Source organism: Pseudomonas sp. CIP-10 (assembly GCF_020911845.1).
Classification (GTDB): Bacteria; Pseudomonadota; Gammaproteobacteria; order Pseudomonadales; family Pseudomonadaceae; genus Aquipseudomonas; species Aquipseudomonas alloputida.
In genome coordinates, this window is sequence record NZ_CP087160.1 from 2,441,524 (window position 1) to 2,666,219 (window position 224,696).

Genomic DNA, 224,696 nt, shown 5'->3' on the forward strand with positions numbered 1-224,696 from the left:
ACAAGACCGGCACGCTCACCCAGGATCGGATCATCCTCGAGCACTCTGTGCGCTTCGACGGCCAAACCGACAAGCGCATCCTTGAGCTGGCCTGGCTCAACAGCCATCACCAAAGCGGCATCCGCAACCTGATGGACCAGGCCGTGCTGCATTTCGCCGGCCAGGACCGCCAGTTCCAGGCGCCTTACGCCTACGCAAAGGTCGACGAACTGCCGTTCGACTTCATCCGCCGCCGCCTGTCAGTGGTGGTGAAGAATGCCTTGGGCGATCACCTGCTGGTAAGCAAAGGGGCGGTCGAGGAAATGCTCGCCATCGCCACCCATGTGCAGGAAGGCGACAAGGTGGTTGCCCTCGATCCGTGCCGCCGCCAGCAGCTTCTGGCCAGTGTCGATGCCTTCAACCAGGACGGCTTCCGCGTGCTGGTGGTTGCCACCCGGGAGATCCCGGCGGCCGAAGGCAAGGCGCAGTATCACACCGAAGATGAGCGCGATCTGGTCATCCAGGGCTTGCTGACCTTCCTCGACCCGCCCAAGGAAACGGCCGGCCCGGCCATCGCCGCCTTGCGCGACATGGGCGTGCAGGTAAAGGTACTGACCGGCGACAACCCGGTGGTCACGTCCAAGGTCTGCCGTGAAGTGGGCCTGGCGCCAGGCCAGCCCTTGCTCGGCCAGGACATCGAGGGCATGGACGACACCACCCTGACGCTTCAGGTGGAGGAGCGCACCGTCTTCGCCAAGCTCACCCCGCTGCAGAAATCACGGGTGCTCAAGGCCCTGCAGGCCAATGGTCACACCGTGGGCTTCCTTGGCGACGGCATCAACGATGCCGCCGCCCTGCGCGATGCTGACGTCGGTATCTCGGTGGACAGCGGCACCGACATTGCCAAGGAATCGGCCGATATCATTTTGCTGGAAAAGAGCCTGATGGTGCTCGAGGAGGGCGTGCTCAAAGGCCGCGAAACCTTCGGCAACATCATGAAGTACCTGTGCATGACTACCAGTTCCAATTTCGGCAACGTGTTCTCGGTCCTGGTGGCCAGTGCGTTCATTCCGTTCCTGCCCATGCTGGCGATCCACTTGTTGCTGCAGAACCTGATGTATGACTTTTCCCAGCTGTCGCTGCCCTGGGACCGCATGGACAAGGCGTTCCTCAGCAAGCCACGCAAATGGGATGCCCGCAACATCGGCCGCTTCATGTTGTGGATAGGTCCTACGTCGTCGATTTTCGACATCACCACGTTCGCCCTGATGTGGTACGTGTTCGCCGCCAACAGCGTCGAAATGCAGGCGCTGTTCCAGTCTGGCTGGTTCATCGAGGGCTTGCTGTCACAGACGCTGGTAGTGCACATGCTGCGCACTCGCAAGGTACCGTTCTTCCAGAGCACCGCTGCATTGCCGGTGGTATTGGCAACGGGGCTGGTCATGGCATTGGGTATCTACATCCCGTTCTCCCCGGTGGGCGCGATGGTTGGCCTGGTGCCGCTGCCGTGGGAGTACTTCCCTTGGCTGGCCGCCACCCTGCTGGGCTACTGCGTGGTCGCCCAGGCCATGAAGACCCTCTATATCCGCCGTTTCGGCCAGTGGTTCTGAGCGATGCAAGGAGAGCAGACCATGCGGGTACTGATTTGTGCAGGACGCAACTACGCCGACACCCGACGCTGCCGCCAGGCCTTGGACGACGTCCAGCGCCAGCGGCCGATCCGGGTGTTGATCCACGGTGGCAGCCAGTCCATTGGAGGGGAAATCGAAAGCTGGGCGCGCGAGCATGGCGCCGATCTGGTGCGTTACCCGCCAAACTGGCAGCTGTACGGCAAGCAGGCCGAACGCTTGCGCAACCTGTTCATGCTCAATGACAGCCGCCCTGACCTGTTGCTTGCCTTGCCCGGTGGCGATGACACCGAGGAGCTGCTGGCCAGGGCCCGTGGCGCCGAGGTTCAGGTGATGTGCGCCAGGCAACCACGCCAGCCCGAGCGGGGCGATTGCAGCTAATGCAAACGCCTGGGGCCGTACGGTACCTGCGGGCTTGCCCGCGAAGCAGGCGCCTCGGTTTCACGGCCTCAAGCTTTGCGCAGCCGCCCTGGGCGGCTGCTTAACCTGGCTGTGCCGCCAGATCGTTACTGACGTTGCGCCCCAGCACCAGCACGGTGACAAAGCCACAGCCCACCAGCGCCGTGGCCAGGCTCAGCAGTACCGCAGTGCCCATATGGTCTACGACTTGCCCGCCGAAGAACGAGCCCACGGCAATGATCACCTGGAACAGGGCCACGAACAGCGGCATGCCACGTTCGACATCCTTGGGCGCCACGACAAACATCCAGATATTGGCACAGGCCGGGAACGCACCGAAGGCAAAGCCCCACAGCGCGATCAGCATGGCGGCGCCCGTCATGCCGGTGGCGAAGTGCGGGAACAGGGCGGTGCTGACTGCGATCATGAGCGCGACCAGCATCAGGGTATGCCGCACGCTGCGGTTGGCCGCAAAGCCGGCGAAGATGTTGCCCATGAAGCCGGCCACGCCATACAGCAGCAACAATGAACCGATCGTAGGCCCGTCAAAGCCGGCATTCTGTTTGAAGAACGGTGCGACATAGGTGTACGCAGCAAAGTGCGCCAGGCCGATCAGCAACACGGCGATCAGACCGACCCGTGCTTGCGGGTTGATGAACAACGCCGGCAGGTCGCGGATGCGGATGGCCTTTTCCGGCATCAGCCGCGGCAGCAGGAACACCTGTGCCAGCAGCACCGGTACGCCTACCAGTGCAGTGACCAGGAACGTCATGCGCCAGCCCATCAGGCCACTCAGCCAGGTGCCGACAGGCACGCCCACTACCGTCGCCAGGGTTACGCCCGCCATGATGATGGAGTTGGCTTTGGCTACGCCCATCCCGTCAGGTGCCAGGCGGCCGCTGAGGGCGATGGCTGTCGCCCAGAAGCCGCCGATACTGATACCCAGTAGCACACGGCCGACCAACAGCAAGTTGAAGTCGCCGGCGTAGGCCACGATTGCGTTGGCGATGATCATGATCAGCGTCAGGCCGATCAGCAGGTAGCGCCGGTCCAGCGCGCCGACGCCTACGGAAATCAACGGGGCGGCTAACGCAGCCATGATCCCTGGCAGGGTCACCATCAGGCCGGCAAGGCCTGCACTGATGCCAAGGTCGCTGGCCACATCGTTCAGCACCCCCACCGGGAGGAACTCACTGGTGACCAGGGCGAAAGCACCCACGGCTACCGAGAGGATTGCCAGCCATTGCTGGGTCACGCTTTGTTGGCTGTGTTCGGGAAGGCCGCGAGGGGCCTGGCTGTTGCTTGGCATGGGTTAGGTTCCATGAGGGATCTCGCCTGTAGCAGGCGCAGGAGCGGGGGGATTTGCAGGGGATTGTAGAGGCGGCCTTGCCTGGCCGACAGGCAGGCCGCTCGATAGTAATCATCAGTGCAATCGATGAAACGTCTTGTGGAGAGCGCGCTGTCAGCGACTACGCCCTACCGGTACCGCACCGGTGCAGGCCATGGCAATTTGCAGCCTGCAGCGTCAGCTTCTCTTTCCTGCGTCGTATACCGGGGTGCCCAGCGAGTGATCGAACGCACCGTACGGGCGTCGCCGTCGGCTACTTTTGCTGTTGCTCACCCTCCACCCACTGCTGGTAGGTGATGCGGCTGATGTGCTCAGTACGATAGTCGTCGAGAAAGCGGTTGTGCTTGTTTTCTTCGGTGTGATGATGACGGAAGCCACACTTCGCCTGGGCAGCCTGTGACTGGCTGTTGTCAGTGTAGTAGCCACACCACAGTGCCTGCAGTTTCAGGGTTTCGAAGGCGTGGCGCATGACTTCCCGCACAGCCTCCGGAACCAGGCCTTTGCCCCAGTAGGGAACCCCGATCCAGTAGGAAATTTCACCTTCCTGTTCACTGATCTCGAAGTTGCTGTTACTGCCAGTCAGCAGGCCGACACAGCCTACGGCACGTTGATTCTGCTTGAGTTCAAGGGCGTACACTTCGGGGTGGTTGAACACTTCGCGAATGACCTCGCGGCTGTGCTCCACACTGGTGTGCACAGGCCAGCCCGCAACGGGGCCGACGCGCTCGTCCTTGGCATATTCGTACAAATCAGCAGCGTCGCTCTCCAGCCAAGGGCGAAGCAGCAAACGTTCGGTTTCCAATTTCATGTCCTGTACTCGTGTCTGGTCCGTGGGCCAGCGTATGGCCGACTGGCCACGCGGTAAACGTCACTACCTTGGCATTATCGGTACTTTTCGAAACTGCACGGGTGCTTGATGTTAGGCTGTTGGCTCTATCTGGCGGTGGTACCGAGTGCGATGCATCACATTCCGAAACTTTACGCGGCTGGTGATCCGATCCAGACAGGTGAAAGCACGCTTGCCGATGGGCAGGGGGCGCCACTGTCATTCGGTCATGCCTATCTGACACTGCTTGTGTGCCTGTCCGGGGCTGCCCGTTTCACGCTGAACTTCAAAGAACATGCTGTCAGGCGCGCAGATGTGCTGGTGCTGGCCGAAGACACCATAGCCTTGCTCAAGTGTCGCTCACGATGCTTCAAGGTGTTTTTCTGCCTGATACCACAAGCACTTGCTGCCGAGGTCGCCTACCCACTGCCCAATTCATTGTTCGTCTTTCTGCACGACCATCCGCACTGTGTACTTGCCGAAAGCGAGAGGCCGCTGCTGGAAGGGTGGATGGGGCAGATGCGCGATATTGTGCGGTGCTGTGCCACTTATCAGCACATCATGCTGCGCAACCAGCTACAGAACCTTTTCCTGAAGATTGCCGAGCAGCTTCCCGTGTTACCGACAGCAGGCAGGGCGTTCAGCCGCAAGGAAGCGCTGAGTTGGCGATTCTGGGAGCTGGTAGGCAAACACAGCACCCGGCAGCGCGAGGTTAAGTTCTATGCCGACGCGCTTAACATCACCCCGTTCTATCTGTCGCAACTGACAAAGGTGTATTTCAATGCCAGCCCGAAAGGTTTGATCGATCGGCAGGTGACCCTGGAAATCAAGGCACTGCTTTCCTACAGTAATCACGCTGTCGGGCAAATTGCCGATGCGCTCAATTTTGCCGACGCGTCTTACCTGTGCCGCTATTTCAAACGTCAGACCGGTTTTTCGCTTTCCAGCTACCGCAGGCAGGCGCAGAACGTGCAAGGGCAGGGCTGACGCTTGCACAGCGGCGCCTGCCGAGGGCGCTTAGCAGCGTGCTCGGCAGGCACGGTATGCTATGGCGAGACCAGCACATCACACTGCGATTCGTTCAGTACATGCTTGGTGACGCTGCCCACCAGCAGTTCCTCCAGCGCGCTTGCCCCCTGCTTGCCGACCACGATCAGGTCGCACTCCAGCTCCTGTTCCTGCTCGGCAATGCGCCAGCCAGGGTCGCCGTGCACGAGGATCTGCCGTGCATCGGCCAGGCCGGCAGCCTCACTCAGCGCCGCGAGCTGTACTTGTGCATCCTTGCGGATGACATTGCGGTAGTGGGTGAGGGTGTCGTGGTCGAGATGGGCGAAGCGCACGCTGGCTTCGAACGGGGCTTCGTACACATGCAGCAGAATGATCTCTGCTTGCGGGGCAATGGCCTTGGCCAATTCTAGGGTGCGCAGTGAAACGGACGAAAAGTCGACTGGCACCAGCACGGTGCGGTAGGCATCACGAGGGGCCGGCTTGACCACCAGCAAAGGGCAGGGCATGCGGTTGAGCAGTTTCTGCACGGTCGAACCCAGCAGCAGGCGCCGCGCCACGCTCTGGCCCCTGGCCCCACACACCAGCAGGTCGCTGTGCTTGTCCTGCACCACCCGGTTGATCTCCGTGATCACCGAGCCGCTGGCGACCTGCACGCCAGCGGAGATACCGTAACGCTGGAACAGCAGTGCTGCCAGTGCGTGGGTTTTCTCGCCTGCGCAATCCAGTACGCGTTTCAACAGATCGTCATCAGGCGTCACCAACTGTTTGAGGCGCTCGAAGGGTGCCGGGTTGGCAACGTAGAGCAGGTCCAGCGAGGCCTGTTGCGCATCGCTCAGGTAGGCAGCGCGCTCAGCGGCGTTGCGGGCATGTGGGGAAAGGTCGGTGGCAACCAGTATGTGTTTCATCGGGTTCATGTGGGGCTCCTTGGCCAAGGCCGCGCACAGCGATCAAGCGGTAAACCTTGAGCACTGTGCGCCTGGCGGTGCTTGAGTCATTCCTTGCGTGCAGCCATCGTCGCGCGAACCCGGCGCGAGGGCTTGATCTGGGTCAATGGCGTGTAGGTGTAGCGGCAGGTCATGCCGGCAACAGCACGCGCAGCAACCCCGTCACGACAATGGCAAATACCACCACCGGCAACAGGGAAAACCGCGCAGCGGCGTACACGGTAAGCCCCAGAGCAATCAGGTCGGCCGGGTGCCCGGAAACGAACTTGGGCGCGATCACGGCAATCAGCACGCAGCCGGGCGCGGCGTTCAGCACCTGGGTCAGTTGCGGGCCCAGGGTGCGGTTGCGCAGCAGTAAAAAACCCAGTGCACGGGTCAGGTAGGTGACCACGGCCATGCCAACGATGGTGACCAGCGTAGCAACGTCAATCATGGCTTGGCCCACAAATAGGCGGTCACCAGGCCGGCTACAGTGCCCGCGAGCACGTACCAGCCACCGGGGATCAGCAGGTAGAACAGCGCTGCGGTGAACAGGCTGAACAACCATGGCAGGGCAGCGTGTACACCTTTCCACAGGCCTTTGAGCAGTACCAGAAAGACCGCGGCGAAGGCCATGTCGAAGCCATAGCTGCGCAGGTCCCCGAGCAATGGCCCGATCTGTGTGCCAAGGCTGGTGAAGGTGACCCAGGTGATCCAAAGGGATAGCGACACGCCCATGAAATAGCACAGGCTGAAGCCACCACGCTGGCGTGCATCGGCCAGGCCCATGGCCCAACTCTCGTCACACATGAAGAACAGCGCTCCTAATGCCTTGGGTAACGGCAGGTGGCTCAAGCAAGGCGCCAGCGTCGCGCCCATCAGCAGGTGGCGGCTGTTGATCAGCAGGGTCATGGCAACAATCACAAGGATTGCTGGCGGTGAGGTCCACAGCTCGATTGCGGCCAACTCCGACCCGCCACCGAAGTTGAGGCCAGTCATCAGTGCCACTGCGCCGGCTGTCAATTGCTGCTGGGAAGCTTGCGCACCGAGTACCAGGGCAAAGGGGATGAACCCAAGCAATACCGGCAGGGCGGCAACGGCGCCACGGCGCAGTTCGGTGTGCGGCGTGGTGGCGGGTGGGTCGTTCAGTACAGGTTCAAGGGCATTCATGGTCACCTCCAATGGAGGCAAATTATTCCAATTAACGACTGAAATTGGCTTGCGCAGTTGCGCTGATGGGCAGAGCATTTGGCATTTGCTACCGACAATGTCGAAAAATAGGTTTTTCAATGCCAATCAAGCTAGATGCCATCGACCGCCGTATCCTCCGGGCGCTGCAGCGCGACGGCAGGTTGCAGAACCAGGAGCTGGCCAAACAGGTTGGCTTGTCTGCCTCGCCGTGCCTGCGCCGGGTACGCCTGTTGGAGGAGGCCGGGGTGATCCAGCGTTATGTGGCGCTGCTGGACCCGGCCAAGGTCTCGCTGGGCCTGACCCTGTTCGTAAGGGTGTGGCTCAAGCGTCAGGACCAGGAAACCACGGACGCATTTGTCGAGGCTGTGCGCCAGTTGCCCGAAGTGGTGGAGTGCCATGTGATGGCGGGCGATTGTGATTTGATGCTACGGGTGGTGGCAGCAGACCTGGAGGCCTATCGACGCTTCCAGGTGGCGCACCTGACCAGCCTGAGCGTGGTCCAGAACGTGAAGACCGAAGTCCCGATGGAAAAAATCAAGCTGACCACCGAACTGCCGGTGTAGCTGCAAGGCTGATGACTCAGAGCTGCCTCATCACCGTCTTGGCCCTTAGCCTTTCGGCCTGGACTTCCCAGTGGCTTCTGCCAGGAAACCGCACTCACTGTCGCAGCGCTGTCGGCCCTGCAACAGCAGCAGTTCGGTGAGCGTGTCCATGGCCGGTGTTGCCTGGCTGCCTTTACGGGTTACCAACTCGTAGGGGTCGCTGACCGAGGCCATGCTCAAGGGCAGTATGCTGACCTGTTGATTCATTGCACATTGCTGGGCCACGTCGATCGACACCAGCGCAACGAAGTCAGGACGGTTTTGCAACAGCGACAAGGTCGCCAGGATCGAAGTGGTTTCAACCAGGTGCAGCGGGAAGCGCAGCCCGGCATCGTGAAATTCGCGCTCCAGTTGCACGCGCATGGGCATGTTGGCCCGGTAGACGATCCAGCGGCTCTCGGCCAGGTCGGCAAGGCTCAGGCTTGGCGCATGCTTGAGCGGGTGGTCGATGTTGGCGATGACCGCCAGTGTCTCATCCTGGACAAAGGTGCTGGCGAACAGCTGCGGCGTATTGCTGACACTGGTGCGGCACAGGGCGATGTCCAGGCGGCCGCTCTCGATCTGCGTCAGCAGCGACTGGCTAGTGTCTTCGATGATTTCGAACGACATCTGTGGCTGGATGCTGGCCAGCTGTGACACCGCCTTCATCAGCAACGGCACCGCGCCCATGATCGCCCCCACAGCCAGCCGGCCGCCGACCCCACGCAGGATCGCATCCAGATCGTGCCGCAGGTTGGCGATATCGGTCTGCAACAGGCGTGCGTAGCGGATGGCGCAGTGCCCGGCGGCCGTGGGCTCCAGGCCTCGGTTGGTGCGGTTGAACAGCACAGTGCCGAAGGTGGTTTCGATTTCCTGCAAGGCCTTGCTGGCACCAGGCTGGGTAAGCCCGACGCTGCTTGCTGCACCGAGCAGCGAGCGGTGCTCGTCCAACTCGATCAACAAGCGCAGGTGGCGGGCGTGCAGGCGGGACATGATCGAATTGAGCGATGGGGTCATCTGGTATTCGTCCTGGTTATACCGATATGGATTGTTCTCAATACCATGGCCAGCCGCGCATTCCTATACTGGCGCTGCACAGTGTCGCATCCAGTGCGGCTGAAACGCCCAGAACAATAAAGCCAGGAGCCTGCCAAGCCTTATGTCCCTGATCAACTACATCACCCAGATCCAATTCGATATCGGTGCCATTGCCTGCCTGCCCGCCGAATGTGAGCGCATTGGTATAACCAGGCCTTTGATCGTGACCGACCGTGGCGTGCGTGCCGCCGGTATCGTCGATACGGCGTTGAACACCTTCGGCAGCACCACCGCACAACTGCCGATCTACGACGGTACGCCACCCAATCCCAACGAGCATGCCGTGCGTGAGGCCGTGGCCATGTTCAAGGCATATGGCTGTGATGGCATCATCGCCATTGGCGGTGGCTCGGCAATCGACCTGGCCAAGGGGGTGGCTGTGTGTGCCCGGCACGACGGCCCGTTGAAGGGCTTTGCGGTGATCGAGGGCGGCCTGGCCCGGATCACCCCGGCAACTGCGCCGGTGATTGCGGTGCCGACCACGGCCGGCACGGGGAGCGAGGTCGGGCGCGGTGCCATCCTGATACTCGATGACGGGCGCAAGGTGGGGGTGATCTCGCCCCATGTGGTGCCCAAGGCCGCCATCTGTGACCCGGCATTGACCCTCGGGCTGCCGGCACAACTCACGGCTGCCACCGGCATGGACGCGATTGCCCACTGCCTGGAAACCTTCATGGCACCTGCCTTCAACCCGCCTGCCGACGGCATTGCCCTGGATGGCCTGTGGCGGGCCTGGCGCTTCATCGAACGAGCCACCCGCGCGCCGGGCAACCTGGACGGGCGCATCAACATGATGAGCGCATCGCTGCAAGGTGCGCTGGCCTTCCAGAAAGGCCTGGGCTGCGTGCACAGCCTTAGCCACGCGCTGGGCGGGATCAACCCGCGCCTGCACCACGGCACCCTCAATGCGATCTTCCTGCCTGCCGTCATCCGCTTCAACCGCACGGCCGAAACGGTGGTGAGTGAACACAAGATGCAACGCATCGCCCAGGCGATGGGGCTGGCCGATGACAGCCAGATCGAAGATGCCATTCGCCACATGACCCGTACGCTGGGCCTGCCGACCGGCCTTGGCGAACTGGATGTCAACCCGGACCTGTTCCCACGCATCGTCCAGGGCGCGTTGGCCGATCACAGCCACCGCACCAACCCACGTGAGGCATCTGCCGAGGACTACCAGTGGCTGCTTGAAGCGTCCATGTAAGCCGTTACCTGCTGTTCAACCAATAACAACAAAAGTGAACGCCCATGAATACCAAATATGCGCAACCCGGGCTTGCCCGCGAACCTGAAGCGGTCGCCAGCTCGAACCCGTTCAGAAAGTACCAGGTCATCACCGTCAGCCTGTTGCTGGTGATCGGCATCATCAACTACGTCGACCGCAGTGCATTGTCGATTGCCAATACGTCCATCCAGCGCGACATGGGCATCACGCCGTCACAGATGGGCATTCTGCTGTCGGCGTTTTCCCTGGCGTATGCCTTTTCGCAACTGCCCTTGGGCATGATCATCGACCGCCTGGGCAGCAAGATTTCGCTGGGGGCGGCCCTGCTGGGCTGGTCGGTGGCACAGACGGCTTCTGGCCTGATCAACAGTTTTTCTGCATTCATCGGGCTCAGGGTGGTGCTGGGGATTGGCGAGGCGCCGATGTTCCCGTCGGCGGCCAAGGCGCTGGCGGAGTGGTTCGAGGCCGAGAAGCGGGGGACGCCGACCGGCATCGTGCTGTCATCGACCTGCATCGGGCCGTGTCTGGCGCCGCCGTTGCTGACGCTGCTGATGGTCACCTGGGGCTGGCGCGGCATGTTCATCGTCACCGGAGTGTTCGGCATTCTGGTTGCCGCCTGCTGGTTCGCCTTCTACAAAAGCAAGGCGCGGTACCTGGCTGAACTGCCTGCCGAGGCGCGTGAGCAACTGCTGGCGGCCCAGGCGCATAAACAGGCGGTGCCAAGCGCCAGGCCCAGTGTGCAGGCACAACTGGCGGCGTGGGCCGAACTGTTCCGCCACAAGAGCACCTGGGGCGCAGTATTGGGCTTCATGGGGGTGATCTACATGCTGTGGCTGCACCTGACCTGGCTGCCAGGCTACTTCGAGCGCGAGCATGGCTTGAGCCTGTACCAGACCGCCTGGGTGGTTTCACTGGCCTATGTGTTCGGCGCGTTGGGCACCATTGTTGCGGGCCGCATCTGCGACCGCCTGGTGAAGAACGGTGCCAGTGTGCTGGGTAGCCGCAAGCGGGTTGTCGTGACTGCGTTGCTCGCGGCGGCCGCATTCACCGTTCCCCTGTCGTTCGGTAGCGGCTTTCTGCTCAGTGTGGCGCTGCTGTGTTGCGCACTGTTCAGCGTGAACATGGCCAGCTCTACCGCATGGATGATCGCCAACACCGTGGTCGATAGCCAGCGCGTGGCCTCGTTTGGCTCGATCCAGAACTTCGGCGGCTACCTGGCAGGCTCTGTGGCGCCCATCGTGACCGGGTTCAGCATTCAGCAGACCGGGTCCTTCGCTTCGGCATTCCTGATCAGTGCCGCCGTGGCCGCGGTTGCTGCGATGGCTTATGTGTTGTTGTTGAAGCAGCCGGTTTCCACTGATCGCTGAGCATGTACCTGCAGGCGGATTTCATCAGGCAGTTCAATAACAATTTGTGATGATTTGCATCATGACAATATATTTCTCATTATCAATTTCAGGTCATAGCATCTGTTGCCTGCCATCGCCTATCTCAATGAGGTCTTGATGAACCGTTCGCTTTTCGTACACCAACGCACTGCAGCCTTGCTACTGCAACACTGGCGCAGCGGTGACCTGCTGACGGAACTGCCCGCCAGCCTCAAGCCCGAGACATTGAAACAAGGCTATGACAGCCAGGACCAGTTGTTTGCTGCTGCCGCAGGCCAGCGCGCCGGGTGGAAGCTGGGCGTCGGCAGCCCGGCTGGCATGCGTGCAGGCAAGTTGTCGCGGCCCTTGATTGGCCAACTGGAAGCGGGGCGTTGCCATGCCGATGGCGCACATATCCCGCTGCCAGCGGTTACGCCGGTGACCATCGAATGCGAAATTGCCTTCGTGCTGGACCGGGATATTCCTCCGCAAGCCGGGCGCGTACCGGTGAGTGAGGATATTCGCGCCACGTGCGTCACCTTTGAGGTGGTGCGCTCGCGCTTTGTCGACCGCAAGGCTGTCGGCTGGCCAAGTTTTGTGGCTGACAACGTGGGGTTTGAAGCATTGGTGGTCGGCAATAGCCTGGGCGCCGGTATCAATGTGCCGTTGCTCGCCGACCTGGCCGAAACCACCGAGGTGCATGTGGATGGTCAATGGCGCGCCGGTGGCTTGTCTGGCGATGCGGCCACCGACCCGCTGGTGTCGCTGGCTCACCTGTACGCGCACGCTGCCGAGCGTGGCCAGACCTTGAAGGCCGGGGATATCGTGACCACCGGGGCCATGTGCCAGCCGTTCGACTTGCATGAAACAGGCCACCAGGTCAGCGCCAGGTTCCTTGGCCAGGCCCTGACGTTCACGCTGTAACGGCCGACCATTGCTCGAACGCTGCCTGCATTCTTTGCCGGGTCTGTGGGTCGGCGGGGATCAGGTGTTCGATGCGCAGTGACTGCACGGTGACATCCTGCGGCATGCCAAAGGTGGTGAACGTGGACAGGAACCGCAGCTCACCATACGGGGTGTTCACGCGGGTCAGCAGCAGAGGGGTGGCTGTCGTCATCTGGCACGGGCTTGCCGGTGCCGGCAAGTCGCGCAAGCGCGCTGCCAGTGCCGGATTGCCTGCGGCCTCCCGGGAGGCACGTTGCCAGGCTGCAGCGCGGATTTCCGGCGCGTTGACCAAGTGATCACCCAGACCACCGGGGCACAGCAATGTCTGCAGCAGGTTGAGGCCGGTTGCCGGCTGTGCGCTGACACCGGCCATCGCCAGCAGCAGCCCGGTACTGGCGTTGGCGGCGATGACGTCCCAGTGGCTGTCGATGACGATCGCCGGAGCGGGGTTGTTCACCTGCAGAATATGCTCGATGGCAGTATTCACCAAGGCCAGTTCAGGCGCATCGAGTGGCGTGGCGGCGTAGCGGGGCGCGTATCCTGCAGCAACGAACACTTCGTTGCACCGCTCCAGCGGCGCATCCAGGGCCGAGAGGAGGGCATGCAACGTGCCTGGGCTGGCCTTGGCGCGTCCTGTTTCCACACAGCTCAGATGACGCTGCGACAGCCCCGTCAGCAGCGCCAGCTCCAGCTGGCTGAGGTTGGCCTGACGGCGCAGTTCGCGAAGATGCTGGCCCGCTGAGATGTGCGGGGCAGGGGTGCTGCGATGGAACAGATGCTGATTCATGCGTTGCCCTGATCGTCCTTGAGTGCAATGTCCATGACCTCACGGGTCATTGAGTGCAAGCAACCCTATCACTACTGTGCCGGCAAACCCTATCAAGGAGAGCTATATGGGCTTGCGTATCTGCGCGCTGGCAATACTGGTGCTGTTTTCGCTGTATACCGGCTGGACCATGCTGATTGCCGAGCAATCGCTGCTGGCATTCGGGCTGGCACTGCTGGCACAGCCGGACACGGCCCAGGTGCTCATCGACCTGTACCTGATGGCCGGGCTGGCCGGTTGCTGGATGGTGAGAGACAACCGCATGCGCGGCAGCGCCGGGATCGCGGTGCTGCCTTACCTGCTGCTGACCGTCGTGTTCGTTTCGCTGGGGCCGTTGCTGTACCTGGTGATCAGAGGCGTTGCCGAGGGGCGCCAGCCATGAGCAGTGCCTTGCAGGCCTATGCGCTGTGTGTGGTGGTGCTGTTCCTCAAGATGTTCCTGGTTTCCTGCTATCAGGGCTATCACCGCTTGCGCTTCGTCGCGTTCACCAACCCGGAGGACGCTGCCGTGTTCGGGCGCGTCGCCCAGGCCGCAGAACGCCCGCAGGTGATACGTGCTGCCAAGGTTTGGGCCAACGACCTGGAGAACATTCCCCTGTTCTTTGCCCTCGGCGGGCTGGCTGTTGCGCTGGAAGCCGCCACGCTACCGGTACTGTGGCTGAGTGTGGTGTTCACGGTTGCCAGGGTCCTGCACACGCTGGCCTACCTGCGCGGTTTGCAGCCCTGGAGAACGTTGTTCTATGGCATCGGGGTCATTTGCCTGCTGGGATTCTGCTCACTCATCACCGCGAGAATAGGCGGCTGAACCAAAATATTGCATGAGTGATCTTGATGCTTTCACATAGCAGTACTAATACTTAAGCACTGCCGAAGGGGATGATCATGCAGACACGCTTCGTTGTGGTTCCCGCAGTGCCACTCAAGAAAGAGGCTTATCCTCGGCGGCTTGGCTTTCCCGCCGCACTGGGGGAGGGTTACGACCTCTACGACACCCAAGACAAGATGCGTCTGAGCCTGAACTTTTCCACCCGTGCCCAGGCTGAGTTCGAATGTGCATGCCGCAACCGCTGTGCGGATGCCGGTGATGCAGGTCTTGCCGGCATCGGTTGATCGCCTGCAGTGGCCAGGTTCTTGTTCCTGGTGCTGCGTTACAGGGTCTTCGCGCTTGCCGGTTTGCCTGAACGGTTGAAACCCTGCGCGTCTAAAAAGTGCCGGCTAATGGGCGAGCGGTGCTTTGGCCTCGTACGGCCGTCATCCAATCGGCACATTCAAGCGTTAGCGTTGAGGCCGGAGCCGTTTCAGGGTTCCGGCTCGGCGTCTGATGGCACAGTCGATAAGCTCTACTGCGCGGCCTGCCATTCAATAGTCACAAAGTTGTAACACAGCTGATGCAAAGTGTGCCGGCCATCACATGGAGCACATTTTGATGAAACGCCTGATGAAGTCTGCTGCACTCGCCGTTGCCGTTTCCCTTTGCGCCACCTCGGCAGCCTTTGCTGCAGAAAACGTTCGGTTGACCGGTTCGGGCGCCAGCTTCCCTGCACCGATCTACCTGACCTGGTTCAAGGACTTCAGCAAGAACACGGCTGGCGTCACCGTCGATTACCAGTCCAAGGGCAGCGGCGCGGGCGTTCAGGACTTCCTGAACAAGACCGTCGACTTCGCCGCCAGCGACTCGGCCATGAGCGAAGCAGACATTGCCAAGGTTGGCGAAGGCGTGCAGTTGCTGCCAATGACCGCCGGTGAAATCGTCCTGGCTTACAACCTGCCGGGTAACCCTAAAGGGCTGAAGCTGCCGCGCGACGTCTACTCCAATATTTTCCTCGGCAAGATCACCCAGTGGAACGACCCGCAAATCGCGGCGGCCAACCCTGACCTGAAGCTGCCTGCCACCCCGATCACCGTGGTCGTGCGTGCCGACTCCAGCGGCACCACTGCCGTCTTCACCAAGCACCTGTCGGCCATCAACGCTGACTTCAAGCAAGGGCTGGGCGAAGGCAACACCGTCAACTGGCCGGCCACCGACAAGTTCATCAAGTCGCCGAAGAACGACGGCGTAACCGCCACCGTCCGCCAGACCCCGGGCGCCATCGGCTACATCGAGTACGGCTTCGCCAAGCTGGCCAAGGTCGACTTCGCCATGTTGCAGAACAAGGCTGGCCAATACGTCGTGCCGAATGCCGAGAGCGGTGCTGAAGCACTGGCGGCGGTGAACATGCCGGAAAACCTGGTGGCCTGGCTGCCTGACCCGGACGGTGCCAAGTCCTACCCGATCACTTCCTATACCTGGATGATTTTCCGCAAGGACAACGGCAACCCGGAAAAAGCCAAGGCCATGCGTGAAATGGTCGAGTACAGCCTGACCAAAGGCCAGACCATCGCCGACTCGATGGGGTACATCCCGCTGCCGCCGTCGGTAGTCGACCAGGTGCGTAAAGCGTCCGCCAACATCCAGTAATACCCAGGCGCTCCCGGTATCGGCATGAAGCCATGCCGGGGGTGTTTGTCCCTTGTCCCGGAACTCGCCAATGAACACTCCTTTTGCCATACCGGATAACCCCGACTCCGCGTGCCAGCCACCGTCTACGAAAGACTTTCTGGTCGATCGCACCTTCCGTGCGCTTGCGCGCATTGGCGTGGTGTTGGTACTGGCGCTGGTCTTCGCGCTGGTCTACGAAGTCGGCCGCAAGGCACTGCCCGGCATTGAAAAGCACGGTTTTGACGTGTTGTTCGGCAGCGTCTGGGACGTTAACCAAGGCAAGTACGGTATTCTGCCAGCGATCTGGGGGACGCTGTACAGCGCCTTGATCGCCCTGTTGATCGCCGGTTTCTTCGGCGTCAGCATGGCCATTTTCCTGACCCAGGATTTCCTTCCGGCCAAGCTTGCCGCGGTGTTTCGCACCATCGTCGAGCTGCTTGCCGCCATCCCCAGCGTGGTGTACGGCCTGTGGGGCATCTATGTGGTTATCCCGGCGATTCGCCCGCTGACCGCCTGGCTGAACAGCGAGCTGGGCTGGATCCCGTTTTTCGGCACTTCCCTGAGTGGCCCAGGCCTGCTGCCTGCGGCGTTGGTACTGGCGATCATGATCCTGCCGACCATCGCGGCGGTTTCCCAGGATGCGCTGACCAGCGTACCGATGAAAACCAAGCAGGCTGCCTACGGCATGGGGACCACCCACTGGGAAGCCATCCTCAAGGTGATGGTGCCCTCGGCGGCTACCGGCATCTTCGGCTCGTTGGTGCTCGGCCTGGGCCGTGCACTCGGCGAAACCATGGCGCTGGCCATGCTGGTCGGCAACGCCAACACCATTTCCCTGTCCTTGTTCGCACCGGCCAACACCCTGGCGGCGCTGCTGGCGCTGAACTTCCCGGAAGCCGGCCCGAACGAGGTCGAAGTGCTGATGTACGCGGCACTGGTACTGATGTTCATCACCCTGCTGGTGAACGTCCTCGGCTCGATGATCATGCTCTACGCCCAGCGGGGTAACAAACAATGACTGACCTGACGACCCCTGTAGCCGCGCTGCCCAGCCTGCAGCGCAAGCTGGAAGGCCGCGCCCTGCGCAGCCTGGTATTGACCACCCTGGCATGGTTCGCGGCACTGGTGGCCAGCGTGCCGCTGATTTCAGTGCTGTACATGCTGATCACTCGCGGCGGGGCACGCCTTAACCTGGAAGTGTTCACCGAGCTGCCGCCGACCGGCTTCGAGATGGGCGGTGGTTTCGGTAACGCCATGGCCGGTACCTTCGTCATGGTCGGCATTGCCGCCGCCATCGCTGTGCCGGTCGGTATCCTGGCAGCGGTGTTCCTCGCCGAGCTCGGCCCGGACAGCAAGCTGGCCAATGCCGCGCGCTTTGCCGCCAAGATGCTCACTGGCCTGCCCTCGATCCTGGCCGGGGTGTTTGCCTACGCCCTGGTGGTGATGACCACCGGTACCTACTCGGCACCGGCAGGCGGCGTGGCGCTGGCGGTATTGATGCTGCCGATCGTGGTGCTCACCGCCGAAGAGTCGATGAAGATGGTGCCCAAGATCATGAAGGATGCTGCCTACGGCATGGGTTGCACCCGCGCCCAGGTGATCTGGAAGATCGTGCTGCCTACCGGCCTGCCGGCCATCCTCACCGGCGTCATGCTGGCCGTGGCTCGCGCCGCTGGCGAAACCGCGCCACTGCTGTTCACCGCGTTGTTCAGCAACTACTGGATCTACCACGACGGCGACCTGGCGGTGATGAACCCCACGGCCTCGCTTGCGGTACTGATCTACAACTTCTCCGGCATGCCGTTCGACAACCAGCTGGAGCTCGCCTGGGCGGCCTCGCTGGTGCTGGTAATGATCGTGCTGGTCATCAACATTTTGAGCCGAGTCTTCGGCAAGCCCAAGTATTGAGAAAGGGAGCATCCAACTTGAACGTATCCACTGCGCAAAGAGCCGCTCCCATGGTCAGCGAAGCCCCCATCGTCATGGACTGCAAGCTCGACAAGATTTTCTACGGTAACTTCATGGCCGTGCGTGACAGCCATGTGCCGATCAGGAAAAACGAGATCACCGGTTTCATCGGCCCTTCGGGCTGCGGCAAAAGTACCGTGCTGCGTAGCTTGAACCGTATGAACGACCTGGTGAAGGGCTTCCGCTTCGAAGGCCATGTGCACTTTCTCGGGCAAGATGTCTACGGCAAGGGCGTCGACCCTGTTGTAGTACGCCGCTATATCGGCATGGTGTTCCAGCAGCCCAACCCGTTCTCGATGAGCATCTTCGACAATGTGGCCTTCGGCCTGCGCCTGAACCGCTACAAAGGCGACTTGGGCGATCGCGTGAAGCACGCCTTGCAAGGCGCCGCGCTGTGGGACGAAGTGAAGGACAAGCTCAAGGTCAGCGGGCTGTCACTGTCCGGTGGCCAGCAGCAGCGCCTTTGCATCGCCCGTGCCATCGCCACCGAGCCGGAAGTGCTGTTGCTGGACGAGCCCTGCTCGGCACTCGACCCGATTGCCACCCGCCGCGTGGAGGAGCTGATGGTCGAGTTGAAAAAGGACTACACCATCGCCCTGGTGACCCATAACATGCAGCAGGCGATTCGTGTGGCCGACACCACCGCGTTCTTCTCGGTGGATATTTCCCAGGGCACCCGCACCGGCTACCTGGTCGAGATGGGCCCGACCGCGCAGATTTTCCAGAACCCGCGCGAGCAGCTGACCAGCGACTACATCAGCGGCAAGTTCAGCTAAACCATGCAAGCTCAAGGTGGGCGGGTGTTGCAGCCAGGAAGGTTGCGACACCCGGCCGCGTTACCTTCCGTTAAAGTGTTACCCGGGATTACCAATGCGAGCGACGCGTCGTCTTGATCTGTCAGCGGTAGAGCGCGCACTGCGCGAGGTGCAGGGCCGTTTTGCCGAACTCAGCCAGCATTTCACCGAACCGCGGGACCCGTTTACCGACGAGGTGCTGCTGAATGTGGTTGAAGGCTATGCGCTGATTGACGACTATGTCGCTCGCGGTATCGACCTGTTCGACCTGCAACAGCTGAACCTGATGCTGGAAATCAATGCCACCGTGCTATGCGGCAGCGATCCGGCCCGTCGCCTGGAATTCGCCCCGCACCTTGCGGCAACCGAAGCGCACTTTTTCAACAACGTGGAAGGTGGCATCAAGGATTTGTACAACTGGTACTGCGCGTACCGCAGCGATTCCATCTGGAAGCGGGCAGCGGGTGTGTATGTACGGATCCTCAGCAAGCCGCAGCTGTTCATCGAAGGCAACAACCGCACGGGTTCGCTTATTGTCAGCTATTTGTTGATGCGTGCCGGGCTGCCGCCATTCGTGCTGTCGCTGGACAACGCCGAGGGTTACTTCAACCCGTCCTCGGTCATACGCAACTCCGCCAAACACGGTGTCAAGGCTTTGTACGAACTCCCCAAGATCAAGAAAAAGTACGCCGCGTTCCTGGAAGCGAAGGCGCCTGAGCCCGGCAAGTTCTTCCTGAACGGCAAGCCCGTGCCTGCCTGTGAGGGGAGCCGCTGATGCAAGGTTCATCCCTGTTTGCACGAGGGCGGCAAGCCATCGAACGCAAGCTCAAGCGTGGCCAGGTACGCATTTCATTCGATATCGACGACACGCTGGCCTGCCTGCCCGAACACGCCGCCGCCGAGGACAGCAAGCTGCCAGGTTTCGTCCATCGCTGGCTGGGTGAGCCCCTGCGCAGCGGCACCCGCGAACTGATCCGCGACCTGCGCCGCCAGGGCTGCAGCATCTGGATCTACACCTCCTCGGGGCGTACCCCCGCTTACATCCGCCGCTGGCTGATGCTTTACGGCATTCATGTCGATGGCGTGGTCAACAGCGATCGGCACCAGCACATCCTGGCCCAGAACGGGCTGGAAAACTCACCCTCCAAGCTGCCTTCGGCTTTTGATATCGATTTGCACGTAGATGATTCCGAAGGTGTGCGCCTGGAAGGTGTCGACCACGGTTTCCGCGTGGTGGTGGTGTGCCCGAAGGATGAGCACTGGGCGCAGAAGGTGAAGGACGCGGTGGTGGATGTGCAGGCACGGCTGGCCTGGCAGCAACCGCACCGTTATGAAATGCCCGCTTGCCAGCGTTCGCAGGCACTGGCTTCCTGAACGGACGCAATGCCAGCGACCGCGTAGCATCCTTCGCGGGTAAACCCGCTCCCACAGGACGCTCGCAACCTTCGGGTCTTGCACGGCATCTGTAGGAGCGGCTTTAGCCGCGAACACCGGCAATGCCGGTGCCATCCCCCGCGCATCTTCAACACAGCCACGCCTGCAATTGACCGTACTAACCCGCTCATGCAGTGGTACTGATACCTGCCTGCCACTCATGTCTAAGTCCTAAGTCTCGAACCCAGACCCAAGCAGGTACCGGGACCAAATCACCGGGCCACACCCTCCCGCCCCAAAGCACTCGCCACCCCACGCCAAAGCAGCGTTTCTGGCAATTTGCCCACTTCTGATAATCGCCTCCGACATCCCGTCCCCGTTTGGAGCGCGCCATGCACAACAACAATAAGCACCTGCCGCCTCGTTTTCTCGCAGCCGCCATCGCCAGCTTTTCCGCGCTTGGCCTGAGCAGCGTCGCCGAAGCCGAGATCATGCTGTACGACAAGGACCAGACGACGTTCTCTACCGATGGTTATATCAATGCCTTCTACGTCAACAGCGAGGTCGACCGTGAGGGCGAGCAGTTTGACCGCCGCCAGTCGCGGGTGAAGATGGGCTTCTTGCCCAACTACCTTGGCTTCAACATGGGCAAGCAGGTGGATGACCTGAAGCTCGGCGCGCGTGCCTCGTTCTGGGTAACCATCAACGACAGTGAAACCAACGGCACCGACACCGCCATCGACGTGCGCCAGTTTTACGGCACGGTGGCCAACCCCGAGTGGGGCGAGGTGCTGATCGGCAAGGACTTCGGGCTGTTCGCCCGCTCCAACATCCTGCTCGACGAACTGCTGGCCGGCTATGGCCAGGTCAGCGACACCCTGGGGCTGGTGGACGGCGGCGGAGTGTCGTTCGGCAACATTGGCAGCGGTTACCCATACCCGTTCCCTACCTCACAGATCACCTACCGTACGCCCGTGATGGAGGGCCTGCGGGTGGCGGTGGGCATCATGGACCCGGTGGACACCAACGACAGCAGCCCGACCGGAAAGGCCTACCAGGAAAACCCACGCACCGAGAGCGAGATCACCTACCAGTTCGACCTGGGTGGGGCGCAGATCTACAGCTGGGTCAACGGCAGTTACCAGACCTCGGACAATACTGACTCCACGGTAGAAACGATCACTTCCAAGGGGGTGGGTTACGGGGTGCAGGCAAAGATGGGCGGCTGGTCGCTGACCGGCTCGGGGTTCCAGGCCAAAGGCATCAACCCGTTCTTCACCAACAATGCCGGCGAACCGGTTTTGCGCAATGTCGACAGTGATGGCTACCTGCTGCAGGGCTCGTACAAGTTCGGCAAGAACCGCGTGGCGCTGTCCTATGGCAAGACCAAGGACGATGGCAACGGTGCGGTTGGCAGCGGCGCGGACTACGAGACCCGGGGTGTAGCGCTGTTCCATGACATCAACGACAACCTGAAACTGGTGGCCGAGTACAACCAGTTTTCCATCGACGGGCATGACACCAGTGCGCAGAACGAAGACACCGATACCTTTGCGGTGGGCGCGGTGTTGACCTGGTAAGCGGCCGGGGCCGCAAGGCGGCCCCGAATGACACGGTCTTTTACGCCCATGGAACCGCCCACCCGCTACCCAAGTAGCATTCGTCACCCACCACCACCTCCTTAAACTGATCACTCAGCCACCCCGTGCCGGAGACCACGATGCAGCAGGCTCATAACGACGGTGTGGTCAGTGCCATGTCGCAGGCTACCGACGCACGGCTGGCCGCTCAGGACCTGGCGCGGCAGTTGCTGCACCCGCACCTGGGGTTCGTGCTGTTCTTCTGCTCCGCCGAATACGACTTGCAGGCTTTGGGCGAAGCGTTGGAACAGGACTTTGGCGGCATACGCCTGGTCGGCTGCACCAGCGCCGGTGAAATCACCCCGCTGGGCTACGGCCGCAATTGCGTGACGGCGGTGGGCTTCGATCACCGGCACTTTTCGATCGCCACCGCGTTGATCGATGAGATGGAGCGCTTCAGCCTGATCGACGCGCAGCAGATGGTCGAGCGGCTGGTCGGCACCTGCCGCAGCAATACCCTGGCGCCAATCAAGGGCCACAGCTTTGCACTCACGCTGCTCGATGGCTTGTCCAGCCGCGAGGAGATGGTGCTTGCCGCACTCAGCGCAGCACTGGGGGATATCCCGCACTTCGGCGGCTCGGCCGGTGACGACAACTACCTGAACCGCACCCATGTGTATTACGGCGGTACATTCCACAACGGTGCAGCCGTGGTGGTGCTGGTCAACACCTGGCTCGACTTCGAAGTGTTCACCACGCATCACATCCTGCCGCGCCAGGAAAAGCTGGTGGTCACCGGTGCCGACAGCGCCCAGCGCCGGGTTTTCGAACTGAATGCCGAGCCGGCGGCCGAGGAATATGCCCGCCACATCGGTGTACCCGTGGCTGCGCTCGATCACCGGGTGTTCGCCGCCCACCCGCTGGCCGTGCGCATTCATGATCAGTACTACGTGCGGGCGATTCAGCAAATGCACCCTGACCTCAGCTTGAGCTTCTACTGCGCGGTGGAGAACGGCATCGTGCTCACGGCCATGACCCCGGGCCCGCTGTTGCCGAACCTGCACCAGCTGTTCGATGGCCTGCACCAGCGTCTCGGACCGTTGCTGCTGACCATCGGTTGTGATTGTTTCCTGCGGCGGCTGGAACTGGAGGCCCACCACGGCCTGGAGCCGGTCGGCGCGTTCCTGCGCGAACAACGGGTGATCGGCTTCAACACCTACGGAGAACAGTTCAATGGCATGCACATCAACCAGACCTTCACCGGGGTCGCCATTGCCCGCAACCGGCCTCCTGTCGGTCGCTGAACTGCAGGCCGAGCTGACCCGGCTGCAGCACCAGAACCACAAGCTGCAGCGCATCAATGACGCACTGATCGAGCGCATCGAATCGGGCGTGACCCGGGGCAACGACCCATACGCCGCGTTCCAGCATTCAGTGGTGCTGGCCGAGCAGGTGCGCGAACGCACCGATGCGTTGAACCAGGCCATGGCCGAGCTCAAGGCCGTCAACCGCCTGCTCAGCGAGGCCCGGCAGCGGGCTGAGACGGCCCATCAGCACCAGATTCGCCTGATTACCGACAACGTCCCGGCGCTGATCGCCTACCTGAACGCCGATCTGGTCTACGAATTCACCAACAAGGTTTACGAGGAGTGGTATTGCTGGCCGCATGGCGTGATGCTGGGCCAGAGCCTGCGCGAGGCCCACAGCGAGCAGCATTACCAGCGCCTGGAAGGCTACGTGGCGCGGGCGCTGGCGGGGGAGAGCGTAACGTTCGAGTTTGCCGAGACCAATGTCAACGGCCAGGAACGCTACATGCTGCGTTCCTACGTGCCGAACCGCCTGGCCAGTGGCGAAGTGGTGGGTATCTTCGTGCTGATCCGCGACATCACCGAGCGCCGCAACACCGCACAGGCGTTGCACCAGGCGTATCAGCACCTGGAGCAACGGGTGCGCGAGCGCACTGCCGAACTGACCAGCCTCAACGACCAGTTGCTGCGCGAGATCGAAGAGCGCAGCCAGGCCGAGTCGCGTCTGCGCGAGGCCAAGCGCGAGGCCGAGCAGGCCAACCTGTCGAAAACCAAGTTCCTGGCTGCGGTCAGCCATGACCTGCTGCAACCGCTGAACGCGGCGCGGCTGTTCACCAGTGCATTGCTTGAGCGCGACGAGCCGCAAAACGCTGCCCACCTGGTGCGAAATGTCAGCAATTCACTGGAGGATGTGGAAAACCTGTTGGGTACCCTGGTGGATATTTCCAAGCTCGATGCCGGGGTGATCAAGGCCGATGTCGCCCCGTTTGCCCTCCACGAACTGATGGATAACCTGGCTGCCGAATACGCCCAGGTGGCGCGTAGCGAAGGGTTAGAGCTGCATTTTGTGGGGTGTTCTGCCGTCGTGCGCAGTGACATCCAGCTGCTGGCGCGCATCCTGCGCAACCTGCTCAGCAATGCTATCCGCTACACCCGCAGCGGGCGCGTGGTGCTGGGGTGTCGGCGCCAGCGCGGTGGCGTGCGGATTGAAGTGTGGGACAGCGGCATCGGCATTGCCGAAGAACACCTGGAAGACATGTTCCTGGAGTTCAAACGGGGTGATGTGCAGCGCCCGGACCAGGACCGCGGGCTGGGCCTGGGCCTGGCAATCGTGGAGAAGATCGCGGGCATCCTCGGCCACCGGATCCGCGTGCGGTCATGGCTGGGCAAAGGCTCGGTGTTCGCTGTCGAGGTGCCGCTGAGCGCCACTGCACCCAAGGCCCAGACGAGCCAGGCAATCTGCGAGCCGATGCTCGAACGCCTGCGCGGGGCGCGGGTGTGGGTGCTGGATAACGATGCGGCGATTTGCGCGGGCATGCGCACCTTGCTGGAAGGTTGGGGCTGCCGGGTGGTCACTGCGCTGTCGGAGGAAGACCTGGCGCGCCAGGTGGACAACTACCACGCCGAGGCCGACCTGCTGATTGCCGACTACCACCTGGACAATGACTGCAATGGTGTCGACGCCGTAGCGCGGATCAATGCCCGCCGCGCCCAGCCGCTACCGGCGCTGATGATCACGGCCAACTACAGCAACGATCTCAAGCAGCAGATCCGCGAGCTGGGTCACACGCTGATGCACAAGCCCGTAAGGCCGATGAAGCTCAAGACGGCGATGAGCCATCTGCTGGCCAGTGGCGTGGCATAGCGGTTGGCCGCTTCGCGGGGTTACCCGCGAAGCGGCCGGAACAGGTCAACGGCGCAGATAGTCAGCAAAATCGATATCGCCAGCACTGAGGATGGCTTGTACCCGGTTGTGCACATTGAGTTTGCGCAAGATCGCCGAAACGTGGGCCTTGACTGTGGTTTCGGCGATGTCCAGCGTGTAGGCGATCTGTTTGTTCGATTCGCCTTTGGTCATGCGCTCGAGCACCAGCAGTTGCTTGCGGGTCAGGGCCTGGAGCATTTCCGGCGGGAAGCTCGGGGCATCGTTATGGCGCCGGCTGGTACTGCTTTTTTGCGCGCGGATGATGTCTGGCGGCAGGTAGACATTGCCATTGAGGATCTGCTCGATCGCTTCGATCATCTGTGAGCGTGGCGACGACTTGGTGATGAAGCCCACGGCACCGTAGGTAATGGCCTGCAGCACGATCTGCTTTTCCTGCTCGGCCGAAACGATGACCACCGGCGTGGTCGGCGCCTCGTTGCGCAGGGTGATCAGGCCATTAAGGCCGTGCATGCCGGGCATGTTCAGGTCGAGCAGGATCAGGTCGAGGTCGTCATGCGCCTGGGTCAGGGCCAGGGCGCTTTCAAGGTCGGCGGTCTCCATGACCTCGCTGCCCTGGAAACCATCGCTGATGACATTGTGGATGGCTTCGCGAAACAGGGGGTGATCGTCGGCAATCAGAATTTTGTACATGGCCTTTTCACCTTGTTTTTATTGGATGGAGCGGGGCACGCATACACAGGCATTTCAGGGGAACGGCACCGGTTGTGCCGGCTGCAATGGCAGGTTGGCTTGCTGCCATGCATCCAGGCCGTCGCGGTACCAATACAGGTTGTTATAGCCCAAGGCTTTCGCGCGTTTTACCGCGTTCCAGCTTAACCAGCAATCGGAGCGGCAGTAAAAGACCAGTGGTTGGTCCGGGTGCCCGGCCGTGGCTTTTTGCAGGTTACGCACGAAGTAGTCCTGCCATGCCGGGCTCAGTTCGCCGTCACCGGTGTTGGCCAGCCACAGGCTGCCGGGGAGGTTGCTGTGTGGTTCGTCTTCGATGAAACGACCTTGCAGCCATTGGCGGCGATAGACGTCGATCAGCACCGGCCTGGGCGTCTGGCCCAGCAGCCTTTGCAAAGTGGCGGTGTCGACGACCTGGCCGCCTTCGACCTGTTGCGGGGTCGGGCTACGATAGTGCGTGCTGCGATAGCCGTCGGCGGAGAACAGCGGCGCCGTGTCAGCCTGGGCGATGCCTAGCGTCAGGCTCAGCGAAAGTACCGCCAGCAAAGGGCGTGGCAGCCGGGGCAGGGCACGTGGCATGGAGGTTTTTCCTTTTTGTTATGGACTCATTACATGCCAGTGGCGGTGCTTTGTGAATGCGACGATAGACAGTAAATGCAGTACTAAAGTAGTAGATGGCCGGGCGCCTGAAGGCAGGGAGACGCCCAAGGTGTGGGAGCAACTGTCTTGCTCAATTTCTGAAAGCTGGCGCGATCCGTGTGGGAGCGGCCTTGCGTCGCGAAAGGGCCGCAAAGCGGCCCCCGGTTTCAGCTGCACCGCAAACATGGCCGGGGCTGCTGCGCAGCCCAATCGCGACACAAGGCCGCTCCCACACGCGTTGCACGCCAGGTTTCAGCGCGGCTTGCGCAGCGCTGCATGCTGGGGGTTGAAGGTGAGGATCGCCAGCAGGGTGAACAGCCCGGTCAAGCCCAGGCACACCGCCAGCGCCAGCAGGTTCATCCGCTCATAAAGTGCAAACCGCACCAGCTCTACGGCATGGGTGAACGGGTTCACAGCACACAGCCAGTACAACCACTGGCTGGCCTCGCGCATTTTCCACAACGGGTACAGCGCCGACGACAGGAAGAACAGCGGGAAGATCACGAAGTTCATCACCCCGGCGAAGTTCTCCAGCTGGCGGATGGCGTTCGACAGCAATAGCCCCAAGGCACTGAGCATGAAGGCCACCAGCAGCAACGCTGGCAGCGCCATCAGCAAGCCCGCAGCCGGTGGCTGTACCCCGTATAACCAGGCGATGGCGAGGAAGGCATAGACTTGCAGCAGGGAAATCAATGAAGTTGCCAGCAGTTTGCTGCCCAGCAGGAACGGGCGTGGCAGCGGGCTGGTCAGCAACACGCGCATGCTGCCCATCTCGCGGTCGTAGACCATCGACAGCGAGCCCTGCATGCCGTTGAACAGCAGAATCATGCAGGCCAGGCCGGGGATGATGTACACCTCGTAGGGAATGTAGGTGTCGTAGGGCTCGATGATGGCAATGCCCAGCGCTGCGCGAAACCCGGCAGCGAACACCAGCAACCACAGCAGCGGGCGCACCAGCGCGCTGAGCAGGCGTGTACGCTGCAGCACGAAGCGCAGCCATTCGCGCAGCATGATGCCGTTGAAACATTGCCAGTAAGCGTTCATCGGGCGTTGGCTCCTGAGGGGGCGTTGGTCAAGCGGGCAAAGGCGTGATCGAGGTCACCGCCGTGCTCAAGGCTCAGCGCATCGGCGGTGCCACTGGCCACCAGGCGCCCCTGATGCAGAATCAACAAATCATCGCTGGGCTGCACTTCGTCCAGCAGATGAGTGGCCCACAGCACACTGAGCTGCTGCTCGCGGCACAACCGGCGCAGGTGCTGGTTAAGCGCCAGGCGGCTGGCCGGATCGAGGCCGACGCTGGCTTCGTCCAGCAGCAGCAGGCGCGGTTCATGCAGCAGCGCGCGGGCAATTTCCACCCGCCGCCGATGGCCGATGTTCAGCTCACGCACACGATCGCGCCGGCGTTCGCCAAGGCCTTGGCGGGCCAGTTCGGCTTCGACCCGCAGGTGGCTCTGACGCCGCGACAGGCCATGCAAGGCGGCGTGGTAGCGCAGGTTCTGCTCAACGCTCAGGTCCAGGTCCAGGGTGCTTTGCTGAAACACCACGCCCAGCTGGCGCAAGGCCGGGCGTGCAGCGTTGCGTAGCGAGCAGCCACACACGCGGATGTCGCCATGCTGCAGGTCGTACAGGCGCGTGAGCAGGGCGATCAAGGTCGACTTACCGGCACCATTGGGGCCCAGCAATGCGGCGAAGCGCCCAGGTGCCAGGCTGAAACCGACTTGCCTGAGTGCCTCGCGCTGGCCATAGGCGAAGCTCACGTCACTGACGTCGAGGGCATTCATGGTGTCACCACCACGCCCCAGGGGTAGCGCCCGACCTTCACCGACTTGAGCACTTTGAGCTGCTTCACATCAATGACCGAAACGTCACCGCTGACACCGTTGGTGGCCAGCAACTGGCGCTGATCCGGGGTGAATGCCAGCTGCCAGACCCGCCGCCCGACCAGCAGGTAGTCGAGCACATCAAAGGTCTTGGCATCGATCACCGCCACGTGGTTGGCCGGGCCCAAGGCGACGAAGGCGTACTTGCCATCGGCGCTGAGCTTGATGCCCACTGGCTGGACTTTGTCCGGGTGCACGCCCTTGATCTGGAAGTTCAGGGTTTTCAGCACCTGGCGCGTGGCCACGTCGAGTATGGTCACCGTGCCGCCGATTTCTGCCGAGGCCCACAGGCGCGAACCGTCTTTGCTGAACTCGACGAAGCGCGGGCGCTGGTCGACCAGCGTGCTGTCGGCCAGGGTCTGGGTGCTGGTGTCGATCCAGTGCAGCATGTTGGTGGTTTCACTGGTGTTGACCGCCCACTTGCCGTCAGGGCTGACCGCCATGCCTTCGGGTTCGATGCCGACTTCGATCTGCCCGAGCACCTTGTCGGTGACGGTGTCGATCACCGTCACCAGCGCATCGTCCTCGTTGGACACATACAGCCAGCGGTCGTTGGGGTGCAGGGCGAACTGCTCGGGGTCCTTGCCGGAAGGCAGCTCCTTGATGATCTTGCGGGTGGCCACGTCCATCACCTGCACCCGGTCCGAATCGCTGGCGCAGATGTACAGCAGCTTGCTGTCGTGTGACAGCAGCAAGCCACGCGGACGCTGGCCCACCGGCAGGGTTTCGGTGACTTCCAGCGTTTGCAGGTCGATCAGGCTGAGGCTGTTGTCCTTCTCGTTGGAGACCCAGGCGGTGGCAGCCATGGCGTGACTGCTGGCCAGCGCCAGGGCGCCCGACAGCAGGCTGGGGTAAAGCAGGGCCCGGTGGAAGAGGGGGCGGCGCATGGCGGATTCCTTATTGTTGTGGTTGTCGGGTCAGGGGTAGCTACACGTCACTTCGGGCTTGTCATAGCCCAGGCTGTCCATTTCGTTGAAGGGATGCAGGAAGCCCTCCTGCGGCGAGGTGCTGACCAGGGCGCGGGGCTGAACCAACGGGATCGGCTGGCGCAGTTCGCCGTTCCACGGGCGGTAACTGAGCTTGCGCCCCTTGAAACCGTCCAGCGGCAACTGCTCGCTGAGCAGCAGTTGCTGCAGCGCGCGAGGTTCGGCCAGGCGCAGCTTGCTGGCCGCACTGGCGACACTGCGCACAGCCATCCAGGCGGCGAAGTCACGGTCATTCATCCAGCGCCCGGCCTGGGCCTCGAAGCGTTTTTGCAACTGCGCCGCCCCGAAGGTTTCCACCGTCTTGTGCCAGCCCGTGGGGGTCAGGCCCTGGGTACCGGCCACCGGGCGTGGATACCACGTCTGGTAGGGCAGGTACTCGCCGAAGTCACCGCGTTCGTCGGCCACCAGTACCACGTCGTACTCGGCAGTCTGGGTGAACAGCGGCATGTCGGCCTGGGCGCTGCGGCGCTGGTCGTTGTCGAAGGTCCAGGTTTTTTCCGCGACCAGTTGCACGCCAAAGCGCTTCACCGACCGCCGCAGGGCAGCGGCGTAAGCCTGGTCGTCCGGGGTCTGGCCGACCACCAGCAATGCCCGTTGCCATTTGCGCAGCACCAGGAACTGCGCCAAGGCATCGGCCAGCATGGCCCGGCTCGGCAGGCTGTGCAGGACATTGCCCAGGCACTGGCTGCTGCGCAGGCTGTCGTCGGGGCTGCCGGCGTTGAACAACAGGCTGTCGGGCAGGGCGGTAGACAGCGCGCGCAGGCTGGCGGCCGGGGCATTCACCACGAACAGGCGCAGGCCTTGTTCATGCTGGGCCCTGGCGGCTTGCAGCAGGGACTCGGGGCTGTCGACATTGGCGCTGGTCAGCTGAAATTGCTGCTTCAGGAAGCGCCCGGTGCTGTTGCTGTCGACAATGGCCAGTTCGGCACCTTGGAGCCCGGCATCGCCGGGTTCGGGGATGACATTGGACAGCAGCGGGCCAGCGGCGGGGCGATAGCCCAGGTAGCCGATGCGTATCTGCAGCGGGGCTGCGGCCTGGCCCTGAGCGGCGGGCGCCAGGGGCGTAGCCAGCGTTGCGGCCAAGGCCAGCAGGCAGGTCAAGGCAAGGTGGGCAGGCTGGCGCATAACACACTCCACGGCAGATGGCGCCAGCATAGGAAGCCCGCCGGGAGGGGGGAATATGCAGAAAGTAGCGCTCGGCCGGTACCAAGGTAGTAATTCAGTGCGGGGGCCGCAGTTTTACGATGGTCCACAACGGCCTGAGGAGAACCGCTTGTGCGCCTTGTCAACTTGTCGGCCCTGTGGCGAGTCAACCTCTGGGTCACGTTATGCTTCGCCTTGGTGACGCTGGCTTGTGCCGGGGTGCTGTTGCACCAGGCGGTGGCCGACGTCGAGCGTGAGTTGCAGTCAGCCGAAGCCGTGGTGGCGTACCTGGGCGACACCGCCGAACGCGACCCGGCAAACCTGCAGCCCGGCTTGACCAAGAGCCTGCGCCATGTGCGGGTGCATTGGCTGGCAGCGGGTGAGGTGCCAAGGCTGCCGCAAGAGGCCGGTATGGATGCCTGGCTCGGCCGCCAGTTGTTCGGCGAGCGCTACCACAGCAGCCGGCTGCTGGACTTGAGTGATGGCCGCCGCGTGTTGATTGCCGTGGATGCGCGGGATGAAATCGATGAAGTCTGGGACTCCCTGCAACAACTGCTTGTCGTTTGTGGCCTGGCGTTGTTGCTGAGCTTGTTGACCATCCGCTGGGCGGTACGGCGGGCCATGGGCCTGCTGGATGAGCTGCTGGGCGCCTTGCATCAGGTTTCAGGCGGGCAATTGACGGCACGCCTGCGCGAAGCCGGCCTGCCGGAAGCGCGCCAGCTGGCCAAACACTTCAACCGCATGGCCGCAGCCCTGGAGCAGGCCCAGGCCGACAATGCCCACCTGACCCAGGCCCTGCTGGCGGTGCAGGAGCAGGAACGTACCCAGCTGGCGCAGACCCTGCACGATGATCTGGGGCAATACCTGGCAGGCATGCGTGCCCAGCTATGCCTGCTGCGTATGGTGGCCGAACAGCCTGAAGTGGTGACGCAGACGGCGCAGGCCCTTGAATTCAATTGTGAGCGCCTGCAGCAGGGTTTTCGCGCGCTGGTGCACAACTTGTATCCGGTGGCGCTGCACTACATGCCGTTGGCCGAGGCCTTCGGGCTGTTGGTGAGCCAGTGGCAGGCCAGCCAGGGCATCGAATGCCGGCTGCGGGTTGGCGAGCACTTGCCGGCGCTGCCTGGGGCGAGCAGAACGCATTTGTACCGCTTGCTGCAGGAGGCGTTGACCAACGTCGCCCGGCATGCCGGTGCCAGCCAGGTGCGGGTGCGCCTGCAGCGCAGTACCAAGGGCTTGCGCCTGTTCATTCGCGACAACGGCTGCGGCGGGTGCCAGCCCCAGCGCCCAGGGGTAGGCCTGCACTCGATGGCCGAGCGCGCCCGCAGCCTTGGGGGGGAGTTACGCATTTTCAGCCGCCCGGGCGGTGGCTGGGCGCTGGCCCTTAACATTCCCGAGGAGGTGCGATGAATATCGTGTTGGTCGATGACCACGCCGTGGTCCGCCAAGGCTACGCCAGCTTGCTGCGGGCGGTGCTGCCATTGGTGCAGGTGCGTGAGGCCGCCAGTGGTGAAGAGGCGCTGGCCAGGGTACAGGAGCAGGTGCCCAACCTGGTGATCATGGACTTTGGCCTGCCCGGTATCAGTGGCCTGGAAACCACCCGCCGCCTGCGCCAGCGCCTGCCGCAGTTGCGAGTGCTGTTTTTCAGCATGCACGATGAGCTGCCGCTGGTGCGCCAGGCGCTGGATGCGGGGGCCTCGGGCTATCTGACCAAGAACTCGGCGCCCGAGGTGCTGATCGAGGCGGTGCAGCGGGTGTTGGCCGGGCATGCCTACATCGAGCAGCCCCTGGCCACCCAGCTGGCTTGCCTGTCACAGCAAAGCACCAGTGACCCCCGGTTGCAGCGCATGACCCAGCGCGAACTGGAGATATTCACGATGCTGGCCAAGGGCACCCCGGCGCGGGTGATTGCCGAGCAGTTGTGTATCAGTGCCAAGACCGTGTCCAACCACCTGACCTTGCTCAAGAGCAAGTTGCAGGTCAGCTCGCATGCCGAGCTGGTGCATCTGGGGATTGACCTGGGGGTGGTGCGGGTGGCGGGGTGAGGTATTTCATTGCACCTGTTGGGGCTGCGTCGCAGCCCTCCGCGCACAACGGAATGTGTCCAGCCCCCGACATGTGTCCACCCCCGAATCAGGCGTAGGAGCGGGTTTACCCGCGAATACGGTAGCGGCAGCAACAGTGAACGGCGGGTGGAAATTGGCCAGCAGGCCCGGCCTTTTCACGGGTGAACCCGCGCCTACAGGCTGCTCATTTGTCCCAGGTTTCAGGGCACCCCTTGCACCCCTCCATGTTGGCCTCCTGAAAATTCCCGTAATGCTGCCGCGCCCCGCGCAAATCGGCGTGTGCCAGGTTGCTCTGGCCAAACTTGGCCTCCTGCAGGTTGGCATCGCCCAGGTTGGCCGCTTGCAGGTCGGCCTTGCTCAACCAGGCCATCTCCAGGTCCGCCGCCTGCAAGTTGGCCTGCTGCAGCTTTGCCCCGGACAGCCTGGCGAACTGCAGGTAGGCTGCGCGCAGGTCCGCCTTTTCAAACTGTGCACCCTGGGCGAACAAGCCCCAGCCTTGAATGGCCACCAGCCTGCTGTTGCTCAGGTCAGCCAGGCGCAGATTGCTCTGTTGCAGGCTGGCGCGGGTCAGGTTGGCACCTTGCAGGCGGGCTTTTTCCAGATTTGCCAGGTCCAGTTGGGCATGACGCAGGTCGGCATCGCGCAGGTCGGCACCGGCCAGGTTCATCTTGCGCAGGTCCTGGTTGGCCAGGTTGGCGCCGCGCAGGTTGGCCCCCGGGCACTGGCTGGCTTCGGCAATCACACAGCCGTTGATGGTCAAGGGGGTATCGTTGCCGGCGTCGTCGGCGCTCACTGCCAAGGCAGGGGATAGCGCCAGCAGCAAGGTAAAGGGCAGGTAATTCATGGCAAAAGCCTCTGGGCAGGAGAAGGGCAGAAACGGGGAGGGGCGCAGGCCGCTCCCCGCTGCAGGTCAACGCTGTGCAGTCTTGTTGTCCCAGCTCGGGATCTTGAACACCCAGAACGAGCCACCCTGAGCCACCGGTTTGGTCAGCTCGGCCATGTCGCCGCCCCACAGCGGTACTGCACCGCCGTAGCCCACGGTCACGCCGATGTACTGCTCGCCGTCCTGCTCCCAGGTGATGGGCGGCGAGACGATGCCGCTGCCGGTCTGGAACTTCCACAGCTCTTTGCCCGTCTTGGCGTCGAAGGCCTTGAAGAAGCCGTCGCCGGTACCGGTGAACACCAGGTTGCCCTTGGTCGCCAACACCCCGGCCCATAACGGCAGGTGCTCCTTGTGTTCCCAGACCAGCTTGCCGGTGGTCGGGTCCATGGCGCGCAACGTGCCGACGTGGTCGTCGTACATGCGCTTGATACGGAAGCCCATGCCCAGATAAGCCGAGCCCTTCTTGTAGTTCACTTCCTCGGTCCAGTATTCCTCTTTCCACTGGTTGCCGGGGATGTAGAACAGCCCGGTGTCCTGGCTGTAGGCCATGGGGTTCCAGTTCTTGCCGCCCAGGAACGGTGGCGAGACTTCCACCGGCTTGCCCTTGGTTTCACCCGGCAGCGGCTTGGCCGGGCGTTGGCCGGGGTTTTCCACCGGGCGGCCGGTCTTCAGGTCGATATGGCTGGCCCAGGTGATGTTGTCGACGAAGGGGAAGGCGTTCTGCAGCTTGCCGTTGTTGCGGTCGACCACATAGAAGAAGCCGTTGCGGTCGGCGTGGGCGGTGGCCTTGACCACGTTGCCGTTCTTGTCCTTGTAGTCGAACAGCACCAGCTCGTTGTTGCCGGAGAAGTCCCAGGCATCGTTGGGGGTGTGCTGGTAGAACCACTTGACCTCGCCGGTACTCGGGTCGACGCCGACCTGGCCGGAGGTGTACAGGCTGTCGAAGTCATGCGGGTTGCCGTCTTTCGACGTGCGCGCCCAGGTATTCCAAGGGCCGGGGTTGCCAGCGCCGACAATGATGGTGTTGGTCTCGGGGTCGAAGCTCGCGCTTTGCCAAGGGGCTCCGCCGCCGTGGCTCCAGGCTTCGACCTTGCCGGTTTCGGTGGTTGGGTCGTCTGGCCAGGACGGCGCCTTGACGTCACCGGTCGGGGTGCTGTCCTTGCCGTTCAGGCGGCCCATGTGGCCCTCGACGAAGGGCCGCATCCACACTTCTTCACCGGTGTCCGGGTCGCGCGCGAACAGCTGGCCGACCACGCCGAATTCATCGCCGGAGCTGCCGTGGATCAGCAGCACCTTGCCGCTGGTCTTGTCCTTGATCAGCACTGGCGCACCGGTCATGGTGTAGCCGGCGCTGTGGTCGCCGAACTTCTTGTTCCACACCACTTTGCCGGTGCGCTTGTCGAGGGCGATGACACGCGCATCGAGGGTGCCAAAGTAGATCTTGTCGCCGTAGATCGCCGCCCCGCGGTTGACCACGTCGCAGCAGGGACGAATGTTGTCGGGCAGGCGGTGGTTGTAGGTCCACAGGCGTTTGCCGGTCTTGGCATCGAGGGCGAATACCCGTGAGTACGAGCCGGTGACGTAGACCACGCCATCGCTGACGATGGCCTGGGATTCCTGGCCGCGCTGCTTCTCGTCGCCGAAGGAGTAGGACCAGGCCGGGGTCAGCTTGAACACGTTCTTGTCATTGACCTGGGCCAGCGGGCTCCAGCGCTGGGCATTGGTGCCCATGCCGTACTGCAGCACGTCCTGGGTGGTCAGGTGGTCATTGGCGATGTCTTCCCAGGTGACGTTCTTGCCGGCAGGTGCAGCGGGTGTGCTGGCCGCTGTTGCCACATTGCCCAGGGCCAGGCTACCGGCTATCAGCAGGACGCGCACGCTCAGGGCCAGCGGGGAAAGGGCGGGTAGCGATCTTATTGTCATGGTTGCAGTTCCCAGTGGAGGTTTTGGCCTGCACAGGGTGGGGCGCAGCGGCCATCGCGGGATACGGAAAAAGTCCCGCCCTTGCCGGGAATAGTTCCCGCACGGCACCTCAATTGGCCCTTCGCCACAAGCCCTACTACCAAGGGATTAAGGCCCGGCCACCAAAGCAGCATTCGGCCGCCCGCGGGCTGTTTCTAAGATGGCGGTACGGCCTCTGTGGTTGAGGCTTTGTGTGCAAAGGTGAGGGCATAACAATGACAACAAAATGCAATGTGTTGCTTGCTGCTGGGTTGCTGGCCGCAGCCGTGCTGACCGGTACAGCCTGGGCCCATGGCAACGTGGTGCCCCAGGCAGTGGAGACCAAGGGCCTGACCCCGATCAAGGACACTGGCGTGAGCCTGGACGGCGACGGCTGGGCCGCGGTCAATCCGTACCGCAGCTCTCCCGAGCACGACAAGGCCGTGGAAATCGGCGCCTCGGCCTACAACCAGAACTGCGCTGCCTGTCATGGCCTGGAGGCCAAGTCCGGTGGTATCGCGCCTGACTTGCGCATGCTCGACGCGGGTGATGCCGGCGATGAATGGTTCGTCGAGCGGGTACGCCACGGCGCGGTTCGCGACGGCCGCGTGTACATGCCGAAGATGGCCGATTACCTCAGCCAGGAAGCCCTGTGGGCGGTGCGCACCTACCTCGACAGCGTGCACGTCGAGGAGTGACGGCCATGCGTCTGTGGGCGGTGCTGTTGAGTGGCCTGCTGCTGTGTTGCGCGGCGGCCCAGGCGCAGGTGCGCAACTATGACGCGATCATCGCCGCCGGCGAGCTCAAGGTGGCAGTGTACAAGGATTTCGCCCCCTACAGTTTTCAGGACCACGGCCAGCCGCGTGGTGTCGATGTGGAGCTGGCGCAGGCCCTGGCCACGGCCTTGGGGGTACGCCTGCAACTGATCTGGGCGCCACCCGGAGAAAAGCTCGACGATGACCTGCGCGACTACATCTGGCGTGGCAGCCCGCTGCGTCATCAGCAATTGGCCGACTTGATGATGCGGGTGCCTTACGATCGCGCCTACGCGCAACGGCGCAACGAGCTGGGGGAGCTGGAAAACGCCCAGGTGGTGATGTTCGGCCCCTATCAGCAGGAGCGTTGGCAGGTGGCCTACGATCGCCGTCGCCTGGCCTCGGTGGCCAGTGTCGCGGTATTCCAGCAGCATCCTATCGGGGTCGAGGTGGACAGCGTGCCGTCGTTCTACCTGACATCGGTGTTCAACGGCATGCTCAGCGCCAGGACCCACCATTACCCCGGCGTGCAGCAGGCGTTCGCTGCCATGCAGGCCGGCCAGGTGGACGCAGTGATGGCGATGCGCGGCGAGGTTGACTGGCAGCTGCACCAGGCCGCCGACCCGCAACTGGCCTTGGCAGAAAACGCCTACCCGAACCTTGGCAAACAGGCCTGGGAAATCGGCATGGCTGTGCATGAAAGCAACCGGCAGCTGGCCTATGCCGTGGAGGAGGCCATGGAAGCGATGATTCGCGATGGCCGGCTCAAGGCGATGTATGCCGCATACGGCCTGCGTTACGAGGTCCCGGAGATGTATCAATAGGAGTGGCCATGAACTGGCGAGCAACTTTCCTGCTGGCCTGCTGGATGCCCTGGGCCGCCCAGGCTGCGACACAAGGCACCCACACAGACCCGGTGCCTTCTGTGATGTGGGACTTCTACCACAAGCAGTTGCTGGGGCAGGCCGCGTTCGTCTTCGATGACCGGGTCAAGCTTCTGGCGCCGCCCTTTGCCGAGGATGCACGGCAGGTACCGCTGGAGATCGACGCCCGGGCATTCGCTGGCGAGGTGGTGCGGATAATCGCCTGGGCCGAACTCAACCCGTTGCCGCGCATCGTCGACTTTCAGCCCGGCGAGCGCGTGTTGCCCTGGTTGTCGATCCGCATCCGCATCGAACAGGCCACACCGTTGCGCGCCGCCGTACTGACACGCGATGGCCTGTGGCACGTTGGTTCGACCCTGATCGATGCTGCCGGCGGCGGTTGTACCGCACCCAGCGTGGTGCGCACCCAGCCCGGCTGGGAGGAGCATCTCGGGGAGGTGCTGGGCGGGCGCTACCCGCGTGGCGACAGCAGCCGCCTGCGCCTGCAGGTGGCCCACCCGATGGATAACGGCCTGGTCAGCGGCATTCCTGAATTCTTTCTCAACCATGCCGAGTTGCAAGGTGCAGATGGCCAGCGCCTGGCCAGCCTGGAGCTGTACCCGGCGGTCAGCGAAAACCCCAACCTGGGCTTTGACATTCAGGGCCCGGGGCCAACACGGCTGCTGTTGCAGGACAACAGCGGCAACCAGTTCGAGGCGGCGCTGCCCTGAGCGCGTTGTCTGATTTCACCCTGAACCGAGGCACCGTCATGCGTTGGATCCTGCTGTTGCTGCTGTGCCTGGGGCTGCCGGCCCAGGCTGATCTGACGTACCGGCTTACCCCCCGGCAGATCGCCGAGGGCACCTGGTTGCTGGAAGGCAGCACCGACAATTTCGCCAAGGCCAATGGCGGCAATGTGGTCAACACCGCGTTCATCGTCACCGACAGCGGTGTGGTGGTGATCGACAGCGGGCCGTCGAAGGGCTATGGCGAGGCATTGCGCAAGGCAATTGCCACCCTCACCGACAAGCCGGTAGTGGAGGTGCTGCTGACCCATCATCATCCTGACCATGTGCTGGGCAACCAAGCCTTTGCCGATGTGCCGATCGGTGCCCTGGCCGGCACCCGCGACCTGCTGCGCCAGCAAGGCGATGCCATGGCCGAGAACATGTATCGCCTGGTCGGCGACTGGATGCGCGGTACCGAGGTGGTGCTGCCGACCCGGGTGCTGCAGCCGGGGGTGCATGAGGTGGGCGGGCACCGCCTGAGGTTGCTGGGGCTGGGCGGGCATACAGGGGCCGACCTGGCGATTTTCGATGAAAAGACCGGCGTGCTGTTTGCCGGCGATCTGGTGTTCTACGACCGCGCCCTGACCACGCCCAACAGCCCGGGGCTGGACGTGTGGCTCAAGGACCTGGATACCCTGCAGGCACTGCCCTGGAAACAGCTTGTACCCGGGCATGGCCCCTTGGCCAGTGATGCGCAGCCGTTCGTGCAGATGCGTGACTACCTGGGCTGGCTCGATGGCCTGATGCGTGATGGCGCGGCGCGCGGTGACGACATGGCCGAGATGATCCGCAGCCCCATTCCCGAACGGTTTGCCGGGATCAGCCTGACGCGTTATGAGCTGATCCGCAGTGTCAGCCACCTGTACCCGCGTTACGAGCGCCAGCAGTTGCAGCGCTTGCCATGACATTTACGGTGCCTGTGAGCCCCCGCGCCGTCCGTGCCGCGCTCTATGGCTGCCCCCGTCCATCGCTCAGGCCCCTACCAAGGAACTAGAAAACTCCGCACTGCGGGCAATTGTTGGCAATCGGGTCGGGACCAAGAATTCCCGGCACACCGGGAAATTTTCCCGGGCACAACAAAAAAACCAAAGGTAGCCGTCATGACCCGATCCCCACGTCGCCCCTTGTTCGCCGTGAGCCTGGTGCTCAGCGCCATGCTGCTTGCCGGCGCGGCTCACGCCGCTGTCAGCAATGAAGAAATCCTCCAGGACCCGAAGAACCCGCAGCAGATCGTGACCAATGGCCTGGGCGTGCAGGGCCAGCGCTACAGCCCGCTGGACCTGCTCAACGTCAATAACGTCAAGGAGCTGCGCCCGGTCTGGGCGTTCTCCTTCGGCGGGGAGAAGCAGCGCGGCCAGCAGGCCCAGCCGCTGATCAAGGACGGGGTGATGTATCTGACCGGCTCCTACTCGCGGGTGTTCGCCGTGGATGCCCGCACCGGCAAGAAACTGTGGCAATACGATGCACGTCTGCCGGATGACATCCGCCCCTGCTGCGACGTGATCAACCGCGGCGTCGCGCTGTACGGCAACCTGGTGTTCTTCGGCACGCTGGACGCCAAGCTGGTGGCCCTGAACAAGGACACCGGCAAGGTGGTCTGGAGCAAGAAGGTCGCCGACCACAAAGAAGGCTACTCCATCAGTGCCGCGCCGATGATCGTCAATGGCAAGCTGATCACGGGCGTTGCCGGTGGCGAGTTCGGCGTGGTGGGCAAGATCCAGGCGTACAACCCGGAGAACGGCGAGCTGCTGTGGATGCGCCCCACCGTGGAAGGGCACATGGGCTATGTGTACAAGGACGGCAAGGCAATCGAGAACGGTATTTCCGGTGGTGAGGCGGGCAAGACCTGGCCTGGCGACCTGTGGAAGACCGGCGGCGCCGCCCCTTGGCTGGGTGGTTACTACGACCCGGAAACCAACCTGATCCTGTTTGGTACCGGTAACCCGGCCCCGTGGAACTCGCACCTGCGCCCCGGTGACAACCTGTACTCCTCCTCACGCCTGGCACTGAACCCGGACGACGGCACCATCAAGTGGCACTTCCAGAGCACGCCGCATGACGGCTGGGACTTCGACGGCGTCAACGAGCTGATCTCGTTCAACTACAAGGACGGCGGCAAGGAGGTCAAGGCTGCCGCCACGGCCGACCGCAACGGTTTCTTCTACGTGCTCGATCGCACCAACGGCAAGTTCATCCGCGGCTTCCCCTTCGTTGACAAGATCACCTGGGCCACTGGCCTGGACAAGGACGGCCGGCCGATCTACAACGACGCCAGCCGCCCGGGCGCACCCGGCAGCGAGGCCAAGGGCAGCTCGGTGTTCGTCGCGCCGGCCTTCCTCGGCGCCAAGAACTGGATGCCGATGGCCTACAACAAGGACACAGGGCTGTTCTACGTGCCGTCCAACGAGTGGGGCATGGACATCTGGAACGAAGGCATCGCCTACAAGAAAGGTGCGGCGTTCCTCGGTGCCGGCTTCACCATCAAGCCGCTCAATGAAGACTACATCGGCGTGCTGCGCGCCATCGACCCGGTCAGCGGCAAAGAAGTTTGGCGCCACAAGAACTACGCGCCGCTGTGGGGCGGTGTGCTGACCACCAAGGGCAACCTGGTGTTCACGGGCACGCCAGAGGGCTTCCTGCAGGCATTCAACGCCAAGACCGGCGACAAGGTCTGGGAATTCCAGACCGGCTCGGGCGTGCTCGGCTCGCCCGTCACCTGGGAAATGGACGGTGAGCAATACGTTTCGGTGGTCTCCGGCTGGGGCGGCGCGGTGCCGCTGTGGGGCGGCGAAGTGGCCAAACGGGTCAAGGACTTCAACCAGGGCGGCATGCTCTGGACCTTCAAGTTGCCCAAGCAGTTGCAGCAAACGGCAAGCGTCAAGCCATAACGCCTGCCTACTGCCGCTTGCTGCCGCTGATCGGTGGCAAGCGGCCCTACTACCAAATGACGAGAGCCCCGCTGCCAACGATGCATTCGCCCGGCACGCGGGGCTTCTTACCATCGGTGCATCGCCTGTCGTGGGACAGGCACCGACCCGCAGAGGCTCAGCATGATCTACGCACAACCCGGAACTCCAGGCGCCGTCGTATCCTTCAAACCCCGTTATGGCAACTTCATCGGTGGCGAGTTCGTGCAGCCGTTGGCTGGCCAGTACTTCACCAACAGCTCGCCGGTCAATGGCCAGCCGATTGCCGAATTCCCGCGCTCCACGGCCCAGGACGTCGAGCGCGCCCTGGACGCCGCGCATGCCGCCGCCGAAGCCTGGGGCAAGACCTCGGTGCAAGACCGTGCGCGGGTACTGCTCAAAATTGCCGACCGCATCGAACAGAACCTGGAAGTGCTGGCGGTTACCGAAAGCTGGGACAACGGCAAGGCCATACGCGAAACCTTGAATGCCGACGTGCCGCTGGCAGCGGACCACTTCCGCTATTTTGCCGGTTGCATCCGCGCCCAGGAGGGTGGCGTAGGCGAAATCAACGAAGGTACCGTGGCTTATCACATCCACGAGCCGCTGGGTGTGGTGGGGCAGATCATCCCGTGGAACTTCCCGCTGCTGATGGCCGCCTGGAAGCTCGCCCCGGCCTTGGCCGCTGGCAACTGCGTGGTGCTCAAGCCCGCGGAACAGACGCCGCTGTCGATTACCGTCTTTGCCGAACTGATCGCCGACCTGTTGCCGGCAGGCGTACTGAACATCGTCCAGGGCTTTGGCCGTGAGGCCGGCGAGGCGCTGGCCACCAGCAAGCGCATTGCCAAGATCGCGTTCACCGGGTCCACCCCGGTGGGCTCGCACATCATGAAGTGCGCGGCCGAGAACATCATCCCGTCCACCGTCGAACTGGGTGGCAAGTCGCCGAACATTTTCTTCGAAGACATCATGCAGGCCGAGCCGGCATTTATCGAGAAGGCTGCCGAAGGCCTGGTGCTGGCGTTCTTCAACCAGGGCGAGGTGTGCACCTGCCCGTCACGGGCGCTGATCCAGGAGTCGATCTACGAACCGTTCATGGCCGAGGTGATGAAGAAGATCGCCAAGATCACCCGCGGCAACCCGCTGGATACCGAAACCATGGTGGGTGCCCAGGCGTCCGAGCAACAGTACGACAAGATCCTTTCGTACCTGGAGATTGCCCGGGAGGAGGGCGCGCAGCTGCTCACCGGCGGTGGTGCCGAGCGGCTGCAGGGTGACCTGGCCAGCGGTTACTACATTCAGCCAACCCTGCTCAAGGGCAACAACAAGATGCGCGTGTTCCAGGAAGAAATCTTCGGGCCAGTGGTGGGCGTGACCACCTTCAAGGACGAAGCCGAAGCGCTGGCGATCGCCAACGACAGTGAATTCGGCCTGGGCGCCGGCCTGTGGACCCGCGACATCAACCGCGCTTACCGCATGGGCCGCGGCATCAAGGCTGGCCGTGTGTGGACCAACTGCTACCACCTGTACCCGGCGCATGCGGCGTTCGGGGGGTACAAGAAGTCCGGTGTTGGCCGTGAGACCCACAAGATGATGCTTGACCATTATCAGCAGACCAAGAACCTGCTGGTGAGCTACGACATCAATCCGCTGGGCTTCTTCTAAACCGCGTCGCGGCCTTCGCGGGCTCGCCCACAGGTTCACCGTCGGTTCCAGAACCGGTGCAGAACCTGTGGGCGCGGGTTTGCCCGCGAAGAGGCCGGCACACGTAACGGCCTACCCGTACCAACGCACCCCGCAAGCTCGTTCCAAAGTAGCATTCGGTCCGGTCCGCCCCCGTGCATTAATGCTTCTACCGGAATCCTCCGGCACAAGAAGAGGACTTGCCCTATGTGGACTAAACCCGCCTATACCGACCTGCGCATTGGCTTCGAAGTGACGATGTATTTCGCCAACCGTTGATGACGGCCCGGCCATCGCCACGGTGGCCGGATCCTCCTGGAGTATGCGCCTGTGAACCTCATCGATCGCCAGCAAGCCCTTGCCTTGGGGCGAGGCTTGCGCCTGGACTGGGAGCCACAGAAGGCTTGCCACGTGCTGATGTACGCCGGGGGCATCATCGAGCTCAATGCCAGTGCCGGCTGGGTCCTGGCGCTGCTGGACGGCCACAGTACCGTGGCAACGGTCATCGACCGCCTGGCACAACGCTTCCCCAATGTACCGGGGCTCGAAGAGGACGTACTGGCGTTTCTGGAGGTGGCCCGCGCCAAATCCTGGATAGAATGACCGGTAGCCCCGCTTTGGTCTGGTTGCTTTCGTGGTGGGATGCTTTACGCTGGCGGTTATCTTCCAGAACAATAAGAACAGGCTTACCGATGAGCCAGAGTTTCAGCCCCCTTCGCAAATTCGTATCGCCTGAAATCATCTTTGGTGCCGGCTGCCGGCACAATGTGGCCAATTACGCCAAAACCTTCGGTGCGCGCAAGGTACTGGTGGTCAGCGACCCTGGCGTGATCGCGGCCGGCTGGGTGGCGGATGTGGAGGCCAGCCTGCAGGCCCAGGGTATCGACTACTGCCTGTACACAGCGGTGTCACCCAACCCGCGGGTCGAAGAGGTGATGCTCGGCGCCGAAATCTATCGGCAGAACCACTGTGACGTGATCGTCGCCGTCGGTGGCGGCAGCCCGATGGATTGCGGCAAGGCCATCGGCATCGTGGTGGCCCATGGGCGCAGCATCCTCGAATTCGAAGGCGTGGACATGATCCGCGTGCCCAGCCCGCCGCTGATCCTGATCCCGACCACCGCCGGCACCTCGGCGGACGTGTCGCAGTTCGTGATCATTTCCAACCAGCAGGAACGCATGAAGTTCTCCATCGTCAGCAAGGCGGTGGTGCCGGACGTGTCGCTGATCGACCCGCAGACAACCCTGAGCATGGACCCGTTCCTGTCGGCCTGCACCGGCATCGATGCGTTGGTGCATGCCATCGAGGCCTTCGTGTCTACCGGCCACGGGCCGCTGACCGACCCCCATGCGCTGGAAGCCATGCGCCTGATCAATGGCAATCTGGTGGAGATGATCGCCAACCCTACCGATATTGCACTGCGTGAAAAGATCATGCTCGGCAGCATGCAGGCGGGGCTGGCGTTCTCCAATGCGATCCTGGGCGCAGTGCACGCCATGTCGCACAGCCTGGGCGGCTTCCTCGACTTGCCCCATGGCTTGTGCAATGCGGTGCTGGTGGAGCACGTGGTGGCGTTCAACTACAGCTCGGCGCCGGAGCGTTTCAAAGTGATCGCCGAGGTGTTCGGTATCGACTGCCGCGGTCTCAATCACCGGCAGATCTGCGGGCGGCTGGTGGAGCACCTGATTGCCCTGAAGCGTGCCATCGGCTTCCATGAAACCCTGGGCCTGCACGGGGTGCGCACGTCCGATATCCCGTTCCTGTCGCAACACGCGATGGACGACCCGTGCATCCTCACCAACCCCCGTGCGTCGAGCCAGCGTGATGTCGAGGTGGTCTATGGCGAGGCCCTCTGACGAGCAGCAGCGGGCGTTGGCCGGGCTGCTGGGGCTGGGTGACCACTCGGCGCGCAAAAGCCATTACCCGGAGCTGTCCGCCCGCCTGGACGAACTGGAAGCCGAACGCAACCGTTACAAATGGCTGTTCGAAAACGCCGTGCACGGTATTTTCCAGGCCAGCCTTCAGGACGGCATGCGTGCCGCCAACCCGGCGCTGGCGCGCATGCTCGGCTATGACGACCCGCAAGCGGTGCTGTTTTCCCTGACGGACCTGGCCGCCAACCTGTTCGACGGCGGTGCCGAGGAGTTACAGGCCATTACCGCGGTGCTCGCCCGTGAGCACAGCTTGCACGGCTACGAAACCCGCTTGCGGCGCAAGGACGGCAGCCATCTCGATGTGCTGATGAACCTGCTGCTCAAGCCCGGGCAGGAAGGGCTGGTGGAGGGTTTTGTCGCCGACATCACCGAACGCAAGCTGGCCCAGCAGCGCCTGCAGCAGCTCAATGACGAGCTGGAACAACGGGTCGCAGCGCGTACCGATGAATTGCTGGAGGCGCGTGATGCCGCCGAAGCCGCCAACCGCAGCAAGGACAAATACCTCGCCGCCGCAAGCCATGACCTGCTGCAACCGTTGAACGCCGCGCGCTTGCTGATTTCGACCTTGCGCGAGCGGCCATTACCAGAGGCCGAGCATGTGCTGGTGGAGCGTACCCACCAGGCCCTTGAGGGCGCCGAAGATTTGCTGACCGACCTGCTGGACATTTCCCGGCTCGACCAGGCAGCGGTGAAGCCGGACGTGGCCGTGTACCGCCTCGACGAGTTGTTCGCACCACTGGTCTCGGAATTCCGCTCGGTGGCCGATGCGGAAGGCCTCAAGCTGCATGCGCGCATCCCGGACTGTGCCATCAGCACTGACCTGCGGCTGATGACACGTATCCTGCGCAACTTCCTCAGCAACGCCTGCCGCTACACCGACGAAGGCCGGATCTTGCTTGGGGCAAGGCGCCGGGGTGGCCATTTGCGGCTGGAAGTGTGGGATACCGGGCGGGGTATTGCCGAAGACCGGTTACAGGCGATCTTCCTTGAGTTCAACCAACTGGACGTCGGCCGCGCAGCGGATCGCAAGGGCGTGGGGCTGGGGTTGGCCATCGTCGAGCGGATTGCCAAGATTCTCGGCTACCGGATTGAGGTACGTTCGTGGCCGGGGCGTGGTTCGGTGTTCAGCATCGAGGTCCCGCTGGGTAAAGAGGTGCCGCTGGCCGCTCACCAGGCTGTGCCGCTGCCAAGCGTCGGCAACCCGCTACCGGGCCGCCGCCTGTTGGTACTGGACAACGAAGTGAGCATCCTCGAGAGCATGGGCGCGCTGCTTGGGCAGTGGGGCTGCGAAGTGGTGACCGCGACCGACCAGGCAGGTGCCTTGCTGGCCTTGCAGGGGCAGGCCCCGGAACTGATCCTGGCCGACTACCACCTGGACCATGGCGTGGTGGGTTGCGAGGTGGTCAGGTATTTGCGTGAGCATTTTGCGGTTGCCATACCGGCGGTGATCATCACCGCCGACCGCAGCGATCAATGCCGGCGGGGCTTGCAGAAATTGGGGGCGCCGCTACTGAACAAACCTGTGAAACCCGGGAAACTGCGGGCGGTGTTGAGCCAGTTGCTCTTGGTGCATTGATTGGGTAGCGGTTCACCGCTGAGCAGACAATGCCAGCTAGTCGATGAGCATCGACTGTGCGATGGTCCTGTTTTAACCACCCTCTTTAGCTGCCGAATGGCCTCGGGGGTGGCAGCCAACAAACTGCGAACATTGAAATGGAGCACTTAAATGGCCTGTCGCGAAGTTTGGATCCACGGGCCTTTAAAACTTACCATTCGGTCAGAATGCAAGCAGTTAGTAAACTAACTAATACGGCTTTAAATACCGCTGGTCGGTGCTTTTGCTCAAGAAATGAACGATTTGCCAGCGAGTCGTTCCTATTTGCCAGCAAGTGTGTTCTTCCAGCACCGCACTTCGCACCTCTCCCCAGAACGTATGGACGTTCAACTTGATCTGCATGGCAGGGATGCTCACGGGGCTTCTTACCTCTGACAATGGAGTAACGCCATGCCCAACCGGGGCTCAACGGTTGAGCCACTGTGCGCAATCGAGTAACCATTCGCTGTTTCAATTAACGATATGAATTTGGTCTTCCCAGTGCGATCAGGCCGTACGCATGCTTGTTGCAAGGCCATCTAGCGCTGATGCATTACGTGGAGAATTCGACGTGGAGTTTAATACAATTATTAGCCTGTTCGGGCAGAAAGAATCCATGGAGTTGGTGCGGTTGTCGGTCATTTATGTTCATTTACTGGCCTGTTGTATCGCCATCGGCCTGGTATTTACCAGTGACGCCGAGATGGTCAGGGACTTGCTGAAGGGGCATCAAAAGGCCTGCCATGACGGTAAGCACATGGCGCGATTGCAGGCGTCTGTTGCCAATGCCTTGATATTCTTGTGGCTTACCGGTGCCGCGGTCATTGGTATCGATTACCTTGAAAAGGGCATGAGTTATTTTGCCAATCCCAAACTTCACGCCAAGGTCATTATTGTCTTGCTCCTGACCTTCAATGGCATGTTGTTGCATCGTTATGTATTACCTGCCTTGCTCAAGGCCGGTTCTTTGCTTGACCTGAATATAGGCGTGCGGATGTTTGCCCTGTTTTCTGGTGCACTGTCAGGTGTTTCCTGGTTATATGCAGCGATGCTGGGCGTCGGTCGGCCACTGGCCTGGAAGTATTCGCTGACCGAGTTGCTGTTGGCCTATCCGGTGATGATCCTGCTTGGCTTTGCCCTGATGGCCGCACTGACCCAGTGGGCGCGAAAACGCACCATGGCCAAAGCGACGCCAGCACCTGTCTGGCCGCTGGCGGGCATTCCTTGCTGATGGCCTGAGGCACTGCGACGGCGCCACGAACCGCAAACCTGGTTTGCGGCGCCGTTGCAGTGCCTGATGTGATTCAGCACGGCAAGCGTGCAACGCTTCCATGATCCGTTGCATGACTGCGAACCGGCGATCGCGGTTACAGGTTTGCCTGCACGCTGCGCCCTTTGGCCAGATAGGCGTTGAACTCATCTTCCGGCACCATGCTGCCCCCCGTTCCCCAGACGAGGTGTGTAGCCTGCTGCAGCTGGGTTGGGGTGAAGCCCTGGCGAGCCAGGTACTCGCCGGCTTGCAGCACCCGTAGCATACCGGGTACGCCGGCCAGGGCAGAGGGTTCCAGTTTGACCTTGTCCTGCTCATGGGCGATGACCATCAAGCGGTACAGCTCTTCGTCGGTCACGGTGTAGTAACCATCGATCAGCCGCTGCATGGCTTTGCCGACAAACCCTGATGGGCGGCCGACCGCCAGGCCGTCTGCTGCGGTGATGTTGTCGATGCCGAAGTCCTGCACGCAGGTTTCATCATGCAGGCCGGTATAGACACCCAGCAGCATGCAGGGGGAGTGGGTGGGTTCGGCAAAGATGCAGTGCACCGCATCGCCGAACACCAGCTTCAGCCCGAATGCGACACCGCCCGGGCCGCCCCCTACGCCGCACGGCAGGTAGACGAACAACGGGTGATCTGCGTTCACCTGGATGCCAGCCTGGTCGAATTGCCGCGCCAACCGTTCGGCGGCGACGGCATAGCCGAGAAACAGCTGTGGGGAGTTTTCGTCGTCGACAAAATAACAATTGGGGTCTGAGGCTGCCTGCTGGCGACCCTGCTCGACCGCTACGCTGTAGTCGCACGCGTGTTCTACCACGGTCACGCCGTTGGCCCGCAGCTTGTCCTTCTTCCATTGCCGGGCGTCTGACGACATGTGCACGCTCACCTTAAAACCCAGCTTGGCGCTCATGATGCCAATCGACAGCCCCAGGTTGCCGGTCGAACCCACGGCGATCGTGTACTGGCTGAAGAATGCGCGGGCCTGGTCGCTCGCCAGTTTGGTGTAGTCATCCGTTGGCGTGATCAATCCGGCCACCAGGGCCAGGTCTTCGGCATGCTTGAGCACTTCATGGATACCGCCCCGGGCCTTGATCGAACCGGAGATGGGCAGGTCACTGTCCGCCTTGAGCCACAGGCTGCCTGCGTTCTGCAGTGATCCTTCTTCGACAAGCACCCGGCGCAGCTGTGGCAGCGGGATGACAGGCGACTCGATGACCCCGCCGGCAGCGGCTGTTTCGGGGAACACAGTGGCCAGGTAAGGCGCGAACCGCTGCAGCCGCGCGCTGGCCGCTTGCACGTCGGCCGCCGTCAGGCCCACGTCGTGCAGGGCTTCTGCAGCCTTGGCGATACCAGGGTTGAACCAGCTGGTCTGCTTCAGGGCAACCAGCTCGGCGATGATCGGGTGGCTTTGTTGCCAGGCTTCCAGGGTTTTTCCGTGAATCATGATTTCACCTGCAGTGCAGTCTGTAGGCCGCCAGCAGCAGTCTCGTGACAGGGGGGGAAGGCGCAGGATAACCCACGGAGTTTCGAACATTACACATTGGTTTTACTGAGGTGTTGCCTGTACCGGCCTGTTCGCGGGCTCGCCCGCTCCCACAGGCCATCACCGCCTTCAAGGCTTGCACAGTACCTGTGGGCGCGGGCCAGACCGCGAAAGTGCCTGTCCAGGCACCAAAGGATCTGGACAGTTCGCTGACTCAGCCATAAGGCGGCGCTGGCAGTTCGGCCAGCAGGGTTTTCAAGCCGTCGCTCCACTGCCTGCGAATCTGCTGGTAATAGGCATCGTCGCTGGTAATGCGCTTGCGCGTCATGCTTTCCAGGCTGTTGTTGCGGTACACCAGCAAGTCCAGCGGCATGCCCACCGACAGGTTGCTGCGGATGGTGGAGTCGAACGAAATCAGGCCGCAGCGCAGCGCTTCATCGAGCGGCGTGCGGTAATCCAGGTTGCGGTCGAGTATTGGTCTGCCGTACTTGCTTTCACCCAGTTGCAGAAACGGGGTGTCCGGTGTGGCCTGGAAGAAATTGCCTTGTGCATACACGTTGTAGATGGCCATGGGGCCGCCGGCTATCTGGCCGCCGACGATGAATGAACTGCTAAGGTCGATATCGGCCGTGAGCTTGCTGCGGTCTCTTTTGACCACCTCGCGCAGGGTGTCGGCGACCAGCACCGTTGCATCGTAGAGCGTGGCAACGTTCAGCAGGTGGGGGCCGTTGCCCTGGGTGCGTTGCTGCAGCAGGTTTACCACCGACTGTGAGGTCGCCAGATTGCCGGCGGTCTGCAGCACGATCAGCCGCTCGCCCGGGGTGCTGAAGACGAACAACTTGGTGAACGTGGAGATCTGGTCGATGCCGGCGTTGGTGCGTGAGTCGCTGATGAAGACAAGCCCGTCCTCCAGGTGCATGGCGACACAGTAAGTCATGCGGTTTCCCTTGTGTTGCGTGTGGAAGGGTCTTGCCGCACTCGCGCGGCAAGACCGGTCTGACGCCAGCCTGTCACTGGCGATGCACGTGGACGCTGGCCTGCATCGATTCGGCGCCGCCGCCGCGGCGTACGCCCCTGACCGGACAGGCATCGAGGTAGTCCAGGCCCACCGCCAGCTTCAGGTGACGCTCTGGCCGGGTCAGGCGGTTGGTAATGTCGAAGCTGTACCAGGCTTCGTCGACCCAGGCTTCGGCCCAGGCGTGGCTGGCCAGGTGTTGTTCGTCCTCGGTGCACAGGTAGCCGGACACATAGCGTGCCGGCACCCCCAGGCTGCGTGCGCAGGCCAGGAAGGCGTGGGTGTGGTCCTGACACACGCCTGCGCCACCGTTGAAGGCTTCGATGGCCGTGGTGCCCACCGACGTGGCCCCAGGGCTGTAGGGCATGTGCTCGGCCAGGCCTTGCATCAGCCCGATCAGTGCTGCCCGGTCGCGGTGACTGCCACAATGCCGGGCGGCGAAAGCAATCAGGGTGTTGTCGGCCAGCGTCAGGTGGCTACCGCGCAGGAACGGCAGGGGAGACTGGCTCTCGGTTTCGTGTTCGCAATCCGGGTCGATCTCGACCTGGCCGTGTGCGGTAAGCGCCAGGTGGCCATGGGGTTTGTCCAGCGTCAGCACATGCAGGATGTTGCCGTAAGGGTCGATCTGGCCCTTGACCTTGCAGGGCAGGTCCAGTTGCCATTGATTGATACGCTGGCGTTCGCTGCTGCGGGGCGTCAGGCGCAGGAACTGGATACTGTTGCACACGTCGCTGGCGTAGCTATAGGTCGTGTCGTGGCGAATGGACAGTTTCATACAACCTCCAGGTAGGAGTGATGGACGGCCTGGCCCAGTTGGTTGATGCGGCCGATGAAGTCGCTTAGCCAGGGGTGCAACCCTGCATCAAGGATTTCGTCGATGGCGGTGTAGCGCAGGCGCGCGTTCAGTTCGGCGGCCATGCGCTGGGCGGCACGCCCGGTACTGCCCGGCAGGCCCGCCAGGATCAGGTCCAGTTCCTCGATGCAGGCATGCAGCGAGCGCGGCACGTCCACCCGCAACAGCAGCAGCTCGGACACCGGCCGGGCACTGGGCGCGGCGCGATAGAGCTCGTTGAAGGCCTCATACGAGGTCAGCGCGCGCAGCAGGGCGCTCCATTGGTAATAACCGCGGGCGGAGTCGTCGCTGACCTCTTCGGAGGCCTCGCCGAACATTTCATAGCGCGAATCGAGCAGGCGCAGGGTGTTGTCCGCCCGCTCCAGGAAGGTCCCCAGGCGAATGAAGCTGTAGGCATCGTTGCGCATGATGGTGCCGGATGTCGCACCGCGGAACAGGTGTGATCGTTCCTTGACCCAGTCGCAGAACTGGCTGATGCCATAGCGACCCAGGCCGTTGCTGGCAATGTTGCGCATTTCGATCCAGGTGGCGTTGATGTTCTCCCACATGTCGGCGGTGATTCGGCCGCGCACTGCATGGGCATTGGTCCTGGCGGCCTGCAGGCAGCAATAGATGCTGCTGGGGTTGGTGGCGTCGAGGGCGAAGAAGTGCAGCATGCGCTCGGTGTCGAGTTCCTTGTGCCGACGCAGGTAGTCGTCCAGCATGCCCGAGGCCATCAGCGACATTGCCAGCTCGGCATGGCCGTCGCTGCGCCCGGCCTGGGGCATCAGCGACAGCGAGTAGCTGACCTCGAGCATGCGCGCGAGGTTTTCTGCACGCTCCAGGTAGCGGGACATCCAGTACAGGTCGGAAGCGGTTCGCGAAAGCATGGCTCAGTCCTCCACCACCCAGGTGTCCTTGGTACCGCCGCCTTGCGACGAGTTGACCACCAGCGAGCCTTCCTTGAGCGCCACGCGCGTCAGGCCACCGGGCACCAGGCGGGTTTCACTGCCCGACAACACGAACGGGCGCAGGTCGATGTGACGCGGTGCGATGCCGCTGTCGACGAAGGTCGGGCAGGTTGACAGGCACAGCGTCGGTTGAGCGATATAGGCGTGCGGGCGGGCTTTGATGCGCGCGCGGAAGTCCTCGATCTGGGCTTTGGTCGAGGCGGGCCCGACCAACATGCCATAGCCGCCGGAACCTTGGGTTTCCTTGACCACCAGTTCGGGCAGGTGGGCCAGTACATGGGACAGGTCCGCCGGCTTGCGGCACTGCCAGGTCGGCACGTTGTTCAGGATCGGTTCTTCGCTCAGGTAAAAGCGGATCATGTCGTCGACAAAGGGGTAGATGGATTTGTCATCGGCCACGCCAGTGCCGACGGCGTTGGCCAGTACCACATTGCCGGCGCGGTAAACCGAGATCAGCCCCGGCACGCCCAGCATGGAGTCAGGGTTGAAGGACAGCGGGTCGAGGTAGTCGTCGTCCAGGCGACGATAGATCACGTCCACCTGGTGGGGGCCGGCCGTGGTGCGCATGTAGACATGCTCATCACGCACGAACAGGTCGGCGCCTTCGACCAGCTCGATGCCCATTTCCCGGGCCAGGAAAGCATGCTCGAAATAGGCGCTGTTGAAACGGCCGGGCGTGAGCAGCACCGCGGTAGGGTTGTCCAGTGGACTGGCGCTCTTGAGCGTGTCCAGCAGCAGGTTGGGGTAGTGATCGATGGGCGCGATGCGCTGGGCGGCAAACAGTTCGGGGAACAGGCGCATCATCATCTTGCGGTCTTCGAGCATGTAGCTGACGCCGCTGGGGGTGCGCAGGTTGTCTTCCAGCACGAAGTAACTGCCATCGCCGTCACGTACCAGGTCGACACCGGCAATATGCGCATACAGCCCACGGTGAAGGTCCAGGCCCTGCATGGCGATCTGGTAGCCCTCGTTGGCCAGCACTTGCTCTGGCGGGATGATGCCGGCCTTGAGAATGCGCTGGTCGTGGTAGATGTCCTGCAGGAACAGGTTCAGCGCCTGTACCCGTTGAATGCAGCCACGCTCGACCGTGCGCCATTCGCTGGCGCGGATGCTGCGCGGGATGATATCGAAGGGGATCAGGCGCTCGGTATCCTGCTTGTCGCCGTACAAGGTGAAGGTGATGCCAGCGCGGTGAAACAGCAGGTCGGCCTCGCGGCGGCGCTGTTCCAGCAACTCCAGCGGGGTGTTGGCCAGCCAGCGGGCGAACTCCTGGTAATGCGGGCGGCAAGTGCCGTTCGCTTCGTACATTTCATTGAAAAAAGCCCGGGACATACCCACTCCTTGCCGCCGTTGCCGGCAGCTTCATTGCGGTTCATCTGCGTCTTTCAGGGTGCTGCCTTGCTGGGGTAAGTGGGAGCTGTGTCTCGCGTTAACCTCGGTCTCGGTAGATTGCCTGTGCGTTGAGTACAACCGGTCTGTGCAATAAAAGTGCCGAATACCCCTGGCGGTTCTGGCGATGCAGGAAATGTGAGGGGCACACCCGATGTGTGCTGCCTGGCCGCAAGGGCCGGCGCATCAAAAGAGGGCGCTTTTGATCCGGGCGCGGGTTTTGAACCGAAATGGGGCGCAAGCCGGTGCCCGGCGGCAGAAAATGGGAATAGTCCGGGTGCATGACTTGGGGGGAAGGGGGCATGCATCGAGTGCCGCGCGGGCGGCACCCGATTGAACACACGCTGAATATCGCCAGGCGAGCGCCTTCAGGCCCTCAGAGGCAGGCGTAGACCACCAGCTCCACCAGCATTTCTTCCCGGGCGAGGCCCGCCACCACGACGGCCGCGCGGTTGGGGTAGGGTGCCTGGAAATACTCGGCGTACACGGCATTTACAGTTGCCAGATAGCGGCGGTCGGTCACGTAGATCAGTACCTGGGTCACGGCATCCAGCGAGCTGCCAGCGGCTTCCAAGGTGTGGCGCAGGTTGTCCAGTGTCTGGCGGGCCTGTGCCTCGATGCCGCCGGCAACCACCTGGCCCTGCGTATCGATTGGGATCTGGGCCGTGTACAACGTACCGTTGCCGACGACCGCCCATTCCAGTGGCGCCCTGGAGGCGAACAGCTCGGTCTTTATTGCATGCTTCATGGGTTGTTTCCTCAGTGGCAAGGGTGTTCAGTCGGCGTCGCTGCCGCCGCCTGCACCGTGGCGGCGTGAGGCATCGGTGCTCTCGACAAGGATGTGTTCGGCCAGCTGCCTGAGCCTTTGCCAGGTATGTTCGTTGACGGTAAAACCTTGCTGCAGTGTGCGTTGCGGGTCGGTTATCGCCTGGGCGGTCTGGCCTGCTCGGGTGAACAGCACCGTTACGTCTTGCGCGGCCGCTTCAATGCCCCGGGGCCGGGCTTCACTGCTCAGTTCCGGGCGCGGCATGCCGGCGGTAAAATCGGCCAGGTGGTATTGGCGGGCGTCCTCCCAGCGGGCTTGCACGTGCAGCCCCTGCACCGCTGCCCGGCTCAGGTAGCCCAGCAACAGCAAACGGTTGTGGCAGTGGCGGATGCGCAGTTCGGCCTGACCACAGCGCATGGCCTTGGCTGCCGCCAGTTCCACCACCGTCGCGGCGCAGCGCAATACGCTCTGGCCCTTGGCGTCGATCACCAGCAGGGCGTTATCCTCATGGCACAAGGCGTATGGCTGTGCAGCTTCGGCTTGCAGATAACGCAACGCCTTTTCCAGTGCACCGACGCCATTAAGCCCCTGCAGTTGCAGCCAGCCCACGAGTTCGGCGGCATCCTCGCAGTCGCCCGGGGCGAAGCCCATGCCTTCGAATGCCTTGCGGCACATCACCTGTATTTCGTTAAGCGATACGCGCATGGTCAAAGCTCCCTTTGCGGCATGACTGCGAAATTCCAGTCGTCTGCGAACGGCTGACCGATGTCGCTGACCAGCGGCGCGCCCTGGAACAGCGTGATACGCACCCAGCGGCTTGACTTGGGGTCGAATTTCCCCGCGCCGAAAAATGCCAGTTTGCAGCGCAGCAGGTGAATCGGCAGCATGTCCCGGGCCAGCAGATTGGCACGGATTTCACCGAAGTTTGTTTTTGCCATGCCTTGCAGGCGGCGTACCGCGCCCTTGAACCTCGGTTGGGCGATCAGGAAGTGAGCGGTCAGCGCCTGAGGCTGCCGTTGCAGGTGCTCCAGCAGCGCGCCATGGCACTGCTGGATATTGCGGGCAATACCCAGCTGCATTTCTTTTTCGGCCCCTGGCTCCTCTGCGCGAATGCCCAGGCGCGGCTCTTCTTTTTCAGCTGAGCGGTACCAGAAGAAGTGCTCCGCATCGGCAGCACTGAAGTCGTAGCGCAACGCCCAGCCATACTGCTGCTCGATGAGCTGGCGCAGTTGCCCAAGGGGCATCTGGGCGTCCAGCTGCCAGCTTTCGTTGACCCCCATGTGCTCGGCCAGGGGCGTGACCTGCTCGGGGTACAGCTCCAGCAGCAGGCTGACCAGAAGCTCCTGGCAGCCCACCCCCGTGTGTAATTGCGCCCAGGCCAGCAGACGCGGCCAAAGGCCCGCGCCGTCGGCTTGCGTGCCAAGCCAGGTGGCCAGTAAAGCAAGCTCGGCCAAGGTTTGCAGGTTCTGCTCATGCTGGCGCTGGTCTTCGGTCCGGGACTGGCTCAGGTGCAACTGGGCGCGCGCCAGCAATTGCTGCAGGCGTGCCAATTGGTCGGGCTCCGCCGACTGCGCCAGCACCAGGGCCAGGGCCGTTTCCCGCGTACTGATCCAGTGCTCCACCAGTTGAGGGTGGTTGATCAGAAAAGGGGCCATTCCCAGCCCGGTCGCGTTGCCGACCCCCAGGTAGCGTTGTAGCGCCGGGGCCAGTTGCACTGCCCGCTGCGGGGCGAGTGCCCGGGCCATGTGGTTGATCTGCTCGATGCTGAAGTGTCGCAGCAGGTAGACGGTGAACATCTGCGCGCTGAACGGCTGGTTGAAGTCCGGGTTATCTTGCAGGCAACCAAAATCGGCGATGCCGAACTTGCCGTTACCGTACACCGCGGTGGTGCGATACAGGTAGCCGACTTCAGCCAGTTGTTGTGGATCGGGCTGGCGTCCTTCTGCCAGCGCCGCCAGAAACCGGTCGAAATTGCGCAAGCTACGGTTGGCCCGCGACAACACCAGCACGCGTGCATCGAAGCGACCGGCTTCCTGCAGCGGCACGTTGCGTTGCAGGTCGGCCAGTTGTGCCGAGTCGACATCGCCGGCCACCAGCACGAAGCTGACGTCCCACTGGTCGGCGATGACCCGATCGCTGCGCTTTTCGGGCGGCAGGTAGGCCGAGAAGATCACGCAGTGGTAATGGCCGTTTGGCGTTTCGATGCGGTAGATCGCAGTGCCGAAGCCTTGGCCATCGAGGTCGAAACAGCTGCGCCGGATTTGCCAGCGCTGCTGCATCATCCGCCGCATGCTGCTGCGCACGAAGCTTAGCGGGCTCTGGAAGTGGCTACCCAGCCGGGCCAGGTCCATGACTTGGCTGGCAGGGCGCAACGCGGGTATTGCAGGCACGCTGTTGGGCATTGTTGTTGTACCTGGATGGATCATGTTCAGACGCCTTGTTCACGGGCCATGTGTCGAGCGATGCGCACGGCATCCCACAGCGCTGGCAGGATCACCAGCGACACCGGCACCGCGGTGATGACAATGAAGGATTGCAGGGCCGTCACACCGCCTGCGCCAATGGTGATCAGCACCACCGCCGCCAAGCCCATGCCGATTGCCCAGAAACCGCGCAACCACTTCTTCGGTTTATCGTTGCTGGACATCGCCAGCGCCACGGTGAAGGCCATGGCGTCGCCATTGGTGGCCACCGAGATGAAACTCAGGAACAGGAACAGCGCGCTGACAAGGCCACCCAGTGGCAGGTGCTGCGTCACTCCCAGCAGCAGGTCTTCAGGCTTGGCGCCATGGGCGGTGACGATGCCTGGCGCTTGCAGCTCCAGGCCGATCCCGGTACCGCCCACCACGGTGAACCAGAACATGGTCACCAGCGGTGCGATGATCGACAGCGTCATGATGATCTCGCGGATGGTGCGGCCCCGCGAGATCCGCGCGACGTACAGTGCCACCATGGGCGCGTAGCCGATGAACCAGCCCCAGTAGAACACCGTCCACCAGTCGAGCCATTTGGGGTCGGCGCGGAACATCGTCAGGGGGATGAAGTGCTCCACGTGCAGGGCAAAGGCCGCCGGGAAACCGCCGAGGATGAACAGCGTCGGTCCGAATACCACCATGAACAGGGCCAGGCCGATCATCAACCAGACGTTGATCTCGCTGACAAAACGGATGCCTTTGAGGCCCACCAGGCACGAGACAGTGTACATCGCGGTCACCAGGACAATGGTCAGCGACTGGGTGACGATAGTGTTGGGCAACCCCCACACGGCGTGCATGGCGCTGCTGATCTGCAGGCCAAGGAAACCGATCGGACCGATGGTGCCGGCCACTACCGCGATGATCGAGGCAGCGTCGGCCAAGGTGCCGATCGGGCCCTTGAGCGCTCGCTTGCCGAACAGGGGGTAAAGCAGGGTGCGCGGCGCCAGCGGAAGGCCTTTATCGTAATGCAGGTGCATCAGCACGATCGCCAGCAGGCTACCCAGCACGGCCCAGGCCAGGAAGCCCCAGTGCACGAACGATTGCGCCAGTGCCGCGGTGGCCGCCGCTTCGCTGTGCGGTTGCAGGCCGGCGAAGAAGGGCGGCGGGCTGGCAAAGTGCATCAAGGGTTCGGCAGCGGCCCAGAAGGCGCCACCACCTGCCAGCAGGGCGCACATGATCACGGCGATCCAGTTGAAGGTGCTGACGTCCGGGCGCTGGGTGACCCCGCCCAGGCGTACACGCCCGCACCTGGAAAAACCGATGAACAGGCTGACGGCGAAGGTTGCCAGCATCAGCACTTGCCAATAGAGGCCAAAGGCCTTTGTCGACCAGGCGAACAGGGTATTGACCAGCGCCGACACGGTGTCGATGTCGATCAGCGCCGCCAGCAGGAAGGCGCCTAGGAATCCGCCGCTGATCAGGAACAACGGCCAGTCGATATCGCGTGCCATAGGCAGGCCCATGGCCTGGCCGTCGGCCTGCAAGGTAGTTGGGTTTTTCATGAAACCTCCGGAACCTGCGATTCTTTTTATTGTTGATGCTGTCCGTGCAAGGGGTTCAGGCCTGTGCCGTGGTGGCGGTCTCCAGCAAGCGCAACCAGTTCAGCCCCATGATGTTGCCCACGTCGTGCTCGGCAAAGCCGCGGGCGCGCAGGCCTTGGGCAATGTTGCGGAAGTCGCGGCTGTCGCGGAACCACTGCAAGGGCGCCGGCCAGTTGGCGTTGTCCCTGGAGCCTTCGCCGTAGTCCTTGTCCTTGCTCCAGCGGCCGTTGCGCATCCATTCCAGCACAGACAAGGGTTGCGCCTGGCACAGGTCGGTGCCGATGCCGATGTGCTCCACACCCATCAGGTCGGCGGTGCGCGCGACCATGTCGCAGAAACTTTCCAGGCTACAGTCCGAGGCACCCTTGAGGTGGAACGGATAGGTGCTGAAGCCCAGCAGCCCGCCGGACTCTGCGATCCCGCGTAGCACCGCATCGGATTTGTTGCGCTTGGCGGCGTGGAAGCTGGCAGGGTTGGCGTGGGAGATGATCACCGGTCGGCTGGACAGTTCAATGGCCTCAAGCGTGCTTCGCTCGGCGCTGTGAGACATGTCGATGAGCATGCCGACGCGGTTCATTTCGGCGATCACCTGGCGGCCGAAGCGGCTGATGCCGTTGTCCTCGCGCTCATAGCAACCGCTGGCCAGCAGGCTTTGGTTGTTGTAGGTCAGCTGCATGACGAACACCCCGAGCTGGCGGAAAACCTCCACCAGGGCAATGTCGTCCTCGATCGGCGAGCAGTTCTGGAAGCCGAAGAAGATACCCACCCGGCCCTCCTCGTGGGCCAGGCGGATGTCGCTGGCCGTGCGCACCGGGCGGATCAGCTCGGGCCATGTCTCGAAGCGGCGGTTCCACTCGCCCAGGCGTGACAGGGTTTCGCGGGCGTTTTCGTGGTAGGCGATGGTGGCGTGCACCGCGCTCAGGCCACCGGCCTGCATCTGCTGGAATATTTCCTGGCTCCAGTTGGAGTACTGCAGGCCGTCGATCATCAAAAGGTCGTGCATGGCATGTATTCCTTCAGGGCCGCAGGTAGGTGGTCTTGACCACGGTGTAGAAGTCGCGAGCGTATTGCCCCTGTTCCCGGGGGCCGAAACTCGAGGCTTTGCGGCCCCCGAATGGCACGTGGTAGTCGGTCCCGGCGGTGGGCAGATTGACCATCACGCAGCCGGTCTGGGCGCGGCGCTTGAAGTGGCTGGCGTGGCGCAGCGACTGGGTGATGATCCCGGCTGTGAGGCCGTACTCGGTATCATTGAGCGTGGCCAGCGCCTCTTCAAAATCGCGCACGCGGATCACGCAGGCGATGGGGCCGAACACTTCCTCGCGGTTGATGCGCATGTCGTTGCGGCTGTTGATGAACAAGGCAGGGCGCATGTAGTAGCCATCGGAGGCCAGTTGCAGGCGCTCGCCGCCTTCTATCAGGGTGGCGCCTTCGGCCTGGGCCAGTTGCAGGTAGGCCAGGTTCTGTTCCAGCTGGCGTGCGTCAGCGACCGGGCCGATCTGGACGCCAGCCTCCAGTGCATGGCCAACCTTGAGCTGGCGCATGCGCAGGCGCAGCGCCTCGACGAAGCGGTCGTGGATGCCGTCGCAGACGATCAGACGTGATGACGCAGTGCATTTCTGCCCAGTGCCAAAGAAGGCCCCGTTGAGCGCGCATTCCACGGCCAGTTCGAGGTCGGCGTCGTCCATGACCACCAGGGCATTCTTGCTACCCATTTCCAGCTGGCAGCGCACCAGGTTACCGGCGGTGGCCACCGCTACGCGTCGGCCCGTCTGCAGAGAACCGGTGAACGTCAGGGCATCGATCTCGGCGGACTCGATCAGGGCCTCGCCGACGTCGGCACCGCTGCCCATCACCAGGTTGAAGGTACCGTTGGGCAGGCCCTGACGGCTGATGATCTCGGTGAGCGCCCAGGCACTGGCCGGCACCAGGTTGGCCGGCTTGAACACCACGGCGTTGCCGAAGGCCAAGGCCGGGGCGATTTTCCAGGCGGCGGTGGCCATGGGGAAGTTCCATGGGGTAATGATGCCCACCACACCCACCGGTTCGCGATGCACTTCGATGTCGACCCCTGGGCGCACCGAGGCGGCAGTCTCGCCCATCTGACGCAGCACTTCGGCGGCGTAGTAATGGAAGAACTGGCCACTGCGGTTGACCTCGCCGATGCCTTCGGCCAAGGGTTTGCCTTCTTCTCGCGACAGCAGTTCGCCGAGTTCTTCCTTGCGGGCGATCAGCTCGTCGCCGATGGCCATCAGCACTTGCTGGCGGCTTTCCAGACCACTGGCGGCCCACAGGGGTTGAGCGGCGCGGGCGGCCTGGATGGCCTGGCGGGCCTGTTCGGCGCTGGCCTGATGGTACTGGCCGATCAGGTCGCCAGTGTCCGAGGGGCTGTAGTTGCCCAAAGTGGCGTGGCCTTCACACCACTGGCCATCGATGTAGTTGTTGTAGGTCTTGTGTGACATGGATGAACACCTCCGTTTGCATGGCATTCATCATGCGAGCAATATGCAGCAAATAAAAATTAATAAAAAAAATGCTTTGATAAGGAATGCTAACCATGTTGCCCGAGCTGAAAATCGCGCAGTTGCGTTACTTCGTACTGGTCGCCGAACACAAGAGTTTCCACGCGGCCGCCCGCCAGGCCTTTCGCACCCAGCCTGCGATATCCCTGGCCCTGCGTGAACTGGAGCAGAAGCTGGGGCAGGCACTGGTCGAAAAGGGCGGTGGCCGGGTAGAGCTGACGCCATATGGCGAGCATTGCCTCCCGTTGTTTCGTGGCTTGATCGAGCACCATGACCGTATTGCGCGTGAAGCCATGCTGTTTGCCCGGCATGAAATCGGCCAGGTCAGCATCGCCACCGTGCCTTCTGTGGCCAGCCGAATGCTGCCAGGGCCGCTGGCCCGCTTTGTGGCCGCGCACCCCAATGTGCAGGTCAGCATTCAGGACGGCACGGCCGAACGTGTGCAGCAGTTGCTCGCTCAAGGGCAAGTGGATTTCGGCATCAGCAGCCTGTGGGTGGACGATGACCAGCTTGAATTCGCCCCCATCGTGAATGATCAGGTTGGCGTGGTGTGCCGCAGCGACCACCCGCTGGTGCAGGCGGGGGGGCAGCTGCATTGGGCGCAGTTGCTGGGCGTGCCGATGATCCGCAACGGTACCTCGCAATTACTGGCGGGTACCGAGGCCGAGGGTTTGCTGGCCGATAGCCGGCTGTTCATTTCCAACATGATTTCGTTGATCGCCATGCTGGAGGAGGGGGTAGGGATCAGTACCTTGCCGTACCTCGCTTTTCCGCAGGAGAACGAAAAACTGGCGTTCGTGCCCCTTGTCGAGCCCAAGGTAGAACGGCACATCGGCATGCTCACCCGCAAAGGGCGCAGCTTGTCACCTGTGGCGGGGGCACTGATGGCGTTTCTGCAAGTGCAGTTGGCGAAGGCTAGCTGATTCGTTGGCCGTAGGGGCATGGCGCGCCATGGCCGGCACTGAGGTTCGCAAACGCACGCCCGGGCTTCAGATAACCGGGCCTGAAGGCACGCTGACACCTGCCAGCGTGGTGAACGAAATATCCTTGGCCGTCAGCAGAAAATCACGCACGTACGGCACCTCCAGCATGTCACTGCGCAGTGCCGCATAGAGGTTTGCCTGCAGGCCGTGTTCGCCAAGGCGCTTGGCGGTTACATAGCCGCGCGAACTGTATTCGTGCACGGCCCAGTTGGGCAGGCAGCAGACGCCGCGCCCAGACGCAACCAGTTGCATCATCATCACGGTAAGTTCTGAGGTGCGGACCTGTGCGGGCTCGACGTCGGCGGGGTCGAGGAAGCGGGTGAAGATGTCCAGGCGGGTGCGTTCGATCGGGTAGGTGATCAGTGTCTGGCTGGCGATATCGGTGGGCTCCAGGTACGGCTTGTGGCGCATGGCGTGGTGGTTGTCGATGGCCAGCAGTGCCTCGTAGCTGAACAACGGCACGTAGCTGATACCCGGCAGTGTCACCGGGTCGGAGGTCACCACCAGGTCCAGGTCGCCGCGCTCCAGGGCTGGCAGCGGCGCGAAGGAAAAACCGGAGGCGAGGTCCAGTTCCACCTCAGGCCAGGCGCCGCGGAACTCATCCACTGAAGGCATCAGCCACTGGTAGCAGCTGTGGCACTCGATGGCGATGTGCAACCGTCCGGCGCAGCCCCCGGCCAGCTTGCCCAGGTCCCGTTCGGTATTGCGGATCTGAGGCAGCACCTGATCGGCCAGCTGCAGCAGCTTCAGCCCGGCGCTGGTGAAGCGCACCGGCCTGGATTTGCGCACGAACAGTGGCATGCCGATGCGCTCTTCCATATCGCGGAACTGGTGCGACAGGGCTGATTGTGTCAGGTGCAGGCGCTCGGCGGCCTCGTGCAGGCTGTCGGTTTCACGCAGTGCGTGGAGGGTTCGCAGGTGGCGTAAATCGATCATGAGTAAAATGGCGGATCAACGCAGTAATGGCGGGTTTTCTTCACTGCTGCGTGATCCTGACAATTCCTTTGCTGGGTTTTCCGTGAGTGGGGTGAGGCTCAAGCCGCGTGATGCGCGGCGAGGTTGCAGTACTGCCCCTTGAAATACAGCAGCGGCTGCGTGGCAGCAGTGGCCTGCAGGTTCAACGCTTTGACTTCGCCAATCACGATCAGGTGGTCCCCGGCGGCATGTTCGGCGTGAATTTCGCAATCAAGCCAATGCAGGCTGCCGGCAATGATCGGGTTGCCCAACGGCGATGCTTGCCATTCGACGCCCTGCCACTTGTTGGCGCCGCGCCGGGCAAACTGGTTGGAAATGCCGACCTGTTCACCTGACAGGATGTTGACCGTGAAGCGCCCAGCCTGGCGAATTTTCGGGTAGCTGGCCGAACGGGACATCACACTGAATGACACCAGCGGCGGGCTCATCGATACGCTGTAGAACGACTGGCAGGTGAAGCCGATCGGCTCACCTTCGTGGTGCGATGTAATCACCGTGATGCCGGAGGCGTAGTGCCCGAGTGCCTGGCGAAAAGTCGACGGCTCGATCGCCGTACCGGAAAGCAACATGGTAGGTCCTGTGGCTGCATTGATTTCAGCGTGCGTTAGCGAGTTCCTGACGGACGATGGCTGCGCCTGCACTCAACGCCTTGAGCTTGCCGCTGGCTACCTGGCGAGGCAGGGGTGCCATGCCGCAGTTGGTGCAAGGGTAGAGCTTGTCGGCATCGACGAATTGCAGTGCCTTGCGCAGGGTGGCGGCGACCTGTTCGGGTGTTTCAATGGCATGGGTGGCCACATCGATGGCGCCGACCATGACTTTCTTGCCGCGAATCAGCTCGAGCAGGTCCATCGGAACATGCGAGTTATGGCATTCCAGCGAAATGATATCGATGCTGGACTGCTGCAGTTTGGGGAAGGCCTGTTCGTATTGCCGCCATTCTGAACCGAGGGTCTTTTTCCAGTCGGTGTTGGCTTTGATGCCATAGCCATAGCATATATGGACGGCCGTTTCGCACTTGAGGCCCTCGATGGCCCTTTCCAGGGTAGCCACGCCCCAGTCATTCACATCGTCAAAGAAAACATTGAATGCCGGTTCGTCGAACTGAATGATGTCCACGCCCGCGGCTTCCAGTTCTCTGGCTTCCTGGTTGAGAATCTTGGCGAACTCCCAGGCCAGTTTCTCGCGGCTTTTGTAGTGGTTGTCATACAGTGTGTCGATCATGGTCATGGGGCCGGGTAGCGCCCACTTTATCGGCTGTGTGGTGTGCTGGCGGAGGAACTTGGCATCTTCGACAAACACCGGTTTTTGTCGAGCGACAGCACCCACCACCGTCGGTACGCTCGCATCGTAGCGATCACGGATCCTGACAGTTTTCCGTTGTTCGAAATCAACGCCGCTGAGGTGCTCGATAAACGTGGTGACAAAGTGCTGGCGGGTTTGTTCGCCGTCACTGACGATGTCGATACCGGCGTGTTGTTGTTCTTGCAAGGCCAGGCGCAAGGCATCCTGTTTACCTTCGACCAGTTGCGCGTCTTGCAACTTCCACGGTGACCAGAGTGTTTCGGGTTGAGCAAGCCAGGCGGGTTTAGGCAGGCTGCCGGCCGTGGAGGTGGGTAGCAATGTGTTCATGAACAGTGACCTTGTGCTTTGAATGTTCAACGTGCGTATTGAGCGGACCATTGCGCTAGCGTGGCCTGGTAGGGTTTGACAAATTGCTCCTCGGCAAATTTGCCCTGCTCGATCGCCAGGCGGCTGCGCTCTTCCCGGTCGTAGACAATGCGCGTGAGCGAGTAATCCTGGTTGTTCAGGCTGGGCTGGTAGGCCTTGCCTGCGGGAGAATTGGCGTTGTAGATCTCGGGTCGGTAGATTTTCTGAAAGGTGTCCATGGTGCTGATGGTGCTGATCAGTTCAAGGTCGGTGTAGTCAGCCAGCAAGTCGCCGGCAAAATAAAACGCCAACGGGGCGACGCTGTTCGGCGGCATGAAATAGCGCACCTTCAAGCCCATTTTCTTGAAGTATTCATCCGTCAGGGAGTATTCATCCTGCTGATACTCAACCCCTAGCACAGGGTGCTGATTTTCGGTGCGCAGGTAAGTCCTGCTGCTGGATACGCTCAGGCAGATAACCGGTGGTTTGCTGAAATGCTCCTGGTAGGTTGGCGAGTTGACGAAGCATTTGAACAGGTTGCCATGCAGCTCGCCGAAATGATCGGGTGTGCTGAAGGTCGACCGATGCTTGTTATGCTCCAGTAACAGCACACTGAAGTCGTAATCGCGCACGTACGAAGAAAAGTTGTTGCCTACCATGCCTTCGAGGCGCGTATTGTTTTGGCGGTCGACAATATGGGTTTTCAAAATCTCGATCAGCGGCAGTGCATGGCCGTGCTGCGCATTTTCAATATTCATTTCCACCGATATGATGTCCAGCTCTACGCGGTAGCGATCATGCTCGGGGTTGTCCCAGTGCGCCAGCGCATTGAAACGGTTATTGATCATCGTCAAGGTATTGCGCAGGTTTTGCTGGCGGTTTGCACCCCGGGCCAAATTGGCGAAGTTGGTCGTGATGCGGGTGTTTTCGGCGGGGTGATAATGTTCGTCGAACGCAATGCGCTTGACGGTGAATGTTGGCGCTTTATTCATGGTGACGGCTTCCAGATGCCTGAGTGTGAGCAACTCAGTGCTGGTCAGTTGCGTAGGCTGAGTCGTTCACACCGTAATCTTGATGTGTTTGATTGAGGCGTATCCTAGGCGGGGCGCTGCATGAATGATATTGAAGTTATTTCACAGGTTTTTTAGCCCTGCTCATGATGCGTTGCCTGGTCGACTGCGGCATCATGGCTGCCTGGCCCTCACCTCACCCAGGAGACAGCGATGATCAAAACCGGCGATCAACTGCCCGACGTTACCCTTTATCAATACAACAGCGACGCAGGCGCCTGCGCGATCGGCCCGATGGCCTTTTCCATTCGCGAGCGTTGCAAGCACAAGAAGGTGCTGATCTTCGCGTTGCCGGGCGCATTCACGCCGACGTGCTCTGAACGTCACGTTCCCGGTTATGTCGCGGCGGCCCCTGCGTTGTGTGCGGCTGGCATTGACGAAATCCTGTGCGTCTCGGTGAACGATGCCTTTGTCATGAACGCCTGGGGCAACAGCATGCAGGTCGGGGATGCGGTCAAGATGATCGGCGATGGCAATGGCGAATTCAGCGAGGCGCTGGGGTTGACCCAGGACCTTTCGGCACGCGGTTTGGGGCGGCGCTCGCAGCGGTATGCGATGTTGGTCGACGACCAGGTAGTCCAGTACATTGCGGTTGAAAGCCCCGGCAAGTTCGAGGTCAGCGATGCGGCCAGCCTGCTGGCTGTGTTGCGCTAGCCATACCTTTGAGGCCTTGCCGACAACGGCTGTCAGGGCTGCCAGAACACTTTTCGAACCGGCCGCTAACAACAAGGTATAAACGGTTGAAACTTCACCAACTCAGGGCGCTGGTCGCCATTCATAACGCAGGCAGCATCCTCGAAGCCTCCAAGCTCATGCACATTACTCAGCCCGCGCTGAGCCGTTCGATCAAGGAGCTGGAGCGGGAGGTGGGGTTTACCCTGTTGCAGCGGTCGCACAAAGGCATGGCCCTTACCGAGGAAGGCAAGCGTGTCATCCGCCATGCCAACCTCGTGGTAGAGAGCATACGCCGCCTGCAGATCGAAGCGGCGAGCATTCAGGATGCGGCGCTGGGCGCCGTGTCGATCGGGGTTACGTCGTTGACGGCGATGCTCGATGGCGTCGATGAAAGTATCCTGGCCTTTCGGCGCAAGTACCCACGGGTGAAGATCACCATCACCGACCTGCGTCCCAGCCAGATCCTGCAGCGCTTGCGCGATGGCAGCCTGGACTTTGCCATTACTTCGCAGCAACCGCTGAGTCGGCTGAGCCTGGACTGGGAGGCGCTGGGCAGTATCAAGGGCAGGGTGATTTGCCACGCCTCGAATCGGCAGAAGTTCAGCCAGTCACTGCGCACCTTGCAATACGCCCCCTGGATCAGCCTGGACGAGTTGTCCGACCAGGCTTCGCAGTTTCACCAACTGTTCGAAGCCAATGGCCTTCGGGTGCCACAGAACACTGTTGAATGCACTTCAGTGATGATGGCGCTGAAGCTGTTGAAGAACACGGAATCGTTGATGACCATCAGCGAGCTGGCGGTGGACCAAGGGTCTACCTACGGTATCGATTGCGAGTTCGTAGCCATGGCGGTGCAGGAGTTGATTCCGGATTACCCCATCAACCTGGTCTGCATTGACCGCCACAGCCTCACGGCGCCTGCCCAGGAGCTGTTCCACAGCTTGCGCGGGCAGGTGCTCAAGCAGACCCGTCCCGTGGGGTCAGAAGTGGTAGTACATGCCTAGCGAGACGTTGCTTGGGTTATCGCCCGCCTGGTCCACCGGGGTCCCGGCGTAGGTGACCGACGAGGCGCGCTGGTTGGCGATCATGCCGAGGCGTCCATAGACGGCCCAGCGGGGGTTGATGAAATGGTCATAGCCGATCATCACACCCCACGCGTCCTTGTCACGGGCGCTGACCTGGCGTTGCATCACCGCCAGGCGCAGCACGTCCAGTTCGCCCACTGGCGCCATCATGCCGAAAGTGTACAGCGTGGTGCTGGGCGTGCCGGCCTGGTCCACATCCTGACGCTGCCAGGTGAGGCTGGTGGCCAGCGGGCCGAAATCGTAGAACGCCGACAGGCTCTTGAAATCGTTGGCGGTCTGGCGTGAAACGCCGCCGTCGTCCCATGGGTCGCTGTAGTAACGGTTGTAGGAGGCCAGCAACATCACCCGGCTGTTGCGGTACTGCAGCCGGGCGCCACCGCCACGCACGGTGCGCCCAGCGCTGGCGGCATCGTCGAAGCCGAAGCTCAGCGCGGTACCGAGGCTGAAGCCGCTGAAGGTCGGGCTGGTGTAGGCCAGGGTGTGCTTGGGGCGCAGGTCAAGGTAATAGGCGCCCTTGCCGGCGGCAGGCAGGGCCAGGTAGGTGTAGGGCGAGCCATAGGTGGCCAGGAACGGGTCGGCGTAGGTGGGCGTGGCCATGCCGTAGGTCTTGCCGAACTCGAGCTTGCCCAGGGTGCGCGAGCGCAGGGCGACTGTCGCCAGGCGCAGGGTACCGACGGTGTCCCAGGTGCCCTCCAGGGCCTCGCCATTGAGGTTGAAGCCCTCCTCGACGTCAAGCTCCACGACGGTATCGGGGTCAAGCGCCTTGCGTGCGTACAGCCCGAGCTTGTTGGTCCAGGCGCCGCCACCGGCCAGCCTGAAACCCGAGTGGTGCTGTGAGTCGTGATAGCTGGCGAATGCATCCACGGTGCCGTACACCTTGAGCGTGTCATCGAAGCCGTAATCCAGCCCGTAATAACCAAAACCCGGCGCAATCCGCGCGAGCGTCGGAAAACCCTCTGCCTGTGCCTGCGCAGCAAGGCAAGCCCCTTGGATCATCAACAGCAACGATGTAATGCGAGTGTTCATTCACGACTCCAGGCCAGCACGGTGATGGGGTGGCTTTAGCGTCGGTGAACAGAACGTTGCAGCGTGATTGCTTATTCGGTCAGGTCATGCCGTTTGGTTAATCAGGGGCTGGCGCGGCGTGTGGATTGGCGAGCGCATCCGCGTTAGACAGGCTTGGTACCTGCGTCAACGCTGCGCTACGGCTGCTGATTTGTGGGCGTTATTGGGGCCGCGCGCGGAGCGAGGGCGGACTGTGCGCCAGCGCAGGGCAGTTTGGCCAACGATCGCGCCGGCTAATTAATCATTGGTTATCCCTATGCCGAAACTGCAAGTGTATTGGGTGCCCGATTGGCTGATATTCGCTGCACGCCGCGATTTGCCAACGGAGACAACAATGATCAGACCGCTACCCACATCGCCGAGCCTGCAAAAAGGTGCGCATTCAGCCGCGCAGGTATCGTCCCCCCGTAAAACCTTGGTCGCCTGCTCGTTGGGCAATGCGCTGGAAATGTACGACTTCACGATCTACAGCTTCTTCGCTGTACTGATCGGCAAGCACTTCTTCCCCTCTGACTCGGCCATGGCGTCTTTGTTGATGTCGCTGGCCACCTTTGGCGTCGGTTTCCTGATGCGCCCGGTCGGGGCGATGGTCATCGGCCGCTATGCTGACCGGCATGGACGCAAGGCCGCTTTGAGCCTGACCATCGGGCTGATGACCCTGGGCACCGCAATGATTGCCTTTGCGCCCACGTATTCACAGATCGGGATTTTCGCCACTTTGCTGCTGGTGACCGGCCGGCTCATCCAGGGCATGTCGGCAGGCGGGGAGGTCGGTACTGCGTCGGTGTTCCTGATGGAATCCAGTGCAGTCGGCAATCGCTGCCAGAGCGTCAGCTGGCAGGCCGCCAGCCAAGGCTATGCCGCCTTGGTAGGGGCCGGCTTTGGCCTGGCCCTCAGCCAGTTGCTCGACCCCACGGCGCTGGAAAGCTGGGGATGGCGCATACCGTTCATCTTCGGCCTGCTGATCGGGCCGGTCGGTTGGTACATACGCACGCGGTTGCCGGAAACCCATGAGGCCGCACCGGCGCAGAAGGCAGAGCAGGGGCTGGATGCCGAACTGCTCAAACGCATCGCCCAAGGCATCGGCCTGATGGCCAGCTCGACCATTGGCATGTACCTGTTCGTGTTCTACATGCCGACCTACCTGACCACCGCCTTGCATTACCCACCCGGCAGCGCGATGGCGATTGCCTGCATCAGTAGCGGTTGCATGGCCGTCATCTGCCCGTTGGCCGGCAAATTCGCCGACAAGTATCAGCTCAGAAAACGCCTGCTGGTGTGGACGGTCGCCGCGCCGGTGGTGTTGACCCTGCCCGTGTTCTATCTGCTTGGGCACGTGCAGCACATGGGCCTGGCCATGATGGGCGTGGCGATCCTGATCTTGCCGACCTGTATCGGTGCCGGTGCGTTCTTCGCGCTGATCATGGAGGGCTTCCCGAAGGCCAGGCGCTCGTTCGGCACCTCGGTCAGCTACAGCCTGGGTGTGACCCTGTTCGGTGGTTTTTCGCCGTTGGTGGCCACCTGGCTGATTGCAGCGCTGGGCACGCCGTTGGCGCCAGCTTACTTCTTGCTGGCCGGCGGCATCGTCAGCCTGGCCTGCCTCAGGTACTTCCCCGAAAACAAAGGATGCGAGTGATATGGGTATTTTGCAGAGCAATCAAACACGGGGCTCAGCTGCCGAGCTGGATGAGTTCGTCATGCTGCGCCGGCAGATCCACGCTGCGCCGGAAATTGGCGGCGACACCCCCGATACAGCGGCCCTGGTAGCCGACAAGCTGCAAGCGTTGGGCTATGAAGTGCATCGCAATGTAGGTGGGCATGGTGTGGTCGGCGTGCTGAAAGTGGGGGACAGCCCGCGCAGCATCGGTTTGCGTGCAGACATGGACGCACTGCCGATGGGCGAAAAGAATGCGTTTGCGCATGCCAGCAAGCTCCCCGGCCGCATGCATGCCTGTGGCCATGACGGGCATACCGCGATCCTGCTGGCAGCCGCTGCGCAACTGGCGGCTACGCGCCAGTTCAACGGGACGTTGAACGTGATATTCCAGCCCGACGAGGAAGGCCTGGCGGGGGCCAAGGCGATGATCGACGACGGCCTGTTCGAGCGCTTCCCGTGCGACTCGGTGTATGCGCTGCATAACATGCCCGGCCTGCCGGTGGGCACGTGCGTGGTGCAGGCGGGGCCCACCATGGCGTCTTCCGAACGTGTCAGCATTCGGATTACCGGCAAAGGTGGGCATGGTGCGATGCCGGAACTGTCGGTAGACCCGGTGATGGCGTTGAACAGCCTGATCAGTGGCATCCAGACCATCAAGTCGCGCAACCTGAGCGTCGAGGACTACGCCGTGATCAGCATCGGCATGATCCAGGCCGGTACCGTCTACAACATCATCCCTGACGAGGCCTGCATGTTGCTGAGCGTGCGCACCGACACGGCCCAGACCCAGCAGAAGATCAACAGCCGCATTGACGCCCTGGCCAAGGGGCACGCAGAAAGCTATGGCGTGGAGATCGAGGTGCAATTCACCCAACTGGCGCCCGCCTTGTGCAACAGCGATCACGAAAGCGCGTTGCTGCGTGACAGCCTGAGGCCGTTGTTCGCCGACGGCGCGTTGCTGGACAAGATGCCGAAGAAGGTCATGGGCACCGAAGACTTTGCCTACATGTTGCAGGCGCGGCCGGGCTGTTACTTCATGCTGGGCAATGGCACGGGCGAGTTCCATGGGTGCTCGGTGCATAACCCCCACTACGATTTCAATGATGCGTTGGTGAAAATTGGCGCTGATTGTTGGGTGAAGTGGGTTCAGGACTATCTGCGTTGACACTGCGTCATCTGCGTTGGAATGGTCTACGCTCTCAGCCGAAGCGCGTCGTGACAGGCTTCATCCCGTTATCGTCGCTCTGGCGATTCACACCGACGGACCAGGCTCGGTCCAAAGAGGGTGCTGCAATGGCGACTATCGACACCGAGAACCTTGCAAAGGGGCTGCAGCAGGTTGAAGCCTGCTGGCAGGCGTATACCTCGTCACAGCGGCTTGTCGAAGGCCTCGCGGGCAGCGACCGGAGCAGTGCCATTGAAACCGCCAACCGCGATTTCACCAGGTTTCAGAACCAGTGCCAGCTGTTTTATGCCGAAGTGCGCAAGAGGGCAGCGGATGCGGACAAGCTGGAGAGCGACATGGCACGGTATCCCCATTACTTTCAGTGACGCCCTGATTGAACGTCGCGCTGTGCCTGGGTTCTGACAAGCAAAGGGTACAGCGAGGACGCTTTCATGAGCATCGAACGCAACATTCCCGAGCTTGAAGCCTGGTACGCCCAGTACGACGACATCAGTTACCGGCGCGCGTCACCGGATGCCTACCACCATGAACTGCTTCGCACAGCCGAGGCCCTGCGCGACAACGGTGCCATCGACTGGGACGACTGGTTGGCGCTCAAGGCGCTGGCCGATGAGGCGCATATCCGCGCGCTGGAAGATGCCGTGCAGGCCCATGTGAGCGACCCGGACGCATGAAAGCGCTGAAGATTGCCACCTTCAACATCAATGGCATCCGCAGCCGTTTGCCGGCGCTGCTGGCCTGGCTGGAGCGGGAGCAGCCCGACATTGCCTGCCTGCAGGAGCTGAAGGCGGCCGATCAGCAGTTCCCTCGCGCGGAGCTGGAGGCAGCAGGCTATGGCAGCCTTCATCATGGGCAACCGTCATGGAACGGCGTGGCCATTCTGGTGCGGGGCACCGATCCGCTCGAGGTTCGCCGCGGCTTGCCCGGCCTGGAAGAGGACAGCCAGAGCCGCTATCTGGAAGCTGCGGCACACGGGGTGTTGGTCGCTTGCCTCTACCTGCCGAACGGAAACCCGCAGCCCGGGCCCAAGTTCGATTACAAGCTGCACTGGTTCGAATGCCTGATCCAGCATGCGCGCAGCCTCTATGGAAGTGGCCACCCCACGCTGCTGGCAGGGGATTTCAATGTCGTGCCCACCGACATGGACATCTATAACCCGCGTTCCTGGCTGAAGGACGCACTGCTGCAGCCTGAGTCGCGAGCGTGTTACCAACGACTGCTTGATCAGGGCTGGCTCGATGCCATACGCCATCTGTACCCGGACGAGCGTGTCTACACCTTCTGGGACTATTTCCGTAACCACTGGGCCCGCAATGCCGGGTTGCGAATCGATCACCTGTTGCTCAATCGCGAGCTTGCGCCTTATCTGAAACGGGCGGGTGTCGATGCATGGGTGCGCAACGAGGCCAAGGCCAGCGACCATGCGCCCGTCTGGATCGAGCTGGGTACGCGTCGTGCTCGGTCATAGTCAGTTCAGCACATGAACGAGCGCCGGGCTGAGGCGCTCCGACAGTAGCCGACTTCAGATTGCATTCAGATTCGGCCCCGATAATTCCCTCCGTCGCACCCAGGCGGGGAAATTTCATGACTCAGACTCATCAATGGCACAGTTTGCTTCCGTTACCCATCGGTAGCCATGCCGATCATCAGGCGCATCTTTCTCTTCACCTCAGCGGCGATCATGGGCGAGGCGAGCTGGAGCACTTCATACATGAGCGCTTTGCCTGCGTGCACCAGGCGGATGTGCAGCATTACCTGCCGGAACTGCTTGCCTTGCAGGGTAGCCACGGTCGCCTGATCGCGGCGGCGGGCATGCGACCGGCCAGCGAAGGGCCGCTCTTTCTTGAGCGGTACCTGGACGAGCCTCTGGAATCCGCTGTTTCACGGGTAACCGGTGCCTCACCGGATCGCAACTGCATGGTAGAAGTAGGCAACCTGGCCTCGCTCAGCGCCGGCAGCGCTCGAATAATGATCATTGCCGTGACGTGGTTGCTGGCCATGCGCGGTTTGGAGTGGGTCGCATTCACGGGCGCCGCGACACTGTTCAACAGTTTCCAGCGACTGGGGCTGGTGCCCACTGTTCTGGCCTCAGCGGATCCTGCGCGCTTGCAGGGCCAAGTGGACCAATGGGGGACCTACTACGACCAGCGACCCCAGGTATTTGCCGGCAACATAGGCTTTGGCTTCGATGCCCTGAAGCAGGCGGGCATGTTCGAGCGGCTTGGGTTTCCCATGCTAACCCTGGAGACCGGCCATGCGGCATGAACTGACTGCCTTTCAGGCACTGTTGCGCCAGCACGCGCTGGAACATCCTGACGCCGTGGCCGTCCAGGGCGATGCGCAGCGTTACACCTACCGGCAACTGCTCGACGAAGTCGAATCTCGGGCGGGCTGCCTGCGTAGCCAACCACCAGGAACCTTCGCCGTGGTGCTGGATAACGGGCCCGAGGCGCTATTCTGGGATTTGGCGGCGCTGTTCGCCGAACGCGCCAGTGTGACAGTGCCGTCGTTTTTCAGCGCGACCCAGTTCCAGCACTGCTTGCAGCAAAGCGGAGTCACGGCGGTCGTGTGCGAGGCGCAGTGGGCCGAACAGCTCGTTGCGCTTGGCTTTGCCCGGCAGGCGCCAGCTGGCGTGTGGCAGCGTGACAGTTTTGTCGCCCCGGCGCTGCCTGAGGGCACAGCCAAGATCACTTACACCTCCGGTAGCACCGGCACGCCCAAAGGCGTGTGCCTGAGCGCTGAAACCCTGCTGCGTGTGGCGCATGAGCTGGAGGCCGCCAGCCGCCCAACCGAGCCGCAGCGATACCTGGCGGTACTGCCACTGGGTGTTCTGCTGGAAAACCTGGGCGTCTACGCCGCGCTCATGGCTGGCGCTTGTGTGCAGCTCTATCCGCAGCAGCAGTTGGGGATGGGAGGCGCAAGCCAGGTCGATTTCAAGCGCCTGCTGGGCGCAATCGCCCTCAGTGGTGCGCAGAGCCTGATCCTTGTGCCGCAACTGCTGATGGGGCTGGTGACAGCGATCGAACGCGGGCTGATGCGGGTCGGCCCTCTGCGTCTGGTGGCGGTAGGCGGCGCTCGGGTATCGCCAAGCCTGCTCGCGCGGGCCGAGGCGGTCGGTTTGCCGGTGTTCGAAGGTTACGGCTTGTCTGAGTGCGCCTCGGTAGTGGCGCTCAACCGCACAGGGGCTGTGCGCCCTGGGAGCGTCGGCAAGCCATTGCCGCATGTGCAGGTGCGCATTGCCGACGATGGCGAAGTTTTGGTGGCCGGCTCGATATTGCTGGGCTACCTGGGAGAGCCGCCGGTAACCGGGCAGTGGTGGGCAACAGGCGATGTAGGGCACCTCGATGAGGAGGGCTACCTCTACCTGGATGGCCGCAAGAAGCATCAGTTCATCACCAGCTTCGGGCGCAACGTCAACCCGGAGTGGGTAGAAGCCGAGCTGAGCCAAAGTGGCGTGATCGCCCAGGCTTTCGTGCATGGCGAGGCCTTGCCACGCAACCTTGCCTTGCTCTGGCCGCTGGATCCCGGCATCAGCGACGAGGCCATCGAACAGGCCGTACAGCAATGCAACGCGCGATTGCCCGATTACGCCAGGGTGCACGCCTGGCGCCGCTTGCCAGTGCCTCTGAGCACGCTTGACGAAACCCTGACTGCCAATGGCCGCCCGCGACGTGAGGCGATCTTGCAGCGTTACCACACCCTATTGTCCGACATCTCGTTGTGAGGTTCACAATGTCCTTTTTCGACACCCTGCAAGTACAAACCGCCCAAGAGCGTCAGGCGCTGTTCGCCGTACCGGTGATCCGCGAAGCGCTGGCCGGCCAGGTCAGCCTGGACAGCTACGTCGCCTTCCTGACCCAGGCCTATTACCACGTGCGCCATACCGTGCCGCTGATGATGGCCTGTGGGGCTCGATTGCCGCTGCGGCTGGAGTGGCTGCGCGGCGCGGTCTGCGAATACATTGAAGAGGAATACGGCCACGAGCAGTGGATCCTCAACGACATCAAAGCGTGCGGCGGTGACTGGGAGGCCGTGCGCGATGGCCAGCCGGTGCAATCCATCGAGCTGATGGTCGCCTACCTGTACGACCTGATCGCCCGTGGCAACCCAGTCGGGTTGTTCGGCATGGTCAACGTGCTCGAAGGCACCAGCATTGCCCTGGCCACCCAGGCGGCGGGCGTTATCCAGAACACATTGGCACTGCCAGACCAGGCGTTCAGCTACCTCAGCTCGCACGGTGCGCTCGACCAGGAGCACATGGTGACCTACAAACAGTTGATGGACCGCCTCGACGATGCCGGTGACCAGCAGGCCGTCCTCCACGCGGCCAAGGTCGTCTACCGCTTGTACACCGAGATGTTCCAGGGCTTGCCGCGTGCCGGGCAGCAAGAGGTGCACCATGCGTTTGGCTGAGTCCGTGGTAATCCTCACCGGCGCCAGTGGGGGCATAGGCCTGGAATTGGCTGAACAGCTCTGCGCTGCCGGTGCCCAGGTGTTGGCCGTCAGTCGGCATATGGGCAAGCTGGCTGGCCTGATGAACCGGTACCCTGATCGTCTGCGCTGGCAGGAGGCCGACCTGCGCAGCCCGTCAGGGCGCGAACATGTCATCGAGCGGGCACGCGAGATGGGGGCTGTCAATGTGCTGATCAACGCGGCTGGCGTGAATCGCTTCGCTCTGCTCGACCAGCTGGATGAGTATGCGCTGGACGAGCTATTGGACATCAACCTGAAGGCACCCTTGCAACTGACCCGGGCCTGCCTGCCGTTGCTGCGTGCTCAGCCCAAGGCGTTGGTGGTCAATGTCGGGTCGACCTATGGCTCGATCGGCTACCCCGGCTACGCCACCTACTGCGCCAGCAAGTTTGCGCTGCGTGGTTTTTCGGAAGCGCTGCGCCGCGAGTTGGCCGACACCACGGTGAACGTGCTGTATGCCGCCCCCCGGGCGACCCGCACAACGATGAACAGCAGTGCTGCGACTGCGCTCAATCAAGCGCTGAAAGTTGGCATGGACGACCCTGCGGACGTCGCCCGTGCTGTGCTCGAGGCGGTGCAATCCGAGCGCACCGAGCTTTATCTGGGGTGGCCGGAAAAGCTCTTCGTGCGTATCAACGGGATGTTGCCGGGCATAGTCGATCGCGCACTGCGCAAGCAACTGCCAGTCATTCGCCGCTATATCGGCAGCCATTCCAAGGAGTCGAACAAATGAAGCGTCTGTTCATTGCCAGCTTGCTGGCATTTGCACCCTTCACCTGGGCATTGGACCAGGCAGGCAGCCAGCGCCTGAGTGATCTGCAGCAGCGCTGGGCGCAGATTCAGTACCAAATGCCCAAGGACACGCGTGCCGACGCCTTCGAAAAGCTGGCAGGCGATGCAGCAACGTTTGTTCATCAGTATCCGGGCACACCTGAACCCTTGATCTGGGAGGGCATCATCAACAGCAGTTGGGCGGGGGCGACGGGTGGCCTCGGTGCACTGGGCAAGGTCAAGGCGGCGAAAGCCAGCCTGGAGCAGGCCATGAAGCTGGACCCCAACGCCCTGCAAGGTTCGGCCTACACCAGCCTGGGCACGCTGTATGATCAGGTGCCCGGCTGGCCTATCGGTTTCGGTGATGCCGAAATGGCCGACAAGATGCTGCGCAAAGCCTTGCAGATCAACCCCAACGGTATCGACAGCAACTATTTCTGGGCTGATCATCTGTATCGGCAAAAGCGCTACCCTGAAGCTACCGCAGCCCTGCAGAAAGCCTTGCAGGCACCGCCCCGGCCGGGGCGTGAGTTGGCTGACCAGGGCCGGCGTGCCGATATCGATGCTTTACTCAAGGCCATCAAGGACAAACAGGACTGAACATGCGGCTGTTGCTGGTTGAGGATGACATTGCACTGGGGGAAGGGATCTGCGACGGCTTGCGCCAGGAGGGGTACACCCTCGACTGGTTGCGGGACGGTGTCAGTGGCTTGCATGCGCTGCAACACGAGACCTTCGACCTGCTGATCCTGGATCTTGGATTGCCCCGTATGGATGGCCTCGAGCTACTCAGGCGATTACGCGCCGGCGGCGACAGCTTGCCGGTGCTGATCCTCACCGCGCGGGATGCCCTTGATGATCGCATTGCCGGCCTGGATGCCGGCGCCGATGATTATCTGGTCAAGCCTTTCGACCTCAACGAGCTCAAGGCGCGCTTGCGCGCCTTGCTGCGGCGCAGCGTCGGGCGCGCCAAGGTACTGATCGAGCATGCAGGGGTCAGCCTGGACCCGACCACCCAACAAGTGCATTACAACGGCGTCGAAGTTGTGCTCACCCCCAAAGAGTATGTGCTGTTGCATGAGTTGCTGGCACATCCCGGCAAGGTATTCACACGTGAGCGCCTCACTCAACTGCTGTATGGCTGGGATGAAGAACCGGAGAGCAACACGCTGGAGGTGAACATCTACCACCTGCGCAAGAAGCTGTTCAACGGCCTGATTCGCACGGTGCGCGGCATTGGCTATCTGGTCGAGGTCAAGGCATGAGCTCGCTACGCCAGCGTACGCTGTGGCGCGTGATGCTCTTGCTGCTACTGGGCACCGGCCTGCTTGCGCTCTACAACTACCATGACAGCAGCCACGAAATTAACGAGGTGTATGACGCGCACCTGGCCCAGAACGCGCGTTTGCTGCAAGGTGTAATGAGCATGCCGGTACAAGAGGGCTCGCGTGAGGCGCTGTATCAGGCCTTCAACGATGCCTTGGGCAAAGCGGGGCGGCACCAGGTGGGCCACCCTTACGAAAGCAAGCTGGCATTCCAGGTCTGGGGTGAAGGCATGGCGTTGCTGGTGCATACACCCAGTGCGCCGCCCATTGACCCACCACCCACTGCTCCAGGGTTCTACGACTTTTCCAGTGGCGGTGAACAATGGCGCGGTTTCGTTTTGCCGGTGCCGGAAAAGCACTGGCTTATCTGGGTGGGTGAGCGTGATGATGTGCGCTACGACCTGATCGACCGCATCGTTCGCCACACGCTGTTCCCGTTCCTGCTTGGCAGCCTGGCGTTGGCACTGCTGGTGTGGGCTGCGATCGGCTGGGGGCTACGGCCACTGCAGAACATGGCCAATGTCATCCGCAGGCGCCATGCCGATTCGCTGGAGCCGCTGCAACTGGTACCGCTTCCCACTGAACTGGAGCCCATGCAGGCGGCCATCAATCGCTTGCTGGCGCAGATCGACGATCTGCTGCGGCGTGAGCATCGCTTCATTGCCGATGCTGCCCACGAAATGCGTACGCCTCTGGCCGTACTGCGGCTGCACGCGCAGAACGCGCTGGCCGCCAGCAATGATGCCGAGCGCGAGAAAGCCCTGGGCTTTCTTGTGGGTGGGGTCGATCGGCTGACACGGGTGGTCAACCAGTTGCTGACATTGGCCCGCGTTGAGCCAAAACTGGGGCAGCGAGCCAGCGCCCGTATCGACCTGGCCGAGGTCGTCACCGAAACCCTGGCTGAATTGACCCCATGGATACTGGACCGTGGCCTGGAACCCTCGCTGGACATAGGCGAAGGGGGCCTTCATCTGCAGGTCGACGCTGGCGCGCTGGGCATTGCGCTACAAAATCTTGTGTCCAACGCGGTAGAACATTCACCGCCTGGGGGGCGCATAGCCGTGTCACTGAGGCGCCTGGCCAGCCGTATCGAACTGGTCGTCGAGGATGAAGGGACGGGTATCGACGAGGAGAGCCTATCCCGTGTATTCGAACGCTTCTATAGCCGAAATAGCCCAAATGGTGCTGGCCTCGGGCTCTCCATCGTCGCGACCATCATCGACCGTATGGGGGGGCAGGTACGCCTTGAAAACAGAGCGGGTGGCGGGCTGGCCGCTACCCTGTCGTTTCCACTGTCTTGAATCACGTTTGCGTCAGATGGATCGCTGATTGACCCGCTCAGACAGCTGCTCGGCGCTTTCCTTGCGCTCCGAATAGCGATCCACCAGGAATGCCTGGCGGTCGCGCAGCAGCACGGTGAACTTCACCAGCTCCTCCATGACATCAACCACGCGATCGTAGTACGGCGATGGCTTCATCCGCCCGGTGTCGTCGAACTCCAGATAAGCCTTGGGTACCGAAGACTGGTTCGGGATGGTGAACATCCGCATCCAGCGGCCCAGCACACGCAACTGGTTGACCACGTTGAACGACTGCGATCCGCCGCACACCTGCATCACGGCCAGGGTCTTGCCTTGGGTGGGGCGCAATGCCCCCAGCGCCAACGGAATCCAGTCGATCTGTGCCTTGAACACCGCAGACATCGCCCCATGGCGCTCCGGCGAGCACCACACCTGGCCTTCTGACCATTGCACCAGTTCTCGCAGCTCCTGCACCTTGGGATGCTCCACGGGGACATCGTCAGGCAGCGGCAGGCCCGACGGGTCGAAGGTGCGGGTTTCGGCACCGAAGTGCTCCAGGAGGCGCGCGGCTTCTTCTACCAGCAAGCGACTGAAGGCGCGTTCTCGGGTGGACCCGTACAGCAGCAGGATGCGTGGTTTGTGTTCGCTGGTCGGGGTTGCCGAAGGCGGCAGGTCGAACAGCGTGAGGTCGAGGTTAGGCAGTTGCTCGGACATGATTTCTTCCTGTTCAAAGCGAGCCGATGCGATCCAGCGCGTGCTTGAGCTGCTCGCGGTCGAGTTGATCGAACGGCAGTGTGAAGAAGGCCTGGCAGCGAGATTCGATGCGGGCCAGTGTGGCCCGGAAAGCCGCATCGACCGAAGCTTCGTCACCCACGACATCGGACGGGTCTTCCAGCCCCCAATGCGACTTCAGCGCAGGGCCGAAATACACCGGGCAGGCTTCGCCCGCGGCCTTGTCGCAGACGGTGATGACGATGTCGGGTGGGTTGCCCTCGAACGCATCGTTGCCTTTGCTGCTCAGGCCCTGGGTCGAAATATTGGCCTGCTGCAACGTGCTCAGGCTGCGTGGCAACACCTGGCCCTTGGGGAAACTGCCAGCGCTGACTGCCTCGAAACCGGGCGGTGCCAGGTGGTTGAACATTGCTTCGGACAGGATGCTGCGGCAGCTGTTGGCCGTGCACATGAACAGGACTCGCATGGAGGGCTCCTCCGCTGGGGGGCGAATGTCAGAGGCTCAGGCGCATTGCCAGAGCAGAAAGGGTGATCAGCAAAACCGGTACGGTGAGCAGCAGGCCGACCTTGAAGTAGTAACCCCAGGTGATGCGCATGCCTTTACGCGCCAGCACATGCAGCCAAAGCAGTGTGGCGAGGCTGCCAATCGGGGTGATCTTCGGGCCGAGGTCGCAGCCGATGACGTTGGCGTAGATCATCGCCTCACGTACCACGCCCTCTGCGCCGCTGGCCTGGATCGACAAGGCGCCGATCAGCACGCTGGGCATGTTGTTCATGACTGAGGACAGCAGCGCGGAGATCAACCCGGTGCCAATGGCCGCGCTCCACAGGCCCTGCTCGGCAAGCCTGTCCAGCAGGTGGGTGAGCATGTCCGTGAGGCCGGCGTTCTTCAGGCCGTACACCACCAGATACATGCCCAGCGAAAATATCACCACCTGCCACGGCGCTTCCCGCAGCACGCGACGGGTTGAGATGCGGTGACCGCGAGCGGCCACGGCAAAGAGGATTGCGGCACAGACGGCGGCCACCGCACTGATCGGGATGCCCAGAGGTTCCAGTACGAACAGGCCTGCAAGCAACACCAGCAGCACCCACCCACCGACTTTGAAGGTGGCGTGGTCATGAATTGCCTCGCTTGGCGCCTTCAGCGCATCGAGCGCGTACTGCCTGGGGATATCACGACGGAAGTACAGAAACAGCACCAGCAGGGTGGCCGCCACGCTGGCGATATTCACCGGCACCATCACCGATGCGTATTCGGCGAAGCCCAGGCCGAAGTAGTCGGCCGAGACGATGTTGACCAGGTTGGAGACCACCAGCGGCAGGCTGGCCGTGTCGGCAATAAAGCCTGCTGCCATGACAAAGGCCAGTGTCGCTGCAGGTGAGAAGCGCAGCGCGAGCAGCATCGACATGACGATGGGGGTGAGGATCAGCGCCGCACCGTCGTTGGCGAACAGCGCCGATACAGCGGCGCCGAGCAGTACGCAGAAGGCGAACAGGCGGTGGCCGCTGCCGTTTGCCCAGCGCGCCACATGCAATGCGGCCCATTCGAAGAAACCCGCCTCATCCAGCAGCAAGCTGATGATGATGACCGCGATGAACGTGGCGGTGGCGTTCCAGACTATGGCCCATACGGCAGGGATGTCATGCAGTGAAACGGCGCCTGTAGCCAGGGCGATGATGGCGCCTAGCGCGGCGCTCCAGCCAACACCGAGCCCCTTGGGCTGCCAGATGACCAGTATGAGGGTGAAGACGAAGACAGCAATGGCGGGCAGCATGAAAATCTCGCTTGGTGATGATCAGCAGCAGACGGAATCACGCACGGGGCGACCGTCCATGTTCTTCAGCCGAAGGGCATTGTCAGCCAGCCATTGCGAATTGGCGTGCAAGGTGACCTGAAGCATTTCGTGAACCCAGGAAGGCAGTTCCGGATTCAGGCGGTAATACACCCATTGGCCCTGACGGCGGTCCAGCAGCATGCCAGTGCTGCGCAGTTGTGCCAGATGGCGACTGATCTTGGGTTGGCTGTCGTCCAGCGCGCACATCAGTTCGCAGACGCACAGTTCGCCCAGGCTGGCGATAAGCAGCGTGGCGCGAGCGCGGGTTTCGTCAGAGAGGCTCTTGAAGACATCGGGCGGTGTGATCATGGGGGTGCCTGTACATGCGGAAAGCCGAATATACGTATTTCCATATGTTCGGGCAAGCATTCCTGGGCTTGTGCGCTTGCAGCTCACCATGGCCACGCCCTTCGGTCGACAAAAGCAGGGTTTTGGCAGGCTTCAGACGCTGATGGCACTGCAGGGTGTATAGTGCCTGCTCGGGTGACTGTCGTTCAGTGGCTCATAACCGAGAGGCCAACATGTCCCAGACGTACCCCAGCGCGGCCCAAAAAGCCCATGTGCGCATCTGCGAGCAGGTCGAAGCTTTCCTTCAGCATGGCGGCCGCATTCAGCAGGTAGCGATCGGTGTCACCGGCTACGCTGATGGTGTCTCCAGGGCGCAGTGGAAAAAAGAGCGAACGGCCAAGCCTTGAGGATGCCGGCAGTGTTTATCTGCCAGTAGGGGCCACACCATCAGAGCGCCGCGCGCGCTTGCTTGCCAGGGGCTCTCCCGTGGACGAAGAACCAAGCGATTTTTCGGTAGCCGTGTGCATCGGTATTTCCGAACAGCAAGTCACGTTGTACCGCCGTGAAACGTTCCATTTAGGTGATGGTTCATGGCTTGTGCATTTCGCGTTCTCCATGCCCAAAGAGCTGCGTCAGCAACTGACCGGCAGCTTCACATTGTTGTTGAAAGCCCCGCGAGCGTTCGGTGACGCTCGTTGGACCGATGAAGCTTGAACAGCGTAGCGGGGTGCCTGCGCGTCTTCACTGCTGAACCCTGGGTGGTCGCGCAGAGCTCTTCCAGCAGTTTCTTGACCAACGCATGGTCTTGAATCAGCAAATCGATAGCATTCATGGTGTCACCTCGTCGCGGGCGAATGAACAATGGCTTGCATGGAATTGAGTGACAGTGGGCGGCAGGGTTCAACGTCGATGATGGCTGGCAAAGCGCGCTTCGAGGTCACGGTGCGATTACGCGCTGCCAGAAGCCCCAAGGCCCGCGTATGCAGGCCTCGGCAGCACATTCAAAGGATAGGTTTGCCCCCCGTCACGGCGTAACGCGAACCCGAGATGTAGCTGGCTTCATCGGACCCCAGCAAGACATAGATTGGCGCCACCTCCACAGGTTGACCCGGCCGTCCCATCGGGTAACCGGAACCGAAGTTTCTCACCGCCTCATCAGGCATGGTGGCCGGGATCAGCGGGGTCCAGATCGGGCCGGGTGCGACGCTGTTGACGCGAATGCCCTGCTTGCCCAGCAATTGCGCAAGGCCTGCAGTGAAATTGGCAATGGCACCTTTGGTCGCGGCATAGGCCAACAGGCTGGGTGACGGGTCGTCCGAGTTGACCGAGCTGGTGTTGATGATCGAACCGCCTTTTGGTATCGAGGGCAAAGCGCGCTGGCAAATGCGGAAAATGGCGGTGATGTTGGTATCGAAGGTCTTCACCCATTCATCGTCGTCAATCTCGTCCAGGCTTTCATGGGCCATCTGGAACGCGGCGTTGTTGACCAGGATATCGATGCGACCAAACTGCGCCACGGTCTTATCGACGATGTCATGGCAGTGCTGTTTCTGTGCCAGGTCGCCGGGCAGCAGCAGGCACTGGCGGCCCGCCGCTTTGACCCAGCGCGCGGTTTCCTGCGCATCGTCGTGTTCATTCAGATAGCCAATGGCAACGTCAGCGCCTTCTCGGGCATAGGCAATCGCCACCGCACGCCCGATGCCGCTGTCAGCACCGGTTATCAAGGCGATCTTGCCTGCGAGGCGATTGTTGCCGGTGTAGCTCTGCTCACCGCAGTCCGGATAAGGATCCATCCTGCGCTGGGAACCGGGAACGCTTTGCGGTTGGGAAGGGAATGGAGGGGTAGGGTAGTCGCTCATGCTGGAAGCTCCTGCAGGTTTGGAACGCTCATTCCCGTTCGAAAGGCGCGCCAGGCCAGTGTTGAAGTGGATCTTCGTGCTGAGCGACGAGCGGTTGATGCACCCATTCCCAGTGAATTTTTACCCACCGCCTAGCTCTACCGCTGACGGGGCTTGCTGGCATGGGTGAGGCCCACGTTATCAAGGAGTCTGCGGTGCCTCGAATCATCACGCCTTCCACGCCGGAACATGAGATCGATCAGACGAACGAGAGGATGTTCGGTACGCCCAAGGAGAGGCTGGATTTCTATCGACGCGAAATTCAGTATGAGACCACCATCCTGGCCAACCGTACCGACGCTTATCTTGCGGCCCAGTCGTTCCTGGTGATCGCCTACGTGTCATCGATGGGTAACCTGAACCAAAGCTGGGGCGAGATGTTCACCTTGATGGTCCCGGCTTTTCTCGCATTGCTCGGCGTGCTCAGTACACTGAATGCCTGGCCTGGCATCCGCGCGGCCTTCCGGATTATCGAGCACTGGCAGATGAAGCAGAGCCACCTGCTGCGCAGCGAGCCGATGATGGGCCTGGCCTATGACGAGTCGCCGCTGTTCTGCGAGGCCGAAACCTCTCAGGCGGGGCACCGCAAATCGCTGCTGTTTTCCTTGCGCACGCCCTGGATTTTCCTGTGCTTCTGGGTGTTGCTGGGCGGCTATTCAGTTTTCATCCAGCTGGCGTGATCAGTGCGTGCTGGTCGGCACCATGGGCGACCAGCACGCGCTGAACAGAAGCAGGGTCAGTCTGCCAGTGCCTCGCTCAGGATATCGACCACCGCGCCGCTGTTTTCCAAGGCATCACGCGGGCCGGTCAGTTCCACCTGTTCAAAGCCATTGGTGACCAGAAAGGCACGCGATTGCCGTTCAATTGTGCACTCATCATTGTGCTCCTCGTACTGACAGGCCTCTCATAAGGGCCTGCAAACAGCAAGCAGAGTTCCTGCTCGATGCTTGGCGGTAGAGGGAAAACAGGCTAACGGTTGCGTACAGTCTCCAATGCAGGCGACCACACCGTATGACCGCAACGTGAACACGCCAGGTTGTCATGAGGCTCATGGTAGGCCGGGAAACCACAGCTCACGCAGCAATGCACCCCGGCGCCGGGCGGGGATGTGTACTCCGGGCGATGCTCGACCGGCAGCACTGACAGGCCTGGGCGTGTGTCTTGCTGATCGTAGAAATACAAACTGAGATCGCCATCGGTTTCCAGAAGGCCCAGTCGAACCTGGCCCAGGTGCTCGACACCTTGTTGGCGTAGCTCCATGAACAGCTCATTCGGTGAAATGTTCATGTGACGCAGCGAATGGATCTCGTACATGCCCTCTTTCACTACCGTGACCGGCAGCCCGTCGATCCAGGCCTCGCAGGTTCTGTTTCGCCTCATGAGGTAGACCGTTCCTCGGTAAAGCATGAACAGCGTGAGGAAAACCAAGGCCACCGGCAGCAGCGGTACATCTTCATAAAAGGTTACATCGCCGGCCGCTGAGCCCAGGGTGAGAATGACCACGAGCTCGAACCGGGACAGCTGTCTGATACCGCGCCGGCCACTGAATTTCAGAAAGAAGAATACGGCCAGGAAGGCCGCTGAAACACGCACAGCAACTTCCAGCAGAAAGGTAAAAGGAAAGTCGCCTATCAGCATCCGTTGCAGATCAAACGAAACCATTCGCTCCACCCTTCCTTCTGCCGTTGTCAGATAAAGGGTTGACCGTTCTCGCGCAGGGCTGGTTCATCGACTTGGCCTGGAGCTCTCCGCCCGCGTCACCAGGGAATCGGCGTGCCATCCCACGCCCAGAACGTTCCGCTTTGCGCCGGGCCGTGACGGCTCACAAGTGCCAGGATGCAGGTGGCGGCAAACGCGGGCGAGAACAGTTTGCCCGGCGGCACATTGCCCTGAAAGGGGCGGGAAAGCTGGGTGTCGGTGGTGCCGGGATGCAATGCAAGTACCGTTGACGCGGGGTTCAGTCGCTTCAGCTCGATGCTTGCAGTGCGCAGAAGCTGATTGAGCGCGGCTTTGCTGGCACGGTAGCTGTACCACCCACCCAGGTGATTGTCGCCGATCGACCCAACCCGCGCCGACAAGGCGACGAAGGCCATCGGTTGCCGACGCAGCAGCGGCAGCAAATGCTTGAGCAGCAGAACAGGGGCGAAACAGTTGGTTGTGAAAGTGCTCAGCAACCCCGCCATGTCTAGCTGGGTCAGTGCTTTTTCAGCCCTCGCCGGGCCTTCTTGCAGCACGCCAAGCGTGCTGAAGACCAGGTTCAGTTGGTCGCAGCAGGCGCCCACCTGCGCGGCCAGTGTTTGCAGTGCCTGCTCGGATCGGGCGTCGCAGTCGAGGCGAACCAACCGTCGCCCGTGCTCTGTGAACAAGGTATCCAGCGCAGGGCTGGTGGTGGCGCGTCGCGAAACGGCGAACACCAGCCCGATGTCATCGCGCGCCAGCAACTGCGTGCACAATGCCAGGCCAATCCCTTGGCTGGCCCCGCAGACCAGCACGTTGGCGGGTGTGTGAAGGTCGTTTATCAGGCTCATTGGCGTGTCCTCTTGGCCGGGCGCTGGCGCCTCGTCCTGTGATGCCTGCCAACGTTCTTGCACATGGCAGGGGTGAGCTCACAGCAGGATATAGTCGCTGTACTGCCGTAAGCCGTCATGGGGCCCTTCGATCAAGTGCACGTAACGGCCGTTCACCCAGTCGATCGACAGGCAATCGTCGACGTCCAGTACCGCATCGGTATGCGGCTTGAGCCAGTCTGCCTGCAGGCGCTGCTTGGCCAGTTGCTTGGCCTCGGCCTTGTCCCTGGCCACCACCAGCAGGTAGCGGTGTGCCTCGCCAAACACCCCGGGCTCGTAGCCGCCCAGGTTGATGAAGAACAACCTGGGATCGTGTGGGCCAGGCGCTACCTGACTGAATTCGAGGCGGTAGTGGTCAATACCGTCGACTTCCATCCATGCGTCGATGTGCAAGCCCGTTCGGCTCCCGAACCAGGCTTGGCGCAAATGTGGGTAGGCCTGTTCAAGTGAGTCCGCCTGGGCGAACAACACATCGTGGACCTCGATATTGGCCCGTGGGTGGCGTCCACCGAGCATGACGACGTACAGCATGAGCAATTCCTTCTATCTCGACTTTCATGGGTGTTCGATAACGGGGCGCGAGGCTTGCAGAAATATGCATGCTGGGCATTGAAAACTATACATGGCTCGTCAAATATCTGTACAAGCGTCTACTATTGTATAGTATTTAGCAAAGTGCTCGAGGTCAGAATGGCGCACCCTGCACGTTGGACCTGTCTGTGCCTGTTGCTAGCCGCCATGTCGTCGGCGGCAGACTGGCGAGCGGAGCTGCCTGCGGCGCAACGGCTGGGCGCCGGTGATTTCACCTGGTTCGGCCTGCGGCTGTATACCGCCCGGTTATGGGCAGTTGGCCCGGTTCAGGACTGGAACCAGCCGTTCGCCCTTGAGCTGCTCTATCACCGTTCATTGTCCCGGGACACGCTGGTCAAGGCCAGCCTCGAGGAAATGCAACGCCTGGGTGGCGGCAGCATGACGGCACAGCAACGCGCGGCATGGACCAGGGCGATTGAGCAGGCATTCGTGGACGTTAGCCCTGGCATGCGCATCACGGGCTTGTACCTGCCGGGGCAGGGTTGCCGCTTTTACGTCGACGGCAAACTGAGCCACGCGATCGACGATCCGGTGTTCGCCCGGGCCTTCTTCGCCATCTGGCTTGACCCGCGGGCCAGAGACCCCCAATTGCGTCAGCGGCTGCTTGGGCTGGCTGGCGATGACTGAGGAGCCTGAACATGTACAAAGCGCTGTTGCTGGCTGCCTGCCTGCTTCTGGGCAGTTGTGGCAATGTCGGTGTCGAGCACTATGCCCAGGAGCAGCCGAAGCTGGACCTGGCGGCGTTCTTCTCGCGCCCGGTTCAGGCGTGGGGGATGTTCCAGAAGCGTTCCGGTGAGGTGGTCAAGCGCTTCCATGTGCGCATCGACAGCCGCCGCGAAGGTGAACGGCTGATCCTCGACGAACATTTTCTTTATAGCGATGGCACACGCCAGCAGCGTACCTGGACGCTGGTGCCGGACGGCCCCGGGCGCTGGCGGGGAACCGCGGGGGACGTGATCGGCGAGGCGCGTGGCGAAGTGGCGGGCAACGCGCTGCGATGGCGTTACCAACTGGACCTGCCGGTCGATGGGCGGCACTGGCAGGTAGACCTGGACGACTGGATGTACCTCATGGATGACGACACCCTGATCAACCGCTCGAGCATGAGCAAGCTGGGCGTTGAGATTGGCCAGATCACCTTGTTCTTCCGCCGCCTGCCAGAGGGCACACCATGAACCTGATCGCGCTGACCCAGCTGGTTTCGACCGGCGAAGCCAAGGAACTTGAACTGCTGTCGCTAGAGGGGGGCTTCTACCTCCTGCGCGCCCTGACCGACGCCGGCCCTGTGACATTGAGCGATGCCCAGGGGCAGCCCGTGCGCGTGCGCTCCACGACCGAACTGCGGCAGTTGCTGGCCGACCTGCCGCCGGTGCCCTGCATGCTGGTGCAGCAGGTGGTGCACGATGAGATGTGCGGGCAACGCGACGGCCCCATCGCGCCGCTGCGCGTACCGGTAACGCTCACCAGCCAGTGGTAGCCCGGACGATGCGCCTGGGCCTGGTGCTGGGTGACCAGCTGTCGTTCGACCTGGCAAGTCTGGCGTCCCTTGACCCTGCTCGCGATGCGGTCCTGATGGCGGAAGTGGAGGGGGAGGCCCGATACGTACCGCATCATCCGCTGAAGATCATTCTCATCTTCAGCGCCATGCGGCATTTTGCCCAGGCCCTGCGTGAACGGGGTTGGCAGGTGCACTATGTCGAGCTGGATGCCGAGGGTAACAGCGGCAGCATCGTGGGGGAGTTGCGTCGATGGCAACAAGCCTTGGGCGCCACCCACATTCACTTGACCGAGTGCGGTGAGTGGCGCCTGGAGCAGGCCTTGCGTGATGCCGAACTGCCGCTTGTATGGTTTCGCGACACGCGTTTTCTGTGCTCCCGTGAAGCCTTCGGGCGCTGGGCCACAGAACGTCGCCAGCTGCGTATGGAGCACTTCTACCGTGGCATGCGCAAGCGAACCGGCCTGCTCATGGAGCCTGACGGCAGCCCGGCAGGTGGGGCCTGGAATTTCGATGGCGACAATCGCAAACCGTTGCCACGGCAGCTGCGTGGCCCGTTCGCTGCGCATTTCGCGCAAGACGACATCACCGCAGCGGTGGTGGCCTTGGTGCGTCAGCGCTTCAGCGACCATTACGGTGGCGTCGACGGTTTCGACTACCCCGTGACCCACGCCGAGGCACAACAGCTGTGGCAGCATTTTCTGGATTTCGGCCTGGCGGCTTTCGGTGACTACCAGGATGCGATGGCCGAAGGCGAGCCGTACCTGTTTCATGCGCGCATCAGTGCGGCGCTCAACATCGGGCTTCTGGATGTGCGTCGTTTGTGCGACGACGTCGACAAAGCCTGGCGCGAGGGGCGGGTGCCGCTCAATGCAGCCGAAGGCTTCATTCGCCAGTTGATCGGCTGGCGTGAGTATGTGCGTGGCATCTATTGGCAGCGCATGCCGGCGTATGCCGGGCTCAATCACCTGAACAACGACCGGGCGCTGCCAGAATTCTACTGGACCGGGCACACCCGCATGCGCTGCATGGCCCAAGCCATCGGGCAGACCCTGCGGTTGGGCTACGCTCACCATATCCAGCGGTTGATGGTTACCGGCAACTTCGCCTTGCTGGCCGGTATCGTGCCGACCGCGATTTGTGAGTGGTACCTGGCGGTCTACATGGATGCCTTCGAGTGGGTCGAACTGCCCAACACGCTTGGCATGGTGATGCACGCCGATGGCGGCTACCTGGGGTCCAAGCCGTACTGCGCCAGTGGTCGTTATATCCAGCGCATGTCCGATCATTGCAAGTCTTGCAGTTACAGGGTCGACCAGGTGACCGAAGAGGAGGCCTGCCCGTTCAATGCCTTGTATTGGCATTTTCTCATTCGCCATCGCCCCCAGCTCTCGGCTAACCCGCGCCTGGCCCTGGTTTATCGTAGCCTCGATGGCATGCCCGCTGGCCGTCGCGATGCCGTGTGGCAACGTGGCCAGTCATTGCTGGCGCGGCTCGATGCGGGGCAGGCGTTATGAAAAAGAGCCTTCTGCCCAGCAAGGTTTGCGTGGTGTGTGGCCGGCCGTTCACCTGGCGCAAGCGCTGGGCACGCTGTTGGGAGCAGGTGCGTTACTGCTCCGAGCGATGTCGCCGGTCAGCGCCGCGCCGCGATGCGCGCCAGCAGGGGCAGGGCCAACGCCCAAATCGGCATCAGTAGCAGGCCGGTTTCCAGCGCGCCCAAGGGCAAGGAGACACCTGCCAGCCTGGCGCCGCCTACGTAGGCCAGAGGGCCGCCAATCGCCCCCAGCAGTGCGCCGATTCGCCAGTGCCTGCCGGCCCATGCCAGGCTGTGACGCATCCCGCTGGCCAGCACCAACCACAGCAGCGCTAGCCACAGCGGCAGGGGCCAGGCGTCGAAACCGAACACCCCCAGTGCTCCCAGCACGCTGTCGAGCACACAGCCGATAAAGGTGACGCGCACCAGCGCCTTGACCTCGGCATGGATGTCCGGGCACAGGCGCAGGTGCACTGCCACGCCCGGAATCACCAGCAGCAACAACAAGGGCCGCTCGGCCCCCAGCACGCAGATCCACCAGCCGGCTTGCAGCCAGAGGGCATTGGCGATCAGCCAGCGGCTGCGCATCAGGCACTGCCAGGCAAGGGCGCGCGGCGTGCCTGGGGTGCTGCCCAGAGCAGGTGCGCAACACCGATGGCGCGTTCCTCGAAACCGCCTTGGCAGTAGCAGAGGTAAAACTCCCACAAGCGCTGGAACATGTCGTCGTAGCCAAGGTCCGTCAGCGCAGTGCGTGCCTGACGCAGGTTTTCGCGCCAGTGTCCCAGGGTGTGGGCGTAGTCCAGGCCAAAATCTTCCATGTGCACAAGGTTCAGGCCAGTGTGCCGGCTGGCGGTGTCGAGCAACACGCTCAGCGAAGGCAGGGCGCCACCGGGGAAGATGTACCGCTGGATAAAGTCGACCGAGCGCTGCGCCTGGGCATAGCGCTGGTCGCGGATGGTGATTGCCTGCAATAGCATCAGGCCTTCAGGTTTGATGAGCGAAGCACACTGGCGGAAGTACACCGGCAGGTAGCGATGGCCAACCGCTTCGATCATCTCGATCGAAACCAGTTTGTCGAACGTGCCTTGAAGGTCGCGGTAGTCTTCGCGGAGCACTTGCACGCGCTGCCCCAGCCCCAAGGCCTTGACGCGCTCCAGGGTATGGCTGTACTGCGCCTCGGAGAGCGTCGTGGTGGTGACCCTGCAGCCGTAACGGGTGGCTGCGTGGATAGCGAGGCTGCCCCAGCCGCTGCCAATTTCCAGCAGGTGATCGTCAGGGCTCAGTTCGAGCTTCTGGCAGATGCGCTCCAGCTTGTGCAACTGGGCCTGCTCCAGTGTTTGCCCCGGGTGTTCGAATTGCGCAGCCGAATACATCATGGTGGGGTCCAGCAGCCGCTCGAACAGGGCATTGCCCAGGTCGTAGTGGGCCAGAATGTTGCGCCGGGCGCCGCGCTTGTCGTTGCGGTTGAGCCGGTGCAGCAGGCGCAGGGCAGGGCGGCCCAGGCGGGCCAGGCCGCCCTCGAGCGCGTCGAGCACTTCAAGGTTGGCGACGAACAGGCGGGTCACCAGCGCCAGGTCGGGGCTGCGCCAATAGCCGTGAATGTAGGCTTCGCCAGCACCGATCGAGCCATTGCCGGCGATCAGGCTCCAGGTGGCGTCATCGAGGATCTCCACCTCGGCCTGCAACGGGCTGTCGGCATCACCGAAACTCCACTGCTGCCCGTGGCTGAGCAGGCGCAGGTGGCCGTGACGCAGCTTGCCCAACTGGGCGAGCACGGCGCTTCGTGCCAGCCCGCCGAGCAGGGGCGCAAGGCCTGCGAACTTGCTAACGCTCAGGGTGGGATTTGACATCATCAAGGTCCTCGCAAGGTTGGCCGAGTGCCAGGTCACCCTGGCAGGGGGTGTGGTCATGCACGGGGGTGCGTTTGAGTAACAGGCGAAGCGCTTGCCAGTAGATGGCCGAGACAGTGCGCAGGCTCATCCATGGGAAGTTCAGGACATACCGACGCAGCGCTGCTCCATCCAGTGGCGTGCGGCGCAGGGCGAGGTCGGCCTCGAACACCTTTGTGCCGTCTTGCCAGTTCTGCATCTGAATGCGTACATGGTCCGTGTCCAGGAAGAAGCGCAGGCGATAGTCCATGTCCAGCGGCATGAACGGTGACACATGGAAGGCCTTGCCTACGCTGAAGGGCCTGGCAAGGTTGCCTTGCACCGGGAGCACGTAATGAAAGCGTTCACGCCAGGGCGTGTTGCGCACTTCCATCAGGATCGCGGTCAGGCACCCGTCGCGGTCATGGCAGAAATAGAAGCTCACCGGGTTGAACGACAGCCCCCAGCACCGCAGTTGCGTGAGCAGCTGTACCCGGCCTTCGGGCAGGTGCCCCGTCGCCTGCCCGACCAGCAAGCGTGCAGCCTGGGCCAGCGATTCGCCTTGGCGGGTCAGGGCGGGCAGGTAGTCGGTTTCGCGCCAGCACAACGGCGCCAGGCGCCAGCGTCCCAGCCAGCGTGACAGGCCCATCAGCCAGGATTGTTCGTCCAGGTCCAGGTAGAACATGCCGATCCGGTAGCGGAACGCGTGGGCCCGCGGCGTCAGCCGACGGTGGCTGATCCAGCCCACGCAGAGGCTGCTGTTCACAGTTGCTCTCCGAAGTGCACGGCCACCTTCAGTGCGCTGACCACCCCGTCTTCATGAAAGCCATTGCCCCAGTAGGCGCCGCAGAAGTAACTGTGCTGTTGCCCTTGCAGTTGCTCTTGGCACGCTTGCGCGGCGGACGCTGCAACGCTGTACTGGGGATGGGCGTACTGGAAGCGGGCGATGACCTGCGCCGGGTCTATCAGTGCGGTCTGGTTGAGGCTCACGCAGAAGGTTGTCGGTGCCTGGATACCTTGCAGAATGTTCATGTTGTAGGTCAGCGCGGCGGGAGCCCGCTCGGGGCCGCCCAGGCGGTAGTTCCAGCTGGCCCAGGCGCGCTGGCGGCGTGGCAGCAGACGGGTATCGGTGTGCAGCACCACGTCGTTGCTGGCATAATCGATGGCGCTGAGTACGGCGCGCTCCTGGTTGCTGGGGCTTTCCAGCAGCGCCAGGGCCTGATCGCTGTGGCAAGCGAACACCACATTGTCGAAGCGTTCGGTGCCGGCCGCGCTCACGAGGGTCACGCCACCTTCGTCGCGGCTGACGCGGTAAACCTTGCAGTTGAGGCGGATGCGCTCAGCGAACGGTCGGCACAGCGGTGCGACATAGCTGCGCGAGCCGCCTTTGATCACCCGCCACTGTGGGCGTTGGTTGACCGACAGCAAGCCGTGGTTGCGACAGAAGCGCACAAAGAACTCAAGCGGGAAGTGGAGCATGTCTGCGCGAGACATCGACCAGATCGCCGACCCCATTGGCACGATGTAATGATCGATGAAGCGTTGCCCATAGCGGTTCGCTTGAAGGTAGTCGCCCAGCGTGGTGCTGGCATCGATACGCTGGTTGTCCAGGTCGGCCAGTGCCTGACGGTTGAAACGCAGAATGTCCCGGATCATCCCCCAGAACCCTGGGGACACCAGGTTGCTGCGTTGGGCGAACAGGGTGTTCAGGTCGTGGCCGTTATATTCCAGGCCCGTCATCGGGTCATGCACGGAAAAACTCATCTCGGTCGGCTGTGAAGGGACCTTGAGCTGGTCGAGCAAGCGGATAAAGTTCGGGTACGTCCAGTCGTTGAAGACGATAAAACCGGTATCTATCGCATGCCGCTGGCCTTTCCAGACCACATCAAGGGTGTGGGTGTGGCCCCCGACCCATTGCTCGGCCTCGAAAACCGTGACTTCGTGCTTGCGTGACAGCAAATGGGCGCAGGTCAGCCCCGCGATGCCACTGCCGATGATTGCTATACGCATGGATCATCATTCCTGTTCATGACGGGCGAGGCGTTGGCCCAGCGCCAGGCGCAAGCGCGCGGGCAGCGCCCCGAGCAGGCGCAACACCCAGGTGAAAAGACCGGGGAAGTTGATTTCCAGGGGGCGGCCGGGCAGGCGCCTGGCGATATGCCGGGCGGCACGCTGCGCAGACCACAGCTGTGGCATGGGGAAATCGTTGCGACGGGTCAGTGGCGTGTCCACGAAACCTGGGCTCACCAGGGTGACCGCGATGCCTTCGCGAGCCAGGTCGATTCGCTGTGACTCCACCAGATAGCGCACTGCGGCCTTGGACGCGCCATAGGCGCCAGCGCGGGGCAAGGCCAGCCAGGTCACCGAACTGCCCATCACCACCAGGTGGGGGCGTTTGCCTGCGCGAAGCAAGGGCAGTGCCGCCGCCAGGCAGTAGCTGACGCCCAGCAGGTTGGTGCGCATGACGCGCTCGACCAACGCCGGATCGAAATGCCCAGGCTCCAGGTATTCGCAGGTGCCGGCATTGAGAATGGCCATGTCCAGGCCTCCCCAGGCCTGCTCGATTTGCGCAGCGATGCCGGCGACCTGCTCCGGGTTGTCAAGATCGCCAATGGCCAGCAGTACCTGCCCAGGAAACCGTTCGGCCAGCGGGGCAAGGCGGTCGGCGTGGCGCCCGCCCAAGGCGACCTGGTGGCCTTGTTCCAGGAGGATTTGCGCGAGCGCGGCACCGATACCGCTGCTGGCGCCGGTCAGCCAACAGCGGCTCATGCCAGCCTGCCTTTGAGCCAGCGGATCGCAGTGCCCATGACGGGAAGGTGCTCATAAAGCAGGGCACCGGCGTCGAAATAGTCCTGGTGAAAATGCACACGGTCGCGCCAATGCAGGCAGCTGCACCCTTGCAACGTGATCGGCTGGCCCCCCGCCAGGCGCGGGTGGCAAAACTGCAGTGTCCAACGCAGGTAACCTTGCCCGGGCTTTACCTCGTCGGCGCTGGTGAAGGCGTAGCGGATATCGGTGGCGTTGGCGTACAACTGCTCGAAGTAGGCGCGCAGGGCCTGCAGCCCCTGTATCTGGTGCAGGGGATCACGGAAGGTGACATCGTCGCTGTACAGTTTATCCAGCGTGTCGAGGCTCGCCCCATCAAGGCGGGCGAAGCGCTCGGCGAACTGCTGTAGGTACGCTGACATACTGGGCTCCAGGCAATCCTGTACAACATTGAATTGTTGTACAGGTATAACTGAAGCCTAAGCTTTTATCTATACAAGTCAACGTCCTTGTATAGGTTTTTTGTCAGCGCTTGGCCTGGCCCTGCTGCCGGCGCAGTTCTGCCACTTCAGCCTCCAGTTCGCGAACCCTTTCCTCGGCGAATATCTGCGCTGTGACATCGCGCTGGATGCCGATGTAGTAGGTTAGCTGGTCCGCCTCGTTGTGCACGGGTGTGATGGACAACTCGTTCCAGAACAGGCTGCCGTCCTTGCGGTAGTTACGCAGCACCTGACAGCAGGGGCGGCCTTCGCGGATCGCTTCGCGGATGGTTGCGATGCCCGGCTGGTCGTGATCCTCGCCCTGAAGAAAACGGCAGTCCTGATAGAGGATATCGTCGGCGCAATAGCCGGTCAGGCGCTCGAAGGCCGGGTTGACGTAGATAAGGATGCTCTCATTGCCTTCCTGCTCGGCGACAACGATGCCATCGTTGGAATGTTCGACCATCAGTTGCAGGAGTTTTGCATTGATCATGGGGCTCACCTACAGGCATTTCGTATGCGATGTGCGCCAAAGGCTTCCGTGCAGTAGCTTTTGGCGCTGTTTGTTGCATGATGAACCAAGGAGGCTCGCCGCAGAAGGTGCATCTGGGTTTAGAATGTATCACCCCTTGAATGACACCTCGTTATGACCGACGCCACCCCACCCGAATTGCTACCCATGCGCGATGTGGTCAGCCTGACCGGCATCAATCCGGTGACCTTGCGTGCCTGGGAGCGGCGTCATGGGTTGATTCGCCCGCAGCGCACCGAGGGCGGCCATCGCTTGTACACGGCCCAGGATGTCCAGCGCATACGTGACATCTTGCGCTGGACCGCCAACGGCCTGCCCATCAGCAAGGTGGGTGACAGGCTCGCCGGCCAGCCTGAGGCGCCTGTGCAGCAGCCCTCGGCCTTTGACGATTGGCGCGCCGCCGTTGCACGCGCCTCCAGGGCATTCGATGCGCAGGCGCTGGAAGCTATCCATGGGCAGCTGTTCACACTCTTGCCAAAGGCCACGGTGCTGCGGGAAGTGCTGATGCCGGTTTGGCATGAGCTGGCTTCAGGCACTGCGCCAGGCCAGCGCAGCCAATGGTTGTTTCTCGATACGTTCTTGCGCGCCCGGCTGTTGCTGCGCTTGCAGATGAACCAGGCCGATGCGCCACGGGTGCTGCTGGCGGGTACCGAGGGGCAAGCCGAGTGCCAGGTATTGTGCGCCGGGCTGCTGTTGAGCAGCGAGCAACAACGCATCGAAGTGCTCGGCTGCGGGCAGCCGCTGGAAGAGCTCCCGCTGCTGTGTGCGGCGATGCAGCCTGCGGCACTGGTGATCGCGCTGCAGCCGCCGGTGAGCCCTGCCTTGGCCAAGCGCCTGCGCTCGCTGCAGATGGACATTGCTTGTCCGCTGGCCTTGACGGGCGAGGGGCTGGCCGGTGTGCAAGCGGCCTTGCACGGGCTGCCGGTGTGCCTGCTGGACGAGCAGGGTGCTGACGTCGCGCGTGTGCTTGATGCCTTGCTCAGGGGGGCGCTGGACGTTTGAGCCTGGCCCTGCGCGATGCTCAGGGTGGTTGGGTCGTTGCTCGGCATGCTTTTGGCCCTTATCGGCGTCGATGAACAAGATCCTCAAGCAGTCGGGGAGCAACACGCCGGTCATCGGCTTCCGTCTGCTACGCCGTTTCCAATGTCCTGTTGGCAGTCTGCGGGCCGGTGATCATTGCGCTGACCGGCACCTGAGGCCTCATTGCTCACGCGGTGTTTTCAGGTTTGGACGGGGCCGTGTGCCACTGCTCCTTGGGCACCCATTTGGGCTGCTCGGGATCGCCCAGGTAGTGAGGCGACATGATTTGCACCCCATACTCGTTGAACACGTCCTGGATATTGGCGTGCAACAGGCTCAAAAGCTGCGCGCGTGGCCTGGGCTCTGACGGAATGGCCTGGGCCACTAATCGATACTCGGGGTAGAAGTCCGACAGTGCCGTCTGGAATACCTGGGGCATGGGCGTTTGCAGCACGCCGTCGGTGCGCCGAGCTGCTTCCAGCAACATCGCCTCGACCTGACGCCACGGGGTGTCGTAGCCAATGGTCACCACGGTGTCGACCACATAGCCTGGCCCTTGCACGATTCGTGAGTAGTTCTTGGTCACCGAGCCGGTAATCATCGAGTTGGGAAGTGTCAGCACTTCGCCAAGCCCGGTGCGAATGGTCGTGGTGAACATGCCCACCTCGGTCACCGTGCCCTCGTAATCACCCACACGTACAAATTCACCGACGCGCAGCGTGCGCGTGTAGGTGAGAATCAGTCCGGCGGCGCCTTGGCCGATGACACTGGTCGCCCCCAGTGAAACCATCAGACCGAGCAACACTGACAACCCCTTGAAGGCATCGGTACCCGAGCCGGGTAGATAGGGGTAGGCCATCACCAGGGCAAATAGCCAGATCGCCAGCGACGTCAGGCGCATGGTCGGTTGCAAGGTTTCGGCGGTCAGCCATTTCAATGTGCCTGGGCGTGCCATGCGCCTTAGCACACGTTTGGAGAAAGCGCTGATGCCCCGGGCGATGAAGAAGATCGACAGTGCAACGGCCAGGCCGGGCATGGCACGCAAAATACCGCTGATCAGGTAGTTGAGCAGCGCCATCAGGTGGATATTGAGGCTTTCCCCCCAAGACCTTGTGTAGGGGAACTGAGACAGCACGAAGCCCAGCCACTGGTAGCAGAACAACAACACGAGCAACCAGTACAGCAGCCAGAGAGAGCGGTCGATCAGGTAGTACAGGTTCTGCAGGTCGAACAGTTGCGTGTGGCCGACCTTGAGGCGCTCGGAGTGTTTGCCCATCAGTTTAGGCAGCAGTCCCAGGAGCTTGCGTCGACAGTAGCCTGCGGCCTTTACCAGCATGAAAAAGACCAAGGTTGCCGCAGCGCTGTAGCCTACCGCGGTGAGCAAGAACCGCAGGCTTCGCGCCTGGCGGGTTTCCTCGACGACAAGGCGCAGGTTCTCGGCGGCCTGCTCGGCGGCTTCGCCTGTTGTAATGGTATCGGCCGCAGCATCCAGTGGCGTCACGATGAATGCCCGGCGCCCGCCCAGCAGCACCAGGTAGCTGTGCAGGATAGGGTCGACGCGAACCTCCAGATCGTTTGTTTCCTGAAGCGTATCCTCGATGACCTTCTTGGCGCGCTGGGCACGCACCGTGGGTGTTTCGCCCAGCAGCGTCGCACGAAAGACCAGCACCGTGCGGTTGATGACGGTCAACGGTGCGGGTTCGGCAATCACACCCTCTATCTCTGGCCCAGGCTGAGGGGTGTCCGCATGGAGCAGGGGCGAGAACAGCAAGTGGATCAGTAGCATCAGCCCAGCAGCCCGTCCGAACCTGCGCTTGTTGCCCATTTAACAGCCCCTGTGCCGGCGTGTGGATTGCTACCAGCATAGTCGGCTTCAGCCAGCATTCAGTGGCTTAGTTCGCGGGCACGAGGATCACGAAGTTCTTCTTCATGTCTTCCACTACGGTCCATTTGCCCTTGGCGCCCGGTTCGATAATGAACGTGTCGCCAGCGGCCAGTGTGACCGGGGCGCAACCCTCAAGCTCGATGACGCAGCATCCACTCAGGACATGGCAGAACTCCCAGACTTTGTAGTCAATGCGCCACGCCCCGGTGCTGGCTTCCCATTCTCCGGAAATGCGACCTTGCTGTTCATCGTGATAGTACTTGGACGTCAGCGTGTGAGGGCTGCCTTCCAGGACTTCTTCAAAGAACGGAAGGTCGCGCAGCGGTTGGATATCCAGTTCGCGGAACACGGTCAGTTTCTGGTTCATGGCTGTTTCTCGAGCACGTTGTGAGTAGGGCGATACATTAAATAGGCTTCACCGGTGACGCCCAGCATCGGGTGCGGAACGATCTGGCAGGTTTTAACAATTTGAAAACCATGACGTTCGTAGAAGCGGCGTGCACCGTGGTTTTCTGCGTAATCGATCAGGCACAACCCATCAAGGCCCGCGTCGTCAGCGCGCTGCTGGGCGTGGCGAAGAAACTGGGCGCCCAGCCCCTGGCTCCGCCAGGCTTCATCCAGCGCCAGGCTGGATATGTACAAGGTATCGGGTACTTCCATGTCGGAATAAGGCGCGAGGACGGGGTCGGTCTCGACTGGCCTGTCAGGCGTTGCGCGCAAGGCATAGCTATGCATCATGCCGATGACGCGCCCTTCAAAAGTGGCCATCAGGCAGTTCTTGTATGAAAAGTCGCCCTGTTCTCTGGCATAGCGAGACGCACCGACACTCAGCAAGGCTTCTCCAGGTGCGGCGAGCTTGCTCCATATGTAATCGGCCATACCCTCCGATGTCAGTTGAAAGAAGCGCGCAATATCATGCGCGTCCGAGACTCGAGCGGGTCTGAAGTCGATAGGCATGCACAGTGCTCCCATGGTGCCGGGGGTCAGTTTTCAAGGGTTACGCCTTTGGCAGGGAGGCAGGGTAGACGGTTATAGCGGTTCCCATGATGCTCTGCGCGAACACCATCAGCATGGCCTGCGACACGCCTCATGGCCCGACCGATTTCAGGAGCAGGGACGCTCCGCCGTCGCCACCTGCGCCGGGGTCATGCGCCAGTGCCCGGGCGGTTGGCAAGCAACTCGGCGACCAAGGCGCTGGTATCGACGATGTCCAGTTGCGCCAGGCATCGCACGGGCAGGCGAAAGGGGGCGATGCTGTCGGCCACCAGTACCCGTTCGAACGCGCCGCTGTCGAACAGCTCGCCACCGGTGGTGAACAGGCCGTGGGTGGCCGCAGCCAGTAGGCGGCTGGCTCCGGCCTGCCGGCAGGCCTGGGCAGCGCGCAGCAGCGTCTGCCCCGTACTGATCAGGTCGTCGAACACAATGACGGTGCTGCCTGCCACGTTACCGACCAGGTGTTCGCCGCTCAGGCCTGCCTGCTGGCGGTGTTTTTCCATCATGGCCACCGAGACCGGGCGCGCCAGCAGGTGCGCCAGGACCTGGCGAAACTGCTCCGCACGTTTGACGCCACCAATATCTGGCGACACCACCGTGACCGCCTGCTCACCGAGGAGCGGGGCCAGGCGTTGGGCGAACAGTGGGGTGCATTGCAGGTTCCAGCTAGGGATTCGGTAGGCGTTGTCGAAGGCGCTGGGGTTGTGCACGTCCAGCGCCACAATGCGGTCCACGCCGCAGCTTTCCATCAGCCGAGCCACATGGCGAGTGATGATAGCGTCCTGAAACTCCACCTTGCGGTCCTTGCGACCATAACAGAGGTAAGGCGTGACTGCCGTCACCTGGCGGGCAGCAGCGTCCTTGAGCGCGCCACAGAAGAACAACAACCGGCATAGCTTGTCATGCGCGCTGTGGTGCGCGTCACCATACAGCGAGTGGAAGACGATGACCGATCGACCGTCCACCGATTCGCCGGGCCAGCACTTGTGCTCTCCGTCCTCGTAGTCGCGCTCTTCATGTGCAGACAGTGTCCTGCCCAGGCGTTGCGCCACGGCATTCCCATAGGCCTGGCTGCCTTGCAGGGCGAACAGCAACGGCGAGGTGTCATTCATGCCCTGCGCTCCAGAGGTCGTTCACAGCGACATGAGCTGCATGGCACTGTGCGGTTTGATGAGTATCCAGTCGAGCATAGCCAGTGGGCGACCGTTCAACCGTGAATCGCCAGGATACTGGAGTGAACCTTGTACAGGGTTTGCTCGGTAGTACTGCCGACGACCTTGCTCACCCCCTCGTGGTAGAGCGTGCCCATCACCACCACATCGAAGCCTTGCTGGTTCGCGTATTCGCTGACCACGTTACGGGCAGCGCCCCGCACCAGGTGCAGGTGGTCTGGCTTGATGCCATAGTGGCCGCCGAACGTCGCCATGCGCTCGCGCGCACGACCGGACATTTCCTCGACCAGTTTGTCGGTCCAGGCCACGGGTGCGGCGGCATAGGCGACGAAACTGGCGCTGGGTTCGTAGGCCTGCAGCAAATGCAGCTGCGCCTTGCAGCGTTGTGCCAGTGCCTGTGCCGATTGCAGGATGTGGTCGTTGAGCTTGTCGATCACCGGGTCGTGCTCGACCAGATCAACGGCGACCAGTATGCGCGCTGGCAGCTTCGTTTCAGCCTGGGCTACCAGGTGCAGCGGGATCGGGCAGCGGCGTAGCAATTGCCAGTCCAATGGCGTGAGCAGGGCACGGCTCAAGGCGGTTTCGTGCTGGATGTCCTTGATCACCATCCCGACCCGGTGCAGTTGGGCCAGCCGGATCAAGTCCTTGAGCGGGTCTTGATCGTCCAGTGTCTCGGCGTAGGCGGTAATGCCCAGCTCGCCCAGCGCCTTCACCTGCTCAGCGAGCCAAGCCTTGCGATGCTCGGCGTCCTGCTTGCGGGCGTTTTTGCGTAGCACCTGGTCCAGGGTTGCCAGGCGCGAGGGCAATTGGCTGAGCGCCACCAGGTGCAAGGTAGCACCTGTCGCACTGCTCAGCGCTTGAGCACGCGTCAGGGCAGGCGAAGGGTGCAGGTCTGGATGGCAGATCAGCAGCAGTCTTGAGTAAGTATTCATGATGGCCTCCACCGCGGTGGCAGCCTCGATGAAGGCCCACCGGTTCAGGCCAAGCGTGACGCAGTGGGGCTCGATGACCTTGATATTTATCAAGATTGGCTGAATGCGGTGTACTCATGACCGGGTCGCAGAGCTCGGCATGTTTCTCGCTGCGCATCAACACTGTTCGCTGTTGTACAGCTGATCAGCAGTGATGTCGTCCTGCAGGCATTAAAGCTGCTTCGAGCAATCTCTATGTCATTGTAAATAAAGAAAATATTTATTGGCATGGATTGTGTTGATAGAGCATTGAGAGGCGCCGAAACAGGGTGCCGAGCCTATCGATCAGGAGCTCCCATGCCACGTGAAATTCGTTTGAACGCCTTCGAGATGAACTGTGTCGGCCATCAGTCGCCCGGACTCTGGAGGCACCCCAAGGATCGCGCCTGGCAATACAAGGATCTGGAGTACTGGACGGATCTGGCCAAGTTGCTTGAGCGCGGTAAGTTTGACGGCATCTTCATCGCCGACGTGATCGGCATCTACGACGTGCTGGGCGGCAATGGCGATGCGGCCATCCGCCAGGCGACCCAGGTTCCGGTCAATGATCCGCTGGCGCTGATCACCCCGATGGCGCTGGTTACCGAACACCTCGGTTTTGGCCTCACCGCCTCGCTGACGTTCGAGCACCCGTATCCTTTCGCCCGGCGCCTGTCGACCCTGGATCACCTGACCAAGGGGCGCATCGGCTGGAACATCGTTACCTCGTACCTCGACAGCGGCGCGCGCAACCTCGGGCAGAAGGCGCTGAGCGACCACGATGCGCGCTACGACTACGCCGACGAATATCTTGAAGTGCTCTACAAGCTGTTCGAGGGGAGCTGGGAAGAGGGCGCTGTGCTGCGTGATCGCGAGCGCGGCATTTTCAGCGATCCCAGCAAGGTTCATGCGATCCGCCACCAGGGCAAGCACTTCCAGGTGCCCGGCATCCACCTCTGCGAGCCTTCGCCGCAGCGCACGCCGGTGCTCTATCAGGCGGGGGCGTCGAGCCGTGGCAAGGACTTCGCAGCCGGACACGCCGAGTGCGTGTTCGTCGCCGCACCGTCCAAGGTGATCCTGAAGAAAACCGTGGCCGACATCCGCCGTCGCGCTGCCGAGGCCGGGCGTGATCCACGCAAGGTGCTGATCTTCAACCTGCAGACAGTGATCGTCGACGAGACCGACGCCAAGGCTCAGGCCAAGTGGCAGGAGCTCACGTCATATACCAGCTACGAAGGTGCGCTGGCGCTGATCTCGGGATGGACGGGTATCGACTTCGGCCAGTACCGGCCCGACCAGGTGCTCAAGCATATCCATACCAATGCCATTCAGTCGGCAGTGGAAACCTTTTCCACCGCCGACCCCAATAAGCAATGGACGGTGCAGGAACTGGCCGATTGGGTTGGTATTGGCGGCTTCGGCCCGCTGATCGTCGGCAGTGCGCAGACCGTCGCCGACGAGCTGCAAGCCTGGGTCGAGGAAACCGACGTGGACGGCTTCAACCTGGCTTACGTCCTGGCCCACGAAACCTTCCGCGATGTGGTCGAGCTGTTGGTGCCCGAGTTGCAGAAACGCGGTGTGTACAAGACCGAATATCGTTCCGGAACCCTGCGCGAGAAGCTGTTCGGCGATGGCCCGCGACTGCCCGCCAACCATCCTGGCGCCGGCTATCGCGACCTCAGCCAGCAGCGCGAAAACGTCGATGTCAACCTGGCCGAGCCGGCCTGAATCGGCAGAGGAGTCATTGCATGAGCATTCATGAACGCTATCTGCCGTTGCCCGACGTAGTGGCCGACAGCGCCCTGACGGCGCTGCAGCGTTGGGCCAGAGAACGGCCGACACAAATCGCCCTGCGTCATCGCCGTCTTGGTGTGTGGAAGGCCTGGCGCTGGATCGATGTGCAGCACGAGGTCGAGCGGGTTGCCAACGGCTTGCGCCAGCAGGGGTTCGGCCCCGGGCAGCGCCTGGCATTGAGTGGCGCCTTCGAGCCGAGCCTGCTGATTCTGGCGTTGGCTGCCCACCCGCTTGGCGGCCAGAGCCTGGTGATTGGCCGCGACAGCCGTGGCGATGAGCTGCAACGGCAACTGCGCCGGGCGCGCCCGACGTTCGCCTTTGTCCAACGCCGTGAAGACGTGTCGCACTGGTTGGGCAGCGGCCTTGCCGAGCTGTGGCCACTGCGTTTGTTTTCCGCCCAGGCCAATGTCGTGAGCAACGGCTTGTGGCAGGTGCAGCCGCTGTCGACGTTGTTTGTCGGCGAGGCGCCGGTGGCGCAGCGTCAGGGTTGGACGCAGGTCGCCGAAGATGACGTGCTGTGGGTCGATGAGGGCACCGAATGGCGTGAGGGACTGGGGCATTTGCTGAGCCGTTGGTTGCACCATGGCGAAAGTCTAGCCTTCCCGGAAACGAGCGAGTCTGCTGGTCGCGACCGTCGCGAAATCGCCCCGACCGGGTTGTTGTTGTCCGCTGCGGGGGTCGAGGCGCTGGCGGGCGAAATCGATGCCCGCCTGGCGCCACCAGGCAGTTGGCGACGGCGTCTGTGTGACTGGACGCTGGAAAATCCACACCAGGGCTTGCGTCGCTGGCTGAAGCAGCGGGTGCGGCGTCTGCTCGGCTTCCATCGCTTGCGCCGGATCGAGGTGCCAAGTGCGTCTGCCAGCGTGGCGCTACAAGGCCCGGCACGCTTGTCATGGCTGCACGAATATCTGGAGCGCGCGGCATGAGTGCTTTGCTGGAGGTGCGCAACGTGTCGCTGTCGTTCAAGGGCGTGAAGGCGATTTCCGACTTGTCCTTCAGCGTCAGGCGCGGCGAGATCTGCGCCCTGATCGGGCCGAATGGCGCCGGCAAGAGCTCGCTGCTGAACATCCTCAATGGCGTCTACCGGGCCGATGCCGGCCAGCTGTTCTTCGCCACCGAGCCGTTGCGCCGGCCGCACCCGCTGCAGGCGGCGCGGCTGGGGATCGGCCGTACCTTCCAGAACAATGCGCTGTTCAAGAAGATGAGTGTGCTGGACAACCTGCTTACCGGTCTGTCGCGTTTCCAGCGCAGTTTCTTTCTCGAACAGGCGCTGGGCCTGCCACGTGCCCGGCGCGAGGCCCGGGCTTTCGCCGAGCGTGCCGAGCAGGTGCTGGAGTTCCTCGAGCTGCAGCCCTGGCGCGACGTTGCCGTGGGCAGCCTGGCCTATGGCCTGCAGAAACGCGTGGAGCTGGGGCGTGCGCTGATCGCGCAGCCGACCCTGCTGCTGCTCGACGAGCCGATGGCGGGGATGAACGCCGAAGAGAAACAGGACATGAGCCGCTTCATCGCCGATATCAACCGTGATCTCGGCACCACGGTGATTCTCATCGAACACGACATTCAGGTGGTCATGGGGCTGTCCAGCCACGTGGTGGTGCTGGACTACGGGCGCAAGGTCGGCGATGGCACACCGGCCGAAGTACAGGCCAATCCCGATGTGATCGCCGCCTACCTGGGAGCGCCACACGGATGAACTTCTTCCTGGAAACCTTGATCGGCGGCTTGCTCGCCGGCACCCTGTATTCGCTGGTGGCCATCGGCTTCGTGCTGATCTACAAGGCCAGCGGCGTGTTCAACTTCGCCCAGGGCGCGATGCTGTTGTTTGCTGCGCTGACCTTCGTCAGCCTGCACGAGCAGGGCCTGCCGTTCGCCCTGGCGTTGGCCCTGACCGTACTGGTGATGATCGTCGGCGCGCTGCTGATCGAGCGCCTGGTGCTGCGGCCCCTGGTCAATCGCTCGCAGATCACCCTGTTCATGGCCACCCTTGGCCTGTCGTTCATCATCGAGGGCCTGGCCCAGGGCTTGATGGGCGCCCAGGTACGCGCGCTGGATCTGGGCATCGAGGACGTCCCGCTGTTCGTCGGCGAACTGATGATCAGCCAGTTCGACCTGGTTGCCTCCGGCGTTTCCGCCTTGTTGGTGGCGGTGCTGGCGCTGCTGTTCAACAAGACCCGCATCGGTGTGGCCTTGCGGGCGGTGGCCGACGATACCCGCGCGGCGCTGTCGCTGGGCATCAACCTCAACCGCATCTGGCAGATCGTCTGGGCCGTGGCCGGAATGGTCGGGCTGGTGGCCGGGCTGCTCTGGGGGGCGCGCCAGGGCGTGCAGTTCTCGCTCTCGCTGGTCGTGCTCAAGGCGCTGCCGGTGCTGATCATCGGCGGCTTCACCTCGATTGGCGGAGCCATCGTCGGCGGGCTGATCGTCGGTGCCGCCGAGAACCTCGCCGAAGCCTACATAGGCCCGCTGATCGGCGGCGGCATCACGCCCTGGTTCGCTTATTTCCTTGCCCTGATCTTCCTCTACATCCGTCCGGCCGGCCTGTTCGGCGACCGGGCCACCGAACGGGTATGACGCAATGACCGCTACCGTTTCACGCCTGGGCGCCGGCTTCGACGAGGCGCCGCTGACCCTGGTGCGCCGTCGCTGGCCAGTGGGCCTGCCGTTGTTGCTGCTGGTGGCCTTCGTCGGCTTGCCCTGGCTGGGCAACGACTACTGGCTCAACGCGATCCTGATTCCCTTCCTGGTGCTGTCGCTGGCCGGGCTGGGGCTGAACTTGCTGACCGGCTACACCGGGCAGACCTCGGTCGGTGCCGCCGGCTTTATGGCGGTGGGCGCCTTCGCCACCTACGGCCTGCTGCTGCGTGTGCCTGGGCTCCCTTTGCCGCTGGCGCTGATCGGCGGCGGGCTGATTGCCGGCCTGGTCGGCTTGCTGTTCGGCATACCCAGTTCGCGGATCAAGGGTTTCTACCTGATGGTCACCACGCTGGCTGCGCAGTTCTTCCTCGAATGGGTGTTCGCCAAGTTTCCCTGGTTCTACAACCATGCCTCGTCCGGCACCATCAGCGCACCGCGCCTGGAGTTGTTCGGCCACAGCCTGGCCTCGCCGGTAGGTCGCTACCTGCTGACCCTGAGCTGCGTGGTGCTGCTGACCTGGGTCGCGGTCAACCTGGTGCGCAGCCAGGTCGGGCGCAACTGGATGGCGATCCGCGACATGGACACCGCCGCCTCGGTGATCGGCATTCCGGTAGAGCGCTACAAACGCCTGGCCTTTGCCGTCAGCTCTTTCTACCTGGGCATCGCCGGGGCGCTCTGGGCCTTCGCCTACCTGGGCACGTCCAGTGCCGGCAGCTTCGATATCAACCGCTCGTTCCAGATCCTCTTCATCATCATCGGTGGCATGGGCAGCATCGCCGGCAATTTCATCGGCGCGGCTTTCATCAGCCTCACACCGATTCTGCTCAGCCATGCCGGGCAGTGGCTGTTCGGCGGCAACGTCGATGCCGGGCAATTGCAGAACCTGCAGAAGATCCTCTTCGGCAGCCTGATCATCTGGTTCCTGATCAAGGAGCCGGAAGGCCTGGTACGCCTGCTCGGCGACCTGCGCGAACGCATCAGGGTCTGGCCGCTGCGATTCTGAGCACGACCGCCTCTTTCCATGAACCTTGACCCGACCGCGGGAAAGGAGGTTTTCACCCCAGCACAAGAAGTTCACACCATGCGCAAACCCTTGCATCGTCACCTGCTCGTCAGCCTCTTTGTGCTCGGCGCCCAGGCCCTGTCTCCGGTCGTCACCCAGGCCGCCGACAACCAGCAGTTCATTCCCATGGCCACCTACTGGGTCGGCGCCTATGCCTCCAGCGGGATTCCCTGGTGGGCCGGAGAGATCGACTACTTCCGTTACATCAACGAGGTGGAAGGCGGCATCAACGGCGTCAAGCTGGTCTGGCAGGAGTGCGAGACCGAGTGGAACGTCGACCGTATCGTCGAGTGCTACGAGCGCTACAAAGATGGCAAGGATGGCGCGCCGACGGCGTTCTTCTTCACCCACAGCACTCCGGGCTCCTATGCGCTGATGGAGAAGGGCGCGGCCGACCGCATCCCGCTGATCGATGATGCCGGCGGGCGCACCGAGTCTACCGACGGCAGCGTGTTCCCCTATGCCTTCCCACTGCTGCTGAACTACTACGGGCAGGCCTCGGTGGGCATCAACTACATCGCCGAGCGCGAGGGCGGCTTCGACAAGCTCAAGGGCAAGAAGATCGTCACCGTCTACCACGACTCGGCGTATGGCCGGGAAACCCAAGCGCCGATGAAGCTGCTGGCGGAAACATACGGCTTCGAGAACATCCAGATCCCGGTGGCCGATCCGGGCAATGAGCAGTCGGCGCAGTGGCGCCAGGTGCGGCAGATCAAGCCAGATTGGGTGTTCCTGCGTACCTGGGGGGTGTCCACTCCGGTTGGCATAAAGACGGCCGCACGCTTCGGCATCCCGGTGGAGCGCATCATCGGCGACGTCTGGGCCGGCTCCGAGGCCGACGTGCTCCCTGCCGGCACGGCGGCCAAGGGCTACCAGGCCCTGGCGCCGTTCCCCGGTGGCGACGGTTTCGAGATTCACCAGCGCCTGCGCCAGCACATCCTCGATGCCGGCAAGAGCGACCTGAAGGATAAGCGCTACTTCGGCAAGGTGTACTACAACATCGGCCTGATCAATGCCGCGATTGCCGTCGAGGCGCTGCGCACCGCCCAGGGCAAGTTTGGCAACCGCCCGCTCAATGGTGAGGAAGCGCGCTGGGGCTTCGAGCACCTGAATATCGACGCCGCGCGCCTCAAGGCCAGTGGCTTCGAAGGGCTGCTGCCACCGCTGCAGCTGTCCTGCTCTGATCACGAGGGCGGTGGTGCGGCCCGCGTTCAGCAGTGGGACGGCGAGAAATGGGTGCTGGTGACCGACTGGATCCAGGCTGACCGCGCCACCTTGCGTCCGCTGATCGAGGCCAAGTCCGCCGCCTATGCCCAGGAGAAGGGCATCACCCCGCGTAATTGCGCCAACGAGCAATAAACCCCCATGACCTGCGCCCGGCCACCGTCGCGTGGGCCGGGCGCCTGTGGAGAAAGACCATGCATGCAACGCTGAAACGCGGTGTCGCCGCCTTTGGCCTGGCGCTCGCGAGCTACGCCGCGATGCCGTCGGCGGCCCAGGCGGCCAATGAACAATTCTTCCCGCTAGCCACCTACCGAGTCGGTGCCTATGCCTCCAGCGGCATTCCGGTGTGGGCCGGGATGATCGACTACCTGCGCTACATCAACGACGTCGAAGGCGGCATCAATGGCGTCAAGCTGGTCTGGCAGGAGTGTGAGACCGAGTGGACGGCGGAGAAGGGCATCGAGTGCTACGAGCGCTTCAAGAACGGCCTCAATGGCGCTCCGGTAGCGGTCTACCAGCCCAATGGTGCGCCGGCTGCCTATGCCCTGGCGGACAAGGCCGAGGCCGACCGGATCCCGCTGATCACCCTCGGCTATGGTCGTACCGAGGCCACCGATGGCCGCGTCTTTCCCTACAACTTCCCGGTGATGCTGACCTTCTACAGCGAGGCTTCGGCATTCATCAACTACGTGGCCGAGCGCGAGGGTGGGCTGGACAAGCTCAAGGGCAAGAAGATCGCCACCGTCTACCACGACTCCGCCTATGGCCGGGAAACCCAGGGGCCGCTGAAGCTACTGGCGGAGAAGTACGGCTTCGAGAACATCCAGATTCCCGTCGCCGACCCGGGTAACGAGCAGGCCTCGCAGTGGCGCCAGGTGCGCCAGCTCAAGCCGGACTGGGTATTCCTGCGCACCTGGGGCGTGTCCACACCGGTGGCGATCAAGACTGCGGCGCGCTTCGGCTTTCCGGTCGATCGCATCGTTGGCGACATCTGGGCCAGCTCCAATGAAGACGTGCTGCCGGCCGGCGAGGCGGGCAAGGGTTATCTGGCCCTGACGCCCTATCCGGGCGGTGCCGACTTCGACATCCACCAGCGCATCAAGGCACACATCCTCGACAAGGGCAAGAGCGACCTCAAGGATCCTAAGAGCTTCGGCAGCGTGTACTACAACTCCGGCCTGGTGAATGCCGCCATCGCCGTTGAGGCGATCCGCGCCGCGCAGAAGCACTTCGGAGCGCGGCCGCTCAATGGCGAGGAAGGTCGCTGGGGCTTGGAACACCTCGATCTCGACGATGCGCGGCTCAAGGCGATCGGTTTCCTGGGGCTGATGCAGCCGCTGAAGCTGTCGTGCAGCGACCACGAGGGGGGCGGTGCCGTCAAGGTGCAGCAGTGGGATGGCCAGCAGTGGAAGCTGATCACCGATTGGGTGCAGGCCGATCATGTCACCCTGCGCCCCCTGATTGACGCCAAGGCTGCCGAGTACGCGAAAGAGAAAGGCGTGACCCCCCGTGCGTGTGACGCGCCGTGAGCGCTCGCTTTTCACCTGTGGCAGGGGCTTTAACCGCGACCGGCACGGGCAACGCATTTCAAGGCTTTGGGGCGGCAGGCGCCGCCCGCTGAACGACGACCAGAGGGCAACAATCCATGACCAGTGCGACTCTTCTAGCCGCCGTCAGCAGCGAGCTGCTGGCAGTGGAGGACATCGAAGTGATCTACGACGGCGCAATCCTCGCCGTGGCCGGTGTATCCCTGCGGGTCGGGCAGGGCGATATCGTCGCCTTGCTAGGCGCCAACGGTGCTGGCAAGAGCACCACACTCAAGGCTATTTCCGGCCTGGTGCAGGCCGACCGGGCGCAGGTCAGCCGTGGCCATATCCGCTTCCAGGGGCAGGACACCGCCGGTGTCGCGGCCAACCTGCTGGCACGCCAGGGTATCGTCCATGTGCTGGAAGGACGGCATGTGTTCGCCCACCTGACCATCGAGGAAAACCTGCGCAGTGGCGGCTTCCTGCGTAACCCGACGCGGCGCCAACTGGAGCAGGATCTGGAGCGCATCTATGCCTGGTTCCCGCGCTTGAAGACCAAGCGCAAGACTCAGGCTGGGCTGACTTCCGGCGGTGAGCAGCAGATGCTCGCCATCGGCCGCGCGCTGATGACCAAACCGCGCCTGGTGCTGCTCGACGAGCCCTCGATGGGCTTGGCGCCGATCCTCGTCGAGGAGATCTTCGCCATCGTCGCCCAGCTCAATGCGCAGGAGGGCGTCAGCTTTCTGGTGGCCGAGCAGAACATCAACGTTGCCCTGCGCCATGCTAGCCATGCCTACATCCTGGAGAACGGCCGGGTGGTGGGTGAGGGCAGTGCTGCCGAGCTGGCCGCGCGGGAAGATATTCAGCATTTCTACCTGGGCGGCAAGGCTGACTGAGCGGTGGCGACGGCTGTGGAACGCTGTGGTCATACCGCCTTTTACTGAGTAGGTGATGTTCCATTCAACGCGGCCCAGGCCGCGTTTTTTTGTCCTGACGAAAGCGCTGTGGCGCCGGCAACAGCAGTTGTGCAGATTGCTCCGCAGACGGTGCATCATAGTGTTGAGTAGATTGTTCAAGTGATTGAATAACAATGATTTTTTCTGTTGGCATGGTTGTTGGAACAACTGGATTTGCAGCGCCTGGAAAGGCGCCTACCTCGTCATTCCAAGGATCACTGCCATGCGCTCTACCGCTTGCTACAGAACAGCTCTTTCTCTGGCCATCCTGCTGGCCAGCCCCGCGTTTGCCGACGGCGTTGATGAAGGCTTCATCGACGGCACGCAGATCCATGTGCTCAACCGCAACTTCTTCTTCAGCCAGGACTATCGCAACGGCGACTTCACCCTCAACCCCAACAAGGGTGAGCGGCAGAGCCTGCATCGTGAATGGGGCCACGGCATCATCGCCAATCTGCAATCCGGTTTCACCCGTGGCACTGTCGGCTTCGGCGTGGATGTGCAGGGGCTGGTCGGGCTCAAGCTCGATGGCGGCAATGGGGCAGTCGGCAATGGTGTCGGCGTGCCTGGCATCGTGTCGCGCTCGGGGAGCAACTTCGATGGCGAGCCCAAGGACAGCTACGGCAAGGTTGGCGCCGCGCTCAAGGTGCGCGCCTTCGACACCGAGCTGCGCTATGGCGACGTCAGCCCGACCAGCCCGGTGCTGCACGCCAGCGACATTCGCCTGCTGCCGCAGACACTGCGCGGCTTCATCTTCAACAACAACTCGCTGGATGGCCTGAGCCTGCAGGGCGGCAAGCTGGAGTCGAGCAGTGACCGCAACGCCAGCAACCACCGTGGTGATCTCGGCACCGTCTATGCCGGGCGTATCAAGGGCGCCAACGATGTGGTGTACCTGGGTGGCGATTACCTGTTCAACGACCAGCTCACCTTGCGCCTGCACAGCAGCCGCCTCGACGACGTATGGAACCAGTCGTTCTTCAGCGTCGACCATGTGCAGCCGCTGGGTAGCGAGCTGAGCCTGAAGACCGGCCTCAATTATTACAGCACCCGTGACAGCGGCCAGGCGCTGGCCGGCCAGATCGACAACGACTCATGGAGCGTGCATGCCGGTCTGGCTGCCGGCGCTCATGGCTTCAAGCTGTCCTACACACGCATCGATGGCGACACGCCGTTCGACTACGTGTGGAACACCTATGACCTGCAACTGGATGCCGCCTCGCAGGTTTCCGACTTCAACAACCCCAATGAGCGAGCCTGGGAAGCCCGTTACGACTATGACTTCGCCACGCTTGGCGTGCCTGGGCTGAGCCTGACGGCCCGCTACGTGCGCGGTACCGACATCGACGGTACGCGCGCGGGGGGCGCTTACAGCTACTTCAATGGTACCGAGGACGGCCGCCACTGGGAGCGCAACCTGTGGCTGAAGTACGTGCTGCAGAGTGGGCCGGCCAAGGACCTCTCGTTCAACCTGATGCAGGCCACCCACCGCGTCGGTGGCGATCACGTCGCCGAGTCCAACGTCGACGAACTGCGCCTGATCGTCCAGTACCCGCTGGATATCAGCCTCTGAGAACCTGCTCACGATCTCGCGAGATGACGCCATGCAACACCGATGGCGGCCCCGCAAAAACAGGCGAGGCGCGGTCGGAGTCGCGCTCGACTTCATCCGCTGTAAATGAGCAGTCCGACCACGCTGGCGCTCCAGCCTTTTTTAACGCAGGAGGGCCGACGCGCAGCAGGTCGTGAACAGGTCTGAGGCAAGTGTCCGCCCGGCAACAGCCAATCCACAGTTTGCCGCCACAGGTGCTTTTCCAATTATCTGGATTGCGCATCAAGTCATTGAATATGAAGGATTTTCCAGGTTGGTACGGGCTGTGCAGTAGCCCTGGAGAATCCATCACGCTTGGAGCAACACATGACTCAGTCACAACCCGCCGATCTGCGCGAGCAGGTCAGCTCGGCGCCTCGGCGCCCGGCACAGATCATCCGTAGCGACGCCGAAGCCATCGAGGTGGCGCAGCGCTTGGCCGAGGATTTTGCCCGTGAGGCAGCCTGGCGTGATCGCGAGCGGCGCCTGCCCTGGGAGGAACTGGATCGCTTCTCCGAAAGCGGTCTGTGGGCAATCAGCGTGCCCAAGGCGCACGGCGGCGCCGGGGTATCTTATGTCACCCTCAGCGAGGTGATCGCGACCATCTCCGCCGCCGATTCATCGCTCGGCCAGTTGCCGCAGAACCACTTTGGTGTGCTCAGCAACCTCGGCCTGACCGGCAGCGAGGCGCAGAAGCGCCGCTACTACGCCAAGGTGCTGCAAGGCTACCGTTTCGGTAACGCCTTTTCCGAAGCGCGCAGCCAGTACGTCACCACCTTCCAGACGCAGATCCGCTTCGACGGCGACAGCGCCGTGCTCGATGGCGAGAAGGCCTACTGCACGGGGGCGCTGTTCGCCCACATCGTCCCGGTCGCGGGTGTCGACGAGGAGGGCCGCCCGCACATCGCCTTCGTGCCACGCGATGCAGCTGGCCTGACGGTGATCGACAGTTGGGATGGCTTCGGCCAGCGCATCACAGCCAGCGGCCAGGTGCGTATCGAAGGCGTGCGGGTGCCAGCGAGCGAGGTGATACCGGCCTGGAAGGCCTACGACCAGCCAACCGCTGATGGCCCGATCTCGCAGATCATCCAGGCCGCCGTGGACACCGGCATCGCCCGTGGCGCCTTTGCCGAAACCCTGCGCGTGGCGCGTCAGGCACGCCCCTGGGTCGACAGCGGCTTGCAGCACGGCTGGCAGGATCCACTTGGCCAGGCGCTAATCGGCGAGCTGGCCTGGCGCCTGCAGGCGGCCGAGGCGATCTTGCAGCGCGCTGCCGAGGCGGTCGATCGCGCCGTCGCCGAGCCTGGCGAAGAGCACGTTGCTGAAGCCTCAGTGGTGGTCGGCCAGGCCAAGGTGCTGTCTACCGAGATTTCCCTTGAGGCGTCCAGTCGCCTGCTGGAGCTGGGCGGCACGCGCAGCGTCTCGGCCAGCCAGGGGCTGGACCGCTTCTGGCGCAATGCGCGCACCCACACGCTGCATGACCCGGTGCGCTGGAAGTACCACCTGGTCGGCAATCAACTGCTCAACGGCATCAAGCCGCAACGTCATTCCTGGAACTGAGGTCACGCCATGTCCAACACCCATTCCCAAGGCCGGGGTGACCTGGCCCACGCCCGTCATGTCGAGGCAGCTCTGCTTGACTACCTGCGCGGGCAGAGTGCTCGTCATGAAGCGCTGGTCATCGCTGCAGTCGGCGAGTTGCGCATCCGTATCGACGCCGCCGACGCGTTGCTGGCACGCGCCGACGCCTCGCAGTCGGCCGCCATCGCTTTTCGTTTGGGCGCCGCCGAGGCCGCGCGCCTGGCCGTGCAGACGCATTTCGAACTGGTGGGCAGTAGTCTGCCGCGTCCACAGCCGGGCAGCGCCGAACCGGCACTGCCCACTCAACGGCGACTGCTCGGCGACCACTACCTCAACGGCGCCGCCTTGGCAGATCAGCAAAGGGTGCAAGCATGAGTCGAATCCTGACGTTGCTCACCGCCCTGGTGCTGGCATTGGCGGGCGGCCTGGCACAAGCCGAGGAGGAGGGCGAGGCCGTGCCGTCGCTGGCCGGCAAGCGCATTGCCGTGAGCATGACTGGCACCAGTCATTACTTCGACATCAAGGCGTTCCAGGCGCAGGTCAATGAGATCAAGCGCCTGGGCGGCACGCCGATCACCCTCGACGCCGGGCGCAACGACCGCAATCTGGTCACACAACTGAACACGGTGGTCACGCAAAAGCCCGACGCGGTGATTCAGACCCTCGGCACCCTGAGCGTGATCGACCCCTGGCTCAAGCGCATCCAGGCAGCAGGCATCCCGCTGTTCACCATTGATGTGCCATCGCAGTACAGCCTCAACAACACCACCTCGGACAACGTCGCGGCCGGCCGCGCGTTGGCCGAACAGCTGGTGCGCGACACCGGCGGCAAGGGCCGCATCCTGGTGTTCAACGGCTTCTACGGGGTGCCGGTCTGTGCGATCCGCTACGACGAGTTGAAGAAGGTACTGGCCGATCATCCGCAATTGCAGATCGTCCAGCCGGAGCTGCGTGACGTGATTCCCAACACCGTGCAGGACGCCCGCAGCCAGATCGCCGCGCTCCTGAACAAGTACCCCAAGGGCGATATCGCCGCCATCTGGTCGGCCTGGGACATCCCTCAGCTCGGCGCCAGCCAGGCGCTGATCGACGCCGGGCGCAGTGAGATCCGCACCTATGGTGTGGACGGCACGCCGGAGGTACTGGAGCTGCTCGCCCATGACAACTCGCCCATCGGCGCGGTGGTTGCGCAGCAGCCCGACCTGATCGGCCGCACCGCCGTGCGCAACGTTGCCCGCTACCTGGCCGGCCAGCGTGATCTGCCGAAGGAAACCCATGTCGCCGCGCTATTGACGACCCGCGACAACCTGGCTCAGGTCAAGCACCTGCGAGGTGACCAATGAGTGACAACGACTGCTCCGGCATTTCCCGGCGCTGCCTGCTCGGCGCGTCTTCGGCGATGCTCGCTCTCGGGCTTGCCGCACCATTGACCCGCACCATGGCGGCTGGAGCCGACAGCGGTGCCGAGGCCAGTGCCACAGTGCCTTCGCTCAAGGGCAAGCGCATCGCCATCAGCACCGTGGGCACCAGCATCTACTTCGACAGCCGGGCCTTCAAGGCGCAGGTCGAGGAGGTACAGCGCCTGGGCGGCACGCCGATCACCCTGGATGCCGGGCGCAACGACAAGGCCATGGTGACCCAGTTGCAGAATCTGGTGACGCAGAAGCCCGATGCAGTGATTCACACCCTCGGCACGCTGAGCATCATCGAGCCCTGGTTCAAGCGCATCAGCGCCGCCGGCATCCCGCTGTTCACCATCGAGGTGCCGTCGCAGTACGCGGTCAATACGATTTCCGCAGACAACTGGAGCACGGGTTTGCTGCTGGCCAAGCAGTTGGTGGCCGATCTGCGCGGCAAGGGCAGGGTGCTGCTGTTCAATGGCTTCTATGGCGTGCCGAGCTGCGGCATTCGCTATGACCAGTTGAAGCTGGTGAGCAAGTTCTACCCGCAGATCGAGTTCATCCAGCCGGAGTTGCGCGACGTGATTCCCAACACCGTGCAGGATGCCCGCAGTCAGGTTGCCGCCTTGCTCAACAAGTACCCCAAGGGTGAGCTCGACGCGATCTGGGCGGCCTGGGATCTGCCGCAGCTCGGTGCCAGCCAGGCGCTGATCGAAGCCGGGCGCAATGAAGTGCGCACCTATGGCGTCGACGGTACGCCCGAGGTGCTGGAACTGCTGCGCCAGCCCGGCAGCCCGGTGGCTGCAGTGGTGGCGCAGCAGCCTGCGTTGATTGGCCGTACGGCGGTGCATAACGTCGCCCGCTACCTGGCCGGCGAGCACGATCTGCCGCCCGAAACCTTCGTCGAGACCCTGCTGACCACGGCGGGCAACGTCGATGACGTCAAACGCATCCGAGGCGACGCATGAGTACGCCGGTGCTGGAGCTGCGTGGCATCGTCAAGACCTTCGGTGCCACCCGGGCGCTCGACGGCGCCAGCCTGCGGGTGGCGGCGGGCAGCGTGCACGGTCTGGTGGGCGAGAACGGCGCCGGCAAGTCTACGCTGATCAAGGTGCTGGCCGGCATCCACCGCCCGGACGCCGGCAGCCTGCTGCTCGACGGCCAGCCGCACGGGCATTTCAGCCCGCGCCAGGTGGAGCGCCTGGGCATTGGCTTCATCCACCAGGAACGCTTGTTGCCGGCCCGTTTCACCGTGGGTGAAGCCTTGTTCTTCGGCCACGAACGGCGACTCGGGCCCTTGCTCGATCGCCGCTCTCAGCAGCGCGAGGCCGCGCGTCTGCTGGACGACTACTTCGGCCTGCGACTGCCGGCGAATGCGCTGATCGGTGAACTGAGCAGCGCCGAGCAACAGATGGTGCAGATCGTCCGCGCGCTGCTGATCAAACCGCGTGTGCTGGTGTTCGACGAACCCAGCGTGGCCCTGGTGCAGCGTGAGGTGGAGCGTTTGCTGCGGATCGTCCAGCGCCTGCGTGACGATGGCCTGGCGATCGTCTACATCTCCCATTACCTGCAGGAAATCGAGGCCCTGTGCGACCGCGTGACGGTACTGCGCAACGGTCGCGATGTCGCTGAAGTCTCCCCGCGCAACACGTCGCTGGAGCAGATCACCCGCCTGATGGTCAACCGCGAAGTCGGCGAGCTGTACCCCAAGGTAGCGGTGCCTGCCGGTGCGCTGTTGCTCGACGTACGCGGGCTGGGTCGGGCACGGGCCTACCAGGGCATCGACCTGCAGGTGCGCCGTGGCGAGATCGTCGGCCTCACCGGGCTGGTGGGCTCGGGCGCCAAGGAGTTGCTACGCAGCCTGTTCGGCCTGGCGCCACCGGACAGCGGCGAGGTGCGCCTGGACGGGCAACCGTTGTCCTTGCGCAGCCCGCGCGAGGCTGTCGCCCAGGGCGTCGCGCTGATGCCCGAGGAGCGCCGTCGGCAAGGCGTGGCGCTCGACCTGAGCGTGCAGGAGAACACCACCCTGGCGGCACTGTCGCGCTTCGTCCGCCTGGGGCTGCTGTCGCCGGCGCGCGAGCGGCATACCACCCTGGAGCTGATCGAGCGCCTAAGGATCAAGGCCCCTGGCGCGCATGCCAAGGTGCGTCAGCTCAGCGGCGGGAATCAGCAGAAGGTGGCGCTGGCCAAGTGGTTCGCGCGATGTTCCAGCCTGTACCTGCTGGACGAGCCCAGCGTTGGCATCGATGTTGGCGCCAAGGTGGAGATCTATCGGCTGATCGGTGAACTGGTGAAGGAGGGCGCCGGGGTGTTGATCCTCTCGTCCGACCTGCCGGAGTTGATCGGCCTCTGCGACCGCATTCATGTCATGCACCGCGGCGCCATCGCCGCACGTTTCGCCGCTGGCGAGGCGAACAGTGACCGCCTGCTGGCGGTGGCTACTGGCGCGCAACGCGCGCAGAACGAGGAACGACCTTTCTATGCCTATGCCATTGCTATCTGATGCCTTCCACCCGCGATTCGCGCAGTGGCTGCTGCGCCGTGGCGCGCTGCTGGCCTTCGCCGCGATCCTGTTGGCCTTCGCCCTCAGTGCGCCGAACTTCCTCACCCCGAGCAACCTGGTCAATGTGCTGGCCCAGTCGGCGATCCTCGGCAGCCTTGCCTTTGGCCTGACCACGGTGATCATCGGCGGCGGCTCGAACGTGGTGTCCGGTGGGCTTGATCTGTCGCTGGCGGCCAACCTCGGGTTGTCCGCTGCGGTCTATGCCAGCCTGAACAACGCCGGTTTCGGCGATGTTGTCAGCATCGCCGCGACGCTTGGCACTGGCCTGGCCATCGGCACGCTGAATGCGCTGGTGGTGGTCGGTTTCCGTTTGCCGCCGCTGCTGGCAACCCTGGCCACGATGAACCTGGTGGCCGGGCTGGAACTGGTGCTGACCGAAAACACCGTCCTGCCCAGCACTTCGCCGTTGCTGGAAGGGCTGGCCTTCGGTAGTTGGCTCGGCGTGCCAGCCCTGGCCTGGGTGCTGCTGGCGGTCGGTGGCGTGCTGATCGTGTTGATGCAGTACACGCCATTCGGCCTGCGCCTGTACGCCATCGGCGAATACCCGGAGGCGGCTAATGCCGCTGGGCTGTCGGTGCGTGGCTACGTGTTCGCCAGCTACCTGATCAGCGGTCTGTGCGGCAGCCTGGCCGCGTTTTGTTCGGCGGCCTGGTTCAGCGGCAGCACCACCGGTTCCGGCGAGATGCTGCTGTCGGTGGTGGCCATTGCTTTTCTTGGGGTGATCTTCTCCCAGCGTCTGCAGCCGAGCATCGGCGGCACGCTGCTGGCAACGTTGCTGGTCGGGGTGCTGATCAACGGCTTCCAGCTTCTGAATATTTCCAGCTTCTGGGTCGACGGCGTGCAGGGTGTCCTGATCCTGCTGGTGGTGGCCCTGTCCGGTTTGCGCAACAAGGAGGCCTGAGATGTCCGATTCGTTATCCGCCCCGCAGCCTGCCGGTCTGACCGGGCTCTCTGGCCGGGCGTTGCTGCGCCTGGTCATGCCGACGCTGTTCGCCGCCGTTCTACTGTTCTTTGCGTTGAAGGCACCCGGCTTTCTCACCGTCGGCAACCTGTCCAGCCTGTTATTGAACAATTTCGTGCTGCTGGCCATCGTCGCCATCGGCATGACCTACGCCATCGCTGCGGGTGGCATCGACCTGTCAGTCGGCACTGCGCTGGACTTCTCGGCGCTGACCTTCGTCCTGCTGCTCAATGCCGGCTTCGGGCTCTATGTCGCGATTCCCGGTGGGTTGCTGGCTGGCAGCCTGGCCGGGTTGTTCAATGCCGGGCTGATCGCCGGGCTGCGTATTTCCCCTTTTCTGGCCACCCTTGGCACACTGTTCATTGGCAGCAGCGTGCAAAAGCTGCTTTCCGATGGCGGACAACCGATCTACCTGGAGGCGCAGGTGCGCAGCGGCTTGGCCAGTGAGCGCTTGCTTGGCGTGCCGCTACCCTTGCTGCTGGTGGCACTGTTGGCGCTGGTGTATGGCGTGGTATTGGCGCGTGGCCGCTTAGGCCGGGAGATCATCGTCCTTGGCAGCCAGCCACTGGTGGCGCGTTATTCGGGCCTGGCGCAGCGACGTATCGCTGCCCTGGTGTTCATCGCCAGTGCCTTTGCCAGCGCGCTGGCGGGCATCCTGCTGCCGGCCACGGTGAACGCCTACGCGCCGATGTCCGGCAATGCCTTCCTGATGAATGCCATCGGTGCGGTCTTCATCGGTGCCACGCTGAGCCTGCACAACCGGGTCAACGTACCCGGTACACTGCTCGGTGTGCTATTTCTCAACGTCACGGCCAACGGTCTGCTGCTGATCGGCTGGAATTTCTTCTGGCAGCAGGTGGCCACCGGCGTTCTGATTCTCTCGGTTCTGCTGTTCAGTTTTGCCAGTCGGCGGCTCGGCGCTGGCTAGTTCTGGCGTTTCGGGCGAAACGCCAGTGCCGTGACGAGGCCTGGGGGTGTGCCCCAGGCCCTGCTTTCAGGACTGCTTGGCACCGCCACCGATCTGCCAGACATAGGGCGGTTCGCTGCCATTGACGTGCCAGTCGCCGATGATGCGTTCCTTGTAGATCACCGGGTTGTGCGAGGCGGCAGTACGGGCGTTGCGCCAGTGGCGATCGAGCTGTTTGGTGGTGCTGGTACCGGAGGCGCCGAGGGTGTTGAACAGGTCGCTGGTGGCACGCAGCACCCATTCGATGGCCGCCACCTGGGCCTGGGCCGATTCCAGTTCGGCGGCGATGTTGGCCTTGCGCTCGGCGTTCTCGTCATTGCCGAAACGCGCCAGGTAGGCTTGCTGCGCGGCCTCGCTGGCGCGCAGGGTGCCTGCCTCGGCGGCGTAGATCAGGCCGGAGGCCTTGCCGATAACCTGCAATACCTGTGGATCCTCGCTTACCGCTGCGCCATTGCCATGGCTGAACACGCGCGTGCGCTTGCTGGTTTCCTGGCTGAAGTCACGCACGGCGGCGCGGCCGGAACCGACGATGACGGCGAGCAGCACCAGTTGGTAGAACGCCGTCTGGTATTTGAAGCGGGTGGCGAAGTCGATGATGTTCTCTTCCTCGACCACCGCGTTCTCGAACACCGAGGTGCCGCTGCCGGTGGTGCGCTGGCCAAAACCATCCCAGTCGTCGCTCTGGGTGATGCCGGGCTGGCGGGTACGGATCGCTGCGATCACGTCGCCACCGGTGTCGTCTCGGCGGGCGAACAGGTCGATCCAGTCGGAGAAGAGGCTGCCGGTGCTGTAGTACTTGGTGCCATTGACCACCCACTGATCACCCTGGCGCGACACCCGGGTGCTGACGTCGCCGATCTTCACTGCGCCCACCTCCGTCCAGGCGCAGCCCACCAGATCGCCGTCGACGAAGCGTTTGAACCAGACGTCCTGTGGTGTGCTGGCATGGGCGTTGAGGCGGTCCTCGACGAAAGCAAAATGCCCGCGCAGTGCCTGCGGCACATTGGAGTCGGCTTCGGCCAGTTCGATCAGCAGCTGGAACAACTGTGGCAGGGAAGCGCCGGCACCGCCCTGTTCGACGGGTACACGCACGGCGCCGAAGCCGGCGTCCTTGAGCCACTGGATGGGCTCATGGGGCAGGGTGCGGTTGCGCTCGCGTGCCACGCTGGATTCGGCGATGCGGGCAAAGATGGGGCGGAAGCGGGCGGCAAGGGATTCGTAGTGGGTACCGGTAGACAGGTGGGGCAGTGGGGCTTGGGCGGTCATCGCAGTTCTCCTCGATTGATGCGATTGCTGACGGTGACGCTCTCGCAAACTTCGTGCCTTGCAGTGAATGCCTTTTAAATCAACGGGTTGTGATCATTCTGGTGGGGCGGGCTGTTCGCTCGCCGACAGCTTGCTGAATGACTGTTGGTGGGCGGTCAATTGCGTTTTCCGGGGCAACTGTTGGCCGAGGGTCAGTGGTTCAACAGCTTGTTGGCCAAAAGACAGTTCAGGCTGCTAGCGCTAGCGTTCAAGTATTTGAATTTAAAGGTTTTTATGGGTTGGCACGGTTGCTGCTGAAGCTCCCTCAGGTAATGCCCGCTGGGCAAGGAGGGATGAGCATGAACGCACGTGTTATCAGGGTCGTGGTGGTGTCCGGCAGCCTGCGGGCTCCATCACGCACCCATGGTCTGCTGCAGGCCCTGGTGGAGCGGCTGCCGGCCGTGTTGCCGAAGCTGGAGGTGCACTGGGTGCGCATCGCCGAGTTGTCCGCCAGCCTGGCCGGTTCGCTGGAGCGCGATAGCGCCTCGGCTGACCTGCAACCGCATTTGCAGGCCATCGAGCAAGCCGACCTGCTACTGGTCGGCAGCCCGGTGTATCGCGCGTCCTACACCGGTTTGTTCAAGCACCTGTTCGACCTGGTCGATTACCAGTCGCTCAAGGGCGTGCCCGTGGTGCTTGCCGCCACCGGTGGTAGCGAGCGACATGCCTTGATGATCGATCACCAGTTGCGCCCGCTATTCGCTTTCTTCCAGGCCCACACCCTGCCGTACGGCCTGTACGCCAGTGTCGAGTCTTTCGACGATCAGCGCCTGGCTGACCCTGCGCAGTTCGAACGGATCGAGCGGGTACTCGATACCGTCGGCGCCTTCTTTCATATCCCGGTCGCCCGCGCGGCCTGACTTTCCGAGTTACAGGAGACATCGCCATGAGCCAACCGATCAAATTCGCCTACTGGGTTCCTAACGTCAGCGGTGGCCTCGTTGTCAGCAAGATCGAACAACGCACCAGCTGGGACATCGATTACAACCGCAAGCTGGCGCAGATTGCCGAGCGTTCCGGGTTCGAGTACGCGCTTTCGCAGATCCGCTTCACCGCCGGCTATGGCGCTGACAACCAGCACGAGTCGGTAACCATCAGCCACGCGCTGCTGGCCGCCACCGAAAAACTCAAGGTGATCGCCGCGATCCTGCCCGGACCCTGGACGCCGGTATTGGCAGCCAAGCAATTGGCAAGCATCGACCAGTTCACCGCGGGCCGCATCGCCATCAACGTGGTGTCCGGCTGGTTCAAGGGCGAGTTTCGCGCCATCGGCGAGCCATGGCTGGACCATGATGAGCGCTATCGCCGATCCGAGGAGTTCATTCGTGCGCTGAAGGTTATCTGGACGCAGGACAATTTCAGCTTCCACGGTGATTTCTACCGTTTCAACGACTACACCCTCAAGCCCAAGCCGCTGCAGCAACCGCACCCGGAAATCTTCCAGGGCGGGAGCTCGCGGGCCGCGCGCGACATGGCCTCGAGGGTCTCCGACTGGTACTTCACCAATGGCAACAGTGTCGAGGGCATCAAGACCCAGGTCGACGATATCCGCACCAAGGCAGCGGCCAACGGGCATTCGGTGAAGGTCGGGGTAAACGCTTTCATCATCGCCCGCGACACCGAAGAAGAGGCCCGCGCGGTGCTGGCGGAGATCATCGCCAAGGCCGACCCGGAGGCGGTCAACGGCTTTGGCAGTGAAGTGAAGAACGCCGGTGCGGCCAGCCCGGAAGGCGAGGGCAACTGGGCCAAGTCGACCTTCGAAGACCTGGTGCAGTACAACGACGGCTTCAAGACCAACCTGATCGGTACGCCACGGCAGATCGCCGAACGCATCGTCGCGCTCAAGGCGGTCGGCGTCGACCTGATCCTCTCCGGCTTCCTGCACTTCCAGGAAGAGGTCGAGTACTTCGGCAAGCATGTGTTGCCGCTGGTGCGCGAACTGGAGCAGGAGCAGCATGCCTCCCTCGCTGTGGCCTGAGGTGCGCGGCCATGCATGAGGCGCTCGCGAACAACCTGCCGGCCAGCTTGCTGGCCCGCGCACATCAACGTGGGGCGGACGTTGCGTTGCGCCACAAGCGTCTAGGCCTGTGGCAGGCGCGCAGCTGGGCGCAACTGCTGGCCGAGGTGCAGAGCCTGGCCACCGGGCTGCGCGAGGCCGGCTTCGCGGCCGGCGACAGCCTGCTGATCGTCAGCCGGCCGCGCCCTGAGGCGCTGCTGGCAAGCCTGGCGGCGCAGTGGCTGGGCGGCGTCGCGGCACTGCTCGACCCGCTGATGCCCGACGCGGAGCAACTGACGCTGTTGCGTGAACTGCAGGCCGGGTTCGTCTTTGCCGAAGGTCAGGAGGAGGTCGAGCGGGTGCTGGCGAGCGGTCATGTGCCGGCATTGCTGTTCTACGCCGATGGCCGTGGCCTGGCGGATTCCGGGTTGCCGAATTACGCTCGCCTGGCCGCGCAGTTGCCCGATCCTGCCTTGGCGGTGCAGGCGCAGAGCGAGCGCCCAGCGTTCAGCTTTCACCGGCTGGATGCCGATGGCCAGGTTCAGCAGCACGGGCTCAGCCATGCCGAGGTGCTGGGCGAGGGGCGTCGGCTGGTCGAACAGGAGCGCCTGACGGCGGCCGAGGAAGCCTTGGCCTCCCGCAACTTCGCCACCAGCGGCCAGGCCCGCTACCTGCTGGCGCCTTGGCTGCTGGCAGGCTTTCGGATGAATTTTCCGGAGAGCCTGGCGACCCGCGACACCGACCGCCGTGAACTCGGCCCGACCCTGGTACTCGGCACCCACGACAGCTACGGCCGCCTGTATGCACTGGCGCAGCAGCGTCTACCGCTGCCGGGCAGCCTGCTGCGGCGCGGGCTGGACTGGGCGCTTGACGCGCGCGGTGGGTTGCTGCGCAACGGCTTTGGCCACGTGTTGCTGCGTCGGCCTTTGCGCGATGTGCTGGGCCTGAGCCGCACCCGGGTGCCGCTGCTGGTCGGTGAGGCCCTGCCGGGCGAGGTGCAGGCGTTCTTCGCCGCCCTTGGGGTGGCGCCGCGTATCTGGCGGGAGGCGCCCCGCTGGCAGGCCGTGCGCAGCCCTCGTTCATCCCTCGCTGCTCGGTCGCAAAGCCGGGTTCAGCCCGTCTGAGGAGCGTTCATGTCGAATTCCCCGTTGCTGGAGCTGGAGGGCATCAGCCTGTCGTTCAAGGGTGTGAAGGCCATCAGCGACATCGGCTTCAGCGTCGCCGAAGGCGAGATCTGTGCGCTGATCGGGCCCAATGGCGCGGGCAAGAGCTCGCTGCTGAACATCATCAATGGCGTCTACCGGGCGCAGCAGGGGCGTATTCGTTTTGCCGGGCAGCAGCGTCGGGTGATGCACCCACATGCAGCGGCACGCGACGGCATCGCTCGCACGTTCCAGAACATCGCGCTGTTCAAGGGCATGAGCGTGCTCGACAACGTGCTCACCGGGCGCAACCTCAAGCGCCGCAGTTCCTGGCTGGAGCAGGCGTTGCGCATCGGCCGCGCGCCGGGCGAGGACGATCGCCAACGCGCCGCCGCCGAGCGGGTCATCGAGTTTCTGCGCATCCAGCCGTGGCGTGACGAAATCGTTGGCACCTTGCCCTATGGCCTGCAGAAGCGGGTCGAGCTGGCCCGTGCGCTGGCCGCCGAGCCTCGCTTGCTGCTGCTCGACGAGCCGATGGCCGGGATGAATGCCGAGGAGAAGCGCGAAATGAGCCGCTTCATCGTCGAGATCAACCGCGAGTTCGGCACGACGGTGGTGCTGATCGAGCACGACATCGGCGTGGTCATGGGCATTTCCCACCATGTGGTGGTGCTCGATTACGGCCGCAAGATCGGCGACGGCTCCCCCGAGCAGGTTCGCCGCAACCCCGACGTGATCGCGGCCTATCTGGGTGTCCGCCCGGCGGCGGCTTCGGGGCTGTTCCCACACAGGAGCGCGACATGGCATTCTTTTTCGAAGTGCTGATCGGTGGCCTGCTGGCCGGGGTGATGTACTCCCTGGTGGCCATCGGTTTCGTACTGATCTACAAAGCCAGCGGTGTGTTCAACTTCGCCCAGGGGGCGATGGTACTGTTCGCCGCGCTGACCTTCGTCAGCCTGCTGGAGCGCGGCGTGCCGTTCTGGCTGTCCTTTCTCGTCACCCTGGCGACGATGATCGCCCTGGCGCTGCTGATCGAACGGGCGGTACTGCGGCCATTGGTCGGGCGTTCGCCGATTACCCTGTTCATGGCCACGCTCGGCCTGGCCTACATCATCGAGGGCGCCGCCCAGGCCCTGTGGGGCGCCCAGGTTCACGGCCTGGAGCTGGCCATCAGCGACGCGCCGCTGGAACTGGGTGGCTTGCTGCTGTCGCAGTTCGACCTGTTCGCCGCCGCAACGGCGGCGGCCCTGGTGGTGCTACTGTCCTTGCTGTTCAACCGCACGCGCATCGGCCTGGCGCTGCGTGCGGTGGCCGACGATCCCCGCGCGGCGATGAGCGTCGGTATCCGCCTGCCGAGGGTGTGGGCGGTGGTCTGGGCGGTGGCCGGGTTCGTCGGGCTGGTCGCCGGGCTGCTCTGGGGCGCGCGCCTGGGGGTGCAGTTCTCGCTCTCGCTGGTGGTGCTCAAGGCCCTGCCGGTGCTGATCATCGGCGGCTTCACCTCGATCAGCGGGGCGATCGTCGGCGGCCTGATCATCGGCGCTTCGGAGAAGCTCGCCGAGGTGTACCTCGGGCCGCTCATCGGCGGCGGCATCGAAAACTGGTTTCCCTATGTGCTGGCCCTGCTGTTCCTGCTGGTGCGTCCGGCTGGGCTGTTCGGCGAGCGCGCCATCGAGCGAGTCTGAGGAGCGTCGATCATGCTGTATCGAGAAGCGGGTCAGTTCAGCGTGCGTTACGCCGACGACCGACGATTCTTCCGCCTGCGCCAGGATCGGCTGGGCCTGGCGGCCTTAGTCCTGTTCGCCTTCATCGGCGTGCCACTGCTGGGCAACGATTACTGGTTCAGTGCCATCCTGATCCCATTTCTACTGCTGTCGCTGGCCGGCTTAGGGCTGAACCTGCTGACCGGTTATGCCGGGCAACTGTCCCTGGGTTCGGCGGCGTTCATGGCAGTAGGTGCCTTCGCGGCCTATAATTTCGAGCTGCGCGTGGCGTGGCTGCCGCTGCTGGCCAGCCTGCTGCTCGGCGGCCTGGTGGCGGCGCTGGTGGCTGTGGTGTTCGGCCTGCCGAGCCTGCGCATCAAGGGCTTCTATCTGCTGGTGTCGACACTGGCGGCGCAGTTCTTCGTGCCATGGGCGCTGACCCGCTTCAGTTGGTTCAGCAACGACAGTGCCTCGGGGGTGATCAGCGCGCCGCCGCTGCTGATGGCCGGGTATGACTTTTCGTCGCCGGCCGGGCGCTACCTGCTGACCTTGGCGGTGGTCAGCGCGCTGTTCTGGCTGGGCGCCAACCTGGTGCGCAGCGAACTGGGGCGCAACTGGATGGCGGTGCGCGACATGGACACCGCCGCCGCAGTGATCGGCATCCCCCTGTTGAAGACCAAACTGCTGGCTTTTGCCATCAGCGGCTTCTACCTCGGCGTGGCCGGTTCGCTCTGGGCCTTCACCTACCTGGGCACGGTGGAGCCACACGGCTTCGACCTGAACCGCTCGTTCCAGATCCTGTTCATCATCATTATCGGCGGCCTGGGCAGCATCCTCGGGAACTTCCTCGGCGCCGCCTTCATCGTGCTGTTCCCGGTGCTGCTGTCGAACCTGGCCGGGTTGCTGCCGACCGGGCTGATTGATGCCGGACAGATAGAGAACCTGCAGAAGATGGCCTTCGGCACGCTGATCATCATCTTCCTGATCAAGGAACCGGAGGGCCTGGCGCGCCTCTGGCAACGCTTTCGCGAGCGCACTCGGCGTTGGCCGTTGCGCCACTGAGCGAACCTTCGCACCGGGCTTCGCCCGCCTTATGTCACTGCCCACTGATTTGTAAAGGATAACCACGATGTCGACCCGATCCGTCCTCGGCCGCCTAGCGCTGGCCGTGAGCCTGGCGGCCGGTGCACTCAACGTGCACGCGGCCAACGAACAGTATTTCCCCCTGCAGAGCTACCGCGTTGGCCCCTATGCCGCAGGTGGCACCGGTTTCTTCGGTGGTTTTATCGATTACCTCAAGTACGTCAACGCCCAAGGCGGCGTGAATGGTGTCAAGCTGACCTGGAGCGAGTGCGAGACTGAATACGTCGTGGAGAAGGGGGTGGAGTGCTACGAGCGCCTCAAGGGTGGGCTCAACGGCGCACCGGCTGCCGCCACCAATCCGCTGTCGGTGGGTATCGCGTATGCCACCCTGGAACGCTCCACGGCCGACAAGCTGCCGCTGATCACCATCAACCACGGGCGTACCGACTCCACCGATGGCAGCGTGTTCCCTTACGTCTTCCCGCTGCAGCTCAATCCCTATTCCGAAGTATCGGCCATCGTCAACTGGATCGCACAGCAGGCAGGCGGCGAGCAGGGCCTCAAGGGCAAGAAGATCGTCACGCTCTTTCACGGTTCGCCCTATGGCAAGGAAACCAACGAGGTGCTGCAGGCCCTGGCGGACAAGTACGGGTTCGAGTTGACCCTGCTGGAGGTGCCGCACCCCGGCAACGAGCAACAATCGCAGTGGCTGAACATCCGCCGTCTGAAGCCGGACTGGGTCATCCTGCGCGGCTGGGGCGTGATGAACCCGGTGGCGCTGAAGACTGCGCAGAAGGTCGGTTTCCCTGCCGACCGTATCATCGGCAATATCTGGAGCAACTCCGAGGAAGACGCGGCGCCTGCCGGTGCCGCGGCCAAGGGCTTCATCGCCATCACCACGCATCCGTCCGGTACCGAGTTCCCGGTGCTGCAGGGCATCGAACAGGCGGTGGTGGACAAGGGCCAAGGCGACCTGGCCGATCCGAAGCGCTTCGGCACCGTTTACTACAACCTCGGCGTGGTCAACGGCATCCTCAACGTCGAGGCATTGCGTCTGGCTCAGGAGAAGTTCGGCAGGCAACCGCTGAGTGGCGAGCAGGTGCGTTGGGGCTTCGAACACCTGAACCTGGACGATACCCGCCTGCAGGCACTCGGTGCCAAGGGGCTGGTGCAGCCGCTTAAACTGTCCTGCTCCGACCATGAAGGCGGTGGCGCGGTGCGCTTCCAGCAGTGGGACGGGCAGAAGTGGAAACTGATCAGCGACTGGGTACAGGCCGACCGCGCGTTTTTGCGGCCGATCATCGAGGCCTCGTCGCATCAATATGCCAAAGAGAAGGGTATCACCCCGCGTGATTGCAGCCAGGAAGGCTGATCGCGCGGGCAGGGCCGGTGGCGTCCCCCCGGCCTGTCTTCAGCCCTGCGCAGTTCGGGCGCCGCCGCGCACCAGGCCCACACCGGCTCAAAGGTTGGGGGCTGCTTCCAGTCTGTTGCGATTGCCGCCATTTGGCGCGGCCATGCGCTTCTGTCCTTCGCAACCCTCTTGGCGCAGTTGGCAAGGGGGGCAATCGTTCGTGGCGGCCTCTCAGATTGATAGTTGTATCGCCCGCTCAGGGCGCATCTGGGGCTCTGGCCGGCGCCGATTGACCACCAGTTCGCCGATGGCGATCAACCGGGCGCGGGTGATGTTGCGGCTCAGGCCCAGCAGGCTGGCCGTGTGCACCTGGTTGCAGTGGCAGAAACGATAGGCACTGCGTAGCAGGGTGTCCTCGACCTTCTCGTGCAGGCTGCCGGCCTGCTCCTCGAACAGGCGCTGAAAGGCACGCAGCAACTGCTCTTCGGCGCTTTCGGCGGTGCTCACCGGCGACTTGTCCTGGCGCTCGATACGCAGGTGCGACAGGCGCAGGTCGTCGTCCTGCACCAGGCCATTGCGGCACACCAGCAGGGTGTGGTGGATGACGTTTTCCAGCTCGCGGATGTTGCCGGGCCAGTCGTAGCTCACCAGCTTGCGTTCGGCCTCGGGGGACAGGCGTACTTCGCCGTAACCCAGGCGGTTGCAGTAGGTCTTGATGAAGTGTCGGGTCAGCGGCAGGATGTCGCCCGGGCGTTCTCGCAGCGGGTAGAGTTGCAGGCTGACCACGTTGAGGCGGTAGTACAGGTCTTCGCGGAAGTTGCCGGCAGCGATGGCCTTGTCCAGTTGCACGTTGGTGGCGGCGACCACGCGCACGTCGATGGGGATGCTCTTGCGCGAGCCCAGGCGCACCACTTCACGCTCCTGCAGCACGCGCAACAGCTTGACCTGGATGGCCATGGGCAGGTCGCCGATTTCGTCGAGGAACAGCGTGCCGCCGTTGCCCTCCTCGAACCAGCCGGCCTTGGCCGCCAGGGCGCCGGTGAAGGCGCCTTTCTCGTGGCCGAACAGCTCGGCTTCCACCAGCGACTCCGAAAAGGCGCCACAGTTCACCGCGACGAAGGGGCCGTTGCGCCGTCCGCTGAGGTTGTGTATGTGGCGTGCGACCAGCTCCTTGCCCGTGCCGGTCTCGCCGATGATCAGGACGCTGGCCTCGCTGGGGGCGACCTGTTGCAGGTGGGCGAGCAGCGCCTGCGATCTAGCGTCTTCGAAGACCTGTGCGGTCGCCCGGATCGAGGTGGCCAGTGACGGCGAAGGGGGGAGGGTCAGCAACTGCATGGCGATTCCTATGAGTAGAAAGATGGGGTGGGTCGCGTCTGGCTCAGTGCCCACTCACCCAGCTCGTGGAGTTTGTAGTCCAGCGGGTCGTGCAGGCTCTGGGTACGCAGGTTGCGCCAGTAGCGATCGAGGCGTAGCGAGGCGTGGGTCGCGCGTGCGCCAGTGACCTCGAACAGGCGGTTGCAGATGTCCAGGCCAGTGCGTGCCGCCGCCACCTTGGCCGTGGCGATGGCCAGCGCCAGTTGCGCACGCTCTTCGGCGCCGAGCGCGTGCTCCTTGTGCCAGGCCGCGTCGAGTTGCGTAGCGGCGCGCTCCACCAGCAGGCGCACGCCTTCCAGACCGACCCAGAACTCGCCGTAGTGGCGCAGGATGTAAGGGTCTTCGCTGACATGTCGGGCTTTGGAGCGGAACCACGGGCGGCCTTCCTTCAACGTGTAATGGCGGGCCTCTTCCAGAGCGCCTTCGGTGATACCAAGGAATACGTTGGCGAAATGCAACTGGGCGATCAGCGGGCGCAGGCTGGCGAAGGGGGTGCTCAGCGGGCCGGGGTCGAGAAGCATCTCGTTCTCTTCGACGCGCACGCGCTCAAAAGTAGCGCTGCCGCTGTCGGTCTGGCGCTGGCCCATGTTGTTCCAGTCATCATGCAGTGTGATACCGGTGCGGCCGCTGGGGATGGCAGCGATCAGCAGCTTGCCGCCAGCACTTTCATCGACTGCCGAGGCAATCAGCATTTCCGAGTCGCTGGCGCCTGAGCAGAAACTCTTCTTGCCGGAAAACTCGTACCAACCGTCGAAGCGTGTGAGTACGGTGCGGCTGTCCAGGGGGTTGAGCGCATTGCCCCAGAACCAGTTCTTGCGCGCGGTCTGCTCGAACCAGGGTTGCCACTGATCGCGGCGGGAGAACAGGCGTACGGTAGCCAGCATCAGGTGCTGAAAGCCGAAGACGTGGGCGATGGAACTGTCGACCCGGGCGAATTCGCGCACCACCTCCAGGGTTTCGCTCCAGCTGGCGCCGAGGCCGCCGAACTGGGTGGGTATGCTCAGCGCCAACAAGCCGCTCTGGCGGATAGCGTCGCGCTGGGCCTTGGGTGTGCCGCCGGCCTCGTCGCGCTCGACGGCGGTTTCGGCGAACGCCGTCGCTAGGCGACGTGCAGTCTGCAAGGGGCTGAGCACGGCAGGTCGTAGAGGGGTTGTCACTCGGCATTCCTCGCTGGCGGGTGGGGAGGGCGGATTGGGGGGCGTTTCATAGCGGCTCCTCAGGCAATTTGCTCAGCACATGCGCTTGGCGGTGGAAGAGGGCTGCGGTGCGTTCTGCGGCTAGCGGGATGCGGGCCTGCAGAGGCTGGAAGAAACTGAACAGCGGGTGCAGCTGCAACAGCACCTGGGATTGGCCGGAGGTAGGCAATGACGTTGGCATCAGAAACTTCAACCCTCCAGCACGGTTACCCCGATTCATCGCGGGTCTGATGAAAGTATAAAAGTCGATTCATATCTCTAAAAATAATAAAAAATAATATTTATATTCCCGCATGGAATACTTAGTCATTGCAAATGCAATGGCAGCACAAGGCTGCCAAAGCTTTCGTTCAACTAAGACCGCAGGCGTGTTCCTCGCTGTTTCCCACACAACAGCAGCCATGCAACGTTGCTGCCTCTTCAACACCATGCCGGCATGACAAAAACCCGTCTCGCGCTTGAGTACGCGGGGTTTGGCCGATTGGCATGGCGTCTGCGTCGTTGCCCTGGAATCCACTGAACTCCAGGGGGCGACGTGATCGCTGATAAATATCCACTGATTGCCAACGACCCTTTGGAAACCCCTGCGCGGATCAGCGCAGACTTCCTTGGCTCTGCATCGATTCCTGCTGTCGCGCTGGAATTTCGCGCGGTCACCAAACGCTACGAGGGGAGCCGGTCAGGCTCCAGCAACGCGGTTGAGCAAGTGAACCTCGCGGTGCGGCGTGGCGAAGTGCTTTGCTTGATGGGTACATCCGGCAGCGGCAAGTCGACTTTGCTGCGCCACGTCAACCGGTTGATAGAACCGAGCAGCGGCGAGGTGCTCATCGACGGTGAGGCCCTGAGCGACTTGACGCAGCCTGCGCTGCGCCAACTGCGGTCGCAGCGCATCGGCATGGTGTTCCAGCATTTCGGTTTGCTGCCGCATCGAAGCGTGCTCGACAACGTGGCCTTGCCCCTGGGATTGCGCGGTGAGCCGGAGCGTACACGACGCGCAGCGGCACAACGGCAGTTGCAGGCGGTGGGGCTGAAAGCGTGGGGCGAGCGTTTGCCCCACGAGTTGTCTGGTGGCATGCAGCAACGTGTCGGGCTTGCGCGGGCAACCACCCACCGCTGGGTCATCTGGCTGTTGCCTATGGCCGGCTTTGCGGCGGGGCTGGTTTATCACCTGATCGGCAAGCCGGTGAACGCGGCAATAACCTACTGATCAACGAGATTCACGGCCCGACGAAAACCGTTCCGCTGCGCAGGGTACCTCTGGTGCTTGCGGGTACGGTGACACCCCATTTCTGGAACTCTCGTGCTGTTTCAAGCCATCGATTTTGTCATCTTACGATTCCTCTCCAAGCCCCATTGAGCGGCATAAATCAAAGGTTTCAGGGTGCGTCGGGATTTCCCACAAAAAGCACTGATGGCACGTTGACTCTCCCCTTAGGGGGAGACTTTAGACTCCCGGCCCTCGATAGATCTGGCCTGAAAACAGCTTTTTTGGCCCGATGACTTTATTCATTCAATGCGGCTTTTGTAGGGAAACAATCAATGAATAATCCGTTGGAACTGGACAGCGTTATCAGCAGTACACAGGAGATTCTTGCGCAGTTGCTGGTGTTGGACAGGGGCGACGTGACAGAGCACAGCAGTATCGTTGACGACCTCAGCGCCGACTCGCTGGACATCGTCGACCTGAGCTTCCAGCTGGGCCGTCAGTACGGTTGCACCTTGCCGAAAACCAGCGTGCTGGATCACGCGGTAGCGGTGTTTGGCGACGCCACCCGGTTTATCGAAAAAGGCCGAATCACGCAGGACGGCGTGGCCTTGCTGGAGCAGAGCCTCAGCGCTTATGCGCCGGGCCAGTTGCACGTGGGCATGCAGCCGGGCGATGTCTTCTCAGCCACCACCGTGCGGAACTGGGCGCAGCAATGCCATAACGTGTTCAACCACCTCCCCGAAACCTGCCCTGAGTGTGGCGCGGCTCATGCCCAACTCAATGAACGCCAACAAGTGGTGTGTGGCGGTTGCAGTGCTCGCCTGACCCCTCTGGACGGTGACTCGATCTCGCGTCTGTTGGTTGAGCAGTACGCGGCCACCCAGTTGAAGGCTTCGGCGTAGGGGGTGCCTTGATGCAGGCCCGAGAGGTTCTGGTCACCGGCTATGGACTGGTGGCTCCCACGGCACTGGATGCGGCCTCGCTGTTCACGACGATCAGCGAAAACCGTTCCTGCATTGGCCAGCACCCGGCGTTTGTCGAACTGGGGTTTGCGAACCCGGCGGCCGGTTTTATCGATGAGCAACAATGGCAGGTCATCGCGGCGGCCTTTCCGGGCGACCTGCAGACCACCTCCCGCCAGGAATGGCTGGCGCATTACGTGGCCCGTCAGGCGCTGGCCCATGCCGGGTTGGCCGACGGCGCATTTGCCCGAGTCGCCAGCGGTGTTTTCGTCGGGGCCAACAAACATTGCGTGAGCGGTGATTTGCGGGACGCCAGCCGTTACATGGACGATCAGGGGCGGGTCGATCTCGACCAGTTCCTGGATAACCACACCCTCAGCGGTGGGGCGTTTGCCCGGCGGGTTGATCAGCAAACCTGCCATCTCGCCGAATGGCTGGGCGTCCGTGACCATATCTCCACACATTCCGATGCCTGTGCCGCCGGCACCATGGCCATCGGCAGCGCCTATCGAGCGATCGCCCGTGGCGAGATCGACCTGGCGTTGTGTGGCGCGGTGGAGTTGATGGCCCATGAATTGTCCTACTACAGCTTTGATGGGCTGGGCGCACTCTGCCAGCGCGTGGACTTTTCCCCACAAGAACAGAGCCGGCCGTTCATGCCGGACCGCTGCGGCTTTGTGCTGAGTGAAGGGGCGGCGCTGTTGGTGCTGGAATCCCGCGAGCATGCCGAGCGTCGTCAGGCCTGTTCGCTGGGCCGGGTGCTGGGTTACGCGAATCTGTGCGAGGCAGAGAAAATCACCTCCAGCAGCCGCGACGGCAGCAAGTATGCCGCCTGCATGACGGCCGCCCTGGCCGATGCCGAACTGACCAGTGCGGCTGTGGACCATGTGAATGTTCACGGTACGTCGACACAGGCCAATGACCGTTGTGAGGCCCTGGGCCTGGCGCAGGTCTTCGGCGAAACCCTGGAGCAGATGACGTTCACTGCCAACAAGTCTGCCGTAGGGCATTCGTTGGCCGGCAGCGGTGCCATTGAGGCGGTGCTGTCGTTGATGAGCATTCAGTTGGGCGTGGCCTTGCCGACCCTCAATTTTCAGCCGGAAAAATCCGAATTTCCGGCGTTGAAATTCCTTTGTGAACCGTTGCAGCAACCGATCAATGTCGTGCTTTCCAACTCCTTCGGGTTTGGTGGCGTGAACAGTTCGTTGGTGCTGGGCAGGGCATGACATGACCAGATCCAATTCAACCGCTGTTTATATCACTGCGGCGTCGGTACTCAACGCCGCCGGTACTGAATGTGCGCCTCGTGACAGTCAACCTCAGGCCGCGCAACCGCTGGATTTCGACCCGGCACGTCTGGCCCATTGTGTTGCAGCGCCCGCCTTGCCGGCGGGTGTGTACGACCGCAAACTGTCCCGCAGCCTCGAGCCTCAGGGCGCGCGCCTGCTGTATTGCGCCGGCCGTCTCGCCGAGACCTTGCGTGGGCTGGAACTGCCCGACGAGCGGATCGCATTGACCGCTGCCTTTGCCTCGATTGTGCCGCAGCCAGCCGTGCAAGAGGGCGAGCAGCCGGGGGGGGGGGCTGTGCCAGGCTAAATCGCCGGGGCGCCTGCGTGCTGAAAACGGCACGGGGCGCCATGGCCGGTCAGGGGCGGCGGAGCGGATTCAGCGGGCCTTTTCCAGGTGTTCGAACTGGCATTGCATCTGAGCATCTTTGAGGCTCAGCTCAAACTCAACCAAGCCGTCATGCACTTGCTGCAAGGCCTGGATCTGCCCCATCAATTCCTGCTTTTTGTTATCGATGGCCTGCATGGCCAGATCCCAGGGCAGCTCCTGGCCGCGATGATCCTGCAGAATGGCCTGCATTTCCTTGAGCTTGAAGCCGAGTTGCTGAGCGCATTTGATGAAGGTCAGCAGCTCTACGCTTTGCTGGCTGTAGATGCGGTACTTGCCTTCGCGTTGCGGGGGTGGCAACAGGCCGATTTCTTCGTAATGTCGAATGCTTTTGACGGTGGTGCCCGACAGCTGGGCAGCTTTGCCGATGTACATGAAAATCCCTTTTTATGACGCATCAGAAGCAAAAAGATGTCGCGTGCTCGTACAGGCGCGCGACATCTTTGCACAAGCGTCAGGGTGTGGGAAGCCAAGTTGGACAAGGTGTCACAGCAGGGAGGCCCGGCTGGGCGGCGCAGGGGCACGGCCCGACCGGGGCCGATCAGCGGCTGGCGACTGCCTGGACTTGTTTGAGCCAGGCTTCACGCTGTTCCGGCTTGGAGCCCAATACCGGACCGAAGGTCAGGGTTTTCAGGGGTTTTATGCCGCAGAACTCCAGGGTGGTCTTACGCATCTGGTGCAGGCCCGGCATGCGATACACCCACCGGTAGTACCACGGCGGCGTGTCCATGGTCACCAAAAGGTGAGCCGTGCGGCCCTTGAGCAGTTTATCCGGGAAGGGCGAGCCCTTGCGGTACTTGAAGGCAAAACCGGGCAGAAACACGCGGTCGAAGAACCCCTTGAGCAACGCCGGAATGCCGCCCCACCAGATCGGGTACACCAATGTCAGGTGTTCGGCCCAGGTAATGTCGTTCTGTGCGTTGATCAAGTCGGGCTCAAGCAACTGGATCTGGTTATAGCCATCGTGCAAGACCGGATCGAAATCCAGGGTGTCCAGGCGCAGCAGGCGCACCTCATGGCCTGCTTGCGTGGCAGCCTCGACATAACGTTCGGACACAGCGCCGCAAAAGCTGTCGTTCGAAGGGTGGCCGAGGATTACGAGCATGCGTTTGCGCTTCATGACAAACTCCAGGTAATGAAGTGCCAAGGGTAAAGTCTGCCCCTTACGGTAGAGTCAAGCCTTGCCGGTTAGCGGTAGAGACAAACAGTCCAGCAGCGCTCGGCTGGAGCCCGGCAAACCGTCGAATGAGCGGGCGCAGAAACGCAATGTGCGTTGAGCCAGCACTCGCACTTGCAAGCGCCAACCGGCTTGAAGGGCTTGCGCCTCCAGATAGACGGCGAGGGCACTGTTGGCGTTGAGGGCGACATAAGCGTGGCTGAGGGTGTCGTTGAACGTCAGGGGGGGCGAGCCCTGTCAAGGCATTATCGACCGGCATCACCAACACTGACGGGTCGCGATCGCGCAGGGGGCGTGCCGACCTACAGCCAAAGCGTCTATGAAGCCTTACCGGCGCGAGATGAGCCGGCCGCACAGGTTTCGGTGAGGGTGTGCTTTTAGAGGTCTCGTACCTTATACCGGTCGTGCAGACCGTTTTTTTGGTTCTTCACGGATTGCCGGGCAAGTCATTCAAGGCCAGATTTGAGACCAGAATGGGATAGACCCCAGTTCGGTTTTTCGATGGAGCGGGATCGTGGACGAGATGAGTATTTGGCTTCTGGCAGGTTCAGGAGGTCACCATGGCTCTTTCGGAAACAGCGATGGGCTTACTCGAACCGCTGTCTATACAGGAGGTCGAGTGCGTGCGGCTTTTGCTGGATCGGGTGGGCCCGACTCAATGGCATTCATAGCGTGAAAGTGCCTGCCAGGCGTTTGCGCACAACCCTCTACGTTGTCACCGTTCGATCTTGCCGCGTGAACAGTGTTTTCAAAGTTACAGCCGGCACTGGCAACCGTGGAACAGATTCTCGATACCAACGTGGTCGGCAGCTTTCAATTCGCGGAGTTATCGCGGTTGCCATAAGCATGACGGCGGCCGCTTTTTTTAAAGGAGACGTTTTGATACCTATGGATAGACCAATAAGACTGGTGGTATTGGGCGCGTCGGGGCGCATGGGTCAGAGACTGGTGCGAAGCTTGCTTCATGCCCAGGGTGCGTGCCTGCATGCTGCGGTGGTACGGCCTGGTTCCAGCTTGGTTGGCAAGGACTGCGCTGAAGTGGTGGGGAGTGACCCGACTGGGGTGCATTTCACTGACGATATGTTGCGATCGCTCGACGGGGCTGATGGCGTGCTTGATTTCACCCAGCCCGAAGTCACGTTGCAATGCTTGGAGTACACCTCGGCCCGAGGGTTGGTTCACATTATTGGTACGACTGGTTTCAACCCCGAGCAGGAAGCGGCGATTGCTGGCAGCCAAGGGGCGCGCATTGTCAAGTCTGGCAACATGAGCGTAGGGGTGCAGTTGCTCAGTGTCCTCGCTGAAATTGCCGGTCGAGTGCTACCTGCGGAGGATTGGGATGCTGAGGTGCTGGAAATGCATCACCGTCATAAGGTAGATGCACCGTCCGGCACGGCGTTGATGATGGGGGAAGCGGTCGCCAAGGGCCGGCAGGTGGACCTAGGCAGCCAGGCGGTGCGCGTGCGGGATGGGCTGACCGGCCCCCGTGAAGTGGGCACCATTGGTTTCGCCACCCTTCGGGGGGGCTCAGTGGTGGGGGATCACTCACTCATCTTTGCGGGCGAAGGAGAAGTATTTACCCTTAGCCACCAGGCACTAGATCGGCAGGTATTCACCCGAGGGGCGCTGCGGGCGGCACGCTGGGCTTGGCATCAGCCTGCCGGGGTATATTCCATGCAGGCGGTGCTTGGCTTGGCAGTGAGTTGAGCGTGAGTGCGATGCGGGCTAGTGGTGCTCTAGTCGCAAGGATTGGTCCAGCGCTTGCAAGAGTGTCTGGTCGATCTCGTCCAGATCCTTGCAGATGAACCGCACACCCGATGCCTGCATCTGCTGTTTCTGGTACAGGGTTGCGGGTTTGCCGATAAAGCCACAACCGAGCGTTTTGCTCACTTGGGCGACCCGGTTCAGGTCATCGATGAACACCAGCTCGCCGGCACTGGTAGCTGTTTGACGGTGGATTTCAGCCATGCCCGGGCGTGCGTGGCCCATGTCGATGTAAGGCAGGTCGGCATCGAAGTACTCACTTACCGACGCCAGGTAGCGGTCGAAGATCGCTGCCTTGGTGCTTCCCCCATATGCGGTGATACGAGCGCCTGTTTCTTTGAGCCGGGCGAGCAAGGCAGCGGCTCCCGGTGCCAGCTGTACAGGGTGGCGTGCGGCGTACTGGGCTTGTTCTGCGAGGAAGGCATCTATGGTTTCCATGGCTGTCCAGGGCAGATTGCAGGCCAGCGCCATGATGTGCCCCCCGGCCATATGCGGCGAGCCTAGTATCTGGCGTTCTAGATCGGCCGTGCGAAAGAACAGCCGAAAGCACCTGCCGATTGTTGCCCGCCGTCAATGTCGGTAGGCGGTGCCCCGCGTGTTGCCTTGGCGGAACTCATCACTGTCCGGGTCGGTAGGCACAGCCTCCATGATCAGATGGCTCAATGCCCAAAACAGCTTGACGTTGGCGTTGCTTTCAAAACCTTGCAGGTCGTTCTGCTCGGCCCGGGCGGCGGCTTCTTGCAATTTGCGTAGCTGTAAAGTCACACCTTCATGGAACAACAGTGTCCAGCCATGTCGCAGCATCAGATCGCGACCTCACCGTCGATATCTTCGTCCAGATTTACAGCGTGGCCCGCATTGGCGAGCATGGTTTGCGCCAGGTTTTCCGGCAGTGTGGTGAGGTTGCGCCCGCTTCGGATATCAGCCTCCAGCAAACCAGGAACGCACCGATGGCAGGGTCCTCATGGATGGCTTCTACGCGGCTCACCACGACTTCCCCGGCGCGTACGTCGAATGCGATCTTGCCACCCGTGTCGAGGTCTAAAAGCTGGCGAACGGACTTGGGCACTGTGACCTGCCCCTTCGAGGTCAACGTGGCGATTTCGTGGATGGCAGGCATGAGCGTTCTCCCGGATGTATTGATTGAGTGGTAAGGAATAATCCTTACGTGGTCAGTCTTGATTTTCTGCTGATCAAGCATAGGCGGGGAGGACGCTCAATAGCACCGCAGGATGAGTTACATAACTTCCAGGGACACGATCCTCTAAAGACTCTCAGGGTCCCCGAAGAACATTTGGACATGGCTCTATAACGGTATTTCTGGCTCTATAAAACGGAAATATACCCGCAAAAATACCCTCTGATACCCTCTGCAGGATGCGCGATCGCGAATGGCGATTTCTGACAGCTGTCGGGGTGGCGCACACTGGACCTCAGTGTACCTCCATGATCGGATCGTCGTAAGCAGGGCGGGGCTGCATCTACTCGGGGGCGTATGTCTCGAACGGCAGCTAACGGCCAAATACCGCCGTTGAGGCTTTTAGGTATCACGAAAGAAGGGCGACTCACCTCGAGGTCATCACTCTCCCTTCCTCGGTCATCACGGCACCTGTCTAGACGCTAGTTGCTGAACGGAGCGAAATCCTGGAGATGGCTACTCACGTGTACGGTAGCAGCTCGCAACCAACGGCTGGGGGCGTCGAAATTTTATTTCTGCCGCTTCGCTTCTCCGGGCTTGAATTCCGACTTAGCGACCTTATCTGACCTCAAAGAGCCAGTACGCATCAGTGTTCCTGATGTTTCAAGGAGGCTTCATGGGAAAACAAGAAAAAGTCAGTGTCGCGACCGGTCGCTATGACACCGACGATGTGACAAAGCGTGTCGTTTGGACTCAGGCTGCAGGCCATTGTGAGCTGTGCGGCACCGATCTCATGTACGACTACCGTGCAGGTAAGCCTATGAAATGGGGCGAGGTAGCACATATCCTGCCAGCTAGCCCAAAGGGCCCGCGGGGACGATCTGACCATGACGAAACCAGGGCCGCGTCGCTTACCAACGACCCAGCCAATCTCATGCTTCTCTGCCCTGGCTGCCATGACAAAATTGATCGGGATGCTGATGGATATCCAGAAAGCGATCTTAGCGGCCTGCATCAAGCGTACTTGGAGCGAGTTCGACTGGCGGCAACCACCCCTGATGGTGGAAGAGCGATTCCAGTAATTGTCCAAAGCCAGCATTTCGCAACGAACAACGACATCCCCGTTCGTGATCTGTTGGTGGCAATGTCCTCAGAGGGACTGACTGCATTCGATCATCCCATCAAGATCACGTTTCCGGCCCCGAGCCATCGTGGCAGGGATGCTCACTATTGGCAGAGTATCAAGGACAACATTCAGCACGAATTAGATCGGCAGCTAAAGCGCCGCGGAGGAGCCTATGGTGATGCTCCCGCGCTGGCCGTGGTGGGCGTGGCAGACATCCCTGCGCTGATCATGCTGGGGCAGTCCTTAGGTGATCGATCCAAGCGCCTGCTTTTCTCGTTCAACCGCGAACACCAACTTCGTTGGCCTGACCAGTCAGCCGAACCTCCCGAGTTTGTGTTCACCCCGCCATCGGATGGAGAAGGTCCGCTGGCTCTGGTGTTGTCTATCTCCGCGCAAGTCCCTGCTCGCGATGTCGAAGAAGCACTACCTGGTGCGCGTATCGCTGAGCTGAGCATCCCAATGCCTAGCTATGCGATGGTTCAGAACCGTCGAGTGATACACGCGTTTCGCGACGCTCTACAAGCGCACTTGAGCCAGCTTGAGGCCATGACTGCAGACACAATCCATGTGTTTGCGGCAATTCCCGCTGCTTTGGCAATTGAGTTCGGGGCCTTGCTTACTACGCAACACCAACACGCTTACCTGATTTTCGATCGAGATAAAGACAACCAAAATAGGTTCACGCCAACTTTACAGTTGGGCCACCAAGCCCAGGAGGTTTGTTGATGTCCATGAGCAATGAACAGACCAAGCGCGGAAGCTGGGAGCACTTTCTGCTCCGCGCCGCGAAGGAGATCTCACTGTCAGAAGCACAGTACGAGAAGATCAACGACCGATACTCCCAGCTTGAGAAGATCCTCAACGCTTCCGACAACCCACTACTGGCGGAGGCGCACATTTTTGTCCAAGGCTCCATGCGCCTGAAGACAACGATCAAGCCCGTTTCTGGCGCCCCAGAGGATCTGGACACCATCGACGCGGACGCCATTATTTGGCTCCCTCATGCCCAGGGAGCTGGAGCTCGAGAGGTTCTGGATGCCATTGAGGAACGCTTCAAGGCTGGCAGCCGTGTCCAGGAGGAAATCAAACAACTACGCCGGGGCATCCGGATCGTCTATGCGGACGAAAACCCCGGATTCCACATCGATGTCACGCCAGCACGTGCCATCAATGGAAACTCTCAAGGCAATGGCGAAGGTAAGCTGGAAGTACCGGATCGGGAGACTGGGTGGAAGGCAAGCAGCCCGATCCCGTACTCAAAATGGTTGCAGGTCGCGTCAACGCAAACCATCTCCTTGGCGGAACATATGGCTGTCGCAAAAAGCCAGCGCGCTTCTGATGCCGCCACTCAGGATCCGCTGCCGCAGTATCAGGACTATCTCGATCAAGACCCACTTCGGGCAACGATCAAGCTGCTGAAGCGACATCGGGATGAGTGGGCCATCCGCACTAAAAATACGAATCATCGTCCTATTTCGGCAGTCATCACCACTCTCGCTACCCACGCCTACCTTGATGTGGCGAAGGAGTCCCAGTCGACGCCGCTAAGGCCGCTAGATGCCATCCTCGAAATCGTCCGAAGGATGCCGGATCACGTTAAGTACCGGGGTAACGAATGCCAGGTTTGCAACCCGGCAGATAGCGGCGAAAACTTCGCTGAAAAATGGAATAGACCGCTCGATGGATATCGCTACTGCCGGGCATTCCAGGAGTGGCACGAGAATGCCAGCGTATCGGTGTCGCTGGGACTTGAAAGCTTCGAGTCCGCAGAAGCATTTGCCAAGGCAGTGAACGAAAACTTCGGCATTGGCCCTACCTTCATTTCGGCAGTGAATAGCGAAATTCCGCCCAACTGGACGATGCCTGGTCGGCCTAATGGAACCACCCGAAACACCACGTTAATGGCCACCATGTTTGGCGGCGTGAGCGCTACTGCGAACTCTCAAGAGGATGTAAAGCCAGTTGGGCGTCTTGGTTGATCAGACGGATACGTCTCTGCAGCGTGGTATAGCCGCGCTGCGAGGTGCTCTTGGCGAAGATGCCGCACACGCACTGCTTCAGCCTGCGGTCGCTCGGACCGGTGAAGCTGCGAGCTACTACTTTCCTCTGCCAGTTGACTATACGGGCACGGAGCGGCGGCTACGCATCAGCTTTCCCAAGAATTTCCCCCGCGGTGGGTTGAAGCTTACAGTCGAGCCCTCGCCATGGCTTGTATGGCCTCACGCTATGGAAGTCGGGCTCTGCCTGCATGGTTTCCAGGAGCGCTCAGTGATGGGCACCCCTGAGTATGTGGTGTCGGATAGCCTAGCGCGGTTAGGTAAGATCGTAAATTTGTCCCGGATGGGTTCATGTGCGGCTACCCGGGATGCCGAATTTCGTCGCGAAATCACATCGTACTGGTCTAGGCAGCAAGGGCTATCTCTACAGAACCTTATCCTTTTGGATCGCCCTCAAGCTGCCTCGAAGCTGTATGCCCTTAGCGATCCTCGACAAACGTTACCATCTGGCCAAGAAACAGTCTGGCTCGCCACGGATCTGGCATCCCTGAAAAGACACTGCCGGCGGACGATTGGCCGATCTCCAAGGATGCGAGCACCGGAGGCCCCAGGTTTCTACGCAAAGCTTCGGAGCTATCCGGACCTGCGCCTTCCCGCCCCTGAGCTACTGCTCACATGGCTCTTGCCGCATCTTGCTCCTAATGACAGAGCGCAGCTGGTGGCCTGGTTCTATGAGCGTGGCTCACTGCCCAACCGCTGGATCGCTTTGGAGCTCCCCGGGGATGCCAGCGCCCCAATCTACTGCCTGAACGTTCGCGCATACGGCCCACAGCTGGATCGAGGATCAAGGTTTTACCTGCGATCAGCGCGGCGCCGGCCTGCAGTTGCAGTCAATCATCCCCCAGTTCTGATCCGAGCAACGACGCTGGATGTTCTGGATCGGACAGAGATTTTGTCCCGTGACCTCAGTGGCGTGGCGCAGAAACTAGAAGGGGCTCGCGTCGTTTGCGTTGGGGTAGGCTCATTGGGTAGCACCGTTGCCCTACAGTTGGCGCGTTCGGGTGTTGGTCATCTGACACTCATTGACCCGGACCACTTGGTCTCGGCAAATCTTGGCAGACATGTGCTCGGCGCCGATGACCTTGGTCTCCCCAAGGCCGAAGCGCTACAGGAAAAAATTCGCAAAGACCTGCCCACTACGGAAGTCACGGCGTTCGCCACCTTCGCCGAAGTGGTGATGTACAAGAATCCCGAGGTTTTTGATAAAGCTCATCTGGTAGTGGTTACTACCGCGGACTGGCAGTCGGAGGTGGCGCTGTGGGGGGCCAAGTCGAATGGCACCTCCTGGGGTTTACTCCAGGCCTGGAGTGAGCCTCATACACAGGTGGGGCATGTGCTCCTTGCGCCATCTGGTGCATTTGATGCTCGACGCCTATTCACAGACAACGGTGATTTTAAGCACAAGTTCACCGAGTGGCCGGAAGGTGGGATCGTCGCCCTTCCCGCCTGCGGGGAGAGTTTCATCCCAGGAGGTTCACTTGGGATGGTGAACATTGCTTCGATGGTTTCTCAAGCTGCATTACGAGTATTGAGTGGCAACATCGGCAGCCCGAGCTGGGTCAGCAGCATCAATAGACCTGATGAAGTGGTTACGCTGGGAGGTAACTACCTCGGGCCTGAGCTACCTGCCGGAATGCAGCAGGCCCAGCTGGAGCGCGATTGGCCGGAAGCATCGGAGAGAATTAAATGACAGCGATCGCCTGGCAATGGACCTGGCCCGGGCTAAACACTCCACTGTTGGTATCGCAGGAGGTTGCGAGCCTGCTGGAGAGTTACAGACAGAAGCACTTTGATGTAGAGCGTGGAGGACAGCTATTCGTCGAGCCTTCAGACGCCGCCGGATTGGTACTGGCCTTGGCGACTCCTCCTAATAAAGATGATCGGGCTGGTAGGACCTGGCTGGATTTGAACGCTCGTCGCTGTCGAAAGGAAATTGAGCAGGCTAACGCCGCAGGTCTCCGCCTGGTGGGGTACTGGCATACGCACCCGCAAAGCATTCCCATGATCTCCCCCACTGATATCGGGAGTTTTTCCAGGTTCGCCGCCTACTACACCCAACAGCTGCCGCACCCGCTGGCAATCATCGTGGGCAACTCCAGCAGTCACGAAGGCATAAAGTCTTGGTCTTTCAGGGGTGGGCGTTATGCTGAAGCCGTCTGGGGCAGTTGGCCAGGTTAGTGGTTACGTGCCTCTGCCAGCATGAGAGCGAAAAGCTCCCCCTGGAATCGTGCGTCGTCCAACGCGTTATGGTTGGGTGCGCTTTGGGGGTTGAAACGAGCGGTCATTTGGGAGGATTTAGTTTCCCTCCAGCGGCATCCGGTAACCCCCATGTAATACGCCTTCATGTCGAGTGCGGTGAATCCAAAGGGGTTCGTCCCAAAATACTTGTGGAAGTAGTAGTTGATGAACGACCAGTCAAACGGGGCATTCAGCCCCACGAATACGATCTTCTGATCTGCCGAACATACCTGGTTCAACCATTGCTCCAGCTTGAGCATCGCCGTCTGTGGGGCTAGCCCTTCGTTTTCGAGCCTGGTGAGGTCAAGGCCAGCTACAGCGACAGCCTCCGGATCGTGTTTTAGGCCGTCTGGCTGGAGCTCGAGATAGATTGACTGAACGGGCTCTGAGACGACGCAAGCGCCGATGGAAAGCAGGCTATAGATGCCTGGTACAGGCCCCGAAGTCTCGACATCGACGGAAACATAAAGCTCATCGTTCATCATCTTGCTCCTAGTATTTCGAACAGTATGTTGCGAGTTGAACAAGGTTAACATCCCCAACTCGATGGAGGAGGAGTAGTCGTGGATAACGCTTGTGACTGTGTGACCAAAGAAATTGTCGAGGTCGAAGATCTCGAGCGCGTGTTTTCTATGGCGAGTTGGCATGGTCTCGGCTGTGGAGTCGCCCGAACACCTGACCATTCCGCTCAATGCGGGAGAGTGGAAAGATGAAAAGCTTACGCCCTACCAGGTGATCGTCCATTGGCTGGAATGGTCGGCGGTTGCACGCGGACGACTCTAAAAGCAGCGGATGATTGTCGGCTCGGCTATCGATGGATTATCGTTATTTGAACTCGCGTCAGACGACCTTCCCGAACCGGGCGCGCCCCGATGTGTGATTCTCACGCTGCTGCCAGGAGGCTTAAGCATGGCCGTACCATCCCCATCAGATATCATCGCTGTAGCGCAGAGAGGCGAGCTTCTGGAGGCGATCTACAACAACCGGTGGGGCTGCGCCTTTGAAGAGCAGAAAGCTTATGGTCGTCAACTGAGTGAGCTGCACAACGACGGTCATGTGGACCTGCTCGGCTTGATAGCACCGGCAAAGCTCGAGCCTTTCCAGAACTGGAAAGGCTGGCATGGAAAGCAAATCTATGCGCATGTGCTTGGAAACCTAAGCGTCAGTGCTCAGAATCTCATCGGTGCTGTGGGCGATATCTATGACGAGCAAACCGACAGCCATACCATCGGCGTCATTCTTGATACGTGGTGTAGATTTTCGTTCGAGCGCCCTCAACAGCTATTTGACTATGTCACGCAGCCTGGGGCGCAACCTGAAAGATACGGCGCCCTGCAGGTTGCACTCCACTGGGGGATGGCAGTGGATGTTGCATCATTTTTTACTCAGATACGTCATATCCTTACCTCGGGAAATCAGGCTCAAAAGGAGCAGGTGATTCGAGCGTTACACGGAACTGACGTAGGCGAGGTTGGCTGGGTGGAGGTATTCAATCTCTTCGATGAGCTTTGGTCGATTGAAAAGGAGGACGGCATTCAGGGAGCGCTGCTGAATACTGCGCTTTCTTGGTTCGATCTGATCCCGCATACGCACGCTGACGGGCTAACAGCCCTTGTTGACCGTCTTTCTCAAGTTACATTGCCTCAAGTGGCGAGGGCAGCCGCCTACATGCTTGCTTTCGGATCGGCAGATGCAGTAGCTGCGATTGGCGCACTTTTGTGGAGTCGCCTGCAGGAAGCAGAGCTTAAACCGGAAGCGGTCAATCTGCTTGACCTTGCCCTGGTGCGCCTCCTTCGCGAGGGGCATGCACAACAGGCGCGAGCCTACGTTGAACACTTGATACTGGAGCAGCAAAGTGCGCTCAGTCACTTTCAAATGTTAGTCGGCCACCTCTCGCGTGAGTCACGCGAAGACCTGAACATTTGGATAGTGGAGTGGCTGCGAGCGGGGATTTACCGACTCGGGCGTGAACTTATTGATGCGATTTTTCTTGAGGATATCGTACCAGGTACGTTGTTTATAGACTTTGCCAGCTTCGACCTCGAGGAGTGGGAGTACTGCTTCATCGCGAAGAAGGCGATCGCGACGTTCTTCTATAAACCGGTTCTTCTTGGCTGTATCTTGGCTTCTCTGGCCCGTTCACTTCCCCAGACGTGCAGTGAGGAATTTCTAGCACTTTTCCGTATAGTTCTGGTGAACTATCCGAGCCTGGCGAAGGAGTGCTTCCAGTCTTTTGCGGACAACCCAACGGAGCCCCGTGCGTCTTTTTGGGAGAAGGTAATAGTTGATTTTGATCGCTATCTGGAGCAGTTGAACCGTAGCGCGCTGATCGCTGAACTGCTTCCGTCCGAGCGAGAATCGCAGCTGGAGCGGCAGCGATATTCCGACATCATGCAAACTTCTATGGAGCAAGCGCGCGAAGGGTCGTTTTTATTCGAGTTCGGAGCGGAGCAAGTACTTCTTTACGGCAATGGCATGGTTTCATGGACTCCAACTGAGGTGGAGCCGTTCCGCTCTGCACATGAATTGACCACGTTCAGTCATCGGCTCACGTTGCCCAGGGAGGACATCATTGATCCAGTGGGGCTCCAGATCATGCTCGTGAATTTTCGGCAGGAGGCCCGACTCAAATGAAGCTAGTATTCCGTCACTACCTAGCTTCGCTGCGCGAACGGGACGAATTGGACATCCTGTTACCCGATCTTTTGAGTGAGCTTGGATTCAATGTTCTGTCGCGACCAACCAGAGGCGTTCGTCAACATGGCGTCGATGTCATGGCCGTAGGAATGCATAAAGGTGAGCAGAAGGTTTTCCTTTTTTCCATCAAGCAGGGCAACCTGACGCGGTCAGACTGGAATACGGGCGATCAGGCCCTTCGACCCTCTCTCGACAGCATCCTCGATGGCTATGTTCAAAGTCGCATTCCTGAGCAGTACAAGCAGCATAAAATCGTGATCTGTCTGTGCTTCGGTGGCGAAATCGTCGAATCAATTCGTGAAGAAGTGATTGGCTACACCAAACGCCATACCACCGAGAGAATCTCGTATGAGGAATGGAATGGTGACCTGCTCGCAGGGCATCTAAGTGAGGGGGTCCTCAAGCAGCAGATCGTGAGCGAGGACCTGCGCAACAGTTTCAATAAGTCGATCGCGATGCTCAATGAGCCAGAGGTCGCCTTCCGATACTTTTCGCACTTGCTGATTGGATTGTTAGCAGGCAGCAATGCCAGCCCAGATGAACGGGTCGCGACGATGAGACGTATCTATATCTGCTTGAGCGTACTGTTTGTTTGGGGGCGTGAGGAGGGTAACCTTGAGGCACCATACAGGGCCAGCGAGTTGGCAGTCTTGCGAGCTTGGCATTTAGTTCGAGCAGACATCGGTGATCGCCCAGGTGCTCACATGAAGGTGCGGTTGCTTTTCGCAGAACTTGTTGATCTCCACTTCCAAGTTTGGCAAGGGCTATATGGTAAGAAAATTCTTCCTCATGTTGGCACCCAGCACGGAGTGTCAGCAGCGGTTAGCACAAGTACTCCTGTAGACGTCAATCTCAAGCTATTTGAGACGTTGGGTCGAATCTCCCAGCGGGGGCTATGGATGCTCTGGGAGGAAGGTTGCGGGGGGACGCTACCCAAAGTCTATGCTGCAAGCAGTCGAGCGAGGCGTTTGGGTGCGCAGGTCTGTCACCTCATCAATAACAATCCCTGCCTGCTCAGCCCTATGGCCGATGAACAATCTATTGATATCGGCATTGCGCTTGTCTTCCTCTCGATGATGAGTGAGACGCAGCCCTATTCGCAAAATTACGCGACAGAGATTCTGCAGCGTATTCGTTTTTCCTTCGAAACGCACAGCCGGTACCCAACGATCCAACGTGATTACCGTGACCTGATTCACCATCCTCGGGAGTCGACTGAGGAATACAGAAAGAAACAAACCCGTGGCAGTACGCTCATTCCGTTGGTGATGCTGTGGGCATCATCGCGTGGGGCGACCGAAGCTACTCAAATATTTGCTGACTTCGTTGGTGCGATGCTCAAACATTGCAATCAGCAGCTTTGGATTGCTGGGGAGGACACAGAGGAGAAACTCTACCAAGGAGAACCTAGACATGGATGGGCTCTTAGTGGTATTCCGATCACTCCAGATGGTATTGCAGCGATGGAACTGCTGACCCGTGAGTGTGAGGGGGGCCACGCATTTGGAGCGCTGTCGGCCATCAGCCTGGACCATTGGCCCATTCTGGTCATGGCCTGCCGGCACTCTCGCCTGCCACTCCCCCCAAATTTGTGGTTGCCTCTTCTGAGTCAGGTTAGAGGTGAGCAATTTGTAGCTGCCGACCAAGTCGTGGTTGAGCGGGATTCGATGGAGGCGAAGGGCTGATGATACTACGACTTTGGAAACACCTGCCGAGCCTCTCCAGTTGCGGATGGCCGTTTGAGGCTATCGCTCAGGCTCGAGCTGGCGTAGAAGCATAATTTCCGAGTCCACGTCTTCCAACTTGTTGAAGGGGGGCGATCAGGCGTTTAACGGGGTCTTAAAAGCGCTGGGCGTCGACGTGGAGGATCAAGCGGGCGGCAGTTCTGTCGCAGCAGTAGCTCAATACTCGCAATGATCGTCGGTCCAAAACTTCAAACCGCAACGCCGAAAGCGAGACGAGGTCACAAAATGTTACTAAATTTCTTTCGATTAGCTCGATCCGGATTTCGGAATGATTGCATTTCAATGCCCGTCGGTGGTTTTTAGACAAGGCCTTCGCCTGATATATGCTTAGGACGAGAAGTTATTCATTGATCGAGGCATTCTAGGCCACGGAAGTGGGGCAGGAGCAAGGATGGCGCAGTCAAAGAAAATCAAAGTAATGCTGTCCAGTCGGTGTAACGATCACTTTCCCGCTGACAGCGATCAAACGCTCAGCCGTATCCGAGAGCAACTCAAGCGCGAGATAGAAGGCACGAAGCTGTTTGGCAAGCAGGTGTTTGAAGTCTGGATTAACGAAGACGCACCCCCCGCGGATGGCATGCAGGATAGTTGGGATGCCTGTTTGCAGGCGGTCAGGGATTGCGATGTGCTGCTGGTGCTGTCCAATGGCAATGCCGGGTGGGCTAGCAGTGACGGCGACATCGGTATCTGCCACGCGGAGTACATGGAGGGACTTGCCACCACTCGAGGGAAGGTGCGCTTCATCGCTATGCCAAATATCCCCGCAGGCGATGGCCAGGTAGCTGAGGCTACACGTAATGAGCGCTTCCAGGCTTTTATTGCACAACAGACACCCTTCAGGGGGGGAATGGTCTCAACCGTTGAGCAGTTGCGTACCCGTGTTCAGGAAGCGCTTCTGGATGCGTTGGTTGTTCTGACCCGGCGTGGAGTAACCGCCGCAGCTTCGAGTCGATTCGATATGGGCCAGGCGCTCGATTGGACACGGATGGACTTTCGTCAGCGCAAACGAGCGATGGAGGCGGTGTTACTGCAGGCGCTCAATGGTGGCAAAGCCCCTGTTAGCGAAGCGTTCGCCTTTGTTCCAATTGCAGGAGTGAATATCGCTGTGCGTGTCCATGCAATCCCGGCTGCGTTCACGGTTGCCGCTGCGCGTGAGCTGGTGGGTAAACCTTTTCTACGTGACCATGAGCATGTTGATCTGTTGAAAAGTGCGGAAGGGCCGTTGCATTTAATCGCCTGTCATCGAGGGGCTACAGAGACTCAGGCCACTGCGTTGCTAGGCTTTCCTGATGCTACGGTTGTCAGCGGATCCTTTGGTGTTTTTGTCGCAGATGATGTACAGAAAGTACAGTTTGCCTTCTTGGCCAACTGTCGCGATGCGTCGCAAACGCGCCACGCGCTCCAGCGATTTAGAGAGTGGCTAGATCAAACAGGTGAAGCGCAGATTCTGGCCAAGAGAGCCGCTTCGCGCGCCAAGATTGTCAACGTCATTGCTGCTGAACTTGAAGGGAGATAACAGGGATGTCCAAAGCACTCTTTACTGTGGGGCCCGTACTGTCCTTTCGAGGCGTCAGCAACACTGGACAATGGCAGGTGACCGCGTTGCTCGGGGTTGAACGTGGTTCTGCATTCCCTGCGCTTTCTATTGAAGGACGGGCTTGTCCAGCGCCGAAGGTTTTGCTGGAGCGTCCGAAGGAAACCATCCTTCGATATGACCTGAGCTGTGATCAGCAGGCGGATGAACGAACGGTTCAGTTTGGTGTAGGGCATGGCGGGCCGCAATGGCAGTTCTCCGTCCCCGGTCGAGACTATGCCCCGAGAATGGCCTACGTTTCTTGCAATGGCTTTTCGGACCCTAGTGGAATGCGCAAGTTGGTACGCCCTGAAAACGCCGTCTGGGCCGACCTGATCAGCAACCATGACAGTGAGTTGCGTGCTGCGGGTTACGTGCTGGACAAGGAGCAGCTTTGGCACGAAGGGCGAATCCATGACAAGGGGTTGAAGCGCTTCCACTTACTTCTGATGGGGGGCGATCAGATTTACTTTGACTCGATCTGGGAGGACATAAAGTCTCTCAAGAGATGGGTCGGGCTGTCGCGCAACGAGCAGCTGGCGTTCAAGGTGAGCGTGGCACTGGAGAAGGAGATCGAATCTTACTATTTCGGTCTCTATTCCAATCGTTGGCTGCCTGATACACGGCGTGACTGGGGGCACACCAAGCCGAATCTGGGATCGTGTCCCAGGAAGTGGTGTAACTCATCATGGCTCTGGCCACTGAGTTTGCCGTTTAGTTGATCACGGCCGACAGCTTGGCCTGTGGATTATCGCTGACTGCTTCAAAGGCCTCCAACTGCATATATCGCCGTTGCAGGCACCATTCGTCGTTCTGCTCCAGCAGCATCGCCCCTACCAGCCTTGTGATCGCAGGATCGTTGGGGAAGATGCCCACGACGTCGGTGCGGCGCTTGATCTCTGCGTTGAGCCGCTCCAGTGGGTTGGTGCTGTGCAGTTGCTGTCGATGCGCTTTGGGAAACGCCATGTGCGCCAGCACTTCGTCCTCGCAGCCGTCCATGAGTGTCGCGATCTTGGGGTACTTTTCGCGCAGTTGGTCAGCCACCAGGCGCCACTGCTGATGACATTCAGCGCGGCTATCCTGGGCGAAAACCGTGCGCAGAAGCGCCGCTACCATGGTGCGCTGGCCCTTGCCGACATGGGCCATGGCGTTGCGCATGAAATGCACGCGGCAGCGCTGCCAGGTCGCATTGAAGACCTTGGAAACCGCAGCCTTCAGACCTTCGTGGGCATCAGAGATGACCAACTTCACGCCACGCAGGCCGCGCCGCATCAGGCTTCGCAGGAAGTCCGTCCAGAACGGCTCGGCCTCCGACGGTCCAACCCGCATACCCAGGACTTCGCGGCCTCCATCAGTGTTCACGGCCACGGCGATTATTACGGCGACCGAGACGATGCGTCCGGCCTCCCGCACCTTGACGTAAGTGGCGTCGATCCACAGGTAAGGCCAGTCGCCTTCCAGAGGCCGATCAAGGAAGGCGTGGACGCGTTCATCGATCTCGCCGGCCAGCCGTGACACCTGGCTCTTGGAAATGCCGGTCATGCCCATGGCCTTGACCAGCTCGTCCACCGAACGCGTTGAAACGCCTTGGATATAGGCTTCCTGGATCACCGCCGCCATGGCCTTCTCGGCAGTACGGCGAGGCTCAAGAAAGCCGGGGAAATAGCTGCCCTGACGCAGTTTCGGGATCTTGAGATCGACATCGCCGGCGCGGGTTTGCCAGAGGCGGTCACGGTAGCCGTTGCGGCTGTTTATCCGGTCAGCGCTTTTAACGTCGAAGCCGGCGCCGCACAGGCTTTCGACATCGAACTCCATCATGCGCTGGGCAACGAACTGGATCATTTGCTTGAGCAGATCAGCGTCTGCCCCTTTCTCAACCAACTCGGTCAGTGCGATAGTGGGCTTGGTCATCGTGGTTTCTCTGGTGAAGGTTAAGTCCGCAAACTCAACGTTAGCCAAGAACCACGATGACCATCCTCTTTCGCCCGCAGGGCGCCTTCGGCTGGTTCAGTTACACCACTTCTCGGGACACGATCGAATCTGGATGCAGCTGATGCGATGGCGAGAATTCCTACGGTGATGATGTGGGATGACCACGACATCTTCGACGGTTGGGGGTCATACAGCCCAGCCATGCAGCACTGTGAGTTGTTCCAGGTGTTGATGCGCCATGCGCGTAGGGCGTTCTGGGTATTTCAGTTGCAGCATGCGCTTGATGATTTGCCGCCGCAGCAATTGCTCCAGCGTGCGAACGTTTCCCAGCAGGATCCACAGTATGAGCCGGTGCAATGGCGCGCACGATTAGAAGGGGATCGATTGGCCTTGCCACTCCTGGATGGCCAGCCGGGCTTCAGTTTCGGCTATCACATGGGGCCGGTATCGCTGTTTGTGGCTGATTTGCGTACCGAGCGTTCACGTACCCAGGTGATGGGGGCCGATACCTGGATCGCCATGCAGGCTTGGCTCGGCACACTGCGTGACGGCACGCCCGCACATCCCGGAAGCAAATGTCAGCACTTGATCTTCATGTCCTCGGTTCCGGTCGCGCACCCCAAATTGTCACTGGCTGAAGGATTACTCGATACGTTTGGGCAGGATCATGTACTCGACAGTAATGCTGATGACCTCAAGGATCATTGGTCGCATGGGGATCACGAGGGGGAGCGCAAGCGGCTCCTGGAATCGCTGACCCGTATTGCTGAGCAGAGAATGCTGCGGGTATCCATTGCTTCCGGAGACGTGCATGTGGCGGCGTGGGGCAGTTGCTATCGTCGGGATATTCCGCCGACGTCGAACTGGGCGCAGATTCAGCAATTTACTTCGTCAGGTGTGGTGCATCCGTCGTTGCTTGGAGTGGCCGAACGGCTTTTTCTGCAGTTGCTGAACCATACCGCCAGCAAGGTCCAATCCATCGATGTGCAGCACTGTGTCGAGATGATGTTGTTCCCGGGTTTTAATCGGTATGTGATGCCGGCTCGGAACTGGTTGGCATTTGAGTTGGACATGGGGGGCGAGACGGAATGCAAGCTGTGGGCGACTTGGCGTTGTGAAACTGAGGCAGGTTTTTCCAACCATCTGCAGGCGGTATATCCAGCTCAGAAATAGTGGATCTAGGATAGGGCTTTCAGGGGGCATGATGTGAAAGGCAACATAGAAGTTGTATGTGATGGCTGTGTGGGGGATATCTTTCTTCGGCAGCGTATTTGTGATAGGTGCGATATGGCCAAGTGTTCGGTCTGTGAGCATGTGCGGCCTTGCATATCCATTGAGACCTTTGCCGACACCGGCGAGGCCCAGTAAGCGGATGGCATTTCCAGGTTCGGCCAGGATTTTATGAATGGTGTCAATGAGCTCCAAGGTGGAAAGCCGCCTTCCCTGGTGATCTTTGTGCAGTGCGTCCTGATCGTCGCAGACATAAGCCATAGCGCTTTCCTGTCTGGGCCAGGACCCCATAGCACAGTCTCTCCAGCCCGTGATAGGCCTGCCGACTCTGTTTCGCACCCAAAGCGCCATTCCCGGATGATTGTTCACCCAGTTCGCCACATGGTCGCGGTCGTAAAAATCAAGATGTAGCTTGTCGGCGTGCGCGCAGTCTTCAAGGGCTTCGGACATCTTCGCGTGGCGTTTGCGTAACTTCGACTCGGTGGTCGAATCCTTACCACTGAGGATGATGTATGCACCCCCTTCAGCGAGAACACGCTGAACAGTGCGTTGCGACGTATGGGCTTTGCTGACCGACTGACCGGGCATGGCGTGAGGGCGACAATCTCAACGGCACTGAACGAGATCGGTTACCCGAAAATCTGGATCGACACGCAGCTTTCACATGCTGATCCTGACAAGGTGAGTTCGGCGTATAACCATGCGGAGTACATCGAGCAACGCCGTACGATGATGCAGGATTGGGCCAATTGATTAGATGTCTGGATGCAAGGGCATGCCAGAGCGGCGAGCTCATCACTGACCATTAGGTGGGAGGGGGCGTCCCAGATTTCGGTGGGGCAGATAAGCTTACCACCAGCGCCAGCGCATCAGTTGACGGTTGGTGGAAAGGTTGCGTCTGATGTCGACAGAAAATGTGTCGCGGATGTAGCCTGGTCGGTTGCGCCTCAGGGTGACTGGCAGCTTTCTGATATTCAGAGAGAGATCGCAAATGCTGGAGATCTTCGAAGCCCCGACCAACTTGCCGCTGCTTTCATTTGCGCGGTTAGCCGGTAAATCTCGCGATCAAGTCAACCGCGACATCAAGGCGCACCGCCTGTTGTCACTGAGCTTGGGCAATCGAGGTCAACGTATTCCTGACTGGCAGCTGGATCCACTGAAGCACAAACTAGTTCTAGAAGTCTTCAGGCTGTTACCTCAGCTTGGTGCTTGGGAGGCCTATCGCCTTCTTAGTGAGCCAAGCGATCTGCTGAAAGGGTGCACACCGGTAGATGCTTTGCATCCAGGGAATCTTGAGAGCATCGCGAACTTGTTAGCCGGAGGGAAGAGAACAGCGTAGCTTGCATGTTCTCGATCTCGCCCTGCAAGGGGTGCAGGGATCGAGTGTTCGAATCATTCCGTCCCGACCAAAAAAACTCCAAAGAATCCAGTCCCTTAGCGGTGACTGGATTCTTATGAGCATTCAAAATTTAGGTGCTTCGAAAAATACCCCTGGTTATGCCCCTACCTGAAAAAGCTTGGTTCAATCAGACGGGGAGCTGTAGCCTCACTTAGGGATTCTCCGATTAAGTCAGCCCAGGTCGTCTGACCTGTGCTGAAATACCCTTCCGTCCAACTGGGCGCTGATGGTTGGCGTGCGGTAGTCTTTACACTAAATGCGCAACTTCACGGCTGTAAGGTTAGATCGGTATTCCTGGCTGCGGAAATATCTAGTCGATCGATAACTGCGTCGAGGGGGCGCAAGCTTGCGCTGATCGGTCCAGCCTTGGAAGTTTTCCGCGCCCGGCCTATGCTACTGGCATTTTGACAGCCTGGCGGGGCCAGGCAGCGACAGGGAGTTCTGATGGCTATCATCGTCCGCGTTCTCAAAGCGAGGTATGGAGACTGCATTCTCGTCAGCCATGAGGGGCCTGACGGGGTGTTCAATCTGCTGATAGATGGCGGCACGTCTACGACCTTCAGGCATGGGCCACGGCAGCGTTACGCCGGAGCGCTGTGCGATTCCCTTGATGACCTGAAAGCCAAAGGGCAGCGCATCGATCTCGCCATTCTCACCCACATTGATGACGATCATATCAATGGGCTCATCAAAGCATTTGAGAAGCCAGGTTATCTAGGTGATATGGTCAAATCCATCTGGTTTAACTCTTCGCGATTAATTACACGCCATTTTGATGTGCCCGAAATACCCGAGAATAACATCGAGCTGCTTGATGACGATCCACAAACAACAGTCAAGCAAGGGAAAGATCTTGAAGAATTGCTTGATAAGATGGGCTGTGCTCGGGCTCCCCTTATTATGGAAGGGCAGACACATCAAGCGGGCCCCTTCATACTCAAGGTGTTATCGCCTGGCAGGAAACAGCTTGCAAAGCTGTTGCATGTATGGCCCCCGGAAATGGACTCCGGAAAGACTTCGGCGCACGACACTGACTATCATTTAACGCTTCAAGATATTTGGTCAGACGACAAATTTCAGTCTGATACCTCTGTTTACAACGGCAGCTCTATAGCATTCATACTTGAAGCTGATGGCCGGCGCATGCTTTTTCTGGGCGACGCACACGATGGCGTAGTGTGCGAAAGCTTACGGGCTAGTGACTACAGCGAAACCAACAAGCTTCAACTGGATCTCGTTAAGTTGTCGCATCATGGAAGTCAGTACAATACCAGTAGTGATTTGTTGGGGCTGCTGGATTCGCCGATTTATATTGTGTCCACTGATGGGTCTAGGCATGGTCTTCCTAATAAAAGGACGGTGGCCAGAATTATTAAGTATACGCAGAGTAAAGTGTGTTTTAATTATCATCATGTGATTGCTCCCCTGCTGCTGGCTCATGAGGTTGAGGGATACTCTTCTCGTCTAGAAGTGCTCGAAGATGAAATTAGATACTAATAAGACAGTTTCGGAAATTATGCAGTCATACTGCGTAATGGTTAATAGCGGAAGCGGTGTTTTGGTGAATGCCATGACGCTGGAGTTTTCCTACGTGCTTACGGCCAGACACGCCGTGTTTGAGGAGCCCGCCAAAAACGTGGTGGTCGACCATAATCAGAACCCCATTGAAGTGCTGGGTGTCATGGTTTTTCCCAAGGTGGGTCAGCAGGAACCCTTAGATTGTGCAATATTAAAAATCGCGCATCAGGCGGGCCTGTCTCAAAAATCTTGGAATGCTGCTAACTTGCCTCCAATGGCCAATCTTACTTTTGTGGGCCTTCCAAACGCGGAAAGGGTGAGTGCAACACCAATCAAGCATCGGACTGGTCAGGCCGCCAGCGTGGTCAATGACCTTATAACCCTGGAATTGGCGGGTATTCCGAGTAAGGACGTCATTCAGGGGATGTCTGGCGGTGGTGTTTACCACATTGATAACGATTATCCGTTTCTGGTGGGTGTGGAATTCGAAATGGAGGCCACTTGCCTGGACCATCAGTATGGTCGCGTTGATTGTCACGGCCTCGCTCGATACAACCAACTCCTCACCCTTCATTCAAGTGCGCCAATGGTTCCTCCACACCTTGAATGCTTTTCGAGGGTACGGGATCGGATTTTCGCGTTTAATGTGTATGATCCAATTAATGTTCAGAATTTGAAATCAGCATTGCTTGGTTTCGCAGATTTATTAATTGAGAGCGGAATGCCGCCGCCTTACGAAATCATGAAGCGCTATGATGTGCAGTTGCTGCTAGGGAAGGTCTGAAAAAGACTTCCCGAATCTGGTGAAATACGCCGATCCCGCCAGCCGAGTTTTTCCATGAAGCAGATGACCTTCGCCGACGCCGAGTACGCCGGCAAGCGCAAGCAGACCCGTAAGGAATTGTTCCTGATCGAGATGGATCAGGTGGTGCCGTGGAAGGGATTGATTGCCCTGATCGAGCCACACTACCCAAAGGGTGAAGGTGGTCGTCCAGCCTATCCGCTGATGGCCATGTTACGTATCCATCTGATGCAGAACTGGTTCGGCTACAGCGACCCGGCCATGGAAGAAGCGCTCTACGAGACGACCATCCTGCGTCAGTTCGCCGGGCTGAGCCTGGAGCGCATTCCCGACGAAACCACCATCCTCAACTTCCGTCGTTTGCTGGAGAAACATGAGCTGGCAGCCGGCATCCTCGGCGTAATCAATGGCTACCTGGGGGATCGCGGCCTGTCGCTGCGCCAGGGCACTATCGTCGATGCCACACTGATCCACGCACCCAGCTCGACCAAGAACCAGGACGGCAAGCGCGACCCGGAAATGCACCAGAGCAAGAAAGGGAACCAGTATTACTTTGGCATGAAGGCGCACATCGGCGTGGATGATGAGTCGGGGCTGGTACACAGCGTGGTAGGCACGGCAGCCAACGTGGCGGATATCACCCAGGTCGACAAACTGCTGCACGGTAACGAGAACGTCGTCTGCGCCGATGCCGGCTACACCGGCGTCGAAAAGCGCCCCGAACATGCGGGCCGCGAAGTGATCTGGCAGGTCGCAGCACGCCGCAGCACCTACAAGAAGCTCGATAAACGCAGCGCCCTGTACAAAGCCAAGCGCAAGATCGAGAAGGCCAAGGCACAAGTGCGAGCGAAGGTCGAGCACCCGTTTCGAGTGATCAAGCGCCAGTTCGGTTACGTGAAGGTGCGCTTCCGTGGCCTGGCCAAGAACACCGCTCAGCTGGTGACGCTGTTCGCGCTGTCGAACCTATGGATGGCGCGCCGACATTTGCTGACTACCGCAGGACAGGTGCACCTGTAATGCGGAAAATGGCTGCTGCGAGGTGCTCGCGGCGGCCAAAAACGGAGAACTGAGCGGGTTACCTGGTCGATTTTGATCGACGGCCCGCTTTCAAAAGCAGCAAGGGCTGAAGTCGACCGGAAATACAGGGTTACTTCAGACCTTCCCTAGATATGGGGGAGTCCAGCGTGCTGGAAGCTCGGGAGTTATGGATTGCATATTTAGAGTTTGTTGTGATCTCTGCCCTCATGGACGGTACTGGAAGTGCAAATAACGGCTACATCAGCGGTATCGATAAGAAGCGCCGTCTCCTGTACACCAGCGATGGTACTAATTGGCTTCGCCGGTTGGACGAGATTCTCAAGATTGCACGAAAATTTCTCGACAAAGACGGTACTCTCGTGGTCGCCTCGCCTGATGCTGCTGCGAAACCTTTTCCCAAAGATGCCATGCTTGAGAGGGTAATTAGCAATATAGCAATCATCCCTGGCCAACCATTTTCTATTGATGAAATTGAGAGTGAAATCTACACCAGTTATAAATTGACTCACTTGGAAGGTTTGCGCAACAGCTGCGTCATCGAGAAAGAGGAAGACTATCGCACCTTGGCACCAGGCCGGGATCAACTGCTTGAGCTCAGGAAGAATTTGAATGAAATTATTAATTAGAGATCACGATTTTAAGTTTCTCATCGCTGAGTTCGATGGCATGGCGTTTCACATGTTTCGCTCTGATGATTCGCTATCCTATATTTCGTGTATTGCCTGCCTGTGTCATGAGTCGTCAGATGTCGTAAAAAACTGGCGCGTAATCCAAAACCTGGTTTCGGTTCACCACCAGCCAGCTGGGAACCTTGCTGCCTGGAACATCTATATCGCTTTTGTGACGATTGGCACTGTGCCGCTTTGGGATAAATACCAGATCGAGAATAATAAGTATGCTGCTAGGAAACTCATAATTGATGGGTTATCCAAATGGCCCGCCCTTGAGCAATTGACTGATATTTTGGAAGAACACCTCTTAGGGGCAGACTTAACGCTGGATCCTCGTGTTACGGAAACCCGAGAGCCGTTGCTGTCACTGGAGAAATTCGTGCGTGGCGCGCCGCTGGATCAAAAGACAGATTCCAAGGAAAAGCGCGCGTCAATGATTAACGAAATCATAGAATCTCTGAATAAAAATGAAAATCAAAAAAGTTGAAATCGAAGCGTTTCGTGCTTACAAGATGAAATCAGAAGGTACATTCGATTTTACGACTGCTGATGATCGACCTTCTAACTTTGTGGCGATATTTGCTCCTAATGGGTTTGGTAAAAGCTCATTTTATGATGCTGTCGAATGGGCGGTTACGAACCATTTGGAGCGTTTTAATGGCGACTACAATAGAGCCAGTTATGAAGGCGCCGCCCGTGCAACCAAGGATGCGGGCAGGGGGCAGGAGATCCTTCGAAATAAATTCGTCTATGACGAGGACGTTAAAACTCGGGTAGTCGTTTCAACGACGCTCACTACTCCATTTATACGAGAATTGGGAAAAATACGCACCAATGGGCGCGACTTGCGCTTTGGGGAAAGAGGTCGCGAAAATGACTATTTCCGGCGTGTCATCCTGGGTCAGGATGAGATTGACAGGTTCCTTCGAGAGGCGAAGCCGCAAGAACGCTATACGAAGTTTATGGACAGTTTTGGTGGGGAGACTGAGAAGGTACGCAAGGAACTAACGATACTTATCCACGATAACCAGGCTGCACTTCAGGGTTTGGATGTGCAGCGTGAAGCTATTATTGCGGAGCTTAATCGGCCTATCGACCTCTCCATCTTTGATAGTTTCAATGCGGTGGCAACGCAACTCAATGCTGCGGGTGAAAACATCCTACTGGCGGACGAGCATTTTTCCGCTCAGACTGAGCATGCACTGAATGCAAGCCTTGTATTCCGACAGCATGAGTTGAGCGTAGAGAGGGAAGCTAATGTTCGGTCGGTTGACGCTCTTGCAGACAGACTTATAAAGCTTCCTGAGATTGAACTCCACAGCCAATTCATCACCGATCAGAAGGAAATCTCTGGCAGGCTTGATCAGGGTGTAAAAGATGCTGATCGCTATGAAGAGCTTCTGAGTGCACATGAAAAAAGTTTAAGCGATGTCCAAGTCTCAAATCAGCGTTCGGCAGATATTGCTGGTGTGATCAATCATTCCGTTGGGTTCTTTCAGTTTGAAACACGCCTTAATGATATCGCTCAACGCCAGATAATACTGGGAGAGATACGTTCAGGTCACGGCGCAGAGTTGTCGGGGCTAGCCAAATCCTTAGGCGATATTAACCAGGAACTCAATGCGGCCGATGATCGCGTTGCCTTTCTAAGGAACTCTATTGATAATGCTGGGCCAATATACGCTGAGCTAAAATCCAATCGTGCTCGCATCGAGGTTATCGCTCAGCAATTGGCTGAGAAAGAAATTGCGGCTCGCCTGGATTCAGCAAAATTTGAAGGCCTTCAATTTAATCTGAAACAGATATCCGATTTCGAACTTACTGCAAGCTTTATCTTATCTACAGATGAAGGTGCAAAATATCTAAGTCAGGATAGGATTGAGCGCTTGACCAAGTGTTTTGGTGAGCTGAATTCCATTGATCTTCATGATAAGACTGTGCACGCAACTCAGTCAGCCTTGGCTGACCAGATGGGCGTGCACGAACGTTTGATTTCGACCGGCCTGGACTACCTTAGCGCATGGCCATCCCATATTTGCCCGCTGTGCAGCGCACCTCATGAAGATGCGGAAAAACTCAGAGAGAAAGTTAAATCGCAGACGTTGCTGTCGCGGCTGAGTCAGGAAAACGCCGAGCTGCTCGCTCGGTCCGAAACACGTCGTAAGCAGCTGCTGGATGAAGTGAAATCTATCACGCAAGTAGCGGAAGAGGCACATGGACAGCATTTGGCTGATCTTCGGGGAAAAATTAAGCAGTTGGGTGCAAGGCTGGAGCTAATTGAACGAGAAAAGTCTGATCTGGAGGTGGAAAAGCGTGCTTTAGAAGACAGAATCAACACTCTTGATAAAACTGTGTGGAGTCTCGATCAGGATGAGCTTGTCACCCGTGCCCATGGAGAGATCGCTCAGCTTACTCTCAAACGCTCCGGATTTGTGAGTCGTCAGACTGAGTTGTCTGACGAAATTGCACAGCTCACTCGCAAAATTTCACATATTGAGGCCGATTTGCAGGCTCTAAAAACGGAAGCCGATACCCTCAAGTCGCAAGCATCGTACCTGTTGGTCTCTGAGTATTTGGTCAATAATGGTGTGAATTCGGCCCAGTTGGCTGAACACTGCCAGTCCGAGAAGAATAAAGTTGAAGCACAACTTGCTAGCGCCAAGGCCACAGTTAATGAGCTGGCGGCTCAGTGTACTGCACTCCAGCAGAAGATGGTATCCGATGGCACATGGTTAAATTTTGCTCAACTTCGATCTCAAAAGGATGGGCTTGATCTGGAATTGGCTCGCGCTCAGTCCGCTATTAACGCTTTCTATGAAAGTCTTGCTACTTTCATTGTTGTTCGCTTAGAGGACAGTTTAGACCAGGTCAAAGCATTGATCAGTAACGAACTGCAAATCCGTCGCGTGCGCACCGAGCAACTTGAAGCCGCGGAAAACAGTTTCAAGTTGCTGTTGGAGCTGATGGCTTCCTTCAAGCCTTATCTCAAGAGATTATCCCTTCAAGGTGAGTTGGCTGACTTGGAAGTGGAACTGGATCAGCGTAACCAGGTGGACGCGCTCCTGAGCGCGGAACGAGCTTCTGTGATCGAACAGCTGAAGACATTGATTAATAATTTCTTCTACGAAGATCTTATCAATGTTATTTACAGAAAAATTGACCCGCATCCGTCTTTTAAAAAGGTAGAGTTCAAGCCGGATTTTGACTCTGCTAACCCCGGATTGAATATTGTAGTGAGTGACGAAGAAGGGATTTTGATTTCGCCAATCCTGTACTTCAGCGCTGCTCAATCCAACATCCTCAGTCTCAGTGTTTTCCTGGCCAGCGCTCTTCACGCCAAGGATGATCAGGGAAGGCCGATCGATGTAGTGATGATTGATGACCCTATTCAGTCCATGGATTCCATTAATATTCTCTCGACCATCGATCTATTGCGAAGTATCTGCCTCCAGTTTGATAAACAAGTTATTATTTCTACACACGACGAAAATTTCTTTGGCCTTCTTCAGCGCAAAATCCCAGCTGAGATTTTTGGAGCAAAGTTCCTGCAATTGGAGAAGTTTGGAGTGGTAGTGCCGGTCGAGCCATTCCTCAATTAGCGCGTGTTTACGGAAGGGGTGAGGCCCCTTCCGTGAGGAGATGCCATCCTCTGACTTGGCCAGCAGGTAGGCGCGAAGCTTGTCGGTGGCAGTCTTGCTGACTGGCCCTAAGTGTTCTCCAGCCAACATCGTGGGGCTCGTTCAGCTTGAATTCGTTCTTATACTCATGGTGCGGAACTGTCAGCAAGTGATGCTGCAGCGCTAGTTTAGGTGCATGAGGTGCTTGGTCGGGTTGGCACCGATGCTCTGTGCCGTGGACGCCCGGTCAGCTGCAGCACCAACTCTCCGAAGTTCCCGGCGTACTCGTAGCAGACAGATCAGTCCAGCTGCTACACCAAACAGGTTGTTTTTCTGGTCGGAGTGGTAGCGGATACGACATGGCTGGTTCAAAGCGCCGTGTCAACACCTGTCGCGCTAATGCGTACGAGATCAAGCAGTCACACACCTAAATGTGGTTTTAGGCATTTTTCTACTGTTTATTTGAACAGTATTTTGAGAAAGTGGTGATGGATTGGTTTGCGTCGTCTCAATCGATCTGCGACGTTTCGAATGTGCAATGACGTAGGGCCGTATGCAGGTAGGCAAAGGACTTTGGCATGATGATACGAAAACTAGGGTTTCCGGACGGTCCATTGGAGAAGATTGTTGTGGAAACCAGCAGCTACCAAGCGTTTCGCGCCAATGTTCTGGAGTTCGCAAACAGGGATCGGAAATCAGCTGCCAGCTGGTGTGATCACGAAGATGGGGGCCCCGCTGGCTACTGGTGGAGCCGGGAGCAAGTTCGTCAGGGGCGAGAGTGGGTCTGTGAAAATCTGCCAACCTTGCTGGCGCAAGTCCCGGAAAGTGAGCGGCATATCCGTCGGCTGTTGGGTGTCCCCGAGGTGATTCCACTGGTTGTGGAGCGCTGGCCGCTATGGCGTTGTGGTGTGCAGTTCTTCATGCCTATGTATTTCGCCTGGCGATACGTACGCGGTGCACTACTCGAAGTGAAGACCTACGAGGGTAGGGCCTATTTGTTCAAGTGCTCCTTTAAACGCGTACTAGCCTGTCGCCTGGAGTTCTACTCACCAGCTATCGACTGGGCGCTGCGGCATTTCGAGACTCCTTCATGGCAAGAAGCCAGTGAGCTGTCGCGGCAGGATCCGGGGTGGGTCAAAGCGACCTGTCGCCTCGGATTGCGCAAGATGGCACAGGTAATTCCTTATGCCCAATATGGTCATGGCCAAGTCGATGGGGCGTTTGCCGACCTCCTTGTGCAGATGAAGGTCATCACGACAGTCGACGAATTGCAATGGCTCGACTATCGCGAACCGTACGACTACAACCGCTCGGAGCGTCATTCGCCAACTTGGCGGAAGGTTCGGAAAATGGTGATGCTGATGGTTCACCACGGCATTGCCCGGCGATCTATTGCAGAGCTTTTTAGATATTCGCTGTCGTCATTCAACGTTGAGCGGCTGGAGGCTAACCTGGTTTGCATACAAACCAGTGGTCTGCAGGAAACCACCGCGCTTTTTACTGCTGTTGGAGACTTGCTGTGGCGTACCAGGCCGGCCAACTGGGACTTCCTTCTGAATGTAGTTGGAGCAAACAGCTGCCATGACATCCAACGCTTCACCAAACTCTTGGAGGCCTCCGCACTGCCTTCGCGTGAAATGGCTGAGACGCTCATTGCACTGGGAGCTGGTATCGATGGCTTGGTACAGTGCCAGAAGTTGTTGATCGAAGCTGAGTCAAAAAACGTGGCAGCGTCCATCGCTGCCCTGCGGGTTTTGGCTAGTCCACCTCATGCGTTAACGATCGAAAATCTGGCCCTCTGCAGTGACTATTTGGCAGATCCCGAAAAGCTTTCTGAGTACCTTGCTGTCCTAGATAAGTACGGTTTTGGTTACGCTGCTGCAGTAGTCGCTTTCCAAACGTGTTACCGCAAGATGTACGTTCCAACCCTCGACAATTGGCTGGGGATCATAGGGACCCGAAGCGCAGGGGGGCAGTTGGAAAGTCTCGCGGAGTGGGTGCGTCGTAATAGCTCCGAGGGTAACGCAGATAGCTATCAGTATCTGATCCAAAGCATCCCGATGCCTGATTTCAAGCACCTCCAACAGGCTGAACCCCTTGTACGCTTCAGGCGCTCATTCCTAGAGTTTTTGGTGTTCCATAAAGGCTTGGTTACTATTCAGCAATTGCGCGACTGGTATTTCCCGGCACGCGGTGTTCAGGAGCTTGAGTGTTGTTCTGCTTTGGATGCAATCAACCTGCTTGTGTTGGACGACGCTTACACACGTAATAATTTCGCCTTCGTGACGAGCAATCAGGCCGCTATCTACGAGGCTGTGCGTGAGAGAGTCGACAGCCTCCTAGGGCCGCGACCTCGTCTTGGCGATGACACTGCACGGGATCAATATCATAAATCACACGAGGCTTTACGTTCGGCTGAGCGGGCAGCGCTGTTGCCCATCTTGCCTACCATTTTGACGCAGACTGGTGGACTTCTCCTGCAAAGCGTATTGCGATGCGCATGGCTACCGCCAGAGGTGATGCTGGCGCAACTCAATGCATTGACGCCTTTGATTGATGGCTTGCTTGCTGGACAGGGGCCCACTGGCCAGGTATTGAGCGAGCTTGAGACGGATGCTATAGGCATGTTCTACCGCACCTCGCCCGACACAGTTGCAAGAACTTGGCCCAGGGTGTTGGGGTATGAACATCATTTGGCTTCGCTAGTGCTGAGTAGCCACTATCCAATGGAGTGGACGCGCTCAATTCGTGAGCTGCGTGTACCGCTGGAGCGTAGCAGCCTGCTTGCATTGGCTCGTGCGAAGTTATTCTCGAAAAAGTTTTCTCGCTATGCTTCAGAGTCGACTTTCGACGCCTGTAAGTATCTACGGGCTAGACGCCTCGGAGAGAAGGCGCGTGACCCCTGGTCCTTGGCAGCACATCTGGGCGTCCTGTTCGCCGCTGCTGATCGTGTCCCGAGAAGTGGTGTAACTGAACCAGCCGAAGGCGCCCTGCGGGCGAAAGAGGATGGTCATCGTGGTTCTTGGCTAACGTTGAGTTTGCGGACTTAACCTTCACCAGAGAAACCACGATGACCAAGCCCACTATCGCACTGACCGAGTTGGTTGAGAAAGGGGCAGACGCTGATCTGCTCAAGCAAATGATCCAGTTCGTTGCCCAGCGCATGATGGAGTTCGATGTCGAAAGCCTGTGCGGCGCCGGCTTCGACGTTAAAAGCGCTGACCGGATAAACAGCCGCAACGGCTACCGTGACCGCCTCTGGCAAACCCGCGCCGGCGATGTCGATCTCAAGATCCCGAAACTGCGTCAGGGCAGCTATTTCCCCGGCTTTCTTGAGCCTCGCCGTACTGCCGAGAAGGCCATGGCGGCGGTGATCCAGGAAGCCTATATCCAAGGCGTTTCAACGCGTTCGGTGGACGAGCTGGTCAAGGCCATGGGCATGACCGGCATTTCCAAGAGCCAGGTGTCACGGCTGGCCGGCGAGATCGATGAACGCGTCCACGCCTTCCTTGATCGGCCTCTGGAAGGCGACTGGCCTTACCTGTGGATCGACGCCACTTACGTCAAGGTGCGGGAGGCCGGACGCATCGTCTCGGTCGCCGTAATAATCGCCGTGGCCGTGAACACTGATGGAGGCCGCGAAGTCCTGGGTATGCGGGTTGGACCGTCGGAGGCCGAGCCGTTCTGGACGGACTTCCTGCGAAGCCTGATGCGGCGCGGCCTGCGTGGCGTGAAGTTGGTCATCTCTGATGCCCACGAAGGTCTGAAGGCTGCGGTTTCCAAGGTCTTCAATGCGACCTGGCAGCGCTGCCGCGTGCATTTCATGCGCAACGCCATGGCCCATGTCGGCAAGGGCCAGCGCACCATGGTAGCGGCGCTTCTGCGCACGGTTTTCGCCCAGGATAGCCGCGCTGAATGTCATCAGCAGTGGCGCCTGGTGGCTGACCAACTGCGCGAAAAGTACCCCAAGATCGCGACACTCATGGACGGCTGCGAGGACGAAGTGCTGGCGCACATGGCGTTTCCCAAAGCGCATCGACAGCAACTGCACAGCACCAACCCACTGGAGCGGCTCAACGCAGAGATCAAGCGCCGCACCGACGTCGTGGGCATCTTCCCCAACGATCCTGCGATCACAAGGCTGGTAGGGGCGATGCTGCTGGAGCAGAACGACGAATGGTGCCTGCAACGGCGATATATGCAGTTGGAGGCCTTTGAAGCAGTCAGCGATAATCCACAGGCCAAGCTGTCGGCCGTGATCAACTAAACGGCAAACTCAGTGGCCAGAGCCATGATGAGTTACACCACTTCCTGGGACACGATCCCGCTGCTGATGGAGATTCGATCTTTGATCATTGGATAACGCACGAGCTGGACGGTATGTCACAAGTTGTGGAGGAGGGCGCCGACGTAGCGCTGCGCCTAGAACAACTTGACCAAATCTTCAGCACGACGTTGCCAGACGCCCTCAAGGGGCATGCCGAAACATTTGCCCGTCGTTTCAGCGAGGCAGATGCGGCATTTCTGGCGGGTCGTCTGGTGGGTGAAAAGGCGAAATTTCAAGGTGCCACTGGACGGGAACGGTTACTTGAGGCCCTGCATAAGACGCAGGTAAGCGTGCTTGAGACTTGCGTACGTTGGGTGCACCGGGAACGGCGCAAGTTTGTCAAGATCAAGCAAGGCCAAAACGCGACGAAGCTGAATGCGATACTGTCGAAGCACCCGGCTGTGTATTTTGCCAAACACGCTGCCAATCTGTGTACGCGAGAAAATGTGTCTATGTGGTACGAGAAACGTTGCGCACATTTGGTTGTGCTTGATCCCGCTCAAAGGCGTTTGGCAGGGATGGCATTGGTTTATTTCGAACCCATTGTTGCTTTGGATAGTAGTCGCGATGCGCTAATCATTCGTGCGATTAACCCGATGGACGATATGTTGGCGACTCATTCGATCTCTTCGATCGTGGATGCAGTCATGGATGTTGTTATCGCAATCGCCAAATCCAACGATCTTGCCGCCGTGGCTATCCCATGGCACAACGGGTGCCATCTACTTTCAAACCAGAGCCGCATCGAGAAAGATTTGGAAAAACGTTTTATCAATCGCGCTGTTCCGTATTGGGCGCCACGCTCTAGCAGTGCTCACGAAAAGGACCCGAGCGAGTGGCGTGCCCGCCCTCGGGGTGTCAGCGCCAAGTTCTATGCCTATGCTCACGGAGATGAGGAGGTGACGAAACTTTTCGCTATCTGGAGTAATGGTGTAGGGGAGCGCATGGTAGAGGAGGAGTACGCGTGCTTAGAGGAGTGATAACCGAATTAAATTGACCCTGCCGGGCGGAGCTATACAGGTCTCTATCACGTAAAGTAGGGGATTTACTGCTTGCACAAGTGGGCGCGAAACTGAGTGTTTCTGGGGCGCTGCGGTTGGCGCATCATACTGCTTCTGGGCTCTGTATAAAATCTGAGAAACCTAACGGTCGGCCTCTGACCGCGGAGAGTTTAAGTCTACCGCCAAAGTTAGAGGCGTCTGAGAAAGAGCTGATGAGTGGCTCCACGAAGGCAGCCGAGCTGCAAAAGGCTAGGGCTGCGAAACGAGTCGGATGAGTCTGGTTACTTGTATACGATCTCTGGTATCAGCAGCCAGTTACTATGTATAATCTAAGAGCACAATGTGAGAAAAGGATTGTCGGTGAGCGGTTCAATAAAAATACAGGTGGCGTCGCGAAGAAGATAGCCATTGAGGGAGCTGGTTTTACGCGGGCCTTTGACTTTGCAAGTCCATATGTTTTGGCCGTTGGGTCGTTTCAGATGGACACCCAGGTTTTCAAAATGGCGTTGGGTGCGCCGCCAACCCTCGATCTTGTCGTTTCCATCAAAAGGTACTGGGTACTCCGCAGCGTAGCGTTGGAAAATGCCCGGCGTGACCAGGAAAAAAGTGCCGTCCACGGTGTGGACCTTGGCTTTGCTGTCGTTGACCACTAAGCGATGAGTATGGATTCCCTCGCGTAGCCACTCGAGAAAGGCGAGCCCTGCGGCATTCTGGTGTGGAGCAGCGGCGGATTGCAGGCTTACTGTGCTTGATGCAGTTTCGACCTCGTGTGGCACTTGCAACATGTCCATCAAATCGTCGAGGTAGTCGAAATCCTGATTCACTTGCTCGGAGGCGTGCAGTTTTTCTTCCAGAGCCGCTTGCGGCCGATCTGGGGCTGACTCGCTGGTTTCATCAGTCGGCAGGGAATCGTTCATCATCGGCTCAACCGTGCCACTGAAGCAGTCTGGCCGAGGTTCATTGGCCCAAATCAGGCCCGGCCGCAGGCGAAGAAAGGTAAAACGATGCTGCCAGTCCCCGTCTGTGACGGCGGCGCTCCACACCGCTTTCCCTTCACCTGTCGCATCCACCAATCCATGTGATTGCAGCTCATCGAATAAGGCGATATTGGAGGAGGGGATACCATCCACGGATTGAGCCAGCAGGTAGGCACGCAGTTTGTCTGTCGCAGTTTTGCTGACCAACCACAGGTGCTCCTCGGTGAGCCAGCCGGCCGCGCCGGGATGGTTGAGCTTGAATTCGTTCTTGATCAGGTGGCGCAGCCCAGTCAACAGGTGATGCTGCAGCGAGTGTTTGGGTGCCTGCAAGGCTTTAGCAGGATTAGCCCCGATGTTCTGTGCCGTGGACACCCGGTCGGCTTGCAGCACCAGCTCCCCGAGGGTGCCGGCGAGCTCGTAGTGGTCGGCCAGCAAGGACAGCAATTGCCCCAACAAGGCAGGGTAGCTGCTGAGCCAGTCGAGCAACGCGGGCGTCAAGATCTGCGTATACAGCAGCCCGGCGGCGGCGCTGTGTAGCTGGTAATTCCGGTCGGGGTGGTAGCGGAAGCGGTAAGGCTGGTTCAGGGGGCCGTGCCAGGGGTGCCAGCGTTCACCATTCTGGTACTCGACCTGGAGATCGACGGCAATTTTACCAATGTCATGGAGCAGGGCGCCGTAGGCGATGGCGGCGCTCCAGGCATCAGCCTGCGCGGCTTGGTCTTCGGGTGCCGCGCCGCTGGGGAGTAAGTAGGACTGGCGTAACTTCAGGCTGCACGCCACCAGCTCCAAGCCGTGGTCGAGCATGCCACCTGGATAGGCATGGTGATGGGTCTCACTGGCCGGTAGTTGCTGCACATAGGTGGCGTAGCGACGGATCGGTTCGAGGTAGAGTTGTTCGAACTGTAGCGGGGAGAGGGCCGTGTATTGCCAGATGCGCTCGAGCAGCCTTTTTCGGTGGCTGGCAGCGAGCAGTGATTCCGCCGACAGTGGCTGATGAAAGCCCTCGGCGGCGGGGATGATCTCTTCGGGAGGGCCTTTTTGCGGTTTGAACCACCAGCGTTTCATCGCAGTACCTGCCTTGCGTTCAAAAGGTCCTTTTGCCTTTTAGGATAAGCCTCTTACCCTTGCGCCCCCTTCCATTGATGCCATTACCCTTTACCGCCTTGGCCTCTTTCGCGAGTGCGATAATCCGAAGTCTGGCGCGTCGGGTTAGCCGGCCGATCGGCATAGCCGACCTTTTCGAGTGGGGGTAGACTGCCCGGCATCATGTTTCTGACCTGGGGCGCTGATGACGCTGAGTGATGCGGTATTGATCGTGCTGCTGGCGGACCGAATTCATGGCACAGATGCTGCCATACGGTCTGCCGCCAAGCGCTGTGCGAAAAAGTTGCCGCGTAGCCAGCGCGACATCTTGTTCAAGATTGGCAACAGCGCGGCGCCTCGCGAAGTGGTGGCCCATCTCTGTCAGAACTTGGCTGACTGATCTGTCATAGAGTTTTGCAATTAATGAGCATGAAATGACTCTTAGATTGGGAATTAATACTCGGATATTGAGTGTGTCTCAGTTAGTATTCCTTCACGTGTCTCATGCCTAGGGAAAATTTCTCATGTCCAAACTTGCCGAATTCAAAGCACTGGAAGCTCAACTGGCCGCGCAACTTCAACAGCTGGATGCGATGAAAAACGATTCCGGCCTGAAGCAGGAAATCGAGTTTGAGCAGAAGCTCAGGGCGTTGCTGGAAGAATACGGCATGAGCCTGCGCCAAGTGATCAGCATCCTGGATCCGTCCAAGGGCGTGAGCGTGAGTGCCGTAAGCGCGTCGAGCGGTGCTCAGCGCAAGCCGCGCGAGGTCAAGCGCTACAAGAACCCGCACAGCGGCGAGGTCGTGGAAACCAAGGGTGGCAATCACAAGATCCTCAAGCAGTGGAAGCAGGAACACGGGTCGCAAACCGTCGAGAGCTGGCTGGAGTAATCGACTCCGCGTTAGCGGTCGATGCCGGCCCTGCAGAAAAAACAAAGGCCCCAAATCGGGGCCTTTTAGCTGGTTGAGGGAAATCACGCCGTGAGTCGCTCCGTCGCTTCAGTGGCGTGATGGGACTGCAGTGCCAGTAAGTACTCCGAGGCCTCACGGGCCTGGCCACTGGCGCGGAAGATCGCGCGCTTGTCCTCCTTGAGGATCTTCAGCCAGGAGGCCAGGTACTCCTCGTGGCGCAATTCTCCCTGGGTGGCGGTCAGTGCGCAGAGAAACGCTGCGCCCATTTCCGCGATCAGTTCCTCGAAGGCATAGGCTGCGGAACCGAACGCGTGCCCGCCGGTAATGCCATCGCGATTCAGCCGTGATCGATGACCCGACCAGTGAGTCAGCTCGTGCAGAGCCGTCGCGTAGTAGCTGCCGACGTCCTCGAATTGAGCCTTGGTGGGCAGTTGGATGCGATCGCGCAGCGGCTGATAGAACGCGCTATCGCCGTAGCAATGCTCGATCTGCGCGCCGCTGGCTAGCAGCAGCTGCTCGGCCGGGGCATGGTCGATGAAGGCGGGCGGCTCGGTGAGCTCCGCAGGGGCTGGCTCCTCGTCAGGCAAGCCTTCGGTCTGTTCGATGTTGAACAGGCAGTGCGTGCGCAAGAGGGCGAACTGCACCATCTTGATATTGCCTTGGTCATCGCGAACGATCTGGCCGTCCTCGTCGTGCGCCTCCTTGCTCATTGGTTTGTACAGCACCGCGAGGGTGGATTGCTCGCCCTTGCGTACATGGCCACCCGCTTTGCGTGCCTGGTTGAAGGTCAGCCAGCGATCCTGGGTGAAACCTCGCAGGCGCGCCTCAGCCCACAGCAGTGGAATGTTGATGCCGGCGTAGGGCCGCCGGGTGATAGCGTTGATTGGAAAAGGGGAGTCAGCTTTTGAACCGGTGGTGGTCCAGGGTTTGATCCAGGGGATCACGCCTTGGCTCAAGGCGCTGACGATCTTGTTGGTGACATCCAGATAGACATCGGACATGGCGTTCTCCGGGCGTGTAGGGGGAACGCTGCCCAGCCGGGAAGGGTTCCCGGTGGGGTAGTCAGGCAGTAGCGGTGCTGCAGGGTCAGAGGGCGGCGACATCTACTACGATCTCGCCGGGTAGCCGGATAAGCAGAAAAGCCGGGCCGTTGCGTGGCGTGATGCGAGCCAGCTGAAGCTGCGGCAGGTGAGGAGGCACTGAAGTGCCGTTGCTCCGCGAAAGGTCGAGTTGCAGCTCGATGGGGCAGTGTGAGATACGCGAAGCCGAGGTCAGCACGCTGTTGAGCAGGTCAGCCAAGCGCAGGCCTGACTGTCTGATCGGCTCCTCGCCTGTGGCAGGTGCAATGAATTGCTGCCAAACGCCTGGGCTAAGTACCACAGCGTTGGAAAAGCGCTTCATCCTGGACATTGGGGCCTCCGCGTAGCTGATCCCGCGACACCTGCAGTGAGGTTCGTGCGTGGACCTGCTCAATCCGAACAAGGCATTGAGCAGGGGACGTTTATGTATTAAGCCGCGCTTGGCCGTGAGGTCAATCTCCGATCCCTACCTCCAATGGAGGTCTCTATCCAGGGGGTTCCAGGGGAGAGTTACGGCCCTGGATTCCTGACAAACGGCGATCTTCAATCGACTGAAACATGATGCGAGAGGCGTCCAGAGAGGCCCGGTTAAGGTGCCGCTCTGGATGCGCGTGGAGCTCGCTTCTGCGTTCAAGATTTGCCTGCGGGGTCAACCTCGGCGGCCAAGTACAGGTGGGTGGAAGTGGCCTCCACCACCAGCGATCCTGCGGTGCCGCGAAGGCTGGCAAGGACAGGGTCGTGGATGTCGAAGTACTCGGCAAAATCATCGCCGCCGAATTCATCGCAGGCGCGATTCCACCAGGTGTCGAAGTCGTCGACGTTGGGATTGCAGCCGGTGGCATAGGCCACGCGTTTGCGGCCACCGCCATCCGGTTTGCTTTCGCCGATCTCGGACATGAGGTAAACACCGTGGTCCTTCACCAATATCAATCTGCAACTATTAATACCGGCCTCGGCCAACACGGCGTGAAGTTCAGTGCCTGTGAAACGCAGCATGATGAGATCCTCCAGAGGGTGCGCAGGAACGCCACCCGTGTGGGAGAGTTCCCAGCACTGGAATGGATGTGAGTAGGGTGCAACGAAGACGTAGGTTCAGTGAACCCGGGGGATTAGAAAGCGTTCATCACCGGGGAACGGTGACCATGCGAGCTGCCGAACGCGAATCGCACTTCAGGGTAACCATCACATGCGTGACGTAGCCTCAAAGGTTATGGCTACCTGGGGTGCTGGAAAACCAGCGATTGCACTTACTCAATACCAGGCAGGATGGTTGGGGTCAACGGCGGAAGCGGTGCACAATCAGGCTGCAAGTCCACAACGTTCCAAGGAGATGTTTCAGTCGGCTGCTGAGCGATGAGCGGTGCTGTTCGAATTTCGGAAAGGAGTAGACTTTAATCTTGGATCCAACGGGCTGTTTGCCTGTGGAGGTACAAGATGACAAGTCAATTCCGTCCTTCATTTTCGGGCCACCTAGGTTCTTGCTTGGGAAAAGCTTGGCGGAATTTGGTCTCCAAGCTATCTGGCTCTCGTAGTCTGACTCAAAGTCCACGTAGACAATTTTTTGTGACAGCAGTCAGCAAATTGCTTTGCGTGTTTGGTCTTGCTGCTGTAGCTCTCGCTTTTGCTTTGCTGATCATCACCAACCTGACAGTTGCGCTGCTTCGTAGCTGGTGGGAGAACGACGAACCTGTAGCGAGTCGAGACGAATCAGTCCCAGACTCTCTGGGTGCTGACCTCTATATTGGCGATTACGATAGCAACGGCCATTACATAGGTGACTTTAAGTCACCTGATTGATTTCTTGCCGGCACTCGTCAATTGCGCTGTGCCTTTGCTTGCGGCGTCGGTCGCATTTTTGCCCCCACTTGCCAACATGCTCTGGATCCCGTTACCCACGGCATAGCCTGCCCAGCTCATAGTGCCCACGAACAGAGCTGGCAAGACAATGAACATTGCGCCCATGACATACTCGATCACCTGCGCGGTTACCGTTCCGTCCATGAAGCCTGCTGTCGGCAACGACAACAGTGCCTGATCTGTGGCAGAAACTTGGTTGTACAGCGTTTCGAGCATGCTCGAGTCGATCCAGCGCGCGAGCTCCCACCAGAACGTCAGCATGTGCAGCGTGAACAGCGCGAATGTGATCGTCATAAGCGCCTTGAGTTGGTAGGTGCTGATCAGCAGTACCAGCGGCAAGCTGATGATCGTGCCCATGATCAGAAAGGCCTGGACCATTGGCAATGCCGCGCGTAGTGCATTCATTGCCGGGAAGTTGCTGAACGAGCCTAGGGCCAGGCCGGTGTTAGTGGCCAGGTTGTTCAGCCCTTGTGTCAGCGAACCGCCGCGGGCGCTACTGCCGTAGTCCTGGAACACTTGCCCAGGCGCCATGCTCAATGACTGCTGCCGTGGGCTCACCAGCTCGCGCAAGGTGGCGTCTTCGACCTCCGTAGCGGTGCGCCCCGTCAGCCAGCCCCGTAGCTGCGATAGCAGTGATGGATCAACCTCGGCCACCAAGCGGTCGCGCAGTCCGATCGTGCCGTCGCTCCACCACTGCTTGCAGGTTGGGTAGCCGGCTCCACTGTCGAGCTGGGGTAGAGAGGTATCCCGGGTCTCGTCGTACGGCCAGTCGACTCTGGGCATTCGCGAGCGGTCGGTATCATAGTAGCCCGGCGTGTTGAGCAAGTAGGTCGAGCCTATCCAGGACGCATCGTAGCTTTGCGACTCGTCCAGCTCGGGGCGATTGGTAAACAGCCGCGAGCGCGAAAAGCCGTAGCAGTCCCGCGTGAAGTCAGCGACTTCCTGCAGCAGCACCTGGTCATTGATGCGCGTACTGTCGATCTCCATGCGCATCGCACGGATGTCGGGCGCACAGGGAATCGACGCGGTCGCGGCGGCGGTGATGCCTTTACTCATGGCATGCACGAGAAACCACCACACCGGCACGTTCGCTGACTTCTCGCCGATGGTATTGAAGGTCGTGCCCCAGGCCGTGTCGGCAGGCCTGGCCATGGACACCCCACAGCGCTGGCTCGCGGCATCGTCAAAAGTCACGGAGGACAGGTTCAGCGGGAAGAACGGCATGCAGCCAAACAGAATGACCACGTAGCTCATCCACAACCGGTTCTCGACGCGAGGGATCGACAGCAGGCCCTTGTTGCCCTCGTCGGCACCCTGTTGGCGAGCTGATAGCCATTCCTGGAGGATGATCGCACCGAAAGGGGCGGCGAACAGCCCGGTGTCCGCCAAGGTGTTCCAGATGCCGTTGTTGATGATCCAGGCCAGCAGCGACAGGTAGTACTCGAGGTAGCTGTTGGTGCTCATGTTCATGGCTGCACCTCACAGGCGAGACAGTTCGACCAGGATGATCGAGCTGAAGCCAATCAATCCCAAACGCTTTAACCGTTGCTGGTCCACAGGCGCAGGCCGCATGCGCAACGATGCGGCCCAACCGGTGAAGATCAGGGCGTACAGCAGGGCGCGCCACCACGCGAAGTAGGTGGCAGTTGCCCGCGTTGGTGCGAGCCAATCCAGTTGGGCGGCGGGCAGTTGAAGTGCCATCCAGGCAATCAGCAACATGATCAGCATGGTGCCGAGGATCAGCAGTACGTGGGCGATCGAGGGCCTCACAGAAAGCGGGATCATGGTGTGCTCCTTTCCTGTTCAGCCCGACGCAGTCGGTCCGGCTCCGGGTCGCGTTGATCGATGTTTCGCGAGGCGTCAGCACCGCCGGCCTGACGATCGAGGACCAGGCTGGCGGTATTGGTGGCCAGCGACTGACGTACCTGCAGCTCGGTTTGCAGCAGGCGAATCTCACGCTCCAGGGTTTCGACGTTGCTATTGAGGGCAGTGGTGGCGGGTTGTGCCGACGCCACGTTCGGTTCGTGGCTGCCGGCGAACAGCGTGCGCTGCAGCAGCATCGCCTTGTAGATCACGCTGGAAAGCGCGGTCTCACTGGCCAAGCGTCGGGCTAGCAAGTTCTGGTCGGGGTCATCGCGCAGGCCCTCGATGACGCCGCGGGAGACCTGCAGCAAGGGGCTGGAGACCTTGCCGAGGTTCTCCGGGGTGGGTTGATCGGCGCCCGAGACCATGCGCTGAAGGCCTTCCAGGTGTTCCGTGTAGGTTTCCTGGATCAGCGGCGAAAGGCCGGTACCGGCGGTTACGCGCAGCGTCTCGCAGTCGTCGCAGGTCTCCACCTCGGTTTCACCAAGCACCCGTGTCGCCCATTCCGAGGCATCCTCGGGACTCGACCAGGCCTGGCAGATAGCGCCATTCTGGCAAGCCGAACCGAGGGCGGAAGTGTCCTCGACGGATCGGTTGTGCAGCAGGTTGTAGCCGGCCTTGACCACATCCGAAGTCACCCGGATGGGTTGCTGGCCGTTGCCACCGGCTTTCTGCCCGCCGACCCAGCTTACGCCGTTGTTGCCGTTGTTGGACTCGGTATCCTTCACGGCCATGACGGCATCGCCGCCGGACTGCTCGAGGTTGTGCTGCATTTCCTGATTCTGGGCCAGCGCGCCCCAGCCGGCCTGGTCGACCTTGTCGGCCATTTTCGCCGCCATCGCCTGGCAAGTGAGTTTGGAACGATCGAAGTCGATGCGCCCCTGCAGCACGCCATTGCTCAGCAGCTCATACAGCCCGGGGTTGGCACGCTGGATGATCATTGCCGGAAGCGACATGACCGCCTGTGTGGCGTTCTGGATGACGTTGCCCATGATCTGCTGGAAGCCCTGGGTGGCACCATTGAGTTGGTTCTGCAGGGTGTTCGAGAGGTTCATGTTTCCGCACATCATGTTGGCCCGCCAGGACATGCCGACGCCGAGGCCGTTTGGACGGTAAAGCGAGGAGGGCGCTCCTGCCGCGGAGCCGCCGCCGATGGTGTACATCACGCGGTCATCCAGGACCTGGGCTTGGTCACCGAGGTGGTAGCCGTTCTCTGCGGCATGGCCTGCGGCAGACACAAGGAAGCACACCAACCCGAGCGCGAGGTTTTTCATCACTGACCTCCATCAAAGTCGATGCTGAACAGAAACGTCTGACCCATACGCTGGCAGCAGCCGTAGGGCCGCCACAGCGACCAGGCATAGGCGCCGTCGGCGCTCTGAATCGTTGGGCTGGGGAAGATGGCGCAGGTGTTCTGGATCACCGGGACCAGCAACTGCCAGCGGTGGTTGTTGACGTTGTTCTCCATCACCGGCTGCGGCGGCCAATAGCCGGGAGCCGGCATCGGCTGCAGCGGTAGATAGACATGCGGCTGGCCGACGCGGGTGATGAAGTCGCTGGCGCGCTGGGCCATCACGGCAGCTGCCTTGAAATCATCGGGCTGCACCAGAAAACCGTGGCGCGGATACACGCTGCCCCACATGTCCCCGAGAGCCTGGTTGCCGATCTCGCGCATCCCCGGGACCAGCGCCTGTGGGTAGACGGACTCGGGGATCGCCTGGCGCCACGCCAACGGGTCGAGCGTGCTGAGGTAGTAAGGCGCAAACGGCACGGCTCCGCTTGGGCAGGCATATCCGAATGTATGCGCGAGAGCTGTGAGGGCTGCCCCGCCGGGATGGCCGATGCCGTCGACGTTCTTGAACCGTGGCAGGTTATCGCGCTGCGGTGAAGGCGTGATCAGGTTGCCACCCCCTTGCGACGCCGGCGTCGGCATCGACAGCGCGGACATCTCGCTCCAGGGATTGGCGCCGGTGTCGGCATAGCTCGATATCACTAACTCGGGAATGAAGTGACGGATCTTCGGTGAGGTCCGCACCGTACAGCCGAAGGGCGTACAGAGCAGCCAGTAGCAGATGCCGACGACTCGGTACTCCAGGCACTGCAGCGACCCGACGGAGGCGATGATAGAAGGCGTGGTCAATGCCAGGCACTGCTCGGCGGCGACCAGCAGAGTTGCCGCGGTGAAGGCACGGCCACGGCGAGCCGTTCTGGGTTTCGGCGCTTTGCTTCGGAGGAAGGCGGTGACTTTCATGGGCAACGCTCGGCAGGTAGCAGTGTGCATCCGTGCGCCAAGTTTCAGCATCCCGGATCCGACACCGGAGGAGGGCGGACAAACCGAGTCCGGGGTGATCGGTTTTGTCGGGCGCTCGATTTAGCGGTGAGAGATAAGCAAAATGGCGAAGGAGTACAAATGTGCTCTTGTCGAATTTTACTGAACAGAAGGGCTCGGATAGCCCTGACGGTGTCGTTCACGAGATGCCGCGCAGGCGATCAATCTCCGCCGCGACCTGCAGGGCGGCTTCCAGCTCGGACTGCTGATGCTTTTCCATCAATCGCCAGCGCTGAGCTTTTTCCTCGGGCTCGGTCATGGCCAGTGCGAGGTAGAGGCTCGGCGGCACTGCGCGGAACAGCGTTTCCAGGTTCTTCGACAGGACCACGCCCTCGGTGTATTTGCCCGAGGCCTTGCTCGCGGAGAGCAGCAACGCTTTCTGCGCCGGCGTGAGTTTCTTGAAGCGGGCGATCTCCTCGATCTCCGCAGGCGGCATGTTCAAGCAGATCCACCACTCGATCATGTTGAGCATGGTCTGCGCCGCGTCGGGCAAGTCGGCCATGTTCTGCGTTGCCAGCCAGAACCAGGCGCCGAGCTTGCGCCACATCTTCGTGCCTTTGACCACAAAGGGGGCCAGCAGCGGATTTTTGGTGATGATGTGGCCTTCGTCGGTGACCATGATGATCGGTCGCCCCAGGTACTGATCGCGCTCGGCGATGTTGTTCACCGTGTTCATCAGGCTGATGTAGCTGATGGACATCTGCGCCTCGTAACCCTCACGGGCGTACGTGGCGAGGTCGACGATCGTCACGTCGCTCTCCGGCCAGGGTGTTCCGGGCCGGTCGAACAATGCACCTTCGAAACCCTGGCAGAATAGGTCGATGGACTCGGCCATCTCCTGCGCACGCTCACGGCGTTTGTCGGGCAGGTGGGTGTCGCTGGCGACCTTACGCAGGGCATCGCGAACATGCCGGGTCAGCACCTGCTGCTCAGTCGTCGCGCAGTGCCGGGCGGCATCGAGGATGCACTCGCGGATCAAGCTGCGATCCGCCCGGGTCAGGCGCGCCTCTTCTTTGGCTTCGCCGCCGGTGATCATCAGCCGCGCGGTGATCTCCAGCTCGCCCAACACATCGCGCTGCTCGTCACTGTCCGGCGCGGCCTCATCTAGGTCTTCAGTCGACAGACTGGCGACCTGGTCCGGATGTTCGATCAGGCGCCGGGCATGGGCGAACGGCGCCAGGCTTACGTCACTGCCCGGTTTGAGCTGAACCTTGTTGACGGACAGCCCGAGGGTGGCGAAATAGTCACCCTGTAGACCAAAGGAGTTGCCCGCCTCGACGATGAACAGCCGCGGCCGGTACACGGCCATGACCTGCATCAGGATCGAGACCAGGGTGGCCGACTTGCCGGCGCCGGTCGGGCCGAACAATAGCAGGTGACCATTCATCGAGCGGTCGAAGCGTGACAGTGGATCGAATGACAGTGGCGCACCACCGCGATTGAAAAAGGTGATGCCCGGGTTGCCGGTACCGATACTACGCCCCCAGAGCGGCAGCAGGTTGGCGACATGCTGAGCAAACAGCAGTCGGGTGTACCAGTTGCGCGTGTCCCGCACCGGGTTGTAGACCATCGGCAACCAGCGTAGGTAGCTGTTGCACGCGGCCACTTCATCGCCCTCGCGCACCGGCTGCAGGCCGGCGCCGAGCAGCACGTTGGCAGCCTGGACCGAACGCTGGCGCAGCTGCTGTTCATCGGCGCCGCGCAGGTACAGCGCCAACGTGCCGCGGTACAGCTTGTGCTGGCGACCAATCAGCGCGCGGGCTTCTTCAACGTCCTGACGGGTCTGCGTCGAAGCGAGGTTCTCACCGATAGCTTTGCGAGCCAGGCGATTGAGCTGCTCCTCGAGCACATCCTGGGGCGTGATCACTAAGGTGAGGCTCATCACCGACTGCTCGGGCAATTGATCGAACAGGGCGTTCAAGGCTTCGCCTTTGCGCGTCTCGCCGGTCAGCTGGCCGATATGCGGCGGTCTGCGCAGCTTGTCGACCACCATCACGGCGTGGGGCTGCTGATCGAAGTACCACAGACCCTGCTCGCTATCGGAGCGTGGTTCCTGAAAGAACAGCCGCTCGGCGAAATCGTGGTCGAATGGCAGCGGCAAATCCTCGCCGCCCTCCGTCTCCGGGTAGGGCACTCGTCGATAGAACGCCGCAGGTGTTTCGTCGGTGAGGGCAGGGGCCGGGTTGAACCAGGGCAACAACCAGGCGTAGAAGTCGCGCCCGGTCAACCGTCGAGGGCTGACCCCGCAGGCCTGCAGCGAGGCCACCAAGCGGTCGCAGGTGCGGCTCAACAGCTGGACTGGGTTATGCCCATCCTCGTCAGCCTGCTCCCCGAGCCAGCGGTAGACCACCAGGCGAATCCGCCGGTTGCTACCGCGCCACGGCAGGTGAGACACAACATGGTCGTCGAACAGCCCACCCGGTTTGCCGACGGCTTCAAGGTGACGTTGCATCGACGCGAGGAAAGCCTCGGTGAACTGCGTACCTCGCGCGCGCGGCGCGATGTAGCGCTCCAGGCGTTCAAGGTACGGGGCAAAGTCACTGTCGTCCTGGCAGAAGAACTGCACCACCCAGGGCGCCTGGTCGAGCTCGTCGAAGCTGTCCTGCAGCGCATCTTCCAGGGCGTCGCGTGCCGCCATTAGCCACTCGGGCTCACGGCCCTCGGTGCCGATTGGTTGCAGTTCGAACACTGCGCCCACAGAGCGGTTGTCATCAAGCAGAAAGCACTGCTCATCTTCGAGGTATTCGACCCAGGGCAGATGGTCGGCGAAGCTGGGGTTGTGCGCGTATTGCGCGGCCTCATCGGCCAGAGTAGCCCGCCGACGCTGTATGGCGCGCCAAGGTTGCCAGAGCGGCGGGTCGCGAGTCGCGTCATCGTCCATCACAAATCGTCCAGGCGCTCGCCGGGCAGCGCGTATTGGACCTTCTCGTACAACGGGAACACGGTCGAGTAGCCAGGCACTGGCGTCTGTTGGGTACCGGCCAGATGCGGGTAGACGTACATGACCAGGTCTGGGTTAGGTAGACGCGGGAACTGAGCACGGATTTCGTTGGCCGCCGTGCGCGTATAGGCGCTCTGGTCGTTGATCAGGCGCTCGGGATCCTGCACCGGGCGACGCAGTTCGCCACGCGCCTCCTGTAGCTGTTGCTGGCTGGCAACCGAGCCACTGCCGTTCCAGATGTCCAGCATGGTGTGATCGCCGTGGGGCAGCATTTCCTCCTTGCTGGTGGAGCAGCCGCCCAGGTGCAGGCTGAGCAGCAGGCTAATCCAGATCCAGTACCGAGACGGATGGGCTTTCATGGTTCACTCTCCGGCCTTTGGGTTCGTAGTCGATGCTGATTTCGTGGTCCAGGTGCAGAGCCACCTTGGCCCCAGGGGGCACGTAGATGGCGGCGAAGGCTTCGCCGTAGAGCTTGTTGATCCACTCACGGATGTCGCCAATGCCACCGCTGATCACCGAGTTCAGCGCGCTGTTCCCGCTGTTCTGGGACAGGCCCAGGCTGCCGCTGGCCGAATTGATGAATGAGGTGTTGGTCTGCTCGCTGCCCAAGGCTGCGGCAAAGCCGGCGCCTGCTGCGGTGATCAGGCTCTGGCTACCCAGATACTGCTGGGCGTTGGAGTGGCGCTCGCCGGAAATGCAGGGAGTGCCGTAGGGGTCGGAGATGTAGCCCAGGCCACCGCGGATCTTCTCGGTGTCCGAGGTCTGGGTGCTGCTGCGATTGCGGCTGACTATCTTCTGCGGCTGCGGCACCGTGCGGACCGTACCGTCGCCGAAGACAAAGGTGATCGACTCGACCTGGCCGCGCACGCAGGACAACGTCCAGTCACCGGCGGCGGTGCCGCTCATGACCGCGCCGACCACGTCCGGCAGGTCGATGCCGTTGGCGGTGAGGTTGTCCGGCCCCACCAGCACCTTGAACGGATAGGGGTCATTCACCGTTCCATCTACCGGTACCCGGCCAATGAGCGCGGTCATGGCGATCGAACCCATCAACGTCGAGTTCTCGGGGATGGTATAGACAGGCCGGGCACCTGCGGTACGGTCCTGGGCGTTCTCCAGGTCACGTTCGCCTTTGGCGACGGCACGCAAGCGGTCCTGGCCACGGTCGATGGCGTTGTTGTCCAGGCCGTGTAGGTCCTTGAACTTCGAGGTCAGCGATGAGAGCGGACCGTCGGCTTTACCAGTGTCTTCCTGGCCGGCGCGTACATTCGACGGTTCGATCCACTGCACCGCGTCAGCCGGTGTTTGAGCGCCGGATAACTGCTGCTCGTCTCCCGGTTCAAGACCGAAGCCCACGGGAACATCCGACTTCGCGGCTGGCTTGCCAGTGAGCTGGTCCTTGAGTCTGGAGAGCAGCCCCTGGGTCTCGCGGTGCTGCTGCTCAGCCTTCTGTCGCGCATCGTTGGCCTGCTGGCGCTGCTCTGTGACCTGTTGGGTGACACTGCTCAGCGTGCTCTGGATGCGCGTGTCGATGTTGCCTTCTCGGGTGCGCAGCCGGTTGTTCTCGGTCTGCAGCGCATCGTTGCCTTTCTTCAGCGTCTGCATCTCGCTGCGCATCGCTTTGACCTGGCCGATCAGCGTTGCCACGGTGTCGCGCGGGGTGTCGCCGGCGATGCCCAAGGCCTTGGCCTGTTCTGCGCTGAGTGTGGCCTTGTCATGATCATGAGCGGGCTCGCTGTCCGGCGCGGCCACCCAGGTTTTGACGATGATCAGCACGATGCCCAGCAGGACTCCGGGTACCAACCATTTCAGCAAGCCGTTAGCTTTCATGATCGGCAGCCTCCGGTTTTGGCGGGGGCTGCAGCAACGCATGCTTCAGGTCGCCGCCGCGGGTGACGAGATAGGCCACGGTGGTGTCTTCAGGCGTCCCGGCGAGGCCGAGGTCCGCATGCTGGAACGTCGCGGCATACAGCGTGGCTTGCAGGTGACGCGGGTCAAGCGCGACTTTGCCAGCACCGCGATTCACGATCTTCACCGCCGTCACCCAGTAGTCACCCAACCGCCAGGCTGCGAGTGCCTTGATCGAAACCCGCTCGGTGGGCAGCAAGGTACTGAACGCGACGGAGTCGCTCAGCGGCACCCGTCGCACACCGGGCAGGGGGGCCACGGTACGCGGGGGGGCATAGAGGTTCTGCGCGGCGTAGCGGGTCAGCACCACCGGTACCGGCGTCGCTGCAGGTACCGCCTCCTTCACAGCTTCCACGTCCGGTACTGAAGCCTGGGCCACGATCTTGACCGGCTCCAGCGCCTCTTTGCCCTCAAGCGCCTCGATGTCGATCAAGATGATGTCGCCTGACTTCACCGACTGCAGTTGCAACCGGGAAGGGGGAAGGGTTTCAGCAGCGCGCAGATACACCGTGCCGCCGACGGACTGCACACGCAGCTTGCCGGCGATCGCACTCGGCAGTCCGACGCGCACATCCTCATCCAGCATCAGGACTCGCTCCTGGCCCACCGTCAGTGGAACGGCCAGCGGCAGGCGATCCCAGTATTTGACCTCGACCGCACCGACTGCAGAACACCAGCCTGCGGCTACCGCCAGAATCATGATCAATACACGCATCATTCCGCACCTCCAGGCAGCGTCAGCTTCTGCGGTGTGCCTTTGTAGCAGTCCAGGGCCAGGCCCCACTTGTTGTGCTCGGGGTCGACGTCGAAGCGCACGACGCGCAGCGGGTAGCGCACGACCACCCGTTTCACCGGCTCGGCGGCGTAGTACTCGTCGGCGTTGAGGTCGAGCTTTACCAGCCAGCTGTGCTTGTCCAGCTGCTTCACCCGCAGGTCGGGGTCGTCGCTGTAGCCGCGGCCCAGCACCTCGTATACGCCGCGCACCCGGCCGCGCAGTTCGCCGGCAGCCTTGCGGTACTCGAAGTCGCCGTCGAAGAAGGTCTTGCACGCCGGTGTCAGGTAGGGCTGCAGGGCAAAGATGGCGCGGTGGTAATCGACCTCGCCGTCGGTGGGCCAGCGGTTGAGCTGGCCGAAGATGTACAGCGCGAAGGCGTAGATATTTTCCGGTGGTACATCCCACCACTTGCGCGTACTGCCAGAGCGCAGATCGGGCGGCACGTGAATGGTCAGTTCGGACGGCGACGACTGCCAGCCGTACCACAGCCCGCAGCACAGCAGTGCCAAGATCGAAACAGCCAGACGCAGGCTGAAAATATGCGCCTGCTGTGCATCCACCTTGTTGCGAAAGCGGCTCATGGCGTGGCCCTCACATGTCGACGTGTACGGCGCACGGTCCAGGGCCCCGAATGCAGGATCAGCTGGTGGGTTCCGATGCCCCAGTGCACCGCCAAGTGCCACTGTAGGCGTCGGTACAACCAGGTTTCCGGGCGGGCGCGCTTGGCCCGACGCATCAGCTTGCCGCCGCCCAGCAACACCAGCGCCATCCAGATGAACATGCAGGTGGGGAGGGTGGCAATGGAAGCAGTGGCCACCGCCAGCGGTGCACCGAGGATCACACCCAGGCCGGCACCGACGATCAGCGCGACCCACATCTCGTCGTTGGTGAGCCCGCGCAAGACGGCCGGATCACGATTGAGGCGCTCCGGGAGGAAAGTCAGGGTGCCGTCAGGCAGGGTGGCAGGGGCGTCGGACATGGTGACCTCACAGGATCGTCGCGGCTTTGGTGAGGAACCACAGGATCACCACCACCAACAGCGCGCCGACGCCGACCACGGCGCCGAGGTCCTTCCAGGTCTTGCGCTGGTTCTGCACGTCGGCGTAGACGGTGAGCGAATGCCAGGCCACGCCCAGGAAGGCGAGGGTGGCGATCAACAGACCGAGCAGGATGCCGCCGTCGTAGGCATAGTTCTTGATGGTGTCGATCAGGCCCGAACCTTCGCCGCGGGAGGGCGCCTCCATGGTCGGTAGGTCAGCCCAAGCCACCGTCGAGCTCAGCAGCACCAGGACACCGAACAGGACTCGGGAACAGGACTCCCGCAACAGATCGAGCGGGCGATGGCAACGACGGGAGAGGTTCATGGCAAGGACTCCTGATTACGACAGCATGAAAAACATCAACACGATCACGGCGAGGGCTAGGCGTAGCGTGCTGCCGCCTAGCGCACCGAAATTGAGGTTGCCGGCCGCCCAGCCGCGGTAGCCGGTCCACAGGGCCCAGGTGCACCAGAGCAAGGCGAGTACCAGCACCGATGAGCGCCACAGCACCGAACTGAGCTGCGGGGTGAACCCGGCCACGGCAGAGAACGCGCTAAGTTGTGCGTCAGTCATGCTCATGGGAGGGACTCGAGTGTGGGGCTTCAGCACGATAATCACCGGTCAGATCGACCAGATCAGCTGGCTGCGCACGCGAGGGCGACAGGTATTTTTGGATGCTTTTACGCACACGCTCGAGGTCCGCTGCGAACTTTGAATAATCGAAGCGATAGCGGGCACCTGCGGTATCGACTGAGCTGCTGCTTGCGCGGTCGGCCAACAGTTCGATGGAAGTGATCTGCCGCTGCACCAGGCCGAGATCCGAGCGCTCGGGCGCGTCTTGAGCCGTGACACCGAGCGACAACAAGCAGACAAGTAGCAGGGAGGAAGAAGTGGTCTTCATGGCGAAATCCAGCCGGAGCAACTGGCATTCACCCTGAGGAATCAGACAGCTTTTGGCTTGGATTAAAGGGATCTGCGAGCCTTCGCTTTAGAACCGAATGTTGCAATGAGTGCCACTGGGCTCACCTTATTTGATCGGCTACGAACTACTCACAAATGACCGAGTTGTTCGATAACGGCCACTCACAACCGGCTGCTATCGGCCCATAGCTGCCCTTCATGGACGGCAGCTAACGGCCATAAGCGGACTGCCGGCTCAAGGCGAGTTCGAGTGCAACCGAGATTCTCCTGACAACTCAGCCGATGTTTCGTTGCTTGAACCAGATATGCTTGGGTCTATAGTGGAAGGCTTAGCGCCCGTCAGACTGCCTTTCATGTAGCGATCAACTACACCGCCATGACGGAGCAGGACATGTCATCAAGGAGGTGGTGCGTGGTTCGGATTCGCAAGATTGAAATTCAGAATTTCAGGTCGATACGGTCACTCACCTGGCTTCCGTCGCCAGGCCTGAATTGCTTAATTGGTCCTGGCGATAGTGGCAAGAGCACCATCTTGGATGCTATTGACTTGTGTCTTGGTGCCCGGCGAAACATTACGTTGGGGGATACCGATTTCTTCGGCCTCGACGTGAGCCAACCCATACAGATCACGCTGACCTTGGGCCAGCTACCAGACACGCTGAAGAACCTGGATGTCTATGGGCAGTACCTGCAAGCGTTCGATAGCACAACCGGCCAACTACAAGCTGAACCACTGCAAGGGTTCGAAACCGTACTTTCTCTACGCCTGATGGTGGACAGCGAACTCGAACCAACCTGGACGTTAGTGTCCGAGCGCGCCCAAGCCTTAGGCCAAGAACGCAGCATCGCATGGAAAGATCGATTGTTGTTGGCGCCTGCACGACTGGGCACCTACGCCAACTCCAATCTGTCGTGGACTCGTGGATCCGTACTCAACCGACTCACAGAAGAACGCCCCAATCTAGGCGCAGAGCTTGCTAACGCATCTCGTGAGGCGCGTGCCACGTTCGGCAATCAGGCAGGAGCCCAACTGGCTGAAACGCTGCGAATCGTCACCGAGAAGGCAACCGCCTTAGGCGTTCCCGTCGGAGCGCAGGCACAAGCCCTACTGGATGCCCACACTGTCTCCATCAGCGACGGCGCCATTGCCTTACACGATGAGCGGGGGGTGCCACTGCGTTCGTTGGGCACGGGCTCTTCACGGTTATTGGTAGCTGGATTACAGCGAGCAGCTGCGCAGCGCGCCTCAATTGCTCTGGTGGACGAAGTCGAGTATGGGCTTGAGCCGCACAGGCTCGTCCGACTGCTCGACTCATTGGGTGCCAAGGAATCTCCATCACCGCTGCAGGCCTTCCTGACAACTCACTCACCGGTGGCAGTCAGGGAGCTTCGAGGCGACCAAATTTTCGTAGTCCGAAAGGCACAAGACGGCACTCACCATGTGCTTGAGGTGGGTGTCGAAGACGATGTGCAGAGCACCATTAGAATGGATCCGGAAGCGTTTCTCGCTCGCAGCGTTATCGTTTGCGAAGGAGCCAGTGAAGTCGGGCTCATTAGAGGATTGGATCAGTACTGGACGGCGCAGAACTACCGCTCACTTCTCGCTGCAGGTACCGCCTATGTAAACGTGGGGGGAGGTGAGCCGGACCGGTGCTTTGTTCGAGGCCTTACTCTACTTAAGCTGGGTTACCGTGTGATGGTTCTTATCGATGCTGACAAGCCCCCGACTCCTGAGCTCGTAGAAGCCTATCGCGCGGCCGGAGGGGAGTTTATTACATGGCGGGAGGGGCGGGCCCTGGAAGATGAACTGTTCCTCAGCCTACCGGATGCTGCAGTAGACACCATGCTCCAGCGTGCCGTGGAGTTTCTCGATAGAGAACTAGTAGCCGCGCATATCAGTACGCAATCTCAGGGACGCAATTCCCTAGACGACATCCTGCAGCTACGCCAACAACAGCACCCCTACTCTCCTGAAGTGCGTTTGCTGTTGGCCCTGACATCCCGGAACCGAAAGAACGGCTGGTACAAGTCTCTAACCAAATTCGAGATCCTTGCCCGGGAAATTGTCGGCCCCAACTACCAAGCTACGGAAGCTGGGTTTACTGCCTTAATCCGCCAGTTATTCGGGTGGGCCCATGCTGCCTGAGTACGATTTGTTCGCCTTCCGCAGCGGAACCGTGACGGCGCCAGCCGGCTGTGGCAAGACACAACTCATCGCGGACACGCTGACCCGGCATACCAGCGCCAAACCTGTTCTTATTCTGACCCATACCAACGCGGGTGTGGCCGCACTACGCCAGCGCATGCAACGCGCCAACGTTCCAGCGTCCGGGTATCGCGTGGCGACCCTCGACGGTTTTGCCATGCGCTTGGTCGGTATCTTCCCAGAGCGAAGCGGCATACCTGCCGCCATTCTTGAACTGAGAAATCCAGGCACTGACTATCCCGCAATCCGCTTGGCAGCCTGCACCTTGGTTCAAGCGGGGCATGTGAGCGATACCCTGGCGGCAACTTATGCTCACTTGCTCGTCGACGAGTACCAAGACTGCAACTTGGTGCAGCACACCTTGGTCACCGCACTCGCTGCGGTACTACCTACTTGCGTGCTGGGTGATCCTATGCAGGCCATCTTCGGCTTTGCAGGCAACCAACTGGTGGACTGGGATGGACACGTGCTCCAGCAGTTCCCGCTCATCGGTGAGTTGAATCAACCATGGCGTTGGATAAACGCAGGTACCCGCGGGTTTGGTGAGTGGCTTCTGGACTGCCGGCGGGTGCTGCAAGCAGGCGGGAGCATCGACCTGGACCACGCGCCTGCCGAGGTCAACTGGATTCAATTGCTCCCCTCCACAGCCGACCGTCAGCGCATGGCGGCAGCACTTACGAGGTCAGTAACACCCGAAGGGCAAGTCCTGGTGATAGGCGACAGCCGCAACACCCGAGGACGCAGACAAATGGCCAGTCAGACCCCTGGTGCTACTGCCGTCGAACCCGTAGATCTAGGGGACCTCACAAGCTTTGGCCGGAGATTCGACTTGCAGGCAGCGGACGCTTCTACTCAACTCGTCAATTTTGCCGCCGAGACGATAACGCAAGTCGGCGCTGCTGGATTACTGCCACGCCTGGACATCCTGCGACGTGGTTCTGCTCGCACTCTGCCTACTCCGGCGGAGGCCGCATTGGTGGCATTCGCCGCGACTCCAACCTTTCAGCTGGCCACAGAAGCGCTTAGAGCCTTGATGCGCCAAGAGCACGCGCGAGTATATCGCCCCGAGGTGCTGTATGGCTGCCTGCGAGCTATGGAGACTGCAGCCGGAGGTGGTTGCACCTTTGTGGAGGCCACAATCCGAGAGCGCGAGCGCAATCGTCATGAGAGCCGACAACTAGCTCGGCGCGCTATTGGTAGTACCTTGCTATTGAAGGGATTGGAGGCACAGGTTGCGGTGATTCCCAATCCTGAGAACATGGATGCTCGTCATCTTTACGTGGCGATGACGCGCGGCTCGAGCCGATTGGTAGTGTGTTCTGCTACGCCGCGACTCGTCCCGCAATAGAGATCGAACTAAGAGAAATCAAACGGACGTGCCCGTCGAGGCCTAATTGGCAGATACCGGTAAAAGCGCCAAAAAGAAGACATTGTTAGAGGCAGCTAATGGCCGTTTACTGCTCCACGCCGAGGGTAGCTTTGGTTCGACAGCGGACAGTCAAAGGTATTTTTTGAAAGTAGCAGCCGTGACTGCAACCATCCATCCAAGCACTGCAGCGCATGGCAGTAGGACCCAAATGGGATTCACCGATAAGGGAAGGGAGAGGTAGATCACCCAAGGGCTTACCATCAGCGGCAGCAGTGTCCGCTTCGCCCGATGGTACACAAAACTGCTCTCCCGGCCCGCCCCGAACTTGCGCAGGTCGCGACGTATCAAACCATCGACCGCGCCGGTGATCACCGCGAGCATGAACAGAGGGGTGGCTAAAGTGAGCACTGCCAGTCTTACTACGAAAGTGAAGACCGTGAACAGAGCCGCCAGCAGGTAGTCCTGCACTAGCACATATGCCTGCGCGAACTGCCCCTGCAATGACGTCTCGTGACTGAGCAGCTTCAGCTGGGTATCGGAATGCGCCCATCCGGAGCGCACTACGACCCAGTCGTTCAGGCGTTCGAGTACCTTCGCCGTCGCTTGTGCCGGCTCTTGCACGAGTAATGAATTTTTGAAGTGATTGCTGAGCCAGCCGAGCTCATTCAGCCACATGGCATGGCTGTGATGCCAGCCCTGCTCGGGCCAGAACCAGAGCATCCCCACGAACTCCAGCACGATGGAGAAGATCAGCGAAGCGAACAGCAGGCCGAGTAGCCGCAGACTCAGTTCGAGCAAGCCAAAGATGAGCCCCGGACGTCGTTGAGCAGCAAGTGGACTGGCTGGGGTGGTCGGCATATGGGCTCCACAGTACTCGGTTGCTCACGGCACGCTCATTAGGAGTGCCTGCGCCCTGGTGGAGGCATCTCGGGATCGAAATTGACCGTTGGTGCCCCGCCAGCGCTGCTCCACCAGCACCCTGCGTTGGCGTTGTAGGACTCGCGCATGCGCGCAGCCAGGGTCTGCAGATCCGCCGGTATCGCATCGTCGCTAGCCGGCTTCGGTAGCGGCATGCGCACCTTCCACAATTGTCCGCCCTCCTGGAACGAAAACATCTGCCCCTTGGGCAAAGCGATGATGTGCGCGGGTTCAATCAGCGGCACGGCGGTCGTGGTAACCCGGTCCTGCGAGGAGGAGGTGAAGTCAGTGCGGGCATCAGGATCGGCGGTGTCCGTCGCGCCAGAGACCAGGGTTCGGGTCTGCACATTGACCTTGGGCAACTGATTGGTCAGCAATTCGGCGGTGGCGGTTTCCCGCACGCGCAGCATCTGCAGGGTGTTGAAGTTGCCGATGACCTGGCCGGCCTTGGCCCGGTTGCCGACACGCGCCTCAATGTCGCTCAAGGTCTGGGTGTAGGCGGTGACCTGGATACCGGCGCCACCGCCCTTGTTGATCAGTGGAATGAACTCGTCGCCCATGAGTTCGTTGAATTCGTCGGCGTGCAAGTTGATCGGCACCTTGTCCGCGGCGCTGGAGGAGCCTGGCAGCCCGTGGTCAATGCCGTGCTTGTAGATATGACCAGCGACCGAAACCAGGTCGGCAAACATCGAGTTGCCGACGGCAGCCGCCACTTCGGCATCGGATAGCGCATCCAGACCGACGTAGACGATGCCGCGTTTGCGGATGACCTGCAGCCAGTCGAAGATCGGCCGCGGATCGTCGAGGTCGGTGTAGTTGGGGGCGAGCAGTTGTACGGTCTTGCCGCTGGTGAGCTTTTCCAGCAGTGGCAGCAACGAGGCCACAATCTTGTCGAAGTAGGTGCGGTCGTAGCGCACGGCTGAGCGTAGGCCGTCCATCACCGGATCGAAGATGCGCTTGGCGGTCAGGTACTGCTCGATGGCGACCACGCGCTTTTCTCGGCCGATCATATGCCGGGGGATGTTCTTTTCGTTCAGGCGACCTTCGATCTGCACGATTGCTTCCCATGCCTGCGGATCATGGCGGGCGAAGAAGTGCTGAGCGTACTCGATGAACAGCGCATCGATGTTCACTACGTGCCGCTGGATCTGCAGGTAGTCAGGGCGCCGGCCGAGCTCGATCAACGCTCGGGCGATGATGTTGACGAAGCGCCAGGCGAACTCGCGAAACGCCGCCGAGTTGCCTTCGCCGCTCAGTTGGCCGGCGATGCGGGTGGCGACTTCGGAAATGCGGCCGAAGCGGCCGATGGCGTTGTAGCGGGCGGAAATCTCCGGCCAGCCCAGGTGGAACACGTAGAACTCGTGCTCGCGGCCGGCGCGGCGGGCTTCCACGTACATGCGCTTGAGCAGGTCGGCATCGCCCTTGGGGTCGAAGACGATGACCACTTCCTGGCTCGGTCGATGGATGTCCTGGGTGATGTACACCTCGGCCAGACGCGTCTTGCCGACCCGCGTGGTACCCAGCACCAGGGTATGGCCGACGCGTTCGCCCAGTGGCAAGCTGGCTTCCTGTTCCTTCGGCTCGACGCCATGCAGCAGCGGTGAGCCACCCACCGGTGGCAGTGGACGCACGGGGTTGAATGGGCTGTCCCAGGCGGTCAGGCGGGGCAGCAGTGACAGCCCGGGCGGGGCCTTCTCCAGCAGGTGTTCCATCCGCCGCGCCCACTGGTGGGCAGCCGATTGATTGACGTAGCGGGCCAGCGCCGGGTCCTGCGCCTCGAGCAGACGCTGGGTGTGCAGGCGGGTCCAGCGAAAGCCGTGGCCCATGAACAGGCGCTTGCCGCTCACCGGAATCTGGCGACTGGTCAGCGAATAGCGCGGCAGGCGGCGGATATTGCGCCGATAGCGCAGGACGATCCGCGCCTCGTTAAGCCGCTTCAGGCCGAACGCGGTATAGGCCAGGGCCATGCCTGCTCCGACCTCGGGGGACAGGGCCACCGCCCAGGGCGAGTGCAGGCACAGCGCGCCGGCACCGGCGCAGATGCCCACGGTGTACAGCTCCACCGCAGGGCGCAGCAGGGATTCCATCGCATGCTCGCCCATGGTGTACCTCACTGTTCCAGGCTGGTGGGCGTGATCAGCACTGGGTAGTGCTGCAGTTCCAGGCGCTCGGCGATGTCGTCGCCACTCACCGGCCAGATGTCTAGCCCCGGGGCTGCCGCCTGGATGCGGCGCAAAGCCTGGGCGTCGGCCACTTCAACCGCCAGGCCGCTGGCGCCCAGGTCTTGCAGCCTCTGTGCATGCTGGGCCAACCATTCCAGTGACGCCGCGTCGTGCCCGACCAGGAACAGTGGCGTGAACCCTGGCAGGGTCAATGCCCTTGGCGACACGGCACCGGGTGAAAGGCGTGTGCTGTGTACGGGAAGGGCCCATGTCAGCGCGCGGGGATCGGGCAGCTGGCTTGGGGCTGCGAGCGAGCCAACCGTCCAACACAGGCACGTACACAACGTTACCCAGCATCGACGGTTCATGGCTGCGGCCCTCTTGGAGATGCCACGACCGCTTGCACACGTTGCCAGTGCTGGCTGAACTGTCGGCGGTAGCGCGCTGCAGGTTTACCGCCGGCAGGTCGGTGATAGCGCCCTGCAGCCACGACCCAGTCACCACTGTCGGCATAGTGGGCGCGCAGCAGCTCGGCAGTCACGGCCAGGTTGGCGCGTGGATCGAGGGCATCGCAGGCGCTGCGGTAGCGGTCTGGGTGGTAGCCGAGGTTGGTCTGGCCCAGACCGACATCGATGCGCTTGGGATCGTGGCGGATCAGCGCCTGCTGGAGTGCGGCACACGCCTCATCACGGTGGGCGAAACGCTGCGGTGTGCCAGCAACATTCAGGGTCCAAGGCCAGGGCATGAGGTGACCCCGCAGTGGCGTACCGCTCTCCTGTAGGGTGATGGCGAACAGCACTGAGGCGGGGATGCCGGCGCGTGCGGCCGCCAGTTGATACGCCGGCGGCGGCAGCGCGTCGGCGTGAACGGCCGTGGCGCCGGTCAAGGCCAGCGCGAGGATCAGTCGATGCGCTGCCATTTCCCGTCCACCTGCTGGTAGCGCGCCGGTAAGGGGCGGCTAGCGCCCAGGGCGAACCAGCGGCCACGGTCATGGTTGAGAGTGACCTGGCCGCTGCTGACCTGGGCGGGGGTAATACCCGCGCTCCGAGCCCACCGGCGTAGACGCGTATCGTCACCTTGGCTGCCGACCAGGTACACATCGAGGTGCGCGCCGCCACGCAGCCATTGCTGAGTGTTGGCGACGCAGGGCGGGCAGCGTTCCTCCACAAACAGGGCAAAGCGGCCAGCGGGGGTAGCCGCTGGATCGTCGGCCATGCCCTGCACGGGCAGCATGCCCGGGAACAGTCGTGCCCAGACGGCGGTGTAGGCCTTCTGGTAGGCCAACTCGCGCTCGGCGCGCTTGGCCTCGAGACGGACCTGCAGCTCGGCGTAGCGTTGCCGTTCCTGGTCCGAGTCGGTTTCCACGCCGAGGGTGGTGAGCGGGTCGAGCTGCGGCGACCAGTAGTGGCGGGGCCCAGCCTGCAAGCGCTCGAACTTGGCCCACTCATCCTCCGTCAGCCCCCAGGCCTTGGCCCGAGCCGTAGCGGATGGCTGCCGATCCAACAGTGTCTGTTCGCTGAACTGCGGGGCCGAGTCAACCAGTTCTGGCGCGCTCCACGCCAGTCCTGCGAATAGACAGGCGGGGAGCAGGAGGAGCGAAAGGCGGGAGAACCGAGCCATAATCACCTCTTCACGGCAGGGGCAGTGTGTGGTCGCCATGCCCCGGGACATGGAACACCACCTGGTGCGCGCGGATTGCGCGCAACTGCCAGCTGTTCAAGCTGTCGCCAGGCTGTAGCAAGTGCACGGTTGTGAGCGAATGGGCGCCGGCGGGCAGGGCAGCCACGAACCTGACGTCACCTCGGGTTTCGATACCCAGCAGGGTGAAGGGCGGTGCCAGAGGCTTGGACTTGGCTTTCTCACCGCTGTAGGCCTGCGGTTGCGTATTGGCCGTTGCAGGCGCAGAAGGGCGGGTCGACAGTTTCTCGAGCGTGGCCTCTGCCGTGGCCAGCCGTTGTTCCAGCGCCTTCAGATCGTTGCTGCTTGGACCTGGCGGTGCTGCCTGGAGCGTCTTGAGCGAGACGGCCAGCTCATCCTGCTGCTGGCCGAGGGCGGTCTGCGCCGCAGTGTGTCGACCTTGCGCCTCGCCCAACGCCACGACCTGCGGCTGCAGCGCTGCGAGCCTGGCACTCAATGCACCGATATCGCGGCGCAAGGCCGGCGCTGGATCGGCTGGAGCATTGCGGGCGTCAGCCTCAAGCTCGGCCAATTGCTGATGATGGTTGTAGGTTTCAGCGGCGAGCACGGCGGCGCCCAGGCACAGGGCACCGACCACCAGGGCCTGAAAATGGAGGACCTTCATGGCGCAATCTCCAGGGTCGAGAAGGGAGGTGCAGGCGACGGCACGCGCAGGGCGTAGCACACGGTCCGTTCGACCGGATCGATGTCGAGTCGCCAGGCTGGGCCGCCGATGATGGTCAGGGCGTCCAGCAGCGAGATCGGTCCGAGCTGGTGCTGTACCGCGGGCAGCGGGCGACGGAACAAGCGATCCACCTCAGCGCTATCGGCACACAACGTGTAGCCCGAGCGTTGCAGCACGTGATGCAGGGCTTCACCGACGGTGGCATGCAGGGCTGGCGCAATTTGTACGTTGACCAATTGATACAGCGGCTGGCGCTGCTCCAGCGTCGGCCGGGTGGTGACCAAGGTGTAACGATCCTGGCGGACCCAGGCCGGAAGCTTGGCTTTCGGCTTGGGCGATGCCGCCGGCAACGCGGGTGGTGCTGCGGGAGCCGGGGCCGGAGGCGGTGGCGGCGTGCTGCAGCCCGCCAGGGCGATCATCAGTCCGAGGGTGGAGAGTGTGGGTGTGTGCATGACTGGGTCTCGACGAATATTGCCGATACCATGGCGAAGACACGAGGCGAGTCCCCACTGGAAAACCGAATCCGGCGAGCCAGCTTTTCTGTCGGGCATCACAAAAAAGGCGCCCGGGAGGGCGCCTTGGTCATTCTTTGGTGAATAGCGGTAGTTCCGAGAGAGGTGCGGCGTCAGGATCAAAGATCAACAGGCGAATGTCCGCCTGACCTGCCAGTAGGAGCAGCTGGAGTATCACTGGAGGGACACGGTCAGTGAGCATCCGCGCACTGACTTCGTCGGCGCTGCAGCTGCTGCCGCCGGCTTCAATGTCTGCTACCCAAGGCGTCGAATACAGCTTGCAGCCGACGGCATGGCTGCTGCTGAGCTCGAAGCACTCGAAAAAGCCCGCCGGTGAATTACACCAAGCGCGCACCTGCAGGTACTCGAACTCGTCTGCGGGCAGGTGTGCGCTGCTGATTTCCCAGCTGCGGCTGTAGTGTCCGGTGGCAAAGGACAGTTGCTCAATCAGGTTTCCCGCAGCCTCGACGTTGCCGAGGTCGCCGATATGCATCGAGCGTCCGAGCTGATTGCCCATGATCTGGTAGAGCACCGTGTTCACCAGGCCATCGGCCGGGCAGCGCATGCGCACAAACTCGGGTACGCATACACCGTCGGTGATCACCGCGACGTCGTCATCGAACAGGCACGGCTGCAGGTTGATGGCTTCATTTGGCAGCTCGTTCTGAGCTGGGTGCAGCGCGCGGTAGCACGGTGGGCAATCGTCGGCATAGCTGATCTGCAGGACACGTTCATAGTGCAGGTCTTGGAAACCGCGAAGAAACGGATTGGGCAGGGAAGGCTGCATGGTGGTTCTCCGAAAACGCCGAGGTCACCCCAAACGGGCGGTGACCTCCTGGGCAAGGTGGGCTGTCAGATCCAGCCGTACTCGGCCAACGAAAGCGGAGTGCCTTCGCCGACGATGATGTGGTCCAGGACGCATACTTCGACCAGGGCCAAAGCCTCGGTCAGGCGGGTGGTGAGCACCCGATCGGCGCCGCTCGGTTCCGAGCAGCCGGAGGGGTGGTTGTGGCTGAAGATCACGGCGGCGGCATTGTGTTCGAGTGCCTTGATGACCACCTGGCGGGGATACACGGAGGCGCCGTCAATGCTGCCGGTGAAGAGAATGTCGAAGCTCAGCACACGGTGGCGCGAGTCCAGGCAAAGCAGGGCAAACACCTCGTGGTGGTAGGGGGCGAGCTGCAATTTCAAGTAGGCCGCGGCATCGGCTGGGGTTATCAGCACCTCGCCGCGCTGGAAGTGACGCTGGTCCAGTAGCTGCAAGGCCTCGCTGATCAGCGCATCCTCACGGGTGCGTTGGGCCAGTACGGGATCGAGCGGGTCGACCAGGTTCAAGGCGGTGTTCATGGGCAATTCCTCGAGAGATGGAGCGCCCCCTGGGGGCGTGTCCCAGGCCGGGTTAGGTGTGTGATCAAAGGCGCGTAAAGCGATGTCGAGTGCCGTGCAGCGGGCTTAGGCAGCCCTCGCACGGTTGCATCGAGAAGGCCTCGATACCGGCGCCGGTCTGCGGATCGAAATCGGCGCTCAGCGGTAGCAGGGCTTGCAGTTGGGTGCGCATGTGGGCAACGCGTTGCTCGACTTCAGCCTCGCTGTAGTACAGCGACAGCGCACTGAAGTCGTCGTAGGCGACCGCCTGCAGGCAGTCCTCACAGAGCCAGAAGCTTTCCATGGCGACCTCCGAGGTGCATGAACAACAGGCGCTCCTAAGAGCGCCTGCTGCGGGCGGCCAATCTGCCTCAGGCAGACTGACGTGCGGCGGTGGATTTACGTGCTGTGGGTGGGGTTGGCTGGCCTTGGTCAGCGTCACTGTCCGCCGGTTCCGACTCTGCTGCTTCAGCAGCCTCAGGGGCGGCGGCAGCGTCGGTGCGAGCCGGCGCACGGTAGCTGAACTGCCCATCGACCTTGATCCACTCGATGAAGATCAGGCGGCCTTTGAGGCTGGCGCCAGGTTGTCCCTTGCGTTCGCCTTTCTCGTACATGAAGGGATCGACCCAGAGGTCGCCGATGCGAAACGCGATGAGGACCTTGCGTTCCGCGCGGACGTCGTCCAGATGTTCACGGATCAGCCGGTCGGCTTCACCGCTAGCGACCTTGCAGTCGAAGCGGGTGTACTCGACGTCGTCCGAGGCACCGTGCAACGCAGCGATGTCACAGGCCATGAACGCTTGGCCGCGGCGAACCGGGACTTCGCGAACACGGTTCAGGTAACCGATGCCTTGGGTGTGCAGGTTGAAGTAGGTGGTGGGGGCGTTATTGCTTGCAGTAGTCATGATGGAGCTCCTGTTCAGCAGAAACGCGGACATCCACCGGCCCTGGCGGCTGGTGAGTTCCGCAAGGGGAGGTGCAAACACACGATCGGTCGAGAAAGCGCTCATCACCGATGGGGCGGTGACCGTGCGAGCTGCCGAGCGCGAGTCGCACTTTCGGGGAGAACCACCCGAAACGGGCGTAGCCTTGAAGGTCCTGGCTACCTGGGTGCTGTCAACGACAGCGAGGTGCAGCTCATCTATAAAACGCCGCATAAGGCCCGTCAACCGTGATCTGCAGGCGGTCTGAGCGGGCGGAATTGGGTGGCTTTCAGTGGATTGTCGGCGGCGAAAAAATAGCCCGACGGTCATCAGGCTAGGAGGAGTTGGACCACCCTTGACCCGGCGATGTGGCACCGAAGTCCGTCGCAGACCTCCACTGCCGATCCACCTGAATCAACCGACCCTTGTCGTGGCCTGGGTCGGAATCAACTGGCACGCATCCGCGCACAAAAGGTGCCCAGTGTTTCGCCGGCGGGCACCGGAGCTGAGCATCGTCGCCGAAGCGGATGACCCCTATGGCCTGGTACAAGCCGTACGGGTCATCCGCCTGGGAAACTTGTAACGCTGAGAAGTCATCCGCAGATGCGCTGAAGTGTGGCTCCGAACTCCAGGAGTCTGACCGAGCTGCCCGGAGCGAATCGGTCTAGGTCGCCAAGCGGCGAGGGGCCAGATCACTACACCAGCGCTGCGATGCGACGTCAAGTCATGCTTTTTTCGCCCGTTTGGATTTCGCCACCGGTTTGGTGCCCTTGCACTCGGGGTAGCGGATGCACGACCAGAAGCTGCCAGTGCGACCTTTGCGCTGGCGCATGGCGCTGCGGCACACCGGGCAGAAGGGCCCTTTGCTGGGGGGCGGGCGCAGGGTGAGCGTGGCGTTACTGCGCACCAGTCGAGTCAGCCATTCCGCCTGCTTGGCGAGAAAAATCTCGACGCTCAGCTGGCCCGATTCGATGCGGTCCAGCGCCTGCTCCCACAGCGCGGTCATCACCGGGTCGGCCACCTCCGGCGGCACCGCCTCGATCAAGGTATGCGCCGCGGCGGAGGCAGCCAGGCTGCGTTTCTTCTTGGTCACGTAACCGTGATCGATCAGGCCCTGGATGATGGCTGCGCGGGTGGCCTCGGTACCGAGCCCGCAACTGTCCTTGAGCTTCTGCTTCAGGCGCGGATCGGCCACCTGGTTGGCGATGGTCTTCATCGCTTTGACCAGCGTGCCTTCGGTGTACGCCTTGGGCGGTTGTGTGCGCTGTGCGTTGAGCGTGGCGTCGATCAGCGCCACCGTCGCGGATTCACGCAACGTGGGTAATCGCTGCGCCTGTTCGGCCGGCTCGTTACCGTCGGCCTCGTTGATCACCGCCTTCCAGCCTCGGACCAGGATCTGTTTGCCGCGCGCCACCAGTTGGTCTGCCTGGCTGTGCAGCAGCGCCTGGGTTTTCAGGTACTCGTGTTCGGGCATGAACTGTGCGAGGTAGCGGGCGCGAATCAGCGTGTAAACCGCCCGCTCGCGCTCGGAGAGCTGCGCCAAGTCCAGCGCGACGGCGGTGGGAATGATGCCGTGGTGTGCGGTGATCTTGCTGCTGTTCCAGGCGCGTGAGCGGCGGCTGGGGTCAACTTCCTTGAGAACTGCCCCCAGCGATGGTGCAGCGGCGGCCAGGGCGTGGAGCACGCGCGGCACCTCATCGAGCATGCTCTCCGGCAAGTAGCCGCAGTCGCTGCGCGGATAGGTCGTCGCCTTGTGGGTTTCATACAGGGCCTGGGCGGTGGCAAGGGTCTCCTGTGCACCGAGCCCGAGCTTGGCCGAGCAAATCTCCTGCAGTGTGCCCAGGTCGAACGGCAGCGGTGGACCTTCACGCACGCGCTCGACCTCGACGCTGTCGATCTGCGCGCTGCGGGCTTGCGTGAGGCGCCTGAGCGCCTGCTGCGCGGTGGTTTCGTCGATACAGCGTCCAACCGCATCGCTGACCGCGGTCGGGGCCTGCCAGCGCGCGTGAAAACGGATCTCGCCCTGTTCCAGGTGCGCATCGACGGTCCAGAATGGCTGCGGCACAAAGCTCGCGATCGCTCGGTCGCGCTCGACCACCAGGCGCAGGGTTGGCGTCTGTACACGGCCTACTGGCAGCATTCCATCGAAACCGGCCCGGCGGCCGAGCAGGGTAAACAGCCGGCTTAGGTTGATGCCGACCAGCCAATCGGCACGGGAACGGGCGAGCGCACAGTGGTACAGCGGCAAGGTCTGCTCCCCAGGACGCAAGGCGTTCAAGGCCCGACGAATCGACACGTCGTCCAACGCGGAGAGCCACAGGCGCAAGATTGGCCCTTGGTACTGGCAGCGCTCGAGGATCTCCCGGGCGATCATTTCGCCTTCGCGGTCGGCGTCGGTAGCGATCACCACTTCGCTGCAGGTGCGCAGCAGCTGGCTAATCGCCTTGAGCTGGCCAGCGACCTTGGGCTTGGACACCAATTTCCATTGACTGGGAATGATCGGCAAGTCGTCCAGCGACCATCGCTTGTAGTCGCCATAGGTTTCAGGCGGCGCGGTCTCCAGCAGATGACCGACGCACCAGGTGACGGTGAGGTTTTGACCCCTCAGGCAGCCATCACCGCGATTGCTGGCCTGCAGCACCCGGGCGATGTCGCGGGCTTGGGATGGTTTCTCGCAGATGTACAGGCGCATAAACGTGCCCTCTCGGTGGGTACCGACAGGGTGGGGGTGTGGTCGCGAAGCGCCAGGGTAAATCCGAAGGTGCCGCGTTCATATCGACGGCGGGTGTTACTTGCGTTGCGCGAGGTGGCTTGCCAGCGTTTTCAGAGACTCTAGGGCGAACTGCTTATCCGCCTCATCGAGCTCCTTGATGATCGAGTTGATCTGCACGCCCAGGTCCTGCGGCCGAGGGCTGATCGCCAGCAGCAGTTCATCGGCCGGGCAGCCATACAAGTCGGCCAATTGCAGCAGCTTGGATACCGAGAGCTCAACGAAGCCTCGCTCCAGGCGCGACACCGCTTCGCCGGAGATCTGCAGGTGCTCGCCGACCTGCGCCTGGGTCAAATGCCGGGCACGACGATACTTCGCCAGCTGGCGACCAATGTGATGTGGACTAGGCTCTTTCACGGGCAATGGGGGCACTCTCCAATTCGACTTATATGGTCGAACAGCACCCCAAAGATATGAACGACTCTAAAGGTTGACTAACAACCTATTGAGGCGTATCACCGGAAAAAGATGGATGACTCGACCGTCACCACGGAGGCAACAAACTTGCACGAAACCCACCAGAGTGAGGCAGATGCGTTAGCGATCAAGGCCTATGAGCTGTTCATGGCCACCCATCTGGAACCGGACAAGGAGCAGGCTCGCGCCCGGTTGATTGCCTGGGTCCAGGAAAGTCCGCTGCACTGGCGGGCATTCCTTGCCCTGGACCAGTACTTGGCGGAAGTGAAGCAAATGCTGGAAAGTGAGCGGCGTAAGAGCGCCCGGCGAGAGTGAATCAAACGGCAGCAGCCGGTGTTGCCCGCAGAGCCGTCTACATCGCTCCAGTGGTACCGCGCTGCAGGCGGTAATTCCACTGAGTACCACGCACTTATCCGGACTTGCGTGGCGCTTTCTTGCCTCCCCCCGTACGCGAAGTGCTGGCGTTGTCGCTGGCTTTCTCGCGCATGGTCACCGAGGCCAGGCGGTGCGGCAGAATGCCGATGCGCCGCGCCTCCACCTTGAATGTCACGCGCGCGTTGTCCTCGCTGTCCTCCCATTCCTCCTTGACCGTGCGCCCTTCAACCAGAACGCGCATGCCTTTCTGGTACAGCGTGGCCCAGTGTTCGGCGTCGCGGTTCCAGAGCTCGACGGGCGCCCAGTAGCCGCCGCGATCCTCGTAGCCGCCTTCCCGTGGTACCGGGTTGTCGAAATAGACATTCAGCCGCAGCAGGCGGCGCGGCTCATCCGGGTTGGTGTTGAACTCCTGATACTCCGGAACGCTGCCGATGTTGCCTTCACCAACAAACAAAGTACTCATGCAGGTTACTCCTCGGTGGGGGAACGGATTAGGGCGAGCTCGGCGGCCTCGAGCTTGCTGGCACCAGTGATGGCCTGGCGATACAGCGACTGCAGGCTGCTCATCTGCAGGTTCAGCACCACGCGGTTGGTCTCCAACTGATACAACGCCTGCCGCAGTTCCGGATGCAGGCGCGGCTGAACCACCGTCTCCTGCCACACCTGCACACCCATGCGCTGAAAGTCTGGGCTGCGCCAGCGCAGGAAATCAGTGCCCGTCGCACTGTGCTGGACGACCAAGCGCAGGTCCAGCAACGAGAAGGGGGGCTGGGCCATGATCGCCAGCATCACCGCCATCAACTCGGCGACCTGGGTGCGCAGGTGCAGGATCGTCTCGGCGAACTGCTGCAGCTCCCCCTTACCCTTAAAAGGCTTTAAAAGGCCTTTTAGGGAGGCACCTTGTGCGAACTCGCGATAGGCATCGGCTGACAAACGCCGCGCGATGGCTTCGGCCAGGGTCATGCCTCACCCCCATCGTTCCGGATGTCCGCTGTAGGCTGTTCCTCGGCTTCCGGCGGTTTCGGGCCTTCGATCTCGGAGGGCGCGTTGCTGCGGGTGATCGGCGGGGCGAACTGGGACCGGCGCGTCCCTTCGAGAATGTCCTGCGGCAGGATACCGAACTTGTCGATGGCTTCGCGGGCGCGGGCGTTGTTGGCGGCCATGTCGTCCCGACTTACTCCGGCCAAGCGGTAGCGTTGCGCTAGGCCGAACAGGCTGCGCAGCAGATGCGCGCCGCCATCGATCCAGGATTCCATGTTGTCCCGGCCGATCAGCGCGGTGTGGTGGGCGAGCAGTACCCGCCGGACCAGTGTGTCGTAGTCGGTGAGCAGGTAGATCGCGAGAAAGCCCAGCTGGCTGCCGATGAACAGCGGCAGGGTGACGGGATGGATGTTGAGGTTGTCGCCGACATCGACTTGCGTGGGCAGGGCCCGTTCCACTCGGCTGATCTGTTGTGTCAGCGTGACCATGTCTAACCTGGCCTGCAGCAGCTTTTCCTCCAGCTGCAGCATGAACCAGTCCGCGTACGGATCGCCCTGGCTGCTGGCATGCTTGAGCAGGTTGGTGACGCTGATGTAGCCAGGCATGCCCAGGATCGGGTGTACCCCGTCGCGGCCGCTGCGTCCCTGCCATAGCCGTGCCGCATGGTGGGTGTGCAGGGTCAGAGTGATGCTGCTACGCAGGGAGCCCAGGTTGAGTTGGTAGTGATCGACCATCGCCAGTACCTCGCCGTCGGAATGACGCCGACGATGAGCCGATCCTTGGCTGGCGATGTGGATCAACCTGAAGGTGGAGTGCTCGCATTTTCCCGAGAGTGGATCTCCCTGGAACCGATGGCATCGGCATTAAATCCACCGAGTTCCAGCCCTATGTAGCCGCAGTGATGCCTCGACAACGTTGTTTCAGTTCCTCCAGGCAGGAGAGGGCAAGTGGCGACGCGGTGCGCTGACCGTTGCGTTTGGATCGCTCGCGAGGAGGTTCCTCCAACGCAGGCTTGGCTGAGCGTGAAGGAGGGGTCGAGGATTTCTTCTCCTCGATACGCGCGGCCCACAGGGTGAACTCGCCCTGGCAGGCGCGCTTGATCAGGCCCATCAGGTAGGCGACGGGTTTGCGGATCTCACCGCGGGCGCAGCGCACCGCCGCTTCATTGATCACCGCTTGTTGCTGTTCCGGTTCGAGCTGGCGCATTGCCTGGGAGGCCATGCGCCGCTCGTTCGGGGTCAGCGGTAAATCCTCGGGCCATCGTGCTCGACCAAACTCCACCTGCCCCAGTACCGTACGTTTTTTGCTTTGGTCTTTCTGTACTGTACGGCCAGCGTCGGTATTCCGAACCACAGCCAATTCCGCTGCATTGCCGCAGGGTTCGGGATTGGTTGCGCCAGCCGGAGAATTCCGAACGGGGTCGAGTGCGCCAGGTTCGGAATCCTTTGTAGCTGGTTCATCGCTCATCAGCGGCAGCGTTTGCTGTTGGACCTGCGGCAGCGAGCCGAGCCTGTCCTTGTCGAGTTGGGCCACCTGCGGGTCGGCCTGGATCTCGGCGATCACATGCTGCGCCACGTCACGGACGCCTTTGGTGGCATGAGAGAGGTTCTGCTGCAGCAGCGCGGCGTAGCCAGTGTCCAGTTCCAACTGCTCGGCTGCGGTCAACGGATCGCCGTGCAGCACATAGACGCAGCCACGCAGGCAGCCGTTGGCATCGCGTGAGCGTTGCACCAGACTGAGCCAGCGAGTGGTGCGCAAGACATTCAGCGCGCGGGCGATGGTTTCCCGCGAAGCCTGAGCGCCGCAGGGACTGGTCGCCAGGTAGGGTTGCAGGTCCTGATAGCGTGGCGTCTTGACCTTACGCTCGGTGATCAACCAGCGCAGCACCTGCCAGGTGTTTCGCTCCAGTGGCGTCAGCCGGCGATCCAGCAGCAAGGTCCGCGGCAGCGGGTTATTGTTGCCGTAGTAGATCGTCCGCACCGCGGGCTCCTCGGTGGAGACAGCCAGTTTGCCCCGCGCTGCGTACCACTCATTTCGGCGCCGAAGGGCGTCGTAGCACTGACGCACCACGTCCTGCCAGTCGACCTCGTAAAAGCTCAGCATGGTGTGCCTCCGTACAGTTCGACCTGTTGCCAGACCAGGGTCAGGCTGATGTGTTGTTCCTCGGCCAGCATCATCATGGTGTCCAGCGGATCGTTGTCCGGATCCTCCGTGCGCAACTGGCTCCAGCGATTCCACACGGCATGCTCCTGCGCTTCGCTGAGCTGGACCGGCCGACCGCGGTGCGTCTCGATTTTCAACACACGGCGGCGCAGCGCAGTTTCCGAATGGTCCAGACCAAAGCAGCGGTACATGATGTTGGAGCTCGCGCCCAACTTGAGTGCGCGATTGATCAGGCGTTCGTTCTGCTCGTCGCGCTCGGCCTGGACAATCAGGCGTCGCAACACGGTGATGTCGACCTTCACTTCGACCCAGGCGATCGACGAGTGCGCCAGGTGGGACAAGGTGGTCGGCGGCAGCGACTGCAGCACCTCGATATCTTCATCGGCCAGGCCCAGGGCCTTGCAGCGCTGTAACCTGCCATGGCGCAGCTCATGCAGCACTTGGTTCAACATGGCATGGTTCAACAGATTGAAAGTCGTGCTCATGAGGTGGCTCCTCACGTTATCGAGTGGACGACAGCATCAGTTCGATCAACTCCCGGGCGTGGCGGATCAGCGTGAACAGCTGCTCCAGCTGGGCATCAGGAAGTCGTTCAAGACCCACCGTCAGGGCAGGCCGGTCGCTAAAGGGCAGGTCGTAGGCGCCGATCAGCAGCTGACCAAACAGCGCTGCCGGCAACTGCTGGCGCTCCTTCCAGGTCACGTCGTCCTGCAGCCGTAGCAGGGCCGAGAGCAGCAACTGGATACCGGTGTGCCGCGGGTTGAGTCGCTCGCCATGCCCCGGTGAAAGGGTGAAGCCCAGGTCGTCAGCGAGCGGGCTGATCATGCCGCCAGCGTCTGCGTAAGCGGCAAGGTCGGCGGCCAGGGTGGCGCAGCTCGCGCGCAAGGTGCTGAGATCGTCCATTGACCCGGGGCGTGAGGGGGCCGCGCCGACCGGGCTCGGAGTATCCTCGAGCTCTTCCTGGGGCTTCTCTGGCAACGGTTCGTCACCCAGCGCCTGGCGTATTTCAGGTAGGCGTGGTGCTTGCCGTGGCAGGGGGGCTTCAGCAGCTTGTTCTGGCTCGGGATTAGACCCTGTGGTCAACGTGTCCGGTGGATGTTCTGATGTCGACGAGGGCGCTGGAGGCTTGCCAGCTGGACTGGTTGGAGGGGCATAAATACTGTCAGCAGGAGGCAGCGAGAGACGTTGTCCCTGATGCAGCTCCAGAGCCAACAGACGAGGTGTCTGCTCCAGACTCACTGCCATCCTGGCAATCAACTCGTCTTGCAGCTCACTCGCGTCCAGCTCGGGCTTTTCACCGTCGAACGCTGACAGGACTTCGAACCACAACAGCGGAAACTGCTCGGGGCTGCCGAAGTACTGGTTCCAGATCGACTCCGCTCGCCGTCGCAAGCTGATGAGGCGCTCGATGGCAGGTTTACCCAGGCCCGCATAAAGCACCTGCGGGATGACCGGGAGCAGGTGCTCGAGTGCGTCGAACATGCGGCTGATGTGTGACTGCGAGATGGGATAGCCTCCCTCACTCAAGCGCGTCGCGAGCTCGCGCTGGGTCAGGTGGGCGTCCCCGTGCTGGAACATGTCCTTGAGCTTCGCCACGGCCAGCGTCCGCTCGATAAACGTCAACTGGCCATGCAAGTCACTCTCGGCCAAGTGCCCGAGCAAGGCATGTGCTTCCGACTGCCAAGGGCGGAATAGGCAATGGATACGGAAGAAGCGCTCTTCGCGCGTTTCCTGCCACAGCTCGCCGAGGATGCTTAAGCGCGTGTTGCCGCCATTGCGGATGATGAAATGCGCTTCATCGGGACGGCGGGTGATGGCGGGCGGCTGATCCAGACCGCGCTCGCGGATCGAGGCTTTGATGTCGTCATACAAAGGATTGCGCACCACACGCGGATTGAGCTCGTAGGGCCGCAGTTGCTCAAGGCTGACCACCATCGGTGTGTCGCCGGCGGGGGCTGCTGCGAGGTCGCGGCCATGTTTCTGCGGAAAGTGCGCCTGCTGCAGTCGACGCGTGATGTCTTCGGAGGTTGGCGGCTTCATCACTCTCCCTCCGCTCAGCCGCGACGAATTAGTTGGTGTTCGGCAGCACCCGAGAGCCGAGACGCAGGCGTGGGGAGAGCACCAAGCTGCTCGGCCCATTGTGGTAACAGCTCTATGGCCAAGCCGCACATGACCTCAGCGGCGCAAGGGCTGCGACTGCCGGGCGGAGAGGTTGCCTCCACGCGGTGCACAGGCAGGCCGAGCGAGGCGGCATTGGGATACGCCACACGGTCGGGGATTACCGTGTTGCAGACACTGACATGCGGATCAGACTGAAAAGAGGCTTGCAGGCTTTGCATGATCAGGCGCGTATCGCGGCGATTGGCGTTGACCTGGTTAAGCAGCAGCTTCACCGATGGCAGGGCTACGCCTAGGTAGCGATAGGGTTCCAGCTCTTCGAACAGGCTCAACGTGCCCCGGCGCAGCTCGCGCGCGACGAGCATTTCCGGCGGCACCGGGCACAGCGCGCAAGCGGAGGCGAGGATGACCATCTCCACGACCACGCTGCGTGCGCCCTGGGTGTCGATGATCAGCACATCGTAGTGATCCTCGAAGGCGGGCAGCAGGTTGCGCAGGCGCAGACGGCCATCGGCGGCGTGCAGCAGCAGGGTGCTGATGTGCCCGGCGCGGTCGTTGGAGACGATCAGATCGAGGTGCTGGATGACGGTTGTAGAGACCACCTGCTCGGGCTCCGTGAGCCGATGCGCGATCAGTTCATAGCTGCCGGCCTCACGGGACTCGCACAAGGCGTAATAGCTGGACAGCGTCGGTTGGCTGTCCAGGTCCAGCAACAGGACGCGAAGGCCGGCATCGGCGAGCATACCGCCCAGATTGGCGGCGACGGTAGTCTTGCCCGCGCCGCCCTTGGTCGAAATCAACGAGAGGACGTCCATGACTTAGTCCCCCGTGGACAGTCGGTCCTGGACCCACTGTTCAATCTCCAGTGAATCCCAGCCAACGGCGCGTGTGCCGATGCGTCGGCATTGTGGGAACTGGCCGGCTTTCATCAGGTTGTAGATGTGCGAGCGCTTGAAGCCGGTTTTCTGCTCCACTTCATCGCGGCGCATGATGTGGCGGTCGGTGGGCAGAGGGGTAGCGGTGGTTGCTTGCATGATGTCACTCCGTAGCGCCGAGTGGCGCGTGGTGGGATGTGACAGTTAGTGAAGGTCGAGAGAGGGTGAAAAACATTGTCAGGCAATGCCGGGCATTGCCTGACAATGCGGCGTCAGCCCCGTTCTACCTGGGCTATAAGACGGCGTGCGTCGGCAAATCGCCGATCAATGGTACTTTTGCTCAGGCCATCCACCCCAGGAAATCGCAGCAGAATGGCTTGAACCAGAGCAGCCTGGCTGGGATAGATCGATTGCATCTTGCCGTACTGGTCTTTTCCGAGCGTGGTCGCGAGCATTGCGCCGATCAACTTGTCGTGCATGGCTTCAGAAGTCTCGGACGGAATGCCAAGTGAGTCGAGTCGCGCTTTCAGCTTGTCGTTGAGCGTGGAGAGGGCAGCCATTTCATCAGCGGCGACAGCATAGGTTTGCTGCAACTGCTCAAGCGTATGCATGGCAAAGTCGAGCTCGGCTTGCTTAGCCAAATGCGCATCCAGGCTGACGCATTCTGAGTGATCCACGTTTTGCGAAAACAAAAAGGCTGGCTTCTGATCGGGGTGGTTGCGTACGAACCAGACCAGGAGATCGGCTCGCCGAATGGAGTAGTAAACTCGATTTACGTGGCTATCTGACGTAATCGGATGTCCTAAGTAAGTCGCAGGCAATTCGCCGCTGAGAATGGCATCGCAGATGCACTCGACGTGGTCGTGTAGATTTGGCCACTGCGGAAAATGCTTTCGCAGGCTGCCTGGCTGGGAGAGGTCTATCTGAAGAATTTCGTTTTCGTGCTCGGAGAGGTCACACCACAGTATCGCGGCGTCAATGGGATGGTAAGAGCTTCTTATCGAGATCATGGCACACAGCCTCCTGCTGCGTTCGTCCTGGAATCGCTGGCGAGGGCTGCTGTTTGGGGCCCCTGTCGAGCGAGCCTGATTTCATTGGATCGCTTTACGATCCAATGGTGATGACCTGCAACCATTCGGTATGTTCAGTGCGGTTGTTTTGGGCGCGACAGGTTTTGCCGCTGAGAAATCTGGAATAATAACATTCCGCAATAAAATGTATTCAGCCGTGTCTGGGGGCGAGGAAGTCTGAGAGAACAGTGAGGATTTGCAGCAACGTTGTTGCAACCATCGCGCTCAATGCAGTTCGATCATAGGGTCGGATAACCCGTGGCTTATCTGACCTAATGTAGCGTAGGGCAGGCCGTGACGGTAAGCCTTGGACGAGTTCGCGGGGCACCCTCAGTGTCAGGGCGCGATGATCAGTCGGCGGTTAGCGGATCTGCTTGGAACAGGGACGGACAATCATTAGCGCGCTGGCGCATTGTTCGATCAGTGATTGGTTCAGATGAACGGATGGCTCCTCGGGAAAACCCGTCTGCCGAGTTCATCAATGGGGCCTTCGAGAATGGCAACCCAGGGCGTTGAGCTGATTTCGTTCACAGCTTGAAACTGCGATTCTGCAATTTGACGCAGATGCTCGATCTCTTCGGCGGGACAGTCAGAAGCCTGCGCTTCGTGGTACCGCTTCAACGCGTCCACGGCCTCGGTATACATGGGGTGGTCAGGGTAAAGGACTGCCGTTTTGTGCGTCATTTAGTGACGGCGCCTCAGTGAATGGTCGACGGTGGCTTGCCGGCTTTGACAAGCTGGAAGTCAATGACGGCTTGATAAAGCGAGTCCGTCAATAGGTGAAGACGTTCTACCTCATGCTCAGGCAAACCAGAAGCCTCAGTTCTATCAGCGGCTCGCCAGCCTCGACCAATCCAATGAAGGTGCGTTTTACGACCACGATGCTCCGATCAGTTGATGACGCATTATAGGTCGCTAGAGCCAAGACTTGAGCAGATCGAGAATTTGTACGGCCGCTATCGACCCAGGCTGTGTGAAAACGCCCTGAGTACATCGAATAGGAAGAGATGTGGGTTAGCCTGATCCTTGCCGCCTATCATGGCCAGGGCTAGGCGGTGGAGCAACTGCTTACGGCGGGCGCCTATCCCTGCGCTCAGGACCAGCGGGGCAACACTGCGCTAATGGGGTAGAACTTCAAGGGCGAGCTGCGCATTGCCCGCGCCTGCTCGACGCCCACTGCAACCCTGACCAATGCAATGCCAGCGGCTTAGTGCGGAATTGGTATGCTGGTGTCCTGTCCAGACCGCTGCGCTTGAGCGGGGAACAGGAAATTGATCTGCCGTTCGCGAAGCATGTTATCGATGTGATCTGATCGGCATCCTCATTATCAACGAGCAGGTCTTGAGCATAAATTGAGCCAGTGCAGTATTGTAGTGCCTTGCTTGGCAGAGGGCTTTCAGGTCGAGGGTGTCAAGCAGACTTCAATCTCGACGACGATTAGTACAGAAAGATGGTGATCATGAGTCCAAAGAGAAGAACACAGGCAGAGCGCGCAATGGAGACCCAGGGCAAGTTGATTGCAGCGGCCCTGGGGGTTTTACGGGAAAAAGGTTACGCGGGATTCCGGATCGCAGATGTGCCCGGTGCTGCAGGTGTCTCGAGAGGAGCGCAGAGCCATCATTTCCCGACAAAGCTTGAGCTTCTGCTTGCCACTTTTGAATGGCTTTACGAACAGATCACCGAACGCAGTCGGGCTCGATTAGCGAAATTGAAGCCAGAGGATGACGTCATCCAGCAAATGCTGGACGACGCCGCCGAATTTTTCCTCGACGATGACTTCTCTATCAGCCTTGATTTGATTGTGGCTGCCGACCGGGATCCAGCGTTGCGCGAGGGTATTCAGCGCACGGTAGAGAGGAATCGGTTTGTCGTCGAGGATATGTGGCTTGGTGTTCTGGTGAGCCGTGGTCTTTCGCGTGATGATGCAGAAGATATCCTTTGGTTGATATTCAATTCGGTGCGTGGGCTTGCTGTTCGTAGCCTATGGCAGAAGGACAAAGAACGCTTTGAGCGTGTCAGGAACTCGACACTCGAAATTGCGCGAGAGCGGTACGCGAAATTCAAGCGCTAGCAGCTTTGTTGAAATGTCTAGTGTGACAGCGCAAGGTTTACGATATCAGTTCCAGCTAGCGAGAACTCTCGATTGCCATGCACGGAGCCGATATCACCCAGTGGAAGCACTGCTTAGTATCATCTCAGACTAATTCGTGCCAGCGGGTAATCCGCTCGCTGATGAAGCGGATGAGTGGCCTGTTTGATACGTGTCATGCAGACGAGTGGCACTCTCTGGAAGCAGCCCGAGACTGGCCTCTTTCTTCGCTCAGCGCACGTGATCGAGGCGGGCATGCAAATCCTGATGTTCTTTTTGGCTATCGTTATGGTCTAAAGAGAACATGGTGCGTTCCGCAAAGGCGCCCAACTGATCTCTTCTCCTGAGAGCTCAGCCGGGGCTGTCGGCGGGTTGACCGCCCTCAGTTCGGCTTCAATGGCGGTGATGTTGGTGTCGATCAGGTCTTTCAGCAAGCGGCCTAGGGCAAGGCTCAGCTGTTTGCTGCGCTTGGCAAACTTGTGACGCTTGAGCAGCGCGATCTCGTGTGGCAGCTGTTCGTTGACCGCTTCGATGCGCTGGATCTTCTTGCCCATCGTATCGACCTGCTGGCCCAGGGTATCGACTTGCGACATCAACAGCGCGGCTAGTGTCCGCACTTGGTCAGGAGTCATCTGGTCGGGGGTAGGGTGAGGCAGTCATGCTGGTGATTGTGCTTGGGTGGGTAAGCAGGCGACGCATCGATGGGCTAATGGCAGGTGCTACAGCACTGTTATCGCGCTACCTGAATCCACGCGTTGACAGGGGAGACCCAGTACAAAGCCTGAAGTTGCTCGGCGCCCAGCTCCATTTCAGTTCCGTGCCGGAGCCCCGGCCAGATGAGGCCCCTTGGAGCAATCGCTGGGCAGCGAGCCAGATTCCGACACCGTCGTGCACCAGTACCTTCATCCGGTTGGCGAGCAGGATGGTTTCGAGATCCGGACCACTGCGTAAGCCCGCGTACAAACCGGGCGCAGCCGTCGGAATCGGAGGCTGGCCATTTTGCGGTCAGCATTTGCTGCCCTAGCGGTAGCTCGTTGCATGGGATGGCAGGCCAAAAAGAACGCCCTCGTCGGTCGGACGAGGGCGTGTTGTGTGACCGTTGTTCAGACCGCTTTTTCAGAACTCAATGCGGCAGCGGGGCATGCCGTCCGCTTGCCACGCTGGCTTGAGTCTGGTTCTCCCGCGCTGTAAAGGTAATTGGGTTTCGCCCGAGAATGAAATACAGGACGCCGCCAGCCAGGACCAAAGCGAGGATGCAGGATAAGACACCTGCCGCCTGCGTCACCAGAGGGGAGAAATCGCCCTGAATCACATAGATGGCGGGCAGCCCGGCAAAAGCAAAACCTCCGATGTAGCACAAGGGGATTAGCGGGAGGATTAGAATGCTCTTCCAGCCGTTGAGCCGCTCGCGGAAGCGATAGGCGATCGCCACACCGAGATAGATAGAGGAGACGTTCACGAACAGCCACCACCAAGGGAAATTACCGAGTAGCACCAGCGGCTGATGGCCGTAGTAGGTGTAGATGCCGCCGTAACGTAGCAGCAGCTCCTCCATGATGATGTCGGCCGCGCCAGAAAGGGCGAAGCAGAGCCAGAGCTTGCCTGTCGTGATATTGCGCTGGAGTCCAATGTAGAAGATGTACCCCAAGATTGTGCCGAAGGGCCACCACATCGCGATGACGTAGTAGTCGAATTCGCGGCCCATCAGGAAATACAAGAGTTTGTCCGGGTCATGGGATGTGGACCAGTAGACTCCAGCCAGGTAGTTGTCGACGCTTTCGGGATACACGCAGATGGCGGCAGCGAGCACGATAGCCAATGGTACCGTCGTCTTCAGTCGGATCGCATCGACTAGTGCCACAGCGGCCATGACGAGCCCGGCGATCAACATTGCGAGCGACCCGTAGAATACATGTTCGGCATTCTGCGGGAAGCTGTCATTGGGTGGGGGCGGAGTGCGGAACGTGGGATCGAGCACGGCCGGCGCCTGTGCATGGGCGGCATCAGGCCACAACGCGGCCAGCACGACAGCCAGCAAGAAGAAGGCAACCAAGGCGAAGCAAGTGTTGCCACTTGCCCTGCCCGCTGGAAGGAGTTGATGGAACATAATGCACCCCTCGACTGTTGAATATGATTACAAACAAACCGTTTGATCTGTTTCTTTATGAATGTGCCATCCGATGCGAATACCGTCAATTGAAATTCACTGGAGACTGAAGAGCATGACAGAAGCCACGCTCAGCAAAGCTGAGATGATTCAAGAGCAAATCTTGAAAGCTGCGACGCAGGAATTTGCAGCTTATGGTAGCGCCGGTGCACGGGTGAGCACTATTGCCAGTGCGGCCAGGGCCAACAAGAATAAGCGTATGGTGATCCCGTCTTGCATGGTTACACCGGTTGTCTACTGTCTGGTGTTTCTGGATGGGTAGGCCACGCCAGTGCATCGCATGGGCCTACTGTGAGCAAAAGCAGTCGCATTGGGGTCTTAAGGGCATCTGGTGCCCCCGCAGCTTATGTCGGGACCTTTATCAAGGCTCATCTTTGGGGTTGCGTGATAGGCATAAAGCCTTTCGTCGGTGCGCTGTTAATGCTCTCTTCCATTGCTGGCTTGGCTGTCGCGGATCATCGCGATGGGAAATCGGAGGCTATGCGGATTACTGGGCAATGACCCGAATAAAGTGGGCGCAGCCCTCAGGATCTGAGGTTGTCCATTTCACTGTGATCGATTGCCCGCCTATGAACAGCTCAATGATCGCCGAAGTCTCGGCTGACCGTTTAAGTGCAGCCTGAAATGGAACAAATGCTGGCAGCAAGTTTGCGGGCTGATCCCGGTAAAGAGGCAGCCATTTGCGAATGACGTTGGCGTTGATGCCGTGACTTATGGCGACACTGGAAACGGTTGCTCCAGGTTGCAGGCATGCCTGAACGACCTGAGTCTTGAACGATTTCGGATAGCCGGGGTCCGGTTCTTCAGTCATAAGTCCTTCAGATTCGACGTCAAGCACGGTGATATCACGCCCAGCTAGCTAAGGCTCCGGACGGAAATGTAGCGCTATGGGCGCGTCCTCAGTCCGCACCCATTGGCGCCCGCCAGGCCATTGTGACCTGACTTAAGTCGCTAATGCCCGGGAGATGGGCAACTGGGGGAGGGCGGTGCGGCCTTTGCCCCGGCGGATACTCCAGATCAGCCGATCAGTGTGCTTTTCCACGGATGTGGGCTCGTAGAAACTCCAGTGATTTCCGTAACGCCAAATCTGCGCATTCGGATTGATGGCGCTGCGCATCGCTTCCTCGGTAGAAACCACTCTCCACAGGGTAGGTCAGCACATTCAGATTCAGCGCTTTATCGCGGAGAAGGGACTCTCTACCAAGGGCATCGTTACTGGAATGGACGAGTATCGGAATGCTCGATTGCTCGCTGGGCCAAAAGACGTCGTGCACACCGCCATAAACGATACAGGGTGCTGATAGCGTTTGTGCTGCTCGCAGAGCTACAGCTCCGCCCCAGCCGTAGCCCACGATTGCCACATTTCCAGCGTGAGCTATCGCGTCGACGGTAGTCGCAACTAGTTCTGCGGCTGTCTCCAGACCGATCTCAGTTGCCAACCTGCTGCCTAGCAGGATGTCCTCTGGGGCGTAGCCGAGTTCGACCTCACGTTGGATTTTATCGAAAAGTGCGGGCACCACCGTCAGGTAGCCATCCTCGGCATATCGTTCGGCAATTTGACGCATGTCGCCGTTGACGCCGAAGAATTCGTGGACCAGAACCACGCCACCTACGGGCTTGTCATCAGGTTCGGCAGACCATCCATTCATGGGGCCGTGGGGAGTTACCATCGTAATCCAGTGACTCATCGGAACCTCGCTCTCTTGACTATTACGGTTTCGTTGATGAATCGCAGACCATCGCGGCGGTTCATCGTCCGGGTTGCTCTACCTTCCGGTTGTCTACTGCCTAGCACACGGAGTGGGGCTCGTGCCTCGCAGGGACGGCACCTCCGTCCTCCAAAAAAAATCATTGACTCAGGAGTTTTTCAGCCGGATGATCGTGACAACAAAGAAACAAACCAGCCTGTCTGTATTATCTCCACAGCAGGGTACAAAAACAATCAATGGAGACTGCCATGAGACTGAAAGACAAAGTCGCAATCGTGACTGGTGCGGCAACCGGGATTGGCAACGCTATCGTGCGCTCTTACCTTGCGGAGGGTGCGAAGGTGGTCATTGCTGATGTGAAAGGTGCTGAGGCAGCCGCGGCGGAACTGGGTGAAGACCTAGCGTTGGGTGTCTTTGCCGACGTTTCGGATCCTGATAGCACCAAGCAGATGGCAAAGGCAGCACTGGATCGCTTCGGCAAGATCGACGTGCTCGTCAACAATGCCGGTATCTTCACCGGTCTCAACTATGTCCCGATGGAATCGATCTCGGTTGCGGATTGGGACAAGCTCTACAGTGTCAATGTCAAGGGGCCCTGGCTGTGCGCCAGTGCGGTGTCGGCCGCGATGCGCGAGGGTGGTGGTGGCAAGATCATCAACATCGCCTCAGTAATCGCTCACATCGGAGCGCCCTTCATGTTGCACTACGTTTCCAGCAAGGGCGCTGTTGCGGCGATGACACGTGCCATGGCGCGCGAATTTGCGACGACCAAGGCAGGGATCAGCGTCAACTCCATCTCTCCCGGCTACACCCATTCGGAAAATGCGCTCGCAAACGCTCAGCAGCATGAGCAGTTCGAGGGCGTTTCTGCGTCCATGCGAGCAATCGACCGACCGCAAGTGCCGGCAGATATTGCGGGAGTGGCGCTTTGGTTGGCTAGCGACGAAGCCTCCTACGTAAACGGGCAGAACATTGTGGTGGATGGCGGCATTTACATGAGCCTCTGAGCGTCATTCGCCACGACATTCATCCTTAGTTGTGATTTGGGAGTCAGCTTATGAGCGCTAGCTCGAAATTCAATGTGGATCCGGCCGGGTTCCGCAATTGTAATCTTATCGGCGGGCAGTGGAAGGGCTCGATTTCCGGCGAGACCATCGCTGTCGAAAATCCCGCTACCGAGGAAATCATCGCCCATGTTCCGCAGGGCCGACACGAAGATATCGACGAAGCGGTACGGGTCGCGCGCGCTACATTCGAGTCGCCAGCCTGGCGGAAAATTCGTCCGATCGATCGTGGTCGGATCCTGGAGAACGTCGCACGCAAGATTGAAGAGCATGCTGACGAATTGGCGTATCTGGAGTCACTGGATACCGGCAAGGCCTTGACGTTCGCCAAGGCCATCGACCTGCCTTCGACAATCGACGTCTTCCGCTATATGGGGGGGTGGTGTTCCAAACTTGGAGGGACGACCCCTCCAATTTCATTCGATGGGCGTGAATACCACACCTATACCCGACGTGAGCCGATTGGTGTCGTTGGTGCCATTACGCCTTGGAACTACCCGCTTGCGCTGGGCTCGTGGAAGATCGCTTCGGCGCTGGCTGCCGGCTGCACCATGGTGCTGAAGCCCACAGAACTCACGCCTCTGAGCACTCTCCGGCTTGCAGAGCTGTGCCTTGAGGCGGGGCTGCCAGAAGGCGCGCTCAACATCGTCAATGGTCATGGGCACGAAGCGGGCGAAGCGTTGGCGCGTCATCCGGGGGTCGACAAGATCACCTTCACAGGCTCGACAGTAGTTGGCAAGAAGATTGTCGAGTACGCGCTGGGCAATATGAAGCGTGTCACCCTTGAGCTTGGCGGCAAATCGCCGAGCATCGTATTTGCCGACGCGGATCTGGACCAAGTCGGTCTGGGGGCTGCACTCGCAGTCTTCTTCAACTCGGGACAGATCTGTTTCGCCGCCAGTCGGCTGTTCGTCCAGGACAGCGTGTATGACCAAGTGGTCGAAGCTGTGGCGGCGGCTGCGGCACAGTTCAAGGTCGGCAATGGCTTGGATCCGGACACTCTGTTGGGGCCGTTGGTGTCTCGCAAACAGCAAGAGCGGGTGATGGGCTACGTGCAGTCTGGGATAGAGCAGGGCGCGAGGCTGGTCTGTGGCGGGAAGTCAGTCGGAGAGAAAGGCTATTTCCTCCAGCCCACTGTTTTTGCCGACGCAGCCCCATCAATGCGGATCGCTCAAGAAGAGATTTTCGGGCCTGTAGTCAGTGTCATCCGATTTAAAGATGAAGCCGAGGCGATCCGGATGGCCAACGACACAGCTTATGGCTTGGCCGCCAATATTTGGACGCGGGACATCAAGAAAGCCCACCGGGTCGCGCACCGCTTGCAGGCGGGTTCGGTGTGGATCAACTGTCACGGTGTGATCGATCCAGCTGCACCATTTGGAGGATTCAAGCAGTCAGGCTGGGGTCGCGAGGTCTCGGAGGAGGGGCTGTCTGCCTATACAGAGACTAAGACGGTCTGCGCACTACTCGATGACTGAACGAAATCCTGCCCTCGCGTGCGAGGACGTCACGTCCGCTTAAGGAGACCGATCATGTGGGAATATATCAAGTACTACTTTGCACCCTTGGTACAAGTCTTTGCGATTCTGGGGTTCTATTGGGGTGGTCATTACACCTGGATTGCAATTGGGGCTTTTCCGGCCATTGCCATCCTTGACATGCTGCTGCCGCTCGATCTATCTGAGCGCCGAATGAAGAACCATTTCTGGGCTTACTTGCCGATCTGGGCTTCGACGCTGTTATTGCCGTTCATGTACTTCGGCTTCGCGTGGTCGGTAGCAAATAACGATCTGACCGGATTGCAAATGGCAGCCGGTGTGCTGGGGTTGGCATGGCTTTCGGTTGTGCCTGGCGTTCCTGCAACCCACGAGTTGTATCACTCGCGCGGGCGGTTGGCTCGCTTTGTTGGGCGCTATGGCCAGATTGTATTTCTCGATGTCATGCGCATGGAAGTGCACGTAGTCGGCCACCACCGCGACGTGGGGACGGCTGAGGACATTGATACTGCGGCACGCGGTATGAATCTGTACAGATTCGTCGTTCGTGCAGTGGTGGAGTCCGTCCGCTGGGAGCTGAAGCTGGATGCAGACAATCTGGAGAAACGCGGTTACGGTCGCTATTCGATCCGTCACTCGGTCTGGCGCGCGCTGCTGGCCATTGTAGTGTTCCTGGGGTGCATCTATGCCATTGGCGGTGGGATGGCGGTGGGTCTTTGTTCGATCTCGATGATCATCGCTCGTTTTTGGGTTGAGGCATTCAACTACTACCAGCATTACGGCCAAGTCCGTTTGGTCGGTATGCCCATCGAAAAGCGGCACGTCTGGAATCACTTTGGAACGCTCTCACGCTTGTATGCGTTTGAAATCACTAACCACGCAGACCACCATCTCAACTCCTACATCCCATATTACAAGCTGGTGCCGGATCGTGAGGCGATCATTATACCAAGCATCATCGCATGCTTCCTGTCAGGCTTCATTCCACCCCTTTGGTATCGAGCAATCATCAAACCTGCGCTCAAACGCTGGGACAACGAATATGCATCACCGGCCGAGCGGCGCCTTGCGCAGGAGCAGAATCGTGAGGCGGGATGGGATGATTGGTTCAATGATCAGGGAGGGCGTGGCAGTCAGCCTGATGGTCCTTCCTTGGCTCGCGGCTGATCACATGGAGTAAGTGTTGTCCCCACGCTGGAAAATCCAGAAATGAGTGATTGGCCACAGCCCGTCGACTGTCTGATGTCCCATCTCTGTTGGTCTTGGAGGCTGACTCCTGGAGTGTCAGTCTCCGAGGTAGATGAGTTATCGGGATCGGTTGAGTGAACACTTGGCGCTGCGCGGTTGTGCAGTTTGCACTGAGTCGAGCACTGATCTTGGCGGAAAGCGCCCAAAGGGCGCCAACCTGGCATCGTTAATCGGCGTGGCACCGGCCTTGGCAGCCTCATGGGGGCTGTATAGGCACACCTTCTTCCGCCCAATTTGACTGATGTCTCTCTCGCGAGGTTTCAATGAGAAGTTTCTTTCAATCCATCTTCGGCAAGGCAGTGCAGAAACAACTGCGAATCCTGCCTCAGGACATAACGATCTCGCTTAATCCAGGGCAAACGCTGCTGGAGGCTGCGTTGGCCAATGGTATTGCCTATCCTCACGACTGTACGGTTGGTACCTGCGCCTCTTGCAAGACGCGCCTGAAGCAGGGGCGTGTTCGAGAGGCAACTCCGTTTGGTTACACCTTGTCAAAGGCTGAGCTGGATGCGGGCTACATCCTGGCCTGCCAAGCGTTTCCGCGTGACGAACTCACCGTAGTTGAGATTGACCCGCCGTCGGCCGATCAGCCGGCAACCGAGCAGTTCGCTGCCACTATTGTAGCGACGGAGCCGCTCACTCACGACATTCTCAAGGTAGTGATCCAGGCGGATCGACCAGTGCACTATCTGGCCGGCCAGTATGCGAATTTGCGTGTCCCGGGTTCCTCTCGCTTCCGCTCTTATTCATTCGCCAATGCACCGCAACGCAAGGGGCAGAGCACCCTTGAGTTCTATATCCGCAAGGTGCCAGGAGGCGAATTCACCGAAGCCTTGTTCCGTGGCGAGTTGGATGGTCGGCCACTGGAAATGGAGGCTCCCCAAGGTACCTTCCACTTGCATGGCGGTGATGCGCCGATGGTGTGTATCGCTGGAGGCAGTGGTTTGGCACCACTGATAAGTATCCTACAGCACGCGCGAGCAAATCGTATCAAGCGAGACTGTACGTTGTTGTTTGGCGCACGCACTCAGGATGATCTATATCAACTCGATATAATCAGCAATATCGCTGCCAACTGGCAAGGTGATTTTCGTTTTATTCCGGTGCTTTCGCATGAACAGGAATGCAGTAACTGGACCGGCGCACGTGGCCTTGTGACCGAGCATATTGCTGCTGATTTCTGCGAGGGGGCAGAGGGTTATCTCTGTGGACCTCCACCGATGATAGATGCCGCCATCTCTCGTCTTGCGGAGCAAGGCATACCGTTGGAAAGAGTCTTTTATGACAAGTTTACGGACGGCCGGAACTCCTAAAGGCTAATTACAATATAATAAAAATAAGGACTGGCTGATGAAAAAAACAATATACAGCTTAAGTGCCTGCGGCATTTTGACGTGCTTGTACTGTGGTATTGCGTCTGCAACAGATGCTTTCAACCTCGTCGGGGTTGGACCGGTTTCCCAAGGTATGGGGGGGATTGGTGCAGCCTTCAATATCGGGGCACAAGGTATGATGCTGAATCCGGCAACGCTTAGTCAGATGCAAGAAGGTATGCATCTGGGGCTGGGAATGGACATCATTACTGCGGAATTGGAAGTCAAGAATACCGCTACCGGCGAAAAAGCCGACTCCCATAGTCGTGGGCGCAACAACGGGCCTTACGTGGCGCCTGAGCTTTCTTTGGTGTGGCGTGGTGAGCGATATGCGCTGGGAGTCGGTGCTTTTGCTTCCGATGGGGTTGGAACCCAGTTCGGAGACACCAGCTTTCTCTCGCGTACCACGACCAATAATCTTAATACAGGGCTGGAAAACTACTCCCGTCTGATAGTTTTGCGGATACCGTTCTCTGCGGCTTACCAGGTGAACGAGAAGTTGTCCGTCGGGGCATCGTTGGATGCTGTGTGGACGTCGGTGAACTTGGGACTCCTACTGGATACCACACAGATTGGTACATTGGTTGGACAAGGCCAGGTGTCCGGCTCATTGATGCCAGCGTTGCTGAGCGTGCCGGAGCTGTCGGCAGGTTATCTATCCGCGGACAATCACCGTGCCAGCGGTGGTGGCGTGGACTCCTGGGGCATAGGTGGCCGGCTTGGTCTGACCTATCAGTTGACCCCAAAAACACGGGTGGGGATTGTATACAACTTCAAGACCCATGTTGGAGACCTGTCTGGCAATGCCGATTTGACGGCAGTAAGCGCTGTCGCGGGTAATATCCCTCTCTCGGGTGAACTCAAGCTACATAACTTCGAGATGCCAGCATCTCTCGTTGCGGGCATCAGTCACGAATTCAGTGATCAGTTTGCTGTTGCGTTCGACTACAAGCGTGTCTACTGGAGCGATGTCATGGATGACATAGAAGTCAACTTCAAGCAGAAAGCCACGGGCGACACTATCAATCTGAAACTGCCTTTCAATTATCGGGACACCAACGTGTATTCGTTGGGAGCGCAATACCGCTACGGTGCGAACTGGGTGTTTCGAGCGGGCGTGCACTATGCCCAACTGGCCAACCCTTCAAGTGGTACAATGCCAATCATTCCTTCGACACCGACTACCAGTCTCTCGGGAGGCTTTTCATATGCCTTCAGCCCTGAGGATGTAGTCGATTTTTCTCTGGCCTACGGATTCAAGAAGAAAGTATCCAATGACAGCCTGCCGATCACCGACAAGCCCATCGAAGTATCGCATTCGCAGATAGTTACATCGATTTCCTATACCAAGAGTTTCTAGGTCGTAGCCATAGAAACTCTCTTCATTCATGTGAAGGAAAGAAGAATATGAGCTATTCGAGTGGATTGATCCGTCCGGACGGAGCAAAGAAGGAGGATCGCTATCTTAATCTCTATCGTCATTCCGTGGACGATCCTGAGAGTTTCTGGGCCGAACAAGCGCAGCGCATCCATTGGCACGTTCAGCCGCAGAGAATCCTTGAGGCGTCGAACCCACCCTTCCGACAATGGTTTGTTGGTGGTCAGACCAACCTCTGCTTCAACGCCCTCGATCGCCACTTGCCAGAGCGTGCCGAACAGTTGGCGTTGGTAGCTGTTTCCTCGGAAACAGGAGTTACCCAGGAGATCACCTATGCGCAGCTGTATCGGGAAGTTAATACCTTCGCCGCAGTACTCAAGCGACTCAACGTAGACAAGGGTGACCGAGTCGTCATCTACATGCCGAACATGGCTGAGGCAGTTTTCGCCATGCTTGCTTGTGCGAGGATCGGGGCGATCCACTCCGTAGTCTTTGGCGGCTTCGCTGCGCGTAACTTATCGGCGCGCATCGACGACTCGCAGCCCAAGTTGCTGATTACTGCCGATGCAGGGATGCGCGGTGGCCGGGTCATTCCGTACAAACCACTGGTGGACCAAGCCTGTGCGGAGTCGGAGTCACCGCCACCCAAGGTGCTGATAGTGTCTCGTGGTTTGCAGCCAGAGCTGACCTGGGTACCGGGGCGTGACGAAGAATACGCGACTTTGCGCGCCGCTGTTGGTGATGCGCAGGTGTCAGTGGAGTGGCTGGAGTCGAACGATCCCAGCTACCTGCTTTACACATCGGGCACTACCGGAAAACCCAAGGGGGTACAACGCGATGTCGGTGGCTATGCGGTTGCCCTGGCGCTGTCAATGGAGACGGTTTTTGACGTTGCTCCTGGGCAGGTGATGTTCTCGACCTCGGATGTCGGTTGGGCGGTCGGGCATTCTTACAATGTCTATGGGCCGCTAATCGTCGGTGCGACTTCGTTGTTGTATGAGGGCTTGCCTACCCATCCGGATGCCGGCATCTGGTGGTCGCTATGTGAAAGGTATGCCGTGCGTACCATGTTTTCCTCACCGACGGCCGTCCGTGTGTTGAAGAAGTTCAATACCGACGCCATTGCCCGGCACGACTTGAATGCCTTGCGCTACCTCTTCCTGGCCGGGGAACCCCTGGACGAGCCGACAGCTAACTGGATCAGTCAGGCACTCGGCAAGCCAGTCATCGACAACTACTGGCAGACCGAGACTGGCTGGCCGGCGATTACCCTTCATCCTGGCTTGGAAATGAAACCTGTGAAGTTAGGCTCGGCTGGCCTGCCGAACTTGGGCTACAGGATCAAGGTGATTGATGAGCTCAGCGGGGCGCCTGTCGCGGCGCATCAAAAAGGCATGCTTGTCGTTGAGCCGCCGTTACCACCGGGCTTCATGACGACGATCTGGCGTGATGATGATCGCTTCTGTAGTAGCTACTTTGGGCACTTCAAGGAGCAGGTCTACAGTTCGCTTGATTGGGCGGTCCAGGATGAGGACGGTTACACCTACATTCTTGGGCGTACCGATGATGTCATCAACGTTGCTGGGCATCGTCTGGGGACTCGCGAAATCGAGGAGTCCGCTGCGGAAGCTTCCCGCGTTGCCGAGGCGGCAGTTATCGGTGTCCCCGACGAGATCAAGGGGCAGGTACCAGTTGCCTTTGTCACGCTCCGTAAGACTGCTTCCGATGAACTCCAGCGCCGAGAGGCTGCGGCAGAGATACGCCAGGCGGTAGAGAGCCGTCTGGGGGCGGTGGCGCGACCTGCTCGGGTGTATATCGTCAATCTCCTGCCGAAAACGCGTTCAGGCAAATTACTTCGTCGGTCATTGCAAGCCCTGGCGCTGCAGGCGGATCCAGGGGACTTGTCCACCCTTGACGACCCTAGTGCACTCGATGAGATTCGCCATGCCCTGAGACGTGGACCGGACGCGGGGAACTGAGAGGTACGGCTCTGCTAGCTCGAAATTAGTGAGGGATCCGGTTGTAAATCGCCGTCAAGCGGCAAGAAGGCCCTAGCAACTTGACAGGTGAATTCGAGGCGGATGATTTTTTTGAAAACAAACAGACAATCTGGTCTGTTTGTATTATAAGTAAAAACACCCACGTACGTGGGTGCGATACAAGCGAGAGAGGATGGTCAATCCGATGGGCGAAGACATCAGCAAGATCGTGATTATCGGTGCCGGTCAGGCCGGGGCGACGGTGGCCTTCGGCCTGCGCCGCAGCGGATTCGCCGGTGAAATCACCCTAGTGGGAGAGGAGAGCCACTTGCCGTATGAAAGGCCGCAGCTATCCAAGGAAATGCTGCGGCCAGAGGCAAGCGCTCACAAGTCGATCAAGACACGGGCTGACTACGAGGAGCAGAGCATTCTCTTGGAGCTCGGTTGCAAAGTGGTCCGTGCTGACGCTCAGGTGCACAGCATCGTTTTGGATGACGGTCGCCAGCTTGCCTTTGACCGGCTGGTGATCGCCACGGGTGTGCAGCCACGCCGACTGTCCTCGGCATTTCAGGGTGCACATCGGGTCCACTACCTGCGCACGCTCGAAGATGCAGCGCGCTTGCGCGCCGACCTTGAAGCAGGGAAGTCACTAGCGATCGTTGGCGGAGGCGTGATTGGACTCGAGGTTGCCGCCGCAGCGCGTGCGCTGAACTGTCCGGTGACCCTGATCGAAGCTGCGGACCGGCTCATGTCGCGCAGCGTGGACGAGGTGGTTTCCGCTTATCTGGATCGGGCGCACCGGCGAAACGGGGTGGACATTCGCTACGGCGTGGCGGCCACCGAGTTGCTGGACGATGGGCGTCTCAGGCTTTCCGACGGCGGCACCGTGCCCGCAGAGGCTGTGCTGGTCGGTATCGGTGTAACGCCGAACATCGAGGGCTTTGAACACCTGGATATCACCGATGCCACTGGGGTGCGGGTCGATGCGTACAGCCAGACTGTCGTTCCCGGCATCTTTGCCACCGGCGATATCGCCTCACAGCCCAATGGCGGAGGTTTCGGGCGCATCGAGACCTGGGCCAACGCCCAGGACCATGCACTGAATCTGGTCAAGAACCTGATGGGCGAAGCGGTGCCCTACGAAGCCCCGGTGTGGTTCTGGTCTGACCAAGGACCGATCAACTTGCAGGTCGTTGGGGACGCGGCCAATGGCCGGCGGATTATCCGCGGGGATGAGCATGGAGACGTCTTCAGCATTTTTCGACTCGACGCCAATCAGCAGGTCATCGGTTGCGCGACGGTCAACTCACCAAAAGACATGGCTGTGGCACGTCGTTGGGTGAAGCAACGCAGTAGCGTCGATCCGCAACGGCTGGCTGACCCAACCATCCCATTACGCGACTGTGCCGTCTGAATGCATGCAGTCTGAACTACGAGGAAACCACCATGAATAATGACAAGAATCTGGTAGAGATCGACGATGAAAACCTCTTGTTCCGTGTGGCTCGCGAGTCGTTCGTGAGCGAAGAGGTCCTGGCCGAGGAGTATGAGAAGATCTTCGACCGCTGCTGGCTTTATGTTGGCCACACATCCGAGTTCAAAAAGCCTGGCGATTTCGTCACTCGCACTGTCGCGCGCCGCAACCTGCTGGTGACAATGGGAACGGATCGGACGATCAATGCTTTCTTCAATACCTGCCCGCACCGTGGCGCCACTGTTTGCCGTGAGCGATCAGGCAACTCCAAAAACTTCCAGTGCTTCTACCATGGCTGGGTATTCGGTTGCGATGGCAACCTGAAGAGTCAGCCTGGCAAGGAGCGCTATTGCGCTGACTTCATTACTGGCGGCGCGGGCAACCTAGTGCCGGTGCCGCGCTTCGACATCTACGCCGGCTTTTGCTTCGTCAGCTTCAATGCCGAGGTGGAACCACTGCCCGACTATTTGGCAGGAGCCAAGGAATACCTCGAACTGGTTTCCAAGTATTCCGAGAGCGGCATGGGTATCACCACCGGCACCCAGGAATACGCCATCCGTGCAAACTGGAAATTGCTCGTTGAGAACAGTATTGACGGCTATCACGCTGTCAGCACCCACGCAAGTTATCTCGACTACCTGAAAAACATCAATGATGGCTTTTCGGGCGCCAAGCTCGAAGGCAAGAGCACTGACCTCGGTAATGGTCATGCGGTAATTGAATTCAGTGCTCCTTGGGGACGGCCGATTGCCTCCTGGGTTCCGATCTGGGGGGAGGAGGGCAAGCAAGAGATCGACCAGATCTATGCACGGTTGGTCGAACTGCATGGTGCGGAGATGGCCGACCGCATGGCGTACAAGAACCGCAACCTGCTGATTTTCCCGAATCTCATCATCAACGACATCATGGCAATTACGGTGCGGACCTTCTATCCGCAGGCGCCGAACTACATGCATGTCAACGGTTGGTCATTGGCGCCGAACGAGGAGTCCGACTGGGCGCGCAAGTACCGCCTCAGCAACTTCCTGGAGTTCCTTGGCCCAGGCGGTTTCGCAACGCCGGACGATGTCGAAGCGCTGGAGTCCTGCCAGAACGGCTTCAGCAACTACCGACTGGTGCCGTGGAGCGACATTTCCAAGGGAATGGGCAAGGAAACGGCCAACTACGACGATGAGCTGCAGATGCGTGCTTTCTGGACGCGATGGAACCAATTCATCGGTGGCGCGCCCACGCCCGACTCCGGCGTTCAACACATACCAACCATCGCTTTGGCCTGAGGATAAGCCGATGAGTGCCGTTGCCCTAGAAAAAGAACCTCTGCGTATCCCATCGTCCCAGGACTTCGCCGCCTTCGTCACCCGCAGCGAAGTGGAGGACCTGCTTTATCACGAGGCTGAACTGCTGGATACCTGGCAGTTGCACGACTGGCTGGCCCTGTTCACCGAGGACTGCAGCTACTTCGTGCCGTCGACCGACCTGCCGCGCACCGCCAGCGCCGACGACAGCCTGTTTTATATCGCCGATGACGCCGTGCGCTTGCGCGAG

At 60.8% G+C, this 224,696-nt stretch carries 221 protein-coding genes and 12 pseudogenes (2 of these 233 only partly in view); 122 read left to right on the top strand and 111 right to left on the bottom strand.

What is annotated here, in order from left to right:
• Both mgtA and LMH93_RS11040 read left to right on the top strand, forming a co-directional pair.
• A protein-coding gene (mgtA, locus tag LMH93_RS11035) for a magnesium-translocating P-type ATPase (RefSeq protein ID WP_230065160.1) crosses the window boundary here: on the top strand, positions 1–1,589 show its 3' portion. 1,126 nt of this gene lie to the left of the window's left edge; 1,589 of the gene's 2,715 nt are visible here — the last part of the coding sequence; its start codon lies off the left edge, out of view; the stop codon is at positions 1,587–1,589.
• Positions 1,590–1,610: 21 nt separating this feature from the next.
• Positions 1,611–1,988, top strand: a complete 378-nt coding sequence (locus LMH93_RS11040; protein ID WP_230065161.1) for a DUF2493 domain-containing protein — start codon at positions 1,611–1,613, stop codon at positions 1,986–1,988.
• Between the two features lie 100 nt (positions 1,989–2,088).
• Here the strand turns inward: LMH93_RS11040 and LMH93_RS11045 are convergent, their stop codons facing one another.
• Together LMH93_RS11045 and LMH93_RS11050 are read right to left on the bottom strand one after the other, a co-directional pair.
• Positions 2,089–3,315 (bottom strand): MFS transporter, encoded by a 1,227-nt coding sequence (locus tag LMH93_RS11045; RefSeq protein ID WP_003254145.1) that lies wholly within the window; start codon positions 3,313–3,315, stop codon positions 2,089–2,091.
• Between the two features lie 292 nt (positions 3,316–3,607).
• The gene (locus LMH93_RS11050) at positions 3,608–4,162 is read right to left on the bottom strand and encodes a GNAT family N-acetyltransferase (protein WP_003254143.1); all 555 of its coding nucleotides are present in this window, start codon (positions 4,160–4,162) and stop codon (positions 3,608–3,610) included.
• A gap of 150 nt (positions 4,163–4,312) precedes the next feature.
• Here LMH93_RS11050 and LMH93_RS11055 point away from each other — a divergent pair, with 150 nt between their 5' ends.
• Positions 4,313–5,167, top strand: a complete 855-nt coding sequence (locus LMH93_RS11055; RefSeq protein ID WP_014753447.1) for a helix-turn-helix transcriptional regulator — start codon at positions 4,313–4,315, stop codon at positions 5,165–5,167.
• A 59-nt stretch (positions 5,168–5,226) separates the two neighbouring features.
• Here the strand turns inward: LMH93_RS11055 and LMH93_RS11060 are convergent, their stop codons facing one another.
• The 3 genes from LMH93_RS11060 to LMH93_RS11070 all read right to left on the bottom strand — a co-directional run bounded on the left by LMH93_RS11060 (position 5,227) and on the right by LMH93_RS11070 (position 7,281).
• Positions 5,227–6,102, bottom strand: a complete 876-nt coding sequence (locus LMH93_RS11060; protein WP_012052064.1) for a universal stress protein — start codon at positions 6,100–6,102, stop codon at positions 5,227–5,229.
• Positions 6,103–6,262: 160 nt separating this feature from the next.
• Positions 6,263–6,565, bottom strand: coding sequence for an AzlD family protein (locus LMH93_RS11065; protein WP_029380584.1), 303 nt, complete (start codon positions 6,563–6,565; stop codon positions 6,263–6,265).
• Positions 6,562–7,281, bottom strand: a complete 720-nt coding sequence (locus tag LMH93_RS11070; RefSeq protein WP_004574220.1) for an AzlC family ABC transporter permease — start codon at positions 7,279–7,281, stop codon at positions 6,562–6,564. Before LMH93_RS11070 ends, LMH93_RS11065 begins: the two co-directional genes overlap by 4 nt.
• Before the next feature lie 119 nt (positions 7,282–7,400).
• On the opposite strand from LMH93_RS11070, the gene LMH93_RS11075 reads away from it, so the two are divergent.
• The gene (locus tag LMH93_RS11075) at positions 7,401–7,865 is read left to right on the top strand and encodes an Lrp/AsnC family transcriptional regulator (RefSeq protein WP_019751139.1); all 465 of its coding nucleotides are present in this window, start codon (positions 7,401–7,403) and stop codon (positions 7,863–7,865) included.
• 45 nt (positions 7,866–7,910) lie between these two features.
• Here LMH93_RS11075 and LMH93_RS11080 read toward each other — a convergent pair whose 3' ends face one another.
• On the bottom strand, positions 7,911–8,900 hold the full coding sequence (locus tag LMH93_RS11080; RefSeq protein WP_212628469.1) for a LysR family transcriptional regulator: 990 nt from the start codon (positions 8,898–8,900) through the stop codon (positions 7,911–7,913).
• A 142-nt stretch (positions 8,901–9,042) separates the two neighbouring features.
• Between LMH93_RS11080 and LMH93_RS11085 the strand changes: the two genes are divergently transcribed.
• The 3 genes from LMH93_RS11085 to LMH93_RS11095 all read left to right on the top strand — a co-directional run bounded on the left by LMH93_RS11085 (position 9,043) and on the right by LMH93_RS11095 (position 12,497).
• The gene (locus tag LMH93_RS11085) at positions 9,043–10,185 is read left to right on the top strand and encodes an iron-containing alcohol dehydrogenase (protein ID WP_230065162.1); all 1,143 of its coding nucleotides are present in this window, start codon (positions 9,043–9,045) and stop codon (positions 10,183–10,185) included.
• A gap of 44 nt (positions 10,186–10,229) precedes the next feature.
• Positions 10,230–11,573, top strand: a complete 1,344-nt coding sequence (locus LMH93_RS11090) for an MFS transporter (protein ID WP_070095498.1) — start codon at positions 10,230–10,232, stop codon at positions 11,571–11,573.
• A gap of 138 nt (positions 11,574–11,711) precedes the next feature.
• Positions 11,712–12,497, top strand: a complete 786-nt coding sequence (locus LMH93_RS11095) for a 2-keto-4-pentenoate hydratase (protein ID WP_003254129.1) — start codon at positions 11,712–11,714, stop codon at positions 12,495–12,497.
• Here the strand turns inward: LMH93_RS11095 and LMH93_RS11100 are convergent.
• Positions 12,487–13,305, bottom strand: coding sequence for a helix-turn-helix domain-containing protein (locus tag LMH93_RS11100; RefSeq protein ID WP_003254128.1), 819 nt, complete (start codon positions 13,303–13,305; stop codon positions 12,487–12,489). The genes LMH93_RS11095 and LMH93_RS11100 overlap by 11 nt on opposite strands.
• A 106-nt stretch (positions 13,306–13,411) precedes the next feature.
• Here LMH93_RS11100 and LMH93_RS11105 point away from each other — a divergent pair, with 106 nt between their 5' ends.
• From LMH93_RS11105 to LMH93_RS11160, 12 genes are all read left to right on the top strand, one after another.
• Positions 13,412–13,726: a hypothetical protein gene (locus LMH93_RS11105; protein WP_014860441.1), complete on the top strand. Its 315-nt coding sequence runs from the start codon at positions 13,412–13,414 to the stop codon at positions 13,724–13,726.
• Positions 13,723–14,148, top strand: a complete 426-nt coding sequence (locus LMH93_RS11110; RefSeq protein ID WP_003254126.1) for an MAPEG family protein — start codon at positions 13,723–13,725, stop codon at positions 14,146–14,148. Before LMH93_RS11105 ends, LMH93_RS11110 begins: the two co-directional genes overlap by 4 nt.
• A gap of 71 nt (positions 14,149–14,219) precedes the next feature.
• Positions 14,220–14,453, top strand: coding sequence for a hypothetical protein (locus LMH93_RS11115; protein WP_014753437.1), 234 nt, complete (start codon positions 14,220–14,222; stop codon positions 14,451–14,453).
• 316 nt (positions 14,454–14,769) lie between these two features.
• Positions 14,770–15,801 (top strand): phosphate ABC transporter substrate-binding protein PstS, encoded by a 1,032-nt coding sequence (pstS, locus tag LMH93_RS11120; protein ID WP_003254123.1) that lies wholly within the window; start codon positions 14,770–14,772, stop codon positions 15,799–15,801.
• Between the two features lie 70 nt (positions 15,802–15,871).
• Positions 15,872–16,840: a phosphate ABC transporter permease subunit PstC gene (gene pstC, locus LMH93_RS11125; RefSeq protein ID WP_003254121.1), complete on the top strand. Its 969-nt coding sequence runs from the start codon at positions 15,872–15,874 to the stop codon at positions 16,838–16,840.
• The gene (gene pstA, locus LMH93_RS11130; protein ID WP_003254119.1) at positions 16,837–17,730 is read left to right on the top strand and encodes a phosphate ABC transporter permease PstA; all 894 of its coding nucleotides are present in this window, start codon (positions 16,837–16,839) and stop codon (positions 17,728–17,730) included. The genes pstC and pstA overlap by 4 nt, the downstream gene beginning before the upstream one ends.
• Before the next feature lie 50 nt (positions 17,731–17,780).
• Complete coding sequence (gene pstB, locus LMH93_RS11135) at positions 17,781–18,566, top strand: phosphate ABC transporter ATP-binding protein PstB (RefSeq protein WP_003254117.1); 786 nt, start codon at positions 17,781–17,783, stop codon at positions 18,564–18,566.
• A 94-nt stretch (positions 18,567–18,660) separates the two neighbouring features.
• A complete protein-coding gene (locus LMH93_RS11140; RefSeq protein ID WP_182374964.1) occupies positions 18,661–19,359 on the top strand; it encodes a hypothetical protein in 699 nt (232 codons plus the stop codon).
• A complete protein-coding gene (locus LMH93_RS11145) occupies positions 19,359–19,958 on the top strand; it encodes a hypothetical protein (protein ID WP_003254112.1) in 600 nt (199 codons plus the stop codon). Before LMH93_RS11140 ends, LMH93_RS11145 begins: the two co-directional genes overlap by 1 nt.
• Positions 19,959–20,350: 392 nt before the next feature.
• On the top strand, positions 20,351–21,538 hold the full coding sequence (locus LMH93_RS11150) for a porin (protein ID WP_010953581.1): 1,188 nt from the start codon (positions 20,351–20,353) through the stop codon (positions 21,536–21,538).
• 140 nt (positions 21,539–21,678) lie between these two features.
• A complete protein-coding gene (nosP, locus tag LMH93_RS11155) occupies positions 21,679–22,842 on the top strand; it encodes a nitric oxide-sensing protein NosP (protein WP_003254110.1) in 1,164 nt (387 codons plus the stop codon).
• On the top strand, positions 22,811–24,709 hold the full coding sequence (locus LMH93_RS11160) for a PAS domain-containing hybrid sensor histidine kinase/response regulator (protein ID WP_060546579.1): 1,899 nt from the start codon (positions 22,811–22,813) through the stop codon (positions 24,707–24,709). The genes nosP and LMH93_RS11160 overlap by 32 nt, the downstream gene beginning before the upstream one ends.
• Positions 24,710–24,754: 45 nt before the next feature.
• On the opposite strand, the gene LMH93_RS11165 is transcribed toward LMH93_RS11160, so the two are convergent.
• From LMH93_RS11165 to LMH93_RS11190, 6 genes are all read right to left on the bottom strand, one after another.
• Entirely contained in the window at positions 24,755–25,420 is a 666-nt protein-coding gene (locus LMH93_RS11165) for a response regulator (RefSeq protein WP_003254108.1), read from the bottom strand.
• Between the two features lie 54 nt (positions 25,421–25,474).
• Positions 25,475–26,035, bottom strand: coding sequence for a PQQ-dependent catabolism-associated CXXCW motif protein (locus LMH93_RS11170; RefSeq protein WP_054889540.1), 561 nt, complete (start codon positions 26,033–26,035; stop codon positions 25,475–25,477).
• Positions 26,036–26,347: 312 nt separating this feature from the next.
• Positions 26,348–27,139: an ABC transporter permease gene (locus tag LMH93_RS11175; protein ID WP_060538209.1), complete on the bottom strand. Its 792-nt coding sequence runs from the start codon at positions 27,137–27,139 to the stop codon at positions 26,348–26,350.
• Complete coding sequence (locus tag LMH93_RS11180; RefSeq protein ID WP_003254104.1) at positions 27,136–27,876, bottom strand: ABC transporter ATP-binding protein; 741 nt, start codon at positions 27,874–27,876, stop codon at positions 27,136–27,138. The genes LMH93_RS11175 and LMH93_RS11180 overlap by 4 nt, the downstream gene beginning before the upstream one ends.
• The gene (locus tag LMH93_RS11185; RefSeq protein WP_003254102.1) at positions 27,873–28,862 is read right to left on the bottom strand and encodes a YVTN family beta-propeller repeat protein; all 990 of its coding nucleotides are present in this window, start codon (positions 28,860–28,862) and stop codon (positions 27,873–27,875) included. The genes LMH93_RS11180 and LMH93_RS11185 overlap by 4 nt, the downstream gene beginning before the upstream one ends.
• Before the next feature lie 30 nt (positions 28,863–28,892).
• On the bottom strand, positions 28,893–30,086 hold the full coding sequence (locus tag LMH93_RS11190; protein ID WP_230065163.1) for an ABC transporter substrate-binding protein: 1,194 nt from the start codon (positions 30,084–30,086) through the stop codon (positions 28,893–28,895).
• 150 nt (positions 30,087–30,236) lie between these two features.
• On the opposite strand from LMH93_RS11190, the gene LMH93_RS11195 reads away from it, so the two are divergent.
• On the top strand, positions 30,237–31,514 hold the full coding sequence (locus LMH93_RS11195) for a HAMP domain-containing sensor histidine kinase (RefSeq protein ID WP_230065164.1): 1,278 nt from the start codon (positions 30,237–30,239) through the stop codon (positions 31,512–31,514).
• Positions 31,511–32,149, top strand: coding sequence for a response regulator (locus tag LMH93_RS11200; protein ID WP_003254098.1), 639 nt, complete (start codon positions 31,511–31,513; stop codon positions 32,147–32,149). The genes LMH93_RS11195 and LMH93_RS11200 overlap by 4 nt, the downstream gene beginning before the upstream one ends.
• 205 nt (positions 32,150–32,354) lie before the next feature.
• On the opposite strand, the gene LMH93_RS11205 is transcribed toward LMH93_RS11200, so the two are convergent.
• On the bottom strand, positions 32,355–33,014 hold the full coding sequence (locus tag LMH93_RS11205; protein WP_003254096.1) for a pentapeptide repeat-containing protein: 660 nt from the start codon (positions 33,012–33,014) through the stop codon (positions 32,355–32,357).
• Positions 33,015–33,080: 66 nt separating this feature from the next.
• On the bottom strand, positions 33,081–34,976 hold the full coding sequence (gene exaA, locus LMH93_RS11210) for a quinoprotein ethanol dehydrogenase (RefSeq protein ID WP_012052783.1): 1,896 nt from the start codon (positions 34,974–34,976) through the stop codon (positions 33,081–33,083).
• Positions 34,977–35,230: 254 nt separating this feature from the next.
• Between exaA and pedF the strand changes: the two genes are divergently transcribed.
• From pedF to LMH93_RS11265, 11 genes are all read left to right on the top strand, one after another.
• Positions 35,231–35,692, top strand: coding sequence for a cytochrome c-550 PedF (pedF, locus tag LMH93_RS11215; protein ID WP_010953594.1), 462 nt, complete (start codon positions 35,231–35,233; stop codon positions 35,690–35,692).
• Positions 35,693–35,697: 5 nt separating this feature from the next.
• Positions 35,698–36,573, top strand: a complete 876-nt coding sequence (locus tag LMH93_RS11220; RefSeq protein ID WP_020193827.1) for a substrate-binding periplasmic protein — start codon at positions 35,698–35,700, stop codon at positions 36,571–36,573.
• Positions 36,574–36,581: 8 nt separating this feature from the next.
• Entirely contained in the window at positions 36,582–37,343 is a 762-nt protein-coding gene (locus LMH93_RS11225) for a quinoprotein dehydrogenase-associated SoxYZ-like carrier (RefSeq protein WP_014860449.1), read from the top strand.
• A 38-nt stretch (positions 37,344–37,381) separates the two neighbouring features.
• On the top strand, positions 37,382–38,305 hold the full coding sequence (locus tag LMH93_RS11230; protein WP_185279453.1) for a quinoprotein relay system zinc metallohydrolase 1: 924 nt from the start codon (positions 37,382–37,384) through the stop codon (positions 38,303–38,305).
• A gap of 195 nt (positions 38,306–38,500) precedes the next feature.
• On the top strand, positions 38,501–40,288 hold the full coding sequence (gene pedH, locus LMH93_RS11235; RefSeq protein ID WP_010953598.1) for a PQQ-dependent alcohol dehydrogenase PedH: 1,788 nt from the start codon (positions 38,501–38,503) through the stop codon (positions 40,286–40,288).
• Between the two features lie 162 nt (positions 40,289–40,450).
• A complete protein-coding gene (gene exaC, locus LMH93_RS11240; RefSeq protein WP_003254088.1) occupies positions 40,451–41,971 on the top strand; it encodes an acetaldehyde dehydrogenase ExaC in 1,521 nt (506 codons plus the stop codon).
• A 225-nt stretch (positions 41,972–42,196) separates the two neighbouring features.
• Complete coding sequence (pqqA, locus tag LMH93_RS11245) at positions 42,197–42,268, top strand: pyrroloquinoline quinone precursor peptide PqqA (protein WP_003243383.1); 72 nt, start codon at positions 42,197–42,199, stop codon at positions 42,266–42,268.
• Between the two features lie 51 nt (positions 42,269–42,319).
• Positions 42,320–42,592 carry a pyrroloquinoline quinone biosynthesis peptide chaperone PqqD gene (gene pqqD / locus LMH93_RS11250; RefSeq protein WP_185279452.1) on the top strand — a complete coding sequence of 91 codons (273 nt, stop codon included), beginning with the start codon at positions 42,320–42,322 and terminating at the stop codon, positions 42,590–42,592.
• A gap of 89 nt (positions 42,593–42,681) precedes the next feature.
• Positions 42,682–43,845: an alcohol dehydrogenase-like regulatory protein ErcA gene (gene ercA / locus LMH93_RS11255; RefSeq protein WP_004576476.1), complete on the top strand. Its 1,164-nt coding sequence runs from the start codon at positions 42,682–42,684 to the stop codon at positions 43,843–43,845.
• Positions 43,829–45,499, top strand: coding sequence for a PAS domain-containing hybrid sensor histidine kinase/response regulator (locus LMH93_RS11260; RefSeq protein ID WP_180688270.1), 1,671 nt, complete (start codon positions 43,829–43,831; stop codon positions 45,497–45,499). The genes ercA and LMH93_RS11260 overlap by 17 nt, the downstream gene beginning before the upstream one ends.
• 634 nt (positions 45,500–46,133) lie before the next feature.
• Entirely contained in the window at positions 46,134–46,748 is a 615-nt protein-coding gene (locus LMH93_RS11265; protein ID WP_121783333.1) for a hypothetical protein, read from the top strand.
• Positions 46,749–46,884: 136 nt separating this feature from the next.
• On the opposite strand, the gene LMH93_RS11270 is transcribed toward LMH93_RS11265, so the two are convergent.
• The 11 genes from LMH93_RS11270 to LMH93_RS11320 all read right to left on the bottom strand — a co-directional run bounded on the left by LMH93_RS11270 (position 46,885) and on the right by LMH93_RS11320 (position 59,723).
• Positions 46,885–48,234 (bottom strand): D-serine ammonia-lyase, encoded by a 1,350-nt coding sequence (locus LMH93_RS11270; RefSeq protein ID WP_230065165.1) that lies wholly within the window; start codon positions 48,232–48,234, stop codon positions 46,885–46,887.
• A gap of 253 nt (positions 48,235–48,487) precedes the next feature.
• The gene (locus tag LMH93_RS11275) at positions 48,488–49,210 is read right to left on the bottom strand and encodes a proteasome-type protease (RefSeq protein ID WP_003254077.1); all 723 of its coding nucleotides are present in this window, start codon (positions 49,208–49,210) and stop codon (positions 48,488–48,490) included.
• A 73-nt stretch (positions 49,211–49,283) separates the two neighbouring features.
• Positions 49,284–50,063 (bottom strand): transglutaminase family protein, encoded by a 780-nt coding sequence (locus LMH93_RS11280; protein ID WP_004576480.1) that lies wholly within the window; start codon positions 50,061–50,063, stop codon positions 49,284–49,286.
• On the bottom strand, positions 50,060–51,010 hold the full coding sequence (locus LMH93_RS11285) for an alpha-E domain-containing protein (protein ID WP_003254074.1): 951 nt from the start codon (positions 51,008–51,010) through the stop codon (positions 50,060–50,062). The genes LMH93_RS11280 and LMH93_RS11285 overlap by 4 nt, the downstream gene beginning before the upstream one ends.
• Before the next feature lie 3 nt (positions 51,011–51,013).
• The gene (locus LMH93_RS11290; RefSeq protein ID WP_004576482.1) at positions 51,014–52,423 is read right to left on the bottom strand and encodes a circularly permuted type 2 ATP-grasp protein; all 1,410 of its coding nucleotides are present in this window, start codon (positions 52,421–52,423) and stop codon (positions 51,014–51,016) included.
• A 433-nt stretch (positions 52,424–52,856) separates the two neighbouring features.
• Positions 52,857–53,228: a RidA family protein gene (locus LMH93_RS11295; RefSeq protein WP_003254071.1), complete on the bottom strand. Its 372-nt coding sequence runs from the start codon at positions 53,226–53,228 to the stop codon at positions 52,857–52,859.
• A gap of 27 nt (positions 53,229–53,255) precedes the next feature.
• Positions 53,256–53,951 carry a DUF3726 domain-containing protein gene (locus tag LMH93_RS11300; protein ID WP_230065166.1) on the bottom strand — a complete coding sequence of 232 codons (696 nt, stop codon included), beginning with the start codon at positions 53,949–53,951 and terminating at the stop codon, positions 53,256–53,258.
• A 2-nt stretch (positions 53,952–53,953) separates the two neighbouring features.
• Complete coding sequence (locus LMH93_RS11305; protein WP_004576484.1) at positions 53,954–55,648, bottom strand: hypothetical protein; 1,695 nt, start codon at positions 55,646–55,648, stop codon at positions 53,954–53,956.
• Positions 55,649–55,674: 26 nt separating this feature from the next.
• A complete protein-coding gene (locus LMH93_RS11310; RefSeq protein ID WP_054888214.1) occupies positions 55,675–57,225 on the bottom strand; it encodes a BCCT family transporter in 1,551 nt (516 codons plus the stop codon).
• 55 nt (positions 57,226–57,280) lie between these two features.
• On the bottom strand, positions 57,281–58,267 hold the full coding sequence (locus LMH93_RS11315) for a dipeptidase (protein ID WP_003254063.1): 987 nt from the start codon (positions 58,265–58,267) through the stop codon (positions 57,281–57,283).
• Between the two features lie 13 nt (positions 58,268–58,280).
• The gene (locus LMH93_RS11320; protein WP_054888215.1) at positions 58,281–59,723 is read right to left on the bottom strand and encodes an aldehyde dehydrogenase family protein; all 1,443 of its coding nucleotides are present in this window, start codon (positions 59,721–59,723) and stop codon (positions 58,281–58,283) included.
• Positions 59,724–59,818: 95 nt separating this feature from the next.
• Between LMH93_RS11320 and LMH93_RS11325 the strand changes: the two genes are divergently transcribed.
• Positions 59,819–60,706: a LysR substrate-binding domain-containing protein gene (locus LMH93_RS11325; RefSeq protein WP_003254059.1), complete on the top strand. Its 888-nt coding sequence runs from the start codon at positions 59,819–59,821 to the stop codon at positions 60,704–60,706.
• 66 nt (positions 60,707–60,772) lie between these two features.
• Here the strand turns inward: LMH93_RS11325 and LMH93_RS11330 are convergent, their stop codons facing one another.
• From LMH93_RS11330 to LMH93_RS11345, 4 genes are all read right to left on the bottom strand, one after another.
• The gene (locus LMH93_RS11330) at positions 60,773–61,702 is read right to left on the bottom strand and encodes a LysR family transcriptional regulator (protein WP_054888216.1); all 930 of its coding nucleotides are present in this window, start codon (positions 61,700–61,702) and stop codon (positions 60,773–60,775) included.
• A gap of 98 nt (positions 61,703–61,800) precedes the next feature.
• Positions 61,801–62,310, bottom strand: coding sequence for a flavin reductase family protein (locus tag LMH93_RS11335; protein ID WP_230065167.1), 510 nt, complete (start codon positions 62,308–62,310; stop codon positions 61,801–61,803).
• Positions 62,311–62,335: 25 nt separating this feature from the next.
• The gene (locus LMH93_RS11340; protein ID WP_102885625.1) at positions 62,336–63,370 is read right to left on the bottom strand and encodes a methionine synthase; all 1,035 of its coding nucleotides are present in this window, start codon (positions 63,368–63,370) and stop codon (positions 62,336–62,338) included.
• 26 nt (positions 63,371–63,396) lie between these two features.
• The gene (locus LMH93_RS11345; protein WP_100773799.1) at positions 63,397–64,380 is read right to left on the bottom strand and encodes a DUF1852 domain-containing protein; all 984 of its coding nucleotides are present in this window, start codon (positions 64,378–64,380) and stop codon (positions 63,397–63,399) included.
• A 231-nt stretch (positions 64,381–64,611) separates the two neighbouring features.
• On the opposite strand from LMH93_RS11345, the gene LMH93_RS11350 reads away from it, so the two are divergent.
• Together LMH93_RS11350 and LMH93_RS11355 are read left to right on the top strand one after the other, a co-directional pair.
• Positions 64,612–65,112 carry a peroxiredoxin gene (locus LMH93_RS11350; RefSeq protein ID WP_004576493.1) on the top strand — a complete coding sequence of 167 codons (501 nt, stop codon included), beginning with the start codon at positions 64,612–64,614 and terminating at the stop codon, positions 65,110–65,112.
• An 86-nt stretch (positions 65,113–65,198) separates the two neighbouring features.
• Positions 65,199–66,137 (top strand): LysR family transcriptional regulator, encoded by a 939-nt coding sequence (locus tag LMH93_RS11355; protein ID WP_004576494.1) that lies wholly within the window; start codon positions 65,199–65,201, stop codon positions 66,135–66,137.
• Here the strand turns inward: LMH93_RS11355 and LMH93_RS11360 are convergent.
• Positions 66,114–67,244, bottom strand: coding sequence for a porin (locus LMH93_RS11360; RefSeq protein ID WP_230065168.1), 1,131 nt, complete (start codon positions 67,242–67,244; stop codon positions 66,114–66,116). The two genes, LMH93_RS11355 and LMH93_RS11360, sit on opposite strands and share 24 nt — an antisense overlap.
• A gap of 373 nt (positions 67,245–67,617) precedes the next feature.
• On the opposite strand from LMH93_RS11360, the gene LMH93_RS11365 reads away from it, so the two are divergent.
• From LMH93_RS11365 to LMH93_RS11420, 12 genes are all read left to right on the top strand, one after another.
• On the top strand, positions 67,618–68,919 hold the full coding sequence (locus LMH93_RS11365; RefSeq protein ID WP_054888218.1) for an MFS transporter: 1,302 nt from the start codon (positions 67,618–67,620) through the stop codon (positions 68,917–68,919).
• 1 nt (position 68,920) lies between these two features.
• Positions 68,921–70,105 (top strand): M20 aminoacylase family protein, encoded by a 1,185-nt coding sequence (locus LMH93_RS11370; RefSeq protein ID WP_054888219.1) that lies wholly within the window; start codon positions 68,921–68,923, stop codon positions 70,103–70,105.
• 128 nt (positions 70,106–70,233) lie between these two features.
• On the top strand, positions 70,234–70,491 hold the full coding sequence (locus LMH93_RS11375; RefSeq protein ID WP_003254043.1) for a hypothetical protein: 258 nt from the start codon (positions 70,234–70,236) through the stop codon (positions 70,489–70,491).
• Between the two features lie 66 nt (positions 70,492–70,557).
• Complete coding sequence (locus tag LMH93_RS11380; protein ID WP_060538177.1) at positions 70,558–70,800, top strand: hypothetical protein; 243 nt, start codon at positions 70,558–70,560, stop codon at positions 70,798–70,800.
• Positions 70,797–71,594 (top strand): exodeoxyribonuclease III, encoded by a 798-nt coding sequence (gene xth, locus LMH93_RS11385; protein ID WP_004576498.1) that lies wholly within the window; start codon positions 70,797–70,799, stop codon positions 71,592–71,594. Before LMH93_RS11380 ends, xth begins: the two co-directional genes overlap by 4 nt.
• A gap of 116 nt (positions 71,595–71,710) precedes the next feature.
• Positions 71,711–72,391, top strand: a complete 681-nt coding sequence (locus tag LMH93_RS11390; RefSeq protein ID WP_033725924.1) for a thermostable hemolysin — start codon at positions 71,711–71,713, stop codon at positions 72,389–72,391.
• On the top strand, positions 72,381–73,850 hold the full coding sequence (locus LMH93_RS11395) for an AMP-binding protein (RefSeq protein ID WP_054888220.1): 1,470 nt from the start codon (positions 72,381–72,383) through the stop codon (positions 73,848–73,850). The genes LMH93_RS11390 and LMH93_RS11395 overlap by 11 nt, the downstream gene beginning before the upstream one ends.
• Positions 73,851–73,858: 8 nt before the next feature.
• A complete protein-coding gene (locus LMH93_RS11400; RefSeq protein ID WP_003254035.1) occupies positions 73,859–74,539 on the top strand; it encodes a TenA family transcriptional regulator in 681 nt (226 codons plus the stop codon).
• Positions 74,526–75,332 carry an SDR family oxidoreductase gene (locus tag LMH93_RS11405; RefSeq protein ID WP_004576501.1) on the top strand — a complete coding sequence of 269 codons (807 nt, stop codon included), beginning with the start codon at positions 74,526–74,528 and terminating at the stop codon, positions 75,330–75,332. The genes LMH93_RS11400 and LMH93_RS11405 overlap by 14 nt, the downstream gene beginning before the upstream one ends.
• On the top strand, positions 75,329–75,970 hold the full coding sequence (locus tag LMH93_RS11410) for a hypothetical protein (protein ID WP_003254032.1): 642 nt from the start codon (positions 75,329–75,331) through the stop codon (positions 75,968–75,970). Before LMH93_RS11405 ends, LMH93_RS11410 begins: the two co-directional genes overlap by 4 nt.
• Before the next feature lie 2 nt (positions 75,971–75,972).
• On the top strand, positions 75,973–76,635 hold the full coding sequence (locus LMH93_RS11415; protein ID WP_004576502.1) for a response regulator: 663 nt from the start codon (positions 75,973–75,975) through the stop codon (positions 76,633–76,635).
• Positions 76,632–77,996 carry a sensor histidine kinase gene (locus LMH93_RS11420; RefSeq protein WP_019751180.1) on the top strand — a complete coding sequence of 455 codons (1,365 nt, stop codon included), beginning with the start codon at positions 76,632–76,634 and terminating at the stop codon, positions 77,994–77,996. Before LMH93_RS11415 ends, LMH93_RS11420 begins: the two co-directional genes overlap by 4 nt.
• 12 nt (positions 77,997–78,008) lie before the next feature.
• Here LMH93_RS11420 and arsH read toward each other — a convergent pair whose 3' ends face one another.
• The 4 genes from arsH to LMH93_RS11440 are packed head-to-tail and all read right to left on the bottom strand — an operon-like array spanning position 78,009 to position 80,875.
• A complete protein-coding gene (gene arsH / locus LMH93_RS11425) occupies positions 78,009–78,710 on the bottom strand; it encodes an arsenical resistance protein ArsH (protein ID WP_004576503.1) in 702 nt (233 codons plus the stop codon).
• A 13-nt stretch (positions 78,711–78,723) separates the two neighbouring features.
• Positions 78,724–79,194, bottom strand: coding sequence for an arsenate reductase ArsC (locus tag LMH93_RS11430; protein WP_108191610.1), 471 nt, complete (start codon positions 79,192–79,194; stop codon positions 78,724–78,726).
• 28 nt (positions 79,195–79,222) lie between these two features.
• Complete coding sequence (locus LMH93_RS11435) at positions 79,223–80,506, bottom strand: arsenic transporter (protein ID WP_143999986.1); 1,284 nt, start codon at positions 80,504–80,506, stop codon at positions 79,223–79,225.
• Positions 80,507–80,527: 21 nt separating this feature from the next.
• Positions 80,528–80,875: a metalloregulator ArsR/SmtB family transcription factor gene (locus tag LMH93_RS11440; protein WP_003254021.1), complete on the bottom strand. Its 348-nt coding sequence runs from the start codon at positions 80,873–80,875 to the stop codon at positions 80,528–80,530.
• A gap of 212 nt (positions 80,876–81,087) precedes the next feature.
• Between LMH93_RS11440 and LMH93_RS11445 the strand changes: the two genes are divergently transcribed.
• Positions 81,088–81,261 (top strand): hypothetical protein, encoded by a 174-nt coding sequence (locus LMH93_RS11445; protein ID WP_019751183.1) that lies wholly within the window; start codon positions 81,088–81,090, stop codon positions 81,259–81,261.
• Positions 81,262–81,340: 79 nt separating this feature from the next.
• Positions 81,341–81,568 (top strand): hypothetical protein, encoded by a 228-nt coding sequence (locus LMH93_RS11450; protein WP_003254020.1) that lies wholly within the window; start codon positions 81,341–81,343, stop codon positions 81,566–81,568.
• Positions 81,569–81,587: 19 nt separating this feature from the next.
• Here the strand turns inward: LMH93_RS11450 and LMH93_RS11455 are convergent.
• Both LMH93_RS11455 and LMH93_RS11460 read right to left on the bottom strand, forming a co-directional pair.
• Positions 81,588–81,686 (bottom strand): annotated as a pseudogene (locus LMH93_RS11455) (hemerythrin domain-containing protein); the annotation flags it as partial.
• Between the two features lie 169 nt (positions 81,687–81,855).
• The gene (locus LMH93_RS11460) at positions 81,856–82,713 is read right to left on the bottom strand and encodes an SDR family oxidoreductase (RefSeq protein WP_230065169.1); all 858 of its coding nucleotides are present in this window, start codon (positions 82,711–82,713) and stop codon (positions 81,856–81,858) included.
• Between the two features lie 194 nt (positions 82,714–82,907).
• Here LMH93_RS11460 and LMH93_RS11465 point away from each other — a divergent pair, with 194 nt between their 5' ends.
• The gene (locus tag LMH93_RS11465; protein ID WP_047602983.1) at positions 82,908–83,432 is read left to right on the top strand and encodes a hypothetical protein; all 525 of its coding nucleotides are present in this window, start codon (positions 82,908–82,910) and stop codon (positions 83,430–83,432) included.
• Between the two features lie 71 nt (positions 83,433–83,503).
• Here the strand turns inward: LMH93_RS11465 and LMH93_RS11470 are convergent.
• The 4 genes and pseudogenes from LMH93_RS11470 to LMH93_RS11485 all read right to left on the bottom strand — a co-directional run.
• Positions 83,504–83,628, bottom strand: a pseudogene (locus LMH93_RS11470) (protease); the annotation flags it as partial.
• Between the two features lie 93 nt (positions 83,629–83,721).
• Positions 83,722–84,414 carry a DUF421 domain-containing protein gene (locus LMH93_RS11475; RefSeq protein WP_230065170.1) on the bottom strand — a complete coding sequence of 231 codons (693 nt, stop codon included), beginning with the start codon at positions 84,412–84,414 and terminating at the stop codon, positions 83,722–83,724.
• Between the two features lie 95 nt (positions 84,415–84,509).
• On the bottom strand, positions 84,510–85,280 hold the full coding sequence (locus tag LMH93_RS11480) for an SDR family NAD(P)-dependent oxidoreductase (protein ID WP_070095519.1): 771 nt from the start codon (positions 85,278–85,280) through the stop codon (positions 84,510–84,512).
• Between the two features lie 78 nt (positions 85,281–85,358).
• The gene (locus LMH93_RS11485) at positions 85,359–85,850 is read right to left on the bottom strand and encodes a DUF1543 domain-containing protein (protein ID WP_230065171.1); all 492 of its coding nucleotides are present in this window, start codon (positions 85,848–85,850) and stop codon (positions 85,359–85,361) included.
• Positions 85,851–86,009: 159 nt separating this feature from the next.
• Here LMH93_RS11485 and LMH93_RS11490 point away from each other — a divergent pair, with 159 nt between their 5' ends.
• The 5 genes from LMH93_RS11490 to LMH93_RS11510 are packed head-to-tail and all read left to right on the top strand — an operon-like array spanning position 86,010 to position 89,101.
• Positions 86,010–86,537 carry a chalcone isomerase family protein gene (locus LMH93_RS11490; RefSeq protein WP_230065172.1) on the top strand — a complete coding sequence of 176 codons (528 nt, stop codon included), beginning with the start codon at positions 86,010–86,012 and terminating at the stop codon, positions 86,535–86,537.
• Between the two features lie 11 nt (positions 86,538–86,548).
• Positions 86,549–87,085: a DUF3833 domain-containing protein gene (locus LMH93_RS11495; protein ID WP_019751189.1), complete on the top strand. Its 537-nt coding sequence runs from the start codon at positions 86,549–86,551 to the stop codon at positions 87,083–87,085.
• Complete coding sequence (locus LMH93_RS11500) at positions 87,082–87,387, top strand: DUF6482 family protein (RefSeq protein ID WP_003254009.1); 306 nt, start codon at positions 87,082–87,084, stop codon at positions 87,385–87,387. Before LMH93_RS11495 ends, LMH93_RS11500 begins: the two co-directional genes overlap by 4 nt.
• Before the next feature lie 8 nt (positions 87,388–87,395).
• Entirely contained in the window at positions 87,396–88,922 is a 1,527-nt protein-coding gene (locus LMH93_RS11505) for a cryptochrome/photolyase family protein (RefSeq protein WP_108191605.1), read from the top strand.
• Positions 88,919–89,101, top strand: a complete 183-nt coding sequence (locus LMH93_RS11510) for a DUF2256 domain-containing protein (protein ID WP_004576510.1) — start codon at positions 88,919–88,921, stop codon at positions 89,099–89,101. Before LMH93_RS11505 ends, LMH93_RS11510 begins: the two co-directional genes overlap by 4 nt.
• Here the strand turns inward: LMH93_RS11510 and LMH93_RS11515 are convergent.
• From LMH93_RS11515 to LMH93_RS11545, 7 genes are all read right to left on the bottom strand, one after another.
• Positions 89,039–89,527 (bottom strand): DUF2878 domain-containing protein, encoded by a 489-nt coding sequence (locus LMH93_RS11515; RefSeq protein ID WP_108191604.1) that lies wholly within the window; start codon positions 89,525–89,527, stop codon positions 89,039–89,041. The two genes, LMH93_RS11510 and LMH93_RS11515, sit on opposite strands and share 63 nt — an antisense overlap.
• Positions 89,527–90,789, bottom strand: a complete 1,263-nt coding sequence (locus tag LMH93_RS11520; RefSeq protein ID WP_230065173.1) for an SAM-dependent methyltransferase — start codon at positions 90,787–90,789, stop codon at positions 89,527–89,529. The genes LMH93_RS11515 and LMH93_RS11520 overlap by 1 nt, the downstream gene beginning before the upstream one ends.
• Positions 90,764–91,573, bottom strand: a complete 810-nt coding sequence (locus LMH93_RS11525) for a DUF1365 domain-containing protein (protein WP_230065174.1) — start codon at positions 91,571–91,573, stop codon at positions 90,764–90,766. The genes LMH93_RS11520 and LMH93_RS11525 overlap by 26 nt, the downstream gene beginning before the upstream one ends.
• Entirely contained in the window at positions 91,570–92,817 is a 1,248-nt protein-coding gene (locus tag LMH93_RS11530) for an NAD(P)/FAD-dependent oxidoreductase (RefSeq protein ID WP_230065175.1), read from the bottom strand. The genes LMH93_RS11525 and LMH93_RS11530 overlap by 4 nt, the downstream gene beginning before the upstream one ends.
• A gap of 6 nt (positions 92,818–92,823) precedes the next feature.
• On the bottom strand, positions 92,824–93,576 hold the full coding sequence (locus LMH93_RS11535; RefSeq protein WP_230065176.1) for an SDR family NAD(P)-dependent oxidoreductase: 753 nt from the start codon (positions 93,574–93,576) through the stop codon (positions 92,824–92,826).
• Entirely contained in the window at positions 93,573–93,995 is a 423-nt protein-coding gene (locus tag LMH93_RS11540; RefSeq protein ID WP_003254001.1) for a nuclear transport factor 2 family protein, read from the bottom strand. The genes LMH93_RS11535 and LMH93_RS11540 overlap by 4 nt, the downstream gene beginning before the upstream one ends.
• Positions 93,996–94,098: 103 nt before the next feature.
• Complete coding sequence (locus tag LMH93_RS11545) at positions 94,099–94,545, bottom strand: PAS domain-containing protein (RefSeq protein ID WP_003254000.1); 447 nt, start codon at positions 94,543–94,545, stop codon at positions 94,099–94,101.
• 153 nt (positions 94,546–94,698) lie between these two features.
• On the opposite strand from LMH93_RS11545, the gene LMH93_RS11550 reads away from it, so the two are divergent.
• The gene (locus tag LMH93_RS11550) at positions 94,699–95,586 is read left to right on the top strand and encodes a MerR family transcriptional regulator (RefSeq protein WP_185279441.1); all 888 of its coding nucleotides are present in this window, start codon (positions 94,699–94,701) and stop codon (positions 95,584–95,586) included.
• A 205-nt stretch (positions 95,587–95,791) separates the two neighbouring features.
• On the opposite strand, the gene LMH93_RS11555 is transcribed toward LMH93_RS11550, so the two are convergent.
• The 5 genes from LMH93_RS11555 to LMH93_RS11575 form a co-directional block, all read right to left on the bottom strand.
• Positions 95,792–97,429: a mechanosensitive ion channel family protein gene (locus LMH93_RS11555; protein ID WP_060545016.1), complete on the bottom strand. Its 1,638-nt coding sequence runs from the start codon at positions 97,427–97,429 to the stop codon at positions 95,792–95,794.
• Between the two features lie 67 nt (positions 97,430–97,496).
• The gene (locus tag LMH93_RS11560) at positions 97,497–97,856 is read right to left on the bottom strand and encodes a cupin domain-containing protein (protein WP_014860486.1); all 360 of its coding nucleotides are present in this window, start codon (positions 97,854–97,856) and stop codon (positions 97,497–97,499) included.
• Entirely contained in the window at positions 97,853–98,446 is a 594-nt protein-coding gene (locus LMH93_RS11565; protein WP_230065177.1) for a GNAT family N-acetyltransferase, read from the bottom strand. Before LMH93_RS11565 ends, LMH93_RS11560 begins: the two co-directional genes overlap by 4 nt.
• A gap of 188 nt (positions 98,447–98,634) precedes the next feature.
• The gene (locus tag LMH93_RS11570; protein ID WP_003253995.1) at positions 98,635–99,594 is read right to left on the bottom strand and encodes a ribose-phosphate diphosphokinase; all 960 of its coding nucleotides are present in this window, start codon (positions 99,592–99,594) and stop codon (positions 98,635–98,637) included.
• Between the two features lie 95 nt (positions 99,595–99,689).
• On the bottom strand, positions 99,690–100,679 hold the full coding sequence (locus LMH93_RS11575) for a universal stress protein (protein WP_004576516.1): 990 nt from the start codon (positions 100,677–100,679) through the stop codon (positions 99,690–99,692).
• Between the two features lie 243 nt (positions 100,680–100,922).
• Between LMH93_RS11575 and LMH93_RS11580 the strand changes: the two genes are divergently transcribed.
• The 16 genes from LMH93_RS11580 (at position 100,923) to LMH93_RS11655 (ending at position 118,825) form a co-directional block, all read left to right on the top strand.
• Positions 100,923–102,332: an LLM class flavin-dependent oxidoreductase gene (locus LMH93_RS11580; RefSeq protein WP_064493313.1), complete on the top strand. Its 1,410-nt coding sequence runs from the start codon at positions 100,923–100,925 to the stop codon at positions 102,330–102,332.
• A 20-nt stretch (positions 102,333–102,352) separates the two neighbouring features.
• Positions 102,353–103,324, top strand: a complete 972-nt coding sequence (locus LMH93_RS11585; RefSeq protein ID WP_185279440.1) for an AMP-binding protein — start codon at positions 102,353–102,355, stop codon at positions 103,322–103,324.
• Positions 103,321–104,091, top strand: coding sequence for an ABC transporter ATP-binding protein (locus LMH93_RS11590; RefSeq protein WP_003253991.1), 771 nt, complete (start codon positions 103,321–103,323; stop codon positions 104,089–104,091). Before LMH93_RS11585 ends, LMH93_RS11590 begins: the two co-directional genes overlap by 4 nt.
• On the top strand, positions 104,088–104,969 hold the full coding sequence (locus LMH93_RS11595) for a branched-chain amino acid ABC transporter permease (protein WP_003253990.1): 882 nt from the start codon (positions 104,088–104,090) through the stop codon (positions 104,967–104,969). The genes LMH93_RS11590 and LMH93_RS11595 overlap by 4 nt, the downstream gene beginning before the upstream one ends.
• A 4-nt stretch (positions 104,970–104,973) precedes the next feature.
• Positions 104,974–106,035, top strand: coding sequence for a branched-chain amino acid ABC transporter permease (locus LMH93_RS11600; RefSeq protein WP_103517868.1), 1,062 nt, complete (start codon positions 104,974–104,976; stop codon positions 106,033–106,035).
• A gap of 78 nt (positions 106,036–106,113) precedes the next feature.
• Positions 106,114–107,454, top strand: a complete 1,341-nt coding sequence (locus tag LMH93_RS11605) for an ABC transporter substrate-binding protein (protein ID WP_230065178.1) — start codon at positions 106,114–106,116, stop codon at positions 107,452–107,454.
• Between the two features lie 59 nt (positions 107,455–107,513).
• Complete coding sequence (locus LMH93_RS11610) at positions 107,514–108,848, top strand: ABC transporter substrate-binding protein (protein WP_003253987.1); 1,335 nt, start codon at positions 107,514–107,516, stop codon at positions 108,846–108,848.
• A gap of 116 nt (positions 108,849–108,964) precedes the next feature.
• Positions 108,965–109,741 (top strand): ABC transporter ATP-binding protein, encoded by a 777-nt coding sequence (locus LMH93_RS11615; protein WP_185279439.1) that lies wholly within the window; start codon positions 108,965–108,967, stop codon positions 109,739–109,741.
• Positions 109,742–110,024: 283 nt separating this feature from the next.
• Entirely contained in the window at positions 110,025–111,374 is a 1,350-nt protein-coding gene (locus LMH93_RS11620) for an OprD family porin (RefSeq protein WP_230065179.1), read from the top strand.
• A gap of 345 nt (positions 111,375–111,719) precedes the next feature.
• Positions 111,720–112,952, top strand: coding sequence for an SfnB family sulfur acquisition oxidoreductase (locus LMH93_RS11625; RefSeq protein ID WP_003253983.1), 1,233 nt, complete (start codon positions 111,720–111,722; stop codon positions 112,950–112,952).
• Between the two features lie 9 nt (positions 112,953–112,961).
• Positions 112,962–113,348, top strand: a complete 387-nt coding sequence (locus LMH93_RS11630) for a hypothetical protein (RefSeq protein ID WP_185279438.1) — start codon at positions 112,962–112,964, stop codon at positions 113,346–113,348.
• Positions 113,345–114,316, top strand: a complete 972-nt coding sequence (locus LMH93_RS11635) for a sugar ABC transporter substrate-binding protein (RefSeq protein ID WP_185279437.1) — start codon at positions 113,345–113,347, stop codon at positions 114,314–114,316. The genes LMH93_RS11630 and LMH93_RS11635 overlap by 4 nt, the downstream gene beginning before the upstream one ends.
• Entirely contained in the window at positions 114,313–115,341 is a 1,029-nt protein-coding gene (locus tag LMH93_RS11640; protein WP_012052704.1) for a sugar ABC transporter substrate-binding protein, read from the top strand. The genes LMH93_RS11635 and LMH93_RS11640 overlap by 4 nt, the downstream gene beginning before the upstream one ends.
• Positions 115,338–116,876 (top strand): sugar ABC transporter ATP-binding protein, encoded by a 1,539-nt coding sequence (locus LMH93_RS11645; protein WP_185279436.1) that lies wholly within the window; start codon positions 115,338–115,340, stop codon positions 116,874–116,876. The genes LMH93_RS11640 and LMH93_RS11645 overlap by 4 nt, the downstream gene beginning before the upstream one ends.
• Positions 116,860–117,837 carry an ABC transporter permease gene (locus LMH93_RS11650; RefSeq protein ID WP_060538308.1) on the top strand — a complete coding sequence of 326 codons (978 nt, stop codon included), beginning with the start codon at positions 116,860–116,862 and terminating at the stop codon, positions 117,835–117,837. The genes LMH93_RS11645 and LMH93_RS11650 overlap by 17 nt, the downstream gene beginning before the upstream one ends.
• A gap of 1 nt (position 117,838) precedes the next feature.
• Entirely contained in the window at positions 117,839–118,825 is a 987-nt protein-coding gene (locus LMH93_RS11655; protein ID WP_003253977.1) for an ABC transporter permease, read from the top strand.
• A gap of 66 nt (positions 118,826–118,891) precedes the next feature.
• Here the strand turns inward: LMH93_RS11655 and LMH93_RS11660 are convergent, their stop codons facing one another.
• Entirely contained in the window at positions 118,892–120,130 is a 1,239-nt protein-coding gene (locus LMH93_RS11660; RefSeq protein ID WP_004576524.1) for an acyl-CoA dehydrogenase family protein, read from the bottom strand.
• A 338-nt stretch (positions 120,131–120,468) separates the two neighbouring features.
• Between LMH93_RS11660 and msuE the strand changes: the two genes are divergently transcribed.
• The 7 genes from msuE to LMH93_RS11695 all read left to right on the top strand — a co-directional run bounded on the left by msuE (position 120,469) and on the right by LMH93_RS11695 (position 127,462).
• Positions 120,469–121,029: an FMN reductase gene (msuE, locus tag LMH93_RS11665; RefSeq protein ID WP_003253975.1), complete on the top strand. Its 561-nt coding sequence runs from the start codon at positions 120,469–120,471 to the stop codon at positions 121,027–121,029.
• A gap of 26 nt (positions 121,030–121,055) precedes the next feature.
• Positions 121,056–122,147, top strand: coding sequence for a dimethylsulfone monooxygenase SfnG (sfnG, locus tag LMH93_RS11670; protein ID WP_230065180.1), 1,092 nt, complete (start codon positions 121,056–121,058; stop codon positions 122,145–122,147).
• Between the two features lie 11 nt (positions 122,148–122,158).
• Positions 122,159–123,289 (top strand): AMP-binding protein, encoded by a 1,131-nt coding sequence (locus tag LMH93_RS11675; RefSeq protein ID WP_108191587.1) that lies wholly within the window; start codon positions 122,159–122,161, stop codon positions 123,287–123,289.
• A 9-nt stretch (positions 123,290–123,298) separates the two neighbouring features.
• Entirely contained in the window at positions 123,299–124,132 is an 834-nt protein-coding gene (locus tag LMH93_RS11680; RefSeq protein WP_014861566.1) for an ABC transporter ATP-binding protein, read from the top strand.
• Complete coding sequence (locus LMH93_RS11685) at positions 124,108–124,989, top strand: branched-chain amino acid ABC transporter permease (RefSeq protein WP_012052698.1); 882 nt, start codon at positions 124,108–124,110, stop codon at positions 124,987–124,989. The genes LMH93_RS11680 and LMH93_RS11685 overlap by 25 nt, the downstream gene beginning before the upstream one ends.
• 12 nt (positions 124,990–125,001) lie before the next feature.
• The gene (locus LMH93_RS11690) at positions 125,002–126,069 is read left to right on the top strand and encodes a branched-chain amino acid ABC transporter permease (RefSeq protein WP_003253970.1); all 1,068 of its coding nucleotides are present in this window, start codon (positions 125,002–125,004) and stop codon (positions 126,067–126,069) included.
• Between the two features lie 67 nt (positions 126,070–126,136).
• Positions 126,137–127,462 (top strand): ABC transporter substrate-binding protein, encoded by a 1,326-nt coding sequence (locus LMH93_RS11695; protein WP_003253969.1) that lies wholly within the window; start codon positions 126,137–126,139, stop codon positions 127,460–127,462.
• Between the two features lie 90 nt (positions 127,463–127,552).
• On the opposite strand, the pseudogene LMH93_RS11700 reads toward LMH93_RS11695, so the two are convergent.
• The 4 genes and pseudogenes from LMH93_RS11700 to LMH93_RS11715 form a co-directional block, all read right to left on the bottom strand.
• Positions 127,553–127,621: pseudogene (locus LMH93_RS11700) on the bottom strand (hypothetical protein); the annotation flags it as partial.
• A gap of 51 nt (positions 127,622–127,672) precedes the next feature.
• Complete coding sequence (locus LMH93_RS11705) at positions 127,673–128,776, bottom strand: sigma-54 interaction domain-containing protein (RefSeq protein WP_003253968.1); 1,104 nt, start codon at positions 128,774–128,776, stop codon at positions 127,673–127,675.
• Between the two features lie 8 nt (positions 128,777–128,784).
• A complete protein-coding gene (locus tag LMH93_RS11710) occupies positions 128,785–129,972 on the bottom strand; it encodes an acyl-CoA dehydrogenase family protein (RefSeq protein WP_004576530.1) in 1,188 nt (395 codons plus the stop codon).
• Between the two features lie 46 nt (positions 129,973–130,018).
• Positions 130,019–130,192, bottom strand: a complete 174-nt coding sequence (locus LMH93_RS11715; RefSeq protein WP_003253966.1) for a hypothetical protein — start codon at positions 130,190–130,192, stop codon at positions 130,019–130,021.
• 411 nt (positions 130,193–130,603) lie between these two features.
• On the opposite strand from LMH93_RS11715, the pseudogene LMH93_RS11720 reads away from it, so the two are divergent.
• The 4 genes and pseudogenes from LMH93_RS11720 to LMH93_RS11735 form a co-directional block, all read left to right on the top strand.
• Positions 130,604–131,113: pseudogene (locus LMH93_RS11720) on the top strand (ATP-binding cassette domain-containing protein); the annotation flags it as partial.
• 437 nt (positions 131,114–131,550) lie between these two features.
• Complete coding sequence (locus LMH93_RS11725; protein ID WP_014756385.1) at positions 131,551–132,120, top strand: acyl carrier protein; 570 nt, start codon at positions 131,551–131,553, stop codon at positions 132,118–132,120.
• A gap of 11 nt (positions 132,121–132,131) precedes the next feature.
• Positions 132,132–133,406 (top strand): beta-ketoacyl-[acyl-carrier-protein] synthase family protein, encoded by a 1,275-nt coding sequence (locus LMH93_RS11730; protein ID WP_230065181.1) that lies wholly within the window; start codon positions 132,132–132,134, stop codon positions 133,404–133,406.
• A 1-nt stretch (position 133,407) separates the two neighbouring features.
• A pseudogene (locus tag LMH93_RS11735) lies at positions 133,408–133,716 on the top strand (beta-ketoacyl synthase); the annotation flags it as partial.
• 129 nt (positions 133,717–133,845) lie between these two features.
• Here the strand turns inward: LMH93_RS11735 and LMH93_RS11740 are convergent.
• The 3 genes and pseudogenes from LMH93_RS11740 to LMH93_RS29860 all read right to left on the bottom strand — a co-directional run.
• On the bottom strand, positions 133,846–134,229 hold the full coding sequence (locus LMH93_RS11740) for a MerR family transcriptional regulator (protein ID WP_003253954.1): 384 nt from the start codon (positions 134,227–134,229) through the stop codon (positions 133,846–133,848).
• Positions 134,230–134,395: 166 nt separating this feature from the next.
• Entirely contained in the window at positions 134,396–134,974 is a 579-nt protein-coding gene (locus LMH93_RS11745) for an NAD(P)H-dependent oxidoreductase (RefSeq protein WP_003253953.1), read from the bottom strand.
• Positions 134,975–135,028: 54 nt separating this feature from the next.
• Positions 135,029–135,326, bottom strand: a pseudogene (locus LMH93_RS29860) (LysR family transcriptional regulator); the annotation flags it as partial.
• Positions 135,327–135,964: 638 nt separating this feature from the next.
• On the opposite strand from LMH93_RS29860, the gene dapB reads away from it, so the two are divergent.
• Positions 135,965–136,738, top strand: coding sequence for a 4-hydroxy-tetrahydrodipicolinate reductase (gene dapB / locus LMH93_RS11755; RefSeq protein ID WP_230065360.1), 774 nt, complete (start codon positions 135,965–135,967; stop codon positions 136,736–136,738).
• An 18-nt stretch (positions 136,739–136,756) separates the two neighbouring features.
• On the opposite strand, the gene LMH93_RS11760 is transcribed toward dapB, so the two are convergent.
• The 3 genes and pseudogenes from LMH93_RS11760 to LMH93_RS11770 all read right to left on the bottom strand — a co-directional run bounded on the left by LMH93_RS11760 (position 136,757) and on the right by LMH93_RS11770 (position 137,915).
• Complete coding sequence (locus tag LMH93_RS11760; protein ID WP_185279420.1) at positions 136,757–137,233, bottom strand: hypothetical protein; 477 nt, start codon at positions 137,231–137,233, stop codon at positions 136,757–136,759.
• Positions 137,234–137,368: 135 nt separating this feature from the next.
• A pseudogene (locus LMH93_RS11765) lies at positions 137,369–137,599 on the bottom strand (type II toxin-antitoxin system YhaV family toxin); the annotation flags it as partial.
• A pseudogene (locus LMH93_RS11770) lies at positions 137,599–137,915 on the bottom strand (type II toxin-antitoxin system PrlF family antitoxin). The pseudogenes LMH93_RS11765 and LMH93_RS11770, both read right to left, overlap by 1 nt.
• Before the next feature lie 694 nt (positions 137,916–138,609).
• Between LMH93_RS11770 and LMH93_RS11775 the strand changes: the two are divergent.
• The 4 genes from LMH93_RS11775 to LMH93_RS11790 all read left to right on the top strand — a co-directional run bounded on the left by LMH93_RS11775 (position 138,610) and on the right by LMH93_RS11790 (position 143,294).
• The gene (locus LMH93_RS11775; protein WP_230065183.1) at positions 138,610–139,785 is read left to right on the top strand and encodes an SAVED domain-containing protein; all 1,176 of its coding nucleotides are present in this window, start codon (positions 138,610–138,612) and stop codon (positions 139,783–139,785) included.
• Positions 139,785–141,038, top strand: a complete 1,254-nt coding sequence (locus LMH93_RS11780) for a nucleotidyltransferase domain-containing protein (protein WP_230065184.1) — start codon at positions 139,785–139,787, stop codon at positions 141,036–141,038. Before LMH93_RS11775 ends, LMH93_RS11780 begins: the two co-directional genes overlap by 1 nt.
• 970 nt (positions 141,039–142,008) lie before the next feature.
• Positions 142,009–142,806 carry a ThiF family adenylyltransferase gene (locus LMH93_RS11785; RefSeq protein ID WP_268256905.1) on the top strand — a complete coding sequence of 266 codons (798 nt, stop codon included), beginning with the start codon at positions 142,009–142,011 and terminating at the stop codon, positions 142,804–142,806.
• Positions 142,803–143,294: a Mov34/MPN/PAD-1 family protein gene (locus tag LMH93_RS11790; RefSeq protein WP_230065186.1), complete on the top strand. Its 492-nt coding sequence runs from the start codon at positions 142,803–142,805 to the stop codon at positions 143,292–143,294. The genes LMH93_RS11785 and LMH93_RS11790 overlap by 4 nt, the downstream gene beginning before the upstream one ends.
• Here LMH93_RS11790 and LMH93_RS11795 read toward each other — a convergent pair.
• Positions 143,291–143,839, bottom strand: a complete 549-nt coding sequence (locus LMH93_RS11795; RefSeq protein ID WP_230065187.1) for a 3'-5' exonuclease — start codon at positions 143,837–143,839, stop codon at positions 143,291–143,293. The genes LMH93_RS11790 and LMH93_RS11795 overlap by 4 nt on opposite strands.
• 424 nt (positions 143,840–144,263) lie before the next feature.
• Here LMH93_RS11795 and LMH93_RS11800 point away from each other — a divergent pair, with 424 nt between their 5' ends.
• The 4 genes from LMH93_RS11800 to LMH93_RS11815 all read left to right on the top strand — a co-directional run bounded on the left by LMH93_RS11800 (position 144,264) and on the right by LMH93_RS11815 (position 150,091).
• Positions 144,264–145,988: a hypothetical protein gene (locus LMH93_RS11800; RefSeq protein ID WP_230065188.1), complete on the top strand. Its 1,725-nt coding sequence runs from the start codon at positions 144,264–144,266 to the stop codon at positions 145,986–145,988.
• Entirely contained in the window at positions 145,985–147,736 is a 1,752-nt protein-coding gene (locus LMH93_RS11805; protein WP_230065189.1) for a chemotaxis protein, read from the top strand. Before LMH93_RS11800 ends, LMH93_RS11805 begins: the two co-directional genes overlap by 4 nt.
• Positions 147,737–148,187: 451 nt before the next feature.
• Positions 148,188–149,312: a DUF4062 domain-containing protein gene (locus LMH93_RS11810; RefSeq protein ID WP_230065190.1), complete on the top strand. Its 1,125-nt coding sequence runs from the start codon at positions 148,188–148,190 to the stop codon at positions 149,310–149,312.
• A 5-nt stretch (positions 149,313–149,317) separates the two neighbouring features.
• A complete protein-coding gene (locus tag LMH93_RS11815; RefSeq protein ID WP_230065191.1) occupies positions 149,318–150,091 on the top strand; it encodes an alkaline phosphatase family protein in 774 nt (257 codons plus the stop codon).
• On the opposite strand, the gene LMH93_RS11820 is transcribed toward LMH93_RS11815, so the two are convergent.
• The gene (locus LMH93_RS11820; protein ID WP_230064317.1) at positions 150,084–151,280 is read right to left on the bottom strand and encodes an IS256 family transposase; all 1,197 of its coding nucleotides are present in this window, start codon (positions 151,278–151,280) and stop codon (positions 150,084–150,086) included. The two genes, LMH93_RS11815 and LMH93_RS11820, sit on opposite strands and share 8 nt — an antisense overlap.
• A gap of 147 nt (positions 151,281–151,427) precedes the next feature.
• Here LMH93_RS11820 and LMH93_RS11825 point away from each other — a divergent pair, with 147 nt between their 5' ends.
• The 12 genes from LMH93_RS11825 (at position 151,428) to LMH93_RS11875 (ending at position 166,883) form a co-directional block, all read left to right on the top strand.
• A complete protein-coding gene (locus LMH93_RS11825) occupies positions 151,428–152,474 on the top strand; it encodes an alkaline phosphatase family protein (RefSeq protein ID WP_230065192.1) in 1,047 nt (348 codons plus the stop codon).
• Positions 152,475–153,089: 615 nt separating this feature from the next.
• Complete coding sequence (locus tag LMH93_RS29865) at positions 153,090–153,284, top strand: tyrosine-type recombinase/integrase (RefSeq protein WP_407682542.1); 195 nt, start codon at positions 153,090–153,092, stop codon at positions 153,282–153,284.
• Between the two features lie 238 nt (positions 153,285–153,522).
• Positions 153,523–153,870, top strand: coding sequence for a hypothetical protein (locus LMH93_RS29870; protein WP_407682543.1), 348 nt, complete (start codon positions 153,523–153,525; stop codon positions 153,868–153,870).
• A 504-nt stretch (positions 153,871–154,374) separates the two neighbouring features.
• Positions 154,375–155,427, top strand: a complete 1,053-nt coding sequence (locus LMH93_RS11835; RefSeq protein ID WP_230065193.1) for a ComEC/Rec2 family competence protein — start codon at positions 154,375–154,377, stop codon at positions 155,425–155,427.
• Entirely contained in the window at positions 155,411–156,232 is an 822-nt protein-coding gene (locus LMH93_RS11840; RefSeq protein WP_230065194.1) for an ABC-three component system protein, read from the top strand. Before LMH93_RS11835 ends, LMH93_RS11840 begins: the two co-directional genes overlap by 17 nt.
• Before the next feature lie 54 nt (positions 156,233–156,286).
• A complete protein-coding gene (locus LMH93_RS11845; protein ID WP_038410028.1) occupies positions 156,287–157,267 on the top strand; it encodes an IS5-like element ISPa16 family transposase in 981 nt (326 codons plus the stop codon).
• Between the two features lie 167 nt (positions 157,268–157,434).
• Positions 157,435–157,914, top strand: coding sequence for an ABC-three component system protein (locus tag LMH93_RS11850; protein ID WP_230065195.1), 480 nt, complete (start codon positions 157,435–157,437; stop codon positions 157,912–157,914).
• Positions 157,898–158,446 (top strand): ABC-three component system middle component 1, encoded by a 549-nt coding sequence (locus tag LMH93_RS11855; RefSeq protein ID WP_230065196.1) that lies wholly within the window; start codon positions 157,898–157,900, stop codon positions 158,444–158,446. Before LMH93_RS11850 ends, LMH93_RS11855 begins: the two co-directional genes overlap by 17 nt.
• Positions 158,427–161,558, top strand: coding sequence for an AAA family ATPase (locus tag LMH93_RS11860; protein ID WP_230065197.1), 3,132 nt, complete (start codon positions 158,427–158,429; stop codon positions 161,556–161,558). The genes LMH93_RS11855 and LMH93_RS11860 overlap by 20 nt, the downstream gene beginning before the upstream one ends.
• Positions 161,559–162,154: 596 nt before the next feature.
• A complete protein-coding gene (locus tag LMH93_RS11865; protein ID WP_230065198.1) occupies positions 162,155–164,626 on the top strand; it encodes a hypothetical protein in 2,472 nt (823 codons plus the stop codon).
• Positions 164,627–164,646: 20 nt separating this feature from the next.
• Positions 164,647–165,843 carry an IS256 family transposase gene (locus LMH93_RS11870; RefSeq protein ID WP_230064317.1) on the top strand — a complete coding sequence of 399 codons (1,197 nt, stop codon included), beginning with the start codon at positions 164,647–164,649 and terminating at the stop codon, positions 165,841–165,843.
• Positions 165,844–165,956: 113 nt separating this feature from the next.
• The gene (locus tag LMH93_RS11875) at positions 165,957–166,883 is read left to right on the top strand and encodes a hypothetical protein (protein WP_230065199.1); all 927 of its coding nucleotides are present in this window, start codon (positions 165,957–165,959) and stop codon (positions 166,881–166,883) included.
• Between the two features lie 350 nt (positions 166,884–167,233).
• Here LMH93_RS11875 and mobH read toward each other — a convergent pair whose 3' ends face one another.
• The gene (mobH, locus tag LMH93_RS11880) at positions 167,234–168,946 is read right to left on the bottom strand and encodes a MobH family relaxase (RefSeq protein ID WP_230065200.1); all 1,713 of its coding nucleotides are present in this window, start codon (positions 168,944–168,946) and stop codon (positions 167,234–167,236) included.
• Positions 168,947–169,169: 223 nt separating this feature from the next.
• Between mobH and LMH93_RS11885 the strand changes: the two genes are divergently transcribed.
• The gene (locus LMH93_RS11885; protein WP_064492730.1) at positions 169,170–169,364 is read left to right on the top strand and encodes a DUF7740 domain-containing protein; all 195 of its coding nucleotides are present in this window, start codon (positions 169,170–169,172) and stop codon (positions 169,362–169,364) included.
• A 124-nt stretch (positions 169,365–169,488) separates the two neighbouring features.
• Entirely contained in the window at positions 169,489–169,854 is a 366-nt protein-coding gene (locus LMH93_RS11890; RefSeq protein WP_230065201.1) for a histone-like nucleoid-structuring protein, MvaT/MvaU family, read from the top strand.
• Between the two features lie 83 nt (positions 169,855–169,937).
• Here the strand turns inward: LMH93_RS11890 and LMH93_RS11895 are convergent, their stop codons facing one another.
• The 3 genes from LMH93_RS11895 to LMH93_RS11905 all read right to left on the bottom strand — a co-directional run bounded on the left by LMH93_RS11895 (position 169,938) and on the right by LMH93_RS11905 (position 171,950).
• Positions 169,938–170,876, bottom strand: a complete 939-nt coding sequence (locus LMH93_RS11895) for an ArdC family protein (RefSeq protein ID WP_230065202.1) — start codon at positions 170,874–170,876, stop codon at positions 169,938–169,940.
• Positions 170,877–170,961: 85 nt separating this feature from the next.
• Positions 170,962–171,285, bottom strand: coding sequence for a hypothetical protein (locus LMH93_RS11900; RefSeq protein WP_230065203.1), 324 nt, complete (start codon positions 171,283–171,285; stop codon positions 170,962–170,964).
• 299 nt (positions 171,286–171,584) lie between these two features.
• On the bottom strand, positions 171,585–171,950 hold the full coding sequence (locus LMH93_RS11905) for a DUF3085 domain-containing protein (protein WP_230065204.1): 366 nt from the start codon (positions 171,948–171,950) through the stop codon (positions 171,585–171,587).
• A 438-nt stretch (positions 171,951–172,388) separates the two neighbouring features.
• Here LMH93_RS11905 and LMH93_RS11910 point away from each other — a divergent pair, with 438 nt between their 5' ends.
• Complete coding sequence (locus LMH93_RS11910) at positions 172,389–172,751, top strand: hypothetical protein (RefSeq protein ID WP_230065205.1); 363 nt, start codon at positions 172,389–172,391, stop codon at positions 172,749–172,751.
• On the opposite strand, the gene LMH93_RS11915 is transcribed toward LMH93_RS11910, so the two are convergent.
• From LMH93_RS11915 to LMH93_RS11975, 13 genes are all read right to left on the bottom strand, one after another.
• Positions 172,740–174,281, bottom strand: coding sequence for a conjugal transfer protein TraG N-terminal domain-containing protein (locus tag LMH93_RS11915; RefSeq protein ID WP_230065206.1), 1,542 nt, complete (start codon positions 174,279–174,281; stop codon positions 172,740–172,742). The genes LMH93_RS11910 and LMH93_RS11915 overlap by 12 nt on opposite strands.
• 9 nt (positions 174,282–174,290) lie before the next feature.
• Entirely contained in the window at positions 174,291–174,596 is a 306-nt protein-coding gene (locus LMH93_RS11920; RefSeq protein ID WP_230065207.1) for a hypothetical protein, read from the bottom strand.
• Entirely contained in the window at positions 174,593–175,948 is a 1,356-nt protein-coding gene (locus LMH93_RS11925) for an integrating conjugative element protein (RefSeq protein ID WP_230065208.1), read from the bottom strand. Before LMH93_RS11925 ends, LMH93_RS11920 begins: the two co-directional genes overlap by 4 nt.
• A complete protein-coding gene (locus tag LMH93_RS11930; RefSeq protein ID WP_230065209.1) occupies positions 175,948–176,925 on the bottom strand; it encodes a TIGR03756 family integrating conjugative element protein in 978 nt (325 codons plus the stop codon). The genes LMH93_RS11925 and LMH93_RS11930 overlap by 1 nt, the downstream gene beginning before the upstream one ends.
• A gap of 217 nt (positions 176,926–177,142) precedes the next feature.
• The gene (locus LMH93_RS11935) at positions 177,143–179,884 is read right to left on the bottom strand and encodes a conjugative transfer ATPase (RefSeq protein WP_230065210.1); all 2,742 of its coding nucleotides are present in this window, start codon (positions 179,882–179,884) and stop codon (positions 177,143–177,145) included.
• Entirely contained in the window at positions 179,884–180,303 is a 420-nt protein-coding gene (locus LMH93_RS11940) for a TIGR03751 family conjugal transfer lipoprotein (RefSeq protein WP_230065211.1), read from the bottom strand. The genes LMH93_RS11935 and LMH93_RS11940 overlap by 1 nt, the downstream gene beginning before the upstream one ends.
• A complete protein-coding gene (locus LMH93_RS11945; protein WP_230065212.1) occupies positions 180,266–181,774 on the bottom strand; it encodes a TIGR03752 family integrating conjugative element protein in 1,509 nt (502 codons plus the stop codon). The genes LMH93_RS11940 and LMH93_RS11945 overlap by 38 nt, the downstream gene beginning before the upstream one ends.
• Positions 181,764–182,570 (bottom strand): TIGR03749 family integrating conjugative element protein, encoded by an 807-nt coding sequence (locus tag LMH93_RS11950; RefSeq protein ID WP_230065213.1) that lies wholly within the window; start codon positions 182,568–182,570, stop codon positions 181,764–181,766. The genes LMH93_RS11945 and LMH93_RS11950 overlap by 11 nt, the downstream gene beginning before the upstream one ends.
• On the bottom strand, positions 182,567–183,208 hold the full coding sequence (locus tag LMH93_RS11955; protein ID WP_230065214.1) for a PFL_4703 family integrating conjugative element protein: 642 nt from the start codon (positions 183,206–183,208) through the stop codon (positions 182,567–182,569). The genes LMH93_RS11950 and LMH93_RS11955 overlap by 4 nt, the downstream gene beginning before the upstream one ends.
• Positions 183,205–183,606, bottom strand: coding sequence for a TIGR03750 family conjugal transfer protein (locus tag LMH93_RS11960; protein WP_230065215.1), 402 nt, complete (start codon positions 183,604–183,606; stop codon positions 183,205–183,207). The genes LMH93_RS11955 and LMH93_RS11960 overlap by 4 nt, the downstream gene beginning before the upstream one ends.
• Positions 183,607–183,613: 7 nt before the next feature.
• Positions 183,614–183,991, bottom strand: coding sequence for a TIGR03745 family integrating conjugative element membrane protein (locus tag LMH93_RS11965; protein ID WP_230065216.1), 378 nt, complete (start codon positions 183,989–183,991; stop codon positions 183,614–183,616).
• Between the two features lie 15 nt (positions 183,992–184,006).
• The gene (locus LMH93_RS11970) at positions 184,007–184,246 is read right to left on the bottom strand and encodes a TIGR03758 family integrating conjugative element protein (protein WP_230065217.1); all 240 of its coding nucleotides are present in this window, start codon (positions 184,244–184,246) and stop codon (positions 184,007–184,009) included.
• Complete coding sequence (locus tag LMH93_RS11975; RefSeq protein WP_230065218.1) at positions 184,233–184,568, bottom strand: integrative conjugative element protein, RAQPRD family; 336 nt, start codon at positions 184,566–184,568, stop codon at positions 184,233–184,235. The genes LMH93_RS11970 and LMH93_RS11975 overlap by 14 nt, the downstream gene beginning before the upstream one ends.
• Positions 184,569–185,000: 432 nt before the next feature.
• On the opposite strand from LMH93_RS11975, the gene LMH93_RS11980 reads away from it, so the two are divergent.
• Positions 185,001–186,734 (top strand): ATP-dependent nuclease, encoded by a 1,734-nt coding sequence (locus LMH93_RS11980; RefSeq protein ID WP_230065219.1) that lies wholly within the window; start codon positions 185,001–185,003, stop codon positions 186,732–186,734.
• Positions 186,724–188,142 (top strand): UvrD-helicase domain-containing protein, encoded by a 1,419-nt coding sequence (locus LMH93_RS11985; RefSeq protein ID WP_230065220.1) that lies wholly within the window; start codon positions 186,724–186,726, stop codon positions 188,140–188,142. The genes LMH93_RS11980 and LMH93_RS11985 overlap by 11 nt, the downstream gene beginning before the upstream one ends.
• A gap of 150 nt (positions 188,143–188,292) precedes the next feature.
• Here the strand turns inward: LMH93_RS11985 and LMH93_RS11990 are convergent, their stop codons facing one another.
• The 13 genes from LMH93_RS11990 to LMH93_RS12050 form a co-directional block, all read right to left on the bottom strand.
• The gene (locus tag LMH93_RS11990; protein ID WP_230065221.1) at positions 188,293–189,021 is read right to left on the bottom strand and encodes a TIGR03747 family integrating conjugative element membrane protein; all 729 of its coding nucleotides are present in this window, start codon (positions 189,019–189,021) and stop codon (positions 188,293–188,295) included.
• A 38-nt stretch (positions 189,022–189,059) separates the two neighbouring features.
• Positions 189,060–191,183 (bottom strand): type IV conjugative transfer system coupling protein TraD, encoded by a 2,124-nt coding sequence (gene traD / locus LMH93_RS11995; RefSeq protein WP_230065222.1) that lies wholly within the window; start codon positions 191,181–191,183, stop codon positions 189,060–189,062.
• A gap of 8 nt (positions 191,184–191,191) precedes the next feature.
• A complete protein-coding gene (locus LMH93_RS12000; RefSeq protein ID WP_230065223.1) occupies positions 191,192–191,611 on the bottom strand; it encodes an integrating conjugative element protein in 420 nt (139 codons plus the stop codon).
• Positions 191,608–192,162, bottom strand: coding sequence for a transglycosylase (locus LMH93_RS12005; protein ID WP_230065224.1), 555 nt, complete (start codon positions 192,160–192,162; stop codon positions 191,608–191,610). Before LMH93_RS12005 ends, LMH93_RS12000 begins: the two co-directional genes overlap by 4 nt.
• The gene (locus LMH93_RS12010; RefSeq protein WP_230065225.1) at positions 192,144–192,863 is read right to left on the bottom strand and encodes a TIGR03759 family integrating conjugative element protein; all 720 of its coding nucleotides are present in this window, start codon (positions 192,861–192,863) and stop codon (positions 192,144–192,146) included. The genes LMH93_RS12005 and LMH93_RS12010 overlap by 19 nt, the downstream gene beginning before the upstream one ends.
• A 10-nt stretch (positions 192,864–192,873) precedes the next feature.
• Entirely contained in the window at positions 192,874–193,545 is a 672-nt protein-coding gene (locus LMH93_RS12015) for a hypothetical protein (protein ID WP_230065226.1), read from the bottom strand.
• Positions 193,542–194,057: a PFGI-1 class ICE element type IV pilus protein PilL2 gene (gene pilL2 / locus LMH93_RS12020; protein WP_230065227.1), complete on the bottom strand. Its 516-nt coding sequence runs from the start codon at positions 194,055–194,057 to the stop codon at positions 193,542–193,544. The genes LMH93_RS12015 and pilL2 overlap by 4 nt, the downstream gene beginning before the upstream one ends.
• 130 nt (positions 194,058–194,187) lie before the next feature.
• A complete protein-coding gene (locus tag LMH93_RS12025; protein ID WP_230065228.1) occupies positions 194,188–194,904 on the bottom strand; it encodes a DUF5983 family protein in 717 nt (238 codons plus the stop codon).
• Between the two features lie 65 nt (positions 194,905–194,969).
• Positions 194,970–195,464: a JAB domain-containing protein gene (locus LMH93_RS12030; protein ID WP_230065229.1), complete on the bottom strand. Its 495-nt coding sequence runs from the start codon at positions 195,462–195,464 to the stop codon at positions 194,970–194,972.
• Positions 195,465–195,528: 64 nt separating this feature from the next.
• A complete protein-coding gene (locus LMH93_RS12035; RefSeq protein ID WP_230065230.1) occupies positions 195,529–195,786 on the bottom strand; it encodes a hypothetical protein in 258 nt (85 codons plus the stop codon).
• A gap of 67 nt (positions 195,787–195,853) precedes the next feature.
• Positions 195,854–196,387: an STY4534 family ICE replication protein gene (locus LMH93_RS12040; RefSeq protein ID WP_230065231.1), complete on the bottom strand. Its 534-nt coding sequence runs from the start codon at positions 196,385–196,387 to the stop codon at positions 195,854–195,856.
• A 742-nt stretch (positions 196,388–197,129) separates the two neighbouring features.
• Positions 197,130–199,097 carry a DNA topoisomerase III gene (locus LMH93_RS12045; protein ID WP_230065232.1) on the bottom strand — a complete coding sequence of 656 codons (1,968 nt, stop codon included), beginning with the start codon at positions 199,095–199,097 and terminating at the stop codon, positions 197,130–197,132.
• Positions 199,098–199,193: 96 nt separating this feature from the next.
• A complete protein-coding gene (locus tag LMH93_RS12050) occupies positions 199,194–199,538 on the bottom strand; it encodes a helix-turn-helix domain-containing protein (RefSeq protein ID WP_110159816.1) in 345 nt (114 codons plus the stop codon).
• 141 nt (positions 199,539–199,679) lie between these two features.
• Here LMH93_RS12050 and LMH93_RS12055 point away from each other — a divergent pair, with 141 nt between their 5' ends.
• Positions 199,680–199,907: a hypothetical protein gene (locus LMH93_RS12055; RefSeq protein WP_326839530.1), complete on the top strand. Its 228-nt coding sequence runs from the start codon at positions 199,680–199,682 to the stop codon at positions 199,905–199,907.
• Positions 199,908–200,001: 94 nt separating this feature from the next.
• On the opposite strand, the gene LMH93_RS12060 is transcribed toward LMH93_RS12055, so the two are convergent.
• The 11 genes and pseudogenes from LMH93_RS12060 to LMH93_RS12110 form a co-directional block, all read right to left on the bottom strand.
• Positions 200,002–200,430 carry a single-stranded DNA-binding protein gene (locus LMH93_RS12060; protein WP_230065234.1) on the bottom strand — a complete coding sequence of 143 codons (429 nt, stop codon included), beginning with the start codon at positions 200,428–200,430 and terminating at the stop codon, positions 200,002–200,004.
• 5 nt (positions 200,431–200,435) lie between these two features.
• The gene (locus LMH93_RS12065; protein ID WP_230065235.1) at positions 200,436–200,930 is read right to left on the bottom strand and encodes a DUF3158 family protein; all 495 of its coding nucleotides are present in this window, start codon (positions 200,928–200,930) and stop codon (positions 200,436–200,438) included.
• Positions 200,927–201,682, bottom strand: coding sequence for a PFL_4669 family integrating conjugative element protein (locus tag LMH93_RS12070; RefSeq protein ID WP_230065236.1), 756 nt, complete (start codon positions 201,680–201,682; stop codon positions 200,927–200,929). Before LMH93_RS12070 ends, LMH93_RS12065 begins: the two co-directional genes overlap by 4 nt.
• 151 nt (positions 201,683–201,833) lie before the next feature.
• Positions 201,834–203,051 carry an STY4528 family pathogenicity island replication protein gene (locus LMH93_RS12075; protein ID WP_230065237.1) on the bottom strand — a complete coding sequence of 406 codons (1,218 nt, stop codon included), beginning with the start codon at positions 203,049–203,051 and terminating at the stop codon, positions 201,834–201,836.
• Positions 203,045–203,596 (bottom strand): DUF2857 domain-containing protein, encoded by a 552-nt coding sequence (locus LMH93_RS12080; protein WP_012052634.1) that lies wholly within the window; start codon positions 203,594–203,596, stop codon positions 203,045–203,047. The genes LMH93_RS12075 and LMH93_RS12080 overlap by 7 nt, the downstream gene beginning before the upstream one ends.
• Positions 203,597–203,612: 16 nt before the next feature.
• Entirely contained in the window at positions 203,613–205,151 is a 1,539-nt protein-coding gene (locus LMH93_RS12085; protein ID WP_230065238.1) for a ParB family protein, read from the bottom strand.
• 14 nt (positions 205,152–205,165) lie between these two features.
• Positions 205,166–206,044: a ParA family protein gene (locus LMH93_RS12090; protein ID WP_230065239.1), complete on the bottom strand. Its 879-nt coding sequence runs from the start codon at positions 206,042–206,044 to the stop codon at positions 205,166–205,168.
• A 3-nt stretch (positions 206,045–206,047) separates the two neighbouring features.
• A complete protein-coding gene (locus LMH93_RS12095; protein ID WP_012052631.1) occupies positions 206,048–206,263 on the bottom strand; it encodes an AlpA family transcriptional regulator in 216 nt (71 codons plus the stop codon).
• A gap of 113 nt (positions 206,264–206,376) precedes the next feature.
• Complete coding sequence (locus LMH93_RS12100) at positions 206,377–207,114, bottom strand: hypothetical protein (protein WP_230065240.1); 738 nt, start codon at positions 207,112–207,114, stop codon at positions 206,377–206,379.
• 538 nt (positions 207,115–207,652) lie between these two features.
• Positions 207,653–207,858, bottom strand: a pseudogene (locus LMH93_RS12105) (hypothetical protein).
• Positions 207,859–207,872: 14 nt separating this feature from the next.
• Positions 207,873–208,054 (bottom strand): annotated as a pseudogene (locus tag LMH93_RS12110) (hypothetical protein).
• 130 nt (positions 208,055–208,184) lie between these two features.
• Here LMH93_RS12110 and LMH93_RS12115 point away from each other — a divergent pair.
• A pseudogene (locus LMH93_RS12115) lies at positions 208,185–208,417 on the top strand (ankyrin repeat domain-containing protein); the annotation flags it as partial.
• A gap of 216 nt (positions 208,418–208,633) precedes the next feature.
• Entirely contained in the window at positions 208,634–209,245 is a 612-nt protein-coding gene (locus LMH93_RS12120) for a TetR/AcrR family transcriptional regulator (protein WP_158491109.1), read from the top strand.
• 368 nt (positions 209,246–209,613) lie between these two features.
• Here the strand turns inward: LMH93_RS12120 and LMH93_RS12125 are convergent.
• Both LMH93_RS12125 and LMH93_RS12130 read right to left on the bottom strand, forming a co-directional pair.
• Positions 209,614–209,895, bottom strand: a pseudogene (locus LMH93_RS12125) (IS66 family transposase); the annotation flags it as partial.
• Positions 209,896–210,386: 491 nt separating this feature from the next.
• Positions 210,387–211,370: a hypothetical protein gene (locus tag LMH93_RS12130; protein ID WP_230065241.1), complete on the bottom strand. Its 984-nt coding sequence runs from the start codon at positions 211,368–211,370 to the stop codon at positions 210,387–210,389.
• Positions 211,371–211,485: 115 nt separating this feature from the next.
• Here LMH93_RS12130 and LMH93_RS12135 point away from each other — a divergent pair, with 115 nt between their 5' ends.
• A complete protein-coding gene (locus LMH93_RS12135; protein WP_230065242.1) occupies positions 211,486–211,692 on the top strand; it encodes a hypothetical protein in 207 nt (68 codons plus the stop codon).
• Positions 211,693–211,917: 225 nt separating this feature from the next.
• Here the strand turns inward: LMH93_RS12135 and LMH93_RS12140 are convergent, their stop codons facing one another.
• On the bottom strand, positions 211,918–212,241 hold the full coding sequence (locus LMH93_RS12140; RefSeq protein ID WP_230065243.1) for a transposase: 324 nt from the start codon (positions 212,239–212,241) through the stop codon (positions 211,918–211,920).
• 214 nt (positions 212,242–212,455) lie between these two features.
• On the bottom strand, positions 212,456–213,118 hold the full coding sequence (locus tag LMH93_RS12145; RefSeq protein ID WP_230065244.1) for a dienelactone hydrolase family protein: 663 nt from the start codon (positions 213,116–213,118) through the stop codon (positions 212,456–212,458).
• A 269-nt stretch (positions 213,119–213,387) separates the two neighbouring features.
• Here LMH93_RS12145 and LMH93_RS12150 point away from each other — a divergent pair, with 269 nt between their 5' ends.
• The 9 genes from LMH93_RS12150 to LMH93_RS12190 all read left to right on the top strand — a co-directional run.
• A complete protein-coding gene (locus tag LMH93_RS12150) occupies positions 213,388–214,146 on the top strand; it encodes an SDR family NAD(P)-dependent oxidoreductase (protein WP_012052624.1) in 759 nt (252 codons plus the stop codon).
• Positions 214,147–214,196: 50 nt separating this feature from the next.
• A complete protein-coding gene (locus LMH93_RS12155; protein ID WP_230065245.1) occupies positions 214,197–215,681 on the top strand; it encodes an aldehyde dehydrogenase family protein in 1,485 nt (494 codons plus the stop codon).
• Positions 215,682–215,735: 54 nt separating this feature from the next.
• Positions 215,736–216,866 (top strand): alkane 1-monooxygenase, encoded by a 1,131-nt coding sequence (locus tag LMH93_RS12160; RefSeq protein ID WP_012052622.1) that lies wholly within the window; start codon positions 215,736–215,738, stop codon positions 216,864–216,866.
• Positions 216,867–217,210: 344 nt separating this feature from the next.
• Positions 217,211–218,260 (top strand): 2Fe-2S iron-sulfur cluster-binding protein, encoded by a 1,050-nt coding sequence (locus tag LMH93_RS12165; protein WP_230065246.1) that lies wholly within the window; start codon positions 217,211–217,213, stop codon positions 218,258–218,260.
• Between the two features lie 37 nt (positions 218,261–218,297).
• Positions 218,298–219,680 carry an OmpP1/FadL family transporter gene (locus LMH93_RS12170; protein WP_230065247.1) on the top strand — a complete coding sequence of 461 codons (1,383 nt, stop codon included), beginning with the start codon at positions 218,298–218,300 and terminating at the stop codon, positions 219,678–219,680.
• A gap of 47 nt (positions 219,681–219,727) precedes the next feature.
• Positions 219,728–221,677 carry a propionate--CoA ligase gene (gene prpE / locus LMH93_RS12175; RefSeq protein WP_230065248.1) on the top strand — a complete coding sequence of 650 codons (1,950 nt, stop codon included), beginning with the start codon at positions 219,728–219,730 and terminating at the stop codon, positions 221,675–221,677.
• Between the two features lie 205 nt (positions 221,678–221,882).
• Positions 221,883–223,091, top strand: coding sequence for an NAD(P)/FAD-dependent oxidoreductase (locus LMH93_RS12180; RefSeq protein ID WP_230065249.1), 1,209 nt, complete (start codon positions 221,883–221,885; stop codon positions 223,089–223,091).
• A 32-nt stretch (positions 223,092–223,123) separates the two neighbouring features.
• Positions 223,124–224,428: an aromatic ring-hydroxylating oxygenase subunit alpha gene (locus LMH93_RS12185; protein WP_230065250.1), complete on the top strand. Its 1,305-nt coding sequence runs from the start codon at positions 223,124–223,126 to the stop codon at positions 224,426–224,428.
• Positions 224,429–224,438: 10 nt separating this feature from the next.
• A protein-coding gene (locus LMH93_RS12190) for an aromatic-ring-hydroxylating dioxygenase subunit beta (RefSeq protein ID WP_230065251.1) crosses the window boundary here: on the top strand, positions 224,439–224,696 show its 5' portion. The gene runs 285 nt beyond the window's last position; 258 of the gene's 543 nt are visible here — the first part of the coding sequence; the start codon lies at positions 224,439–224,441; its stop codon lies off the right edge, out of view.

Coding starts and splice junctions, on each gene's coding strand:
- LMH93_RS11535 (WP_230065176.1), bottom strand. CDS start 93,576: ATGAGCCGCTGTTGGCTGACCGGCGCCAGCAGCGGTATCGGTGCCGCG.
- LMH93_RS11405 (WP_004576501.1), top strand. CDS start 74,526: ATGCGTTTGGCTGAGTCCGTGGTAATCCTCACCGGCGCCAGTGGGGGC.
- LMH93_RS11410 (WP_003254032.1), top strand. CDS start 75,329: ATGAAGCGTCTGTTCATTGCCAGCTTGCTGGCATTTGCACCCTTCACC.
- LMH93_RS11730 (WP_230065181.1), top strand. CDS start 132,132: ATGCAGGCCCGAGAGGTTCTGGTCACCGGCTATGGACTGGTGGCTCCC.
- LMH93_RS11110 (WP_003254126.1), top strand. CDS start 13,723: ATGAGCAGTGCCTTGCAGGCCTATGCGCTGTGTGTGGTGGTGCTGTTC.
- arsH (WP_004576503.1), bottom strand. CDS start 78,710: ATGTCCGAGCAACTGCCTAACCTCGACCTCACGCTGTTCGACCTGCCG.
- LMH93_RS11095 (WP_003254129.1), top strand. CDS start 11,712: ATGAACCGTTCGCTTTTCGTACACCAACGCACTGCAGCCTTGCTACTG.
- dapB (WP_230065360.1), top strand. CDS start 135,965: ATGGGTCAGAGACTGGTGCGAAGCTTGCTTCATGCCCAGGGTGCGTGC.
- LMH93_RS11860 (WP_230065197.1), top strand. CDS start 158,427: ATGAAAATCAAAAAAGTTGAAATCGAAGCGTTTCGTGCTTACAAGATG.
- LMH93_RS12155 (WP_230065245.1), top strand. CDS start 214,197: ATGAGCGCTAGCTCGAAATTCAATGTGGATCCGGCCGGGTTCCGCAAT.
- LMH93_RS12065 (WP_230065235.1), bottom strand. CDS start 200,930: ATGACCCTGGCCGAAGCCATCGCGCGGCGTTTGTCAGCCGATGCCTAT.
- LMH93_RS11380 (WP_060538177.1), top strand. CDS start 70,558: ATGAGCATCGAACGCAACATTCCCGAGCTTGAAGCCTGGTACGCCCAG.
- LMH93_RS11915 (WP_230065206.1), bottom strand. CDS start 174,281: ATGAACATGAGCACCAACAGCTACCTCGAGTACTACCTGTCGCTGCTG.
- LMH93_RS11490 (WP_230065172.1), top strand. CDS start 86,010: ATGGCGCACCCTGCACGTTGGACCTGTCTGTGCCTGTTGCTAGCCGCC.
- LMH93_RS11835 (WP_230065193.1), top strand. CDS start 154,375: ATGGCTATCATCGTCCGCGTTCTCAAAGCGAGGTATGGAGACTGCATT.
- LMH93_RS11305 (WP_004576484.1), bottom strand. CDS start 55,648: ATGCCCAACAGCGTGCCTGCAATACCCGCGTTGCGCCCTGCCAGCCAA.
- LMH93_RS11520 (WP_230065173.1), bottom strand. CDS start 90,789: ATGTCAAATCCCACCCTGAGCGTTAGCAAGTTCGCAGGCCTTGCGCCC.
- LMH93_RS11545 (WP_003254000.1), bottom strand. CDS start 94,545: ATGATCAATGCAAAACTCCTGCAACTGATGGTCGAACATTCCAACGAT.
- LMH93_RS12005 (WP_230065224.1), bottom strand. CDS start 192,162: ATGGCAGCGCATCGACTGATCCTCGCGCTGGCCTTGACCGGCGCCACG.
- LMH93_RS12035 (WP_230065230.1), bottom strand. CDS start 195,786: ATGGAAAGCTTCTGGCTCTGTGAGGACTGCCTGCAGGCGGTCGCCTAC.
- LMH93_RS11950 (WP_230065213.1), bottom strand. CDS start 182,570: ATGATGCGTGTATTGATCATGATTCTGGCGGTAGCCGCAGGCTGGTGT.
- LMH93_RS11795 (WP_230065187.1), bottom strand. CDS start 143,839: ATGATGAACGATGAGCTTTATGTTTCCGTCGATGTCGAGACTTCGGGG.
- LMH93_RS11375 (WP_003254043.1), top strand. CDS start 70,234: ATGGCGACTATCGACACCGAGAACCTTGCAAAGGGGCTGCAGCAGGTT.
- LMH93_RS11515 (WP_108191604.1), bottom strand. CDS start 89,527: ATGCGCAGCCGCTGGCTGATCGCCAATGCCCTCTGGCTGCAAGCCGGC.
- LMH93_RS12180 (WP_230065249.1), top strand. CDS start 221,883: ATGGGCGAAGACATCAGCAAGATCGTGATTATCGGTGCCGGTCAGGCC.
- LMH93_RS11955 (WP_230065214.1), bottom strand. CDS start 183,208: ATGAGCCGCTTTCGCAACAAGGTGGATGCACAGCAGGCGCATATTTTC.
- LMH93_RS11530 (WP_230065175.1), bottom strand. CDS start 92,817: ATGCGTATAGCAATCATCGGCAGTGGCATCGCGGGGCTGACCTGCGCC.
- LMH93_RS11100 (WP_003254128.1), bottom strand. CDS start 13,305: ATGAATCAGCATCTGTTCCATCGCAGCACCCCTGCCCCGCACATCTCA.
- exaA (WP_012052783.1), bottom strand. CDS start 34,976: ATGACAATAAGATCGCTACCCGCCCTTTCCCCGCTGGCCCTGAGCGTG.
- LMH93_RS11705 (WP_003253968.1), bottom strand. CDS start 128,776: ATGCAGTTGCTGACCCTCCCCCCTTCGCCGTCACTGGCCACCTCGATC.
- LMH93_RS11550 (WP_185279441.1), top strand. CDS start 94,699: ATGACCGACGCCACCCCACCCGAATTGCTACCCATGCGCGATGTGGTC.
- LMH93_RS11505 (WP_108191605.1), top strand. CDS start 87,396: ATGCGCCTGGGCCTGGTGCTGGGTGACCAGCTGTCGTTCGACCTGGCA.
- LMH93_RS12025 (WP_230065228.1), bottom strand. CDS start 194,904: ATGCAGCCTTCCCTGCCCAATCCGTTTCTTCGCGGTTTCCAAGACCTG.
- LMH93_RS11680 (WP_014861566.1), top strand. CDS start 123,299: ATGTCGAATTCCCCGTTGCTGGAGCTGGAGGGCATCAGCCTGTCGTTC.
- LMH93_RS11930 (WP_230065209.1), bottom strand. CDS start 176,925: ATGAAAGTCACCGCCTTCCTCCGAAGCAAAGCGCCGAAACCCAGAACG.
- LMH93_RS11475 (WP_230065170.1), bottom strand. CDS start 84,414: ATGGTTTCGTTTGATCTGCAACGGATGCTGATAGGCGACTTTCCTTTT.
- LMH93_RS11975 (WP_230065218.1), bottom strand. CDS start 184,568: ATGAAGACCACTTCTTCCTCCCTGCTACTTGTCTGCTTGTTGTCGCTC.
- LMH93_RS11815 (WP_230065191.1), top strand. CDS start 149,318: ATGTCCAAAGCACTCTTTACTGTGGGGCCCGTACTGTCCTTTCGAGGC.
- LMH93_RS11780 (WP_230065184.1), top strand. CDS start 139,785: ATGTCCATGAGCAATGAACAGACCAAGCGCGGAAGCTGGGAGCACTTT.
- pilL2 (WP_230065227.1), bottom strand. CDS start 194,057: ATGCACACACCCACACTCTCCACCCTCGGACTGATGATCGCCCTGGCG.
- LMH93_RS11335 (WP_230065167.1), bottom strand. CDS start 62,310: ATGTTGCTTTCCGGTACGGCGATCGAGCCGTCGACTTTTCGCCAGGCA.
- LMH93_RS11595 (WP_003253990.1), top strand. CDS start 104,088: ATGAACTTCTTCCTGGAAACCTTGATCGGCGGCTTGCTCGCCGGCACC.
- LMH93_RS11615 (WP_185279439.1), top strand. CDS start 108,965: ATGACCAGTGCGACTCTTCTAGCCGCCGTCAGCAGCGAGCTGCTGGCA.
- LMH93_RS11460 (WP_230065169.1), bottom strand. CDS start 82,713: ATGAGCGACTACCCTACCCCTCCATTCCCTTCCCAACCGCAAAGCGTT.
- LMH93_RS12085 (WP_230065238.1), bottom strand. CDS start 205,151: ATGAAGCCGCCAACCTCCGAAGACATCACGCGTCGACTGCAGCAGGCG.
- LMH93_RS11945 (WP_230065212.1), bottom strand. CDS start 181,774: ATGAAAGCTAACGGCTTGCTGAAATGGTTGGTACCCGGAGTCCTGCTG.
- LMH93_RS11565 (WP_230065177.1), bottom strand. CDS start 98,446: ATGCCTATCGACTTCAGACCCGCTCGAGTCTCGGACGCGCATGATATT.
- LMH93_RS11905 (WP_230065204.1), bottom strand. CDS start 171,950: ATGCTGCGTTTCACAGGCACTGAACTTCACGCCGTGTTGGCCGAGGCC.
- LMH93_RS11265 (WP_121783333.1), top strand. CDS start 46,134: ATGGAGTTGGTGCGGTTGTCGGTCATTTATGTTCATTTACTGGCCTGT.
- LMH93_RS11800 (WP_230065188.1), top strand. CDS start 144,264: ATGGCCGTACCATCCCCATCAGATATCATCGCTGTAGCGCAGAGAGGC.
- LMH93_RS12145 (WP_230065244.1), bottom strand. CDS start 213,118: ATGAGTCACTGGATTACGATGGTAACTCCCCACGGCCCCATGAATGGA.
- LMH93_RS11220 (WP_020193827.1), top strand. CDS start 35,698: ATGCGTCTGTGGGCGGTGCTGTTGAGTGGCCTGCTGCTGTGTTGCGCG.
- LMH93_RS12150 (WP_012052624.1), top strand. CDS start 213,388: ATGAGACTGAAAGACAAAGTCGCAATCGTGACTGGTGCGGCAACCGGG.
- LMH93_RS11825 (WP_230065192.1), top strand. CDS start 151,428: ATGGCGAGAATTCCTACGGTGATGATGTGGGATGACCACGACATCTTC.
- LMH93_RS11310 (WP_054888214.1), bottom strand. CDS start 57,225: ATGAAAAACCCAACTACCTTGCAGGCCGACGGCCAGGCCATGGGCCTG.
- LMH93_RS11900 (WP_230065203.1), bottom strand. CDS start 171,285: ATGTCCAGGATGAAGCGCTTTTCCAACGCTGTGGTACTTAGCCCAGGC.
- LMH93_RS11485 (WP_230065171.1), bottom strand. CDS start 85,850: ATGCTGTACGTCGTCATGCTCGGTGGACGCCACCCACGGGCCAATATC.
- LMH93_RS11060 (WP_012052064.1), bottom strand. CDS start 6,102: ATGAACCCGATGAAACACATACTGGTTGCCACCGACCTTTCCCCACAT.
- LMH93_RS11065 (WP_029380584.1), bottom strand. CDS start 6,565: ATGATTGACGTTGCTACGCTGGTCACCATCGTTGGCATGGCCGTGGTC.
- LMH93_RS12070 (WP_230065236.1), bottom strand. CDS start 201,682: ATGGTCGATCACTACCAACTCAACCTGGGCTCCCTGCGTAGCAGCATC.
- LMH93_RS11205 (WP_003254096.1), bottom strand. CDS start 33,014: ATGAATTACCTGCCCTTTACCTTGCTGCTGGCGCTATCCCCTGCCTTG.
- LMH93_RS11895 (WP_230065202.1), bottom strand. CDS start 170,876: ATGTCCGATGTCTATCTGGATGTCACCAACAAGATCGTCAGCGCCTTG.
- LMH93_RS11715 (WP_003253966.1), bottom strand. CDS start 130,192: ATGCCAACGTCATTGCCTACCTCCGGCCAATCCCAGGTGCTGTTGCAG.
- LMH93_RS11150 (WP_010953581.1), top strand. CDS start 20,351: ATGCACAACAACAATAAGCACCTGCCGCCTCGTTTTCTCGCAGCCGCC.
- LMH93_RS12095 (WP_012052631.1), bottom strand. CDS start 206,263: ATGCAAGCAACCACCGCTACCCCTCTGCCCACCGACCGCCACATCATG.
- LMH93_RS11040 (WP_230065161.1), top strand. CDS start 1,611: ATGCGGGTACTGATTTGTGCAGGACGCAACTACGCCGACACCCGACGC.
- LMH93_RS11630 (WP_185279438.1), top strand. CDS start 112,962: ATGTCCAACACCCATTCCCAAGGCCGGGGTGACCTGGCCCACGCCCGT.
- LMH93_RS11445 (WP_019751183.1), top strand. CDS start 81,088: ATGTCCCAGACGTACCCCAGCGCGGCCCAAAAAGCCCATGTGCGCATC.
- LMH93_RS11435 (WP_143999986.1), bottom strand. CDS start 80,506: ATGCTGCCCGCCATTGCTGTCTTCGTCTTCACCCTCATACTGGTCATC.
- LMH93_RS11820 (WP_230064317.1), bottom strand. CDS start 151,280: ATGACCAAGCCCACTATCGCACTGACCGAGTTGGTTGAGAAAGGGGCA.
- LMH93_RS11890 (WP_230065201.1), top strand. CDS start 169,489: ATGTCCAAACTTGCCGAATTCAAAGCACTGGAAGCTCAACTGGCCGCG.
- LMH93_RS11805 (WP_230065189.1), top strand. CDS start 145,985: ATGAAGCTAGTATTCCGTCACTACCTAGCTTCGCTGCGCGAACGGGAC.
- LMH93_RS12165 (WP_230065246.1), top strand. CDS start 217,211: ATGAGAAGTTTCTTTCAATCCATCTTCGGCAAGGCAGTGCAGAAACAA.
- LMH93_RS11920 (WP_230065207.1), bottom strand. CDS start 174,596: ATGATCCCGCTTTCTGTGAGGCCCTCGATCGCCCACGTACTGCTGATC.
- LMH93_RS11045 (WP_003254145.1), bottom strand. CDS start 3,315: ATGCCAAGCAACAGCCAGGCCCCTCGCGGCCTTCCCGAACACAGCCAA.
- LMH93_RS11295 (WP_003254071.1), bottom strand. CDS start 53,228: ATGAAGCATGCAATAAAGACCGAGCTGTTCGCCTCCAGGGCGCCACTG.
- LMH93_RS11320 (WP_054888215.1), bottom strand. CDS start 59,723: ATGTCACACAAGACCTACAACAACTACATCGATGGCCAGTGGTGTGAA.
- LMH93_RS11290 (WP_004576482.1), bottom strand. CDS start 52,423: ATGTCCCGGGCTTTTTTCAATGAAATGTACGAAGCGAACGGCACTTGC.
- LMH93_RS11745 (WP_003253953.1), bottom strand. CDS start 134,974: ATGAAGCGCAAACGCATGCTCGTAATCCTCGGCCACCCTTCGAACGAC.
- LMH93_RS11395 (WP_054888220.1), top strand. CDS start 72,381: ATGCGGCATGAACTGACTGCCTTTCAGGCACTGTTGCGCCAGCACGCG.
- LMH93_RS29865 (WP_407682542.1), top strand. CDS start 153,090: ATGGGCTTTGCTGACCGACTGACCGGGCATGGCGTGAGGGCGACAATC.
- LMH93_RS11315 (WP_003254063.1), bottom strand. CDS start 58,267: ATGCACGACCTTTTGATGATCGACGGCCTGCAGTACTCCAACTGGAGC.
- LMH93_RS11870 (WP_230064317.1), top strand. CDS start 164,647: ATGACCAAGCCCACTATCGCACTGACCGAGTTGGTTGAGAAAGGGGCA.
- LMH93_RS11145 (WP_003254112.1), top strand. CDS start 19,359: ATGCAAGGTTCATCCCTGTTTGCACGAGGGCGGCAAGCCATCGAACGC.
- LMH93_RS12080 (WP_012052634.1), bottom strand. CDS start 203,596: ATGAGCACGACTTTCAATCTGTTGAACCATGCCATGTTGAACCAAGTG.
- LMH93_RS11350 (WP_004576493.1), top strand. CDS start 64,612: ATGATCAAAACCGGCGATCAACTGCCCGACGTTACCCTTTATCAATAC.
- LMH93_RS11985 (WP_230065220.1), top strand. CDS start 186,724: ATGCTGCCTGAGTACGATTTGTTCGCCTTCCGCAGCGGAACCGTGACG.
- LMH93_RS12000 (WP_230065223.1), bottom strand. CDS start 191,611: ATGAACCGTCGATGCTGGGTAACGTTGTGTACGTGCCTGTGTTGGACG.
- LMH93_RS11965 (WP_230065216.1), bottom strand. CDS start 183,991: ATGAACCTCTCCCGTCGTTGCCATCGCCCGCTCGATCTGTTGCGGGAG.
- LMH93_RS11325 (WP_003254059.1), top strand. CDS start 59,819: ATGTTGCCCGAGCTGAAAATCGCGCAGTTGCGTTACTTCGTACTGGTC.
- LMH93_RS12090 (WP_230065239.1), bottom strand. CDS start 206,044: ATGGACGTCCTCTCGTTGATTTCGACCAAGGGCGGCGCGGGCAAGACT.
- LMH93_RS11855 (WP_230065196.1), top strand. CDS start 157,898: ATGAAATTATTAATTAGAGATCACGATTTTAAGTTTCTCATCGCTGAG.
- LMH93_RS11340 (WP_102885625.1), bottom strand. CDS start 63,370: ATGAACACATTGCTACCCACCTCCACGGCCGGCAGCCTGCCTAAACCC.
- LMH93_RS11845 (WP_038410028.1), top strand. CDS start 156,287: ATGAAGCAGATGACCTTCGCCGACGCCGAGTACGCCGGCAAGCGCAAG.
- LMH93_RS11275 (WP_003254077.1), bottom strand. CDS start 49,210: ATGACTTACTGTGTCGCCATGCACCTGGAGGACGGGCTTGTCTTCATC.
- LMH93_RS12160 (WP_012052622.1), top strand. CDS start 215,736: ATGTGGGAATATATCAAGTACTACTTTGCACCCTTGGTACAAGTCTTT.
- LMH93_RS11415 (WP_004576502.1), top strand. CDS start 75,973: ATGCGGCTGTTGCTGGTTGAGGATGACATTGCACTGGGGGAAGGGATC.
- LMH93_RS11940 (WP_230065211.1), bottom strand. CDS start 180,303: ATGAAAGCCCATCCGTCTCGGTACTGGATCTGGATTAGCCTGCTGCTC.
- LMH93_RS11960 (WP_230065215.1), bottom strand. CDS start 183,606: ATGTCCGACGCCCCTGCCACCCTGCCTGACGGCACCCTGACTTTCCTC.
- LMH93_RS11070 (WP_004574220.1), bottom strand. CDS start 7,281: ATGAATGCCCTTGAACCTGTACTGAACGACCCACCCGCCACCACGCCG.
- LMH93_RS11085 (WP_230065162.1), top strand. CDS start 9,043: ATGTCCCTGATCAACTACATCACCCAGATCCAATTCGATATCGGTGCC.
- LMH93_RS11190 (WP_230065163.1), bottom strand. CDS start 30,086: ATGCGCCAGCCTGCCCACCTTGCCTTGACCTGCCTGCTGGCCTTGGCC.
- LMH93_RS11285 (WP_003254074.1), bottom strand. CDS start 51,010: ATGCTTTCGCGAACCGCTTCCGACCTGTACTGGATGTCCCGCTACCTG.
- LMH93_RS11200 (WP_003254098.1), top strand. CDS start 31,511: ATGAATATCGTGTTGGTCGATGACCACGCCGTGGTCCGCCAAGGCTAC.
- LMH93_RS11840 (WP_230065194.1), top strand. CDS start 155,411: ATGAAATTAGATACTAATAAGACAGTTTCGGAAATTATGCAGTCATAC.
- LMH93_RS11910 (WP_230065205.1), top strand. CDS start 172,389: ATGACAAGTCAATTCCGTCCTTCATTTTCGGGCCACCTAGGTTCTTGC.
- LMH93_RS12030 (WP_230065229.1), bottom strand. CDS start 195,464: ATGAACACCGCCTTGAACCTGGTCGACCCGCTCGATCCCGTACTGGCC.
- LMH93_RS12135 (WP_230065242.1), top strand. CDS start 211,486: ATGACAGAAGCCACGCTCAGCAAAGCTGAGATGATTCAAGAGCAAATC.
- exaC (WP_003254088.1), top strand. CDS start 40,451: ATGATCTACGCACAACCCGGAACTCCAGGCGCCGTCGTATCCTTCAAA.
- LMH93_RS11330 (WP_054888216.1), bottom strand. CDS start 61,702: ATGATCGATTTACGCCACCTGCGAACCCTCCACGCACTGCGTGAAACC.
- LMH93_RS11580 (WP_064493313.1), top strand. CDS start 100,923: ATGCCACGTGAAATTCGTTTGAACGCCTTCGAGATGAACTGTGTCGGC.
- LMH93_RS11230 (WP_185279453.1), top strand. CDS start 37,382: ATGCGTTGGATCCTGCTGTTGCTGCTGTGCCTGGGGCTGCCGGCCCAG.
- LMH93_RS11510 (WP_004576510.1), top strand. CDS start 88,919: ATGAAAAAGAGCCTTCTGCCCAGCAAGGTTTGCGTGGTGTGTGGCCGG.
- pstB (WP_003254117.1), top strand. CDS start 17,781: ATGGTCAGCGAAGCCCCCATCGTCATGGACTGCAAGCTCGACAAGATT.
- msuE (WP_003253975.1), top strand. CDS start 120,469: ATGAACGCACGTGTTATCAGGGTCGTGGTGGTGTCCGGCAGCCTGCGG.
- LMH93_RS11810 (WP_230065190.1), top strand. CDS start 148,188: ATGGCGCAGTCAAAGAAAATCAAAGTAATGCTGTCCAGTCGGTGTAAC.
- LMH93_RS11660 (WP_004576524.1), bottom strand. CDS start 120,130: ATGACCGCCCAAGCCCCACTGCCCCACCTGTCTACCGGTACCCACTAC.
- LMH93_RS11300 (WP_230065166.1), bottom strand. CDS start 53,951: ATGCGCGTATCGCTTAACGAAATACAGGTGATGTGCCGCAAGGCATTC.
- LMH93_RS11360 (WP_230065168.1), bottom strand. CDS start 67,244: ATGAACACTCGCATTACATCGTTGCTGTTGATGATCCAAGGGGCTTGC.
- LMH93_RS11495 (WP_019751189.1), top strand. CDS start 86,549: ATGTACAAAGCGCTGTTGCTGGCTGCCTGCCTGCTTCTGGGCAGTTGT.
- nosP (WP_003254110.1), top strand. CDS start 21,679: ATGCAGCAGGCTCATAACGACGGTGTGGTCAGTGCCATGTCGCAGGCT.
- LMH93_RS12040 (WP_230065231.1), bottom strand. CDS start 196,387: ATGACTACTGCAAGCAATAACGCCCCCACCACCTACTTCAACCTGCAC.
- LMH93_RS12045 (WP_230065232.1), bottom strand. CDS start 199,097: ATGCGCCTGTACATCTGCGAGAAACCATCCCAAGCCCGCGACATCGCC.
- LMH93_RS11075 (WP_019751139.1), top strand. CDS start 7,401: ATGCCAATCAAGCTAGATGCCATCGACCGCCGTATCCTCCGGGCGCTG.
- LMH93_RS11605 (WP_230065178.1), top strand. CDS start 106,114: ATGCGCAAACCCTTGCATCGTCACCTGCTCGTCAGCCTCTTTGTGCTC.
- LMH93_RS11280 (WP_004576480.1), bottom strand. CDS start 50,063: ATGAAACTGTCCATTCGCCACGACACGACCTATAGCTACGCCAGCGAC.
- LMH93_RS11560 (WP_014860486.1), bottom strand. CDS start 97,856: ATGAACCAGAAACTGACCGTGTTCCGCGAACTGGATATCCAACCGCTG.
- LMH93_RS11740 (WP_003253954.1), bottom strand. CDS start 134,229: ATGTACATCGGCAAAGCTGCCCAGCTGTCGGGCACCACCGTCAAAAGC.
- LMH93_RS11185 (WP_003254102.1), bottom strand. CDS start 28,862: ATGCGCCGCCCCCTCTTCCACCGGGCCCTGCTTTACCCCAGCCTGCTG.
- LMH93_RS11990 (WP_230065221.1), bottom strand. CDS start 189,021: ATGCCGACCACCCCAGCCAGTCCACTTGCTGCTCAACGACGTCCGGGG.
- LMH93_RS11440 (WP_003254021.1), bottom strand. CDS start 80,875: ATGATCACACCGCCCGATGTCTTCAAGAGCCTCTCTGACGAAACCCGC.
- LMH93_RS11970 (WP_230065217.1), bottom strand. CDS start 184,246: ATGAGCATGACTGACGCACAACTTAGCGCGTTCTCTGCCGTGGCCGGG.
- LMH93_RS12075 (WP_230065237.1), bottom strand. CDS start 203,051: ATGCTGAGCTTTTACGAGGTCGACTGGCAGGACGTGGTGCGTCAGTGC.
- LMH93_RS11635 (WP_185279437.1), top strand. CDS start 113,345: ATGAGTCGAATCCTGACGTTGCTCACCGCCCTGGTGCTGGCATTGGCG.
- sfnG (WP_230065180.1), top strand. CDS start 121,056: ATGAGCCAACCGATCAAATTCGCCTACTGGGTTCCTAACGTCAGCGGT.
- pedF (WP_010953594.1), top strand. CDS start 35,231: ATGACAACAAAATGCAATGTGTTGCTTGCTGCTGGGTTGCTGGCCGCA.
- LMH93_RS11555 (WP_060545016.1), bottom strand. CDS start 97,429: ATGGGCAACAAGCGCAGGTTCGGACGGGCTGCTGGGCTGATGCTACTG.
- LMH93_RS11115 (WP_014753437.1), top strand. CDS start 14,220: ATGATCATGCAGACACGCTTCGTTGTGGTTCCCGCAGTGCCACTCAAG.
- LMH93_RS11865 (WP_230065198.1), top strand. CDS start 162,155: ATGATGATACGAAAACTAGGGTTTCCGGACGGTCCATTGGAGAAGATT.
- LMH93_RS11885 (WP_064492730.1), top strand. CDS start 169,170: ATGACGCTGAGTGATGCGGTATTGATCGTGCTGCTGGCGGACCGAATT.
- LMH93_RS11430 (WP_108191610.1), bottom strand. CDS start 79,194: ATGCGAGTCCTGTTCATGTGCACGGCCAACAGCTGCCGCAGCATCCTG.
- LMH93_RS11225 (WP_014860449.1), top strand. CDS start 36,582: ATGAACTGGCGAGCAACTTTCCTGCTGGCCTGCTGGATGCCCTGGGCC.
- LMH93_RS11050 (WP_003254143.1), bottom strand. CDS start 4,162: ATGAAATTGGAAACCGAACGTTTGCTGCTTCGCCCTTGGCTGGAGAGC.
- LMH93_RS11650 (WP_060538308.1), top strand. CDS start 116,860: ATGCCATTGCTATCTGATGCCTTCCACCCGCGATTCGCGCAGTGGCTG.
- ercA (WP_004576476.1), top strand. CDS start 42,682: ATGAGCCAGAGTTTCAGCCCCCTTCGCAAATTCGTATCGCCTGAAATC.
- LMH93_RS11585 (WP_185279440.1), top strand. CDS start 102,353: ATGAGCATTCATGAACGCTATCTGCCGTTGCCCGACGTAGTGGCCGAC.
- LMH93_RS11935 (WP_230065210.1), bottom strand. CDS start 179,884: ATGGACGATGACGCGACTCGCGACCCGCCGCTCTGGCAACCTTGGCGC.
- LMH93_RS12015 (WP_230065226.1), bottom strand. CDS start 193,545: ATGAAGGTCCTCCATTTTCAGGCCCTGGTGGTCGGTGCCCTGTGCCTG.
- LMH93_RS11260 (WP_180688270.1), top strand. CDS start 43,829: ATGGCGAGGCCCTCTGACGAGCAGCAGCGGGCGTTGGCCGGGCTGCTG.
- mobH (WP_230065200.1), bottom strand. CDS start 168,946: ATGAAACGCTGGTGGTTCAAACCGCAAAAAGGCCCTCCCGAAGAGATC.
- LMH93_RS11480 (WP_070095519.1), bottom strand. CDS start 85,280: ATGAGCCTGATAAACGACCTTCACACACCCGCCAACGTGCTGGTCTGC.
- LMH93_RS11645 (WP_185279436.1), top strand. CDS start 115,338: ATGAGTACGCCGGTGCTGGAGCTGCGTGGCATCGTCAAGACCTTCGGT.
- LMH93_RS12010 (WP_230065225.1), bottom strand. CDS start 192,863: ATGGCTCGGTTCTCCCGCCTTTCGCTCCTCCTGCTCCCCGCCTGTCTA.
- LMH93_RS11695 (WP_003253969.1), top strand. CDS start 126,137: ATGTCGACCCGATCCGTCCTCGGCCGCCTAGCGCTGGCCGTGAGCCTG.
- pstA (WP_003254119.1), top strand. CDS start 16,837: ATGACTGACCTGACGACCCCTGTAGCCGCGCTGCCCAGCCTGCAGCGC.
- LMH93_RS11570 (WP_003253995.1), bottom strand. CDS start 99,594: ATGAATGACACCTCGCCGTTGCTGTTCGCCCTGCAAGGCAGCCAGGCC.
- LMH93_RS12140 (WP_230065243.1), bottom strand. CDS start 212,241: ATGACTGAAGAACCGGACCCCGGCTATCCGAAATCGTTCAAGACTCAG.
- LMH93_RS11640 (WP_012052704.1), top strand. CDS start 114,313: ATGAGTGACAACGACTGCTCCGGCATTTCCCGGCGCTGCCTGCTCGGC.
- LMH93_RS11370 (WP_054888219.1), top strand. CDS start 68,921: ATGGGTATTTTGCAGAGCAATCAAACACGGGGCTCAGCTGCCGAGCTG.
- LMH93_RS11500 (WP_003254009.1), top strand. CDS start 87,082: ATGAACCTGATCGCGCTGACCCAGCTGGTTTCGACCGGCGAAGCCAAG.
- LMH93_RS12170 (WP_230065247.1), top strand. CDS start 218,298: ATGAAAAAAACAATATACAGCTTAAGTGCCTGCGGCATTTTGACGTGC.
- LMH93_RS11055 (WP_014753447.1), top strand. CDS start 4,313: ATGCATCACATTCCGAAACTTTACGCGGCTGGTGATCCGATCCAGACA.
- LMH93_RS12100 (WP_230065240.1), bottom strand. CDS start 207,114: ATGATCTCGATAAGAAGCTCTTACCATCCCATTGACGCCGCGATACTG.
- LMH93_RS11675 (WP_108191587.1), top strand. CDS start 122,159: ATGCATGAGGCGCTCGCGAACAACCTGCCGGCCAGCTTGCTGGCCCGC.
- LMH93_RS11690 (WP_003253970.1), top strand. CDS start 125,002: ATGCTGTATCGAGAAGCGGGTCAGTTCAGCGTGCGTTACGCCGACGAC.
- LMH93_RS11365 (WP_054888218.1), top strand. CDS start 67,618: ATGATCAGACCGCTACCCACATCGCCGAGCCTGCAAAAAGGTGCGCAT.
- LMH93_RS11420 (WP_019751180.1), top strand. CDS start 76,632: ATGAGCTCGCTACGCCAGCGTACGCTGTGGCGCGTGATGCTCTTGCTG.
- LMH93_RS11790 (WP_230065186.1), top strand. CDS start 142,803: ATGACAGCGATCGCCTGGCAATGGACCTGGCCCGGGCTAAACACTCCA.
- pedH (WP_010953598.1), top strand. CDS start 38,501: ATGACCCGATCCCCACGTCGCCCCTTGTTCGCCGTGAGCCTGGTGCTC.
- LMH93_RS11540 (WP_003254001.1), bottom strand. CDS start 93,995: ATGTCAGCGTACCTACAGCAGTTCGCCGAGCGCTTCGCCCGCCTTGAT.
- LMH93_RS11105 (WP_014860441.1), top strand. CDS start 13,412: ATGGGCTTGCGTATCTGCGCGCTGGCAATACTGGTGCTGTTTTCGCTG.
- traD (WP_230065222.1), bottom strand. CDS start 191,183: ATGGGCGAGCATGCGATGGAATCCCTGCTGCGCCCTGCGGTGGAGCTG.
- LMH93_RS11180 (WP_003254104.1), bottom strand. CDS start 27,876: ATGAATGCCCTCGACGTCAGTGACGTGAGCTTCGCCTATGGCCAGCGC.
- pstC (WP_003254121.1), top strand. CDS start 15,872: ATGAACACTCCTTTTGCCATACCGGATAACCCCGACTCCGCGTGCCAG.
- LMH93_RS11270 (WP_230065165.1), bottom strand. CDS start 48,234: ATGATTCACGGAAAAACCCTGGAAGCCTGGCAACAAAGCCACCCGATC.
- LMH93_RS11345 (WP_100773799.1), bottom strand. CDS start 64,380: ATGAATAAAGCGCCAACATTCACCGTCAAGCGCATTGCGTTCGACGAA.
- LMH93_RS12060 (WP_230065234.1), bottom strand. CDS start 200,430: ATGAGTACTTTGTTTGTTGGTGAAGGCAACATCGGCAGCGTTCCGGAG.
- LMH93_RS12120 (WP_158491109.1), top strand. CDS start 208,634: ATGAGTCCAAAGAGAAGAACACAGGCAGAGCGCGCAATGGAGACCCAG.
- pstS (WP_003254123.1), top strand. CDS start 14,770: ATGAAACGCCTGATGAAGTCTGCTGCACTCGCCGTTGCCGTTTCCCTT.
- LMH93_RS12185 (WP_230065250.1), top strand. CDS start 223,124: ATGAATAATGACAAGAATCTGGTAGAGATCGACGATGAAAACCTCTTG.
- LMH93_RS11655 (WP_003253977.1), top strand. CDS start 117,839: ATGTCCGATTCGTTATCCGCCCCGCAGCCTGCCGGTCTGACCGGGCTC.
- LMH93_RS11390 (WP_033725924.1), top strand. CDS start 71,711: ATGACTCAGACTCATCAATGGCACAGTTTGCTTCCGTTACCCATCGGT.
- LMH93_RS11620 (WP_230065179.1), top strand. CDS start 110,025: ATGCGCTCTACCGCTTGCTACAGAACAGCTCTTTCTCTGGCCATCCTG.
- LMH93_RS11590 (WP_003253991.1), top strand. CDS start 103,321: ATGAGTGCTTTGCTGGAGGTGCGCAACGTGTCGCTGTCGTTCAAGGGC.
- LMH93_RS11080 (WP_212628469.1), bottom strand. CDS start 8,900: ATGACCCCATCGCTCAATTCGATCATGTCCCGCCTGCACGCCCGCCAC.
- LMH93_RS11725 (WP_014756385.1), top strand. CDS start 131,551: ATGAATAATCCGTTGGAACTGGACAGCGTTATCAGCAGTACACAGGAG.
- LMH93_RS11140 (WP_182374964.1), top strand. CDS start 18,661: ATGCGAGCGACGCGTCGTCTTGATCTGTCAGCGGTAGAGCGCGCACTG.
- xth (WP_004576498.1), top strand. CDS start 70,797: ATGAAAGCGCTGAAGATTGCCACCTTCAACATCAATGGCATCCGCAGC.
- prpE (WP_230065248.1), top strand. CDS start 219,728: ATGAGCTATTCGAGTGGATTGATCCGTCCGGACGGAGCAAAGAAGGAG.
- LMH93_RS12130 (WP_230065241.1), bottom strand. CDS start 211,370: ATGTTCCATCAACTCCTTCCAGCGGGCAGGGCAAGTGGCAACACTTGC.
- LMH93_RS11775 (WP_230065183.1), top strand. CDS start 138,610: ATGGGAAAACAAGAAAAAGTCAGTGTCGCGACCGGTCGCTATGACACC.
- LMH93_RS11165 (WP_003254108.1), bottom strand. CDS start 25,420: ATGTACAAAATTCTGATTGCCGACGATCACCCCCTGTTTCGCGAAGCC.
- LMH93_RS11400 (WP_003254035.1), top strand. CDS start 73,859: ATGTCCTTTTTCGACACCCTGCAAGTACAAACCGCCCAAGAGCGTCAG.
- LMH93_RS11610 (WP_003253987.1), top strand. CDS start 107,514: ATGCATGCAACGCTGAAACGCGGTGTCGCCGCCTTTGGCCTGGCGCTC.
- LMH93_RS11875 (WP_230065199.1), top strand. CDS start 165,957: ATGTCACAAGTTGTGGAGGAGGGCGCCGACGTAGCGCTGCGCCTAGAA.
- LMH93_RS11175 (WP_060538209.1), bottom strand. CDS start 27,139: ATGAACGCTTACTGGCAATGTTTCAACGGCATCATGCTGCGCGAATGG.
- LMH93_RS11925 (WP_230065208.1), bottom strand. CDS start 175,948: ATGAAAAACCTCGCGCTCGGGTTGGTGTGCTTCCTTGTGTCTGCCGCA.
- LMH93_RS11600 (WP_103517868.1), top strand. CDS start 104,974: ATGACCGCTACCGTTTCACGCCTGGGCGCCGGCTTCGACGAGGCGCCG.
- LMH93_RS29870 (WP_407682543.1), top strand. CDS start 153,523: ATGCTGGAGATCTTCGAAGCCCCGACCAACTTGCCGCTGCTTTCATTT.
- LMH93_RS11170 (WP_054889540.1), bottom strand. CDS start 26,035: ATGCCACGTGCCCTGCCCCGGCTGCCACGCCCTTTGCTGGCGGTACTT.
- LMH93_RS11090 (WP_070095498.1), top strand. CDS start 10,230: ATGAATACCAAATATGCGCAACCCGGGCTTGCCCGCGAACCTGAAGCG.
- LMH93_RS11625 (WP_003253983.1), top strand. CDS start 111,720: ATGACTCAGTCACAACCCGCCGATCTGCGCGAGCAGGTCAGCTCGGCG.
- LMH93_RS11685 (WP_012052698.1), top strand. CDS start 124,108: ATGGCATTCTTTTTCGAAGTGCTGATCGGTGGCCTGCTGGCCGGGGTG.
- LMH93_RS11760 (WP_185279420.1), bottom strand. CDS start 137,233: ATGGAAACCATAGATGCCTTCCTCGCAGAACAAGCCCAGTACGCCGCA.